The sequence below is a fragment of the Alkalidesulfovibrio alkalitolerans DSM 16529 genome (assembly GCF_000422245.1).
Classification (GTDB): Bacteria; Desulfobacterota; Desulfovibrionia; order Desulfovibrionales; family Desulfovibrionaceae; genus Alkalidesulfovibrio; species Alkalidesulfovibrio alkalitolerans.
In genome coordinates, this window is sequence record NZ_ATHI01000031.1 from 56,823 (window position 1) to 282,010 (window position 225,188).

Consider the following 225,188-nt stretch of genomic DNA (forward strand, 5'->3'; position numbering starts at 1 on the left):
CCTGGGCTGCCGCTTGCACACGGTGCGCGGCCGCGAGGATCTCAAGGCGCTCGGGCGGCTCGTTTTTCAGGCGGATCGTATTCGTACCGAGCACCAGGGCCTGCACGAGCATTTCGCTCACATGGTTCGCTTCACTCCTCAAGAGGCCGAGCAAACGCGCGACGGGTTGCCCCTGAAAAATCTCTATGGCGGATTCGCGGGCGAGCAGTTCCTCAAGCTGACCCGGCCGTGGTCCGCCATGCGCGTGGCCAATGCCATCGGCGCGGGCCGCATGGTGGCCATGCACTCGGCGCGGGGCATCGTGAACAGCGGGGCCGTGTGTCTGCTGACCGCGCCGGGCTTCGGTTGGGCCGACTTCGTGAACGGCGGGCGCGCCTTGGAGCGCTGCTGGCTCAAGCTGACGGCCCTGGGACTGGCCATGCAGCCCATGACCGCCATAACCCTGTTTCGTCTGCGCTGGGACATGGAGGGCGAGCAGGCGTTCTCACCCCGCCACGGCAAAATGCTCAAAGCCCTGTGGCCCGAATTCGACGCGCTTTTTCCCGCGGTCGATTTCTCGCGCGAAGGGCAGGTCATGCTCTTCCGCATCGGCTACGCCAGGCCCATCCGGTACGGAACCTATCGCAAGCCCGTCGAGCAATTCCTGATGTGATGGACTGCTGAAGGGGAATCAGCCGCTGTGTTGCTTTGAGAAGTCCAAGGCCGACGCGTACGTTCGATACGTGTCGGCCTTGGACTTTTTGTGCGCCTTGTTTCCAGCGCCCTGTTTCCGTCGCGAGAATGGGACGGGAACTTTGGCTACATGTGCAGATACGGCAGGGCCTTTCAGCCATGGACTCGGGGGATGCTTTCCAATGGGAGACCGGGGCAGGAAAGCCTGTTTATCGAGGCTGGCTCGGTTAGGAGACGAGACTGGAAATGTCGCCGGACAAAAATGTGGAAGCGCAGCGGCCGAAACTGATGTGGCGGGGAAGGAGAGATCGCTCTCTCCTTCCCCGCCACTGGGGAGGGGGTCGTGTGTTGCAGGCTTAGGCCTTGTTGCGGCGGCGGCGGGAAGCAGCCAGGCCGAGGAGGCCGGAGCCGAGGATCAGCAGGGTGCCGGGCTCGGGAGTGGCCACGACCGCGGGGTCGGAGCTGTAGAATTCCCAGAAGGCGCCGGTCGGGTTGTTGGGATCGCTCGTGAAGACCTTGGCCTGGCCGTAGAAGTTCACGTCGAGGTCGAAGAGATCTTCGATGGGATCGTTGATCTGGATCAGACCGCTGCTGGCCGAGCCGTCCACCGCGTTCAGGCCGTAGAAGGAGTCGGCGACCAAGGTGTTGGCGCCGAGGCCGGCGGCCGAGGGAAGCGCCAGGCTCCACCAGTAGCCGTCTTCAATCGAGAGGCTCAGCCACAGGCTGCCGTCGGTGGCCGAGGCGACGCTCGCGGCCTCGCTGGTGAACATCAAGGGAGTGTTGGACTCGAACCACTTCAGGACCACGCCCTGGGCGAGATCGGCGTCGCTGATCACGCCGTAGGGATCGCTCACGGTCGGGGTCTCGAAGATGATAATGACTTGATCGTCGTTGACCGGGGTGACCGAAGCCACCTGCGTGAAGAAGTAACCCTGCAGGTACTGGGTGTTCAGGGTCGGGATCCAGTCCGGGGAGACCGGAGTCGAGGCCCAGTCGATGGCATCGATGCGCGCGATGCCGTAGAAGATGTCGCCCGGAAGGATGAGGTCGTTGTCGCCCTCGACGGGAATGCGGTTTTCGAAGTTGGTGAAGGTGATGAAGTTGAACCCGGGGCCGAGCGTGGGTTGCGCGAACGCGCTTCCCGCGCAGAGCAGCAGGGCCAACAGGGCCATTGCCAGGATCGTCTTGATGCGTTGCATGGTAGTCCTCCAGTAAAACGGTGCTTTCGATTGCGAACGCCCAAATGATTGCATGGGGCGTGCCACCATGTATAACAATGATTTTATTTACTTTTTGTTGCTCAAGTGGGGGGTGCAAGGTCTGGATTTTGTAAGATGTCTCGACAGGCGCTTCGTGAAGTTTAACACCTTGGCGGCGGATCGACCGGATGATCGAGAGCAGCGTGAAGCGCTTGGGGCGATACGCACGAAAGCATCGACCCCGCGTGAAAATCATCTCTGCGTGAGGCCGATGCTTTCGTGCGGCCACGCCGCACAGAGTGTTTTGGGGAACAGCCTGTCAGCGGTTGTCCTCGATGTAGACTTCCATGCGCAGGCCGACCGGCAAAGTGGGGTGTTCGTCAAGAGTGACCAGGGTTTCGAGCACCTTGGTGTCCTTGCGTTCCGAGGGGGAGTCGGAATGCACGGTCTTTCGGCCCATCAGGCCTCCGATGCGCGTGATCGTGCCCCAGAACCGCGCGTCGCCGAAGCCTTCGGCCGTGGCGTAGGCCCGTTGGCCCAGGCGCAGCCGCCCCACGTCTCGCTCGTCCACCTCCACGCGCAGACGCAAGGTGCTTATGTCGCCCACGGTCAGAACCGGGCTGTCGAAAAAGACGGACACCATCTCGCCTGCCCTGCGGTGTATCTTCAGCACGTTTCCGCCCTTCGGCGCGTGGATGCGGGTTTTGTCCAGAAGCGCCCGGGCCTCCGCTTCTTCATTTTGTGCGGCTTCGAGCGTGGAGAGGGCGATGACGATGTCTTCCCGGCGTCCTCTGTCGCGTGCCAGGAGCTGCTGCCGACGCATCTCATGCTCGGCCGCGGCGGTCTCGTAATCCCGCGCGGCGCGGTCGGCCGTCTCCTGGTCCACCAGCCCTTGAGCCAGAAGCGAGGCACGGCGTTCGGCTTCGATGCGCGCGATGCGCATCACCGTTTCGGCCTGCTCCAGGGCGGCCAGGGCTTCGCGTTTTTCCTCGGGGCGCGAGCCGGACATGGTCCGCTGTACTTCGGCCTTGGCAGCGGCCACACGGGCCGTGGCCGCGTCGAGCCGGGCCAGGTGCTCGGCGTTGACCAACTCGGCCAGCACGGCTCCCTTCGACACGCTGTCTCCTTCCTCGACATGCACGGCCGCAAGGATCCCGGGGGTGTCGAAGCCGAGCCTAAGCTCTTCCGAAATGGGCTCGACCCTGCCCGGAGCCACGATCCAGGCGTGCGTGTCCTTCGGGATCGCCGCGATGAACGAAGGCTGCTGGGCTTTTGATTCCTCCTGGGAAGAGAACAGCCCGGCGAAATGCGCGCCGAGCGCGATCAGGGCGGCGAGGAGCGCGAAAAAGACGATGCGGCCTGGTTTCATGGGGCGGTCTCCTGGGCGGGAGTGGGACATGTGCTTCCCGCCGGGTCGCTCCCGGCGGGCAGTATCCGGCCGTCCTCGATGCGGACGACCCTGTCGGCGTATTCGATGATGCGCGGATCGTGGGTCACGATGACCAGGGTCCGTTGCAGGTCGTGGGCCAGTCCACGCAGAAGGTTCAGCACGGAGCGGCCGGTTTCGGAGTCCAGCGCGGCGGTGGGCTCGTCCGCAAGGATTATGCCGGGCTCTCCCGCCAGGGCCCTGGCGATGGCCAGACGCTGCTTCTGACCGCCGGAAAGCTTGGCCGGATACTCATTGAGCCTGTCGCCAAGGCCCACGGCCGAAAGGCCCGCCGTGGCCGCCTTGCGCGCCGCAACGCCCTTGATTCCCTTCAGGTCCAGGGAGACGAGCACGTTCTGCAGCACGGTCAGCGTCGGGAAGAGATGGTATTCCTGAAAAATGAAGCCGATGTGGCGCAGTCGCACCAACGACAGAGCGTCCTGACCTGCCTTGGTGACGTCCTGGCCCGCTATGCGCACGACTCCGCTGTCCGGACGCAGGATGCAGCCCATGATCGAGAGCAGCGTGGTCTTGCCGGAGCCCGACGGCCCCATGAGCAGCAATATCTCCCCCCGGCCCACCGACAGGCTCACGTCGTCGAGGGCTATGGTCGCGCTCGTGCCGCTGCCGAAGCGTTTGCCGACGCCCATGATCTCGATGGGGGCCAGGGAGTCGTTGGCTGCAACGTGCATGGTTACCGGCCCTTGAAGACCACAAGCGGGTCGATGCGCGTGACTTTGTTGATGGAGATGAACGAAGCGCCCAGGCACATGGCCAGGGTGACCGCGAACATGGCCGCCGCGAACTCGAAGGGGATGAGCACCAGCGCGTCGCCGTGGCGGCTGGCGCGTGCGGCGGCCAGGCTCAGGGCCATTCCGGCCGAGTAGCCGACCACGGCGCTCAACGCGGCCTGCAGGGTGATGATGCGGTAGATGTAGCTGTTTGGCGCGCCCATGGCCTTGAGCGTGGCGAATTCGGGGAGGTGATCCATGGTCGTGGCGTAAAGCGTCTGGGCCACCACGACCATGCCCACCACGAGGCCGAGCCCGGCCGCCAGGAGCAGGGCCACCCCGGCGCCGGTGCTGAACATCCAGTAATGCTGGGTCAGTGCGCTGAACTCGGCGGTGGTGAAGACGTCCACGTCGCCCACGGCGACCGCGAGACGTCCTTTCAGATCCTCCAGGTCGGCCCCTTCCCTGGCCTTGACCAGGATGTAGATGGTCTGGTCCTCGGCCACCGTGGAGTACTGCAGCGCGTTCTTGAAGGAAGCGAAGACGAAGGGGGAGGTCGTGAAGGAACGGATGCCGCGCGTCATGCCCGCTATGCGGGCGCGGCGATCGTTGATCTCGGCTGTTTCTCCCACTCCTTCGAGGCCGAGCCGGTCGAGGTAGAGTTCATCGACGAAAACGGTGTCCTCGATGTCCAGCGCCCCGAGCGACCCCTGGATGACGTTCCAGGGGCCGCCCAGGCCCGAACGCGTCTCGAAACCGACGATCTGGATCGACTCCTGGCCCCCGCGCGGCTTTTTCCAGTTGGCGAACTGGACGATGAACTTGGCCGCCTTCTCCACGTCTGGCACCGAGAGCGTCCGATAGACCTTGCGCTCGTCCATGGGCAAGGCGATGTCGAAGTTCTTGAGGCCCTTGGAGGCGATCCAGATGTCCGCGCCCGAGTTGTCGATCACGCCGGATATGGTCCGTGTGAAGCCTATGAAGATGCCGATCTGCACACTGATGAGGACCACGGCGAAGATGACACCGGTCAGGGTCACGGCGAGCCGGATCTTGTCGTGCACCAAATTGCGCAGAGCCAGGGTGAAAGCCATCGACCTCACGGCGTTTCCTTAGGCCAGGGCATGCACATACCACTCCGCTGCCTCTTCGAGCCCCTGGCGGATGGAATGGGTCGGCGCGTAACCGATGAGGTTCCTGGCGCGAGAGATGTCGGCCAGCGAGTGCCTGACGTCGCCTGGCCGCTCCGGCCCGTACTCGGGCGTGATCGTGCCGACGGCAGGCCTTACGCGGGCCACGATGTCGCGGATCATGCCGAAGAGTTCATTCAGGGTGGTGCGCTCCGCGAAGGCGACGTTGTAAACCTGTCCTTGCGCATGGCTGTTACGGCTGCAAGCGGCGAGAATGTTCGCCTGCACTGCGTTGTCCACATAGCAGAAGTCGCGGCTCGTCAGGCCGTCGCCGTTTATGCGCGGGGTCTTGCCGTGCAGGAGCGCGGCGAACCAGCAGGGGATGACCGCCGCGTATGCACCTTCGGGGTCCTGTCTCGGGCCGAAGATGTTGAAGTAGCGAAGTCCGGTGGCCTGAAAGCCGTAGCACTTGGCGAAGACCTCGGCATAGAGCTCGTTGACGTATTTTGTCACTGCATAGGGCGAGAGTGGGCGGCCTATCTCGTCCTCGACCTTGGGAAGTCCGGGATGGTCGCCGTAGGTTGAACTGGAGGCAGCGTAGACGAAGCTCTTGACTCCGGCGTCGCGTGAGGCGACGAGCATGTTCAGGAAGCCGTCTACGTTGTTCTCGTTGGTCAGTACGGGGTCCTCGATGGACCGGGGCACGCTGCCCAGGGCGGCTTGGTGGAGGACGAAATCCACCCCTTCGACCGCCGTGGAGCAATCCCTGGCGGACCGGATGTCCCCGGTGTGCATCACGAATCTTCCCCATTGCGCGGGGCTGACCTTGTCGTGCACCTCGTCGAGATTCCTTTTATGGCCGGTTGAATAGTTGTCGATGCCGACCACCTCCTGGTCGAGCTTGAGCAGTGCCTCCACGAGGTTCGAGCCGATGAATCCCGCCGCCCCGGTGACAAGCCAGCGTGCGGCTTTGCCTGAAATCCTTTCCTGAATCGCAGTGCGAAGAATGTCCATGGGTAGTGCTCCAAAGAGGATTTTCTTCGCAGGTGGCGGCCCCATCCTTACAAGATTTGTGCAAACGTTCCGATCTCCGGGATGCGCCGTCGAGTGCGGAAAGCTCGGGCGGTTCGGGTCGTTTCGTGCGTGGAGACGCGCATCGGCATCGATTCCTTCGTTCATTTCGCCTGCGGCGCTTCTCTGAAATCTTTATCTGGCGAAACTCGTCATCGAGCATGCTTTCGACTCAGAAGTGATAGGCCGCCGAACCCCCAGTTGGCGGGGTTTCCTTGCTTAGCGCACTGCAACCATCTGTTTTTGTTGTTTATAATTCGTTGGGCAGGAGAGCTTTGGGTACGACAATTCCGGAATAGTCCGGAAAAACCGGAGGCCATTTGCCTCTCGCTTGGCCTTGGTCGGTTCATGTCGAAAGGGCCAATGAGCCGCTGCCACGGGCTTTCAAGGCTTTCCGAATGAGTGGCACGCAATTCGCTCTTCAGGGGCAGAACGCATCGGGGAAGGGCGTTGATTATGCGGAAGGGGGATGGCGCAACTTGCAGGTGGCGCGCGCGTCCCGTTCGCGCGAACCACCTGCTCCTTCCTCCCTTTGCAGGCTCTTGGAAAATCGGATCGATATGAAAACGGTTCCGCGAGACGCGGTTTCGATGAGTAATCGAAGCGCTGTGGGACAATGGGGGAAAAGCGTGCGCACGCACTTCGCACTCGGTACCGTCCTGTTGCTGGTCATCGCCATGCTGACCGGTTGCGAGGGTCACACGAAGGAGTCTCTCAATGCCGAGGGACAGGCTCTGTTCCAGGAAGGGAATTACAACGGAGCCATAATCCACTATCGCAACGCCCTGGAGAAGGACCCCAATTTCGTCGAGGCGCGCTACAATCTGGGCTTGGCATACATCGAGACCGCCAAGTTCGAGCATGCCGAGCGAGAATTCCAGAAAGTGCTGCTGCAAAATCCCTATGACAAACGCGTCAGGCTTCATCTGGGGCGCATCGCCAACCATCAGAACAAGCCGGAAGTCGCGGTGCCGCTGCTCGAAAAGTATCTCGAGGATCATCCGGCCGACGCGACCGCGCTTGAACAGCTTGCCTACTCGGCGACCATCTCGGGCGATCTGGCCAGGGCCAAGACGTATCTGGAAAAGGCCCTTGCCGCCGAGCCGGATCGCATCTCGGCCAAGCTCGCCCTGGTTCATACCTTCATGTCGCAAGGTGACCGGGCGAAAGCGCGCGAGGTGGTGGAGGCCCTGCTGAAGGATCATCCCAACCATCGCGGCGGACTGCACGCCCTGGCTCAGCTCGAAACCCAGGATCGCGATACCGAGGGCATGCTCGACGCTTATACCCGCATCACGTCCATCTATCCCGGCGATCTCTTCGCAAAATATCGTCAGGGCAGCCTGCTGGCGGACAAGGGCGACCTTGAGACCGTGCGCGCCTCCGCCGCCTCCATGGTCAAGGAGTATCCCAACAGGGCCGAGGGACACAGGCTGATGGGGCTCGTGAATTTCAGGGAAGGCAAATACGAGGACGCGATCCTCTCGCTGCAGAAGTCCATCCGCATCCAGCCGGATCTGGAGGCCTTCTACATGCTTGGCATGGCCAACTACCAGGTCGGCAACCTCGAAATGGCCGTTACCCATCTACAGACCGTGCTGGACTACAGCCCGGAATTCACCCAGGCGCGGGCGATGCTCGGCGAGATATTCCTGCGCCAGCGCCGGGCGCCAGAGGCGCTCGCCGCGGCGCAGCGTCTGATCGAGTCGGCGCCCGCGGATTATCGCGGCTACGCCCTGAAGGCCGACGGCCTCATGCTCCGTGGAGAACACAAGGCGGCGGTGATCGAGCTTTCCCGGGCTTCGGAGCTAGCTCCCACCCACTACGGATTGCTGCTCAAGCTGGGTCTTTTGAAGATTTCACAGGGAGACGACGCGGGCGAACAGGATCTGCTGCGCGCCGTGAAGCTCTCGCCCCAGGGCGTGGACGCCAGGCTGGCCCTGCACACGCACTATATACGCAATCGGCGTCATGCAGCCGCCATCGCGGTGCTCGAAGACGGCATCTCGGGCGGGAAGAGCGACGCGGTCCTCTACAACGCGCTGGCCAAGGACGCCCTCGGGCGCCGCGACATGGCGTCGTGCGAGGCGTACCTCGCCAAGGCCAGGGAGGCGAATCCGGAGTTTTTGCAGACCTATTACAACGCGGCCGCCTACCATCTTTCCCAGGGACGTCCCGACGAGACCCTGGCGCAATACGACCAGGTGCTGACCATGCGTCCTGAAGACGTTCGCTCCCTCATCGGCTCCTCGTCGGTACTTGAGATGCAAGGCAAAAAAGACGAGGCCAGGGACCGTCTGGCCAGGGCCAGGGCGACCGGCGATCTCGGCTCCGCGTTGATCCTGGCGGCTTTTCTTCAAAAGCATGGGCAAAGCGACGAGGCCTTGGCGATCCTTGACGAGGAAGCACATACGCGTCCCGGCAATCTCGCCGTGGTCGAAGCCAAGGCCAGATTGCACATGGCCAGGAAGGAAATCGATCGGGCCATGGTCTATTTCGGTCAGTTGGAGACGGCCAACCCATGGGGTGGCACCCTCGAACGGACCAGGGCCTGGATGTCCGTCGGCGAACTCGACAAGGCCGAGGAGAGCGCCCGCAGGCTCATCCAACTCGAACCCAAGCGCGCCGCCTCCTACATTCCCCTGGCCGGAATTCTCGAAGCCCGCCATGACCTGAACGGCGTCGAGGACACCCTGGCCAAGGCCGTGGCGGCCGAGCCTGGAAATACTCAGATCGGCATGGCCATGGGCGAGTTCCATCTGCGCAACAGGCGGCTCGACAAGGCTAATCAGGCCTTCGATGCGGTGCTTGCCGTCGAGCCCGACAATGCGAGCGCTTTGACTGGGAAGGGTATGGTCAGCCAACTGCGGGACGACCGGGACAAGGCCGTGGAATATTATCTCCAGGCAATCCAGGCGAAACCCGATCACGCGCCCGCCCTGAACAACCTGGCGATGCTTTACGCCGAAGACGAGGAGACCAGGCTGATCGCCATGAACCTCGCCATGGCGGCATTCACCCAAGCTGGCAACGATCCGTCCGTGATCGACACGCTGGGCTACGTCCTGATCCGCAACAAAAGGCCCCAGGATGCGTTGCGCGTCCTGGAGCGGGCCAAGGCGCTCGCGCCCGGCAATCCCGTGATCAAGTACCACATCGCCCTGGCATATGCCGAGCTCGACAGACGGCAAGAGGCCGTGGAAATGCTGGAAATCGCTCTTGCGGCAAGCGAATTCGAGGGTCGCGTGAAGGCTGAACAGCTCATGCACACCTTGAGGACGCAGTAGCGAAGAGGGTTTGAGGAGGATCGGCGATGAAGGGAATGATACTGCGCACGTTCGCCCAGGACATCCTGATGGCGCTTTTGGCCCTGGCCTTCGCCATCCATGCGTTCGGCCCGAATCTCGGCGAGACGCTCGGACAGGAGGCTTTTTACGACCAGACTGGCAAGTTTCTGCTCATAACGGTCCTGCCGTCCGTGGTTATCGGAGCGGTTTTCGCCTCGACGAGCAGGTGCCGTGCCTCGGGTGGGCTTTTGTGCTTGTTGACAGCCACCGGCGTCTCCCTGCTCATGTTTTTCGCCCTCGGTTCGGCCTTCGGCCTGCACGGAGAGGAGACGAGCCTGGTGATGTTCGGTCTGGCCGCCTTTGTGGGCATCAAATTCATCGAGTTTCTGTTCAACCGCTTCAGGCATGTCATTCCCGGCATGGTCAAGCGGGTGCTCATCGTCGGCAACGGCCCCCTTGCGGAGCAGATGGGCGACCTGATCGCCGCCAGTGGCGGCAGGTACATCTATCTGGGCCGGGTGGACTGCCCCTCGACACATTGCGACCTGAACGATCCCGCCCATGTCGGCGAGTCCGGACAGGGACCTGCCGGACGGCTGCTGCGTGTGGCCAGGAACTTCATGGCCGACAAGCTCGTCGTCTCGCTCGCCGAACGGCGGGGCTATTTCCCCGTCCAGGAGATGCTGAACTGCAAGCTCTCCGGCATCGAGGTCATGGACGCGCCGTCTTTCTATGAAAAGGTCACGGAGAAGCTGCTCATCGAGAACATCACGCCGAGCTGGTTCATCTTCAGCCACGGCTTCAAGGTGACGTGGCTGCTTCGCGCGTTCAAACGAATCAGCGACGTGCTGCTCTCGCTGACCGGCATCATCGTCTTCCTGCCCGTGCTGCCGCTCGTCGTGCTGGCCATCAAGCTCGACTCGCCCGGCCCGATCCTCTTCCGGCAGACCCGTGTGGGCGAAGGCGATCGCCTTTTCACTATCTACAAGTTCAGGACCATGCGCCAAGACGCCGAATCCAAGACCGGGGCCGTCTGGTCGCAGGTCAATGATCCGCGCATCACTAGGATCGGCAATTTTCTGCGTAAATCCAGGTTGGACGAGATACCCCAACTCTTCAACATCCTGCGCGGCGACATGAGTCTTGTGGGGCCGCGACCCGAGCGTCCGGAGTTCGTGGCCACGCTCAAGGAGCACATTCCATACTATTCCGAGCGTCACTACGTGAAGCCCGGACTGACCGGATGGGCGCAGGTCAGCTATTCCTACGGCTCCTCGGTCGAGGACGCCATCGAGAAGCTTCGCTACGATTTGTATTACATCAAGAACATTTCGTTCATGCTCGATCTGCGGATCATTCTCCGGACGGTCGGTGTCGTGCTGTTCGGGAAAGGAAGATAATCTTTCACGTTCAAATGGGGAGGTACAGGGATGGCTTGGGTTCGCATTGCCTTGTTGGTGGTTGGGCTCGCCGTCGCGTCGTCGAACGCCTTCGCCGAGGGACAAACCTCGGTGGATGACTACATCATCGGCGCGGGCGACGTGCTTCAGGTTATCGTATGGGGCGAGGGCGACCTGAACGCAGGCGCTCTGGTCAGGCCGGACGGCAAGATATCGTTGCCCGGAGCCGGCGAGATTCACGCGGAGGGATTGACGCCGTTGCAACTGCAGCACGAGATCACCTCCCGTCTCGAAAGGCTGGTCAAGGATCCCGTGGTCACGGTGGCCATGTCCCAGATTGTGAACAGCAAGGCCTACATCGTGGGCGGCGGTGTGCCCTCAGGGGTCTACGAACTGCGCCAGAAGACGACCTTGCTGCAACTCATGGCCAATGTCGATCTGACCAGGGCGGACCTGCGCTCCGCCCACATCCTGCGCAACCAGCAGCGTCTGGATACGGACTTTCACGCTCTCTTCCACAAGGGCGACATCACTCAAGACGTGCCGTTGCGCAACAACGACATCATCTTTTTCCCCGCGCTCCCCGAACCCTATGTGTACGTTCTGGGGGCGTTCAACAGTCCTCGGGCGCTGCCCTACCGGGAAGGTCTGACCGTTCTGGACGCCATTCTCGAATGCGGTGGATTCAACAAATTCGCCAACAGGGACAATACCGTCATCGTCCGCCGCGAGAACGACCAGGAAACCCGGATCGAGGTCAGCGCCAGGCGGCTCGTGGAGGGGAAGGATCTGTCGCAGAACGTTTTGCTGCGCCAGGGTGATTACGTCATCGCCAATGAAAGCTTTTTCTAAGCAGGAAGCGCGGGATAGCATATGAACCAGTCACAAATGCAAGAAATCGAACGGTTCGTCCGGCTCATGCTGAGCAGGAAACGGCTGTTCGTCTCCATCGCCTTGCTCGTGATGACCTCGGCCGTTGTCTTCAGTTATTCGCTCCCCAAGCAGTATGAAGCTACGTCCACGGTATTCATCGAGCAGAGCGTCATCAACGATCTCGTGCGCGGCATCGCCATGACGCCGTCCGTGAGTGCCAAGGTCCGGCTGCTTTCCGTTTCCATTCTGAGCCGAGCGATGCTGATGCGCGTGCTGAACATCCTGGACAAGGACGTGCATTTCAAGACCGATGCCCAGCGTGAAGCATACGTCAACAATTTACGAGAACGCATTATCATCAATCTGCGTGAGCGCCAGGGGGTGTTCTACATCACCTTCCGTGACACGGACCCCAAATACGCACGCGACGTGGTGAACACCCTCACACAGGTCTACATCGAGGAGAGTACTGCTTCCAAGCGCGACGAGTCGTTGGAGGCCACGCGCTTTCTTTCCGATCAGATCGAGAGTTTCAAGAAGCGCATTGACGCCGTGGAGAACGAGATCAACGCGTACAAGAGCGAACACGGACTGCGCCTTGCCGTTAACGAGGGAATCATCCGTTTTGAGATCGCCGAGGCGGAGAAGAAGCTCGAGGCTCTCAGGCTGCGGCGTCTGGAACTCGAAGCCCAAGAACGTCTTTTGGCGAGCGGTTACGGGGGACAGGGACGTCTGGTCGAGATGGAGCGTGCGCTTTCGAGCCTTCTGGCGACTTACACCGAGAATCATCCCCGCGTGACGCGGCTCAAAAGCGAGATGGACGCCTTGCGGGCCTCTCCCGACGGCGCTCCTCGAGATGTCAATGCCCAGGCTCGGGCCATGATCCGGGTGGAGCTCAATGCCAACAGCCAGCTCGAGGAACGGCAACTGGCCATTATCGAAGAGCAAAAGCAAATGCTGCGAGAGATCCCCGTCATCCGGACCGGGCTGAACGAACTCATTCGCAAGAAAGAAAACGAGACGGTGATCTACAATCAGCTCGTGGGTCGCTACGGCCAGTCCGAGGTCTCCAAGCAGATGGAGATGGAGAACAAGGCCGTGACGTTCCGTATCGTGGACCCGGCGATCCTGCCGGAGTTTCCGGTCAGCCCGAAGCGTTTGCAGATCATCCTCATGGGCATGGTCGCCGGGCTCGGCATCGCCTTTGTCTGTGTGTTTCTGCTCGACAAGGTGCGGCATTCGGTCAAGAGCCAGGCAGATTTGCGCTCCCTCAAACAACAGATTTTGGCGGTGGTCCCGGCCATGCGTAAGCCCGACGAGGAACGGAAGCAGAAGCGGGCCGACCGGCGTTTCCTGGCCGTGGCTACGGCGTATTTCTCGCTGATCGTGGTGGTTGCGGCTTCCGAGGCCATGGGCAAGCCGTACGTCGAGACATTGCTCGACAAGGTCAAGGGAACGATTTTCTAGGCCCTGTGCAAGCGCCAGGCATACGGAACCGCGAGAGGAACCATGAGCAGAATCGAAGAAGCGCTGGCCAAGGCCGCGAACCTGAATACGAACAGCGGACCGGGCCTTGAGCGGTCTGGCCGTCATGGGAGGAAGGTCGGCAGATCTCCCTTGGTCGAACCGCAAATCACCCCCGTGCAGCAGGTCCCGGAGCCGACGCTGGTGACCATCAACGCGCCCCTGTCCCCGATGGCGGAAGAATACCGTAAGCTCAAGGAAGCACTGGTCAAGATGACCAAGCGCGAGAGATTTGACAACTTGATCGCCGTGACCAGCGCCACCGTGGGCGAAGGCAAGAGCATGACCGCCATCAACCTGGCCGCCAGCCTGGCCCAGGAATACGACCACACCGTGCTGCTCGTGGACGCCGACCTCAGGCGACCCGTGGTACACAAATATCTCGGCTTCGAGCAGGGCAAGGGGCTGTCCGACTGCCTGATTGAAGGGCGCGATGTGAGCGAAGTGCTGGTCAAGACCAACATCGGAAAACTCGTCGTGCTGCCTGCGGGAACCTCGGTTCCCAATCCGGCGGAGCTGTTTTCATCCGAGGCCATGCGCAATCTCTTTATGGAGATGAAGGGGCGCTATTCGGACCGCTATATCATCGTGGACACCCCGCCGGTACTGCCGTTCGCGGAGTCGCGTTCCATGGCCGGCATTGCCGACGGGGTATTGTTGGTCGTCAAGGAAGGACAGCCTTCCGTCGAGCAGGTGCAAGAGGCCATAGACGCCCTTCAGAACAAGGTGCTCGGCATCGTCTACAATGGGGCCCACATGAGCAAGAGCAGCAACGGCTACTACTATTACGCAAAATAGGTGGTTGTTCCGTGTATACGACATTCTTCGGTCTGCAGGAGAAGCCGTTCGACCTGCTTCCCAATCCCGATTTTTTGTATATGAGCAGGGCGCACAAGCGCGCCCTGACGTATCTGATGCACGGCATTCGCGAAAAGGCGGGATTCATCCTTCTGACGGGCGAAGTAGGATCGGGAAAGACCACGATCATTCGCAACATCATCCGCAAGCACTTGCAGAATCGGGCTCTTTCCAAGGTCTTCAACACGAGGGTCGATTCACACCAGCTTCTGGCCATGATCAACGAAGATTTCGGGCTTTCGGCAGTCGGCAAGGACAAGACGACGCTGATTCGCGAACTGAACGACTTCCTTATCGGCCAGTACTCCCAGGGGCGTCAGGCCGTGTTGATCATCGACGAGGCGCAGAATCTTTCGCCCGATCTCCTGGAAGAAGTGCGTATGCTCTCGAATCTCGAGACCGACAGGGAAAAGCTCTTGCAGATCATCCTCGTCGGACAGCCGGAGTTGAAAAAGACGCTCGCGCTTCCGGCTCTGCTGCAATTGCGGCAGCGCATACAGATCAACTGCCACATACAGCCTCTCAATCCGGCCGAAGTAGAAGAGTACATCTTGTTCAGGCTCGAAAAGGCCGGCAATCGCGAGGCGGTCGTTTTTTCATCCGAGGCCGTCGAGGCTGTGGCGACCTACAGTCGGGGCGTCCCCAGGCTGATAAACATCATCTGCGACTACATCATGCTTGACGCGTTCTCGGCGCAACAGCGCGATATCAGCGCCCAGATCGTCCATGAACTGGCCAGGGATCTCTCATTCGACGCGCAGTATTGGGAGTCCAAGACGACGGAGCCGGAGGAACCTCAGGAAGACACAGGGAGCGGCATCGCTCAAGCCGCGCAGGCCGTGCGCGCCAGCGTCAAACTGAACAACGTCCTGCGTTCATTGAACCAGCGGCTGGAGGCTCTGGAAGCCGTGCCGCGTTTCGACCAATCGGACATCATGGATATCCGGGAACGGCTTGACGAAGTGGAAAAGGCGCTCGACGCGCGCGTCAAGGAGCTTTGGCTTGCGCAACAGCAGTTCAGGGTCGAGATGACCATGCGACAGATGCAGCATGGTGGTAAGGAAATCGATGAAACGAAAAAACAACAAGGAACCATGCGTCTGATCTGGAATTTTTTGTGGGGAAATTAGCCTGTCCGCAAGAAGTTGCGCTTTGGGGGGTTTTCTTGTCTGCCCAGCTTGGGTAGAGGATCGTGGAGTGTTTCAGGATGTTGTAGAGGCAAAAGAGGACATCCTGGAGTTGTGTGGCACGAAACGGTCTCCTCAAATCCGCGAGAGACAGGCGAATGTATAGATACCTCATTGTGTTGGCATTGATTCTGGCGACGGTGCCTTGTGCATGGGCTGAACCCGCGTTTCGGGCCTCCCTCGGCGTCAGCGAGGAGTTCAACGACAACGTTCGGGAACAGCGAAACGGGAAAAGCGACTTTGTTACCAGCATACGTCCCTCGGTGGGGTACAGGTACGAAGGACCGCGACTGATCTTTGAAACGGACTACAAGGGACGGTTCAGCCATTACGCAAAGGCAACGCGTGACACGGAACTCAACCATGACTTCCGTGGACATGGGCTGCTGGACGCCTGGCGGAGTTTCTTCTTCATCGACGTCACCGATACGTACCGGTTGGTGAACCGCGACACGACGCGCGGCGACGTCATCGATGAAGACTCGACCATCGACCAGATCCAGCAGAACACGTTTGTCCTCTCGCCGTACATCCAGCCCCGTTTCGGGGAGAGGATGACACTCCGTACCGGATATCGCTACGTGAATATCTGGTACAACGAGCGGGGCAGAAGCAAGAATAGCCACGGCGGCTTTGCGGATGCGACATACGAACTGACCGACCGGACGTCGATGCTCGCGGGATACTCCTACATGCATCAGACATCCAGCTCCGACAAGCTCGACAGGCATATCGGCTACGTCGGCGCCAGCCACACATACGCGGAGAACTCGAACGTCTACGCCAAGGTCGGCCCGAGCTACTCCAAGTATAGCCGGTCGTCGACCTCCAAGACCTCGTTCTACTGGGATGCGGGCTGGAATCACGATTTCGGAGTGGTGCAGTCGAGGTTTACGACCGGCGTGAGGTACGAGGATGATCCCGATACCGGGAACACCTATCAGCGGCAGTACGGCGAGCTCAGGTTGAGCAGACGTTTCGAGCGCACAACGGTCAGTGTTTTCGGGCGGCTCGAGGATTACGAAAGGGCCAGCGGCGGCTCCTCGACGAAAAGGACGTACACCGGGATCAGCATCGATCACGAACTGACCCAGCGTCTGACCGGAGCCGTGAGCATCTCGCGGGATTTTCAGGACAGATCCTCGTCGGAAACGGGGCGCTGGTTTGGCAATGTTTCATTGAAATACGCATTGGGGGAGGGATTCGGAGCGGAGCTCTGGTACCGGGTCAAGGATTCATACACGACAGGCACGACAGCCAGGAATTTCACCGTGAATCGGATTGGCTTGCAACTCAGCAAGCAGTTCTGAGGGTGAAGGGAGAGACGCCGATGTCGCCGTAGGAGGAATCCAGCAACGACCCGCCCGGTCCAGGTCCGCATCCGATCCGTATCATAACGGAGCAGGCGAACTTACCGGGGTGGGTCATGAAGAATGCCTTGACCATCGATGTTGAAGATTATTTCCACGTTACCGCCTTCGAGGGCGTCATCAGCCGCAAGGACTGGGAAAGCTACCCGCCGCGCGTGGCCGACAACACCCGGCGCGTCCTCGATCTTCTCGACGAACTCTCGCTGAAAGCGACGTTTTTCGTGCTTGGCTGGGTCGCGGAGCGCTCGCCGGAACTTGTCCGGAGTATCGCCGCGCGTGGCCATGAAGTGGCCTGCCACGGTTACGGGCACGAACGCATTTATACCATGACCCCCGAGGATTTTCGCCGGGACGTGTCCCAAGCCAAGAAAATCCTGGAAGACATCTCGGGCTGCCCGGTCAACGGCTATCGTGCCCCGAGCTATTCCATCACCCAGGACTCCATGTGGGCGCTCGACGTGCTCGTAGAGGAGGGGTTCTCCTACGATTCGAGCATTTTTCCGATCCATCACGACAATTACGGCATCCCCGGAGCCGAGCGCTTTCCTCATCTTATCGAGCGGCAAAGCGGCTCCATCCTCGAATTTCCTTTGACCACGCTCAAGATGAACATCTTCGGCAAGGACATGGTCATCCCCATCGCCGGAGGAGGATATCTGCGGCTTTTGCCTGTCTCCATCATCCGCAACGGCTTGCGCCGGATTAACGGCCGCGACAAGCAACCTGCGGTGCTTTATTTCCACCCCTGGGAGATCGATCCTGACCAGCCGCGGATCAAGGCGAGTTTCCGCTCCACGTTCCGGCACTATCTGAACCTGGACACCACCGAGGACAAGCTTCGTTATCTGTTGCCGAGCTTGCCTTTTGGCACCATGCGCGAGGCGTTGGACGAGTGGGATGCTGCTGAGGCGTCCAAGCCGACGGTCGTTCAGACCGTCGGGGCCGCGTAGGAGGACGGATGAACTCCGGCGACCTCTTTTCGCGTTTTGCGCGCGCCGTGGTGGCCCCTGCCTGGGCTGCGTGGGAAAAAAGTCCGTATCTGAAGCATCTGGAGCGTTTCCGCCAGACGCAATACCGGCCTTTGAACGACGTGCGCAGGGACCAGTGGGAGCGTCTGAAGAAACTCCTCGACCAAGCGTACCACCATACCCGTTTCTATAGGCGGCGATTCGACCAGGCCGGGCTCAGGCCCAAGGACATCGTCTCCTGGGAGGATATGGGACGCCTGCCGCTTCTGACCAAGGACGACATCCGCGCCCACCGCGACGAGATGGTCGCGGACAATATCCCGCCCGCCATGCTGCATCCCAAAAAGACTTCCGGGTCCACCGGTGTTTCCCTGTCCTTTTACGTGGACGAGGACAGCATGCAGTGGAAGCGCGGCTGCGCGTTGCGCCACGACGAATGGACGGGCTGGCGGCTCGGCGAGCGTGTCGGGGCTGTGTGGGGCAACCCGGAATACAGGAAATCCTGGCGTGGCTACCTGCGCAATTTCCTGCTCCAGCGCACCACCTATCTGGATACCCTGCGCATGGACGAGGCCGCCATGCGCGAGTTTCACGCCCGCATCCGCAAGGAGCGGCCGACCCTGCTTTTCGGCCATGCCCACTCGCTCTACCTGTTCGCGCGCTTCATGCAGGAACGTGGGCTTGGCGACGTGCACCCGCGCGGCATCATCTCCACGGCCATGGTGCTGCATGATTTCGAGCGTGCGCTTATCGAGGAGACCTTCGGCTGCAAGGTGACCAACCGCTACGGCTGCGAGGAAGTGAGCCTGATCGCCTGCGAGTGCGAGGCCCACGAGGGGCTGCACGTGAACATGGACACGCTCGTCGTCGAGTGCCTGTGCGACGGACGTCCGGCCCGGCCCGGCGAGACCGGGGCGGTAGTCGTCACCGACCTGACCAATCGCGGCATGCCCTTCATCCGCTACCTCGTGGGCGACACGGCGCGCATGGCCGGACGGGCCTGCTCCTGCGGCCGCGCCTATCCGCTCATCGAGTCCCTTGAGGGGCGCATCGCGGACTACGTGCGCACGCCCGAGGGCGAGTTCGTCTCCGGCATCTCGCTGACCGAGAATTTCGCCATGGTGCTCGAAGGCGTGAAGCAGATGCAGATAGTGCAGGACAGGCTCGACCATCTCGTCTTTCGCGTGGTGCCCGGCGAGGAGAGCGGCAACGGGCGTCTGCACGCCGACATCGCCCGGCTCGTGCTGGAGCGCTTCGGCGACTCCATGCGGCACGACATCGAATACACCGACAGCATCCAGTCCGAGACGTCGGGCAAGTACCGCTTCTGCGTCTCCAGGCTCGAAGGGGCCGGGGCCTTCGGCCCGGTCGGGGAGGCGAGGCGATGATGGCGGCGCTCCTCTTTCCCCCCTTGGCGTTCTTGAGTCTCGCCGCGATCTATCTCTTCGTCGCGGGCCTGGCGAGCCGCCGTCCCGTTTCTACTCGCGCGGGTCTACCCGACTCCAGGCTGCGTTTCGCCGTGGTCGTGCCCGCGCACGACGAGGAGAACACCATCGCGGCCACACTGCAAAGCCTCGCAACCTTGAACTACCCAAAGCCCCTCCACGAGGTCGTGGTGATCGCCGACAACTGCTCCGATGGCACGGCCGGGGTCGCCAGGAGCATGGGCGCGCGTTGCATCGAGCGCGTCGATCCAACGCGCCGGGGCAAAGGTCAGGCCCTGCGCCACGCCTTCGACATTCTCCTGGCCGAGGATTTTCAGGCCGTGGCTGTGGTGGATGCAGACACCCTGGTCGCGCCGGGTTTTCTCGACGCCATGAACGAGCGGCTGGCGAGCGGGGACACGGTGGTCCAGGCGCGCTACGGGGTCGTGAATCCCGACGGCACGCCGCTGACCTACGTGCTCGCCGTGGGCAACGCCATCGAGAACGACCTGTTCCTGCACGGCCGCGAGAATCTGGGGCTGGCCTCGATCCTGCGCGGCAACGGCATGTGCTTCGCGGCCGAGGTGCTGCGTGAGCATCCGTGGGAGGCGTCGTCCGTGGTCGAGGACACTGAGTACTCGCTGGATCTTTTGCGCCGCGGGGTGCGCACCCGTTTCGCACCCGAGACGGAGGTGCGCGCGCCGCTGCCTCTCTCGCTCGATCAGGCCGCCGCGCAGCGCGTGCGCTGGGCCTCGGGCAACAGCCGCCTGACCAGGCTGGCCGCGTTCTCGCTCATCGCCGAGGGGCTAAAGTCGGGACGGCTTGGCCTTGCTGATATTGGTTTTTGCCTGCTCGTCCGCAGCAAGCCGCTGCTCCTGCTACTGTCGTTCGTCTTGGCCGGGATCGCCCTCCTGCTGAAAGTCTTTGCCGCCTGGGCCGTGCTCCTGGCCGCCTTTTTCACGCTGTACATGGCTGGGGGGATGGTGGCCATGGGGCTTTCTCGTCCGCGTGCGCGCCTTGCGCTCGCGGCTCCGTTCTATCTGTTCTGGCTCATGGCCGTCTCGCTGCTTGGGCTCACGGGCTTTCGCAGCGGCGTGTGGGCACGCACCCGGAGGGCCTGATGAAAGGCATGCGCATCGCCCACCTCATCGCCACCAACTTCTATGGTGGCCCCGAGCGCCAGATCGTCATGCACGCGAAGCGCATCGAGCGCGAGGGTTGTCTGCCCCTGGTCATCTCCTTCCAGGAGAAGGGCCGCGACAACGAGTTGCTCGCCGCGGCAGCCAAGGCCGGGGTGCCCGTGGCCGCGCTTGGTGCGCGCGCGCCGTTTCATCCGGGCGCGGTGGCTGAACTGGCGGGCATCTTGCGGGAGCGGCGGGTGAATATCCTGGCCACGCACGGCTACAAGGCCAACGTGGTCGGCCGTCTGGCCGCCTGGTTCGCGGGCATTCCCGAGATCGCGGTATCGCGGGGCTGGACAGGCGAGAACGCAAGGGTCCGGCTTTACGAAAAGCTCGACCGCTTGTTTCTGCGCCTTGCCGACCGGGTCGTTGCCGTGTCCGATGGGCAGCGTGAGAAGGTGCTGGCCTGCGGCGTGCACGCCGACAAGGTGAGCGTCATTCACAACGGCATCGACCTGACGACCTATCCTGGCCCGGCCGCGCACGGCATCCGGGCTGAACTGGGCATCGCGGCCGATGCGGTGTTCGTGGTCTCGGCCGGACGGCTGAGCCCCGAGAAGAACCACGCCGGGCTCATCGAGGCGGCGGGGCTGGTGTTCGAAAAACGCGACGACGTGCGCTTCGCGGTCTTTGGCGAAGGATTTCTCAGGCCCGAGCTCGAACACGCCATCGAGCAGGCCGGGATTTCAGACCGGTTCTTCCTGCCCGGATTTCGGCCCGACGTGCGCGCGCTTCTGCACGAGGCGGACATCTTCGTCCTGCCGTCGCACACCGAAGGGCTGCCCAACGTGATTCTCGAGGCCTTCGCCTGCAGGAAGCCCGTGGTGGCCACGGCCGTGGGCGGCACGCCCGAGGTGGTGCGCCAGGGGCGGGACGGCTGGCTCGTTTCGCCCGGCGACATGCCGGGGCTGGCCGAGGCCGTCGTGGCGCTGGCCGCGTCGCCCGAACGACGTCGTGAGATGGGCGAGAGCGGATACGAGCACGTCCGCACACGATTCGACTATGCAAGTCAGACCGCGCGGTATCTGGAGATGTACGCGGACCTTGCGGCCGCGAACGGCCACGGCGTGAGGGGAGCGAGGGCATGACGAGCGATCGCAGCGAAGCCCGCGCGCTTCCCTTCATCACCGTGGTCATGCCGGTCAGGAACGAGGCCCGCTTTATCCGCGAGACCATCGAAAGCCTTCTCGGTCAGGACTATCCGGCGGATCGTTTCGAGATCATCGTGGCCGACGGTCATTCCGACGACGGCACCAGGGAGATCGTGTGCCGGATCGCTCGCGAGCATCCCCAGGTGCGGCTGTTGGACAACCCCGGCAGACGGTCGAGCGCGGGACGCAATGTGGGCTTTCGGGAGGGGCGCGGCGACGTCTTCGTGGTCGTGGACGGGCACTGCCACATCCCCGACGCCTCGTTCCTCAGCCATCTGGCCGAGTGCTTCGCGCGCAGCGGAGCGGATTGCCTGGGCAGGCCGCAGCCGCTCGACCCGCCGGGGCTGACCCCCTTTCAGGAGGCCGTGGCCCTGGCCCGCGCCGCGCGCCTGGGGCACGGCGGCGATTCCCTGATCTACGGCGACTTCGAGGGCTACGCCAGCCCCGTGAGCAACGGCGCGGCCTACGCCCGCACGGTCTTCGACCGGGTGGGCTACGTGAACGAGCGTTTCGACGCCTGCGAGGACGTGGAGTTCAACTACCGCGTGGAAAAGGCCGGACTGACCAGCTATACGAGCCCCAAACTCACGGTGCGCTACTACCCGCGCGAATCCCTGGGCGGGCTTTTGCGCCAGATGCGGCGCTACGGCCGCGGCCGGGTCCGCTTCTACCGCTCCCATCCCGAGGCCATGAGCCTCACCGCCGTGGTTCCGGCCTGCTTCACGGCCGGAGTTTTCGCGGCCGCGTTTTTGGCCGTCTGCTCGCTGGCTCTGGGCGGACTGCCCCTGGCGCTTCACGCGCCGCTCGTCCTGCTCTCGGGGCTGCTCGCGCTGTATGCCGCGCTTACGATCTTGGCCACCGCCTCCATCTGCGCCCGGCACGGCCTTGGACACGCGCTTCGCCTGCCCGCGATCTTTCTGGCCATCCACGGCGGCCTGGGGCTGGGGATGTGGGAAGAGGCGCTTTCGCCCGAGCGCGCGCCCGCGCAGGGTGCCTCGGAGGAAGTGCGGACATGAGCGCGCCCAAGAGGATCGCCTTTCTCATCGACGCCATCGCCTCGCCCTCTGCCGGGACCGAGCGGCAACTGCTCATGCTCATCGAGGGGCTTGACCGGCGCGAATTTGAGCCGTGGCTGTGCGTGCTCAAGGGCTCGCCCTGGCTCAGCAAGAGCTTCGACCTGTGCCCCGTGCGCGTCCTGGACATCGAATCCTTCAAGAGTCCGGGGGCCTGGATGAACGTGCTGCGCTTCTCGGGTTGGCTCAGGCGCGAACGCATCGACGCGCTTCAAGTGCACTTCAGGGATTCGTCGCTGGCGGGCATCGTGGCCGCCAGGCTTGCTCGCACCCCGGCCGTGATCGCCATGCGCAAGAACCAGGGCTACTGGATGAACAGCGCGGAGCTTCGCTTGCAGCGTTTTTTGAACCGCTTCGTGGACGTCTTCGTGGCCAATTCGGAGGCCACGCGGGACTGGGCGCGGCGGGTGGAGGGCATCTTGCCCGAACGGTTGCGCGTGATCCACAACGGCTTCTTCGGAGAAACGCGCAAGGCGGGGGACGAGGCGGCGCGGCGGCGCGCGCGCCAGACGCTCGACCTGCCCCTGGATGCGCCCGTGGCGGGCATCGTGGCCAACCTGCGGCCGGTCAAGCGGTTGGACGTCTTTCTACGCGCCGCGGCCAGGGTGCGCGAGGCGCTGCCTTCGGCTCGCTTCGTGATCATCGGCGAGGGCGAGGAGCGCGAGCGTCTGCAAACGCTTGTCCGGTCGCTCGGTCTGAACGGGGAAGTACGCTTCACGGGGCGCAGGATGGATGTGCCCGACCTGCTCCCGGCCTTCGATGTGGGGGTGCTCAGCTCCGATTCCGAAAGCTTTTCCAACTCGGTCGTCGAATACATGGCGGCCGGGCTCCCGGTGGCGGCCACGGACGTGGGCGGCTGCCACGAGGCGTTGGCCGGGGGGGCAGGCGGCATCCTCGTCGCGCCCGGCGACGCCGAGGCCCTTGGCCGGGCCATGGTCGAGATGCTTAGTGACGAACACCGCGCATCCCACGCGCGCGCGGCTCACCCAAGGCGGGTGGCCGAGGCGTTTTCAAGGGACAGGTATCTTGCGGCTTATGCCGCGCTCTACAACGAACTGCTCAAGTCAACAGGGAGGAGGGCTTCATGCTCCTGAGAACGCAACTGGCGAGGCTTTTTGTCGCGGCCTTGGTGATCGTGTCTTTCACATCGGGCGCGTTCGCCCAGGCGAACGCGCAGTCCGAGACCAAGCCCAAGGCTCAACCCATGCAGGTCTTCGCCGCCGGGGGGGCCGCCAATTCAGACTCATCGGCCGAACTGCGCTGGAAATTCACCGACGAATCCCTTTCCTCCGGGCGGCTCAAGGGGGTGCGCATCTACCGTCTTCTGGACGGCGACCGGATCGGTTTCAACATCCCGCCCGTGGAACTTGTGGCAGACGTGGGCATGGGCACGAGCCTCAAGGTGGACGGCCTGAAGAACGGTTCGCGGGCCATTTTCATAGGCCGCGCCTACGATCAGAGTGACGAGGAGATACACCAGGCTGTGTTCTTCGCCTTTCCCGGAGTGCCGGGCAAGGAGCGGCCGTCGCGTCTGAACAATCTTTACGCGGCGAACGGAGCCACGGCGGTGGGGGTGTTCTGGGACCCGCTTCCCGAGATCAACATCGCGGGCTACGAGATCGCGCGCAGAGCCGACAACGAGGGCGACTACACCGTGGTGGCCCGGTTCCCCAAGGTTGTGCGCCTGGATGTGGAGAGGACCGGGGCCGAGGCTCAGGAGCAGCTTCCCGAGATCAGGCCGACCATGTTTCGCGATTCGAGCGTCGAACCAGGCCGCACATATTCCTATCGCGTGCGGGCCATGGACATGGAAGGGAACTTCGGTCCCGACACGGTGGTGGAGTCGGTGCGCATCGAGCCCGCCCGTTCGCCGTTGCCCGAAGAAGTTCTCTTGCTGGCGCGCAAGGGGTCCGACGAATCCCTGCGCGTGGCGAGGTACTACGCAGAGCGGCGCGGCGTGCCAGAGAGGAACATCCTCGAAGTGAGCATTCCCAAGGCCGCGCACACATTCAGGAATGTCCAAGTCGTCGAGGCCGTGCGCGAACATCTGCTGAACAACGGCTTGGCCGGAAAAATCAGGGTCATCGTGCCCTGCCGGGGGGTTCCGCTCGGCGATGGCCGCCGTTCCCTCGACTCCATGCTTATGGATCTTTTCGACCGCTACACCTGGGGCCGAACCATGGGCACCTCGAATCCGTTCTTCGGCCAGAACGCCCATTTCGACGGTTCTTTCGGACTTTACCTCGTCTCGCGTCTGGACGGACCGGACGCGGAGACCGCCATGGGGCTGGTGGACAAGGCCATCGCCGCCGAGCGCGAGGTCCGCGCCTCGTCGGGAGCGGCCTATTTCGTCAACGATCAGGCCGGGCAGGAAGGGGTCAAGGCCGCTGAACGTCACGGCGTGCAAGTCGTCACGAAGGACAGGCTCTACACCAAGGAAAACCTGATCCCCGACGAGATCATGTGGTTCTTCTCCTGGGGGCACGAGTACAGAAAGATCAGGCGCAACGAGTGGCCCGTGGGCTCCATCGCGGGGTATCTCAAGTCGGACACGCTGGCGCGTCTCAATCAGCCCAAGGCCGGGTACTGGGTGCAGGGACTTTTGGAAGAGGGCGTGACGGCCACCTACGGGGCCGTGGTGGAACCATATGTGCAGGGCTACACCCGTGGCGACATTCTGCTCGATCGTTTCTGGGGCGGGGAATACACCTTCGCCGAGGCCTACATCATGGCCACGCCCACGGTGCGCTGGGCCATGAGCGCGGTGGGCGATCCGCTCTACAAGCTCAGGAAATAACCAAGGTTTTGGGGAGGGTGCGCATGAACGGACAAGGAGCCATCCGCAATAGGGTGGTCATCGAGCAGAGGAAGGGGCTTCGCGCCCTGAATCTGGCCGAGCTTCGCGATTACAGGGATCTTCTGTTCTTCCTGGTCTGGAGGAGCATACGGGTGCGCTACGCGCAGTCGCTGCTCGGCGTCGGCTGGGCCGTGATCCAGCCGCTGTTCTCCATGATTGTCTTCACCGTGATCTTCGGGAATCTGGCCAAGGTGGACTCGGACGGCGCGCCGTATGCGGTCTTCAGCTTCGCCGCGCTCGTCCCCTGGACCTACTTCTCCAACGCCCTGACCGAGAGCGCGGGCAGCCTGGTGGGCAATGCCGGCATGATCCGCAAGGTCTATTTTCCACGCATGGTCCTGCCGCTCTCGGCCGTGTTCGCGAAGCTCATCGACTTTTGCATCGCCCTGGTGATGCTGGCCGGGATCATGGCCTGGTACGGCATTGTTCCCACGCCATACGCCCTGACGCTGCCGTTGCTGGTCGTGTTGATGATGCTCACGGCCACGGGCATCGGCATGTGGCTCACCGCCCTGGCGATCCAATACCGCGATGTCCAGTATTCCATGAACTTCGTGGTGCAGCTCATGATGTACGCCGCGCCGGTCGTCTATCCGGCGTCGCTGATCCCCGAGCAATACGTTCTCTGGTACTCGCTGAACCCCATGGTGGGCGTCATCGAGGGCTTCAGGGCCGCGCTGCTCGGCACGGTGCCGATGCCTTGGCAGGCCATCGGGCTGGGCTTCGCCGTGTCGTCCTTCCTGGCCGTCACAGGGGCGCTGTATTTCAGGAACAAGGAACGCATCTTCGCGGACGTGGCCTAGGCCGCGTTTCCGCAAGCAGGGAATCCAGGGGGATATCGGATGTGCGCGAAGCCCGCCATCATATCGGTTGAGAATCTCTCCAAGCGCTACAGGCTCGGTCTGAAGCAGGAGATGCACGATTCGCTCGCGGAGGCGGCCTTTTCATGGCTCAAGGCCCCGCTACGCAACTACAGGAACCTCAAGGCGCTGAACACTTACTCCGGCAATGGCGACGGCGACGGCGAAGGCACCCTCTGGGCGCTCAGGGACATCTCCTTCGACGTGGCCGAAGGGGAAGTACTGGGCATCATCGGCCGCAACGGCGCGGGCAAGAGCACGCTGCTCAAGATCCTCTCGCGCATTACCGAGCCCACGCAGGGGCGCGTGGTCATCAATGGACGCGTGGCCAGTCTGCTCGAAGTCGGCACGGGCTTTCACCCGGAACTCACCGGGCGTGAGAACGTGTACATGAACGGCAGTATCTTGGGCATGCGTAAGACGGAGATAGATCGGAAATTCGACGAGATCATTGATTTCTCGGGGCTCGAACAGTTCATCGACACGCCCATCAAGCGGTATTCGTCCGGCATGACCATGCGCCTGGCCTTCTCGGTGGCCGCCCACCTGGAACCGGAAATACTGATCATCGACGAGGTCTTGGCAGTGGGCGACGCGGCTTTTCAGAAAAAATGCCTGGGCAAAATGCAGGAAGTGGCGACCGGCGGACGCACGGTGCTCTTTGTGAGCCATCAACTCGATGCCGTGTCCACCCTCTGCAATCGGGCCATGTTGCTCAATCAAGGCGAGATCGTTGTCGAGGGAAAGACCGACGAGGTCATCGGTCATTATCTGGCAGGCGCCTTTGCACGTAACGAACAGTCGCTGCGCGAGAGAACTGACAGGGGGGGCGCAGGAAGCGTGCAGTTCACGGAAACATGGATAGAAGACCTGGACGGAAACAGGATATCGTTCGCGCAATCCGGATCGCCGCTGAAAATTGTCGCGACGTATGAAACGCTTCGTGAGGATGCGATAGGAGACCTGAAGCTGGCGTTCTGGCTGTTCTCGGCCAAGAACGTTCCATTGTGCGAGTTCAACAACAAGATTTCAGGACAGGAATTCAAGGCGAACATCCCTCGCCGTGGCCGGGTCGAATGCGTGATCCCGAGGCTTTGCCTGAATGCTGGAAAATATCACTACAGCGTCTTCATAAAGACCTATGGCCGCATTCAGGATTGGGTCGGAGACGCAGGGGCGTTCGAGGTAGAAGGCGGTGCATTCTTCGATAACGGAATATTGCCGGACAAGAAATGGTTGTTTCTTCAAGATCATGCCTGGAGCCTCTCGGAGGCGGAAGAGTAGCCATGTTCATGAAGACCGGAATTGTTGATACGATGTCCGATTCCCACTTCGTCGTTGTCCGTCAAAGGGATGGGAGCATTCATGTCGATGGGCAGCGTGAATGTTCTTTCGGTCGCAAGATCGAAAGAAGGGGCGAAAACGCCCCGGAAGGCGTTTTTGCCTGGTGGAGGTATGAAGATGGCCTTCTTGAGGTGGCAGTCGATAGATATGGAATGTATCCGCTGTACTACTTCGAGCATGACGGCGTGTTCGGTGTTTCACCTTCGATCCTGAAGCTGATCGAGCTTGGCGCCCCGAAAGATATTGATGTAGTCGGGTTGTCTGTCTTTCTCAGAATCGGCTTCTTTTTGGGAGAAAGAACCCCTTTCAAGAACATCCATGCAATGCCTCCCGGAGGGCGTCTGCGCTGGGATGGCGTTCTTCGCATCGAATCAGGCTTCAATTTTCCGAAAGAACAGAGCATCACGCGCGAGCAGGCTGTCGATGGATATATAGATCTGTTTCGTGAATCGATCGCCCAGAGTTGTCCCGAGACTGGGACGGTGGCCGTCCCGCTGAGCGGAGGCAAGGATTCGCGGCACATACTCCTCGAATTGTGCCGCCAGGGCGCACGGCCTGCTTTTGTCGTGACCGCGCACCATTATCCGCCCAGGAGCAATGATGACGTAGAGATCGCCAAGCAGATCTCAGCGCGGCTTGGCTTGAGGCATCTGGTTCTGAAGCAGACGGAATCGCGACTCGAAGCAGAGATGTTTGCCAACGAACGGACGAACTTCTGTTCGGACGAGCATTCCTGGGCAGCCGTCCTTGCGCGTACATTGAGCGATACCTGCAACGTCGTCTACGACGGAATCGCGGGGGATTCTCTCTCCGAGTCGATCTTCTCGCGGCAGGAAACGCTTTGCGCGTCACGGGAGAGCGATCTGTACCGTTTCGCTGAAAATCTCGTTTCCAGGTCATTCTCGTTCAATGAATCTGTCATGGATTATATACTGGCCGAGGATTTCAAAAGGCTGTTGCCTCGTGGCATGGCGATCGAGGAGATAGTGCTCGAACTGCGGAAGTACACAAACACGAATCATCCGGTAAAATATTTCTATTTCATGAACAGGGCACGGAGAGAGATAGCTCTGGTTCCGTTCTCCATGTACAGCAAGTCGATAGATGTCTTTGCACCGTATCTGAACAGCGAGCTTCACGATTTCCTGCGGTCTATTCCGAACAGCATATTTCTTGAGGGTGGGCTGCACAGGGAGGCAATACGCAAGGCGTTCCCAGATTTCTCCGGCATCGGCTACGAGCATGGAGGGGCGAATAAGGTTCCAGACTTCGATCACAACATTCGTTTTTGTCGCGATGTCCTCAGATCGTTCTGCTTCAATAATTCGCGGTCCATCGATTCGTTGAAGGTTAATGCCCGATTGATGTGGGGTGCAATAAACGATGGTTATGGTTCCAGGACGCGATGGTTCATTCCGATGTATATTTATATGTCTCAGCTAGACAAAATCATTCATTATTGATTTTGAATGGAATTTGTACCTTGGTATTTTTGTTGCATTATTGGAGTCTGCCGCATGCTGGAGGTTAGCGATGAAGGGTGAAGACTTCGCAACAATTCTTATTTGTACATATGGAAGGGCTGACAGCCTGCGCCGTACTCTCGAAACATTGATTCCGAACAATGTGGACGATGCATGCGAAGTACTCGTCGTGGACAACAATTCGAAAGACCATACGCAGGATGTTCTCAAGGAATATGCCGCGAAATACCCCGATCTGTTCAGACATTATTTCGAGAAGACACAAGGCCGGGGAGCAGCCCTGAATACCGGGATCGCGGCCTCCCGCGGCGACGTGATCATCTTCGCCGACGACGACCTGCTCTTGCCCGCGAACTGGCTCGCCGAGATCAGGAGAGCCTTGCGAGAACATCCGGAGTGCTCCGTCTTCGGGGGGAAGGTCATCCCCGTTCTGCCGGACGGCATGGGCATGCCCGAGTGGGTTCACCGCGTCGACCCGAAGAATATCGCGGAAGGGCCTCTCGTAGATCACAACAAGGGGGATACCGTTCGCAGCTACCATGAGCGCGGCATGTGCACCCCCATCGGCGCCATGACTTTTTTTCGGAAGGAAGTCCTTTCACGTCACGGTCTTTTCGAGGAAACCGTGGGCACGACCGGGCGGACGATGCCCAACGAGGACAGCATATGGGGAATGCGTCTCAAAAAGGCTGGCGAGCCCATGCTCTACATTCCGAGCGTGTATGTTCACCACGTGACCGATCCAGCTCGCCTGACCAAGGAATATTTCCGCCGCTATTTCTGGAAATCCGGGCAGGTCTGCCGCTACTGGACGGCTGACGATGCCGAATCGAAACGTCGTCGGCTTCTCAATGTTCCCCGCGAATTCTATCTGAAGCTCGTCCGGGCCGTCGGATCCTATCTGGCTGCCCAGGCGCGCCGCGAGCCGCCGGGCATGCGCTTTGCCCGCGAACTGGACGTGATTTTTTTTGCGAGCGTCGTGTCCGGATTTCTTCGCGAGAGGGGAACCGGTTCGTGACTCGACGCTTGTGCTACGTGGCGAACCCGGGCTGGCCGCATGTGGAGAAGTGGGCCAGATGGTTCGCGGGCAGGGAAGGTTACGAAGTGCATATCGTTTCCGAATCCCGGCCCGGTTACGACGAGGTGCGCTGGCATCCCCTGCGCATCGAAGGTCCCCGGCCGCTGCCGTGGACGATCCGCGCGCAGCGGGCGTTCGCTGCCGCGTTCAAAGCCATCCAACCGTCCCTGGTGCATCTGCACAACCTCGAATACGGCATGTTCCCGGCCGCCCTGGCGTGGCGCGGACCCATGGTCCTGACCACCTACGGCCTCGACATCACGCGGTTCGAATCTCGTGGCGACTCGTGGCGCGCGCGCATGGCCAAACGTCATCTTCTGCGCAGGGCCGAAGCGGTCACCGCGGCATCCCGGTTTCTGGCCCGGCGCACGATGGAAATTGGCGGCCTGCCCGAAGAGAAAGTTTTCGTCACCCCCTTCGGCGTCGACACACGCGCGTTTTCCCGTCGTGCCCCGGCCCGGACGGACGGGCTGACAGTCCTCGGCATGCCCAAAGATATCAAGCCCGAATACGCTCCGCTCGATTTTATCAGAGCCTTCGAGTTGCTCAGGCGTAAGGGGCGCCGGATTCGCGGATTCATTCAGGGCGAAGGGCCGCTTCGCGCACAGGCCGAGGGCTTGGTCCAAGAACTCGGCCTCACGGAGATGTTCGAGATTCGGGGGCGAGTGCCGTTGCAGAACATGCCCCAGGTGTATGAAGAGATGAACATCTGTGTGCTCCCTTCGCTTCAAGAAAGCTTCGGCGTGGCCGCGCTTGAGGCGCAAAGCATGGAAGTCCCTGTCGTGGCTTCTCGTGTCGAGGGATTGAGCGAGGTTCTCGTGGACGGCGTCACGGGTTTTCACGTTCCTCCGGCAGCCCCGGAAATCATTGCGGAGCGCCTGGACAGACTGATTCTCGACCCGGCGCTCCTCGATTCCATGGGCAAGGCAGGGCGGCGGTTCGTGGAGCAGCATTTCGACTGGGAAGTCAATGCGCGGGCCATGGAAGATATTTACGAGCGTCATATCGGGTCGCCCCAAAAGCGTCCTCTGTTGCGTTGCGGCGATAAGTTTGAATCCTCGCGTATTGGCAATGCCAGTCGGCCTTGAATTTTTGTTGCGTTTTACATCCGGTTCTTTTGAACGACCCTCGGAACGGAGTCTTTGAGCGGACCCATCTGCCGCGTTTCGCAAAAATGCATGAAAGGATGGACGCTTTTTGTATGTTATTTTTTCAAAAGGAGCTATGTCATGCACAGTTCTCCAAGAAATAAGAACAACATGGACAAGAGCTCCGTATTGCGGGCCGATGATCCTGGCTCGACAATGCATCGGGACAGGCGGTATCTGGATATTGTTCACGCGATTCTGGGGCCCCTGATTCCATCCGGATCTTCAGTGGCGTTATTTGACTTTCCCAATTATTCGAATGTCGGAGACAGCGCTATCTGGCTCGGGGAAGAATATTATCTGAAAAATAAAATAAATGCGCATATACTGGCAGCCGATGATCATCACCTTGTCGAGCGAGAATTGCCTGAGCTTCCGGACAGAACAGTCATTCTCATCCAGGGAGGAGGGAATTTCGGCGATCTGTATCCCCGGCATCAGGAATTGCGGAGAAAGATTGTTGCGAGATATGTGCGTCATCGCGTGATCCAGCTCCCGCAATCTATTCATTATCAGGATTCTCATAAAAAAGAGATGTGCCGGAAGGCATTCAGCGAACATAACGACTTCCATCTGATCGTCCGCGATCGGCCCAGCCTGGAAATCGCTAGGCAACTGCATGACGGCCCCAGCTATTTGTGTCCGGACATGGCGCTTTGCTTGGGGGAATTGGCCCGACCAGCCGCTCCTACCCACTCGATTGTCGGCCTGTTGCGTACGGACAGGGAGAAAGTCATGGCTGACGTTTCCCCGGTTCCCGATGATAAGGGGATACTTGCGACCGATTGGGTGGATGAGCCGATCACCTTGGCCCGCAAGGCCACCACCTTGGTCGAACGGATTCAGGACAGGTGTTCCCGTAAGGCGGGTGTGCTGTATGACCTGAAGTGCCGCCTCTACCACGCCTTGGCCCAGGAAAGATTTAAGCGCGGCTGCGGCATTCTGAGTTCCGGACAGGTCGTGATCACTGATAGGCTGCATGGGCACATCATGTGCTGCCTCCTGGGCATTCCGCATGTGGTTTTGGACAACAGTTACCGAAAGATCGGTAATTTTCGGGACGCTTGGGGCACGGGCGAAGGTTTGTGCGTCTCGGCGGACACGCTTTCCCAGGCATATGAGAAGGCGCTCGATCGTCTCTCCGAGGTGCGTTCCACAAAACATTGAGGCTTGGGGTGGGGAGGATGGAGGCATGAATGATTTCATCCGCATTGACCTTGAAGCCCATGGGGCGGCGCACCGAGGCCGGCTGGACGAACTTGGAATGGTTGCTCGACGGATACGGCGAGGATGGATTCGTCTTACGCCACTCGGTCCGGGAGGCCGACCAGCATTTGATGGGCGATCCCGAGCGCGGGGACCATGCCTTGGCGACGGTGCTGCTGTGGGCCATGCGGCGCGACCTCGCCATTCGTGTGGAAGGACTCGTCTCCCCCAAGCTACTTGACGGCCTGGATGTCCTGCAGTCGATCTGGGAGCGATGGCGACCGTATCGCTATCACCATGTGGACATCTCCGTGGCCAATGAGGCCGAGGCCGGTCCGGTATCCCCGGAGCACCCGGCGATATTCGCCTTCTCCGGTGGGGTTGACGGGGCGTTCTCCTTCTTCCGTCATCTGAACGGGCAGGCCGGGCGCAACACCCACCGTCCCGCCGCGGCGCTTTTGGTGCACGGCATGGATATCCCGCTGGAGCGCGATGACTTTTACATCAACGCGGCCAGCCGGGCGGAGCGCATGCTCGATGGAACCGGCGTGCCGCTGATATGGGAGCGGACGAACGCCCGCAAGCTGGGGATGAATTGGGAGGACAGCTACGGGCTGCAACTCTTCTCCAGCTTTCTGGTCTTCCAGGGGTGTTACTCGTGGGCGATCAAGGCCAGCGGCGAGCCTTACGATGAGCTCGTGCTGCCTTGGGGGTCCACGCCCTTGACCGACCAGTTGTGCGCCACCGAGGCGATGCAACTCGTCCTGGACGGGTGCGCGTTCGACCGAACAGAGAAGGTGCGCTGGCTCTCCGAAAACACCGAGATACTGGACGACCTGCGTGTCTGCTGGGCGGGCGAGAACCTCGATCGCAATTGCGGCGTGTGCGAGAAGTGCGTTCGGACCATGCTCAATTTTTGGGCTGTCGGACGAGAAGTGCCTGCCGCGTTTCCCACGGAACTGACCCCGAAACTCGTGCGTTCCATCCGTCCGCGAAACGAAACGCAACTGCGCGAGTTGAAGACGGTGATGCACCATGCCGCGCTGGCGTACCCGCGCGGCGACCCGATCCTCCGCGCGCTGGGATTCGTCATCCGCCGTGCCCAATTCGCCGAGGCCAAAAGGTCCCTGACCAACCGGGTCCGCAGTTTCCTGGGGAGGGAGTGAACCATGGCGGTGGTGTTAGGCATGTACGATGCCGATTCCGAGCGACTGGCCTTGGCGCGGGCCAGGGTTCCGGCAAGTTTTGCGGGGTTCCCCCATCTTGTCAGACGTGAGATCAGCTTCAAAAACCTCTGTATATGGTGGGAGGCGAGTGCCTCGACCCCGGTTTCGCACGCCGAGGAGGCGCACGGGCCAGTGCGGCGCATGGTCTTCGCTGTGGGTGATCCGGACAGTCCGGGCCACAAGGAGGCCGCCGCGACACGCCTGCTCGCCGAAATGGGGGACGGGGGGCGCGGCCACGCAGCCATGATCGGGCAGGACGGGTTCCATCTGGCCGTGATGGCCGACGAAACTGGGCGGATCGTGCTGGGCACGGATGCACTGGGCTACTTCCCACTCTGTTTCTGGGAGCACAACGGGACCTTCATTTTCGGTACTTCTCCGGGATTCTTCACAAGCCATCCCAGTTTTTCAGTCAGGCCGAACGCTTTTGCGATAGCCTCGCTCTTGCTGTTCTCCCATATCTCGGGCGGACAGACGGTCTTCGAGGGAGTACGGCGAAGCACACCGGGGTGTTGCGTGCTCTGGCGTCCGGGCGAATCTCCCCGGGAGGAGAAGGCCGATCCCGTAACGATGTCGGATGCCTGGTTTGGCCTTGCGTATGAGGACGTCCGGGAAAAGGTGTCCGGTTTTTTCGGAGACTGGTTCGAGCAAATCAGACCGAATCCCAAAGTCGATTTCTTCCTCTCGGGCGGGCAGGACAGCAGGCTTGTCGCGGCCTACGCAGGCAAATGCCTGCCGCGTGAATCCGTCCGGGCGGTCTCGCTGGGCCGCGACACGGATATGGAATTGCGTTTCGCGCGGAAGGTGGCGCGAGCGCTCGGTTGGAAACACCGCGTTGCGGATGTTCAGGAGGAGCGGTTTGCCGAGTTCGCCTCCACGCAGTTGCGCCTCGAATCGCTGCAAGGGCCGTTCGTCAATTTCTCCAACGCAACGGGGCAGAGTCTTCTGGCCGAGAGCGGTTCGCCCTTCGTGTCCGGCTATTGCGGAGACATCGTGATCGGCGACAAGCACCTGATGGCGGGTTTCTCCATGAAGAGCGGCCTGTTCGGAGTCGATGAACTCGTCAATTTGATGAACCGCTACGGATGCGCGCGGGACGACGTTGCAAGGCTCATCGCGCCCTTGGGCGGCAAGGAAGTCGTGGACGACGTCATCGATGGACTGAGGGACGATTGGAAAGGCATCGAAGGATATCCCTTCCAGCGTTCCTGGCTGTTTGCCATGACGCACCGCGCGCGTTTGCACGTGGGCTCGATCGTTTGGAGGCTTTCCCTTGGGGCGTGGCCGTTGCTTCCCTACCTCGACAGGCGGCTCATAGAAATCGTCTCCGGTATGCCGCTGGCTTTTTTGAAGGATCGAAGGCTTCAACGGGACATCCTGGTCCGGGATTTTCCCGAGTTGGCCCGGCTGCCCCTGGACCGGAACTCCTGGGAACCCGGCTATCTGGTCAAGCCGCGAGGCAGGCTCGTGTATGAGGGGCTTCGGACCGTTGCAGACGTTTCCTGGCGCCTGGGGCAGGCCTTCAGACGGTTCGCGCGAGCCAAAAAGACTCGTTATTACTATCGGACGTATGACTTTAACGGCCCAGGCTGGCGGGCCGTGCGACGCATGGCTGAACCGTTCCGCCAGGATGGCGGCAGTCTGCTAAATCCGGACATCGTGCGTTCTGTTCTGCCCAAGGCCGACACATTCGTGCCCTTCTCGGATGGCATCGTCGAGCCGTGGGGAAAGAAGACCGTCGCGGGAGTGCTGTGCTGGGGCGGATTCAGGGCGGGTCACGCGACGAATGACGCTTTTGGGGCGACCTGCGAGATAGACGCATACCGGGGGGTATGATTCTTGATAGGCAATGGCAAGGCTTGCCCGTCCTTGGGATCGGGGAGCCTTCAGCAAGGGGGTAGGGGATGTTTTCGATCGGTTTCGCGGCGCGTTTCGTTTCGCCGCGCGGCGTTGCGCGCCTGCCAAGGAGGTGGGCGTGAATGCTCCGCTGTTCACCGTTTCCTTCGCGTCTTCGGACGGCGTCGAGGGCCACGCGGTTATCGATTCGCTGGTCAACGGGACCAGCTCCGGCGGAGTGCGCATCGTGCCCGACCTGAAAATGGACGAGGTGCGCTTTCTGGCCAGTGAGATGACCCTCAAGTACGCTTTTTGCGGCCTGCCGCGTGGAGGGGCAAAATGCGGCGTACGCATGTCCGCCGGTTTCTCGCGTGAGGAGCGGCTCGATCTGCTTGAGGATGTCGGACGCAGGCTTTCGGCCGTTATCCAGGCGGGCATCTACTACCCAGGCATGGACATGAACTGCGGCCCGGACGAACTGCGCGCCATCTACCGGGGCGCAGGCATAACCCTGGGCGGGCTTACGGACACCGCGCTGTTCACGGCCGTCTTTACGGCCGAGGCGGTGACGGCCTGCGCCCGGGCCGAGTTCGCTCATGCGGACGGGCCTGTAACCCTGGCCGTGGAGGGGTTCGGCAACGTGGCCACGCATCTGGCGGGAATGCTTGATCCCGCGCGATTCAGCATTGTGGCCGTGTCCACCGTTCACGGCGCCGTGCACGACCCGTCGGGATTCGATCCGCAAAACCTGCGAACCATGCGCGGCGCGCATGGTGACGGCCTTGTGTCGCATCTGTCGGGCGAACGCCTGGAGCCCAAGGAGCGCCTGCTCTCTCTGCCGGTGGACATCCTCGTGCCCGCCGCCCGGGTTGGCAGCATCAACGAGGGCAACATGCACGACATATGCGCACGCTGCGTCGTTCCGGCGGCCAACGCGCCCTGCACGGCCGAGGCCCTGGCCGCCCTGCACGCCAGGGGGATTGTGGTCCTGCCCGGGTTCGTGTGCAACGCGGGCGGCGTGCTCGGCTCCTCGCTCTTTGACCGGGGCGTGTCGCAGATGGAGGTGGAGGCCCTGGCCGCCGGTCCGTACCGCGAGGCCGTGACGGCGCTCGTGCGCCGCAGCCGTGAGCTGGGCGTTCAGCCCACGGAACTGGCCCGCCGCGTGGCCCTGGCCCATCTGAAGACCGGGCCGGGCGGAAGTGATTCCAGGCTTGTGCGCGTCGCGCGGCGGCTGGCCCGGCGGGTTCGTCCCGTGGCGCGGTTCCTGGACAGGAACGTTTCGGCCGCGTGTGCGAAGCATTTCCAGGAACTCGCGCGCGAGATCGCTCGGCTCGATCCGCACCGGTCGGCAGCCGATGACGGCGTCCCGGCCCCGGCCGCGGCGGGCTGAGGAGGCGGCCGTGGACCTGAAAGTCAGCGTCGTCATGCCGGTCTACGACACGGAGAGCTATCTTTCGACAGCCGTGCGTTCCGTGCTGGCGCAGACGTTCACGGATTTCGAACTGCTCGTGCTGGACGACGAATCGCCTGGCGACGTGCCCGCCGTTCTGCGGACTTTCGACGATCCCCGCATCCGCTACCTGCGGCATCAAAACGGCGGTCCGGCCTATACCCGCAACCAGGGTGTGCTCCACGGCCGGGGGCGCTACGTGGCCTTTCTCGATTCCGACGACGAATGGCTGCCCGAAAAGCTGGAAATACAGGTGGCGCTGCTCGACGCGCGGCCCGACGTGCACGTGGTCTACACCCAGCGCCAGACCATGGACGAGCGGGGACGGACCGTGCCGGGATTCAGGCCACGCTTGCACGAAGGGTTCATCCTCGACGAACTCTATGTGGACAATTTCATCTGTATGTCTTCGGCCATGCTCAGGCGTGAGGTCTTCGAGGCCGCAGGGCTGATCGACGAGAACCTGCGCATGAGCGAGGACTTTGACTTCTGGCTGCGGGTGGCTTGCGCGCACCGATTTGCGGCCATCGACGAGCCGCTGGTGCGCTACCGCACGCATAGCGGCCAAGTCTCGCGCGATGTGGAGCGCAGGGTGAGGGTCGTCTGGGAGATACGCCGCGAATTCGACAAGGCGCACGGCCACCTCGTGAGCCGCACGGCGCGAAGAAGAGCCAGAGCCCTGCATCATTCGGGTAAGGGGTTCCGGGCGGAGCTTGCAGGAGCGGGGTTTGGCGTTGTCGCGCCCCATTACCTGCAGGCGCTCGCGAGCTACCCGTTGGACGAGTTCTCTTGGCGGGGGTTGGCCCGGACCATGCTGCCCGCATGGGGCCTTTCGCTGTTGCGACGAATCAGGAGCAGGGGGGAGGGCGCATGAGCAAGGCCGCACCTCCGGAAAAGACGGTCACGGTCGTCCTGCGTTACGACGACTACGGGCCCGCGAGCGATACGGCCATCGAGCGAGGCATCCTGGAGAGCCTTGCACGGCACGGCCTTTCGTGCGTCTTCGGTGTGGTTCCCTTCACAGCTATGGACATCGCGGTCGGCGGGCAGTCACTGTGCGCGAACGAGGAAAAATCCACCATGCTGCGTCAGGCAGTGGCCGACGGAGTGGTCGAGGCGGCGCTGCACGGCTGCTCCCACCAGCGGCTCACGGAACGCGGGCCGGGCAGCAGGCCCACGGAGTTCGCCGGGCGGGGCTACGAGACCCAACTCGCCCTGATCCTGCGAGGCAGGAAGGAACTCGAAGCCTGCACCGGCCGCGTACCCGACTGTTTCATTCCGCCCTTCAACAGTTACGACGTTGAGACGGTGTGGGCCTTGGAGCGGGTGGGAATCGGTTGTCTTTCTGCTTCCATGTTCGGGTTTGCTCCAGAACGGACGAGCATGCGTTTTCTGCCCCAGACGTGCAACCTGACGCAGATGCGTGCCGCTGTGGAAGCGGCGCGCGCGGGAACAGACGCCAAGCCTTTGGTTGTGCCGTTGTTCCACGAATTCGACTTCGTCGAGAACTCGGCACAACGTGGACGCATGAGCCTCGGGCAATTCGACGGGCTTTTGGCTTGGCTGGCCGCGCAGCCGGACGTAACGGTGCGCACGGCGGCCCAGATTCAGGCCGAGGGGCACGACCTGGGGGTCGAGCGCTACCGGGCGCAGCAGCGGTTCCTCATGGCTTCGCTGCATCCCCGCGCGGCCAGGGTCGTGCGGGCCGAACCCGCGCGGCTGCGCTACCTGGAGCGTGACCGTGCGGAGCGGCTTCGTCGCGCCGTGGTGCGAAAGACCGCCGCCTCCTATGCCCTGGCGGCCCTGTGCGCGGCTGGGGGGGGCGTTGCGGCCGTGGTCGCGGGCCTTCCCAAGGGACTGCTGCTCGGCCTCGCGGGCGGGGCGAACGCGGCCTGGGTGGCCATGCTGCTGCGCAGGAAGGGCGACATCTACTACAACGCGGCGCGGCTCAGTGTTTTTCTGGCAGCGCTTCTGGCGGGAGTCTGGGCGGCATGAGTGGCGAATCTACGCACTCCCCACGGGTCTCGGTGATCGTCCCGACCTACAACTACGCCAGGTTCCTGCCTAGGGCCCTGGATTCCGTGCTGGCGCAGACTTGGCGCGACTACGAGATCATCGTCGTGGACGACGGCTCCACCGATGACACTCCCGAGGTCGCAAAGGCTTACGGCGAGCGCATCCACTATCTGCGTAAGGAGAACGGCGGGGCCGCCACGGCGCGCAACACGGGCATTTTGGCGGCCAGAGGCGAGTTGCTGGCCTTTCTCGACGCCGACGACGCCTGGGTGCCGGAAAAGCTTGCCAGGCAAGTGGAGTATCTGGACCGACACCCCGAGTTCGGGATGGTCTATTCGGACATGGCGCACCATGTGGCGGGCAGGAAGGTGCATGACGCCTATCTGCGCGAGCGCGGGTACAGCAAGGTGGCCGAGGGTTGGATATTCGACAATCTCCTTCGGCAATGCTTCATCTTCACGCCGACGGTAATGGCGCGGCGGAAGTGCTTCGATACCGTGGGCCTGCACGATCCCGAGCTTCGCACCTGTCAGGACGTGGACATGTGGTTGCGCATAGCAGACCGTTTCATGATTGGCTTCATCGACGCTCCGCTGGCTGTCCGTCATGAGCACGGGGACAACAGCACGCGCAACTGGGACAACTATCTCGGCAACCCCATCAAGATGTTCTTGAAGCTGAACGCCTCGCAAGCTGATCCGGCCCGGCGGGCGATTTTCCGGGAAAGACTTCGGGACATGTATTTCGATCTTGGCTGGCATCAGTTCCGCACCGGCCGGATGAAGCAATGCCGTGCCTCGATGCGCGAGAGCCTGCGCTACGGTCGGCCGGTGTGCGAGGCGGGCAAGTACATAGTACTGTCGTTCGTGCCCCCATGGGCCATCAATCGTCTTCGCATGATTGCCGGACGCCGTCCGGCCAAGGAGTCGTGATGCTTCCTCTCATGCTCGTCGGGTACCTTTTCCTGCTCATCTTCAGACCCTACGAATACTGGCCCGTTCTCGGCGCGTTGCGCGTCGAGCGCGTGTACATGCTGACCTTCATGGCAATGGCGTTTTTCAGCAAGGAGAAGCGGTTCATCCCGCATCCCATCAACGGCATGGTCGTGGTCTTCACGCTGTGCCTGCTGGTCTCGGGGATCTTCGCCTACCGCTGGAGTTCCGCTTCCGTGCTGATCGAAGACTACCTCAAGTTCGTCATTTTCTATTTCATGGTCATCATTTCGGTGCGGAACGAGCGAGATTTTCGACTCGTTCTGCTGTCGTTTCTGGTCATCATGCTGCTGTACGTCGGTAAGTCCGCCTGGGAGTTCTTCGTTCACGACCGCTATCAGTTCACGATGGGCATCAAGCGCATGAGCGGAATAGACCGCACCTACGGCGCGCCGAACTCTTTTTCCGCCTCCATTTGCTATTCCCTTCCGTTCCTGTGGGCCATGCTCCGACATGGCATCGAGAGCAAGTGGCTGAGATGGGCTTTGTGGGGCTATGGGGCATTGGCGATGGTGGCCATCATGTATTCCGGTTCCCGCAGCGGCATGGTCACGGCCTTGCTGTTCTTTCTCCTGGTGTTGGCAAGCGCCAAGCGGAAGTTCATGGGATTGGTCGTCATCGGTGTCCTTCTGATCGTGGCCTGGGACAACATGCCCGAGTCGTTGCAGACGCGATTTGTCTCCACGTTTGTCCGAGGACAGGCGACGGCAGGTGCCGACGATTCGGCCGAGGGCCGGATGAAGGGGTTCCTGCAAGGCGTGGACGTGTTCAAGAAGAATCCACTTTTCGGGATCGGGCCGGCAAATTTTCAACACAGTTGGCCGGGCATCGACACGGGATACAACGCACACAACGTCTATGGCCAGTTGATGGGCGAACTCGGCATCCTTGGAGTGCTCTCGTTCGGCGGGCTCGTGTGGGTCGTCTACAGGACCAACAAAAACATCATGCGCAGGGTCAAGACCCTCGTGGAGCGGTTGCGTGAGAGCATCGCGGCCCAGGCCCCACCTGGGAAGAGCGGCCAAGGGAAGAATGCCGCCCAGGGGATGGGCGCGCAGCCCGAAGAAACGGTCTGGGAGGAAAAACGGCAGGCGGTGGAGCAGCATGTGCGCCATCTGAATCTCTATTTCCTGATCTCCCAGGCCGTTATCCAAACCCTCATCCTGATGCTCTTCAAGGGGTGGGGCGACCACAACCTGTACCGCTATACGTGGCTGTGGCTGGCTGCGGTCACCGTGCTCGGGTACCATTTCTTCCAGCAGGAGGCCGCGCAGCATGAGGAAGCCTAGGCGCCTGCTGACCGTGGCGAGATGGCCCTTGGGCGGCATCCGGACGTACATGCGCTACGTGTATGGCAGACTCGGCGGTGATTGGCGGGTCACGATCCTGGCCGCCGACACCCAGGAGAGCGCTGCCCTGCGCGAGGACGCGGCCGCTCTCGGAGCCGAGTTGATCCTTTCGCGGCCCACGGCCGCGAGCTTCGTCTCGCGCATCGCGCGTACTCTGGCCGAGCGCCGTCACGACCTTATCCAGAGCCAGGGATTCATCTCGGCCATTGCGGCCTGTCTGGCCAACGTTCCTTTCAAGAAACCGCACGTGCTCACCGTGCACGGGGTGCTGGAGGAACGCTTTCTGCGTGGCGTGCGAGGCAGGCTCAAGCGCTTGGCGACGAACACGGCCATCCGGTCCGTGGATACGGTGTATGGCGTGGGCCAGGACATCCTCGACCATCTACGCGAAGAGGTGCCGGGCCTTGCCGGATCGCGTGCGCGACAGGTGGCCATCCTGAACGGCATCGAGCCGGAGATGTTTCTCGACCCTGGAAATCCGGGCGCGTTCCGGGCCCGCAACGACCTGTCGCCGGACGTCTTCCTTTTCGGATTCCTAGGGCGCTTCATGCCGCAAAAGGGGTTCAACAAGATCATCGCCGCCCTGGCCAAGCTTTCCGCCGACGGAGCGGCGAAGCGCGACTACCGTCTGGTGGCCGTGGGTTCGGGCGACTACCTGGACTGGTACCGGAAGACGGCGCACGAGCAGGGGGTTGCCGAGCGCATCGTTTTTTTGCCGTTTCAGCGCGACGTGGCCGAGGTCTACCGCGATCTCGACGCCGTGGTCATGCCTTCGAACTGGGAGGCGTGCCCGCTGCAGCCCATGGAGGCGCTGGTCAGCGGCGTGCCGCTCATCGTCTCGGACTGCATCGGCCTGCGCGAGGTGGTGCGCGACACGCCCGCCATCGTGGTGCCGGGGGGTGAGCCCGAGGGGTTGGCGCGGGCCATGGACGAACTTCTTTCCGGCCATGGGAGCGAGGCGTTTGCGGATTTTCGCCACGAGGCGGCGCGGCGTTTCGACGTCGGCCGCACGGCCGAAAGCGTGAAGCGGCTTTTCGACGACATGGCGGGGAGGGCGTGAAATGATGCATGGACATGGCCCGCTTGGGCGAATGGCAGTCTGCCTTTTCTGCCTCCTGGCCGGATTTTGGGGCGGGGCTCCGGTTCGGGCGGAGAGTCTGCCGGTCGACATCGCGGCTCAGATTCCCGCGCCGGTCACGTCGCCCAACCGCTTCGGGCTCTCGGGCGACGACGCTTGGCTCGGAGCCGGGCAGAAGATGGTTGCAGTGAAGCCGAGAAAACGGGTCGTGGAGATCACTGCTCCGGGAACCCTGGATCAGCCGCACACCGAATACAAGCTGATGAACGACGTAGAGGCCGACGGCACGGCTTTCAGGATCGTGAAGAATAACATCACGCTGAACCTGAACGGCCATACCGTGACATACGGCAGAAACCCCACTGAAGAACAGGCCTACGGCGTTTGCTTCACGGATCAATGGACCTTTGAGGACGTCGCCGTGCTCAACGGAGCTATCATCCAGGCCGAACCGTATGCGGACGGGGCTCTCGGCAAGAAATGGGGTCTTCCATATGGTTCCGGCTTTTGCCCGATATACGGAATGAGCCTGAAGGGTGCCGAATTCGCGGGGCTGCATCTCGTGTACGGCGGCAAGGATCTCTCCGGGATATTCGCCAAGGGACGGCTGCACATTCACCACAACACCATTGAGGACAGAGGGCACGGAGTAACGAACAGGCACCGGGGGCTCGCCGCGATCGAAGGCGGCAGCAACGGAATGCGAGCGCACAACAACCTCATCCTCAGGGCGCGTCACAACGGCATCCGGGCCGGGAAGAACTGCGAGATTCATCGAAACATCGTCTTCATCGACAGCGAGGCCACCAATTCAGCCGGAATCGCCGCAGGAGGCGAGATTCGGGAAAACAAGATCGTGGCCAAAGGCGTTCATCCCCTTGGATTCTATCTGGGGGGAGATGTTGTAGGTGAGGGCGCCAAATACGTGGGCAACTACGTAATCGCCCAGAACACCCGGCACAGCGTGGAATACGGCAGCGCGGGCGCGGCGTGCCTGCGGTTGCAGTGGGGGGACGATATCCATGTCGCAGACAACGTCTTCATCCTCCAGGCGGAGAACAGGGCCGACGGGTTCAAAAGCTGGGGGCGGGCGCTCATGGTCAGTCTGTCCGAGGCGGGGCGGAAGGCACTCTTCGAGAACAACCTCATCGTGGCCATGGGCAAGGACGGCATGGGCAAGGCGGCCGGGATTGCCGTCGTGGCCAACAACCAGTCCTCGGACCTCGTCTTTCGAAACAATATCGTGGTCAGCACCTGGGCCGACGTGCTCCTGGCCGACAGCTATGGCCACGCGGACGGATTCCCCCGTTTCGAGGACAACACCTTCATGCGCGCCGTGCATGCGCCCGAGTTCGTGACCATCCGCAGCCAGTATTCCGAACGGCCGAGCACGGGCGTGTTCGTCGGCACCCGTTTCTCGGGGGGGGCGTCCTTCGAGGACGTGGACCTCGAGTTCGGCGGAACCGGACTCAAGGAGATCGCAGTGGCCGCGCGGCTCGAAGTCGCGGTCGCCGGAGAGGATGGCCGTCCGGTCGCGCAAGCCGCCGTGTCCATTGCCGATGTGGAGGGGGCCGAGGTTTTTTCCGGCACGACCGACGACAGGGGCAGGGTCGTGGCCGAGATTGTGCAATACAGATTGACGAACCGCGACAAGGGCAAATTGAATCGCATAGTGGGACGGCTCTCGGGCCGGGATTCCTGGCTCTCGCCGCATACTCCGCACGAAGTCACGGCCTCGTCGAACGGCCGCGCGGCCAGGGCCAGGGTGGAAGTGGACGGTGATTCGCGGCTTGATCTGACGCTTCGTTGATCAGGGGGAGAGATGCTCAAGGTGCTGACTTCGGTGCCGGGAAATCCCGAAAAATTCTGGGGAAGCCGGACAACGCTCGCGGACCCGCGCTGCATCCCGGTGCTCTTCGGGAAGATGGGCCGGATCAGGCGTTATGCCATGGCCCTGGCCGTGGCTGTGCGCATGCTGCGTTTGCGTCGCCGGTTCGACGTCGTGGTCGTGGACGGCGGACCCATCGGACAGTGGTTCTCCTGGCTGCAATCTCTGCTCATCTTCGGCCGTGTGCCCACGCTGATGATCGATTGCCTATGGTACCGCCACGACAATCCTGTCGTGCAGGGGCTCAAACGTCTGCACAAAAGGCTTTCGGCCCTGAGCGTGGACCGCTTCCTGGTCTGGGCGCGCCACGAGGTGCATGAGTACGCCCAGGAATTCGGCATACCCGAGTCCAAGTTCGTCTACGTACCCTTCCACATCACCCTGGAGGACTACGACTTCGACGTGCGCGACGACGGCTTCGTCTTTGCCGGGGGCAACGGCGACAGGGACTACCGGGTGCTCGTGGAGGCCGCGCGCGGCCTCGGTGCGCCCGTGTTCATCGCCACCACGGACGAAAGCCTGCTCAAGGGCGTGGACATTCCCCCCAACGTGACGGTGAAGGGAGTGAGCCACGAGGAGTTCCGGAGGCTCATGGCTTCGTGCCGGATCGCGGTCGTGCCCATGCGCGGCGGCCTGCTCCATTCGGGAGGGCAGCAAACCTTTCTCAATTCCATGTACCTCGGCAAGCCAACCATCGTGGTGGGGGCGCGCGTGGCCGAAGGATACGTGGAAGACGGGATCAACGGCCTCGTCGTCGATCACGGCGACGCGGCGGGCCTTGCCGGGGCCATCGCAAGCCTTTGGGAATCTCCGTCCCTGCGCGAGCGGATCGGCCAGGCAGGGCGGGAGAGCGCGGGAGAGCGGACGACCGAGGCTTTCATGAAGGACATTCACGCCCATGCCATGGACGTGGCGGGCCGCAACCCCGCGGCCGAGGCGGCAAATGCCGGGTTGTCCGGAACCGACGCCCTTGGGGAAAACCGGAAAGGAGAAACCAGATGACGCTTGCCGGAAGCCTGCGCGAGCACAGGTACGAAATCGTCGCGTTCCTTGTGCTGCTCGGCGTCGTGTACCATTCGATATTCTCGGCCATGGTGCTCGATTGGTATCGTGACGACAACTATTCCCACGGGTTTCTCGTGCCCTTCATCGCGGGATATCTGGCTTACAGGCGGCGAGATGAGCTTGCGGCGGCCGAGGTGCGGCCGAGCAATTTGGGCCTTTTGGTCATCGCGGGCGGATTCGGCCTGCTCATGCTCGGCTGGTTCGGCACCGAATATTTCACCATGCGGGCCTCCATGGTGGTGGTGCTCGCGGGAAGCGTACTCTACCTCTTCGGCAGACAGGTCTTCGGGCTGCTGTTTGCTCCCATCGCCTACCTTCTGCTTATGATTCCGATACCCTACATCATCTATGATGCGGCCGCCTTCCCGCTCAAACTCCTGGTCACCGAAGTTTCGGTCAAGGCCTTGAAAGTCATGGGCATCGTCGTCTGGCAGGAAGGCAACATCCTGATGTTCCCCAACATCACGTTGGAGGTCGCAGACGCGTGCAGCGGGCTTCGCTCCATCATGTCCCTGCTCGCTCTGGGCGCGGCCTATGCCCTGGTGCTATATTCATCGCTGCGCGACAGGGCCATTCTGATCCTGTCTACCTTGCCCATCGCCGTCTTCACCAACTGCCTGCGCGTCATCGCCACGGGCGTTCTGGCGCAATACATCGGCTCGGCGGCTGCAGAGGGCTTTTTCCACGAGTTCGCCGGATTGTTCGTGTTCCTCACTGCGGTAGCCATGTTTCTGGGCCTCGGCGCGATCCTGAGGAGGATTCCATGAATCTGCGCAAGCGCTTCATCGTGCTTTTCCTTCTGCTGGCCGGGGCATTCGGCTACCTGCAACTGCATGAGGACATCGAGGTGCCCCTGGCCCGACCTTTCCACGAGTTTCCGGTGAGCCTCGCCGACTGGCGCATGGTGGGGCAGGCGAATCTGAGCGCGGACGTGCTGAACATCCTCAAGCCCACGGACTACCTCTCGCGTCGCTACGTGGGATCCGACGGGCGGGCCGTGGATTTTTATCTGAGTTATTTCGACGGCGGAAAGGACACCGGCGGCATCCACTCGCCCAAGCATTGCCTGCCGGGTAGCGGCTGGACCGAGTTCTCCTCCAGGCGTATTACGCTGGACGTGGACGGTCAGGGCGTCAACCTGGTCAAGGCGGTCTACGGCATCGGCAACACCAGGGAACTTTTGCTGTACTGGTTCGACATCCGGGGGCAGACGCTCTCGGACGAGTATTCACTGAAATTTATGGAAATCGTCGGTTCGGCCCTGCACCGACGCCGCGACGAGAGTTTCATCCGCATCTCCGTGCCCGTGGACGGCGACGCGGAGCGGGCCTTCGAGCACGGGGTCACGTTTATCAGGGACTTCTATCCGGTGATTCGGGAGTTCCTCCCGTCATAGGGGTGCTTGGGCGGCATGGGCGAGGGACTTTTCTATCCATTTCTGGCACTCGGCGCGGCGTTCGCGGCGTTCGCGTTCTGTCTGCGCTTGCTGGCCGGAGTGTTCGGGCGTGATCGTTCCGTGGCGTCCGCGGCCTTGGCCGTGGCTTTGTTCCTGAGCGCGTGTCTGGAGATATTCGACCTTTTCGCCATCCTCGATCCCGAGGAAATGGGCTCATGGCGCAACGCATCGCTCGTGGTAGAGGGGGCGCTGTGTCCGGCCTGGATTTGGTTCACCGCCCTCTTCGCCAGGGAATACGAGGAAGGCCGCCTGCCTTGGACGCAGAAGGGGTTGATCTGTCTGTCCTTCGTCATGCCACTGTGGGCCGGTTTTCTTGCCACACAGGGAATGTTCTACTCTCCGGATTTCGTCCGGGAGCCGGTTCTGTTCCTGGAGCCCGTGGGCTTTTACTTTTACATCGGCCTCGTGCTGTTCGCCGTGGCGAGTCTTTTTAACATCGAGGCCACGCTTGCCAACGCCGTCCATTTCCGGCGTTGGAAGATCAAGTTCACCCTGCTCGGCGCGGTGGCCGTGCTGGCCGCGTTGCTGCTCTACTACAGCCAAGGGCTGCTCTACCGTTCCATCGACATGACGCTCGTCCCGGCCAGAGCCCTGGCGTTGCTCCTAGGCGCGGGCCTGATGTGGTATTCGGACGTGCGGCGTGGTTCGGAAATCAAGATATCCTTCTCCAGGCGCATCGCTTTCAAGTCCCTGGTGCTCGTGGTAGCGGGTGCATATCTCGTGGGCCTGGGAATCATGGGCGAGGGGGCGAAGCACTTCGGCGATTCGCTCAGCCGCACCATGCTCCTTTCGGCCGCTTTCGTCGTCGGCATCGGCCTTCTGGCCGTCTGCCTCTCCGAGACGGTGCGCCGCAAGGCGCGACTCTTCTTGCAGCGCAATTTCTACAAGGAGAAGTACGACTACCGAGTGCAGTGGGTGCAGTTCACCGAACGGCTGGCCTCGGCACGCAGCCAGGAAGATTTGCATCAGGCGTCGCTTTCCGCCTGTTGCGAGACCTTCGGCATCGTGGGCGGGGCGCTGTTTCTCTACGACTACGGAAAGAAGGCATTCCTGCCTGCCGTGGCTCTCGAAGTGAACAGGCACGACGGCGGTTTCGAGGAGACGGAGCCGCTTGTCGCGCGACTGCGCAGGACGCAGTCCGTGGTCGCCTTGACCGACGTTCCGGACGAGGAGCGCGGCGATTCGCTCTGGCTCAAAGATGACGCGGTCAGTTTCGTGATTCCCCTCTTCCGCGAGGACAACCTCGACGGGTTCGTGCTTCTGGGCACGCCCATCAATTCGAGCGAGGAGTACGACGAGGAGGACTTCGAACTCATGGACACCATGGCCCGGCACATTTCCTCGGCCCTGCTCAACATGCGTCTTTTGGACCAACTCGCCCGTTCGCGCGAGATGGAGATCATGGGCAAGGTTTCGACGTTTGTGCTGCATGACCTGAAGAACCACGTCTATACGCTCTCCCTTATGGCGGAAAACGCCCGCAAGCACATCGCCAACCCCGAGTTCCAGAAGGACTTGGTGGAGTCGCTGGGCAACACCGTGGGCAAGATGAAGATTCTCATCTCCCAACTCAAGGGGTTGCCGGACAGGCAGACTCTCAGGCGCGAGCGGGTAGGGCTTCTCTCCCTGGCTCGCGAGGCGACCAAGCTCTTGCAACAGGATTGCATCGATTACCAGGGGGACGACGTGCAGGCTTGGGCCGACAGCGAGGAGATGGGCAAGGTCATCCTCAATCTGTGCCTGAACGCCATCGAGGCCTCGGGCAACGGAAAGAAGGTGGTCGTGGAGGCCGGAGCCGGGGACGCGGGGTCCTTCCTCCGGGTTGTGGATTTCGGTAGCGGTATTTCCGAGGAATTCTTGAAGAACGGGTTGTTCCTGCCCTTCAAGTCCACCAAGGCTAAGGGCATGGGCATCGGTCTTTACCAGTGCAAACAGATCGTGGAAGCGCACGGCGGAAGCATCGAGGTGTCGAGTGTTCCTGGCGAAGGCTCGGATTTCGTCGTCAGGCTGCCCAGGGAGTCGGCTCCTTCGGCCTAGCGCGGCCCTGAAGAGGGGGACGCCTTGCGAGTTGCCCGGTATCCTGGAATGGGTGCATCCTTACAAGAATATGCAGTGAAAGAAGGCCGTATGGAACATCTTCTCATCGTAGACGACAACGAGGACGTCCTCACGCAGCTCAAATGGGGCTTGGCGTCAGAGGCCTACACGCTGCATTTCGCCAAAGACATCGACGAGGCTCTGGCAACATTCCGCAAGGTTCAGCCCGGCGTGGTCACGCTCGATCTGGGTCTTCCGCCGCATACGGATTCGTCGGAGGAAGGGTTCAGGGGGCTTGTGGAGATGCTGAAGGCCGGACCTTCGGCTAAGATCATCGTCATCACGGGTAACGACGAGCGGGAGAACGCCCTAAAGGCCATCAAGATGGGGGCGTACGATTTCTTCCGTAAGCCCATCGACCTGGACGAACTCAGAGTCATCATTCGCCGCGCCTTCCACCTGCATGCCATCGAGAGCGAGGGGCGCTCGCAGCGCGATGTCGCGGCCGCGCGGACGCACGACAGCCACGGCATCGTGGGCGCCTGCCCAGCCATGCGTAGCATCCTGGCGCTGATCGACAAGGTCGCCGCCTCGGACGTGCCCATCCTGATTTCGGGAGAATCGGGCACGGGCAAGGAGCTCGTGGCCAAGGCCCTGCACGACAAAAGTCTGCGCCGCAAGGAGCGGATGGTATCCATCAACTGCGGAGCGATTCCGGAAAATCTGATCGAGTCTGAATTGTTCGGCCACGAAAAGGGCGCCTTTACGGGGGCAGTCGCCACGGTGCAAGGCAAGGTGGAATACGCCGACAAGGGCACGCTTTTTCTCGACGAGATCGGCGAGCTTCCAGTCAATCTTCAGGTGAAGCTCCTGCGTTTCCTTCAGGAGATGGTCATCCAGCGCGTGGGCGGGCGCAAGGATATCGCCGTCAACGTGCGCATCATCGCGGCCACGAACATCGACATCTCGCAGGCCATCGCCAAGAGCGAGTTCCGAGAGGATCTGTACTACCGCATCAGCGTGGTAAACCTCCATTTGCCGCCGCTTCGGGAGCGGGGCGAGGACATCCGCATGCTCGCAGAGCATTTCATACGACGCATCGGACGGGACGTGGGTAAGGAAGTGACGGGCTTCACGCCTGAGGCGTTGGCCCATCTGGAGTCCTACCCCTGGCCGGGTAACATCCGCGAACTCGAAAACCGGCTGCGCCGAGCGGTGATTCTTGCGGGCTCCTCGCGTCTGACGGCCGAGGATCTCGGTTTCGGCGAAGGGAACAACATGGACGGCGCCCTGCGCTTTGCGGACAAGACTCTGAAGGAGGCACGGGCCATGGTCGAGAAGAAGATGGTACTGGCCGCGTTGGCGCGCTTCGAGGGCAACATCGTCAAGGCGTCGGAGGCACTTGGGATCAGTCGGCCGACGATGTACGATCTTTTAAAAAAGCACGAGATCGAGAATTGACGCAATGCGAACTTTCGTATGGGCACTCCGCTTGGACCGTTTTTTGCTGTGATGCTGGGTAACTGGCGAATGGAGTTGCGCTATGAAACGAAATCTGAGTCTCATTGTCATTTTCGCAGTGACATTTATGGGAGCCTTGTCGGTGGGCGCATTCATGTACCAGGGGCCCACAGGAACACTCAGCCCCATTGTCGCCGGGCTTGAGATGGCCAAAGGGTTTTTCGGCGAGGGCAGGAGCGGAGGATTGGGCAGTGGGATCGCCACGCGTGGTCATGACGAGGGTTCCGGTCCTGCTCCCCGTGCGTCCCGCGGTTCATACTGGGCCATGGGCCTGGGGTCGCTCGATGTGGCCTTTCCCGGATCGGTCGCGGGTCTGAACCACGACAGCTTCCTGGGCGGCCACGGCTTCGGACTTCCCGGGGGGCACTCCGGGGCTCCGTGGCAACAGGGCTTTTCGGGAAAGAATTGGATATCGCCCACGTACCCCGGCGGATCGTCGAGAGGCGTTGGCGGCTTTGGCGGTGGTTCCGGCGGTGGTTCCGGCGGACTTGGCGGAACAGTCGTTGCCCCTTGGCATCCCGAAATTCAAACTCCCCCTCCCGTCAGTCTCGTGGAATTGCCGTGGGTTGTGCAGCCCGGTGACGGTGATGACAACGGCTTGATCAGCAATCCGGACGACCAAAAAGGTGGAGATGCCCCGGTACACGCCCCTGAGCCGTCATCACTTCTACTGTGTGGAACCGCGTTGGCCGTGTTCACACGCCGGATGATCAAAAAACGTTCAGTACGCTAACCATCTGCATTACGGCAGATCGCAGCACCCCAAAGGCGTGGGAAATGCCTTTGGGGTGCTGTTGACTTATAATAGAGTGCGTCACGGGAGCGCCATAAAAACCGGCCGCCTTGAAGCGAGGCGGCCGTAGCGTTTGCGGGGATGGCGTTCGGAATGCGTGTAAAGAATGTCAGAACATGGCGTCGCCGGATTTTACACTTCGCAGGATCGTCACAGTTTAGAATGCCTTCGATCATGAATGATTACATTAGATATCGCTGCATAAGCGAATGGCTTCCGGGGTCTGTCTTTGTGAAGCGGACACCGATCAGGAACTCGTTTTGCTTTTCTTCAATGCGGCAGGGCGCACATTTGAACGTGGCCGGAACACCGGCGTCGGTGAACGAAAAGAGAACTTCAAATTCGTCTTCTGGGGCACAACATTTGCCGATTATGTCTTGAAGATTTTTCTTTTCCACTTGCAGGCACATTCCGGAAAGAGACATGTTGACGATTTTTGCGACCCTGTACCATCCAGCATTTTTGTCCCGGTCCTTGATGTACATGACTGCCGGCAAGGCAATACACTCTCTGCGAAAAAGCCGTCTTTCCTCCGCCGAGAGATGCTGGAGGTTGGTGGTGTTTATAAACTTCTCTATGATGCTTTCCGCAAGGGATTCGATGGTCTCCCCAGATTTCCTCGCAAGCACGTCAAGCGCCATGTAGGTAGAGTGACCGACCTCGATCATTTTTTTTCCTCTCTCGCCGTTCATGTCGTCATTTCGAAATAGTTTGCAGGTTTGATCCTCATACGGAACCTATGAAATTATCATGCCAGAAAGAACGCATTGGGCCAGGAGTATTGGGTTTCATCATTCAGAAAAGAAAGAACTTTTTTGGTTGAATGAAAGGGCGTGAATCCAGTTTGTTTGCAAGGGGACAGAATAAAGAATCTGGTGTCTTGAAAAAAAAGACATCTAATCAATTTCACCCATGGACAAATTTATCTCATCCGACTACATAATCAGACTTGTCTAGGAGTGGGATGATAGGGATTTGATTTCTTGGAATAATTTGTTGCATAAGGCATTGCCGTTATGGCGAGTATTCTTCTTGTCGATGACCATGAGGATTTTGGCAATCATTTCGTCGAGATAGTAACGAAGCTCGGCCATGATTGCATGTACTCCCGCTGTCTTGGCGAAGCGAATCAGATCATTGATTCTGCTTGCTTTGATATCGTTTTTTTGGATGTCTCTTTGCCGGACGGGAACGGGCTGGATTTCATTTCGCGGGTTTTGAACACCAGTTGCAAGCCGGAGGTGGCCGTTATCTCGGCCAGCGGAGACACCGAGTCCGCTTCCCGGGCCCTCCGCGCCGGAGCCTGGGATTATCTTCTCAAACCGATCAAATTCCGTGAATTGCAGACATTCATCGAACGGACGCTGCGGCTGCGTGATTCGAAGAATCTTTTGCGTAGCAAGGCGCAGTTCGATCGAGGGAGTATTGTCGGCAATAGTCCGCTTTTGGAGCACTGCCTCGACCAGATGGCGTTGGCGGCGCAAAGCGACGCCAACGTGTTGATCATCGGTGAAACCGGCACGGGCAAAGAGCTTTTCGCACAAGCCATCCACGAAAACAGCCCGCGATCGAAAGAAGAATTCATCGTCGTCGATTGCACCAACCTGCCGCGAACCTTGGCGGAAAGCCTTTTATTCGGGCACGAGAAGGGATCTTTCACCGGTGCGCACGAGGCTCGAGAAGGCCTTTTCAAGCAGGCGAACGGCGGGGCGATCTTTCTCGATGAAATCGGCGACCTCGATTTGGACATTCAGAAGTCTTTTTTACGGGTGCTTCAGGAAAAACGCTTCAGACCGATCAGTTCAAAAAAAGAAATCGCAAGCGATTTCAGGGTCATAGCTGCGACAAACAGAGACCGTGAGCATATGATCGCGCAAGGGCAGTTCCGAAGTGATCTGTATTACCGCCTGCGGACGCACACTATCTGCCTACCCCCCTTGCGCGAACGCATCTCGGACATCCCGCTGCTCGTAGAACACTACCTCGATCGCATTCATCGATCCCATCCTGGCGTCCGGAAGCGTGTTTCCAAGGACTACATGGATGTCCTGATGCGCTATGAATGGCCCGGAAACGTTCGGGAACTCGTGAACGTGATTCAAAGCTCCGTGCAAAACGCCATGACCGAGGAAGTCCTCAATCCGTACCATTTTCCGATCGAAATCAGAATGGCGACCCTCTCCCGAAAGATGGAGCGTGCCAGTTGCGACAAAGATGGGTGCAGGAATTTTGAATCGATGATTCCATTGCCGGGAAAGGGGGAACCCCTGCCCAGCTTCAAGGAAGTCAGGAACGCGGCCATCCAATCACTTGAAAGAATGTATCTTGAGGAGTTGTATAGTGCGTGCAGCGGGTCCATCGAAAAGGCGTGCAAAATATCCAAGCTGTCTCGGGCACGTCTGTATGAAATTTTGCAGAAGCATAATTTTAGCCTGAAAAGGAAATGATCTAGTTCACCTCCTTGATGAACGAAAGATCGTCAAGGTTCATTTTGCTGTATTTTCCTGCGATGCACAGGTGGTCGAGGTACTCCAGCCGACATACGGTGCAATCCGCCGTGACTATTCGGCTGTTGATGTTTTCGAGAAAGACGATCTCGAAGCTCCTTGCCAGACTCAGATTCTCATAGAAATTCCCCATGTCCGGTTCAAGTTGGATGCGTATCCCCCCAAGGGAGATGTCCGTAACCTTCCCTTTGTAGAACGCCCTTCCTCCGTGGGTCATCTCGATGTTCACCACAGCCGGAAATGAGACGCTGCACCGTTTGTGCTGCCTCTTGTCGTACGGTGAAAGCGCGCTGCCTTGGGTATTGCATTGGGATCTCTCGTGGGAGTCAAGCAATCTGGAGATGATGTCGTTGATGTCGGTGCGCTCGCTTTTGGCAAGGAAATCGAGCCGGGCGTAAACCTCGCGTCGGATGGACACGCGCGCGTCGCCTCCTATCCCGCTGTTGTCGACCGCGACGCGTTCGGTGGAAGGTCGATCAGAAGCGAGAGAATTTTGGTTTTTAACTTGCATGATGGGAAAGCAGCTATTTCCATGCCAACGCGGCTGTGGAAACCGGCTACAGGCGATCTTTTTCTGTGATCCCCATTGTCCTCGAAGGAAAACGTAGGGAAGAATGTCGGGCTTTTCCAGACAGGCGATGAAAAGATCGGGATACGCTCTGGAGTGAGTTTAATCCGATGGAAATTGATAAAAATAGCGTGGCTTGTGGTGAATATCCATCTATTTCGATTGGTTATCTTGGCGTCCGTGATCTCCGGACTGTTCCGTGCCAACAGGACGCAAAAAGCACGGAGCTATTGAAATCTACTGAATGACGCAGGTTGAATCATGCCGAGATTGAGTAAGGTGGATAAGGGCGGGGTGTGTCTGACGTCCACTCCACGGATTGCCAGCGATGCGACTGTCCGCGAAGGATTGTTCATGGTTTCCAAGGCGCCGGGAAGGATGCTTGTCGTTCAGGAGCAGGGACGTCCAGCCGGAGTGCTGACTGACGCCCAGCTTGCCAGTTTGATTGAACGTGGCTGCAACCTCTGGGAGGTCAAGGTCAAGGACGTGATGCGGCCGCTTTCTTCAGTATCGGCTGTCGAGGCACCACCTGAAGAAGAGAGGGCGCGACCTGCCCACCCTGCGGGCCGGGAGGACGTGTGCGACCTGGGGCCATCCCGCACCGGGAGAGGAATGGTGGTCCACAATTCGGCGCGGCAGGCTGCGGCGATTGGATTCAGCACAGCGTCCCTTCTCGACGAACTCTCGGATGTGGGAGTCATAGCGACAAGCGCAGAGGGCATTCTCCTGTATTACAACAGATCTGCGGAAACTATGGTGCCCGAGCTATCCAATGCTTGTGCCGGTGAACCGCTGGATGTTTCGACCTTGTGGAGGGCCGTGGGAAACGATGAAGCGCAGGCAGGCCATTCAGGCATTGGGGTAGGCAAGGGGACCAGTTCGATTGTGGTGCGCGGGGCTGATGGGAACACGATTTATCTGCGCGTGAACAGCATTTGCGGGATGCATGTTGATGGTTCTCTTGTTGATGTCTATTGCCTGACAGATGTAACAGAGATTTTCATGAAGGTAAGCTGTGTCGAAAAGGCGGCATTGTATGATAGCCTTACGAATCTCCCGAACAGGTCCATGTTCGTCGAAAGGCTGCATCGTGAGATAAAAAGGTCAAAGCGGTATGGAAAGAATTTCACCGTTCTTGTCCTTGATCTTGATAATTTCAAGGATATAAACGACAGACACGGTCATCTTTTCGGAGATTCCTGCCTGAGAACGTTCTCAAAGAAGCTTTCGGAAATATTTCGTGAGTCTGATACTGTCGCAAGAATAGGTGGAGATGAGTTTACGATAATTCTCCCTGAGATAACAGATATGGACTCATGCAAATACGTCGTCGAAAAGATCATGGATAAATTCGACGCACCTGTCGAGGTGGGTGGGGTGAGCATTCTTTTTCGCGCAAGCGTTGGTTGTGCGATATTCCCCATGGACGGTGATACGTATGAGACTCTTTTTTCTGTCGCTGATGCCCGTATGTATTCTATGAAGAGAAGTAATAAATCCTAGGTTGATTCCGTCTCGATGAAATGAATTTTTTTTGGAGGCGGCTGTTTAGCATTTTGCGTTCACGCGCCGGACGGGTGTGGCAGTTCCCCCTTGCAATTCGGCCCAGGCAGGCTATTGTTTCCGATCGGAATTCCTCGGGGGCACGAATGAAGGGCGCGCAGATCGTTCACCGTCGGTTGACGCTGACCATGGCCGCGATGGTCGCATCCGTGTCGCTTGCCGCCGCGCTGTTCGTCGCGCCCGGGGCGCGGGCGGATGTCTTGTCCGTGGATCACGAGCTTTCTGTTCGTCTTTTCCCCGATCAAAGACGTCTTGAGGCCGTGGCCGAACTGCTTTTGAGGCTTGAGGACGAGCATGTCGTTCTGGCCCGGCTCGCGCGTCAGGCTGAAGTGCGCGAGGTTCTGATCGACGGCAGGCGGGTGAGCCATTCTCTGCGCAACGGCGTTCTGGCCGTGACCGTTCCGGGCGAGAAGCGAACTGGGCTTATCAGAATGCGCGTGACCTACGCCGCCCGCTTCGACGATCCGTTTGAGGAGCGGCCGCTCTCCATGGACAACCCCGGGCAGGGTGTGCAGGGTGCGATCGTTTCCCATGGCGCGTTTCTACTTGCGGGATCTGGTTGGTATCCGGAGGTGGAGGCCGAATCGCGCGTCTTCCGCATCGAAGTGCGCGCCCCACGCGGCATGTACGCCGTCACCCAAGGAGCCCTCGTCGGTCACGAGGACCAAGGCGGGGAGAGCGTCTCCCGCTGGGAGGCGTCGCGCCCCGTGGGCGGCCTAGCGCTCGCGGCCGGGCGCTACACGGTTGGGCGCGTGCGCAGCGGGCAGATCGATGTCCTGGCGTACTTCACGGCTGAGAACCGTGACCTCATGGAACGCTACCTCGACGCCTCGGGACGGCATCTCGAACTCTATGAGGATCTTTTCGGTCCCTATCCCTTCGAGAAGTTCGCAGTGGTCGAAAATTTTTTCCCCACCGGTTACGGCTTCCCATCCTTCACCGTCCTGGGTGGGGCTGTGCTCAGACTGCCATTCATCCCGGACACGAGCCTGATGCATGAGATCGCGCACTGCTGGTGGGGCAATGGGGTGCTCGTGGACATGGCCCAGGGCAACTGGAGCGAGGGGTTGGCCACCTATGTGGCCGACTATCTGGCCAGGGAGCGTGAATCGCCCGAGGCCGGACGCGAGTATCGTTTGGGCGTCCTGCGCGATTACGCGACCCTGGCCGCGGGAGAGCGAGATTTTCCGCTTTCCGCGTTCGTTTCGCGCACTTCGCCCGCTTCCCAGGTCGTCGGTTACGGCAAAGGCATGTTCGTCTTTCACATGGTGCGTCGCCACATCGGCGACGAAGCATTCTGGGAGGCGCTTCGCCTCGTGGCGCGCGAGCGCATGTTCAGGACCGCGACTTGGGATGATTTCCGGGAGGCGTTCTGCCGCATTTCAGGCTGGGACGAGGCCAGAAGTCGGGCTTTTTTCGCACAGTGGATCGACCGCGCGGGAGCGCCCGGACTTTCGCTTGTTTCGGGCGGGTACTCGTCCGAGGGAGAGGGTTTTGCCGTCCGGGCCGAGATTGTGCAGGGGCGGCCGACCTATTCCTTAAGCCTGCCCGTGGCGGTCGAGACCAAAGCGGGGCGCACGGAGAAAGTCGTCGCCATGCAGGGCGAGAAGAGCCGGGTCGCGATCACGACAGTCGATCGTCCGGTGCGGCTGCTTGTCGACCCCGGGGCCGACGTCTTCAAATTGCTTTCGGCCGATGAGATACCGCCCACGGTCAACAGCGTTCGTGGGGCCCGACGGCTGGTGACGATTATGGGCCGATCCCTTCCGGATGGCTGGCGAGATGTCTGCGACACGCTTTTGGCGGCGCTTGGCCGTAGCGCGCAGCCGCCCATACGCGAGGATCAGGCGGACGCCTATCTTGGCCGGGGGGAGAATGTGTTGTTCTGCGGCGCTCCCGAGACGGCCGCGTGGCGCGCACGGCTTTCGCGGCTGCCCAAGGGACTATCGGTCTTTGCGTCGGGCTTCGAGGTTGAAGGCCTCGGCGCCGGGCGCGCAGCCGACACGCTCTTTGCGGTGTTTCCGGGACCGGATCGCGATGGCACGTTCACCGCAGGCCTCTTCGTGACCAGGGAGGCTAAGGAGCAGGACGTGGTCGAGGCCGTGCGCCGCATCCCGCACTATGGCAAGTCAGGCTATGTGGCCTTCGGCGGCGGCGTGAACGTTTTCAAGGGAACTTTCGAACCAAAGGCATCTCCGCTTGTAGTCGAGTTCGAGGATGTCCCATGAAAAACGTGTTTTGCATCATGGCGCTCGTCGCGACCCTGTTGACTCCGGCCTGTGGAGGAAACGCCCTCGGCCTGTGGGACGTGACCGCGAAGCGCACGATTACCCTGGACGAAGGGGCGGGGGTGCTGGTGCAGGCGGACCTCGTCTATCTCGGAGAAAGCCATGACGTCGCGGCGCATCACGCGGCCCAACTCGCGATCATCGCGGCCATGGCCAAGGTCAAGCCGGATTTGGCCGTGGGGATAGAGATGTTCCCCCATCATGACCAGGATGTTCTGGACGCCTGGGTCGGTGGTTCCCTGGACGAGGGGGCCTTGCGCGCGGCTTTTGCCCGGAACTGGGGCATGGCTTTCGAGTTGTATCGCGACATCTTCGTCTTTTGTCGCGAGCGGCGCATCCCCATGGTCGCGCTCAACGCCCCGCGCGAAATCGTGCGCCAGGTGGCACGCGGAGGTTTCGCTTCGCTTACGCCGGAGCAGATCGGCGAGCTGCCGCCCGTGGCCTGTGTGGTGGACCCTGCCTACGAGGCTTTTCTGCGGCGCATGTTCGGTGGACATCACCACGGCCACGCCTCGTCCTTCGCTCATTTCTGCGAGGCCCAGGTGGTCTGGGACACGGCCATGGCCTATTACGCCGTACACTTCCTGGCCGAGCGGCCGAACACCGTCATGGCCGTGCTCTGCGGCCAGATTCATGCCTGGCGGCCTGCCATGCCCTCGCGGGCTGAATCCCTGGCCCCGGGCATCCGGCAACTCATCGTGCTGCCGCGCGCGATGGGAACGGTAGACGAGAACACCGTGACGCCCCAGGACGCCGACTATCTGATCCTGGGGTTGGAGTAGGAGTGGAAAAAAGAACGAAAAAGCGGGCCGCACGTCTTGCCAATCGCCCGGCATTTGTTTATCCAGGGTCTCCTTTTGGCACGGAGAGGTGTCCGAGCGGCCGAAGGAGCACGATTGGAAATCGTGTGTACCCCTAAAGGGTACCGAGGGTTCAAATCCCTCCCTCTCCGCCATTTAGCATTATCCTGGGCGCACGCCCGATCCTTTCGAGGGAGCCAGGCGGCGGTAACGTCGTGAACCCCGTCAGGCCCGAGAGGGAGCAGCGGTAGCGGTTGTTGCCGGGTGCCTGGTTCCTTCAGAAAAAGCGCGGAAGCATCCGCGCTTTTTTTCATCCCCGAAAAGATATTGCCGTCCTTTTGAGGCGAGAAGGCCCGCATGACCGCCTTGGAGACGGGCTGCGGGCCTTTCGTGCATGCGCCGCAATGTGCGCTGCGCGCTCAGACGCTTGGAAACCGGGCGTTATTTATGATCGTGCGGGTGATCGTGGGGATGGTCGTGATCATGCAGGTGGCCATGATCGTGATGGTGATGATCGTGCTCGTGGTCGTGGCTGTGCGTGTGCCCGTGCTCGTGCGCGTGGTCGCCGTGGGAGTGGTGGTGGCAGTGCTCGTGATCGTGCTCGTGAGTGTGCGGGTGGTCGTGCGAGTGGTCGTGCGAGTGGTCGTGCGAGTGGTCGTGCTCGCGCTGGAATTTGTCGTAGCGGGTCTCTTTCTTGGGACCGCAGTTGCAATTATTGCACATTGGGAAACTCCTTGTCTGGTGCTGTCGCCTTTGGCTGCTCCTACGCCTCCCTAAGATCGCTGTAAAGCGGGATGCCGAAGACTTCTTCGTGCTTCTTAAATATCTTGGCGTATGCGTTCACGCTGCTCCTGGGCTGCCAGCATGCGCACGATTACGCCGACCTGCTCGCCGGGCAGCGCTCCGAGAAAGCCTCCGGCAAAGGCTCCGACGGCCGCGAACAATCCGGCTCGCTCCGGCTGCCAGAACACGAGCGCCATGACGAAGCCGAGGAACGCGAAGCCGAAGCCGCCGACGATCATGCCGTCTGTCGTGTCGCCGCCTTCCACGTCGCCTCCTGTGACCCAGGCGGCCATGCCGCGCGTGATGTCCCCGGCAAGCCCGCCGATGAAGCCCGCGAGCATGACGAGGACCATGGCCGTGAGCGTGGAAAAGAAAAGTTCGGAAGCGGCCGCCTCGCCAGTCATTGCACGCACTGCTCCGCAGGCCGCGCCCACTCCGACCACGCCCGCAAAACACTTGGCGCGCATGGCCTGCACGGCGCGTTCGTTCGCCGCTTCGCGCACACGCCCCTTTGGGGCCTCATGGGGCGTCGAAAGGCTTTGTGTCCGTACCGTTTCTATTCCCTGAAGGGAGATAGCGAATTCTTTTTGCATGCTCGCCGCCTGGATGACCTGATTGGTCCGAGGACCTTATTCAGCCTATCGGCTGTTCGGCGGATATCATTAGGAGCCTGTTGACAAACTCTGCTTCCAGACCGCTTAAAAATCTTCAGATGCATGGCGCAAGGAAAGTTCAAACCCTCGCGTATTTCAAATACGCGAGGGTTTGAACTTTTCGCGGCAACGCAGCAGATCGGGCGTTTTCAAAGGCCTGTCAGCGCCTGCCCAGGTCGAGTTCCAGGTCTGCCGGGGCGCGCAGGTCCACGTTCCAGGTGACGTTCGCCGAACCCCTGGCGGGCACCGCGATCCGCCACGAGGCGATCCCGTCCCTTTGCTCCGTGATTTCGGGCGTGGCCTTGATGGTCAACTCCACGCGCTCGTCACGGACAAGGGGCAGCGGCTCCTCGATCAGCGCCGCGAGCGGAACCGCCCGGCCGTTTTGCACCGTGAAGCGCCAGCCCCAGGCGTGGGTCCGGGTCCGGCCGAACAGGCCGCGTTCGCCCGATCCTTTGGTCAGCACTTCGGTCTTCACACTCACGAGCGGGTCGGTGCCGAAGAACACGTCGCTCTCGGTATCCTCAAGCCCGAACGCCCCTTCGCCGACCATGGCCCCATCCACCAGGAAGCGGGCCGGACCTCTGGGCATGGACGCCGCTTCGGGCAGGGTCAGCCGAGCCTTCAGATAAGCCTCCTCGCCGCGCATGGGGCGCAGCAAGTGCACGAACTCGGCTTTGGCCGAAATACGGCGCACGGGAAGGCTCATCTCCTCTCCGGGGGGCACGGCGCGCACGCCCATGTCCCAGGCCGCATAGGCCCCGTAGTCCTCGCGCACCGCCTCCTTGGCCATGACGGATTCGGCCATGGGCGCGGCCGCGTCCATGGTCATGCGCGCCGCGCCAAGCGGTCTGGGCATGGCTTCCTCGCGCGGGCTGATGATCCACTGCGGCAGGGCGGGCGGCTCCAGCCTGACCATGGGCGGGGTGGTGGCCAGCCGAAGCGGCGCGTTCCATTCGCGGCCCGTGGATTGGCTCATCACGGCCTCGAAGACGATCTCCACGGAAGACTTGCCGGGCTCGGCATCGAGCCGGTAGGCCGGGGTCCAGCCGCACCCGGCCACGGCATAGGCCAGACGCAGGGCCACGGTCTTGCCGCCCGCTCCTTCCACGGCCGCGCGGACCTCGATGGCCGTGTCGCTGCCGCCCGTGGCACGCGCCAATTTCTCCTCGATCCGGGCGACCTCCTTGTCCTTTTTCGCCAGGTCCTCGCGGGCGACGTAGAGGCGTCCCAACAGCGCGTTCAGGTTCTCGCCGAGCGTCGTGGCGAGCTTGCTCGCGGCATCGGCCGTGCCCGAACCGTCGAGTCGCACGTTCTTCCAGAATCCGGCCTGGGCCTCCATGGCCTCGACAGAGGCCTTGGCAGTGTCGCGTTCTGCGACGGCCGCTTTCAGGCGGGCGCGCAGGGCGGCCAGATCGGGCGTTTCGGATGCGCCGATCTCGTGCCAAGTCAGGCCGCCTACGGCCACGCCCCTGGTCTCGGCGCGCACCCGGATGCCGCTCGTGTCCGTGGCGCGGGGCACCGTGAACACGGCCACCGTTCCCGAGGGTGTGGTCACGAGCGGGGCATCGAGGCGCTCCTCGATCACGGCGCTTTGCGGGTGCAGCGTCACCTGGACGATCTCGGCCCGTGCCGTGACGGCGGCGAGGAGAATGGCGAAACAAACGAACGGCAGGGCTTTTCGGCGCATGACGGCTCCTTGCGTTATGTTAGATTTCCGGGCACAGATAACATGAAACAACAAAGGCAGGGAAGCATGCGCCGCGACGAAGACGCGCGCTTGAGGCAGGCCGAACGTGCCCACGGCGAGGGCCCGGCGGCTTGGCTTCGGAACCATGTCCAGCTCCTGCGGCAGAATCCAGTGACCGGACCGGTGCTCGACGTTGCCTGCGGAGAAGGACTGAACGTTGTTTTTCTGGCAGAAAACGGCCTTCAGGTCGAGGGGGTGGACGCCTCGGCCGAGGCACTTGCGCGGGCGCGGGAACGGGCCGTTCGGGCCAAAGTGAATGTGCGCCTGCGGCAGGCCGATCTGGAGAAGCCGGATTTCTCCCTGCCACGCGAGGCATATGCCGCGATCATCGTCTTCAGATATTTGCACCGGCCACTCATCCCGGTTCTCAAGGCGGCTCTAAAGGCTGGCGGGTTGATCGTCTACGAAACCTTCACTGAACGCCAGCGTGTGCTCGGCAAGCCGAAAAATCCAGATTTTCTGCTCAAGGAAGGGGAATTGCGCGCGCTTTTCGCCGATTTCGAGATCGTGGCCGCCTTCGAGGGGCTGCGCGAGAATCCCCTGCGCCACATGGCCGCCATCGTGGCTCGCAAGCCTCAATCCACCACGCCCCGGACCGGGCCGAAGGCGACCACGTAGAGCAGCCGTTCCGATGCAGCGAGACCAAGCGTCCGGCGCGCATCCTCGTCGATGAAGGCCCCCACGCCGCAAGCGCCTAGTCCAAGCGCCGCCGCGCACAGGTAGATGCGCTGGCCGAGCCGCCCGGCTTGGATCAGAAGCCGTTTCAGGGCGTTCGGTCCGTGGGCCGCCTCGGCTTCGTCCGGGGCGGCGAAGAAGCAGACGAGCACGGCCGCCTTGGTCATCCAGGCCTGATCCAGGCACGCTTCGGTGAACTTCTTGCGATCCACCGCGAAAACGGACGCGCCGAGCGTTCCCGATTCGCGGTCGAGCAGGTGGAATCCGCCGGGAGCGGATTCGTCGCCTCCCACGACGAATCCCACGCCGAGCCCGCACGAAGCGCCAGCCGGGTTCGAGAGCGCGACAGCCAGGGCGTCGAGCGCGCCGGACGGCAGGGGCCCGGCCATGTACGAACGGCGGCTGCGGCGGTGCAGCACGGCCTGGACGAACGGGCGCTCGAGCAGGGGAGCCGGGGCCGTGCGTTTGTCCGGCAGCGACGCGGCCGCATCCCGGCTTTTTCCGGGCGAGCTCAGGTCGAGCGCCTGGGTGATGAGCGGGTACTCGACCTCGCGCGGCGAGACCGTGGATGCGCGCGCCAGACCGGCATGGACGGGCGGCGGCAATTCGGACGCCAGATCGGCATTGCCGAGCAGCTCGATTTCGACCAGGCAACGCTCACGTTCGGGGGCGATGCCTAGAAGCCCGGCCGTTTCCCTGGCGTTCGCGGAGATATCCACCCGGCACGAGAGACCCAGGGCGCGGGCTGCGCCGTCCAGGTTTTCGAGCACGTGCCCGGCGTCCAGGAACAGGTAGCGTACCGCGCGGTCGCGGTATTTCCAGGCGCTGCGAAACGGGATGACCGTGAGCCAGGCGCGAAGCCCTGGGCCGTCCGCGAGGATCTGGCCCCGGCGAAGGAGGCCGAGCGCATGGCGCTGCACGGCGAAGTGAAAGAGCCCGTCTGGCAGGCCTTCCACGCCCTGGGCGGCAAGGTACAGTTCGCAGGGGTACAGCGCACCAGCCGAGGCGTTGGCCCGCAGATGGAATTCGTCCACGGTGCGGCGCACCACGGCCGTAACGCCGCAGGCGAGCTGCGCGAGGGCCGAGACGGCCGCGGCATTCGGGACATTCGCCGGTGCGGCCGATCCGGCGAAGACTTCGGCGCAGGAGATGGCGGGCCAGCCCTCGGGACGGGGCAGGGGGACCATGCGCACGTCGCGGGGATAGGCCTTGAAGGGGGCGGGCATGGCGGGCCAGTCCAGCCCCTGGCCGCGCAGGTTCTGCCAGGTGTGGGCGGTCGCATCGAGCAATTCCAATGCCTTGGAGTTCGCTGCCACGCATTTCTCCTTGTCGCGCAGGGCAAAAGCGGCTAGTGCTGGCCGCTCACGGAAGACCTCATGCGCGCATCCTCATCTCTCGATCCCATCTACCACAAAGCCCTTGCAGGCGAAACGCCCGGCCATGAACAGGCCATGGTCCTGGCGGACGCGGCCCGCGACGAACCCGAACGGCTGATCGAGGCCGCCGCGAAGGTGCGCGACGCGCATCGCGGCCGCCGCGTGCAGATATGCGCCATCGTCAACGCCAAGAGCGGCCGCTGCTCCGAGGACTGCGCCTTCTGCGCGCAGTCCGCGCACCACCGCACGGCCGCGCCCGAGCACCCTTTCATCGGCGCGAAGGCCACGGCCCAGGCCGCACTCAGGGCCAGGGAAGCAGGCGTTTCGCGCTTCGGCATCGTGACCAGCGGCCTTCGGCCCACCAGGGCCGAATTCGAGGAACTGGTCGAGGCCGTGGGGATGGTCCGGGATATGGGGCTCGAGCCCGACGTCTCGGTAGGGCTGCTCGACGCCGGACAGCTCGATCGTCTCCGGCAGGCCGGGCTTCGCCGTCTGCACCATAACCTGGAGACCTCGGCCGCGTTCTTCCCGAATGTCTGCACCACCCACGCCTACGAGGACGACGTGGCCGTGGTGCGCGCGGCCCTGGCCATGGGCGTGGAGGTCTGCTCCGGCGGGCTGTTCGGCCTTGGCGAGTCCTGGGGCGACAGGGCGGAGTTGGCCCTGACCCTGGCTGGGCTCGGCGTTTCGTCCGTGCCCATGAACTTCCTGAACCCCATTCCCGGCACCAGGCTCGGCGAGCGGGCCGTGCTCTCGGCCGGGGAGGCGGCGGCCGTGATCGCCTTGTTCCGCCTGATTCTGCCCCTGGCCTGTCTGCGCATCTGCGGCGGCCGCGAGGCGGTCTTCGGCCCCGATCCGGCGTTGCCGCTCGCGGCCGGGGCCGACGGGCTGATGGTCGGCGACTACCTGACCACGCCGGGGCAGAGGCCCGCCGAGGCGCTTGCGGCTTTGCGCCGCCTGGGATACCAGCCCACCTGAGGGCGTTTGTCGTCACCCGAACGCATCGCGAGGATAGCAATGCACGCGACTCCGCTTGCCGGACTTCACCGCACGGCCTGGGTCTCCCTGATGGCCGCGCTCATGGCCGTGGGCTCCTACCTTTCTCTGCCCATCGGCCCTGTTCCGTTCACCATGCAGCCGTTTTTCGTCATGCTCGCGGGACTGGTGCTCGGCTTTCCGCACGCCCTGGCCGCCGCGAGTCTGTTCGTCACCGCCGGACTCATCGGGCTGCCGGTCTTTACGGGCGGCAAGGCCGGGCTGGCCGTGCTGCTTGGCCCCACAGGCGGCTATCTCGTCGGCTACATCCTGGCCACGGCTGCAATGGGGCTGATCGCGCGTGGAGCCGAGCCCACGTGGCGGCGAGGGCTGCTCGCGGCCGTGCCCGGACTCGTCCTGCTCTATCTGTTCGGCGTCCTGAACCTGATGCGCGTGCTGGACATCGGTTGGGAAAAGGCTCTGACCATCGGTTTTCTGCCTTTCATCCTGCAGGACATTGCCAAAATGTTCATGGCCATCGCCACGTGGCGCTTCATGCACGCGCGCGGGCTGTTGCCCCGTTAGGGCGAGCGGCATGGCGAAAATGATCGAGGCCCATAACCTGGCCTACGTCTATGAGACCGGAGCCCTGGCCCTTTCAGACGTGACCTTCGACCTGCCCGAGGGGAGCATTCTCGGGCTGGCCGGGGCCAACGGCGCGGGCAAGTCCACGCTCCTGGCGCTTTTGGCCGGGCTGTTCGCGCCCTCGCAGGGGAATCTGAGCGTGGCCGGGCACGACGCGGCCAGGGACGGCGAGGCCGTGCGCCGGGCTGCGGCGCTGGTGCTGCAGGAGGCCGACCTGACTATCATCGGCGCGACCGTGGAGGAGGACCTGCTCCTGGGACGGCCGCCCGAAAAGCGCGACACGGCATTGGCCCTGGCTGCGCGCCTGGGGCTAAGTGCACCCGACGCCCTGGTGCACACCCTGTCCTTCGGGCAGAAGCGCAAGCTTTGCCTGGCTGCGGCGCTGGTGCGCGAACCTCGCCTTTTGCTCCTCGACGAACCTTTCGCGGGGCTGGATTATCCCGGCGCGCGCGAGATGCGCGGCCTGCTCGCGGCCAACCGCGAGGCGGGACTGACGCAGATCGTGGCCGTGCACGACCTGGAGCCCCTGGCCGATCTGGCCGACCTGTGGCTCGTGCTCGCGGGCGGCAGGCAGGCATTATTCGGCGCAGCCGCCGACGTCTTGCCGCATCTCGCCGGTCTCGACGTGCGGCCTCCCTGCTCCTGGCTCGCGGGGCACGGCATCCGGCCCTGGGACGCGGGCGAGGGGCAGGGCTGATGCCCGGCTTCTCGGCGCTTCACGCCCTGCCGCGCGGTTCCTCCGGCCGTTTCCTGCTCGCGCTCGATGCGCGGCCCAAGCTGTTTCTGGCCGTGGTCGCGGGCCTCACCTTGTGGCGGCTTCCTCTGGAAGGCCTCGCCCTCGTGGGGCTTTTCGCGGCTGTGATCTGTTCGGCCTTGGGCGGTTTTCGCGGCGCGAACCGGGGGCTTTGGCGCGGCTATCTCTTTTTCGTGGTTTTTTGGGCCGCGCTCAAGGTTCTTTTGGATGTCGTCGGCGGGGCGGCGGCGGACGGGGCGTTCCTTGCGGCCGTCGATCTGGCGACGCGGCTCGTCGTTCTGCTACTTCTTGGTCTTTCGCTGGCGCTTTCGGCCTCGCCGCGCCGCCTGGGCGTGGCCGTGGCCTGGTTCCTGCGGCCGGTACTGGGCCGCCGCGCCTTCATGACCGCGCTTTCCCTGGCCCTGATGATCCACTTCCTGCCCCTGGCTTGGCAGACCGCTTCGGGTCTCGCCAGAGGCCTTGTCATGCGCTGGCCCGGCTGTCCCTGGCGGCAGCGGATCGTGCTCGTGCCCAGGGCGCTCGTGCGCGTGCTCTCCCGCGCCACCTGGACCCAGGCCCTGGCCGTGGCCGCGCGCGGCCTGGAGCGGCCCGAAGCCTGGCTGCCCGAGCGCCGCGCGCGCCTCGCGGAGTGGGGCATGGCCGTCGTCCCGGCCTTGGCGCTCGCCTGGGGCGCGTATTTCTGAGTCTTTGACGATCTCGTCTTCCTTTTTCTTGCTGTAGCCCCAATACGTACAGCGTACGCGTGTAGCGTATCGTCGTCGCTGATCCGGCGCGATGAATCACGGGGACTGTGCCAAGCCAGGACAAATCGTGTATGGATACTCCATCCGCGCCTCAGAAGCCGCCGCTTCACGCGCAAGCCCGGAGGACATCCATGCCGCAAACCGCCGACACGCACGAACCAGATGCCGCAACGACGCCTGCGAACGTCACGACCGCCGAGGCCGAGGCTTTCATGCGCAAGCGCTCCCTGGACGACTACACTCTTTTGGACGTGCGCCAGACCTGGGAGTACGACGAGGCGCATCTGCCCGGCGCGCGGCTCGTGCCTCTGACCGAACTGGCCGACAGGCTGGGCGAGGTGCCGCGCGACAAACCCGTGCTGACCTACTGCCGTTCGGGCGGACGAAGCTCCGCCGCTGCCGGGCTCCTGGCCGGCCAGGGCTACACGGCCCTGAACATCCTGGGCGGCATCACCGCCTGGCAGGGCGCAGCCGCCGAGGGCGGACTCGACCAGGGGCTGTCCTATCTGCCCGCAGCGGCATCCATGGCCGACATCTTGGCCCTGGCCTACGCCATGGAGGCCAATCTCGGGGACTTCTACGCCCGTTGCGCGAGCGGCGAGGACGAGGAGGCCAAGGCCGTGCTGCAACGCCTGGCGCGGTTCGAGGAGGGGCACAAGGCCATGGTCCTGCGCCTGGCGAGGAGCCACGCCCCGGACGTGGACGAGGCCGCGCTCCTGGCGCGCGCCAGGGAGATCACGGCCGTGGAGGGCGGCTACGGCCCACAAGAGGCCTCGGCCAGACTGTGCGCGGTCAAGGCCACGCGCCGCGACGTTCTGGAGACGGCCATGGCCTTCGAGGCCCAGGCCCTGGATCTCTACCTGCGCGCCACCTCCCGCGCGGCCGACCTCGAAGCGGCGGCCGTGCTCAAGGAACTGGCCGTGGAGGAGAAGAAGCACATGGCCGTGGTGGGGCGCATGCTGGACAGGACGCCAAGCTGACAGGCCGCCCCGAATTAGCCATCCGCAGGGCGCCTTGTCCCCTGGGCGGGCCAAAGAGCGCCGCCCAGGGATTTTCGTTTCAGGAACCTTTCAGGGCCTGGTCGAGGTCGGCGATGATGTCATCCTTGTCCTCGATGCCCACGGACAGGCGCAACAGGGTGTCGCCGATGCCCGCTGCGTGCCGTTCCTCGGCCGTCATCTTGGCGTGCGAGGTCAGGCGCGGGAAGCAGATCAGCGTCTCCACACCGCCCAGCGACACCGCCTCGGCGATCATGGTCAGCCGGTCCACGGCTGTGCGCGCCTCGGCCTCGCTGCCCGCGATCTCGAACGAGAGCATGCCGCCGAAGGCCGTCATCTGCCGCGCCGCGACGGCGTGGCCGGGATGGTCCGAAAGTCCGGGGTAGTTGACCTTCGTGACTTGCTCGTGGCGAGAAAGCCACTTGGCCACCGCCATGGCGTTCTCGCTGATGCGCTCCATGCGCAGGCCCAGTGTCTTCATGCCGCGTTCGAGCAGGAAGGCGTCGTAGGCGTTGAGCGTGGGGCCGTAGTTGACGAGCGCTTCCTTCAAGCGTTCGCCAAAGGCGGCGCGCGCCGCGATGGCCCCGCAGTTGAGGTCGCTATGGCCCGCCAGGTACTTGGTGCCCGAGTGCACGGAGATGTCCAGGCCCAGCGCCAGGGACTTTTGCAGGATGGGCGTGGCGAAGGTGTTGTCGCAGACCGTGACCGCGCCGATCTCCTTGCCCACGGCCGCGATCATGGCCAGATCGACCACGCCGAGCAGGGGGTTGGAGGGCGTCTCCGCGTAGATGAGCCGGGTGTTGGGCCTCAGCGCGGCGCGTAAGGAGGCTTCGCTTGCGAAGTCCGCGAAGTCGAATTCGATGCCCAGGCGCGGGAACTCGGCGGTCAGCAGATGGTGCGTGCCGCCGTAGATGTCGCGCTGCACCACGGCGTGGTCGCCGTGCCCGAGCACGGCCAGGAGCGTCACGGCGATGGCTGAAAGGCCGGAGGCCGTGACCAGGGCGACGTCCGCGCCTTCGAGAGCGGCCAGCTTGTCCGCCGGGGCAAGCTGCGAGGGCAGGGTGTGATAACGCGGGTAGCCCGCCTCGGGCAGGTTCTTCCACGGGAAGCGGTGGGCCGACGAGGTGGAGATGGGCGTGTTCAGGCCGCCCGTGACCGGGTCGGGGCGCGATCCCGCGTGGACGCACAAGGTGTCCGGCCGTCTGCTGTCGTTGCGCATGAGTGACTCCGTGCAAGGGCTTGCGCCTGCCCCGGACCAGGAGCGGGGGCGGGCGAATTCGTCAAAATACGGCGCGGCGCGCGGCAAATCAAGCCTGCCGCGCGCCGCGCCTGCAAAGTAAGCCTGTCGGCGGCGCTCAACTCAAGGCCTGGTCGAGATCGGCCATGAGGTCGCGCGCGTCCTCAATGCCTACGGAATAACGCACCAGACTCTCCGGGATGCCCATGGCCGCGCGCTGCTCGGCCGTGCATTCCACGTGGCTCGTTGTCGCGGGCACGCCCGCGATGGTCTCCACCGCGCCCAGGTTGGCCGCGCGGTGCGCAAGCCTGAGCTTCGGCAGGAAGGCGCGCACGGCATCGAAGGTGTTCTCCTTGAGCATGAAGGAGAGCATGCCGCCAAAGCCGCGCATCTGGCGCGCGGCGACGTCGTGGCCCGGGTGTTCGGGCAGGCCGGGATAAAAGACCTTGGACACGCCCGGATGCTCGGAGAGGAAGCGGGCGATGCGCATGGCGTTCTCGTTTTGCCGTTCGATGCGCAGATGCAGGGTCTTCATGCCGCGCAGCAGCAGATAGGCGGACATGGGGTCCAAGGAAGCGCCATTGATCTCGCGGTAGTGGTATATCTCGCGGATGAGATGGGCCGGGCCGCAGGCCACGCCGCCCAGGGCGTCGGCATGGCCGCCCAGGAACTTGGTGGCGCTGTGCAGGGCGATGTCCGCGCCAAGGGCGATGGGGTTTTGGTTCACCGGGGTGGCGAAGGTGTTGTCCACCATGACCACGGCCCCCACGGCGCGGCCCGCGCTCGCCAGACGCTCGATGTCCACGATCTTGACCGTGGGGTTGGTGGGCGTCTCCAGGTAAAGCACCCGGCAGCCCTTGGCGGTCTCGGCCTCGATCGCCTCGAAATCCGTGGTGTCGCAAAGCGTCACCTCCACGCCGAAGCGGGGCAGGAACTCGGTGAACAGGACGTTGGTGCCGCCGTAGGTATCCTTGAGCGAGACGACGCGGTCGCCGGGCTTCACCATCGCGAAGAGCGCGGCCGAGATGATGCCCATGCCCGAGGACGCGCTGACGGCCGCCTCGGCCCCTTCCAGCAGCCGGACTTTCTCCTCGAACGCGGCCACCGTGGGGTTGGTGTTGCGGCCGTAGATGTGCCCTTGGCGCTTGAGCAGGGCCACTTCCTGCCATTCGTCCACGTCGTGGTAGCCGAAGGCCACACTGTGCACCACGGGCACCTGGGTGGCGTTGCCAAGCCCGTGGTTCTCGTCGCCGCCGCGAACGGCCAGCGTGGCGAGATGCAGGGACGTGTTCCGGTCCTGGGCCGGGGAGTCGGGGCGCTTGGGGTCGTTGCTCATGAAAGGCTCCTGAGTGCTTTGGCCTGTCGCCAGGCCGCGAGATTGGGCAGGGCGATGCCCGCCAGGATGAAGACGGTACCGAAGAGTTGCCAGGCCAGAAGCGGCTCTCCCAACAGGGCGGCTGCGAAGAGCAGGGTGGCCACGGGTTCGATGGACGAGAAGACGGCCGCGTAGGCGCTGCCCACCCGCGCGATGGCCGCATACAGCAGGAGGATGGCCATGACCGTGGGTATGAGGCCGAACCCGAAGCCCATGGCCAGTTGCGGACCGCTGAAGGCGAGAAGGGTTGTGGGCGGATGCAGCAGACAAAAGCCGATGGCTGTGAAGAGGATCATGTAGAAGCTGGCCGTGAGCGGCCGCAGTCCCTTGGTGACCACTTGGCAGAGCAGCAGGTAGACCGAGAAGACGGCCGTGGCTCCGGCGGCGAAAAGCAGTCCTTCCGGCGAGGCCTGGCGGGCGAAGGCGTCGGCGAAGACCAGGGCGCAGCCAAGCGAAACGGAGACGACCGAGAGGACGAGCGGCCGCGTGAGGCCAAGGCCCAGGAAGCAGACCGCGAGCAGCGTGACCACGGCCGGGTGGGCGTAGAAGATGAGCGCCGTGGTGGAGGCGGTGATGTATTTGAGCGAGAGGAAGAAGCAGAGGCTTTGCGTGGTGTAGATGCAAAGGCCCACGGCCGCGATGGCGGCGAGGCGGGAAAGGCGGATGCGAAAGGCCGAGGGATCGCGCAGGGCGATGTACGCGCCGAGCAGCACCGCGCCGAAGACGAAGCGCGAGAGCAGCATCTGCCATTCGTCCATGCCCAGGGCATAGGCCGCGCGGGCCATGACGGCCATGAGGCCGAAGCAGATCGCGGAAAGCACGCTCAGCAAAGCGCCGAGGGCCATGATGCCTCCAGGAAAATCAGTCGCTCCGGCCCAAGGCCGGAGAGCTTCCCTAGCAGGCGCGCGGGCCGCTGGCAACGGCCGAGCCATGGCGGGCGGCGGGATCAGGAGGGCAGGCTGAACAGGACCAGATATTCCTGGTTGCCCTTGGGGCCGGTGATGGCCGAGGCCACTGTGTCGTGGTGAACAAGTCCCAGCGCCTCGCAGCCGAAGGACACGACCTTATCCACGGCCTTTTGGCGCAGCGTCTCGTCGCGCACCACGCCCTTTGGGCCGACCTGGTGCGCGGGCAGCTCGAACTGCGGCTTGACGAGCGCCACGATGCGTCCGCCCGGCCGCAGAAAGCCTTTCAGCGCGGGCAGCACGCTGGTCAGGGAGATGAAGGACAGGTCGGCGGTGATCAGGTCCACGCGCTCGGGCAGAAAATCTGGCTGGGCGAGGCGCAGGTTCACGCCCTCGTGCGAGACGACGCGCGGATCGGCGCGCAGCTTCTCGTGCAGTTGCGCCGTGCCCACGTCCACGGCGTAGACGCGGGCCGCGCCGTGCTGCAGCAGGCAGTCCGTGAAGCCGCCCGTGGAGGCCCCGGCGTCGAGGCAGACGAGGCCCGAAACATCGAGGCCGAAACGTTCGATGGCCGTGAGGAGTTTGTAGCCGCCCCGGCTCACGAAGCGCTCGCCGCCTTCGAGTGAAAGCTCCGTATCGGGCCGAAGCTGCTGGCCGGGTTTTTCGACACGCACGCGCCCCTTGGGTGTGTCCATGAAGATGCGCCCGGCCATGATCAGCCGCGCGGCCTGATCGGGCGTTTCGGCAAGGCCCTGCCCAGCGGCCAGGACGTCGGCGCGCGCGCGGGCCACGGCGCGCCTATTTGCGGGCCAGCCCCAGGCGGGCCACGATGTTTTCGGCCGCCTTCACGGTGAACGCCTCGGGCGTCAGGTCGGCCTTCTCGGCGGACGTGATCACGGGCTCGGGCCGGTTGGCCAGGGCCGGGTCCGGGGTGATGCCGAATTCGGGCGGGAAGGAGTTCTCGAAGTACATCTCCTGGAAGCCGATGAACTTGAGCATGTGGGCCGTGGCGTCGAGCACGGCCGTCTCGTCCGCGCCGATCAATCCGAGTTCGCGGGCCTTCTTGAGTCCGGCCAGGCATTCGCCGCCCTGGGTGCAGGAGATGTGGCCGTGCCGGTTGGCCAAAAGCATGCCCTCGATGGTCTCCTGCTCGGTCACCTGGACGACCTGGAACGCGCCGGGACCGTATGCCTTTTCGAGCTTGTCCGCGAAATGGCGCACGCGCGGGAAGGAGACCGGATCGCCGATCATGGCCGCCTGGGCCACGGAGGGCTGGACCTTGACGGGCGCAAAGACCCGGCTACCCTCGGGCTGGCTGTAGTAGCGCCAGACAGGGTCGGCGTGATGCGTCTGCACGCCGAAGATGCGCGGCGGCTTGGCGATGACGCCCAGTTCGCAGAGCTTGAGGAAGCCGGACATGATGGCCGTGATGTTGCCCGCGTTGCCGATGGGCACAAAGACGCAGATCCCGGCGAGATCCCAGTCGTACCACTGCGCGACTTCGAAGGCGTAAGACTCCTGGCCCAGGATGCGCCAGGCGTTCTTGGAGTTCAGGAGCGCCACGTCGTAGTTGTCGGCCAGGTGCTCCACGACCTTCATGCAGTCGTCGAACACGCCGGGCACTTCGAGGACCGTGGCCCCGCTGCCCAGGGGTTGGGCGAGCTGCTGCGGCGTGACCTTGCCCTCGGGCAGAATGACCACCGAGGAGATGCCGCCGCCAACGTAGGCGGCGTAGAGCGCGGCCGCGGCCGAGGTGTCGCCTGTGGAGGCGCAGACCGCGAGCAGGCTCTTCATCTCCTTTTTGCGCATCAGGGCGCGCAGGAAGGAGAAGGCGCAGGCCATGCCCCGGTCCTTGAAGGAGGCGGAAGGGTTCTGGCCGTCGTTCTTGAAGGCCATGCGCTGCCCGCCGAGTTGGGCCGAGAGTGCAGGACTTGAAGTCACGATGGGCGTGTTGCCCTCGCCGAGCCAGACGATGTCGTCGGGCTCCACCACCGGGGCCATGAGCTCGTAGAAGCGGAAGATGCCGCGCAGCGGGTCGGACTTGGTGGCCGCGCGGATGTCGAAGAGGTCGCGCCAGGCCGCGCCCGAGACGTTCTTCAAGCTCTCGAATCCGGTGTCTTCGAGCAGGAACACGTCGCCGCAGGACGGGCAGGTGTAGTGCAACTGGTCGATGGGATAGCGCTGGCCGCAGCCCAGGCAGAAATATTCCATGGTCCCCCGGTAGTCGGGGAAATCGGGCGACGAGACGTGTGAACGAACGGTCATATGATGCTCCGTGGTGTGTGCCAGGGGATCAGGAGGGCCAGACGGCCTTGGCGCTCATCCAGAACATGAGCACGCCCAGGCCGAACTTGGAGACAACGCCGAGGAAGGTGCCGAAGAACGCGCCCATGGCGCTTTTGTGGGCCTCGGGCAGCGGCCGCTTGAGGGAGAGTTCGCCCGCCAGGCCGCCAGCGTAGGCGCCTAGGAATGCTCCGGGGATGGCCCCGATGCCGAAAAAGAACGGCGCGCCGACGATGGCTCCGACGATGGAGCCGCCGATGGCCCACCAGTTGCCCCGGCCCGAGCCGCCGAAGCGGCGGACGCTGTAGACCTGGGTCAGGAACTGCACCAGTTCGCCCACGCCCGCGATGAGCGCCATGAGGATGAAGAAGCCCCATCCGGCGTCCATGGCCGGGTGAAAGTACTTCCAGACGAGCATCAGGGCCAGCATGACCCAGTTGCCGGGCAGGCTGAAGACGTGCAGACCCAGGGTCAGGAAGAGGACGCCCAGGAAAAGGGCGGCGTAAAGCTCCTGCATGTCAGTCCTTCGGCCTGAGATCGCTGACGCGCTGGGCCTTTCCCTCGGTCACGGGCAGGCTGCCGTGCTGCACGAGTTCCACGCGCGGGGTGATGAGCAGTTCGTCGCGCAGCTTGGTCACGATGCGTCCGCGCAGGGCGTTTAGGGCGCGCATGTCCTCGACGAAGAAATCCTCGGTGATCTCGACCTTGACCGTGAACTGGTCCATGTGGCCGTCGCGGGTCAGTTCGATGAGGTAGTTGCTGCCGACCTCGGGCATGCCCATGAGGATCTGCTCCACCTGCATGGGGTAGATATTCACGCCCTTGATGATGAGCATGTCGTCGGTGCGACCCGCGATGCGGTCGATGCGGCGATGGGCGCGGCCGCAGGCGCATTGGCCGGGGATGAAGCGAGTCAGGTCGCGGGTGCGGTAGCGGATGACCGGCATGCCTTCGCGCGTGAGAGTGGTCAGCACCAACTCGCCCAGTTCGCCGTCGGGTACGGGCTCGAAGGTGTTGGGGTCGAGGATTTCGGCGATGAAGGCGTCTTCCCACAGGTGCATGCCCTGTTGCTCAGTGCACTCGAAGGCCACTCCAGGGCCGTTCATCTCGGAGAGCCCGTAGGAGTTGAAGGCGCGGCAGCCGTAGAGCCCTTCGATGCGGCGGCGCGTCTCCTCTGTGTGGGGTTCCGCGCCGATGAGGGCGATACGGATGGGCAGCGAGGCCGGGGAGATACCTTCGGATTGGAGGAAATCGGCGAAATGCAGGGCATAGGAGGGGATGATGTGCACCACACTGACCGAGAAGTCGCGAATGAGCTTGACCTGGCGGCGGGAGTTGCCCGCTCCTGCGGGGATGGTCAGGCAGCCCAGGGCCTCGGCCCCGTAGTGGATGCCAAGGCCGCCGGTGAACAGGCCGTAGCCGCTCATGTTCTGGAACACATCCTCGCGGCGCACGCCCGCCATGTGCATGCAGCGGGCCATGAGCGAGGCCCAGGTCCGGATGTCGCGTTCAGTGTAGAAGACGGCCGTGGGCGATCCCGTGGTGCCCGAAGATGCATGCAGCCGCACCAAGTCGGCGATGGGCACGGTCACGAGGCCGTAGGGATAGCTCGCACGCAGGTGCTGCTTGGTGGTCAGGGGCAGCCTGCGGATGTCCTGTGGGCTTTTGATGTCGTCGGGCCCGACGCCAGCCTCGGCCAAGACGCGGGCATAAAAAGGCGAGCGCGCCGCGCGTTCAATGGTTTCACGCAGGCGGGCGGTCTGCAGGCTGGCGATCTCCTCGCGCGAAAGAGCCTCTGCGGGATCGAAATGCACGAACGGCCTCCTTGGCAGGGTTTTCAGCCGGAACGGCCGTATTCGGACGGCTCGGGCACGAAGGCCAGGTCGCCGAACTTGGTGGACGGGCCGATGAAGGCCAACTCCACTTCGCCCACCGGGCCGTTGCGCTGCTTGCCAATGATGATCTCGGCGACGCCTTTCTTGGTCGAATCTTTATTGTACACTTCATCGCGATAAATGAACATGATCACGTCGGCATCCTGCTCGATCGCACCGGATTCGCGAAGGTCCGAGAGCATGGGGCGGCGGTTGGAGCGCTCCTCGACCTTGCGGTTGAGCTGTGAGAGCGCGATCACCGGCACGTCCAACTCCTTGGCCAGGGCTTTGAGGTTGCGCGAGATGTCGGAAATTTCCTGTTCGCGCGAGTCGATGTTACGACTGGCGCGCATGAGTTGGAGGTAGTCCACCACGATCATGCCGATGTTCTTTTCTTTTTTCAGGCGACGGCAGCGGGCGCGAAGCTCAAGGATGGACAGGGCAGGGGTGTCGTCGATGAAAATGGGGGCCTTGCTCAGCACTTCGGCGGCGTCGAAGAGCTTGGCCCAGTCGTTGTCGTCCAGGTATCCCCGCCGCATGCGAGAGAGGTCCACTCCGCCCTGGACGCACAGCAGGCGCGACATGAGCTGTTCCTTGCTCATCTCCAGCGAGAAGACGACCACGCCTGTCTCTTCCATGCCCCTGGTGGCCGCGTTCAGGCACAGGTTCAGGGCAAAGGCCGTCTTGCCCATGGAGGGACGCGCGGCGATGATGATCAGGTCGGAGCGCTGAAAACCCGCCAGCATTTCGTTCAGCCGGGTGTAGCCGGTGGTCACGCCGGTGATGACGTCCTGGCGTTCGGCGCGTTTTTCAAGCTGCTTGAAGACCTCGGCTACAAGCTCCTTGGAGGAGGTGTAGCTCTCGGCCGCGCGGCGTTCGGCGATGCGGAAGATGGCCTGCTCGGACTCGTCGATAAGTCTCTCGACGTCCGCGCCCCGGCTGTAGCTTTCCTGGATGATGTCGGCCGCGACGCTGATCAGCCCGCGCTGTAGGGCCAGATCGCGTACGCGTTGGGCGAAGTATTCGGCGTTGGCCGAGGGCACGATGGCCGAGGCCAGTTCGCCGAGGTAGGCGCGGCCTCCGACGGTTTCGAGCGCTTCACGCTTGTTCAGTTCGTCGGCCGTGGTCAGCAGGTCGATGGGCCGTCCGGCGCGGTCGAGCTCGAGAAAAGCGGCGTAGATGGTCCGGTGGACGGGAGAGTAGAAGTCCTCCTCGTCGAGGATCTCCACGATGAGATGAAAGGCCTTGTTGTTGAGAAAAATCCCCCCCAAGACCGCCTGTTCGGCTTCGAGGTCGTGGGGGGGGACTTTGCGCAGGAGGTCGGCGGAGGCCCGCTCGGGGGCCTCGCGCGCGTCCTGAAAGCGTTTTCCGCCGGAAGAGGGGCTATTGGGCCTGGTCGGTGACGGGCGCAGTGGCGGCCTCCTGAGCCTCGGCGGCCTCGGAGACGTCCGCGCCGGCCGGGGCGGCGATTTCCTCTTCGAACGATCCACCCTCGCGCAGCACCTGCACGGTCACCTTGGCGATGACGTCCTGGTGCAGTTTGACGGGCACGGCGTATTCGCCCAGCGCCCTGATGGGCGCGTCAAGATCGATGCGGCGCTTGTCAATCTCGATGCCCTGGGCGGCCAGACCCTCGGCGATCATAGCCGAGGTCACGGAGCCGTAGAGTTTGTCGCCCTCGCCCACACGCACGCGCATCTCGACCACGGCGGCCGAAAGCTTTTCGCCCAGGCTGCGGGCCTCGGAGCGCACGGCGTCCATCTTGGACTCCAGCTTCTTGCGCTCGAGCTCGAACTGCTTGAGGTTGGAGGGGGTGGCCAGCATGGCCAGTCCCTGGGGGATCAGGAAGTTGCGGGCGAAGCCCGGCTTGACCTTGACGGTATCGCCGACGCGGCCAAGGTTGTCCACGTCGGAACGCAGGATGATCTGAACAGGCATGACGACCCTCCTAGACGGTCCGCTTGCGCACGTAGGTGGCGTGCACGGTGGTGTAGAACAGCAGGGCCATCTGGCGCGAGCGCTTGATCTGCGTGGTCAGCTTGCGCTGATGCTTGGCGCAGGTGCCGGTGATGCGGCGGGCGATGATCTTGCCGCGCTCGGTGATGAAGTCGCGCAGGATGTCCGCGCGCTTGTAGTCCAGGGGCAATTTCTTGTCCGCGCAGAAGCGGCAGAACTTCTTGCGGGGAGTGAACCTTTTCTTGAACGCCATGGCTTAGGCCTCCTCGGGCGTGAACTCTTCGTTCAGCTTGACGGTGATGAACTTGAAGATGCCGTCGCTGATGCGGATGTTGCGCTCCAGCTCGGTGACGCAATCGCCCGGGGCGGCGTACTCCAGGCGCACGTAGAAGCCGCGCGACTGCTTGTTCACCGCGTAGGCGAGATCGCGCATGCCCCACTCGTCGGTGAGGAGCATCTTGCCGTTCTCACGCTCGATGATGCCGGTCAGGGCGTCGATGATCTCCTTGCGGCCGTCGGGCGCGAGCTCGGGGCTCAGCAGGAGAAGGGTTTCGTACTGACGCATTGAGGTGGTCCTCCTTGTGGTCTATGGCCCGCACCAAGGGGGTGCGAGCAAGGAAGGGAGTCCTTAGCCGCTTTTGAGACCCCTGTCAACGCCGCTTTTTAGCGCCGTTGCGGGACTTTTTGGACTGCGTCCCGCAGCCCGAGGCAGGGCCTCAGCCCTGGATTCCGAGTTTCGGCAGGATGAAGCGGGTGATGACTACCCAGGCGACGATGACGCCGCCGATTATCAAAAGATTCTCCATGGAGTTCTCCTTGCTCGGCGCCGTGCCGGCCATCGATTCCGGCGCGTTGCCCGTGGCGGATCAGTGTCCGCGGTGCGCTACAGGCCGTAGAATTCGCGGATCGCCGCGCAAACGCGCTCCACGTCGGTCTCGGCCAGGCCGGGCCACAGCGGAAGAGAGAGCGCCTGGTTCGCCAGCCGTTCGCTGAACGAAAGGTCCATCTCGCCGTCCACGTCGGCCCGGCCCAGGCCGAACATGGGCTGCTTGTGGCCGGGCACGGGATAGTGAACCGCCGTGCCGACGCCCTTTTCGGAAAGGTGGCGGATCAGGCGGGCCCGCTCGTCCTGCGAGCTTTCCTCGCGCGTTCCGGCGCGCACCACGTACAGGTGGTAGGAGTGCTCGGCTCCGGGCCGTTCGACGGGCAGGATCAGCGGTGTCTCGGCCAGTCCGGCAGTGTAGAGCGAGGCCAGGCGGCGGCGCGCGGTCACAAGCTCGTCGAGCCGCGTCAGACGCAGGCGCAAGAAGGCCGCCTGCAACTCGTCCATGCGGCTGTTCATGCCCGGCATGACGCTGACGTAGCGCGGATTCTCGCCGTATTGCCGCAACAGCCGGACGCGCTCGTCCAGGGAATCCCGGTCGCCGGTCACGGCTCCGGCGTCTCCCAGCGCCCCGAGGTTCTTGGTGGGGTAGAAGCTGTAGGCGGCAAGTTCGCCGAAGGTTCCGGCCAGACGTCCGTCAAGCCTGGTTCCATGGGCCTGGGCGCAGTCCTCCACGAGGTGCAGCCCGAACTCGTCGCAGACTTCGGCCAGGGCGGGCATGTCGCAGGGCTGGCCGTAGAGGTGCACGGCCAGAATCGCCCGCGCGCCCGTGCTCTCGGCCATGCGCCGCGCGCTTTGCGGATCGATGGTGTAGTAAGGCTCTTCAACCTCGGCGAAGACCGGGATGCAGCCCGCCGCGAGCACCGCGTGGTAGCAGGGCGGCGCGGTGAAGGCGGGCAGCACCACGCGGCTTTCGGGCGGCATATCCAGGGCGGCCAGGGCCAGCACCAGGGCGTCGGTGCCGTTGGCGCAGGCCGCGCACCAGGAGCGTTCCGTGGCGGCGGCAAACTCCTCTTCGAAGCCCGAGGCCTCGGGACCGTTCAGGAACCAGCCGCGCGCAAAGACCCGCTCGTAGGCGGCGCGCAGGCCGTCCTCGTCGGCCGCGAGCTGCGGGCTCAGGGCTCCGAAGGGGATGTCAGTCATCAGATGCCCATCACATTGTAGCCGGAGTCCACGTACACGACCTCACCGGTCACGCCGCTGGAGAGGTCGGAACACAGCCACAGGGCGGTCTTGCCCACGTCCTCGGTGGTGATGTTGCGGCGCAACGGCGCACGCTCCTCGATGGTCTTGAGGATGGTCTTGAAGCCGGAGATGCCGCTGGAGGCCAGGGTTTTGAGTGGGCCGGCGCTGATGGCGTTGATGCGCACGCCCTTGGCACCCAGGTCCATGGACAGGTAGCGCACCGAGGCTTCGAGGGCGGCCTTGGCCACGCCCATGACGTTGTAGTTGGTGATGACCTTCTCCGCGCCGTAGTAGGTCATGGTCACGACCGTGGCGTTCTCGGAGAGCATGGGCTCGAAGGCCTTGCACAGCGTCACCAGGGAGTAGGCGGAGACGTCCAGGGCCAGGGCGAAGCCTGCGCGGCTGGTATCGATGTAGCGGCCCGCCAGGTCGTTGCGGTCGGCGTAGGCGATGGAGTGCACGAGCACGTCGAACTCGCCCCATTGTTCCTTCACGGCGGCAGCGGCGGTGGCCACGGCCTCGTCATCCTGCACGTCGCACTGGAGCACGAACTCGCCGCCGAGCTCCTCGCTGATGGGGTCGATGCGCTTCTTCACGGCGTCGTTGGCGTAGCTGAAGGCCAGACGCGCGCCTTGTTCCTTGAACTGTTTGGCGATGCCGTAGGCGATGGAACGTTCGTTGGCCACGCCGAAGATGAGGGCCTTCTTGTCCTTCATGAGCATGAGCGTCTCCTCCTTGGGATCAGATGGCGAGTTTGCCGCCGGTCAGCATTTCAAATATCTGCATGTAGGTCCGGCTGGTCTGCTCGATCAGTTCGGGCGGCAGATTCGGGCCGGGAGGCTGCTTATTGTAGCCGATGCGCTCCAGATAGTCGCGCACGTTCTGCTTGTCGAAGCTCGGCTGGCTTTTGCCGGGCGCGTAGCCCTGCAGCGGCCAGAAGCGTGAGGAGTCCGGGGTCAGGGCCTCGTCGATCCACAGGATCTGGCCGCCCTTGACGCCGAACTCGAACTTGGTGTCGGCGATGATGATGCCGCAATTGCGGGCGTAGTTGCGGGCCTTGGCGTAGATGGCCAGGGACAGCTCTTCCACTTCCCGCAGCACGTCGGTGCCGATGATTTCTCCCGCACGCTCCACGGAGATGTTTTCGTCGTGCGAGCCGACCTCGGCCTTGGTGGACGGCGTGAAGAGCGGCCTGGGCAACTCCTGTGATTCGAGGAGTCCGGCTGGCAGAGTGTGGCCGCAGACCGCGCCGGTCTTTTTGTAGTCCTTCCAGCCCGAGCCGGTGATGTAGCCGCGCACGATACACTCGATGGGCAGGGGCGTGGCCTTCTTCACGATCACCGAACGGCCTTCGAGCTGGTCACGGTGCTTGTGCAGCACTTCGGGGAAAAGCTCGATGCGATCGGCGACGATGTGGTTGCCGACCAGGTCCTTGAACTTGTCCATCCAAAAAAGCGTGATCTGGTTCAGCACCGCGCCCTTGAAAGGGATGGGGTCGGGCAGGACCACGTCGAAGGCCGAGAGGCGGTCCGTGGTCACGATGAGCAACTCTTCGTCGTTCACGGCGTAGATATCGCGCACCTTGCCTCGCGAGAGCAAAGTGAGCTCGGGGATGTTGGTCTTCGATACGATGTTCATCATTTTTCCTTATGCGGTCAGTCGGCTTTTGGCGAGAGGTCTTTTCGGATCTCCACCGATCTGGCGTGCGCCTCAAGCCCTTCCAGGCGGGCCAGGCGGGCGATCTTGTCGGCGTTGCCCAGGGTAAACGATCTGCTCGTGGCGATGAGGCTCGAAGTCTTCATGAACGTCTCCACCGAGAGGGCGGAGGAGAAGCGGGCCGTGCCGAGCGTGGGCAGCACGTGGTTCGGCCCGGCGAAATAGTCGCCCACCGGCTCGGGGGCGTAGCCGCCGAGGAACACGGCCCCTGCGTGGCGGATGCGTCCCAAAAGCTCGAAGCCGTCGCGGCAGACGACCTCCAAGTGCTCGGGCGCAACGAGGTTGATGCAGGCCAGCCCGGCTTCGAGGTCCGGGACCACGACCACGCCGCCCCAGTCGTGCAGGGCCTTGCGGGCCAGATCGGCCCTGGGCAAGGCGTCGAGCTGACTGGCCAACGCCGTTTTGACGGCTTCGCCGAGTTCGGGGCTCGTGGTCACCAGCAGGCAGGCGGCCAGGGGATCGTGCTCGGCTTGCGAGAGCATGTCCGCGGCCAGCCAGTCGGCCTTGGCGGTTTCATCGGCCAAGATGGCGATTTCCGAGGGCCCGGCGATCATGTCGATGCCCACGCGGCCGATGAGCAGCCGCTTGGCCGTGGTCACGAAGATGTTGCCTGGCCCGGCGATGACGTCCACGGCCGGGATGGCGTCCGTGCCCTGGCCCAGGGCGGCGATGGCCCAGGCCGAGCCCACGGCGTAGACCTCGTCGATCTCCAGAAGCGCGGCGGCGGCCAGGATGTAGGGGTTGAGGCTGCCGTCGGCGCGCGGCGGCGAGCACACGGCCAGCCCTTCGACCCCGGCCACACGCGCTGGGATGGCGTTCATGAGCAGGCTCGATACGAGCGGCGTCTCGCCCCCCTTGCCGCCGGGCACGTAAAGTCCGGCCCGGTCCACGGGGCGGACCATCTGGCCGAGCATGCCGCCGTCCGGCATGGCCTGCATCCAGGAGTTGCGGCGCTGGCGCTCGTGAAAGGCGCGGATGTTGGCCGCGGCCTCGCGGATGATCGCGAAATCGGTTGCGGGAATCTCGTCTGGCGCGGCCTTTATGCGCTCGGGCGCGACACGAAGCATGTCCGGCTCGAAAGCGGGACAGTCGAAGCGCCGCGTGTATTCGACGAGCGCCTCGTCGCCGCGCGCGGTCACGTCGGCGAGGATGTCCAGGACCGTGCGTTCCACTGCGGGGTCTGCGGCCCGTCTGGCGTCGAGCCAGGATTTGAGGGCGGCCTCGGTCTCGGGGCCGGTGTATGCGATGGTACGGCAGGGCATGTCGGCATTTCTCCAGAAGGGACCGGTTGGCCCCGGACATGGCTATAGCCAAGGAGGCGCTGAATGTCGAGCCGCGCGGCCGGGTCCAGGCGCGCGCGCGGGATGAAAAAGGCCGGGACCCGAAGGTCCCGGCCGGTCGGTGCGGATGTCGTGTCGGAAGTGGGCTTAGAACTTGTAGACGAAGCCCACCGAGGTGCGCCACATCTGGGTCTGGTTGTCGACGGCGTTGCCGACACCAGGAGCGTTGCGCCAGGTGTTCTTGTGGAAGTTAGGCCAGGCGATGCCGAGGTCGGCGATGAAGGACAGCTCTTCCATGATCTTGTAGGTGTTGTTGAAGTCGATCGCGAAGACGGTGTCCTTGGTGGTCAGGTCGGAGCCGTAGGTCAGGCCGTTGGCAGCGGCGTCCTTGTGGTTGGTGCCCTTGTAGAAGGAGAACACCAGGTCGTGACTCAGGTCTTCGATGAAGGCGATCTTCTCGAGCTTGGCGCCGATACCCCAGGAGCCCACGTAGGCGATCATGGCGGCATCGTCGTTCAGCAGGCGGCCGCCGGAGCTGAGCATTTTGCTCTGAGTCCAGGAGCCAGCGATGACGGGCATGCGCTCGTCACCGTTGGAGTCGCGGCTGTCAACGCCGGAGCCGTACCAGGCGGACAGGGAGGGAACGAACCAGGACAGGCCGTTGTACTGCACGGCCAGGTCGGCCAGCCAGCCGGAGCGATCCTGATTCTTGGCCTTCTGGTCGATGCTGCCGTAGTTGAAGTCGGCGTAGATCACGAAGGGATCGAGCACGTTGACTTCAAAGCCGGAGCCCACCCACCAGGGGGTGGCCTGGTTCTTCAGCGCGCCGGTGCCGCTGTAGGAAACAAGACCGGAGAAATCGGTCGGGTAGGCCGAAGTCTTGAAATCACCGTCGAGGCCATTCTTGCCCACGAAGGCAACGGAGACGAAGGGCTTCAGCTTGAAGCCGTCGAAGGTCAGGGGCACGGCCAGCAAGGTGGCGTCGAACTGGCCGTTGCCTTCTTCAATGCGATTCCAACTCGAGCCTTCAGTCTCATGGAGACGCCAGAAGCCGAGAACGGTGCTGACCATGTCGTTCCACTTGTTGGCCACGGTAATGCCGGTGGCATCGTCGTCCATGATGGCGGAGCCGAAGTACCCGGAGTTCGGGAACACGGCGCCCATGGTGCCCACGGTGGTGATCAGGGACTGGTAGGTGGGCCACTTGAACTCGAGGTAGGCGCGCTTCACCTTCACAATCGTCCGGTCAGCAGCAATAGAGCCGCCCGAAGTTTTGTCACCCCAGAAGGTGCTACCGATTTCGAACGCGACGTTCATGTTCACGTTCTCGTTGGCGCGGAAGTTGAAGTACACGCGGGCGCGGTGTTGCAGACCGTTGTGCTTCTGCTGGTCCTGGCCGCTGTAGCTCTTGGTCCAGTCCTTGTTGCCCCAGTAGGTGTAGTTGGCCTTGAACTCGCCGGTGGCCTTGACGTCCAGGGCGTGGGCCATGCCGGCCGCGCCGAGGACGAAAGCCGCCAGTGCGAAGAGCACGAGGAGCTTTTTCATGAGGTTTACCTTCCTTCTTTTGCTGTGCTGTGGTCTGACAAACATCCGACACCGCGAACCCCGGAAATCCGGAATTCTTGAAAATCGGTCTAGCGCCTTTGCTCGCGGCATGCAATCAATTTTTTGGCATTTGGTAAAAAAATTTTTACCGTCCAGTTTTTTGTACCGCCGTCTTGCCTGACGGTTCATCCCGAAAAGTTCGTCATCGAGCGGGGGCATCGTGAAAGCCTCGTGGTCTATGCGATACAAGGCTTCCCCGGCCGTCCAGCTCGCGCGGGCCTTTACGCCGCCCCCGCGAATGCCTAGGTAGAAGGCGATGACGGACGCACGCACCATCCTGCTCCAAGCGCCGGACGCGCCGGGCGTTTACCTGATGAAGGACGCCAAGGGGCGCGTCCTTTACGTGGGCAAGGCCAAGCGCCTCAAGCGCCGTCTGGCGTCTTACTTCAAGGCGGCCGACGTCCTGGAGCCCAAGACGCGGGCGCTCATGGCCAGGGTGGCCGCCGTGGACACGCTGCTCACGGCCACGGAGAAGGAGGCGCTGCTCCTCGAAAACAGCCTGATCAAGAAGCACCGGCCGCGCTACAACATCGTCCTGCGCGACGACAAACAGTACCTGCTCTTCAGGCTCTCCAAGGGGCATCCCTTTCCCCGCCTGAGCGTGACCCGCAAGGTGGAGCGCGACGGCTCGGTCTATTTCGGTCCTTTCACCTCCGCGGCCGCGGCCAAGGAGACCTGGCGGCTCATCGGCCGCATCTTTCCCCTGCGCAAGTGCACGGACCGGGTCATGGCCAACCGCGCGCGGCCCTGCCTGTATCATTATATGAAGCAATGCCTGGCCCCGTGCGTGCTCGACGTCCCGCGCGAGGAGTACGCCGCCCTGGTGGGCAAGGTGGAGATGCTGCTCTCGGGCCGTTCGGGGGAACTTGTGCGCGATCTCACGGCGCGCATGCGCGAGGCCTCCGACGCCCTGGCCTTCGAGCGGGCGGCCGAGTTGCGCGACCAGATCGCGGCCGTGCGCACGACCCTGGAGCGCCAGGCCACGGTCATCCCCGGTGGGGGCGACATGGACGTGGCGAACGTGGCCGCGAGCGAGGGTGGGCTCGGTCTGAGCCTTCTTTTCGTGCGCGAGGGGCGGCTCATCGGCCAGAAAAGCTTTTTCTGGGCCGGACGGGACAGCGAGGACGGCCAGGAAGCCGTGGCCGCCGCGCTGGTCCAGTTCTACGGCCCCAGGCGGCTCATTCCGCCCACGGTGCTCGTGCCCTGGGCCCTGCGCGACGAGACAGTGGCCCAGGTGCTGGCCGAGCGGCGCGAGGCCCAGGTCTGGGTCCGTCCGCCGCGTTCGACGCCGGAGAAGGCCCTGCTGGACATGGCGCGCAAGAACGCGGCCCAGGCCTGCGCCACGTGCAGGGACGGGGCCGGGAGGGAGGCGCTCCTCGATGCGCTGGCCCGCGCGCTGCGCCTGGGTGGCCCGCCCGAGCGCATCGAATGCGTGGACGTATCCCATTTGCAGGGCGAAGCCACGCGCGCCGGGCACGTCGTCTTCGCGGGCGGGGAGCCCCGGCCGGACGACAACCGGGCCTACGCCCTCGAAGACGTGGGCGGCGACGACTATCGCGCCCTGGCCGAGTGGGCCCGACGGCGCATCGAGAGCGGCCCGCCATGGCCCGATCTGGTGCTCGTGGACGGCGGACGAGGACAGGTGGAGGCCGTGCGCCGCGTCCTGGCCGAGGCCGGGCACGAAGGGCTCTTCGCGCTCGCTGGCATCGTCAAGGCCGGGCGCGGCGCGGCGGAGCGCGGCGACACCGTTTTTCTGCCCGGACGCAAGAACCCCCTGCCGATCCGGCCGGGCGGGGCCGAGATGCTCTTTTTGCAACGCATGCGCGACGCGGCGCATGATTTCGTCATTGGCAGGCAGCGCAAGGCGCGGCGCAAGGAGGCCGTGAAAAGCGACGTCCTGTCGCTGCCCGGCGTCGGCCCCAAGACCGCCCGGCTGCTGTGGGATCGCTTTTCCTCCGTGGACGCCATGCGCGAGGCCAGCGAGGACGATCTGGCCGCCCTGCCGGGCGTGGGCCACAAGCGGGCCGCGCGTCTGCATGAGACCCTGCGCGCGCTCGTGGGGTGAGCAGTGCGGGCGGCTTTGCACTTCGGAAAGTAACCTGCTATGGCACGACTTCCCGCCAAGGAGCCGTGGGCGCGCCGCGCAAGGCCGCCTCGCAAGCCAGCGACTTGGAGGACGTGGAGGAGATGAAAATGCATTGTGTTCGTATCGCCGCGCTGTTCGTGGCGCTCGTCGGATCGCTCCTGGCCGGCCTCGTTTCTGCGGCCTCGGCGCAGGAAGCCGGAAAGACCTTCGCGGTCACGCCGTTCAAGATCATGGGGCCGGACAACTACGCCTACCTTGGCCCGGCCATCCAGAGCATGCTCACCTCGCGCCTGACCTGGCGCGGCCACTTCGACCCCATCGAGCCGTCCGGAGTCGCGGGCGCGGGCGTTCCCACGGCCGCCGCCCAGGCGCGCGAGGCCTTGCAGAAGCTCGGGACCGACTATCTCGTCTTCGGCTCCGCTACCATCGTGGGTGAAGACGTGAGCCTGGACGTGCAGGTCGTGGACGCCGCGGGCAACCACTGGCCCAAAAGTTCCTCGGTCAAGCTGAGCGCCCTCATCCCGGCCATGGAAGGGGTCGCGCAGTCCATCAACGCCGAGGTCTTCAAGCGTCCCGGCGCGGACGCCAAGGCGGCCGTGGCGCAGGGGCAGCCCAGGCAGCAGGTTCAGATGATGAATCCCGACCTGGTCTACAACGAGCAGGACGCGCGCCAGGACTTCTTCCTGAACCCGTACTTCCGGCAGCAGGAGACCCCTGACCAGTCCGGGCGCTGGCGCAGCCAGACCCTGCCCGTGCAGGCCGCGAGCATGGTCATCGACGACCTCGACGGCGACGGGGTGAACGAGATCGTCCTGCTTGAGGATGGAAAGCTCAACGTCTACAGCATCCACTCGGGCCGCATGGACCTTCAGGCGAGCATCGAGGTTCCAAGCCGCGTTCGCTCGTTGCGGGTGAACACGTTCGAACTTGGGATGGTCTCCCGCAACAACATCATCATTACCGGGCTTGCGGACGAGTACGAGGAGACGCGACGCAGGGACGGAACCCCTTGGAGCGCGGTGCTGGCCTATGACGGCGGAAGGCTGCAATACGTCCAGGAGAACATCCCCCTGTTCATGGACGCGGTGCAGGTTCCCCCCTATTACCGCAAGATGCTGTTCTGCCAGAAGAAAGGCAACAACCACCCCCTGGACGGCACCGTCCACGAGGTCATCGTCTCGAACGGGCAGATACAGCCCGGCGTCCGGGTGAATCTGCCCGCGTACGGGAACATCTTCAACTTCGGCTACATGCCCACCCAGGACGGCGAAATGATCCTGGTGGTGGACGACTTCGACCGCATCCGCGTGAACACGGCCACCGGACGCTTCGTCGCCCAGACCGGCGACGAGTACGCCAACTCGCCCGTGGGCTTCAACTACGCCAAGCGCGTGGCCGGGCTCGGCGCAAGCCAATCCTCCGAGACGAACAAGTACTGGATATCCGGGCGACTCTTGCTGGCGAAACTGGCCGACAAGAACAAGTACGAGCTGATCGTCGGCCGGAACATCTCCAAGGCGGCCAACATCTTCGCCAACTACCGCGACTTCCCCTTCGGCGAAGTTCATTCTCTGTACTGGGACGGCGTCGGCCTCTCCCTGATCTGGAAGACCAGACAGTTCAAAGGGACCGTGGTCGATTACGCCGTGGCGGACATCGACAATGACGGCAACAAGGAACTCTGCGTGCTGCTGCACACCTATTCGGGCACGGCCGGGCTGAGCTCCAGGCGCTCGGTCATCGAGGCCTTCAAGCTTTCGCTCGAACCAACTCCGGAAAACGCCCAGCCGCAGGCGCAATAGGGCTTTGACGTCGAGTCTGAAATTCGGAAAAACCCCGGTCCGATGCGCTTCTAGGCATCGGACCGGGGTTTTTCGTGTTCCTGCGGGGCGGGATGTCGTCAGGTCGTCCCGCGAGATGTCGTCAGTCGCACTCGCAATCGCCGTCCGGCCCGGGAGAGGAAAAGGTCGTGGACGCGCCGGGCGCGAGCGCCAGAATTTCCGTGTCCGGGGCGATGCGCGCCAGCGCGGCCTTGAAGTCCTCTGTGCCTTGGGCCAGGATGGGGAATGTGCCCCAATGCATGGGCACCGCGCGCTTGCAGCTCAGGAGCTTGCAGGCGTAGGCCGCCTGTTCGGCGTCCATGTTGAAACGGCCGTCGATGGGCAGCATGGCCGCGTGGATGGTGTGGAATCTGCCGAACAACTCCATCGAACTGAATATCCCCGTGTCGCCCGAATGGTACAGGCACAGGCCGTCGGGCAGGGTGATGATGAACCCGGCGGCCGTGCCCGTGGCCGAGGAATGCATGGCCTGGACCATCTTGATCCGAAAACCCGCGACTTCCACCGTGCCGCCGATGTTCATGCCCACGGCCTTTTGCGGCGAAAGCCCCTGGTTCACGAGCTTGCCGCACAGGTCGAACATGGCCACCAGTGTGGCCCCGGTGGCCAGGCAGATGTCCAGGGCCTGGCCGATGTGGTCGTCGTGGTCATGGGTCACGCAGACCACGTCCACCTTGCCCACGTCCTCCGCCCGTGAGGGGGCGTTCGGATTGCCCGCGAAGAAGGGGTCCACGAGCAGAACAGCCTCGGGCGAGGCGATCCTGAAATTCGAATGCCCAAGCCAGGTCAGCGTCGTTGGCATGGCGTGCTCCTTTGGATTCAGGTGTTCCAGGGCCGCACGAGGGTCTGCGGCAGCCCCAGGTGGTCCAGTATCCGGGCGGCCATGAAGTCCGCCAGGGAGTCCACGGAATCGGCCCCGGCGTAAAAGCCGGGGCACGCGGGCATGATGACGGCGCCCGCACGGGTGGCGGTGGCCATGTTCTCGATGTGGATTAGCGAAAGTGGCGTCTCGCGCGTCACGAGGACCAGGGGACGGCGCTCCTTGAGCGCCACGTCCGCCGCGCGGTGCACAAGATTGGAGCCGGTGCCTGCGGCGATGCAGGCAAGGGTGCTCATGGTGCAGGGGCACACCACCATGCCGTGGTGCGGCCACGAGCCGCTGGCGGGCGAGGCAGCCATGTCGGTCGCCTCGTGCACGACGTCGGCGGCGTCCTCGATGCGGCGTCCGCCATCGGGAGATTCGAGGGCCAGCACGCGGCGGGCTGCCTCCGAAAAGATGACGTGCAGCGAGACGTCCGGAGTCTCGGCCAGGGTCTCGGCTAGGCGCACGGCGTAGGGCATGCCGCTTGCGCCGGTCACGGCGAGGAGGATGGTGCGGGTGGTCATGCGCGCTCCAGGGAGGCGTTTGCATCGCCGGGGCGGGTGAAGACAGCGGTTTCCCAGACGCCGTTGGCGAAGGATTGTGTGGTCCAGCCGTGCGTCATGTCGCGGATGGGCTGGTATTTGGGCCACTCCGCGTTGTCCAGGACCAAAAGGCCGCCGGGCGCGAGCTTGTCCAGGGCGTTCCGGGCGCAGGCTACGCGGGCGCGGCCATCGACAAGCACCAGATCGAAATGGCCGTCGGGATAGTCGAGCACGGCGTCGGCGTAGGCCCTGAACTGCGGCTTGTCCTCGCGGGCCTCGGGATCGTTCCAGCGCGCCGGTCTGGCCGGATTCGGCGCGGGCGGATCGCCCTGGGCAGGATCGTGCGGCTCGACGAACCTGAGGGTGACGTTTCGCAGGTCGAGTTCCTCGATTCTGGCGGCCAGACGGCGATGCCACTTGCGGGCGTGCTCCACCGTGACCACGCTGGCCGTGCGCCGGGCGAAAAAGATGGTGCTTCGGCCGCCTCCCCACTCGAAAACGCGGTACTCGGGCTTGAGGAATGCCTCGATGCGGCTCACGGCCCCAGAAACGAGCCATGGATAGTCGGGCGAAAGGGCCATGCGCAGCTTGACCGGCGCGTGCAGCAGTTCGCGGGCCGCCTGCTTGAACAGGCGCGACAGGACAGGGTCGCTCTGCGTGGGGTGTATCGGCTGGATGTACATTGTCTCGCGTGCCGGGATTCGGTGTTTTTCAGGGAACGGGAACAACCATACCTGACACAGCGGGCGGCTTTTGCCAAGTCCGCTTGACAAGGCAGACGGCAGCACATAGAACGTGTTCCCTTCGGGCAATTAGCTCAGGTGGATAGAGCGTTGGCCTCCGGAGCCAAAGGCCGCAGGTTCGAGTCCTGCATTGCCCGCCATCGAAGAGTCCGGCAACGTCCGAGATAGTTCGAAAAGCCTCGTGAAAACGGGGCTTTTTTGTTGTCGGCTCTCATGCCGGGCGATGTGCGACTCTCGGTCGAGCCTTCCTCCAACTTCGCATGATGACAGCAATTTTGGATTGATGGATGTTTTATGTGTCTGAAGCAATCATCGTGAATGCTATGGCCTGCGCAGATTTGACATCTCTTTTTATTCATGCCATGCATATGAGCGTTCGTGGAGGGCGCAAGGATTTTCGAGAAGAGCATCCGTATGTTCTTGTGCTGACGCGATGCGTCGCAATGATGAGATTATTTTGTCATTGCTGAGGTAAGTGGTCTTTGGTGGCTGCATTCAAGGCAGTGCAGACTCCGTGATTCTTTCAACGCAGTGACTTCGTCGTTCCGGCGGAGCACGTCCATTCGGGCCATATGCCCGCCTCCTCGCGGCAGCGGGGGCCGGCCTTTCGGGCCGCGTCCGCTCCCGGGCCGCCAGACACGAGCACGCAACAGATCGACAGGCTTGGTCGTCGGGATCCGACGGCCAGGGGTATTGCCGGGTTGCCGGAAAAAACGGCTTCCCCTGCTTGCGCCCATCGGCAAACGACAACCCTAAGGAGAGGCAATCATGCACAGACCATTCGGAACCCTGCGCGCCGTGTCCTTTGTATTTCTGGCGTTGGCCCTTGCGGCCGCATTGTTGCTCGTGGGCTGCGGTCAGTCTGAGACGACCGCGCTTGAGCGCGTCAAGCAAAGCGGCGAGATCAGCTTTGCCATGAGCGGCGGGTATCCTCCTTTCAATTTCTACAACGAATCCAACGAACTCGTCGGGTTCGACGTTGACGTGGCACGCGAGGTCGCTTCCCGTTTGGGCGTTGCGTTCAAGCCCGTAACCACGGAATGGAGCGGAATCATCGAAGGGCTGCGCGCCGGGGCCTACGACGGCATCCTTGGCAGCATGGCCGTGACGCCGCAGCGCCTTGAGGTCGTGGATTTTTCCGTCCCTTACTATTTCTCGGGCGCACAGGTCGTCGTGCGGTCAGACGCTCCCCATGTCCTGACCTCGGATATGAACGGCAAGATTGTCGGTGTCGTCACCGGGACGACGTTCGAGGCGGACGCCCAGGCTTTGGGCGCAAGCGACGTCCGGCTTTACAAGGACGACAACCAGACTCTGCTCGAACTGCACAACAGGGTCGTGGACGGGGTCATCACCGATCGGGTGGTCGGCGTCAATGCCATGAATTCCGAGCGCTTCGACATCCGTTTGCTTGGCACGCCACTGCGCAGCGAGGACATTGCCGTGGCTTTCCGCAAGGATGACGGCGCGCTACTTGCCGCGGTGAACGGCATTCTCACGGAGATGCACGCCGACGGCACCCTTTCCGCCATCAGTCTGAAGTGGCTGAACGTGGACGTGACCACGCGCTAGCACGATCATCCCCGAGGAGGCGGACGATTGGGCCGTCTCCTCGGGGCAGCCGGGAAGGACTCTATGACTTACAATTTCGGTGCGTTGCTCGACTATCTTCCGTTTTTTCTGCCTGCCGCGTGGATGACGCTTCAAGTCGCGGCGCTGGGCATTTTTCTTGGGCTGGCGCTCGGCCTTTGCACCGCGTTTTGCCGCATATCCGACCGGATATGGCTGAATTGGCCCGCGCAGGTATATATCTACGTCATCCGGGGAACGCCGCTGTTGTTGCAGTTGCTGTTTCTCTACTACGGCTTGCGCGGACTCCTCGGCCTTTCGGCCCTGACATCGGCGGTTTTGGCGCTCGGTGTGCACAACGGCGCGTATATCGGCGAGATTTTCCGGGGCGCCATCCTCTCCATCTCGACCGGCCAGATGGAGGCGGCACGCTCCATCGGCATGACGCGGACCCGCGCCATGGTGCGCATCATCCTGCCGCAGGCCTTCAAGCGCGCCGTGCCGCCGCTGGGCAACCAGTTCATCATCGCGCTGAAGGATTCGTCCCTGGCGAGCGCCATCACCATCAACGAGCTTTTGCTCAAGAGCCAGCAATTGGCGTCGTCGAATTTCATGATGATGGAGATGCTGACCATCGCCGCGCTGTTCTATCTCTTCTACACCGGGATATTCACCTTGATATTCTCGCGGATCGAGCGGCGGTTGCGTGTAAGCGAAGGAGTTGCCTGATGATGAACGGCGAGAACGTCGATGCGCCCCGCATAAGCGTGCGGGGCCTGCACAAATGGTTCGGGGACCTGCACGTTCTGCGGGGGATCGACATGGACGTGGTCCGCTCCGAGGTGGTTACGGTCATCGGTGCGTCCGGCTCGGGGAAGAGCACCTTCCTGCGGTGCCTCAATTTTCTCGAACACGCGCAAAAAGGAATCATCTCCGTGGACGGCGAGCCGGTGCCCGACAGCGAGCGCGCACGAAACGCCCTGCGCGCCCGTCTGGGAATGGTTTTCCAACACTTCAACCTTTTTCCGCACATGACGGTGCTTGGCAACGTCATCGAGGGACCCACCCAGGTGCTCGGGAGGTCCCGCAAGGAGGCCGAGGAGGTCGGCCGCGCCTACCTTGCCAAAGTCGGTCTCTCGGACAAGGAGCAAGCTTGGCCGAGCCAGCTTTCCGGCGGCCAGAAACAGCGCGTGGCCATCGCCAGAGCCCTGGCCATGGAACCGGAAGCCATCCTCTTCGACGAGCCGACTAGCGCTCTCGATCCCGAACTGGTCGGCGAGGTGCTCTCGGTCATGCGTGAACTGGCCGACGAAGGCATGACCATGGTCGTCGTCACGCACGAGATGGGCTTTGCCCGCGAGGTGGCGGACACGGTCCATTTCATGGACCAGGGAGTTGTCGTGGAGAGCGGCGAACCGCAGGCGCTGTTCACGGAACCGACACAGGCGCGGACCAGAGAATTCCTGGGCCAGATTCTTTAGGCTCCAGGCCTTGGAATCCTCTTTTCCGCGCGAAAAACACAAAGGATAGTGCATGACCATCTACAATCCGCATCAGCAGGAAGTCTCCAAACGGATCAACGAGAACGCCGATCTGGCCAAATGGACCGACTGGCGCTGGCACATCCGAAACGCGGTGCGCAGCGTGTCCGGCTTCGAGAAACTGACCGGCATCCGTTTTCCGGACGAGGACAGGGTGGCCTACGAGCGCACCATCGAGACCTTCCCTCTGTCCATCACGCCGTACTATCTCTCGCTCATCGATCCGCGCGATTACCAAAACGACCCGGTCTTCAGGCAGGCGTTTCCGTCCGTGCGCGAGTTGGACATCGCCCCGGCGGACATGGCCGACCCGCTGCACGAGGACGTGGACAGTCCCGCGCCGGGCATCACCCACCGCTACCCCGACCGAGCCTTGTTCCACGTCTCGAACCTGTGCTCCATGTACTGCCGCCATTGCACGCGCAAGCGCAAGGTCGGCGACGATGGACACATTCCCGGGCGGGAGGAACTCGAACAGGGCTTGGCCTACATCCGCGCGACCCCACAGGTGCGCGACGTCATTCTCTCCGGCGGCGATCCGCTCATGCTGCCCGACGAGACCATCGATTGGCTGTTGTGGAGCCTGTCCAAGATAGAGCACGTGGAGATCGTGCGCATCGGCACCCGCATGCCCGTGGTCTTGCCCTACCGCATCACCGACGATCTGACGCGGATCATCAAGCAGTACCACCCTGTGTGGTTGAACACCCACTTCAACCACCCGCGCGAGATTACCCGCTCGGCAAAGGTGGCCCTGCGCCGCCTCGCGGACGCGGGGGTGCCGCTGGGCAACCAGTCCGTGCTTCTGGCGGGCGTCAACGACTGCCCGCGCATCATGCGTACGCTCGTGCGCTCGCTGGTCAAGAACCGTGTGCGGCCCTACTACCTCTACCAGTGCGATTTGTCCGAAGGGCTCTCGCACTTCCGCACGCCCGTAGGCAAAGGCATCGAGATCATCGAATCCCTGGTCGGCCATACCTCCGGATTCGCCCGGCCCACATACGTCATCGACGCGCCGGGCGGCGGGGGCAAGGTGCCGGTGATGCCCAACTACGTCATCTCCTGGGGTACGAACAAAGTCGTGTTGCGCAACTACGAGGGCGTGATCACGACCTACACCGAGCCCGACTGTTATCAGGCCACGGTCTGCGACCGCAATTGCCGCGACTGCGACCTGCAACTCCAAGAAGACGGCGCGGACGAATACCGGGCCGTGGGTGTGGAGAAGCTTCTGGCCGACTGGGACGAGACGTCGAGCCTGACGCCCATGGAGAACGAGCGGCACATCCGGCGCGTGGCCAACGAGGAGGGCGTGGATGACGCATAGAGCCGTCCAGGAAGATCAACCGCGCGACGTGATCGAGCGCGTGGGGCCCGCACTAGTGCAGCACGGGCCGCTCTCCGACCGTGTCTATCTCATGAAGCTCGGCGCGGCGGACGAGGCCCAGGGCGTCGTCGAAAGGCTCGATTCCCTGGCGAGAAGGCGCGGCTACAGCAAGTTCTTCGCCAAGGTTCCAGAGGAGGCGCGCGACCTTTTCTTCGCACGCGGATTCGTGGAGGAGGCGAGAGTGCCGCGCATGCACCGGGGCAGGCGCGCCGTATCTTTCATGTCGCGGTTTTACGAGGAATGGCGCGAAACGCCCAAAAAGCCCGAACTGCTCGACGAGGTGCTGCGGGCCGCCTTTGCACGGCAGGGGGAGGGGATTGACGCGGAATCCAGGCTCCATGAGCTCAGGCGGCTTTCGGACGACGACGCCCCAGCCATGGCCGAGATCTTTTCCGAGGTCTTCGCGAGCTATCCCTTTCCCATCCACGATCCCGCGTACCTGCGCGAAACAATGACCGAAAACGTGGTCTATCACGGCGCGTACGAGAACGGACGGCTCGTGGCCGTGGCCTCCGCCGAGATGAACGAGGCAGGATGCAATGTGGAGATGACCGATTTCGCCACTCTGCCAGGACAGCGGGGCAGGGGACTCGCGGGCGTTTTGCTCGCGCGCATGGAGAAGGACATGGCCGAGCGAGGTTTCCTCACCGCCTACACCATCGCCCGGGCGGCATCCTTCGGCATGAACATCGCTTTTGCCCGGGCCGGGTACCGTTTCGCCGGGCGTTTGACTCGCAACACAAACATCGCGGGCAGCCTCGAATGCATGAACGTCTGGCACAAGCCTCTTTTTGGGGCGGGCGGGGTGGCCGCGGCCTGAGGAACGATTCGTCGCGCGCGGGGTTGCCAGCCATGTCGCGATATCCTATGCGGACTCCTCCCGACTGGACGCACGGTTGCAACGAGGAATGATGATGGCCAAGAGATTCGACTATACCTACACCGTCTGGTGGAACTGCCTGCTCATCACCCTGGGCGGCTCGCTTTTTGCCCTTGGCGCAAAGAGCGTGGCCGTGCCGCACGGCTTCATCGCGGGCGGTGTTTTCGGCGTGGGCATGCTGCTCAACTACGTCTCGGGACTGCTCACGCCCGGTGTGTGGTATTTCCTGCTCAACGTGCCGCTCTTTGTGCTCGGCCGCTATTACGTCAGCAAGCGTTTCTTCTGGTACAGCCTCTACGCCATGGTCCTGACCACGCTGGTCTACGAGTCCATCTCCTACGACATGGGCATCCAGACGCAGCTTTATGCGGCCATCGCGGCCGGGGTGATCTGCGGCGCGGGCGCGGGCCTCGTGCTTCGTTCACTCGGTTCCAACGGCGGCTTGGACGTCCTCGCGGTGATCCTTTTTCAGCGCTACAACATCGGCATCGGCCGTTTCTATTTTCTTTTCAATCTGGGGCTGTTCAGCGTGGGGCTGGTCTTTTTGGACATAGACTTGGTCATCGCCTCGCTCATTTTCGTCTTTATTACCAGTGTGGTCGTGGACCAGATGCTCTCCCTGTTCTCGCAGCGCAAGAGCGTGTTCATCGTTTCGGAGAAGAATCGCGAGATCGCCCGCGAGATCTTGGACAAGCTCAAGCAGGGCGCGACCTTCATCAAGGGCTACGGGGCCTTTTCCGAGAAGGAACGCGACATCCTGATGACCGTGGTCAACAACGTGCAGCTTAAGCGCCTGGAGGAAATCGTCTTTTCCATAGACGACTCGGCCCTGTTCATTGTGGAGAACACCTTCAGCGTGCTCGGGGCATCGTTTTCCAAGCGCAAGCTTTATTAGCAGGCCTGTGAAAAAACCCCCGGCCCCGGACAATTCGTTCCGGCGGGCGGGGGCTTTTCGCATCGCGCCTTGGAACGCGCGGCGTCATCCGGGAATCGGCGCTCCCGAGGCGAAGCGGGGATCGTGCAGGGGCAGGATGATGTCCGCCATCTCCTTGACCCGCTTCATGATGTCATAGGCTTCGTAGGGATTCGTGCAGGTACCCGGAGGGATGACCTCCATCTCCATGGCCGTCACGTCCTTGGGCGGGAAGAGGTTGTCCATGATCACGCAAAAGCCGGTGATCGCGGCCTTGCCCTTGGCCGTGTCCACAAGCACGGTCAGCCCGCCCTCGGTGTGGGCCGGAGTGTGGACCACGCGTACGCCGGGCGCGATCTCCATGTCTTCGCTGACGACACGGATCTGCCCGTTCTCCTCCACGTCCAGGATGTAGTCCTCAAGGTAGCGGAAATCCAGCGGATGTGGGTCGTGGATCCGGGCCAGTTCCTTCTCGTGGACGTATATGGCCGCGTTCTCGAACTTGTAGTCGTTTTCGCAGTGGTCGTTGTGCAGGTGCGTGTGGATGACGATGTCGATATCCGCCGGGGTCAGGCCGAACCGGCCGAGACCTTCCTCGATGGTTTCGATGCGGCCGCCAAGCGACTTCTCGCGATCCTCGGAGCGGATGGGCTGCATCTCGCCGGTGTCCACCAGGATGCGCTTGTCGCCGCCTTCCAGGTACCAGGCGTAGATGGGAATCACGTAGGGCGTGCCGTAGCCGTGCTGGTAGGTCATCATGCCCTTGTCGAAAAGCTTGCTGCCCACCACGATGGGATGGATGACGTAGGTAGTGCTCATGGGCGATGGGTCTCCTGCTGATTGTCCGTGCCCTGGGCCGGATCCACGGGCGCTGCGGGTTTCGCTGATAACATCTCGAAGGTGTCTGGACAAGGGACGGCAGCGCGACATGAGCTGAACGGCTTCGGACGCGCATTGTGAGGCACAGAAAAGGCGGAGCAGATCATTGAGTGTTCTGAGATGGTTATCCCCTGACAGTAGGCCCTCGCAAGAGGAAGTGGCCATGCCGTCCCTTGGTGGGGTAGCGATGAGGTTACGAAGCTTCATCCACCCACAACCAGGAGAACGTCATGACCACGGGGAAGAAGGTAGCACGAAGGAAGCTGAGCTTGCTAGAGTTGGCTACGGAGTTGGGCAACGTCAGAAGGCGTGCAAGATCATGGGCTATTCGCGGCAGCAGTTCTACGAGATACGGCGCAACTTCCAGAGTTTCGGGGCTGACGGTCTGCTCGACAGGCTGCCCGGAGCCAGGGGGCCGCATCCCAACCGCGTGGACGAGGCAGTGGAAAAGGCCATTCTCGACTACAGCCGGGACTTCCCGACGCACGGTCCGCTGCGGGTGGCGCAGCAGTTGGTCTTGCAGGGCGTGCAGGTGAGTTCTGGAGGCGTGCGCGTGTCTGGAGCCGCCACGACCTGCTCTCCCGTCATTCACGGCTCTTACGGCTGGAGCGTTTCGCGCGTGCGCAGGACGTGAAGCTGAGCGACGAGCAAGTTCGCATGCTGGAACGATTCAGCCCGGAGTTCAGGGAGCGGCACATCGAGACCCGTCACACGGGCGACCTCGTGGCCGTGGACACGTTCTTCGTGGGGGTGCTCAAGGGCGTGGGCCGCATCTACCTGCAATCGGCCCTGGACTGCCACAGCCGCTACGCGTTCGGACGCCTGTACACCACCAAGCTGCCGGTGACGGCGGTGCACCTGCTCAACGAAGACGTGCTGCCGCACTTTGAGGCGCACGGCACAACGATCACGACCGTGCTCTCGGACAACGGGCGGGAGTTCTGCGGCCGTCCCGACCGACACCCGTATGAGCTTTTCCTGCAACTGGAAGGCATTGAGCACCGCACCACCAAGGTCCGGCGACCGCAGAGCAACGGTTTTGTGGAACGCCTGCACCGGACCCTTTTGGACGAGCATTTCCGGATCAAGGGCCGGGAAAAGTGGTACGAGTCGGTGGATGAAATGCAAAAGGATCTGGACAGTTACCTGCATCACTACAACCATGAGCGTGCCCACCAGGGACGCGGCATGGAAGGCAGAACGCCCTACCAGGCGTTCCTCGACGGCATCCTGAAGAAGGAGCCGGGAAGAAAGGCGGCAAAGGACGCTGCGTAACTCAGCCCCCCAAGGGCGGCAGTGTCAGGTGAATACTATCTCTGTACACATTGAGTCGCCGCGGCGCGTCCACGTGTTTATCTTGCAATGACGCAAGACATGCAATGTCGTTTGTGGCATGTCATCACATGGGGATGTGCTATGAAGCGACAGGGTATCTTTCAATCTTATATTGTGTGTTCCGAACATTTCTATGGCGATTTCAGTCAAACACGTTTGTTTCATCGAGGCATAAATCTATTCTTAAATCGAAATATGAACGATGGCGTGTTGTAAAAAATTTTTTTAAAATAAAATGTGTTTGATTTTGAATGTTGCCTTGTCTATTAATTTGTATATTTATTTATAGTATAGCATTTGATATGATTTTTTTTAAGAATATGTATCATTTTTATAGAATCATGACGAAAGTGATTTCATTCATTCCAATGGTGAGGCGGTTGTAGAATATGGATGCAGATCAGGATGGCAACGGATAACATGATTTGAGTGGTGGCCTTTCCTTTCTTGCATTGCATTCTTCGTTGTTTCACAGAAGGCCGTTTCGCGGAGCTAAAAGGTCTGGAATTCGCCGGACAAGAAAAAAGTCACATCCCCGTAATTTTTTTTCTTGCTAGATGTGTCACCTTCGGGTAGTCGGGAATGGCTTACCCGAGCGTAAGCCGAGGTTGGGGCCACGTATTCTTGTTTCACTATCAACTTTTTTCATCACGCATCAGGAGATCATTTCATGTCCACGTCCATCTATGTCGGCAATCTGCCTTTCTCCGTTTCCGAGGAAGACGTCCGTAACCACTTCGCCAGCTACGGCGAGGTCTTCAACGTGAAGTTCATCATGGATCGCGAGACTGGCAGGTTCCGTGGCTTCGGTTTCGTCGAGATGGATGAGGCTGCCGCCAAGGCCGCCATCGAGGCCCTCGACGGTAAGGACTTCAACGGCCGCACTCTGCGCGTCAACGAGGCCAACCAGAAGAAGCCCGCCCGGCCCCGCCGCGACTACTAGCAGCCCGAACCGTTTTCAGAGAGTCCCCGCCCCGCACTCACGCCGGGCGGGGTTTTTTTCGCCTCCCCCTTTCGCCACCCTTCCGTCATACACGCAGGATATCCCTACCGCCATGCGCAACCAAGCCATCCGCAACATCGCCATTATTGCCCACGTCGACCACGGCAAGACCACCCTCGTCGACGCCATGTTCAAGCAAAGCGGCCTGTTCCGCGAAAACCAAGAGGTCGAGGATCGCCTCATGGACTCCATGGATCTTGAGCGGGAGCGCGGTATCACCATCGCTGCCAAAAACTGCTCGGTGGCCTGGGGCGGCGTGAAGATCAACATCCTCGACACCCCTGGTCACGCTGACTTCGGCGGCGAGGTAGAACGCGCCCTGTCCATGGTGGATGGCGCGATCCTGCTCGTGGACGCCTCGGAGGGGCCGCTGCCCCAGACCCGCTTCGTGCTCAAGAAGACCCTCGAAGCCGGGCATCGCGTCATCGTCGTCATCAACAAGATCGACCGCAAGGACGCCAGGCCGCAGGAAGTGGTGAACGAGGTCTACGATCTGTTCATCGAACTCGACGCCACCGACGAGCAACTCGAATTCCCCCTGCTGTACGCCGTGGGACGCGACGGCGTGGCCATGCGCGACCTGGACGATCCCCGGGTGGATCTGACGCCCCTCTTCGAAACCATCATCGAGAAGATCCACGCGCCGCTTCATGACGAGGGCGAGCCGTTCCAGATGCTCGTCTCCGATCTCGGCTATTCGGAATTTCTCGGGCGTCTGGCCATCGGCAAGGTCTTTCACGGCCGGGTGACCTCGGGCGAGCGCTTGATCTGCGTGGGAGAGGGCGGGCAGCGCAAACCACTTCGCGTCTCGCGGCTGCAGACCTACGAAGGCATCCGGCTGGCGGACGCGGCTACGGCTGAACCCGGCGACATCGTCGTCCTTTCGGGCATCGAGGACGTGCACATCGGCGACACGATCACCGTTGAAGATGGCGGCAAGGCCCTGCCGCGCATCACCGTGGACGACCCCACTGTCTTCATGAAGTTTTCCATCAATACTTCCCCCCTGGCCGGGCGCGAGGGCAAGCAACTCACCTCGTCCAAGCTGCGCGAGCGCCTGGTGCGCGAGAGCCTGGCCAACGTCTCCATCCGCGTGGAGGAGGCTGAGGGCCGCGACAGCTTTCTGGTCAAGGGGCGCGGCGAGTTCCAGATGGCCATCCTGGTTGAGACCATGCGCCGGGAGGGCTTCGAGCTCACGGTCGGCCGGCCCGAGGTCATCTTCAAGACCGATGAGCAGGGAAAGAAGCTCGAGCCCATCGAGCGCCTCTACGTGAACTGCGGCGAGGAATTCACCGGCACGGTCACGGAGAAGCTCTCGCAGCGCAAGGGGCGTCTCGTGAATCTCGTGAACCATGGCAACGGCCGCGTCAGGCTCGAGTTCAACGTGCCGTCGCGCGGGCTCATCGGTTATCGTGACGAGTTCCTGACCGACACCAAGGGCACGGGCATCATGACCTCGTACTTCGAGGGGTACGGCGAGTTTCGCGGTGATTTCCCGACCCGCTTCACCGGGTCGCTGGTGGCCGACCGGTCTGGGCAGGGCGTGGCCTATGCGCTCTTCAACCTGGAGCCGCGCGGTCGTCTCTTCGTCGTGCCCAACGATCCCGTTTACGAGGGTATGATCGTGGGCGAGCACAATCGGGAGAGCGATCTGGACGTGAACCCGTGCAAGGAGAAGAAGCTCACCAACATGCGCGCCTCGGGCAAGGACGAGAACGTGATCCTGACCAACGTCACGCCCATGACGCTTGAGCGGGCCATCAACTTCATCCGTGACGATGAACTCGTGGAGGTCACGCCGTCCTCCATCCGGTTGCGCAAGGCCGAGCTTTCGCAGATCAAGCGGCACTCCTTGCGGGCGGCGCGCAAAAAGGAATCCTGACAGGCCGCGTCAAGAGCCGGGTTTGCGGCGGGGGAGGTTGCGGACTCAAAAGCATTGAGCGGCCGGATGATTTGGTGCTAGATACGCACGATGAACCTGCCGGACGTGGGAAAAACCGCACGACGCCTCAGGCAGGGTCTGGTTCTCGGCATGGGAGTCGGACTCGGCTGGGCCGTGATCTGTACGCTTTTCGATCTTTGGTCGAAAGCCGACGCAGGGTATCAGGCACTGCTTTTCGGATACATCACGCTTGGTTCCATGGCCTCCTTTGGGGTTTTCGGATATGTGGTCGGGAGGCATGAGCAGCGATTCGCCGAATTGTCGTTGGTGGATCACCTGACGCGACTCTTCAACACACGCTATTTCCATGAGACCTTGAAAGCCGAATTCAGCAACGCCCAGCGTTATACCAAGCCGCTCACGCTCATTTTGCTCGACCTGGACCACTTCAAACAGGTCAACGACACTTGGGGGCATCCCGCGGGCGACAAGGTGTTGAAGATCGTGGCCCAAACCGTGGCGGGGCTGGTGCGTCAGGGTGACACCGTGGCCCGCGTGGGCGGCGAGGAATTTGCGGTCATCATGCCCAACACGGATGCCGAGGGTGGGTTGACGCTTGCCGAGCGCATACGCAACGTGATCAAATAGCACCCCGTTGCCATGCCTGACGGAAGCCACGTCACGGTGCGCGTCTCGCTCGGCGTGGCCGAACTGGACCACAAGGCCGTCTCCACGGCCACGGAATTTTTCGCCATCGTCGATCAGGCTTTGTACGAGGCCAAGGAGGCGGGCCGGGACCGGACCGTGGTGGCGACGAAACGACACGAGAAAGAAACGGAGTAAGGAGAAGCGATGTCAAATCCCATGGTGCTGCTGGAAACTTCCGAGGGAGAGATTCTTCTTGAACTTTTCGCCGACAAGGCCCCCAAGACCGTGGAGAACTTTCTCTCCTACGTGGACAAGGGCTTTTACGACGGCACGATCTTCCACCGCGTGATCCGCGATTTCATGAACCAGGGCGGCGGGTTCGACATGATGATGAAGGAGCGTCCCACGGGCGCGCCGGTCGAGAACGAGGCCAACCCCGAGGTCAAGAACCTGCGCGGGACCATCGCCATGGCCCGGACCATGGAGCCGCACAGCGCCACGGCCCAGTTCTTCATCAACGTCAAGGACAACCACTTCCTGGATCGCAGGGGAGACACTCCCGAAACCTTCGGCTACTGCGTCTTCGGCAAGGTCGAGGAGGGCATGGCCACGGTGGACAAGATCAACAAGGTGCGTACCAAGCGCCATGGGTTTCACGACGACGTGCCCGCCGATCCCGTGACCATCATCACGGCTAAGCGGTTCGAGGTCGAGTAAGCGGTCCTGCTTCAGGGCCCCGACGGCTGGGGCGCGCTACGGGACATCCCTTCGCGCGTCCCTTGCCGCCCGAACCCTCGTTTGCCGTCCCGGCCTCGCGTTTCGTGAACGGACTGCGCCGCATCCAACGCGTACGATCGGGTAGGGCTGAAGGTCATGATTCGCCGCATCCGGCTTCGCCACGTTCTTGCCGCGCTGGCGATTCTCCTTGTGAGTATCGCCCTGGCGGGCTGGCTGATCCTCTCGCCGGAGAAGGTCGATACCCTCGCGCCCGGCGAGGCCCGCGAACTCGAAGCCGTGTTCGGGGGCTCGGCCGCGCATCTTCCCGTTCCGCGTTTCGACGGAGTCGATCTTCAATCCGTGAGCCTCGTCATGCGCGACGGCGTGTCCATCGCCCTGGACGTCTGGCTGCCGCGGGGGTTGGGAACGGAAACGGCGCCCGCGCTCCTTTTTCCCACGCGCTACTGGCGCAGGGCCGACATGCTTTGGCCGCTGGACGATCTGTTCGGCCTCGACGACGACGTACGTTTCTTCACTGCGCACGGATACGCGGTGGTGCGCATGGACGTACGCGGTTCCGGGGCCTCGGGCGGCAGCAGGCCCTATCCGTGGGCTCCGGCCGAGCGCGAGGACCTGCGCGAGGTCATCACGTGGATGGCCGGGCAGCCGTGGTCAAATGGCCGCGTTGCCGCCATGGGCGTGTCCTATGTGGGCACGGCGGCGGAATTCGCGGCCGGGCTGGGGCATCCCGCCTTGCGCGCCGTGCTGCCCATGTTCAGCCTCTACGATGTCTACACCGACATCGCCTTTCCGGGCGGTGTGCGAAACGACTGGTTCGTCTTCCGCTGGGGGCGCTTCAATCAGGCCCTGGACGCCAACCGTCTGCCCGACAGCGCCCCTTGGTGGCTGAAGCAGGTGCTGCGCGGCGTGGCCCCGGTGGGCGAGGGCGAGACGGCGCGCGAGGCCCTGGCCAGGAACGTTGCTCAGCACGCCAAGAATGGCGACATCCACGCCGACGCATTGAGCGTCACCTTCCGAGACGACGTGGCTCCGGCTCCGGGGGTTTCCACGGACGCTTTCAGTCCGCATGCCTTCGTCGACGACATGCGGGCCACTGCAACGCCTTTCTACGCCTGGGGCGGCTGGCACGACGGGGCCTATGCCGCCTCGGCGCTGGCCAGGGCCAAAGCCCTGGGCGGACTGGTCCGCACCGTCATCGGGCCCTGGAACCACGGGGCCGAGCAAATGAGCGACCTCATCACCGGCGCGGATTCTCTGCCCCCGTCGCGCCGTGTCCGGCTCTACGAGCAACTGCGCTTTCTCGAACACCACTTGCGGGACAACGGCCCACGGCCCGAGTCCGGCGTGATATACCACGTCATGGGGCACGAGGTGGACGGCGGAGGCTGGAGACGTACGGGTGTCTGGCCGCCGCAAGGGATTTCGTCGCGCACGTTTCACCTTGACTCCGGGGGCAGGCTCTCGGGCGAAGCACCCGAGGAGGAATCCAGCATTGTTCACGCCGTTGATTTTTCCGTGGGGAGCGGGGGGGCGAACCGCTGGCGCACCCAGTTGAACCGCTCGAACGTGGCCTACCCTGGCCGCGAGGACGCCGCCCGGCTCGTGGTCTTCGATTCCGAACCTCTCGACGCGCCGCTCGTCATCGTCGGCGAGGCCGTGGCGTACCTTCGGCTTGCGGCTGATCGCGAGGACGCGGCCGTGCACGTCTACCTCGAAGCGGTGGCCCCTTCGGGCAAGGCGGCGATGCTGACGGAAGGCGTTTTACGCGCCCTGCACCGTCACCAGGGCTCCGAGGCCGGGCGGACCTTCCTGCGCGCCCACGGTTCGCCGCTCGTGCCCGGCGAGGTTGCGGATATGGTCGTGCCGCTCTTGCCCACGGCAGTGGCGGTGCCCAAGGGATGGCGCATCCGGCTGGCCCTGGCCGGGGCGGATGCGGACCAGTTCGTGCGCATCCCACGTGAGGGCGGCGTGAACTGGACTCTTTACCTCGGCGGTGCGTCTCCCGCACGCCTGACACTGCCGGTGGAGGGCGGCTGAGATGCAGGTCTGGTTCGCGATTCTCCTGGCGGACGTCGTCCTGGTCGTCCATTTCCTGATCGCGGCCTTCAATATCCTCGCGCTGCCCGCGACTGTGCTCGGTCTCGCGATGGGGTGGCAGTTCGCACGCAACAGGTTCTTCAGGCTCGCCCATCTGGTCTGCATGGGGGTTGTGCTGCTGTTCGCGGCGCTTGGCCGCTATTGCCCGCTCACGGACTGGGAAAGCGCCCTGCGCATCGCGGCCGGGCAAGAGGGATACGAGACGTCCTTCATCGCCCACTGGCTTTCCCGGCTGCTGTATGTGGACGCGGACCTGCGTGTCCTGGCCGTGCTCTATGCACTGTGGACGCTGACCATCGTCGTCCTGTGGTTCCTCGCGCCACCTCGTCTCCGCCGGTCGGACCGGGATGACATATCTTCACCCGGCTGATAGGGAAGAGCGCATGGATAGCTACCGCCGTCGTCTTGCCCTGCTCGTTTTCGCCTGCGCGCTGTTCCTTGCAGGCTGTGCCGGGCGCGGGGCCGCGCCGCCTCCGGCCGGGCACGGTTTTGAAGGGCATCCCGGCATGCCCCTGGTCGTCACGGCGCGCTCCCAGATAGGCACGCCGTACGCCTATGGTGGTTATTCCCCCGACCAGGGCTTCGATTGCTCCGGGTTCGTGTGGTGGGTGCACGCGCAAAATGGCCTGGACGTGCCGCGCACCGCCCATGAGCTGTGGGCCGGGGGACGGTTCGTGCCTCCAGGCGAACGGCAGCCAGGCGACGTGGCGGTGTTCCGCACCGGCGGCAAGCCAAAGGATCTGCACGTGGGCATCGTCACCGAGCGCGGCACCATCGTGCACAGTCCCAAGACCGGGGCCGTGGTGCGCGAGGAGCCCATGACCATCCCGTACTGGAGCAGCCGCTACCTCGGCTCCAAGCGCTTTCATCCCGAATTTTCGTCCGCCTTGGAAGCTCAGGCGGATTTTGTTCCCGCACCAGATGCGCCCTGAGGGCGTGCGGATCACATCAGGCAATGATACAGGCAGGCGGTGCCTGCGCCGCCGATTGTGATTAAATTCACGTTTCCTGCCGATCATTCGACGTCTGAAGGCCGAATGGCGCGTTATGCGTTCGGCAGCGCCCCGCTGTGCGTTTCTTGACCGGCAAGGGCAAAGCCTCTAGACACACTGGACGAATTTTCCCCGGCTGCGGGGGCAGGGCGCGCTGCGTGCAGGCGTCCCGCTCTCTGGCGCAAACGTGCGAACGAACATCCATCTCGATTTTTGGAGGATACATGCAGACTAAGACCGTGCTTTTCATCGAGGGCGACGGCATCGGCCGCGAGGTGTGGGCCGCCGGGCGTCCCGTTCTCGACGCGGCCGTGGCCAAGGCCTACGGCGATTTCCGCAAGCTCGACTGGCAGGAGATTCTGGCGGGCAAGAAGGCCTTCGACGCCACGGGCGACTATCTGCCCGAGGCCACGATGACCGCGCTCAAGAACTGCGATCTGGCCATGAAGGGCCCCCTGGAGACGCCCGTGGGCGGCGGCTTCCGCAGCCTGAACGTGACCTTGCGCCAGGTCTTGGACCTGTACGCCTGCATCCGTCCCATCCGCTACTTCAAGGGCATCGAGTCGCCGGTCAAGCGACCCGATCTGGTGAACATGGTGGTCTTTCGCGAGAACACCGAGGACGTTTACGCGGGCATCGAGTACAAGTCCGGCTCCACCGAGGCCAGGAAGCTCGTGGCCTTCCTGCGCGACGAGCTCGGGGCCAACGTGGACGACACGGCCGGCGTGGGCGTGAAGCCCATGACGCCCAACGGCTGCAAGCGGCTGGTGCGCAAGGCCCTGCGCTTCGCCCTGGACGACAAGCGGCCGTCAGTGACCCTGGCCCACAAGGGCAACATCATGAAGTTCACGGAAGGGGCGTTCCGCGCCTGGGGCTATGAAGTCGCGGCCGAGGAGTTCGCGGATTCGGTGATGACCGAGGACGAGGCCAAGAACGGCGGCAAAAAGCCCGTGATCATCAAGGACCGCATCTGCGACGCGCTGTTCCAGCAGGTGCTCATGTTCCCCGAGCAGTACCACGTCATCGCCTCGCCCAACCTGAACGGAGACTACCTCTCCGACGCCCTGGCGGCGCAGGTGGGCGGCCTGGGACTCGCTCCCGGCGTGAACATGTCCGACGACATCGCCTTTTTCGAGCCGACCCACGGCACCGCGCCGACCATAGCGGGCAAGGACTTGGCCAACCCCGGTTCGCTGGTCCTTTCGGGCGCCATGCTGCTCGAGCACGTCGGCTGGGGCGAGGCCGCCGCCTTGATCCACGCCGCCATGGAGAAGGTCATCTCCGGCAAGCGCGTGACCGTGGACCTGGCGGGGCAGATCGACGGTTCGACCCAGGTCGGCTGCAAGGAGTTCGGCGAACTGCTTGGGCAGGCTCTCTAGATTGAGCTGGTTGAGAAACGGACTTTGAAGAACAAAGGCCGTGGCGCTTATGCGTCACGGCCTTTTCGGTTTCGTTCACGGCGTGGGGTCAAAGGAAGACCGAACCCAGGATTACGACCACGACCATGGAGGGCAGAAGGTCGCCGAGCTTGATGTATTTGAGTTCGAGCAGATTGATGCCGATGCCCATGATGAGCACCCCGCCCACGGCGGTTAGCTCGTTCATCACCGCAGGGGTGATCAGATCCTGGAACTGGGCCGCGAAGAGGGTCAGGCCGTACTGGTAGAGGAAGACGGGGATGGCCGAGAAGAGCACGCCCACGCCGTAGGTGGAGGCCAGCGCGATGGAGGCGAAACCGTCGAGCAGGGCCTTGGTGTAGTAGATGGTGGGGTCGCCGCGCAGTCCCTCGTCGAAGGCCCCGAGAATGGTCATGGAGCCCACGCAGTAGAGCAGGAAGGCCGAAATGAGCCCGGCGGTGAAGGTCTCGTTCTTGCTGCGCACCAGCCGCTTGAGGCGGTCGCCGAGCGAGGCCAGCCAATCTTCGAGATTCATGGCCGCGCCGATGACTCCGCCGAGCAGGATGGAGAAGAAGACGATCAGGGGCGCGGTGAAGGTGGCGGCCATCTTCAGGCCCAGGGCCAGGGTGCAAAGGCCCAGCCCCTGAAAGACGATGGCGCGCACGCGCGCGGGCAGGCGCGCGCCGAGCGCAAGCCCGATCGCTCCCCCGGCCAGGATGGCCGCGGCGTTGACGATGGTTCCCACGGGCAGGATCATGCTCGTTCCTCGATGGCGGTGGCGGACGAACGCCGTTCAGCAAAGAACAGGCCTCTAGCACCGCACGAGGCGGAGGACAAGGGGCCGGTGTCTATTTGGCATTGTGGCTTGACAGGGCGGCCCGCCATTGCATAGGGATTGTACCCTTCCCGGCCGGGTGGTGGAATGGCAGACACGCCTGACTCAAAATCAGGTGCTCTTCGAGTGTGCGGGTTCAAGTCCCGCCCCGGCTACCACGAGAACGAAAGGGCCGCCGAAACTATTCGGCGGCCCTTTGTCGCGCTGAGAGGCGCGCCACGATCATGGCCGGTATTCCCGGTCATGGAGCCGCTTCCGCCTCGAGCTTTTCGAGAATGCGCGCCGACAGCCGCCCATAATCCGGGTTTGCGCGGTCGCGCGGCCTTTCCATGGTCACCGCTATGGTCTCGATGATGCGCCCGGGCCGTGCGGACATGACCACGATGCGGTCGGACAGGAAGATGGCCTCGTCAACGCTGTGCGTCACAAAGACCACGCTTTTGCGCTCATGCTGCCAGATGCGCAGGAGTTCCTTCTGGAGCAGGATGCGCGTGTATGCGTCCAGCGCTCCGAACGGCTCGTCCATCAGGAGCAGTTCGGGCTTGTTGGCCAGGGCCCTGGCGATGGCAACCCGCTGGCGCATTCCTCCCGACAATTCATGGGGCAGGGCCTGCCTGAATTCCTTCATGCCGATGAGATCGAGGTACCGCTTGGCCCGCTTGCGGCGTTCGGATCTGGGAACGCCCGAAAATTCCAGTCCCAGGGCGATGTTGTCCAGGACCGTGCGCCAAGGGAGCAGCGAGTATTCCTGGAAGACCATGCCGACCTCCCGGCACGGTCCGGCCACGGGATGCCCTCTGTAGTAGGTTCCGCCCTGCGTTGCGGACTCCAAGCCCGCGGCGATGCGCAGGAGCGTGGACTTGCCGCAACCCGAGGGCCCCACAATGCTCAGGAACTCCCCATCCTTCACCGCAAGGCTCACCGAGGCCAGGGCCTCGACCGGGCCACCGCGTGAAAGGAAGCGTTTTTCCAGACGATCGATGCGCAGGATGTCGGGAGGCTTGGTCATGTCCACCTACCGTTCCAGGCGCTGCCACGCGAAGCGGCGGTCCTCGACGAGACGAAAGGCCAGGTCCAGCAAGGCTCCCACGGCCCCGATGCCGATCATTCCGGCCACGACGATGTCGGTGCGGGCCACGGTGTACGCGTGGGTGATGAGATACCCCACGCCCGACAGGCTGCCCGGCAGCATTTCGGCGGAAACCAGGCACATCCAGGCCACGCCCAGGCCGATGCGCATGCCCGTGACGATGGATGGCGCGGCCGCGGGCAGGAGCACCTTGCGGAAGATATCGTAGCGGCTCGCGCCCAGAACCCTTGCCGAGTCCACGAGCGTCGTGCGCACGCTGCGCACTCCATGGATGGAGCTGGTCAGCACGGGGTAGAACGCGCCGATGAAGATGATGAAGACCATGGAGAATTTGAGGTTGTTCAGAAAAACATAGGCCGGGCCGGGTTCCACGTCGAAGACCGTGGCGAGACTGGCCACCCCGAACCAGGCGAGCACGAGCGGCACCCAGGCCAGGGGAGGGATGGGGCGGAACAGGCCCAGGAACGTGTTCAGCATCTTGAAGATGGAGGCGTAATATCCCATGGCGATGCCAAGCGGCACCGCGATGACCACGGCCAGGAGATAGCCGGTGAGCACGCGGACCAGGCTCACGGCCAGATTGAGACCCAGCGAGCCCATGCTGATGAGCCCTTCCCCCGGCTTGCCCAGAATCTCCATGACCTGGGCCAGCGGAGGCAGGATGATGTCGTTGGCCACGAGCCCGGCCAGCCATGTCCAGGCCGCCAGAAAGAGAAGCGGCACGGCCAGGGGCAGCCCCAGGGGCATCAGGATGTGTGTCGGCGACTTTTTCATGGCGTCCCTTCCTGAACCGAACCGCCCCCGGCTTTTGTGGAACCGGGGGCGGCGCGAAATCACTGTCCGGCCGGTTCGATGAAGCGGGTGTCGAACATCAGGGTCATGGCCTGCTGCAGCGTCTTGCCTTTGAGCTGGCCGTTGAACTTGTCCATATGGTTGAGGATATCGAGATAGTTTCCGGAGTTGGCCATCCAGCTATCCGTGAATCCCGTCAGGAAGACGAGTTTTGAGGCCCGCCCCGCCGACTCGGGAATTCCGATCCAGCTCGCGGCCAGAGCGCCGGCTTCGCTTTGGTTCTGGTTGCACCATGTGTTCGTTTTGGCCATCAGTTCGATGAATGTCCGCATGACCTCGGGATGCGCTTCGATGACGTCGTCGCGGGCGGCGGTGACGCAGCAGGGATAGTCGTGCCATCTGCCTTCCGGCGGCAGATCGCGAAGATCGGCGACCACCTTGCCCACGCCGCGGCTGACGGCGACCTCGGGGAAGGGCGAGGGGCCGACGATGGCCTCCACCTGCTTGGACGCCAGGGCAGGGAGCATGTTGCCCGTCTCCTTGAGGTCCACCATGAGCACTTTCGCCTGGTAGTCATTGGGATTCTCAGTGACCGTCAGGCCGGATTCCCGGAGCGCTCCCTCGAAGACGATTTTGGGCGCGCTGGTCGGCGAGTGGTAGCCGATCTTGATCGGCTGCTTGGCGTTATTGGCTGCGGCCAAAAAGGCATCCCAGTTTTCCAGGCTCGAATCGGTGGGAGCCACCAGCGCCATGCCTTCGGTCTGCAGCGGACACAGCACCTTCACGGGAGTTCCCTTGTCCACGGCGGCCATCATGGCCGTGACCGAGGCGAGGGCCATGTCGATGTGCTTCATGGCGAACAGCGTGGCCGACTCCGACCCGCTTTTGGCCACCACGAAGTCGAGGAAGGCCACGGTGTCCCCGTCGGCCACGAGTTCGTATTTCTGCTTGTCCAGCAGCGGTCTGAGCCAGACCCCCTGGTCCCTGAACTCCTCCCCCTTGATCGCGGCGATCATGAGCGGCGTGTGGTGGGTGGTGAAGACGTAGCTCACCTTGAGCGTCGGCGCGTTCTTCGCCTGTCCCAGAGCGGGAAGGAACGCTATGCCTGCCATGAGCAGCAGCGAATAGAGCGTCCAGAAAAAACGTCGTGAGCGCATGATGCCTTTCTCCTTGTTGAGTTCGATCCACCAGAAAATCCGCCTTCTCGATCTGAAAACGAAGGGATCAAGTCTATAAAGCACCTTTTGACACTGGACCGGCAATCGAATTCTTTTTGTGTTCGCTTGGGGAAACAATGCTTGTGCTCTTCATGCCATGTCATGCGTCGAGTTCATGGCGGCGTGCGCAATTGCGCCCAGATCACTCCCTGGGCGGAGGTGAGACATGATGCAATGGAATCGTGACCAGTATGGGCAGGGCAGCACTGAAGACCGGTGCACATCTTCCAGGTTGAAATTTGAGGGACGATACTGATCGTTATCATGCAAGTACAATTGATTGTATCAATTGAATTTGCACAACATATAGATATTCCGCTTGAGATGGGCGCAGGTCTGCGAATGGCGTCTGGCCGGGCGTGCGGCTTCTCCAGACTACGGCATCAAGGCTTGTGGATCGCTGCGTCCAGGGCTACAACCCATGTGCCGCGATACGCGCGGCCAGGATGTGATCATGGCGTGGCACGTGTACCTTCTCGAATGTTCCGACAAGACGCTTTATTGCGGCGTGACCAAGGATCTCGACCGGCGGCTGGCCGAGCACAACGGCCTGTCTCCCGGCGGGGCGCGCTATACCTTCTCCCGCAGGCCGGTGCGGCTGCTCGCGGCCGCGTGCTGTCGCGACAGGTCGAGCGCCTGCGCGCTGGAGGCGCGCATCAAGCGGCTGCCGCGATCAAGGAAGCTGGTCGCCATGCGCGAGGCATGCCAGTCTTTCGAAAGATGAGGCCTGGCGTGTGAAATCAATTGACAACCATCTCTTCCGGGATGCACAAAGAGCAAAATCGTAACACGGAACGCCACCACGCTCGAGCCCGCTCTGCCGCGGCTTTCACTGCGCGACCAGACGTGGCTACTGTGCGAACCAACCCGGAGGAGCAATGAAGCGCATCGCGTCCATTCTGACCTTTCTGCTCGTGCTGGTCGCGGCCAAGGCGGCCTTGGCCCATTTCGGCATGGTCATTCCGTCCGAGGACGTCGTCCTGGACAGGAAGCAGGCTGCGTTGACCCTGGAGCTGTCGTTCTCGCATCCCATGGAAGGCGAGGGCATGACGCTCGAAAAACCCGGTTTCGAGGTCTATGTCGACGGCGAGGTCCAGGACATCTCCTCCGTTCTGAAGCCCGCCACGATCATGGGCGGCGAGGCCTTCACCGCCACCTACACGGTGCAGCGGCCGGGCGTGTATTCCTTCGTCATGACGCCCAAGCCCTATTTCGAGCCCGCCGAGGATTGCTTCATCCAGCACCTGACCAAGGTGGTGGTGCCCGCCTTCGGCGAGGAGGAGGGCTGGGAGGAACCGCTCGGGCTGGCCACGGAGATCGTCCCCCTGACCCGGCCCTTCGGCAACTACGCGGGCAACGTCTTCACCGGCCGCGTGTTCGTTGACGGCGTGCCCGCGCCGGGCGTGGTCGTCGAGGTCGAATACTACAATCGCGACGGCAAGTACGAAGCGCCCAATGACTACCTGATCACGCAGGTCGTGCTCACCGACGACAATGGTGTCTTCTCCTATGCCGTGCCCTGGGCGGGCTGGTGGGGCTTCGCCGCCCTGACCACCGCTTCGGAGCCGTTGCAGCACGAGGGCGAGGACAAGGACGTGGAGATGGGCGCAGTGCTCTGGACCAAATTCGTCGAGCCCAAGCGCGCGAAATAGAGAAACAAACGCTGTCTGCAGGGCCGGGTGTGCGCCCGGCCTTGCTGGCGGCGGATGAAGGCGGCCGATGCACATTTCCGAAGGCGTTCTTTCCGTGCCCGTCTTGCTCGGCGGAGCGGCGCTGACTATCGCCGGAACCGCGATCGGGCTTCGCCGCATCGGCCATGAGCGGCTGATGACCGTGGCCGTCATGGCGGCCGCGTTTTTCGTGGGCTCGCTCATCCACGTGCCCATCGGTCCGGCCAACGCCCACCTCGTGCTCAACGGGCTGCTCGGCGCGATCCTCGGACCGGCCGCCTTTCCCGCAATCCTCGTGGCCCTGGCCCTGCAGGCCGTGCTGTTCCAGTACGGCGGGCTCACCGCGCTGGGCGTCAACGCCTTCAACATGGCGTTTCCAGCCGTCGTCTGCTGGGTGTTGTTCCGGCCGCTGCTCGCCACGGGAAGAACCGCCGCCCTTGGGGGCTTCGCGTGCGGCTTTACCGGAGTGCTTCTGGCCGCGCTCCTGACCGCCTTCTCCCTCGCCTTGAGCGACGAAGCCTTCGGCACGGCGGCCACAGTGCTGGTCGTCGGCCATCTGCCGGTCATGGTCGTCGAGGGTCTGGTCACGGCCATGGCCGTGGCCTTTTTCGCCAAATCCCGTCCCGAATTGCTGCACACTTCGCCGCGCTGATCCAAGGAGCCTCCATGTCGCGCTTTCTTTTCGTCATCATGGCCTGTTGTTTCCTGGGCGTCCTTCCGCACGAGGCCTTCGCCCACCGGGTCCATGCCTTCGCCTGGATCGAGGGAGGGCAGGTCATGGTGGATGCCTATTACAGCAGAAGCAGCCGGGTGAACGGGGGCAAGGTCGAGATCGTGGACACGGCCAGCGGCGCGGTGCTGGCCACCGGAACGACCGACGCCGAGGGCCGCGCCGTCTTTGCCGTGCCCATGGAACACGGCGGGCAGGGACTGACAATCGTTGTTGACGCGGGAGCGGGACACCGCGCCGAGTGGAGCATCGCGCCCGAGGAACTGGCTGCGGGAGACCGGGCTGAAGCTGCCGTGCCCGCGACTGCGGAACCCGCCCTTGGCGCCGAGTCCGGTGCGCCGGCAGCGGCGAAGCCGCCCCAAGCGCCCGTGCCGCCCGACGACGGCCCGGGCCTTCGCGACGTGGTGGGCGGGCTCGGCTGGATCGTGGGGATTTTCGGCATCGCGGCGTGGCTTGACGCCAGGCGGCGGTTCGCGCGAAAGAAGGAGTGATGTTCGACGAGCCGTTCGCCACGGGCGACACCATCATCCACCGCCTCGACCCGCGCGCGCGTCTCGTGGCCGCAACCCTCTTCTCGGTCGTGGTGGCCGTGAGCGCAACGCCGCGCGCCGCCGCCGTGGCCCTTGCCTGCGCTTGCCTCGTCCTGGCCGCCTCGCGGCCGCGCCTTCTTCCGCTTCTGAAGCGTCTTTTCGTGGTCAACCTGTTCATCGCGTTCCTGTGGCTCATGCTGCCCTTTTCCACGCCGGGCGAGACGGTCCGTTCGATCGGCCCTCTCGCGGCCACGCAGCAAGGCATCGAACTGGCCCTGCTCATCAGCCTCAAATCCAACGCCATCGTGCTCGCTTTCATTGCCCTCGTAGCTACGTCGGACGCCGCAACCTTGGGGCAGGCCATGTATCGGCTGCGCGTGCCGGGAAAGCTGGCGTTCCTTTTTCTCTTCACCTATCGTTTCGTGCAGGTCGTGGGCGAGGAATTCGGACGTCTACGCACGGCCGCCAAGCTGCGGGGATTCGTACCGCGCACCTCCATGCACACCTACCGTACCGTGGCCGCACTCTTGGCCATGGTGCTGGTCAAGAGCCACGACCGGGCGCAGCGAGTTCATCAGGCCATGCTGCTGCGGGGCTTCACCGGGCGCTTTGTCTCCCTGCGTGAATTTCGCTTCCGGTCCTTTGACGCGCTTTTTTTGGGGTGTATGTCCGGCCTTTGCGCGGCTGTGGCCGCCGTGGATGTCTTGACGCGGGGCGTCCATGCCTGACGTCCCTTTGATCGCCCTCGATAGCGTGCGCTACACGTATCCGGGCGCAAGCGCCCCGGTGCTCGACGATGCGGCCTTTTCCCTGCGCGCGGGGCAGCGCATCGGCCTGCTCGGACCCAACGGCAGCGGCAAGACCACGCTTGTGCACGTCATGATGGGCCTGCTCGTGCCTGAGCGGGGCAGGGTGCTCTTCAAAGGACGCGAGGTGAAGGGGGAAAGGGATTTCGGCCCGGTTCGGGCCGCCATCGGGCTTTTGCTGCAAAACGCCGACGATCAGCTTTTTTTCCCCACGGTTCTCGACGACGTGGCCTTCGGACCACTGAACGTTGGCCAACCTCCTGCCCAGGCCCGCGAGACGGCTCTTGGCGTCCTGGCTTCCTTAGGGCTCGGCGGGTTCGAGAACCGGCTCACGCACAGGCTTTCCGGCGGGGAGAAAAAGCTTGTCGCCCTGGCCGCCGTGCTGGCCATGAACCCGCAGGCGCTCCTGCTCGATGAGCCGACCAACAATCTCGACCCCGCGACTCGCGAGAAGTTGATCGCCATCCTGCGGGGCATGGACCAGGCCATGGTCATCATCTCGCACGACTGGGATTTTCTGGCCAAGACCACGGACGATTTCTGCTCCATCAAGAACGGACGCGTGTGCGCCGAGTCCAAGCCCGCCCCGCACGCCCACGTACACATTCACCCTTCGGGCGACGTGCACCACGACCACCCCGACGCCTGACCAGCCCGTCGGGGCTCTCCGTCAAAACTATAATTCCTTGACACGTCGCGGGGCTGGCTCGATAGTGCCTTCATGAAGCCCTGGGCCTTTCGTCCAAGTCTTGTCGTCCAAGGGAATCGGACGGCGCTTGCGACGGGGGCTTTAGGGGAAAGGGATCAAACCGCGGCGTGGCTGCGCGTTTCGGGGGAATCATGAGCGGCGAAGTGGAAAAGCAGACCAACCAGTATCTGACGTTCACCCTTGCAGACGAGATATTCGCCCTGGACATCGGGTCGGTCCGCGAGGTTCTGGAACTCACGAACATCACGCGCATCCCGCGCACGCCTCCCTTCATGCGTGGCGTCATCAACCTGCGCGGCCACGCCGTGCCGGTGGTGGACATGCGCTTGAAGTTCGGCCTGCCCGAGGTCGAGGCCACGGTCAACACCTGCATCATCATCGTCGAGGTCGAGGTCGAGGGCGAGGACACTGTGCTCGGCGCGTTGGTCGATTCGGTGCGCGAGGTGGTGGAGATGACGCCCGAGGCCATCGAGCCCGCGCCGCGCATGGGAACGAGCATCGACACCCGGTTCATTCGGGGCATGGGGAAGCAGGACGAGCATTTCGTGATCATCCTCGACATCGGCAAGGTCTTCTCGGCCGACGAACTGGCTCTGGCGCGCGACGCGGGAGGTCAGGGGGTGCAGGAGGCCGTCCTGGCGCAGTAATAAGCTGCGTCAAAGAGACACGGTTGCGCTGGCGGCTTTGAGCCGCAGGCCGTTCATGAAGAGGCGGAGGCAGGGCGCACGGTCAACGCACGGGCGCTGCTCGGATTTTCGCGCGAGTCTTGATTTTTCGCCGCACAGCGGCGGATGCTGCTTCGGAGGCGGGGTGCGTCAGGATGCGCCGCCGATGACGCGAACTTCAGCGGCCTTGGGCGCGCCCGCAGTCTCGGTGCGGACGAATTCGACCTCTTCGCCCGCCGAGAGCGTCCGGAATCCTTCCCGCTGCACGGCGGAGAAGTCCACGTACACGTCGTCGTTCGCGACGTGGTCGCGAATGAACCCGAAGCCCTTGATCTCGTTGAACCAGGTGACGACGCCCGTGTGTTTCATGGCGGGGTGGTCCCGCGCGGCGGAGTGGCCGCCGCGCCGTTACTTGAGACGATAGGTGATGCGGCCGCGGGTCAGGTCGTAGGGGGAGAGTTCGACCTTCACCTTGTCGCCGGGCAGGATGCGGATGTAATACTTGCGCATTTTGCCGGAAATATGGGCCAGCACCTCGTGCCCGTTTTCCAGTTCCACGCGGAACATGGCGTTGGGCAGGGCCTCCTGCACCACGCCGTCTACTTCAATCGCGTCTTCCTTGGCCATGCAACCTCCAAAAAGATGTAAATATGCCGATCACGGCCGTTGGCCGCGCGTCCGGTCATGCGAGCCTCTAGCAGGTCGGCGGAAAAAGGGCAAGAAGCCTGGGCCGGACGGCCTTTGGGCGAGTGCAGATGTTTAGCGCCTGTCGCCGGGCAGCAGCGTGGAGACCACGGGCCGCAGGTCCGCGGGTCCCGTTCCTGCCGACCGCTGCGCTGGCGCGATCTGGGCCAGAGTCATGACGTCGGGGGAGAGCGGCAATTCGTAGCCCGCTCCGGCCAGGACCACGTTGTCGTCGGCGTCAATGACCCGGACTGTCACGGCGATCGAGGCCGCTCCCATGGCATACGTCCCGATCAGGATGGCATCGCCCAGGCCCGTCTTGACCACTTCCCCGGTCTGTCGCGAAAGGGCGAACTCGCCCACATCATTTTGGATTGCAATGTCCGGAGAAAGGGTCTTCAATTCGACCGCGGAGTAGCCTTTCTGGGCCAGCCGCGCGGATATCTGTTCCGGAATCAGACGGCCCAAGGTCGAGGTTTCAGCGAGGTTGTCCACGTCCACGAAGGTCGTGAGGACGATGCGGCCGCTCTTGGGGAATTTGCGGCTTTGAAGCGCGCGATCGAGCGTGTCGGCCGCCTGCATGTTCGCCGCGAGAACGCAGCCCGTCGTCTCGCACGGCGATTTCTTGGGATTCATGCGCTGCGCGGCGGCGTGAAAGTCTTCCAGCGTCTGCACGGAGCATCCCGCAGTCAGGGCGGCGAGCAGAACGATTCCGGCGAACACGGCGCAAATGCGATGGACGTTCGGCATGACAAACCTCGCTTGGGCCGCGTGGCGGCCTCGACCCGCTATCGGACGTCTTCGGGAAAACTTTAGGCGTTCTTGCCCGCGTGGGCGTCTTCGGGCTCCGGAATTTTCGGTATGAGAGCCCTCAGCAGCCGCGAAAGGCGGCCGCCCGTTTCCGTGGCACGGGCGATGACCGTCTCCAGACTCGCTTCTTCCATGCAATCGGGCAGATTTTTGTTCGTCAGGCAGGAGATGCCAAGAAGCTTGACACCCATGTGATGCAGCGCGATCGCTTCGAGCACCGTGGACATGCCCACGGCGTCGGCCCCGAGCATGCGGTAGGCGCGCGTCTCGGCCGGCGTCTCCATCTGGGGGCCCGGCGTTTGCAGGTAGACCCCTTTTTCGAGCCGGATGCCCAGTGAGAGCGCTGTTTCCATGGTCAGGGCGATCAGTTCGGGGCTCCAGACTTGGCGCATGTCGGGAAAACGGCATCCCCATTCGTCGCGGTTGGGACCGGCCAGGGGGGTGCGTCCCGTCCAGTTGAGATGGTCGGAGATGCACATCAGGTCGCCCACACAAAAGCGCGGGTCGAGCGCGCCCGCGGCGTTGGTCAGGATCACGGTCTTCACGCCGAGCGCTGCCAGGGTGCGCACGCCGAGGCAGATGTCCCGGGGGTCATATCCTTCATAGATATGAACGCGACCGGATAGGGCCAGCACTTGGCGGTCGGTAACGCGTCCCTGAAGAAGAGCGCCCGCGTGGCTTGCGACGGTGGAGGCGGGAAAACCCGGGATCTCGTCATAGGGGATACGCGCGTCGGTTAGGGTTTCGGCGAATCCCCCGAGGCCCGTTCCGAGCACTATGCCGACCGCTTCCGGCTCGACGGCGCCCAGGCGATCGCGGACAAGCCGCGCGCATTCTTGGACTTTTCCAATGTTTTGCATATCCATCTCGATTCTGCTAGAGAATTCGGGCGTAAGTCCAAGCGTCAGGGACCTCGCGAATGTCTTTCAGGGATCGGCCCGTGTCAAGACGACTCCTGTGCGAACGATTGGTTGCCTAGGCGAACGGAATGGACATCTCGACTCTTCTTGGTCTCGTCGTCGGCTTGGCCATGGTTTTCGGAGCCATCTTTCTCGGCGGCTCCTTCATGGATTTCGTCAACGTCCCGAGCATCATGATCGTTGTCGGCGGCACGCTGGCCGCTATCAGCGTGGCCTTTCCTTTCGAGGAGGTCATCCAGGCCTTTTACGCGGGCGTGAAGATCTTCGCCTCGCGCAAAGTGCGGCCCCGCGAAGTGGTCGACATCATGGTCAAAGTGGCCGAGATCAGCCGTCGCGAAGGATTGCTGGCCCTGGAAAATATCCAGACAGAGAACGCGGTCCTGAAGAAATCCTGTCAGCTTATTGCGGACAACGCCGACCCCGCCTTGATCCGGGATACCCTGCGTATCGAGATTGGAGCCATGAAGCGCCGTCACAAGATTGGGCAGGACGTGTTCAAGGGGCTGGCCGCCTACGCGCCCTCCTTCGGCATGATCGGTACGCTGATCGGTCTCGTGCAGATGCTCACCCGGCTCGACGACCCGTCTTCGCTCGGCCCGGCCATGGCCGTAGCCCTGACGACAACGTTCTACGGCATCATCCTGTCCACGCTCATATTCCTGCCCATCGCGGGCAAGCTCTACGCCCGCACGCAGCAGGAGATCCTACATCTGGAGATCATCTTCGAGGGCGCGAAGTCGATTCTGGAAAACAACAACCCGCGTCTCGTCTACGAGAAGCTCTCATCATTCATAGCTCCGAAGGAACGGAAGTATGAGCGATGAGCCCCAGGGGTTCCTTGATCAGGAAGAAGAACAGGAGCCGAAGAATTATTGGCTGATGACCTATGCCGACATGGTCACGCTGCTCCTGACCTTCTTCATCCTGCTCTTCTCCATGTCCTCGCTCGATCAAAGCCAGTTTTCCGAATCCTTCACGGCCATCCGTGCGGCCATCCAGGGCAAAGAGACGACCATCGCCACTTCCCGCATCACGGCCAAGGAGGCCTCGGTGCTGGTGGAACAGGTCCAGTTGCGCCGCCAGATAGAACAGGCGCAGCAGCGAGTCTTTCAGGATGTGAGACTCCTGCAGACCACCGAAGGCGTGGAAGGGGTGCTGACGGCCAAACTGGACAAGGGCAAGATCACGCTTAGATTGCCCAGCGAGGTGCTCTTCGATTCAGGCTCAGCGACGCTCAAGCCCGGAGGAAGGGTTGTTCTTGGACAGCTCAAGAATTTTTTCATCAAATATCCCGACCAGATGATCAACATCAAGGGCTACACGGACGACGTGTTGCCGTCGCCCACCGCGCGTTTTCGCGATAACTGGGAACTTTCCGCCATGCGTGCTGTCAACGTTCTCCGGCTGATGGTGGAACTCGGGCTCAACCCCAACCGCATGACCGCCACCGGGCTTGCCGATCTCGACCCGCTGCTCCCCAACACGTCACCCGAGAATCGAGCCCAGAACAGGCGTGTCGAATTTGTCCTGGAAAAAATCGTTGAATGAGGTAATGTTACGACTTTGTGTGAATACCCGGTAGTCGCGAGCGAGCTTGACTTTCAAGTCACTCCGGTTCAAAAGGCCGTTTGCTCGGCTGCCGGGGCTAGGGAACCAAGCCGGACCAATGCCGCCATGTCTTGGTGGTAATCTCGGCGCCGAGGAAGCGTGATCCGATTAAAGAGGTGCCGCGCGCACGGACGCGGCGTGAAAAATTCGACACCCATAGCCCGGCCGGGCCGTGCGCTTTCATCAACATTCCGCCCGCCGCATGATCCGGTCGTAAGCGTCGACTCCACCAGTCGGCCTTTTCAGAAGGGAGATACGCGTGTCCGCGAATCGACATAAAGTCTTGGTCGCAAACCGGGGCGAGATCGCCATCCGCATCATCAATGCCTGTCGCAAGCTTGATCTGGGCTTCGTGGCCGTGCACACCAAGGAAGACGCCCAGTCCGGCCACGTCTCGCACGCCCGCAAGCACGGTGGGGACGAGGCTGTCTATCGCGTTGCCTCCTACCACGACGCCAACGAGTTGCTCTCCGTGGCCGACGCTGCGGGCGCCACGGCCGTGCATCCCGGCTACGGCTTCTTCGCCGAGGACTTCCGCTTTGCGCGCCGCGTGGTCAACCGCGACCGCCCCCTGATCTGGATCGGACCGTCATGGCGCGTCATCCGTGAACTTGGCGACAAGATCAACACCAAGCGTTTGGCCAGAAAGCTTGGCGTACCCACTGTTCCAGGGTCGGACAAGCCCGTTTACGACGAGATGGAGGCCGAGGAAATCGCGAAAAGCCTTTTCGCTTTCCAGGCCGACCAAGGGTTCGAGCGCCACGTGGTGCTGCTCAAGGCCTCCGCCGGCGGCGGCGGCATGGGCATCGAGGAGGTGGAGCGCATGGACACCTTCCGCACTACCTACCGCCGCCTGCGCAACTACGCCAAGCGTCAATTCCAGGATTCCGGCGTGCTTATCGAGCAGCGCATCTTCGATTTCAACCATCTTGAAGTGCAGGTGCTGGGCGACCGCAAAGGCACGGCCCACGTGCATTTCGGCACCCGCAACTGCACCGTGCAGAGCACCGGGCGGCAAAAACGCATCGAGGTCGCTCCCGGCTTCATGCCTGGCGAGTTGCAGTACACCTTCGACGCAGGCAAGGTGCTCGACGACATCATCGACTACTCCCTGCGCATCGCCCGCGACGTGGGTTATGACTCCGTAGGCACATGGGAGTGGATCGTGACTCCCAAGGGCGATCCCTTCCTCATGGAGGTCAACACCCGCATTCAGGTGGAGAACGGCATCTCCGGGGCTATTTCCGCCATCCGGGGGGAAGGGCCGGTGGACCTCATCAAGGAGCAAATCCGCTGCGCTCTGGGCGAGGATCTCGGCTACAGCCAGGACGACGTCACCTTCAACGGCGTGAGCATCGAATACCGGCTCATTGCCGAAGACCCGGACAACCGTTTTACGCCTTGGGTCGGCCTCATCGAGCGCTTTCAGTGGGAAGAGCAGCCATGGCTTTCCGTACTGACCCACGTGCCGACCACCGAACCGTACGACATCCCCACCGAGTTCGACCCCAACCTGGCGCTGGCTATTATCCGGGGCAAGGATCTGGCCGAGGCCAAGGCCCGGGGCGTGCAATTCCTCGACAGCCTCAAGCTGACGGGTATTGATAGGGCGGGCCGGGAGCTTCGCTCCAACGTGGCTTTCCTGCGGGACAAGACCGCCAACCTTTTGGAATTCTAGATCTGGGCGAATATATGGAAATCGACAACAGAATCCGCAAGCTCCAGGAACGCTTGGGCTACGTCCGCGACGTTTTCGGCGATAAGGACAACGCCAACATCAAACTGCTCTCGACGCGGCTTGACGAGTTTCTCGAAAAGGTCGAGCGCATGCCCGTGGCTGATCAGATGCGCCACATGGTGCAACTCGAAGACCTTTTTCTCTTTTTGGAGAAGAAACTCGATGCCCAACTCACGGCCATGGATCGCGTGCGCATCGTCCGCCATCCGCAGCGCCTGTGCCTCAAGGACATTCTCGAAAACGTCTACGACAACTATACTGAGATCGGCGGGCAGGACGAATACTCCATCGACCCCTCCATGCTCATCGCCAGGGCCTACATCACGCGGCGGGTGGGCAAGAAAATTATCCACCAGCCGGTCATGGTCATCGGCCAGGAAAAGGGTCACGGCCAGGAGTTCCGCAACGGCGGCTCGGTCAAGCCCTGGGGCAACGCCAAGGCGCTGCACTACATGAAGGTCGCCGAGACCGAGAACATCCCCATCCATTCCTACATCTTCACGCCCGGCTCCTACCCCATCGAGGACTATCCGGGTGCGGCCCAGCAGATTGCCAGGAATCTCTTCGAGATGTCGCAACTCCGCGTACCCTTCGTGGCTGTCATTTCCGAAGGTGGTTCGGGCGGCGCCGAGGCCATCGGCATGGCCGACATGCGCCTCATGCTTTCGCACGGCTATTATTCGGTCATTTCCCCCGAAGGCGCGGCGGCCATCGAGGGACGGACCCGTCAGGGGCAGCGCGTGCCGCCGGAACTGATCGAGAAATGCGCACGCGACCTGAAGATGTCCGCCGAGGACAACCTGCGCATGGGCTACATTGACCGCGTGGTGCAGGAGCCGCCGCTTGGCGCGCGCATGGACCATTACGATTTCTACAAGACCCTGCGCAACGAGATGATCAACGCCACCAACCAAGTGGTGCTCCAGGTCAAGGGTATGAAGTTCTTCCGTTCGCTGGCCCTTTCCGAGCGGCTGTCCCGTAAGGATCGGCCCATGGACGCCGAGGAAGTCTTCGTCTCCTGGAACCTGTCCTCCAAGGCCCGCGACAATCTCGTCTGGAAGCGCTACCAGAAGTTCCGTCGTCTGGCCCAAGGTGCGTATCTCGACACCCGGACGGCAGGCGAGAAGGTCATGGGCAGCTTCCAGGACTTCGCCTGGGCGCTCAATTCGTTCTTCCGTTACGAGTTCTTGCGCAAGCACCATCGCAAGATCCAGCGGCTGCGCGAGGAGGTTGAGGCCGAAGTCCATCTCGTGCGCAACAAAGTCGGCAAGCCCGTCCGCGCCGTGCTGGACAAGCTCTCCGGGGCGCGGCCGCAGGCCGTGTCCGAGGAGGCCAAAAGCAATCTGACGCAACTCTCCAAATGGGAAGAGGACGGCCAGAGCAACGGCGGGTGGATCTACGTGAGCCCCAAGGCCAAGGAAGACAGGACCGTGACCTGTCCCAATGCCGAAACGCACGGCTGTCTCGATCTCTGGGCTCCGGATCTCTTCGGCGAATACGCAGGCGTGTGCGGTTACTGCGGCCACCACTTTCCCATGGAATACCAGTGGTATCTCAGCAATGTCTTCGACCAGGGCTCGATTTTTGAGTTCAATGGACAGATCGAGTCCGGCAATCCCCTCGACTACGAGGGCTTCGGCGAGAAGGTCGAGCAGGCCAAGAAGCAGACCGGGCTCAAGTCCGCGTGCATGACCTTCGAGGCCCGTATCGACAATGTGAACCTCGTCGTGGCCATGCTCGTCGCCCCGTTCAGGGGCGGCACGGTGGGCGCGGCCGAGGGCGAGAAGTTCATCCGCGCCGTGGAGCGGGCCAAGAAGAAGCACTATCCCTTGCTGGCCTATGTGCACGGCACTGCAGGCATCCGCATCCAGGAGGGCACCAACGGCGTCATCCAGATGCCGCGCTGCACCATGGCCGTGCAGCGCTATATCAAGGACGGCGGCCTTTATCTGGTGCTGTACGACACCAACTCCTACGCAGGCCCCGTGGCCAGCTTCCTGGGCTGCTCGCCCTACCAGTTCTCCATCCGTTCGGCCAACATCGGCTTCGCGGGCCCGGGCGTCATCAAGGAGACCACGGGAGTGGACATTCCCCCGGACTACCATCAATCGCACCAGGCCCTCTCGCGGGGTCACATCCAGGGGATCTGGGATAGGCGCGAGGCCCGCAAGAACCTGTTTCAGGCGCTCATGACCATGGGCGGCCGCAACCTTTACTACCGGTAACCGGCTCGAAGGAGCGCGCGTGATGAACGTCAAGCAACTCCTTGAGAAATTCAAGGAATCTCCCTACGAACTGATCGATGTGACGGCCCCGCATACCGGCCGGGTGGACTTCGTGCTCACCGAGCCGGGCAGCAAGCTCGTGGGGCCGCACGGAGCATTCCTCGAAAAACCGGGAACGCTCATGGCCACCCTGGAACGCGAGAAGAACAAGAAGCCCATCCGAGCGACCATGAACGGCGTGCTCGAATCCGTGGACCAAAATCTCGCGGGCACGTTCGTGCAGGCCGGCACCCGCCTGGGCGTCATTCGCCACTATCTGACCAGCAAGGAAGTCATCGACCGCATTCTCAAGGAAGCTCTGTATCTTTTTCCGGCTCCGGAGCGGGCGAAGTATTATTTTATTCCAGAAATCGACAAAAAGATGCGCGCCTCCGGCAAGAACGCCGTGGAGGTCACCACGGGCATGGAGATGTTCATCATGTCGCGTATGAAGAGGGAGACTGCCCTGACCTACGATGGTCCGGATGGCAAGGTCTACGCCGTCTATTTCAAGCTCGGCGAAAACGTCGAGGGCGGGCAGCCGTTGATCGGCGTGTGCCCCGGCGAGCAGCTTCCGCTGATCCAGGATGTGGTCAACCGCGTGCGTAGCGAGTGGGAAGAGCACGACTGATCCGGATATCCTTTCCTTGATCGCTGGCTGAAAGCGCCTCGCGTTTGTCGCCTCGGTTGCCTTGGGACGCAGTGTTGGTGTACTGGCAGCCGAGGCGATGAACGTCTTTACGCGGCCTGGTTGCTTGTAACCGACGGGGCGGCGTTCGATTCAACCCGAGGGGGCCGAACTCGTGGCCTTGTTTCACTGCGATGCGTGTGGTCTGCGCAAGGACGTTTCCGACAAGTACATCGGACGTTCCATCTCCTGTCCCCGCTGTTCGAATCCGGTAACAGTCGTCGCCGTGGGCGAGAAAAACGGTCGGACGCAGCCGCTGCCTCCGCCCGAGGTGCGCCCTGTAGCCGCGCTGGATGATGGTAAAGCGGAATCGCCCGCCGAGCCCAGGTTCGAGCATCGCGACGCAGCCGACATGGACGAGATTCTGGCGGGCGACGACGACTCCGCGCGCCCCAGGCGCGACATTTCCATCCCCATCGCGGCTGAACCGACCGCGCCAACCGCGCCCTCGCTCATGCAGGGCAGCCCCGGCGTGAACATTCTTGCGGGAACGCTATCCGGTTTTCAGGGCGTGGTGGTCTGCCTGGCCCTATCCTGCTTGATCTTCGCCGGGCGTCTCGCCTGGAGCGATTTCCCCTACGCCGTTCTTGTGGTGCTCGCCACGGCGGCTGCCATGTCGCTCGTGGCGGCCTTGCGGAGCCGGGTGCCTTATCTACAGGCCGGACCGGGCATCGCGCTCGGAGCTGTCACGGCCTCCATGGTGCGCGACATGCACGCCTCGTTTTCCGCCGAACAGGCGGCGCATGTATTGCCCACGCTCGCGGTCGGCGTGAGCCTGTCCGCCTTCGTCGTGGGCCTTACCCTGTGGTTCGTCGGCGGTTCGGGGATGGGCAAATGGGTGCGCTTCATCCCGCATCAGGTCGTGGGGGGGGTGCTCGCGGGCATTGGCGTGCGCGTTTTGCTCGCGGCCCTCGAATTTCAGGACGCGGGCTCGCCGTGCCTTGAGCGTCTGGCGGAAAACTTTGACTTCGATGTCTGCCTGGCCTGGGCTCCGGCCGTCGTTCCGGGAGTCCTGATGTTCATCGTGGCCCGGCGCATCAGGCACCATCTCGTCTCTCCGGTGCTCTTCCTGCTGCTCCTAGTCGGCTCGCTCCTTGGAGTACACCTCGTCGCCGCGCCCGGCGACGCTATCCGGGCATCGGAATGGACCTTTGCCGCCTTCTCCGCGCACTCGGCCTTCGGCCCGTTCTCCCGGGATTTCCTGGGGCTCATCAACTGGGACGTGATAGCCGACCACGCAGGCTACATTTTGGCCCTGGCCGGTCTGGCCGTGGCCACGACCATGCTCACCCTGACCGATGTGGATGCCGAGACGCGTGGCCGTTCGGATCTGGATCACGAACTTTCCGTGACGGGTCAGGGAAACATCCTGGCCGCGCTGGTTGCGGGCGTGCCGGGCACCATTTCCGAGCACCGCACCATGTCGAGTTGGCGGGCGGGAGCGGCGGGGCCGCTTGCAGCGCTGACAGCCGCCGCCGTGTTCGTGGCCGCGATCGTCTTTATCGGCGATATTCTGGCCTACGTGCCGCGATTCGTGCCCGCGGCGGTGCTCGTCTTTCTCGGCATGCAGCTTGTGGCGCGCTGGCTTGGCGACACGTACGCCATGTTCACCCGCAAAGACGATTACGCCATCCTCGTGATCATTTTCGCCATCACGGTGTTCTTCGGGGTGCTCACGGGCCTTGGCGTGGGCGCGGCCCTGGCGATGATGATCCTCATCTCTCGTTACGGCCGGGTCAATGTGGTCAAATTCGCCTTGTCTGGAGCCACCAACCGCTCCAACGTCGAACGCGCGCCCTCGCAGCTCAAGGTGCTCAGAGAGCATGGCGGGCAGATATACATCCTGCGTCTGCAGGGCTTCATATTTCTCGGCTCCACCAGCGCCCTGATCACGGACCTTCGGCAGCGCATCGAGGACGAAAGCCAGGCCAGACCGCGCTACGTGATCCTGGACTTCAGGCTCGTCACGGGTCTCGATTCGGCCGTGGCCACCGGCCTTCGCAAGCTCAGGCAACTTGCCGACGAATACGGCGTGACCCTGATCTTCACGAGCATCCCCTTCGAGGTCGAACGGCAGCTCGCCGAAAACGGGTTCGTGCTCGACGACCCCGACAATTGCTCGCGCACCTTTGTGGACGCGGATTTCGCTCTGGAATGGTGCGAGGATCGCATTTTGGAGGATCATGGCGTGCTGGTCCTCAAGGGGCGCACCGTCGAGGATATTCTGGCGCCCATGTTCCCCGAGCCCGCCCTGGCACCGACCTTCGTCGGCTATCTGGAGCGGGTCGAGGTGAAGACAGGCAGCCATGTCTTCCGCCAAGGCGACGCGTCCGACGCCATGTATTTCATCGTTTCCGGACGGGTCAACGTGCAACTCGAACTCGAAGGCAACCGCATCATCCGGCTGGTGAAGATGGGACCGGGCACTATTTTCGGCGAGATGGGCATCTATACGGACACTCCGCGATCGGCCTCGGTCGTCGCGGCCGAAGACTGCGTGCTGTATCGTCTCTCGAAGAAGAAGCTGCATGCGATCCAGAAGCAGGACCCCATGCTCGTTTCGCTCATCCACAGGTTCGTGGTCAACCGTCTGGCCGAGCGCGTTGCCGAGGCAAATGCCAAGGTTCGCGATCTCATCAAGTAGGTGCGTCATGGGAAAATTCATTCAAGTTCGGGTCTCCGCCGCAACCTTCGACCCAGGGCAGGCGGCAAAGACCTTTCCGAAGCTCTATGCAGTGGCTTGGCCAGCGCAGGACGTGACGCCCGAGGAGCGCAAGGGGCTTTTCGAGCTTACGGACCAGTTGTCCGATCTGCATCAGTTCGGCGATCTCGCGCCGAGCGTCAAACAGGTCGTGGGGGAACAACTTCCCAGAATCATGCATCTTCGCCGGGCGATCGAGACGGCCCTGGGCGATTGGCAGCCCGCCGAGGCGGAGCGCCTCACCACGCAGTTCGAGGACGCCCTTGCCGGGCTCGAGGCGCAAATGCCCGATTGATCGCAGGGCGTTCTCGGGCTAGTATAAAATGTTTATTCCACTTCAAAGGAGCGATACATGGCCGGCAGCCTGAACAAAGTCATGATCATCGGCCGCATGGGGTCGGACGCCAAGCTTTCCTATCTTCCCTCGGGACAGCCGGTGACCAATTTCAACGTGGCCACGGACGAGTCTTACCGCGACAAGCAAAGCGGCGAGAAGATCGAACGCACCGAGTGGCACCGCATCGCGATCTTCGGCAAGTCGGCCGAGTTCTGCGCGAACTATCTGGGCAAGGGCCGTCTGGTCTACATCGAGGGGGCGCTGCGCACCCGCAAGTGGCAGGACAAGGACGGCCAGGACCGCTACACCACGGAGATCGTGGTCCAGCCGTTCGGCGGCACCGTGCAGGGGCTGGACAGCCCGCGCGGCCAGGGCGAGCAGGGCTACGAGGGCGCGCCGCGCCAGCAGGCACGCGGACAGGGCGGCGGACAGCAGGGCAGGCAGAACAGGGACGACGACCTCGGCCCGGCCTTCCCGAGCGAGGCCTCGGGCATGGACGACGTGCCGTTCTAGCAGGCCAGACCGCCTCAAAAGCGCCGTCTGCCGCGCTGCAGTGAAAAAGATCCAGCCCCGCTACGCAGGATATGCATAGCGGGGCTGGTTTTTGCATCGTGCGCTTTAGAGAAGTTGCGGATCGAATTCAGCCGCGTTTTGGCTTCCCGTGGCTGCCGCGCTTGTCGCGTCCGCCGCGGTGCGGGCGCTGTCCGCGCGGCGCGTCCGGTCCCGGCGCTGTCTTTGGCTGGCCGCCCCGGCGCGGGGCCCTGCCCACGGGCACGAGCAGCGCGTGCTGGCGCAGGCGCTCGGCATCGCTTTTGGCCATCGGGATGGGCCTGCCCTCCATATCCGTGCCTGCATGAAACATGGCCGCGGCTGCGGTGCCCGGAAGAGGGATGAAGCACTGCACCTGCTCGGGCTTCAGGCCCCGCTCGTGGAGCCACCCGGCCAGGGCGCGCATGTCGTCGTCCGTGCAACCGGGGAAGCCGCTCATCAAGTAAGGGATCACGTACTGCCGTTTCGAGGCCCGTGACGACTCGTGCGCGAAGATGCGCAGGAACTCCTCGAAGTCGGCGAAAGAGGGCTTTCGCATCAGGCGCAGCACGTGCGCGGCCATGTGCTCGGGCGCGACCTTGGCCTGTCCGCCCACGAACTCGCGCACCATGACGCCAAGCGCCCGCTTGTCGGCCAGGGCCAGGTCCATGCGCCAGCCGCTGGCCACACGCACGTGGCGCACGCCGGGAACCCGCGCCACCTCGCGTAAAAGCTCCACGAAGCCGGATTGATCGGCCGTAAAGCTCGGGCAGGGGCGCGGCGTCAGGCAGCTTGGCCGCGCGCACTTGGCCGGATCGGCCGTGCAGCGGGCGTTCCACATGTTGGCGCTGGGCCCGCCCACGTCGCTCAGGCTGCCCGTGAAGCCCGGCGTCTTCGCGATACGCTTCACCTCGGCCAGGATGGACTCCTCGCTTCGTGACCGGATGCGTCTGCCCTGGTGCAGGGCCAGGGTGCAAAAGGAGCAGCCGCCCGCGCATCCCCGGTGGGTGGTCACGCTGGTGAGGATCATGTCCGCGGCCGGTATCTTCTCGGCATAGGAGGGGTGCGGCGCGCGCGAGAAGGGGAGCCCGAGGAGCGTGTCCAGCCCCGCCTGATCCAGGCCGGTGTCGGGCGGGGTGAGGATCAAGAGCCGGTCGCCGCTTGGCTGCACGGCCGCGTGCGTGCCCTGGTGCGCGTGTTGTTCGAGCAGCGCCGTGGCCCGCACGAGCAGTTTGGGGTCGGCGAGCATGTCCTCGTGGGAAGGCAGTTTAAGGACCGGCAAGCCGCTTGGGATGTCATCTGCGTGTCCGGCCAGCACCACGCCCGGAATCTGCGCCAGGGTCCGCGTCAACAGGCGGCGCTGCGCTGCGGGGTCGTCCGCCTCATCCTGCGCCTCCTGGTTCGTGATCGCGGCCAGGGCGTCGGCCAGGGCGATGATGGAGTTCTCGGCCATGCCGTAGAGGATGGCCGTGGCCTTGCTGTCCAGCAGGATGGAGCGCCGCAGCGCGTCGGTCCAGAAGTCGTAATGCGAGATGCGGCGAAGCGAGGCCTCGATGCCGCCCAAAACGACCGGCAGGCCGGGAAAGGCCCGGCGCACCACGCCCGTGTAGGCGATCGAGGCCCGGTTTGGCCGCTTGCCCGCAAGACCGCCGGGCGTGTAAGCGTCGTCGCTGCGTTTTTTGCGGAAGGCCGTGTAATGGGCCAGCATGGAATCGAGCGCCCCGGCCGTCACGCCCGCGAAGAGACGCGGGCGGCCCATGCGGGCCACGTCGTCGGGCGTGTCCCAGCGCGGCTGAGCCACGATGCCAACGCGATAGCCGTGGTGGACGAGCCAGCGGCCGAGCAGAGACGCGCCGAAGCTCGGGTGGTCCACGTAGGCGTCGCCCGTGACCAGGAGAACGTCCAGTTCCTCCCAACCCAGGCGGGCCATTTCCTCGGCGCTCATGGGCAGGACGGGCGGCTGCTCCAGCCGCCGCGCCGGGCGTCGTTCAAGCCGGTTCATGAAAAGATGTGGCATTCCGGTTTGTTGCAGTGTCGAACGGGATTGGCGAAGTCTACAGCTTCCCACTCCCATTGCAACAACTAATCATCCCTTGAAACCTGCCAAGATCGTCGGGATTCTCCGTTACACCAACCCTTCAAGCAACGCCGGATGCAAGGCCGGCCGGAAATCAGCGCTCCGGAGCCTAAACGAGCGCGAAGCGCACGAGTCCCGCGGCTACGGTCCACATGACCAGGGCCACCAGGGCGTCCAGGGCGCGCCAGGCTGTGGGCCTGGAAAGCAGGGGGGCCAGGAGGCGGCCGCACAGCGCCAGGGCGAAGAACCAAGCGAAGGAGGCCACGGTCGCACCCGCGCCGAAGTGCCAGCGGCCCGGATCGCCGTGGCGGCCGCCGATGCTGCCCAGGAGCAGCACGGTGTCGAGGTATACGTGCGGGTTGAGCAGGGTCACGGCCAAGGTCAGGAGCAGTGTGGCCTTCAGACTGCGTCCGACGTCGCCGTCCCCCGCGCGAAGCGCCCCCCCGCCGCGCAGGGCCGAGAGCGCGGCGCGCAGGCCGTAGCACCCCAGAAAGAGCGCCCCGCCGAGGGCGGCGGCTTGCCGAAGTGTGGGGGCGGCGGCCAGGGCCGCGCCCATGCCGGCCAGTCCGGCGGCGATGAGCAGCGCATCGCACACCGCGCAGGTCAGGGCCACAGGCAGATGGTGCTCGCGCCTGACTCCCTGGGCCAGGACAAAGGCGTTTTGCGCCCCGATGGCGATGATCAGTCCCGAGCCCATGCCGAACCCTTCCCAGAACAGCGGCAGCATGCGTCTTCTCCTTTCGCGGTCGTCGTGGAGGGGAGATAGCCTGCGGCGCTTGTGAAGTGAAATGAATTGTTTTCAATATTGATTAGCAATGCTAATGATGGCCTCATGATCGACTACCGCAATCTCGCGGCCTTGGCCGCAGTCGTGGACGAGGGGGGATTCGAGAAAGCCGCCCGAGTTTTGAATCTCACTCAATCCGCCGTGTCGCAGCGCATCCGCGCCCTGGAAGAAGGCCTGGGGCTGGTGCTTCTGGTGCGCGCCGCGCCGCCCGCTCCCACGGCTGCGGGCCGCCGTCTTTTGGCCTTGTGGCGGCAGGTGCGCCGTCTGGAAGAGGACGTGCTGGCCGAGGTCGGCCGGGGGGAGGGCGGCGCGTTTTCCGTGCTGCCCGTGGGTGTCAACGCGGACAGCTTGGCGACGTGGTTTCTGCCCGCGTTGGATGATTTTCTGCGTACGCACGGTGTGTTGCTCGATGTGCGGGTGGACGATCAGGAGGCCACGCACGAGCTTTTGCGCGCTGGCGAGGTGGCGGGTTGCGTGACCGAGCGGGCCGAGGCCATGCAGGGCTGCCGCGTCACGCCGCTCGGGGTGATGACCTATCGGCTGGTGGCCGCGCCCGCCTTCGCCGCGCGCTGGTTTGCGCACGGTATGACGCATGAGGCCGTCGTGGCCGCGCCCATGCTCGTCTTCAACCGCAAGGACGATCTGCATAACAAGTTATTGCGCGCCGCGCTGGGCGAACCGCCCCCGCGCATTCCCATCACCTGGCTGCCTTCGTCCGAGGGGTTCGTGCGCCAGATCGCGCGGGGCCACGCTTGCGGCATGCTGCCGGACGTCCAGAGCGCCGGGATGATCGCCTCGGGCGAACTGGTCGATCTCGCGCCGGGCAGCGCCGTGCGGGTGAGGCTGCACTGGCACTGCTGGAACCTGGAATCGTCGCTGCTCGCGGCCTTCACGAAGGCTCTGACGCAGGGCGCGCGTGGGGCGCTCGAAGACGGGTAGATCTGAGGATCAGATATCGAAGAGCATTTCGAGATCGTCGCGGGTCAGCGACTTCCAGGAGTCCTGGCCGGGGATGATGGCGTCGGCGATGCCGCGCTTCATGTCCTGCAGCTTCAGGATCTTTTCTTCCACAGTGTTCTGGCAGATCATCTTGTAGGAGAAGACCTGGCGCGTCTGACCGATGCGGTGGGTGCGGTCCGTAGCCTGCGATTCCACGGCCGGGTTCCACCACGGGTCGTAGTGGATCACGTAGTCCGCGCTGGTCAGGTTCAGGCCGGTGCCGCCCGCCTTGAGCGAGATGAGGAAGATGGGGATGTTGGGGTCGTTGTTGAAGAGGTCCACCTGCTCGAAACGGTCTTTGGACGCGCCGTCGAGGTAGGCGAAGGGCATGTGGTTGATCTGTAGCCAGGAGCGGATGATGTGCAGCATCTGCACGAACTGCGAGAAGACCAGCACCTTGTGGCCTTCCTCGATGATGTCCGTGACCAGATCCTTGAAGGCGTCGAACTTGCCAGAGGGCAGGTTGGTGGACACGCCGGGCATGTCGAGCTTGAGCAGGCGCGGATGGCAGCAGATCTGGCGGAGCTTGAGCAGGGCGTCGAGGATGGACATCTGCGACTTGGCCATGCCCTTCTCGTCCACGTCGCGCATGACCTGATCCTTGAGCTTCTTGGCCAGGGCCGCGTAAAGTTCGAGTTGTTCGTCGGCCAGGGCGCAGTAATGGACCGTCTCCACCTTGGGCGGCAGATCCTTGGCCACCTCGGCCTTGGTGCGGCGCAGGATGAAGGGCTTCACGCGCTGGCGCAGGTAGGCCAGGGTCTCCTCGTCGCCGTCCTTGATGGGCTTGACGATGCCGCGCTGGAACGAGTGCTGCGAGCCTAAAAAGCCCGGCATCAGGAACTCGAACAGGCTCCACAACTCGAAGAGGTTGTTCTCGATGGGCGTGCCCGAGAGGCACAGGCGCACCTTGGCGTTCATGCGCCGCACCGAGCGCGCGGTGATGGTGTTGGGGTTCTTGATGTTTTGCGCTTCGTCCAGGATCAGGGCCACGAACTCGACCTTCTCCAACTCGTCCAGATCGCGGCGCAAGAGGGCGTAGGTGGTGATGACGATGTCCGACTCGGCGATCTGCTTGAAGAGGTTCTCGCGCCGCGCGCCGTAGATGACCAGGCTTTTCAGGCCGGGCACGAATTTTTGGCTTTCGCGCTCCCAGTTGGGCATGACCGAGGTGGGCACCACGATGAGGCTTGGCCCCTCTACCTTGCTCTCGTGCAGGTGCTGCAGGAACGAAAGGGTCTGCACGGTCTTGCCCAGGCCCATCTCGTCGGCCAGGATGCCGCCGAAACCGTATTCACGCAAAAAGTTGAGATACGACAGGCCCTGTTGCTGATAGGGGCGCAAGGTGGCGTTGAGTCCCTTGGGCACCTTGACCGGCGTGATCTGTTTGAAGTTGTGGATGCGCTCGCGCAGCGTGTTCCAGAACGAATCCGTGTGGACCTCGTCGAGGTCCTCCACGAGCTTGTCGAGCACGGGCGCGTCGAACTGGTTGAACTTGGTCTGGGGCGGCTTTTCCGGATCGAAGCCCAAGGCCTTGAGCTTGTGGGCCAGCTTTTCGAGCCAGCTCTCGGGCAGGCTCGTGTACGAGCCGTCCTTGAGTTGCACATAGCGTTTGCCCTTGGTCCAGGCTTCCCAGATTTTCTCGATGGGTACCTTCTGTCCCTCGTAGTCCACGGAAAGCTCAAGGTTGAACCACTTCTCGCCCTCGTCCTCGCTCTTGATCTCACCGACGACCACGGGCGTGGCCAGGCGGACCTTGTAGCGGGTCAGGTTCTTCTCTCCGAATACCCGATAGCGCTCCACGAGCTTCGGGTAGGCATCGAGCAGGAAGGAAATGGCCTCCTCCTGCTCCAGGAACCAGATGGAGTTGGAGCGGGGCTGAAAATGCATCTCTTGGAGCATGTTCATGAGATCCTGTTCAGCGATCTGATCGCGTCGCAGCAGGAACGACTTGCCCTCGTAGGAGTACGAGCCGGTCTGGAAATCGGGGTTGGGGCCGGGCAGGGCCACTTCCGTGTGCTCGGTCTCGTACACGTTCTGAATCTGGATCGTCAGGAGGCTTCCTTCCTCGTCCAGGAAAAGCTTGGGATTGTACGTGGCGGGCGCGAAGATGGGATCCATGCGGGCCAGGAATTCCTCCTGCCCGTACAGGTCCGAGGCGGGCAGCCGGGTCCAGACGCGATCGAGGAATTCAGAGATGTCGGCATGGGGCACGATGGGATTCTGGCCCAATATTTCCTTGATGAGTCGGGCGTCCAGGCCGGTCTGGACGGGGTAGAAGGCGCCCTTCCAGAAGACCCACAGCGGCATCTGGCCGTAGAGGAATACTTCGTGGCCGCTGATGGAGAAGGGCGGTTTGCCCTCGGCCGAGAGCATGAGGTCGAAGGTCACGCCGTCGTCGCCGAGCTGCGGGGTGAGCTGCAGTCGCATGGTCTTGCGCTGGATGCGCACGGGTTGTTCCGTATCGCCCTGGAAAAGATAGTATTCGCCTTGCAACGCCCACAGGAACCACGTCAGGAGGCCCGGCGGCAGATCAACCCTGTGGCCCGTGTAGTCGAGGAAGTTGCCGATCTGGTGGGCCACCTCGGGCAGGAGCGGAGCCGTCTCGCACCACTCGGGGTTTTCCATGATTTGGGCCAGCGTGACTTCGGATTGCACCTGGGAGAGGCCGGATTTGTTCTGCCGGGCCCGGAAGAAGGCGACTTGCAGGCGTTCGGGTTCGGGATGGAAGCGATAGATGAGGTAGTGCTTGCCTGCCTCGGGCTCGTGCTCGGAGGCGAAGAAGGTGCGGAAGGATTGCCGCCAGTCCGCTCGTGGTTTGGCCGGAGCCTCGTCACGATCCGGAGCGGTTTCGAGGGATTGCAGGAGTTTGAGTGCACTGGCTCCGACGTGGCGGCAGACGCCGAAGGAGTGGTCTGGGCAGTTGCAGTAATGGCTGACGTTGCCGTCTCCGAGATTCAGGCTCAGTTCCGAGGCGTAGTTCTGGAAATCGTCGCCCTGGATCTGGGCATCCACATCCCAGGTCTGTTCGCGTTTTTGCAACGAAAGTTTGCGCACGCCGCCGTCATCAAGGATGTTCTGGGCGCCTTCGCGAATGTACTCCGGTACGCTGTCCGCAATGAAATGCGAGAGGATCGAGCGTGCGCGATCCTCGTCCTCGTGTTTCATCCCTTCGGAATCTCCCCCGAAAATCAGCGGTCCATGTTGAGGACGACTCGTCCGGCAGTATGCGGGACCGCATGTGTAAGCATCGGTCCCATCTAAACAAAGTCCAGGAAGTTAGCAAGACCGGCTTGGCTTTTTCCCCGGATATGCGCATACTTTGTTCCCAGCCGGGAATTGTCGGCCGCAAAGGAGCAAGAATGCGTCGCGGGTTTTACATCGTTTGTATGATGGTCGTTTTCGGGTGCGCCGTGGCCGCGTGCGGCGATTCGGGGCGTCGTGCGGACGGGAGCGAAGGAGAGCAAGAGGTTCGTCGGGCGGAGGCACAGCCCGGCATGACGGCGGGGCGTGCGGACACGCCCGTCTATGGTGGCCGCATCGTTCAAGCGACCATCGGCGAGCCCTCGAACCTCATCCCCCGGCTGGCCACTGACTCGTCTTCCTCGTCCGTGACCAATCTGCTCTATGTCTCTTTGCTCAAGTACGACAAAGACCTCGAACTCGTACCCTATGCCGCCGAATCGGTGGAGGTGCTTGACGAAGGCAGGCGGCTTCGTTTCGTGCTACGCCGCGACATCGTGTGGGCGGATGGGACGCCGCTCACGGCCCGCGACGTTGAATTCTCCTACCATATGATGATCGACCCTAACACCCCCACGGCCTACGCCGAGGACTACCTGGCCGTGAAGGAGTTCAGGCTCGTCGACGACTACACCTTCGAGGTGATCTATGACACTGTTTTCGCCCGCTCGCTCATCACCTGGGCGGGCGAGATCGTGCCGCGCCACATCCTGGAGGACGAGAACCTGCTCGAAACGGAGCGCTCGCGCAATCCTGTGGGTGCGGGACCTTACGTGCTCCGGGAGTGGGTGCCCGGACGGCATCTGATCCTTCAGGCCAACGACCGCTATTTCGAGGGACGGCCCTACATCGACCAGGTGGTGTTGCGCATCGTGCCCGACACCGGGACGCAATTCCTGGAGCTCAAGGCGGGCAATCTGGACATGATGACGCTTACGCCCAAACAGTACCTCTTCCAGACCACGGGGTCGCGCTGGGAGCGCGACTTTCGCAAATACGACTATCTCGCCTTCGCCTACACCTACCTCGGCTACAATCTGCGGCACCCCATCTTCGAGGACAAGAAGGTGCGCCAAGCCCTGGCCCACGCCATCAACAAGCAGGAGATCGTGGACATCGTGCTCTTTGGCCTTGGGCTTCCCGCCGTGGGCCCCTACAAGCCGGGCACCTGGGTTTTCAACGAAGAAATCGTGGACTACCCTTATGATCCCGAACGCGCCCAGGCCATGCTGGCCGAGGCGGGCTGGCGCGACGAGAACGGCGACGGCGTGCTGGAGAAAGACGGCCGTCCATTCGCTTTCACCATCGTCACCAACCAAGGCAACGAAGAGCGCGCCAAAACCGCCATCATCATCCAGGAGAGGCTGCGCGAGATCGGCGTCAAGGTCGAGATTCGGACCATCGAGTGGGCATCGTTTATCCAGGAGTTTGTCAATCCGGGCCGTTTCGACGCCCTGCTCCTGGGCTGGAACGTCCTTGTGGACCCCGACATCCATACGGTCTGGCATTCGTCGCAGATGCGGCCACACGGCCTGAACCACAATTTCTACGCCAACGAAGAGGTGGATCGGCTCCTGGAAGAGGGCAGGCAGACCCTTGATCTCGCGGTCCGCAAGCGGGTATACGACCGCATTCAGGAGATATTGCACGAGGATCAGCCATACTGCTTCCTCTACGTTCCCTACGCTTTGCCCGTGGTGAGCGCCAGGATACGAGGGATAGAACCAGCCCCCGCGGGCATTACACACAACTTCGAACGTTGGTGGATCGATCCGGGCGTGGGTCGGCCCACTCCCACCCCATGACGGCAAAAACGATGACCACCTCCGAACAGCGTCCCCATGCGCCCATGATCCGCATCGGCGAGGTCATCGACCGCATCGCGGCTTACATTCCCAATCCGGACATGGCCCTGATCCAAAAGGCCTACGTCTTTTCGGCCTCGGCCCACGAAGGCCAGACGAGGCAGTCCGGAGAGCCCTATCTTTCGCATCCTCTTTCCGTGGCCGCCATCCTGGCCGAGATGCGCCTGGACGAGGCCAGCATAGCGGCCGGGCTTTTGCACGACACTGTGGAAGACACCAAGGCCACCATCGAGGAGATCAAGGATCAGTTCGGGGTCGAGGTGGCGCACGTCGTGGACGGCGTGACCAAGATCAGCAAGATGGTCTTCGAGTCGCGCGAGGAGGCCCAAGCCGAGAACATCCGCAAGATGATCCTGGCCATGAGCGAGGATATCCGGGTGCTCATGGTCAAGCTTGCGGACAGGTTGCACAACATGCGCACCCTGGACTTCATGAAGCCCCACAAACAGCGCCTCATCGCCCAGGAGACGCTCGACATCTACTGCCCACTGGCCAACCGTCTGGGACTGCACCAGATCAAGGTCGAACTCGAAGACCTATGCTTTCGATACCTCAAGCCCGACGCCTACAAGCAGCTCAAGAAGAGCGTGGAGCGCCACGCCACGGTCAGTCGCGAGTACATCGACAAGGTCATCGGCCTGCTGGAGGAGATGCTCGAAGCCAACACCATCCAGGGACGGGTCATGGGCCGCACCAAGCATCTGCACAGTATTTACAACAAGATGCTGCAGCAGGGCCTGACCTTCGATCAGGTCTACGACCTCATCGCCTTTCGCGTCGTGGTCGGCGGTCTCAAGGATTGCTACGCGGTCCTCGGACTCGTGCACGCCACCTGGAGGCCCGTGCCCGGCCGGTTCAAAGACTACATCTCGATGCCCAAGAATAACATGTACCAGAGCCTTCACACCACGGTGGTCGGACCGGACGGGGAGCGCATCGAGATCCAGATCCGCACCGAGGAGATGAACCGCCTGGCCGAATACGGCGTGGCCGCCCACTGGCAGTACAAGGAATCGCAGCTCGGCATGAAGTCCAGGGACATGGAGAAGTTTTCCTGGCTGCGGCAGATTCTCGACTGGCAGCAGGAGACCAAGGATCCGCGCGACTTCATGTCCAACCTGCGTTTCGACCTCTTCGCGGACGAGGTTTACGTCTTCACCCCGCGCGGCGACGTAAAGGAACTGCCTGAGGGCGCAACGCCCGTTGATTTCGCCTACCTCATCCACTCCCAGGTGGGCGACCGCTGTTCCGGAGCCAAGGTCAACGGCAAGCTCGTGCCGCTCTCCACGCGCTTGAAGAACGGCGACACCGTGGAGATCATCTCCGATCCCTCGCGCAGGCCGAGCCGCGACTGGCTCAAATTCGTCAAGACCGCCAAGGCCATCTCGCGCATCAAGCACTTCATCCGCACCGAGGAGCGCACCCGCAGCATCGCTCTGGGCAAGGAGATGCTCGAAAAGGAGGGCCGCAAGCTCGGCCTGAACTTCAACAAGCTCCTGCATTCCGGAGCCATCGAACCGCTGGCCGAGGAGTACTCCTTCAAGAACGTGGAGGAATTGCTCTCGGCCGTGGGCTACTCGCGCATCACGCCCAAGAAGCTTCTCAACCGCCTGCTGCCCAAGCCCGCCGAGGATGAGAAGCCCCAGGCCGAGGCCGCGCACGAGGAGCCTCACAAGCCTTTGTCCACGGACAAGGTGCGCATCAAGGGCGTGGACGACGTACTCGTGCGCTACGCCCAGTGCTGCGATCCCTTGCCCGGCGATCCCATCGTGGGTTTCATCACCAGGGGGCGGGGCGTGACCGTGCACACCGCAGACTGCCCGAACGTAAAGAATCTCGAACCCGAGCGACTCATGGCGATCTCCTGGGAGGGGCAGGAGGACAAGCCCTATCCCGCCAAGATAAGCATCAAGGCCCGCAACGTGCCGGGTGCGCTGGCTCAGATCGCGGACATCCTGGGCAAACAGGGCGTGAACATCGATTCCGGCACTTTCCTCTCCAGCGAGGACAAGACCTCGGACATCGTTTTGACCATTGAGGTGCGCGATTCGGCGCACCTGTACGCCACCATCGACCGTATCTCGTCCCTGGACAAGGTGATCGAGGTCAGCAGACTCTCGCTTGCCTAGCAGACGGTGCTTTCAAGACGGCCTGAATCAACCTTCCAGGGTGATGGTCACGGTGCCGGGCGCGTAGCCTTTGAGGCCCGAGAGCAGGCCCTTGATCGTTCCGCTGACGAGCGTGGCCGTGAAGGGGTTGAGCGCCAGGGGCGCGCCGTTCACGTCGATGCGCACCTCCTTGCCCATGGCCTGGCAGTCGTCGGGCGAAGCCTTGCCCGCCACGATGTCCACCGCCAGGGCGCGGCAGTCCGGGCGGCCGCAGGAGGCGCAGTCCAGGCCCGGCAGGGAGAAGCCGCGCGCCATGACCGTCTCGGCCAGCCGCGCGATGTCCTCGTCCGATGCCTCGCGACCCGTTCCAGCCCCTCCGAACTCGGCCAGCGCCAGTTCGGGTGAGAGCGCCTCGCGCTCTTCGGGCGTGCGGTGAAGCACCACGCGCGGCAGCCAACCAAGCTCCTTGCCGCCCTCCACGACCAGCACGTCGCATTCGAAAAGCGGCGTCAGATCGGGCAGATAGCGTCTGCGCGGCCAGATGACCATGGCCTCGGTGGGCGAAAGGCCCGCCACCACGCGGCAAACCTTGGAGAGCTTGCCCGTGTCCGAATCCTCGCGGTCGAAATGACAGTCGGCGAACTTGGCCCCGGCCACGGACAGCCCGCGCGCGGCCAAGGCGGCGGCCAGCCGGACCGAGGTGGTGGTCTTTCCCGAATTCTTGAAGCCGACGACGTTGATGGCGATCACGGGCATTCCTCCTTGTGCGGTGCGAGCGGGGCGAGCGAGCCGTCCGGCATGAAGCGCAGGATGTGTTCGCACAGTTCGGAGAGCCAGGCAAGATCGTGGCTGACCACGACCACGGTTGTACCGTGCATGTCGCGGGCAGCTCTGGCCGCAGCCGTGATGCGCTCGGCGCTCTCCTCGTCGAGCGAGGCCGTAGGTTCGTCGAGAAGCAGGACCTCCGGGCGGATGGCCAGTCGGGCGGCCATGGCCACGCGCTGCGCCTCGCCACCGGAAAGCTCGCGCCAGGAACGGCGCGCAAAGGAATCGAAGGAGAGCCCCACCGTCTGCAAGGCCTCGGCGACGCGTTTGTCGAGATCGGCTGTTTTGCCGCGCACGCGCAGGCCGTAGGCCACGTTTTCGAAGACCGAACGCTTGAGCAGTACTGGCCGCTGCACGAGCAGCGTGACGCGTCGTCTGAGCGCGGCCGGGTCCAAGGCCGGGCGGCCGTGAAAGAATATCTCCCCCTGGCTTGGCGTGAGCAGAAAAGCCATAATGCGCAAAAGCGTCGATTTGCCCGAACCGTTCGGTCCCCGGATGCCCAGAATGACTCCCTTGGGAATGTCCAAGTTCTCCAAGGCGAGGGCCGTGCGATCGCGGTAGCGGTGCATGAGCCCGCGTACGGAGAGGATGGGAGGAGCTTGGTTCATTGCGAGCCTCCCATACGCCTGAGCACGGCCACGCAGAAATTCACGCCGAAGGCGATGAGCAGCAATATGATGCCCAGGGCGATGCCTTGCGCAAACTCGCCCCGGCCCGTTTCCAGGGCGATGGCCGTGGTCATGGTCCGGGTGTGCCATTTGATATTGCCGCCGATCATCATGGCAATGCCGACCTCGGTGGCGATGCGGCCGAACGCCGTGACCACGGCCAAGGCGATGGCGTGCCTGGTTTCGGTCAGACAGCACCAGACCGCCTGCAATCGACTTGCGCCGAGCGTCAGGATGGTCTGGCGTACGTCCTCGTCGATGCCTTCCACGGCCACGGCAGTCATGGCCGTGACAATGGGCAGGCCGAGGATCGCCAAGCCGATGGCCATGCCGGGGATGGTGAACAAAAGACCCAGGTCGCCCAGGGGGCCGTGTCGGGTCAAAAAGGCGTAGACCAGAAGGCCGATGACCACGGTAGGGAAGGCCAGAAGTGTCTCGGTGATCAGGCGCAGGAAACGGCGTCCGGGAAAGTCGAAATATCCCAGGACGAAGCCTGTGGGTACGCCGATGAGCATGGCGGCGCAAAGGGCCAGCGCCGAGGCGCGAAGCGTGACGCCGATGGTCGAGAAGGTAGCCGGGTCGAAAGTCGCGATGAGGAGTAATGCCTGACGCAGGCCATCGAGCAGGAAATCCATGGCGTCTCACGTGTTGAGGTCTGTAGGCCGTGGGGCATGGCGCATATCGCGACGCCCCACGGGGTCTATGACAAATTGTCGAAAAACACCATTCCGCAGGCCGTTCAAAACGCGCCGGATGCAAGGCGCAAGAAGAGTTCAAGGCCGATGCGTATCAAGGAATACGCGAGGATTTGAACTCTTTGCGGCAACGCGGCAGGCGGTGCGTTTTCAACGGCCTGCCAGCCTATTTCGCGTTGGGATAGAAGAGCTGCTTGCCTTCGAGCTTGAAGCCCGCGATGGCCTTCTGTCCCTTCTCGGAAGCGACCCAGGTGGCCAGTTTTTCGGCCGCACCGAGCTGCGCATTGGGGCACTTGGCAGGGTTCACCGGGATTACGCTGTACTGGTTTTTCAGCGCGTCGTCGCCTTCCACCAGGATGACCAGGGCGGGAGCCGCGCCGGCCTTGGCCTCGTAAGAAATGTAGGTACCCCGGTCGGTCAGGGCGTATCCGCCGCGCTCGGCGGCCATCATCAGGGTCTGCATCATGCCCTGGCCCGCCTGCACGTACCACGTCTCCTTGTCGGGCAGGGGAAGCTCCGCCTTCTTCCACAGCGTCTGCTCGGCCTTGTGGGTGCCGGAATCGTCGCCCCGGCTGATGAACAGCGCCTTGGTCGAGGCGATGGCCGCGAGGGCCTTGGCCGAACTGTCGCCCTTGATCCCGGCCGGGTCGGCGGTCGGACCGACGACGACGAAATCATTGTACATGAATTCGTTGCGGGCCGTGCCGAATCCGTCTTCAACGAATTTCTTCTCGGCGGCCGGGGCATGGACCATGAGCACGTCCACGTCGCAGTTTTCGCCCATCTTCAGGGCCTTGCCGGTTCCCGTGGAGGTCCACTTGATGTCGATGCCGGTGTCCTGGGTGAACATGGGCATGAGTTGGTCCAAAAGGCCGGTATCTTCCGTGCTGGTGGTGGTCGCCATCATGAGCGTTTGCGCCGCAGCGGGCGCGGTGGCCAGAAACAGTGCGAGGGCAAGAATCGAAAGAATCCGCATAACAGCCTCCTGAAGTTTGTTTATGCCAACTGTGACCTATGTGTCGTTTGGCATATTCATGAGGGTTTGTGAAGGGACAGGGGCTTATTGGTGATTTGGCATATGAATGGCACGTGCATACTATCGCGACAAGGGATAACGAGATAATGAAATGGAAACCGAGGTGCAAAAAAATAGCTGCAATGCCAGCTGTTAGCTTGGGATATATTTCCTTATCCAGTTTTAATTTAATATATTTTTGTCTTATTTTGTTCCAAAATAAGAGTAAGAAGCCTGTTCTGGCGCGTGAGGCCGGGATGGGCAATTCAAAAAGAAACCTCACCTGGAGTCGCCATGACATTCGACCTCGCCACCGAATCCCGTCGTCTGGACAAGAAGGTTGCTTCGTTGCGCGGAAAAGACGCGCTGCCCTCCGGCCTTGTGGAACTTCTGGCAAAAGCCCGAAAATTGCAGCTCGATGCTCGTGCCCAAGCCTCTCCTGCTTCGATTCCCGAAGCAAGCCGCTGCGATGCGGCCAGCCATGCGCAAGGCGCTCCGCTTCTACCCCGGCACAGCTTCGTCGTCGATGTCGAGCGTGCTTCGGCGCTTATGGATGCCCTCAAGAATCTCGCCCGTGAACAGGGCGATGCGCTGGCGCGGTCGGTCCAATTGCTGGAGGAGGCGGAGAAAGAGGGAACCTTCGACTTTTCGGAGGCGTTCGCCCGTTTCATAGCGGATGATGCGGAACACTTCTCGCGGTTGTGCGAGTTGACTCCCGAAACTCCCCGCCTGATTCCGTTCCTGGTCCAGGCGTCGGCCACGCCGTTTATCGAGGCTCTGGCCGAGGCTGTGGTCGGTGAAGCCGGACTCGACGCGGTCTGGCCGCACGGCCACTGTCCCGTGTGCGGCAGCTTGCCGCTCATTGGCCGCCTGCGCGAAAAGGAGGGCTATCGCAATCTCGTCTGTTCGTTCTGCCATTCCGAGTACAGGGCGCGGCGGTTGCAGTGTCCTTACTGTCTGGAGGAGGACATGGAGAAGCTCGAGTACTTCGACTCGCCCGACGAGCCGGGGTACATGGTCAATGTCTGTCGATCGTGCAACGGTTATATCAAGACCGTCGATTTTCGGAACCTCGACAAGACGTCGCTGCCGCTCTTCGATGATCTTGAGTCCCTGGCCCTGGACATGCTGGCCTCACAAAAGGGCCTTAGCCGACCGACGCTCTCGGCCTGGGGATTCTGACATGGCGACCCGCGTTCGCGAGTCCCGGGGCGCGTCGTGAACACGCCGCACGTCCCAGGCACGCCGTGCGGCGTGGTACTGGCCGGAGGGCAAAGCACCCGGCTCGGCCGCGACAAGGCCTTCGTGCCCTACCGGGGCGGCGACTTGCTCGGGCTGGCCGTGCGCAGGCTTCTCGCGCGCTTGCCGGAAGTCTGGGTCATCGGTCGCGATCCGGCTCCGCACGGTCTGGATGTTCCCTGGCGTTTGGACGACGTGCCTGGACATGGCCCGGCCGCTGGAGTGATGACGGCGCTGCGCTCCACAGGCAGGTCGTGCCTCGTGACTTCCTGCGATCTGCCGCTGCTCGACGATGAGCATCTGGACGCGTTGCTTACGGCATGGGCCATGCGGCCGGAGCACACGCTTATGACGACCTTTTTACAGGTGGAGACCGGGTACATCGAGGCACTGGTATCGATTTATGAACCAGGCGCGGCTGAGGTTATCGAAAGCGCCCTGGCGAGGGGCGAGCGTAAGCTTTCCGGCATCTTTCCTCCGGCGGTCAGACACCATATTCCGTATTCACGCGAGGAGGCCATGCCTTTTTTCAACATCAATTTTCCGGCCGACCTCGCAGTGCTCAACGCCCTGGAGCGGCGGCGGGCGGAGGAGTCAGCATGACCACGACGGGGAACGTCGCGGCGGCGAAGCGCGCCACGGACAGCCATGGCCGGGCTGTCAGCTATCTGCGGCTTTCGGTCACGGACCGCTGCAACCTGCGCTGCTCCTACTGCTGGAACTGCGCGAACATGCGCTTCCTTCCCCATGGTGAAATCCTGAGCTACGAGGAGATGCTCGTGCTCATCGGCGCGGCCCGCGAACTGGGCATCTCCAAGCTACGTCTGACAGGCGGTGAGCCGTTCGTGCGCAAGGGGTTCCTGAATTTCCTGGCCGCCGTGCGCGACATCCATCCGGACATGGATTTGCGCCTGACCACCAACGCCACGTTGCTCACTGACGTTCCACGGCGTCTAGCCGATCTCGGAGTACGCAGGATCAATATTTCCCTGGACACCCTCGATCCTGCGACGTTCGAGCGCATCACCGGGCGCGACTTCTTCTCGCGCGTGCGCACGGCCGTGGACGAATGCCTCGAAGCCGGGCTCAAGGTCAAAATCAACGCCGTGGCCATGCGCGGCGTGAACGACGGCGAACTGCCCGGTTTTCTCGATCTGGCGATCAGGTTGCCGCTGGATGTGCGCTTCATCGAGCACATGCCCATGGGCGACGGCGTGCCCTGGGACGTGCGCGCCTGCTGGTCGGCCGAGGACATCCTGGCCGAGGCAGCCCGGCTTGCCCGGCTCGTTCCCGTGGAGTCGCAGAGCGGCGAAAGCGGCCCCGCACGGATGTTCCGTATAGAGGGGGGAAAGGGCAGGCTCGGCGTGATCTCGCCCTTGACCAATCATTTCTGCGGCACGTGCAACCGCCTGCGCATCACGGCCGACGGGCGGCTGCGCACCTGCCTCTTCTCCGACCGCGAGTTCAGGCTCAAACCTCTGGTGCGCTCTCGCGTCTCGGTGGGGCGTCTGGCGCATGTCCTTAGGCGTGCGCTCAGAGTGAAGCCCGTGGGCGTGGATATCCTGCGCGCCAGAAAAAACGGGACGCCCGTGGCCTTGAAGCGGATGGCCTCCATAGGCGGGTAACGGACGGCCGGCATGGATCTCGTCGAATACGAACGCCACGTCAGGAGCGAGCAGGCCGCCCGGCGCTATCTCCTCAAACGCTGCCTGAACGGCTCCAAGCCGCGCTGCCCGCGCTGCGCGTGCCAGCGGCTCTACCGCCTGGCAGACCAGCGCCTGCGTTGCGGCGGGTGCCGTTACACTTTTCATGAATTTACAAGACGTTTCGTTAATCGGGGCGGTCTTTCCTGCCGCGACTGGCTGCGGCTGCTCAAGCTTTTCGAATTGGAGCTCACGGCCAACCGGATGGCTCCGGAACTCAGACTGTCCTACAACACCGTGTACAAGGCCATGACCACGCTTCGTTTCGCCATTTTGGCCGGGGCGCTGGACGCGCCGCAGCTTCTGCATCCGTCTTCCGGAATAGACCTGGGACTCACGGACACCCCGGAAGAGGAAGCGCATGCGGCCGTAAACCGCTATCCTGTTTTCGGAATCATCGAAAAGAACGGCTGGGTCTTCATCGATCTTTTGCCACATGTGCAGGCGGAGAACGTCTTGCACTTCAACCTGCACTTCAGCCTCAAGCTGACGCGCATGGGCAACATCGTTTATACGGACCGCTTCCAGCGATACGACGCGCTGATGTTCTGCGGCGACGACCGTCTGACCTTCAACTATGTCAACATCCGGGGTAAGAGCGCCTACGTGGATTCGCTCTCGGGGAGTTTCTGGGCCTTCGCCCGTACCCGCCTTCGTCGTTTCAACGGCGTGACCCCGCGCCGCTTCCCGCTCTATCTGAAGGAACTGGAGTTCCGGTACAACCATCGGGGCGAGGATCTCTTCCCTCTTTTGGCCGACCGTCTCTGCGCCCTGGTGCCAGACTTCGCGCAATCCTGATTGTTTTGCCATTTCCATTTCCCTGACGCATCCCTGTCATAACAGCCATTTTGGAACGACGCATCGGCATGGTGCCGAAGCGTGATGGACCAGGGGAGTGCCGCATGGAAAGAGCGAAGCACGCTGCAAGCCTTCCGTTCGCCGGGTTGGGGTTCGACCTAGCTCCGGTGGCCGCCCGGGCTGTCGCGATGCGAGTCCGCCGCATCCAAAAGGCGAGACCTCTGATTGAACGTCGGCCCGTTCCCGGCCATCCCATCGCCCACGGGTATGCCCTGCAGGTGATGCTTGGGCGGGAATGCTGCGGTTCTTGACCGCCAACCACAAAAGGAGGCACGTGATGAAGGTCTGTAGGCGCGACTTCCTCAAACTCGGCGGAGTTGCAGCTGCCGGAGCGGCCTTCGGGGGGCTTGGTTTCGACCTTTCGCCCACCGCGGCCCAGGCTCAGCTGCTCAAGACCCGCTGGGCCAAGGAAACGACTTCGGTTTGCTGCTACTGTTCCGTGGGTTGCGGCTTGATCGTCCACACTGCGAAGGACGGCTCTGGCCGGGCTATCAACGTCGAGGGCGACCCCGACCATCCGATCAACGAGGGTTCGCTGTGCGCCAAGGGCGCGTCGCTCTGGCAACTGGCCGAGAACGACAAGCGCGTCCTGACCCCCATGTACCGCGCTCCGTACTCCGATCGCTGGGAGCCCATGTCCTGGGATTGGATGCTCGATCGCATCGCCCACCGCATCAAGGAAACCCGCGACAAGACGTTCGTCAAGACCAACGCCAAGGGGCAGGTCGTCAACCGCACCGAGGGCATGGCCAGCGTTGGCTCGGCCGCCATGGACAACGAGGAGTGCTGGATCTACCAGACGTTCCTCCGCGCCCTGGGCCTAGTGTTCATCGAACACCAGGCACGTATCTGACACAGCGCTACTGTTGCGGCTCTGGCAGAGTCGTTCGGACGCGGCGCGATGACCAACCACTGGATCGATCTGAAGAACGCCGATTGCGTGCTCATGATGGGCGCCAACCCGGCCGAGAACCACCCCATCTCCTTCAAGTGGGTGATGCGCGCCAAGGATAACGGCGCCACTCTGATTCACGTGGACCCCCGTTTCACCAGAACTTCCGCCAAGTGCGACATCTACGCTCCGATCCGTTCGGGCGCGGACATCGCTTTCCTGGGCGGCATGATCAAGTACATCTTGGACAAGGATCTGTGGTTCAAGGATTACGTTAACAACTATTCCAACGCGTCCTTCATCGTGGGCAAGGACTTCGAGTTCAAGGACGGCGTATTCTCCGGCCTTGACAAGAAGACCGGCAATTACGACCGGTCGAAGTGGAACTTTGAACTCGGCCCTGATGGCGAGCCCCTGAAAGACCCCACGCTTCAAAACCCCCGCTGTGTGTTCCAGCTTCTCAAGAAGCACTACGCGCGCTACGACCTGAAGACCGTCTCGCGCGTCAGCGGCACTCCCGAGAAGGATCTGGTCAAGGTGTACGAGGCCTACGCGGCCACCGGCAAGCCCGATAAGTCGGGCACCATCATGTACGCCATGGGCTGGACCCAGCACACCACGGGCGTACAGAACATCCGCACCATGTCCATCATCCAGACTCTTCTGGGCAACATGGGCATGGCCGGCGGCGGCGTCAACGCGCTGCGCGGCGAATCCAACGTGCAGGGCTCCACGGACCAGGCACTCCTGTTCCACATCATTCCGGGCTACATGCGCACGCCCTTGGCCGCGCAACCCACCCTGGCCGATTACGTGAAGGCCGCCACCCCGGTCAGCAACGATCCCAAGAGCGCCAACTGGTGGCAGAACACGCCCAAGTACATCGCGAGTCTGCTCAAGGCTATGTGGCGGGACGTGGATATCGAGACCGCGTACACCTACATGCCCAAGCTCGAGACGCTCTCTTCCAAGGATTATTCCTGGCTGGTGATGTTCGACAAGATGTTGCAGGGGCAGTTCCAAGGCTTCTTCGCCTGGGGCCAGAACCCGGCGTGCAGCGGCGCCAACTCGAACAAGACCCGTGAGGCGTTGACCAAGCTCGACTGGCTGGTCAACGTGAACATCTTCGAGAACGAGACCGGCTCCTTCTGGAAGGGACCTGACATGGATCCCTCGAAGGTCAAGACCGAGGTCTTCTTCCTGCCCTGCGCCGTGGCCATCGAGAAGGAGGGCAGCATCACCAACTCTGGCCGCTGGATGCAGTGGCGTTACATGGGGCCCAAGCCCCTGGGCGACACCATGCCCGACGGCGACATCATCATGGTGCTGATGAAGAAGGTGAAGGCGCTGTACGAAAAGGACGGCGGCGCGTTCCCCGACCCCATCAAGAACGTCTACTGGGACTACGGGAACGACCATCACGACTTCGATCCGCACAAGGTCGCCAAGGCCATCAACGGTTACTTCCTGAAGGACGTGACCATCGGCGACAAGACCTACAAAGCCGGGACCCTTGTGCCGAGCTTTGCCATGCTCCAGGCCGACGGTTCGACCTCGTCGGGCAACTGGATCTATTGTGCCTCATATACCGAAGACGGCAACATGTCTGCCCGGCGCAGCAAGGAGCAGAGCCCGATGCAGGCCAAGATTGGCCTGTACCCGAAGTGGGCTTGGTCTTGGCCGGTCAACCGCCGTATCATTTACAACCGTGCCTCGGTCAACGCCGAGGGCAAGCCCTTCGCCCCGAACAAGGCCGTCATCGAGTGGGACGGCTCCAAATGGGTGGGCGACGTGCCCGACGGCGGCTGGAAGCCCGGCGAAAAGCATCCGTTCATCATGCGGCCGCAGGGAATGGCCCAACTCTACGGCCCCGGCGCCGCCGACGGCCCGTTCCCCGAGCATTACGAGGCCATGGAGTGCCCCATCGCGTCGCATCCCTTCTCCAAGCAGTTGCACAACCCCACGGCGCTGCATTTCTCCGAGGAAAAGAAGGCCGTCTGCGACCCGAGGTACCCCTTCGTTGGCACGACGTACCGCGTCACCGAGCACTGGCAGACGGGCCTCATGACCCGCTACACCGATTGGCTGCTCGAAGCCGAACCGCAGATGTTCTGCGAGTTGAGCGAGGAGTTGGCCAAGATGCGCGGCATTGCAAACGGTGACAAGGTGATCGTGGATTGTCAGCGCGGCTCCATGTGGGCCATCGCCATCGTGACTAAGCGTCTGAAGCCTTTCACGATCGACGGTCAGGTCGTGCACCAGGTCGGTTTCCCGTGGCACTACGGATGGCTCTACCCCAAGAATGGCGGCGACTCGGCCAACATCCTGACGGCTTCCGTGGGTGATCCGAACACCGGCATTCCCGAAACCAAGGCCTTCATGGTCAACGTCAAGAAGGCGTAAGGAGGCAGACCATGGGTAAGAGCTTCTTCGTTGACCTGACCCGCTGCACCGCGTGCAGGGGATGCCAGGTGGCCTGCAAACAATGGCACAAGTTGCCCGCAGGCGAAACCGCCAACTGGGGATCGCACCAGAACCCGAAGGATCTGGAATTCATCACCTACAAACTCGTGCGTTTCAACGAGGTCGTGGTCGACGGCAAGCTGGATTGGCTGTTCATGCCCGATCAGTGCCGCCACTGCACCGAGCCGCCCTGCAAGATGATGGGCGACGCCTTCGACGAAAATGCCGTGCATATCGATGAGATGACCGGCGCGGTGCTCTTCACCGACGCCACCAAGGCCATCGAGGGAATGCAGGGCGAGGAATTGTGTCCCTACAATATTCCGCGTCAGTGCGAGGATTCGGGATTGTGGAGCAAGTGCGACATGTGCATCGACAGGGTGCACAACGGCTTGCTTCCGGCCTGTGTCCAGTCGTGTCCCACGTCGGCCATGCGTTTCGGGGATCGTGACGAGATCCTGCAAATGGCCAACGCGCGTCTGGCCGAAGTGAAGAAGCAGTTCCCCAAGGCGGTACTCGGCAACCCCGACACCGTCCGGGTCATCTTCCTCTTCCCCTACGATCCGGCGTTGTACCATTCCTTCGCCGTGGCCGAAGCGAGCGTCCCCTCCGGGCCCTTGTCCCGGCGGTCGCTGTTCGCCGGACTGGCGAAGCCGTTCACCGGCGTCTAGAAAAACCGGCCGGGAGCCTTCGGGCTCCCGGCCACATCTCTCCCCTCCAGGGTCAACCGCCGAACCGCGATGGCGGAAGACCATCCAGCCGAGCCGGAGGGTCCAACCACCCTCCGGCTCATTTTATTTTCCGCGTTCCACCCGAGTGAACCGCAATGTCCCCACGCTGGGCAGGTCCAGTTCAAGCCTTCCCTCGACGGGCAAAGCCGCAGCGACCACGCCGCCACTTTTGGCGTGCAGCATGAGCCGACCGTCGCGCACGGACCACCTGAAGGTCACTTCGTCCATTTCCGTGCGCCACGCTCCCTTGCCATCCTCGTTCAGGATCAGCACCACGACTCCGGTTTCGGTTTTCGCTTCCCAGCGCCCCGCCAAATCAGAGACTCCGGTCCGCGCACAACCAAGGGCAAGGAGAAGCGCGACGACGAGCAGAGGACTTATGACGAGAGATTTGCGGGTCATGTGCCGATCTCCTTCAAGTCGCGAACGAGGGCCCGGTCGATCTGCAGGTAGCGGTCGAAGAAGTAGACGTGCACCGCCATGCCGAGCCATGTCAGGTCGCGGGCCACGGTCCACCAACTGATGGGGTCGTCAATGGTGTGGAAGCAGCCGCAGCTGATGGCCGCGCCTCGCAGCAGGTTGACCACGATGCCGATGGTGAACAGGACGATGAGACCAGCGATGACGGATACCGCAGCCTTGACCCGGAAGCCAGCCACGAGCAGAACGCCGCTCACCAGTTCGAGCCAAGGCATGAAAAGCGCCAGAATGTTTACGCTCCACCAAGGGGCCATGCGGTAGCTGGCGATGGTCGTGGTGAACTCCGCAGCATAATTTATTTTGTACATGGCGGCGCTTATGAACAGCCCGCCGAGGTAGAGGCGGAAGGCGAGGGCGAGCGCGGGATGGCGGAGAAGAGCAATCAGGGTTTTCATGGTTGTCCCTCGACCGCAAGACCTGCAGCGTGCCAGTCCTCGAAGTCTCCCTTAAGCACATAGACCGCGTGGTGGCCGAGATCGCCGAGCTTCAGGGCGACTTCGGCGTCGTAGAGCATGCTGACGGTGCGGCCGTAGATGATGATCGGCGCGTCTGGATCGACGTCGGCCAGCCGCATCGCGTAGACGAAGTCGAAGAGCCCGGCCGGGGCGTTCAGGGCTCCCGAGATCCGTTGTTCGTTGAAGAACTCCGGCGGGCGGGCGTCGAGCAGCACGGCCTCGCCCGAAGCGACCAGTGCGGCGGCTTCCAGGGCTGCTATCGAGTTCGGCGCGGGTTCGAGCAGAGGGCGCGGCGCAAGCGGTATGCCTCCGGGGTTGGATACGTTGAAGAGAACTGCCAGACTTATGCTGACGAGAAAGATGAGCATGAAGTCGGCCGGGGCGATGCGGCCGGCGCGTGAAATGCCTCGTCTAGCGAGATTGAGGATGCGGTCGCGTGCTTCTGCCAGGAGGCCGATCTCGACCCGTGCGGAGCGAAGTTCCTCAATGGTTGCGCGCAGCTCCGCGTTCGCGGCTTCAAGGTCGCGGTTGAGCCTGGCCAAATCTTCATGGGCGCGCGTGCGTCCCAGAGCGCTCAGAAATGTGGCGGTCATCGAGGAGAGCAGGTTGCGGTCGCCTTCCCCCGGCGTTCCAGGCGAGAGCCGGGGCAGGAGAGCCATCACTCCGCGACATTCGGCGTCGAGGGCGAAGAGCAGCACCTGGGCAGGCGGGCCGGGGAGGCCTTCGAGAAGCGCGGGGTTTTCCACGGCCTGGGATTCCATGTGACGCGGAAGTCGGTCCTTCTGGGCCACGAAAAGGCCGAGGAGAAGTTTGCGCCCTTCGGGTGAGGAAAGGAATTCGGCGTCGGAGGGAGAAAGACCGCGCGTGGTCAGATGCTCGGAGCCCGCGTGCTCGTCGAAGACGGCGACGAATCCGCCGGGCGCGGACTCCGCGCCCATGGCGTGCAGCAGAAAGGCCGCTCCGAGGCTTTCGGCATCGAGACATGCCGACATGTCTTTGGCCGCCTGGAAGAGTGAGCCGAGGAGAAATGCCTGGTGGTCTGCCATGTTGCGGGCCGTTTCCATGGCCGCCAGGGATTTTTCGAGCTCGACGTTCTGCCGTGATAGATTTTCGTTCAGGGCCCGGATGCGTCGAGCGTCGTGTCCGCGCCTGAGCGCCAGGGCGAAATGGCGGGCCATGCTTTGCAGCAGCCAAAGCTCTTCGTCGCCGTAATGGTCGGAAGTGAGCCTTGGGCCGAAGCCCACCACGGCGCGGATGTCCCGAGCGACGACGATGCCCATGAGCAGACAGGTGCCGGGGGGCAGCAGGAACTCGCGCGCCAGATGCGGGCCGTGCAGGACCACGGGCAGGATGTCTTCGACCTTCTTGGCCTCGCCGGGGGGGAATATTTTGTCTAGAAGTTCGAGGCAGCCTTCCCGGAGTCTGGCGTCATCGCCTTGCAATCCCCTGAACTCGACGCCGCAGGCATTTTCTTCAATGCCTCGAAGAACCACGAACCCCGAGACAACGCCCAGCGATCCCATGGCGAAGGGCAGGAAGATGCGGGCAAGCTCCGAGGCGTCATCGGCGCGATCGAGCTCGCACAAAAGCTCGTAGAGCGTGCGGCTTTGGAAGTGCGCTCTGGCGAGGTCGTCGTTCTTGTCCGCAGAGTCGTGCATGACAGGCGCTCGACGCGGTTATTTGTCCGCCATTTCAGAGATTGTCCTGAACAGGCCGTCGATGTCGCGGATGATTCCCAGGTAGGCGAAATGCACCACGCCCTTTTTATCGACGATCATGGTGAATGGCGTCTGGGGTTCCGCGAGAACTTTGTGCACACTGTAATCCTGGTCCGCGACGATGGGGAAGAGGTAGGCCGATTGTTCGCGCAAAAAGGCGATTTCGGCGGGGTAGCCGCCAGCGGCCAGGGCCATCATCTTGACCTTTCCGTCGAGCTTTGCCCGGCGCAGACGGCGAAAGAGATCGTTCATGCCTGGCGTCTGTTCATGGCATTGGGGGCAGTAGACGCCAATGATCTCGAAGATCACAAAATCCGCCTTGATATCCTTCAACCCGAAGGGTTTGCCCGCAGGCACGCCCAGATAGGCCGCCTCCTTGGTGTCGTCGAGGCCAGGCATGGTGAAGGCGGGCAGGGTGTCGCCCGTTTTGGGCAACTCGGCGGCGTTGGCGCTTGGCGCAAGCGAGCCAGCTGTCATGGCGAACATCGCCAAGGCAAGGGCCGCGACGAATGTGAAGCAGCGACGTGTGGTTTGGATGACGGGTGACATGCTGCCTCCTATTCAAGCGTTGAGGGAGCGGATGGCCTCGTCTTCGGAATTGAATACTTCCGTGAGCGTGGCAAGGCCAACGATCCCGAAGACCCGCCGGAAATTCTCCGAAAGGCCGGTGACGGCGGTGGGGATCTCCTTGGCCCTGCAATCGAGCAGCAGTTGCGTGAGGATGGCGATCCCGGCTCCGTTGATGGAGGCGTTCTCGGAAAAGCGTAGCAGGATGCCCGAGCCTTTCCCTTGCGCTTGTCGGTAGGCATCCAGAAGGGCGGCCTCGGAGCGCGAGGTGACGTTGCCGCGCACGTCGATGACCATGATTTGGCCTTGTGTTTGGACGCGAACTTCGTCTTCCTGGTTCTGGGCCAAGCGGATGCGCTCCTCGGCGCGCTGGAGTGCGGCATCCAGTTCTTCTTTTTTTATGGGCTTGTTGATGAAGTCGGTGGCGTCGAGGTTCAGGGCCCGGATGGCCAGATCCATGTCGCCGTGACCGGTTATGACGATGACTTCGGCCAGGGGGTTTACTTCTTTGATCCGGGAGAGAACCTGGATCCCATCCATGCCGGGCATTTTGATGTCCGTGAGGATGATGGGCGGCTTTTCGGTCTCATAGATGTCCAGGCCCTCTTGACCGTTTTCGGCCGTGAGCACCTCGTAGCCGTATTTTTCCAAAAAGAGGTGGAACATGCCCAGGGTCGGACGTTCATCGTCGATGACCAGTATTTTCGTCATTTCATTGCTCCGATGGCCTTTCTCGCGGCCGGGAAAAACAGCTCGAAGAGCGTTCCCCGGCCCGGTTCGCTTTCAATGCGGATGTCACCGCCGTAATCCTTGACGATGCCATATGAGATGGAAAGTCCAAGGCCCATACCCTGGCCTGTCTCCTTGGTCGTGAAGAACGGTTCGAATATCTTGCCGCGTACGCTTTCGGGGATGCCCACGCCTGTATCCTGCACTTGGACCAGCACCTTGTCGTCGCGAACCAGGGTGCGCAGGGTTATGCGGTGTCCGTCTTCGGGCGGGGCCGGGGCCTTGGCGATGGCGTCGCGCGCGTTGGTGACGAGATTAAAGAGCACCTGCTGAATGCGGTTGTCATGGGCCAGGATCGGCGGCAAGGGCTCGGCGAGTTCGAGGCTGGTTTCGATGCCCGCGAGCGAGAGTTGATGCCCGACGATTTTCAGGACGCCGCGGATGGAGTCGTTGACGTTCAAATGTTCACGGATCATGTCCGCCTTGCGGCCGAAGGCCCGCAAGGTATTAATGATGTCTGTGGCCCGGTCCACCTGTTGGCTGATCTCACTGGTGATGGGGCGAAGCTGTGTAGGCGTGACCGGGGTATCCTCTTCGGAGAGCATGGTCAGGAAGTCGCTGCCCATCTTGATGGCGTTCAGCGGTTGGTTCAACTCGTGGGCGATGCCGGCGGACATCTCGCCCAGGGTCTTCATCTTGCTGGCCTGGATGAGTTGGGCATCCTTTTCGATCATTTCGGTGACGTCGGCCGAGGCAATAATCAGCGCTTGGCGGTTCTTGTAGCTGATCGGGCAGGCATGCAAGTTGACGTAGATGGGTACGCCGTCCTTGCGATAATGGATGAGTTTGGAGCAGTAGACGCAGGAGTTGCCCTGCTCGGTCATCGCATCGATGCGGACCAGGCATTGGCTGGCGAAATCCGGATCGAGGGCGGTGTAAGGGATGCGTGACAATTCCTCGCGAGTGTATCCATAGACATCTTCCGCCCTGGGATTGGCGTCGAGTATTTCGAAAGTGTGGGCGTCCACAACCACAATGGGGTCGGGGCCGGAGACGAACAGGGAACGGTACTTTTCTTCGGACTCGCGCAGACGGCGTCGGTAGAGCTTGATGCTCCAGACCATGTTGCGGAAGGAGTTGGCGAGTTGCTGCACCTCGTCGCCGGGCACTTTGCGATAGAAACGGCACTGCCGACAGGTGCGCAGATTCGCGGCCTGCGTTTCGTCCAGTTCTCCGACGCTCGATGCCTGATCGAAGTGCCAGCAGGGCAGGTCGGTGTTCAGGTACGCCGGACATTCCTGGGGCTTCCACTCGTCGTCCGATCCTTCGAGATCGACGGAAATGTCGAAATTGCCGCGCGAAAGTTCGTCGGATATGCGAGTGAGTTTGGCGATGGGCATGGTTATGTAGTTGGCGATGCGCAGCGAAATGAAGAAGACGGCCACAATGACCATCGAGATGAAGCCAAGGAAGGTGATTCGGAGCTTGGCCACGAGATTTTCGATGTGGCGCTTGTTCAGGCCCACATGTACCGAGCCGATGGTGTAGATGCCCTCGGTGATGGGCACGGCTATGTCGAAGACCGGAAGACCGGCCACGACCATGTCGCGCACGGTGCGTGCGGTTTCAGTGGTCGGCGCGGGGATGCCGTGCAGTTCGTGGGGAAATTGGCGGGTGAACGTGTGGGCCAGCAGGTCTCCTTCGGGGTCGGTGATGAAGATGTAGGAAACGAGATCCCTTCGTTCGCCGAGATAGGCTGCATCGAACGCGAGGCTGACGAGGTTCGGGATGTCATTGTCCAGGATATGGCTGCGCGCCCGGTCGGAAAGACTTTGCGCGATGGCCGTGCCCCGGTGTTCGAGTTCCACTGTGAGGCTCGAGACGAGAATCCAGCGTGCGAGCAGGGCGATGATGCCCGAGACGAGAAGAATGAAGGCAAGGGTGGTGATGAATATCTTTTTGGAAAGGCTTATGCTGCCGAAGAATTTCATAGCCCCTTCTCCGGGGTGACGCGGGGCGTCTCGCTGTGCGGCGGTTCAGGAAGAATGTGCGCCGGGCCGTCCGCTGAATCGGCTTGGTTCCCTGGATTATCCAATGGAGCCTTTTCGGCCAGAATGCGCGCGATTTCTCCCCAGTCAGTGACGAGGCGGAATTCGCCGTTACGCAAGCGGGTGAAATAAACGCGATCGAGCCCTTGGTGGTCCGTGGGGCTGAAGGAAACCGTGAGAGATTCCGCCAAAGGGAATTCCTTCAGGCTTTCCATGGCGCGTAGAAAGGCGTCGCGCGTCAGGTCGCGGCCCGCGCGGCGCAATCCCTCCACAAGAACCATGGCGTTGAAATAACCTTCCTGCCCAATGAAATTCGGTGTGTCACCGGGGTAGTACTTGGCCAGCAGCGCGGCATAGCCGGGGTCGCCGGCGCCGAAGCGGGCCGGGCGTACGAGGTCCGGCGGCGGCACGACCTGGGAGAGGATCACCAAGGCGTCCTCGTCGTGTGCCAGACGGCGGCCGAGTTCCTCGCCGCCCACGAAGGAGACAGTGTAAAAGAGCGGATCAAAGCCCTTGCGCCGGGCCTCTTGAACCAGCTTTGCGCACGGGTCGTAGGTGCCGATCATGACCACGGCCTGCGCGCCCGAACGGATGATGCGGTCCAGGCCATCGGCGATGTCCATGGTGCCACGGATGTAGGAGCCGCGTGCCACTGGCGTCAGGCCGTGTTTGCGCAGGGCGAGTTCGGTGCCGGTGAGGCCATCGAAGCCGTAGGCGTCGTACTGGTAGAAGACGGCGATGCGCGTCAGGCCCAGGTCTTCCACCATGTGGCGCACGGCGGCCTCGGTTTCCTGATAGTACGACGCGCGCACGTTCATCAGATACGGATTGAACGGTTCGCGCAGGGCGTTGGCGCCTGTGAACATGCCCACCAGCGGGATGCGCGCCTGTTCGATCAGTGGCAGGATCTTTGCTGTGGTAGGTGTGCCGACATAGCAGAAGAGGGCGAAAACGTCGTCCTCGATGATCAACCGCTGCGTATTCACCAGACAGCGGGTGGGGTCGTAGGCATCGTCGTAGGCGATGACGTTGATGATGCGGCCGTGCACGCCGCCGGTTTCGTTGACGTAGTTGATGTAGGAGAGTGCGCCCCGTAGGGTCTGGATGCCCAGATATTCGGCGTGTCCAGAGAGCGCCAGCGAGGAACCGATGCGGATTTCGGTCGTCGTGACTCCGGGTGTGCGGCTGGGGCTCTCCTCTTCCGTGGGGCCCGTTCCGCAGGCGGCGGTCGCGAGAAGCAGCAGCGCGAGCACCCCGCGGAGCAGGGGCGAGAAGCTGTCCGGCATGAGGAAGCACCTCCTGGCGTGTGTGCACACTGTACCAGAAGACCCTACAGGGTCAAGGAATAGGGGGCTGTATGAGCCGAATTCCCGTTCAGGAGGGGATACCCCGGTACAATGACACTGGAACTGAAAAGTCGGCACGGTGTGGAGGGAGGATCGTATGCCCGATGAGTGGGCATGCGGCGGCGGAATTCGTCAGTTCGTGGCGTCGAGTTCGGCTAGCCGGGTTTCCACGGCTTCCCAGCGGGCGAAGGTTTCGGCGTGCGCGGCTTCGAGCTCGGTCAGGCGATTTTGGGCTGTGGCAACGATGTCGCTCGACTGCCGGTACAGGTCCGGGTCGGAAAGGCGCGCATGGGCAGCCTCGATATCCGCCTCTAGTGCCTCTATCCTGGAAGGAAGTTCGCCGAGTTCAGCACGCAGCTCGTCCAGTTCGCGCTGCTCCTTGAAGCTCAGCTTTCGCGGCCTGATTCGGTTCGCCTCGGCTTGCTGCCCGCCCTTGCCGGGCTCGGCGTTGGCGAGGTCAGAATTCTTCGTGCGTTCGCGGCCTTCAGCCGGTGCGGCCGGGACCGGACGCTGCCGCAGCCAGTCGTCGTAGCCGCCCACGTATGCGGCCACGCGGCCATCGGCCTCGAAGGCAATGGTGCTCGTCACGACATTGTTGAGGAAGGCGCGGTCGTGGCTCACGACGAGCACCGTGCCCGAGTATTCCATGAGCCGCTCTTCGAGCAGCTCCAGGGTTTCGGCGTCCAGGTCGTTGGTCGGTTCGTCCATGACCAGCACGTTGGAGGGCCGGGTGAAGAGCCGCGCCAGCAAGAGCCTGTTGCGTTCACCGCCAGAGAGCACGCCGACCGGGCTCATGGCCCGCTCGGGCGGGAAGAGGAAATCCTTGAGATAACCCATCACGTGGCGCGGCTCGCCGTTCACGGTCACGGTGTCGTTGCCGTCGGCGATGCTCTCGCGCACGGTTTTGGCCGGGTCGAGCTGTTCGCGGTGCTGGTCGAAGTAGGCCACTTCCAGGCGCGTGCCGAGCTTGACCGTGCCCGTGCTGGGCGCAAGGCGGCCGAGCAGCACCTGGATGAGCGTGGTCTTGCCCGCGCCGTTGGGGCCGATGAGTCCCACTTTGTCGCCGCGCATAATGGTCAGGTCGAGATCCCGGAAAATCGTCCTCTCGTCGTAGGCGAAGGACACGCCCACGGCCTCGGCCACGATCTTTCCCGAGGGTGACGCGTCCTGGACGACGATCTTGCTCGTTCCCAGGCGCTCGCGTCGGGCGCGGCGTTCCTCGCGCAGGCGCTTGAGAGCGCGCACGCGGCCCTCGTTGCGGGTGCGTCGGGCCTTTATGCCCTGGCGAATCCAGGCCTCTTCGCGGGCCAGCTTCTTGTCGAATTCGGCCCAGTTCTTCTCCTCGGCTTCGAGCAGGGCCTCCTTGCGGGCGAGAAAGGTGTCGTAGTCGCAGGACCAGTCGGCCAGGCGTCCCCGGTCGAGCTCGATGATGCGGGTGGCGATGCGGCGCAGGAACATGCGGTCGTGGGTGATGAAGACCAGCGTTCGCACGCGGCGCAGTACGAACTCCTCCAGCCAGGCGATGGAGTCGATGTCCAGGTGGTTGGTCGGCTCGTCGAGCAGGAGCACGTCCGGGTCGCCCGCAAGCGCGCGGGCCAGGAGCGCTCGGCGCTTGAGCCCGCCGGAAAGCTCTTCGAAGCGCGCCTCGGGGTCCAGGCCCAGGCGCGAGATGGCGGTGTCGATGTTTTGCAGGGTCTCCCAGCCGCCGTGCTCGGAAAGGGCCTGCCCGATCTCGGCCAGGCCGGTCGGGTCCGCGCCGTGCGCCACCTCGCGGCTCGCGCGGTGATAGTCCGCGATCAGCCTGCCTGCCTCGCCCAGCCCCTCCGTCGCGATCTCGTGGACCGTGCCGTGCAGATCCTCGGGCACCTTTTGCGAGAGGCGCGCAACCCGAAGTCCCGTGGCGCGCGAGACCCGGCCCGAATCGGGCTCAAGGTCGCCGCTCAAGAGGCGCAGGAGGGTGGATTTACCTTCACCGTTTCGGCCGACGATGCACACGCGCTGTCCTTCCTCGATCTGGAAGGAGACGCGGTCGAGCAGAAGCGGCCCGCCGAAGGACATGGAGAGGTCGGAAACGCTGATGAGTGCCATGCGGGGAGTCTCGTATGCCGCCGCGCGCCACGGGTCAAGGGGAGGGGGCGCCACGCGGCCTTGGACAGTGCCCGACGGCAAACGGCTGATGACTAGCCGTCCGTCGCTGACGAGCGTTCATGCTGCCAAGGGGAATCGTATCGAACAGAATAGATGAAAATGGCGGAGAGGGTGGGATTCGAACCCACGTGCCGGCTCATCACCGACAACCCGATTTCGAGTCGGGCGCGTTACGGCCACTTCGCTACCTCTCCGCGTTTCCCTGCGGAAGGGCATGGTTGATACCTGCAAGTAGGGGGCGGCGTCAAGCCTGGGGTGACGTCGGGCGTGTCGCGGGCGGAAAAAATCCTTAGGCATTCGCCGGGGCCGCCGCGGTCGTCCGTCAGGTCCGGCGCGAGCGGAAAAAATCCGTGAGCAGTGCGCCGCACTCCTCGGCCAGCACGCCGCCGAGCACCTGGATGCGGTGGTTGAGGAAGGGCAGGGCGGGGCCGTCGAGCCGCGAGCCGAAGGCCCCGGTCTTGGGGTCGGTGGCGCCGAAGACCACCGTCCGCACCCGCGCGTGCACGAGCGCCCCAAGGCACATGATGCACGGTTCGAGCGTGACGACCAGGGTTGTGCCCGAAAGGCGGTAGTTGGCGAGCGTTTGCGCGGCTTGGCGCAGGCAGCGCACCTCGGCGTGGGCCGTGGGGTCGTTGAGGCCGATCGAGGCGTTGTGCGCCTGGGCGAGAACGGTGCCATCCTGGGCCAGGAGCAGCGCGCCCACCGGCACCTCGCCCGCCGCCGCGCCAGCGGCGGCCTCGGCCAGGGCCAGGGCCATCGGATCATCCCAGGAGGACCAGCCCGGAGGCGGGGAGGGGGGCGCGGGACGCGAAGCCATGTGCACCGGGATGCCGGATGATTCGGCCAATCAGCCGTCCTTCAGGAAGCGCACCCCGCCCTCTATCAGGCTCACGCCGAGCGGATCGCTCGCGCCGCGCGTCCAGTTGGGATGGTTGGTGGGGTGGTTGAAGGCCTCGGGGTGGGGCATGAGCCCAAGGATGCGGCCCGAGGGATCGGTCAGCCCGGCGATGCCGTGGGGCGAGCCGTTGGGATTGAAGGGATATTCCTCGGTGGGCAGACCCGTTTCGGGGTGCACGTAGGACAGGGCGTGCAGGTTCGCGCCCATCGCGGCGCGCATGGCCGCGTCGTCCTCGAAGACGAGCTTGCCCTCGCCGTGGCGCACGGGCAGGTACAGGCGGTCGAGCCCCTTGGTGAAGACGCACGGGCTCTTCTGGTTGGCGGCAAGCCACACCCAACGGTCCTCGAAGCGGGCCGAGTCGTTGTTGGAGAGCGATGCCGTGCGCTGGAAATAGTCGCCGCCGATCGCGGGCAGCAGCCCGAGCTTGACCAGCAATTGGAAGCCGTTGCAGATGCCGAGGATCAGCCCGCCGTCGTCGAAGAAGCTTTTCAGGTCCTCGACCAGGGGCCTGCCCTCGGCGTCGGCCATGTAGCGCCAGCGAAGCGCGGCCGCCTGGGCCGCGCCCAGGTCGTCGCCGTCCAGGAATCCGCCGGGAAAGATCAGGAGGTTGTAGTCCGCCAGCTTCACGCGGCCCGCGCGCAGGTCGGAGAAGAAGACCACGTCCGCGCGGTCGGCCCCGGCGAGGCGCGCCGCGTGCGCGGATTCCTTGTGGCAGTTGGTGCCGTGACCGGTGATGACGAGGGTGTTGACCGCTTGCAAGGCGCGACTCCTGTGTCCTGGGGATATCTTTGGGGGAGACTCCCCGAATCATGACATATTCTGTCCGGGCGCACCATAAGGCCAGGTGGAAACGGCGTCAACCAAGGCTTGCCGGACATGTTGCGGTTTGGTGGAAAAAGCCCTTTTCAAGGCCATTTTTGCCGCATACAATCCGGCGGGTTGGGCGTTCGATCCAGTCATCAATTTCGCGTCAGGAAAGTCATGAGGAGTTGCATGAAGACCAAGTTCATTTTCATCACCGGCGGCGTGCTGTCGTCCCTGGGCAAAGGCCTCGCCGCGGCCTCCATCGCCGCGTTGCTCAAGGCCAGGGGCCTCAAATGCACCATCCAGAAGCTCGACCCCTACATCAACGTCGATCCCGGCACGATGAACCCGTTCCAGCATGGCGAGGTTTACGTCACCGAGGACGGGGCCGAGACCGATCTCGATCTGGGGCATTACGAGCGCTATATTGACGTCTTCATGACCCAGAAGAACAATTTTACCTCCGGTTCCATTTACAACCGGGTCATCCAGAAGGAGCGCCGCGGCGACTACCTGGGCGGCACGGTCCAGGTCATCCCGCACATCACCGACGAAATCAAGCGGGCCATCCTTTCCGTGGTCACGGACGAGGACGTGGCCCTCATCGAGATCGGCGGCACCGTGGGCGACATCGAGGGCCAGCCGTTCCTGGAGGCCATCCGCCAGATGCGCGGCGACCTGGGCAAGGAAAACTGCCTCTACATCCACCTGACGCTCGTGCCCTACATCAGCGCGGCAGGCGAGTTGAAGACCAAGCCCACGCAGCATAGCGTCAAGGAACTGCGCAGCATCGGCATTCAGCCCGACATCATCCTGTGCCGGTCCGAGAGGGAACTCGACGCGGACATCAAGGCCAAGATCGCGCTCTTTTGCAACGTGGACCGCGACGCGGTCTTCTCGGCCGTTGACGTGGATTCCATCTACAAAGTGCCGCTCAAATTCTACCACGAGGGCGTGGACCAGAAGATCGCCATCATGCTCAGGCTGCCTGCCAAGAACGCCGATCTCGCGCCCTGGGAGCAACTCGTGCACCGCATGGAGCACCCCAAGGCCGAGATCACCATCGGCATCGTGGGCAAATACGTGGACCTCAAGGAGGCCTACAAGAGCCTGCACGAGGCGCTGATCCACGGCGGCGTGGCCAACGAGGTCAAGGTCAACCTCGAGTACGTCAATTCCGAGGAGCTGGACCGTTCCAACGTGGCCAAGCGCCTGAAGAATGTGGACGGCGTGCTCGTCCCGGGCGGATTCGGTGCGCGAGGCATTCCGGGCAAAATCGAGGCCATCCGGCACGCGCGCGAAAACAAGATTCCCTTCTTTGGCATCTGTCTTGGCATGCAGTGCGCCTGCATCGAGGCCGCGCGCCACGTCCTTTCGATCGACCGGGCCGATTCCGAGGAGTTCGATAACGACACCCCCGACCCGATCATCTACCTGATGACCGAGTGGTTCGATTTTCGCAGTCAGTGCGTGGAGAAGCGCGACAAGAACTCCGACCTGGGCGGCACCATGCGCCTGGGGAGCTACCCGTGCGTCGTGGCCAAAGACACCAAGGCCTTCGAGGCCTACGGCGAGGAGTCCATCCACGAACGCCACCGCCATCGCTACGAATTCAACCAGAAATATCGCGCGGACATGGAGAAGCACGGCTACGTCTTCTCCGGAACGTCGCCCAACGGTGAACTCGTGGAGATCGTCGAACTCAAGGACCACCCCTGGTTCCTGGGTTGCCAGTTCCACCCCGAGTTCAAGTCGCGTCCCATGCGGGCGCACCCGCTGTTCCGCGAGTTCATCAAGGCCGCTTTCGGGTTCATGAAAGGCCGGAAATAGGCGGGGGCGCGTCGTGACGGTCTCTCCCGCCGCGCCAGGCGACCTGTACGAGAAAAGCCGCAAGGCGATGTTCCTCATCGCCGGGCCGTGCGCCCTGGAGAGTCGCTCCCTGGCGCTCGAAGTCGCGGCCGCCGTGGCCGAGGTCGCCGGACGCCTGGGGATCACGGCCATCTTCAAAAGCTCCTTCGACAAGGCCAACCGGACCTCCATCACGAGCTTTCGGGGACCCGGCCTGACGACGGGGCTTTCCTGGCTGGCCGAGGCGCGCGAGGCGACCGGCCTGCCGATCGTCACGGACATCCACCTGCCCGAGCAGGCCGCACCTGTGGCCGAGGTGGCGGACGTGCTCCAAATTCCGGCTTTTTTGTGCCGCCAGACCGATCTTCTGGTGGCCGCCGCAGCCACCGGGAAGGTGGTCAACGTCAAGAAGGGCCAGTTCCTTGCCCCCTGGGACATGAAGAACGTGGTCTCCAAGCTCGCCGAGGCGGGAGGCAGGCGGGTCTGGCTGACCGAGCGCGGCGCGAGCTTTGGCTACAACAATCTGGTGGTCGATTTCAGGTCCGTGCCGATCATGAAGTCCTTGGGCCACCCCGTGGTCTTCGACGCCACGCATTCGGTGCAGTTGCCGGGCGGGCAGGGAGGCGCCTCGGGCGGCCAGCGCGAGTTCGTGCCGACCCTGGCCAGGGCGGCCGTGGCTGCGGGCGTGGACGGGCTCTTCCTGGAAGTTCACCCCGATCCGGACAAGGCGCTGTGCGACGGCCCCAACTCCTGGCCGCTGGCCCGGCTCGAGCCCCTTTTGCGCGAACTTCTCGCCCTGCGGAGCGTGCCCCGTGCCGACTGAAAAAGCCCGCGACATCCGCCTGCTCGTGCTGGACGTGGACGGAGTGTTGACCGACGGCGGCCTTTATTACGACGCCGATGGACGGATCATGAAGCGCTTCCACGTTCAGGACGGCCTGGGCATCAAGCTGGCGCAACGCATGGGGCTAGAGGTCGCGGTCATCACCGGTCTGGATCATGCGGCCGTAGCCTCGCGGGTCCGCGAACTCGGCATTGCCGAATACCACGCCGGACACGTCGAAAAGCGTTCCCTCATCATGGATATGGCCACGCGCAAATCGCTTGAGCTTTCCCAGATCGCCTATCTGGGCGACGACTGGGTCGACGCCACGGCCATGCGTGTCGTGGGCCTGCCCATGGCCGTGTCCAACGCCCAACCCGAGATACTGGCGCTCGCGGCTTGGGTTTCGTCTCGCTCGGGTGGGTATGGAGCCGCACGCGAGGCCATCGCTTTCATCCTCGATGCCCAAGGCAAGTATGCGGAGTGCTGGCGGGCCTGGAGCGACTGATGGGCAGAAAATTCTCCCTGGCGCTGCTTTTGCTTGCGCTGCTTGCGGGCGCGGGTCTTTGGGGCTGGCAGTTCTTCAAGGACGACATCGATCTGGCCCGCGATCTCATCGGACAACTTCCCAAAGATCTGAACGTTGACGTCTCGGCGAAGGGCATTACCCTGTCGCAAGGCGAAGCCGGGGCGCTGCTGTGGGAGCTTGTCTCCGAGTCTGCCGGATACGATTCAAAGAAAGGAACGGTATTGCTGACGAACCCCGTCATTTCTTATTATGCGGACGGGCCCACGCCCATGTTGGTCATCCGGGCGCCGCAGGGCGAGGTGGACCAGGCCGCCAACACCATGGTCTTGACGCCGCACGTGATCGCCACGTACGGGCAGGTCACGGTCACCGGAAACAGACTGGACTATCTCGGCGCCGAACGGCGCATCGTCATCACCGGAGACGCCATTGTGGACCGGGGAGACATGGTCATGCATGCCCCGCGTCTGGAGATCGACCTCGTGACGCAGGACATGACCGCTCCCGAGGGCGTTCGGGTAACGACCTCGCGCGATTCATTCGCTCCTGGCACGGGACAATAGAGGCAACAATGCGTAATCATATCATGGATATGCTGTGGATGGTCATGGTGGCCTTGGCCGTCGTCTTCGGCGCGCCGCTTTCCGCCTCTGCTCAGGCGGCGGCCGCCTCCGAGAGCGTCCCTACGCGCATCACAGCGGACAAACTGACCTACAGTCAGGAGCGCGACACGGTCATCTTCGAGGGGCAGGTGCACGTGGTGCGCGGCGAGATGCAGATATGGTCCGACAAACTGACCGGCTACCTGACGCCCAAGGACGGAGCCAAGGAGGGCACGGGGCCTTCTCTTGCCGCCGAGGACGCCGAGATCCGCACCGTGGTCGCCGTGGGCAACGTACGCATGCTGCATCAAGGCCGGGAAGGCTTTAGCGGCAAGGCGACCTTCGTGGTTGCCGACGGTGTGCTGACCATGGAGGACAACCCGGTCATCGTGGATGGCCCCAACCGCGTTGTGGGCGAGGTGATCCGCTTCTATTCAAAGACCAACCGAAGCGAAGTGCTCGGCGGCAAGAAGCGCGTCGAGGCTGTATTCTTCACCACTGGCGATGAGTTTGCGCCTGCCCGGCCGACTCCGCAGGGACAGAACGCAACCAGCCCGTCCCCTGGTTCCGCACCGAAGGCCGACTGACGCATGTCCAGCAGACTTGAAGGCAGGGAACTGCGTAAGGTCTACGGCCAGCGGGAAGTCGTCAAGGGCGTCTCGCTTTCCCTGGGCCAGAACGAGGTCTTCGGCATCCTGGGGCCCAACGGGGCGGGCAAAACCACGACTTTCTACATGTTGCTCGGCGTGGTCAAGCCGACCTCTGGGCACGTCTTTCTCGACGATCGCGAATTGACCCGCTGGCCGCTGCATCTGCGGGCCAGGGAGGGGCTTTCCTACCTGCCCCAGGAAAGCTCGATCTTCAAAAAGCTCACCGTGCGCCAAAATATGGAGATCATCCTGGAACATACGGATCTCTCGCGCAAGGAGCAGCGCATGCGCTGCGACGCCCTGCTCGACGAGTTGGGCATTCGCCGTTTGGAAAAATCACGAGCCGTGCATCTTTCCGGTGGTGAACGCCGCCGCCTGGAGATCGCTCGGGCTCTCATCCGCAGCCCCAAGTTCATCCTCCTCGACGAGCCTTTCGCCGGCATCGATCCGCTGGCCGTGGACGACATCAAGGAGATCATCCGGGGACTGAAGGACAAGGGCATTGGCATTCTCATCTCGGACCACAACGTGCGCGAGACGCTTTCCATCTGCGATCGCGCGTCCATCGTCTTCGATGGCACGATCATTCTTACGGGCACTCCGCAGGAAATCGCCGCCAATCCCCGCGCTCGGCAGGTTTATCTGGGTGAGGAGTTCTGCCTTTAATGGAATTTTCGTGCCAACTTTGAAAAAACCTTGCCACACAAGCCTTGAGCCGTTGCAAGGGCAGGACGAGTGTGGCATGTTGTCCATAAGAATCAGCCGGGCGACAAGGACTCGCAGGTACGATTTGCGGCTCAAAAAATTCCGGACTCCCGGCCGCATCCCTGTGAAGGGCTGAAGAGTCCTCGCGCATCGGCACAAAGGCATACATGGCGCTCGAACTCAGACAGCAGCTCAAATTATCGCAGCAGCTGGTCATGACCCCCCAGTTGCAGCAGGCCATCAAGCTCCTGCAGCTTTCCCGCCTGGAATTGGTGGAGACGGTGAATCAGGAATTGATGGAGAATCCTTTCCTTGAGGAAGGATTCGACGAGCCTGAGCCGAATCTGGATTCCGAGGGCCGCGAGCCAGTTGCGCAAAATGATGTCGTGCGGGAGATGCCCGGCGATGAGAACGCGTTGCGCCGCGAGGCGGACTGGGACAACTATCTGGGCGACTTCGCCAGCGCCTCGCGCCAATCCCAGGTGCGTGAATACGAGGCGCTCGAAGAGGGTCAGGGCTTCGAGGCCCGGCTCACGGGCAAGCACTCGCTTGATGGCCATCTCGCCTGGCAAATCCGTCTCTCCGATTTTACCGAGCAGGAGATGGAGATCGCCGAACACATCCTGGGCAATCTCGATTCCTCCGGCTATCTGGCCTCCCCTGTGGAGGAGATTGCAGAGATCACGCAGTCCGGCGTCGAGGATGTCGAGCGCGTGCTCAAACGCGTGCAGCGCTTCGACCCCCTGGGAGTGGCCGCCCGCGATCCTCGCGAGTGTCTGCTCGTGCAGGTCGAGGCTCTCGGCTACGACGATCCCGTCCTTGTCTCCCTTATTTCGGAACACCTCGAAGACCTAGAAAAGAAACGCTATAAGCCGCTGGCCCGGAAGTTCAAGCTGACGCTCGAAGAGTTGAAGGAGTATCTGGACATCATCCAGACGCTCGACCCCATGCCTGGATCGAGCTTTGGCACCAGCGAGCCTGTCTATGTCTCCCCGGATGCCTACGTGTACAAGTTCGAGGACGAGTTCGTCATCCTCCTGAACGAGGAAGGGCTGCCCCGGTTGCAGCTCAACTCCATGTACATGGACTGCCTGCAAGGGGCGAAGTGCAAGGAAAAGGATTACTTCCAGGAAAAGATGCGCTCGGCCGTGTGGCTCATGAAGAGCCTCTACCAGCGTCAGCGCACCCTGTTCAAGGTTCTGGAGAGTATCGTCAAGTTCCAACGGGATTTTTTCGAGGAGGGGGTTAAACATCTCAAGCCTTTGATCCTCAAGGACGTGGCCGACGACATCGGCATGCATGAATCCACGGTCAGCCGTATCACCACCAACAAATATGTGGCCACGCCGCACGGAACCTTCGAACTCAAGTTTTTCTTCAACTCCGCCCTCACGCTCGATGACGGGTCGGAGGTGGGCTCCGAAAGCGTCAAGGCGTTGATAAAACAACTCATCGGCGAGGAAGACTCCCACCAGCCGCTGTCCGACGAAAAAATCGTGGACATCCTGAAGGACAAGCTCCAGGTCAACATAGCCCGCCGGACAGTGGCCAAGTACCGCACCGCGCTGAACATTCCGTCTTCGAGCAAGCGCAAAGAGATTTTTTAATTCCAGCAAGGAGCGTCATATGAACATTGCATTCAATTTCAAGAATTTCGATCCCTCCGAGCACCTCAAGGACTACGCCGCCAAGCGCTTCGAGAAGCTTTCCAAATATCTTTCCAACACCGAGGATTCCGAGGTGCAGGTCAACCTTTCCGTGGAAAAGATCCGGCAGGTGGCCGAAGTCACGGTTTCCGATGACAACCTCCACCTGTCGGCCAACGAATCCTCCGAGGACATGTATTCGACCATCGACATGGTGCTGGACAAGGTTTTGGCCCAGTTGAAACGCATCCGCGAAAAGCAGAAGAACAAACGCGGCGGCAAGGCCGAAACCAGGGCCGTGCGCATGGACGTCATCAGCTTCACGGGCGAGGGCGACGCCAGAACCAAGAGCATCGTGGGAACCGACCATTTCGACCCCAAGCCCATGGATGTCGAGGAGGCGGCCATGCAACTCGAAAGCCTGGACTACGAGTTCTTGGTCTTCCTGAACGCGGAGACGGAGCGGCTGAACGTCATCTACCGCCGCAACGACCGTGAATTCGGGCTGATCGATCCCGGCTTCTAAGTCGGCGGGCGAATCGGGGAAACTCGCCGACGGCGGCGCGGGCAGGGAAGCGGTCCCGCCCGCGCCGCGGCGCGAACGACGGCTGTCGCCGCAACACGAGGAATTCGACGCACGTCATGAAACTTGGAGACTATCTCGCGCCAACGTCCGTTCTCGCGGAACTGGAGGCAACCACCAAGGCGGAAGTTCTCGCCGAAATGGTTGCGCCGCTCGCAACAGAACACCCGGAACTTGATCCCGAAACAGCCGCGCGCGTGCTCATGGAGCGCGAGCGCCTGGGCACCACGGGCATCGGCGACGGTATCGCCATCCCGCACGGCAAGCTTCCCGGCCTCGGAGACATTCTTCTCGCGGTCGGCCGCAGTGTCAAAGGCGTATCCTTCGACGCGCTGGACAACGAGCCATGCCGCATTTTCTTTATGGTGCTCGCGCCGGTCGATGCCGCCGGGCAGCATTTGCGCCTTTTGGCGCATATCTCGCGTCTGCTGAAAAGCCAGGATTTTCGCGCCGCGCTCCTGGCCGCGCCGGATCAAGGCGCGTTGTGGAGACTTCTCGCGGACGCCTGAGGCAACCTGCGGGAAATCTCTGGCCCATCTCCGGCGGGCGGGAACTGTCCGTTCGCCCAAACAGGAGAACGCCATGCACGTCGACCAGCATTTTTCCGTCGTAGTCCTGACCGGTCTTTCCGGAGCGGGAAAAAGCACGGCGTTGCGCGTCTTCGAGGATATGGGCTTCTTTTGCGTGGACGGCTTGCCTGCCGCTATGATTCCCAAATTGGCCTCCCTGTATCGCGGACAGAGTGATGCCCGCTTCAAGGGGCTGGCCCTGGGCATGGACATCCGCCAGCACGATTTTCTCAAAGACTGGGAGATGGCCCTCGCCGAACTCGCCGGGGAGCGGATCGGGGTGCAGGTGCTGTTCTTCGAGGCCGACCAGTCCGAACTCCTGCGCCGCTATCATGAGACCAGACGCCCGCACCCCATGGAATGCGAGGATCTGGGCCTGGAACAGGCTTTGGAGGAGGAACGCCGCCTGCTCGAACCGCTTCGGGCCTCGGCCTCGCTCGTCGTTGACACGACCCAGTATTCCATCCATGATCTTCGTCGTACGCTTCAGGAAAAATGGTCCTTTCTGCGGCAGGGACAGGCCGGGCTACGCACGCACATCATCTCCTTCGGCTTCAAGCACGCGGCCCCAAAGGAAGCGGACCTCATGTTCGATCTGCGCTTCCTGCCTAACCCGCATTTCGAGCCGTCCCTGAAGCCTCTGACTGGCAAGGAGCCGGACGTGGCGGCGTATGTCTTGGAAAACCCCATCGGCCGAGAGTTTCTGGAGCGCTTTTTGGGGTTCATGGGCTACCTCGTTCCGTTGTATGCCGTCGAGGGCAGGTATCGGCTGACCATAGCCATCGGCTGCACGGGCGGCCGACATCGTTCGGTGGCCGTGGCCGAAAGGCTGTTTGCATACCTCAAAGAGAAAGGGTATGCGGTGACCCTTGAACACCGCCACATAGACCGGGTGTAAATACCCAAGGCGCGATCCGGATGGTCAAGACCGAGTCTTCTCCGCAGACAGGGGTGCTTGTCGTCACCCATGCCGATTACGGCAAGGCTTTGCTCGACGCAGCTTGGTTCATCATGGGCAAGCAGCCGAGCGTCGCGAGCATCGGCGTTGACGCGACCTCCGAGGTCGAGGCCACGGTCGCGGCCATCAGGCAGCGGCTCAAGGAACTCGACACGGGCGGCGGCGTTTTGATCCTTACCGATATGTTCGGCGGCACACCGACCAACCTTTCGTTGTCGCTCCTGTCCACCGGGACGTTGGAAGTAATCACCGGCGTCAACCTCCCCATGCTTCTCAAAGTGTTGCAAAACAGGGACAAGCGGCCGCAGGAACTGGCCACTTTGGCCAAAAACGCCGGAATGCAGGGCATCGTCGTGGCGGGCGAGGTGCTGCGCAAGAAAATCGCCGCGAGTTGAGCATGTTCTGGGTTCGCATCGACAATCGTCTCGTGCACGGTCAGGTCATCGAGGCTTGGCTGCCGTTCACCGGCGCGGAGACGCTCGTCGTGGCCAACGACGAATTGGCCGCCGACCTGTTGCGCCAGGAAATCATGGGTCTGGCCATCCCGCAGGACATCTCAGTGCTCTTTACTACCATCGACGAGCTTCCCGGATTGATCGCCCAGATGGGGGGGCAGCCCAATTCCCTGATCCTCTTTGCGACCTGCGCCGATGCTCGTAGAGCCTTCGACGCGGGGCTCAGGTTCTCCGTCGTCAATATCGGCAACCTTCACTACGCCCCCGGCAAAAAACAAGTCTGCTCCCATGTTGCCGTCAGCCTGGATGACGAACGATGTCTCGGCTATCTTGCGGCCCACAAGGTGGTCCTCGACTACCGGTGCGTCCCGAGCGACACTGTGCAGGTAAAGAACCGATGGTGACGGCGCACTCTCCCGAGGCCCTCTGGTTCCTCGTCACGGCTTTTTTTTTGTCCTCTTTTCAATCTTCCGCTTCGGCCTGATCGTAGGTTTTCTCGAACGTCCGCTAGTCATCGGCCTTGTCTGGGCCGTGCTTGGCGTTGATCCCATGACGGCCGTGGGGCTGGCCGTATTCTTCGAACTGCTGTGGCTCGACCTTTTTCCAGCGGGCACCTACATCCCGCCCCATCTGCCCGCCGCGACCTGCGCAGCCTTCGGTATTGTTGCGGCTTTCGATCTGTCCTCGCCAGAAGCAGTGGCTCCGGTTTTACTTTTGTGCATGCCGCTCGGCCCGCTCGGCGCAAAGCTCGAAAGTCGATTGCGAGCCTTGAACGACCGCCATTTCGACAGCCTTGCGCGAGCCTCGAACTCGATCAGCGCGCGGTTCGTTCCGGTGCGCGTTTTATGGCGGTCGCTCGCCGTCACGCTTTCGATCATGCTTGCGGCTTTCTGCGTCGCTTTGGGTATCCTTTTCGCCGTAATTCCCGACGTTCTGCTTTTGTGGAATGGGCTTTCGCTTGGCAGGGGAATCGGCTGGCCTTTGCTGTGGCTCGCGGGCTCCGTCGGCGGCATCTTGGCGCTTCGGTGGAAGCGGGCATACGGCCTGCTGGCGGCGGCTGCAGTCCTGCTGGCGTTGAACGGGGCATTCGTCTCGGTTGCGCTTTAGGCGTGATGCGACAAATTCCGAGCCCTGGTGCGTCCGCCCCGGGGGCATGCTGTTTTTCATCCCAGCCGATTGATTGTTGCGCGGCCCATGGCTACAACGCTTTGCATGATATCCAACTTCGACGATTACGCCGACGGACTGCGCAATGAAGTCGTGAGCGAAATGGCGGAACGTTTTTTTGGCGTCCGCCGGGAACTCGAAGATGACATTGAACATTGGCAACGGTTGGTCGAAGAACTTCGTCCGTGTCTGTCCCGATTGTGCGAGCGTGCCGCGTGCCTGCACTTTCTGCTTTTCGACGATGCGGGTGTCGCAGGGTTCTACGCCAGCCTCGGCGTTTCTCCCCACCCTTACGAGGAGTTGGCGTCCCGGGCTCAAGCCGCCTGCATCGCCGCAATGAGCGTTCCGTTCGGGTTCCGTCTCTCATCCCGCTACATGCGTCTTGTAGAAACGTCCTATGACGCCTTCCAAAAGGAACTGGACGCGTATCTGAACGGGGTGTGGAGCGACGATTTGGAACGGCCGGAGCGCAAGCGCGTGTCGGCGCATCTTTGGCAGATCAAGGAACTTGCAGAAGACATTAACAGACGGGTGGTCGAGGTGAATGCCGAGACTACGCCTAGTTGCGCCTTGCGCTACGTTCGCAGCCTCGATCCAGCCGAGGTAGAGCGGCGTGAACTGACAGGCGCGACGCTCACCGACGAGCGTTGCGGTCTCGATGTCAGCCTTGCCTTTGCCCGCGTCGATTTCAAAGCTCTTGATTTTCCGGAGCCTCAGTGGCTTCCGCCCTTTTCCATGGCCGCAGGAGGCCTCGCAAGGTATGTAAGGCGCTTGGCTGAAGCACACGCCTCGGAGGTGCGCGACCTCTTTGCCGCCATCCGTAGGGCGGCCCGGAAGAGAAACTGATGGGGGCCTTCGGGGTGGGAGCTTTCTACGCACTTTGCGTCTTTTGTGGCTCCCCGTCCAAACGTCCGCACAACACCCTGCGCCTGTTACGAGTCGCCGAATGAGCCCTGAAACGACACTCGTCGCCGAAGTTTCGGTCTCAGAGGCGTTGCGCCTCGCCGCCGCTCTGCGGGAGCGGCTGCTGCCCGGACGGGAAAGCGGTCTTGGTGGGAGCGTATGGACTGAATTGTTGGAGGTTTTCGCACGAGTCGACGCTAACCGGACGGAGGTGCGCCGCGCCGCCGCCGAGGTCGTGACGGTTCTCGCGCAACCAGGGGCATGTGCCCGTGATGCGGGCACGCTTCGCGAATGCCTCAGACTCCTGCTCGGGTTGGGCGGGCATGGGCCGCAGGTCGCACTCCGCCTTCTGGATGAAATGCCGCTTCCGTTGGCGCAGATGATTGTGCTGATGGATTCGCTTTCGCCGCGAGAGCGCTTGCATCTGGCCAACGCCCTGTGCCTGGGCGTTCAATCCGTCGATGCGGGACTGGCGGAGCATGCCCACGTCCTGATGGCATCCCTGGATTTGCCGGTCGTCGATGTCACCGATTTCCTGGCTGATCTGCAAAATCGTGGGGCCGAACTGGCTTGGCCGATCAAAGAACGCTTGCGAAACGGCGAATACGGTCGTTTTCTACGCGAGCGGTTCGCCGCGGATCCGGCACACCTCGAAAATCCAGTCCTGCTCGACGCGGCCGCAGCCCTGGGCGACATGGCCGCCGTAACCCGGCTGGTCGTGACGTCGGCTCCGCCTGCCCGACCCTCGGCGCGTCTTTTGCGGCTTGCCGCGCGCCAAGTCGTGGCGGACGACCCGTGGATAGCCAAGACCATTCTCGCCGGACTGGGGGCTTCGTGCCCCGAGGTAGTGGGGGCCGCGGCGCATGCGCTGGTGGAGATCGGATTCGACAAGTCGGGACAGCTTCTCGGCAGGCTTTTCTCCCGCTCGCGCGACATGCGCCGAGTGTTGGCCCACCGCGCGCTGGTTCTGCCGCGTGGCGCCTTCGAGGAGTTTCTGGCGCAATTCGATGCGGCCGGGGGCAGGAAGATCACCGTTTACCTCTTCTTCTGTCTTGTGCGCCTGGACCCTGATTTTTGTTTGGCCTGCCTCAAACGCAAGGAACTGGGGTTTGCGAGTCTTCTTTCCGACGAGGACGCGCAAGCTGTCGAGAGCTTTATTCTCTCGCAACGCAAGCGCGGCAGGGACGATGAACGACGGATCGAGGGCGCTTTCGTCCCAGGGGCGGAACAGGCATCGATCCCGTCGCGCGGCTTCCTGGCGCGTTTTTTCGGCCGGGAAAGAGCCGATCCGGGCCATGTGCTCGGACGTCAGCGCGGCGTTGATGGGATCGATTTTTCGAGCACTTCACTGAAACTCGGTTCGTTCACGGACCGTACGGTGCGGGACTGCGTCTTCGCCGGGGCGACGCTGGCTTCCGCACGGTTCGAGCGGACAACTTTCGGTGGAGTGGACTTTGCTGGCGCCAAGCTCACGTCATGCACGTTCGTCTCATGCTCTTTCACCGCCTGTTCCCTGCGGGGAGCGGCCCTGCGCGATTGCGTCTTCGTGGATTGCGAGTTCAAGGCAGCGGACCTGAGCGAGGCCCGTCTCGATGGTGTTCGTTTCCGTGGCGCAATGTTTGTGGCTTGCCATTTTGGTGGCGCGGTTCTTTTCGGCTGCACGTTCTCGGAATCGCAATTCCGTCACTGCCATCTGGCCCAGGCGCGGCTCGATCGTACGCGAATTCGGTCGAGCCGCCTGCTGGCATGTTTTCTGCCCGACATGAACTGTCGGGAATGTTCCTTTGCCGGTGTCGAGTTTTCGGAATGCAGCCTCGTGTCTTCGGCATTCGCGGAGTGCTCTTTCACCTGCGTCACGGCGAGACAGACCGCCTTCGCCGGATGCCGGGCCGTTGGTTGCAAGGCGGATTCGGCTCCGTTCATGCGCCTCATGGAGGAGACGCTGTGGCCCCTTCTGGAGGATCTGGACGCGGGACGCGCCGTCGAGGCGCCGACCAAGGCGTTGAAGGAAGGACGAGCTGCGCGGTTCATGGATGCCGTCCTGCGCAGATTCGCCAGGCAGCGATCTCTGCGCGTGGCGGAACTACGCATGGCAGGTGAGAACGATCGCCGTCTTGCCTGGGCGGAGGCTATCATGACGGCGCGTCAGGCGAAATTTTTGCGGTTGCTTCCCGCACTACTGAATGGTCGCGAATACGAAGCCGAGCACGGCCTCCTCGGTGTACCCGCGTGCCGATTGGAGGGGTTCGCCCCCTCTTTCGAGCAGGCGGAAGAGCTTACTGCGCTGACGGATTCCACCCTGCCCAAAGGGAGGGGGGGGAAGATCAACATTGCTGGACTTTACGCCATGGGAAGCCTGGGAACGCTTGCCCAGTCCGTGAAATCGGACCTCGACTGCTGGGTTTGTCTGGACGATGGCAGGGTCGATGCGTTGGCCCTTGACGGTCTGAGAGGCAAGCTTGCGCATTTGGAGGCATGGGCCCGTGACGAGTTCGGCCTGGAAGTACACTTTTTCCTCATGACCCTCGACGACATCCGGGTCAATCGATTCGGCGCGAGCGACGAGGAAAGCTCGGGATCGGCCCAGGCGCTTCTTCTGAAAGACGAATTCTATCGCACATTCCTCAGGCTTGGCGGGGGCGTTCCGGCTTGGTGCCTCATGCCTTCGGGCATTTCGGCCGAGGAGTACGAGCGACTGTTGCCAGAAGTCCTTGCGCATCCGCTGTGCGAACCCAGACGGGTAATCGATCTCGGACCGCTTCTCGAAATTCCGCCCGAGGAATTTTTTGGGGCCTGTCTGTGGCAGATTGTCAAAGCCATCAAAAGTCCCTTTAAATCCATCATGAAGCTCGGTCTGCTCGAACAGTACGCGCGTCAGAACCCCTCGAAGGGCGGCCTCTTGTGCGAGGAAATCAAGGCGAATATCGTGCGCCGGGTTCCTGACCCATGGGCGATAGATCCATCTCTGGCGCTGTATGCCCGCGTTCGCTCGTACTACAAGGACATCGGGGAAACCCAGGCCCTGTACTTACTGCGCGAGGCATTTGCGCAACGCTTCTCCCTCGTCGCGCCCACGCCCTGTTCCTCCCTTGCCCGAAGCGGTGTTCTGGCCGCCATGCGTCAAGTTTTCGGAGACGGGGCCGAGCCCGGAGTACGAAGCGGAAACGAACAATGGAGTCTGGCGCGAAGCTCCAAGATGGGAACGCTCATAGGCGCGTTCATGATCGGGGCCTACGGACGTATCCGTGAAAGGCTCGCGCAGGGCGAGGCGATGGTCGCTTCGCGCATCACCCCGCAGGACATGACGCGCCTTGGCCGCCGCATCATTTGCGCCTTTGCCCGACGCGACCACAAGGTCGAGCGCGCGCCGTTCCTGATGCAAGCCAAGCGCGCATTCAGGGAGATGCACCTTTCCGCGGACAAGGCGCCCGGACGCAAAACCCGCTGGCGAATTAAGGGACGGCCATTTGGAGCGGCCGCTGGCGAGTGGGAAACAGTTCGCGTTTCCGAGGACCCTGTGGCGCTTTTCGCGTTCATCGTGGCCAACGGGTTCTGGTCGGAATCCACTCCGCTGCACGGCGACGCCACTATCGCCCCGTTGGCTATGGAAGAAGTCACCGGACTTCTCAACACGCTGACGGCGTTCTTTGCGCAGGACAGCTTCGAAGTCGATCCGGATGCCTATCTCGGCGAGGAACAGGTGGTGCGCGCTTTCTTCGTACTCAACCTGCTCGCGTCCCGGGACGCCAAAGAATTGCGGGAAGTTTGGAGCATCTGCCTGACGAGTTGGGGTGAATTGTTGTGCATCCATGACACCAAGCCCGACCCGATCATTTTCAAGTCTGCGGCGCACTACCTCACCCGGCGTCACAGGCTGACGCCGCAGCCTTTTGCGGTCCTGGATTCCTTCATTCCCAGGCGTTCACCATGCCCCCGCATCGTTCTTGCCTGAGCGCGCCGTGAGCGGCAGGGCGACGAATTTCGTTCGGCACGCGATTGAGGGTTTTCTTTCCAGGGCTTTTTTGTCAGAAAGAACGGTGCGCCTTGCTGCCAAGAGCAGGGCGAAAGCGGGGGGACGATGAGTCAGTCGAAAATTCTTCTGGAGTCCGGCACCAACGAGCTCGAAATCGTTGAATTCACCATCGACGAAGTCGGACCCGACGGGAAGGAGTATACAGGCCATTACGGCGTCAACGTGGCCAAAGTCCTTGAGATCATCCGCAGGCCCGAGGCCACGGCCATGCCCAACACCACGCATCCATGCGTCCTGGGCGCGTTCAACCTCAGATCGCGCATCATCCCTCTGGTGGACCTTTCGAGCTGGCTCGGCAAACGCGTCAAGGACAGCTCGACCCAGAAGGTCGTGGTCACGGAGTTCAACAACGTGATCAATGCCTTTCTCGTCTCCGAAGTCAATCGCATCCACCGCATCTCCTGGACGCAGGTCGAGCCGCCCGACGCCTATCTGACGCACTACACGGCCTCCAGTATCACGGGCGTGGTCAAGTTCGAGAACCGCATCATCCTCATCCTGGACATGGAGAAGATCATCGCGGACCTGAACCCCAATCTCGCCTTCCAACTCGACAAATCCGAGGAGGCGCGAGAAGGGGAGAAACGGGAACGGGCCGTGCGAGTCTTGATCGCCGACGATTCCTCGATGATTCGCGGAACCCTTTCGCGCGGGCTGCTTAAGGTCGGATTCGAGGTTGAGCAGAGCATCAACGGCAAGGAGGCCTGGGACAGGCTCCTTGAGATCAAGGCGCAGGCCGAGGGCGAAGGCAGGCCGATCAGCGATCTGCTGAACATCGTGGTCTCGGACATCGAGATGCCGATTATGGACGGTCACAACCTGTGCAAGCGTATCAAGGACGACCCGGTGCTCGGCAAACTCCCCGTGATCTTGTTTTCCTCGCTCATCACGGACCGTCTGCGCCACAAGGGAGAGGCAGTAGGGGCGGACGACCAGATATCCAAGCCGGAAATCACCACCTTGTCCCGCCGCATCAAGGCTTTGCTGCGGGAACGACAGGGGTTCGACTTCCCGGCCGAGGCCCGGGTCTGAGGATATGTCGGGATCGTTCGAGACAGCGCTCCATTCCATAACCATCGCATCGCCCGCCACGCCCACGGGGTTGGCCGCTCTGCATCCATCATGGGCGCGGGACGTGGACGACCTCGGACCATGGCACGAAGTCCCGGAAGGATTCGAAACGGGCATGCAGGCGTCTGCCGGGCCGGTCATCGTGCTGGATTCGTGCGCCTCGACCATGGATGCAGCCTTCGAGATGGCGTTGGCCGACCGTTTGTCGCCGTGGGCGAGCGTTGTGGCGGCGCGCCAGGAGCAAGGCAGGGGGCAGCTTCGTCGGGGCTGGGTTTCGACGCCCGGCAATCTGCACGTCACGCTCCGGCTTCCCGAATTTTCCGCTGCGTTCGCCGCCTTGTGCCCTCTCCTGCTTGGTTACGCCGCGAGCGTCGCGCTCGAACCGCTCGGAGTGGACACGCTGGTCAAGTGGCCAAACGATCTTTTGACCAGCGGCGGAAAGGTGGGCGGCCTCCTCGTGGAGGAGCGCCGCGGAATATTGCTGGTCGGAATGGGCCTGAATCTCTCCCATGCTCCCCTGGTGGGCGAATTGCGTCGGGATCACGCCCTGGCTGCGGGGGTGTTGCGTCTCGACCCGCCACGGGGACCGCTTTGCACCTGGCTCGTCATGGGGAGTGGCATGCGACGGACCCTGAACGGGACGCTTGCGGGAAGTCCGCGTGATTTCCTCACGCGTCTGCTCAGGCCCCGTTTGGCCTTTCTTGGCCGCCGGGTCAGGGTGGTGGACGGTTCCACCCAGGTGGAAGGGGTTTTCGAGGGATTGGACGAGGACGGAAGCCTGCGCATCGACCGGTCCGGCCGGGAAGGCGGGATGGTCAGGCTTTACTCGGGCAGTATTTATCCGTTATAATGTTGAATTCATGACAAGGGCGGCAGGGTCGCCAAAATCTGTTTTTCTTTAAGGACGCATATGGCCGAGAAGACGTATGATCAGGTAGTCGCGGAGATCAAAGGAAAGTCCATTCTTGTCGCCAACCGGGGTATTCCGGCCCGACGCATCGTGCGAACCATCCGCGAGATGGCGCAGGGCGTGGCCATCATGACCGCCACGGATCTCGACAAGGCCTCGCCCACCACGGCCGCAGCCCGTGAGTTGCTTCTATTGGGCCCCGATCCCCGCGCGTATCTGGACATCGACCTGATCGTCAAGAAGGCAGCCCAACGAGGAATCATCGCCATCCACCCTGGATGGGGCTTTGCGGCCGAAGACGACTCGTTCCCCAAGAAATGTGCCGACAAGGGTATCATTTTCATCGGCCCCACGGCCGAGGCAATGCGCCTTCTGGGCAACAAGGTCGAGGTCCGCAATCTCGCCATGCGTTGCGGCGTGCCCGTGGTGCCGGGCTCCGAGGGATCGGTGACCGTCGAAGAGGCGCGCAGGCTTGCCCATCAGATCGGCTTTCCGATCATGCTCAAGGCCGAGGGCGGCGGCGGCGGCCGTGGTATCTACGAAGTCTTCAACGACGAACAGCTCGAATCGTCGTTCGTCAAGGCTTCAGCCCTGGCGCAGGCGTCCTTCGGTAACCCCCGGCTCTTCGTCGAAAAGCTCCTGACCTCTGTCCGGCATATCGAGATCCAGGTCATCGCGGACAAGCACGGCAACGTCTTTTGCTTTGACGAGCGCGACTGCACCGTGCAGCGCAACCACCAGAAGCTGGTGGAGATCACCCCCTCCCCCTGGAAGGGCATGACTCCCGAGTTGCGCGCTCGGCTCAAGGAATATTCTGAGCGCCTCGTGCGCGAGGTCGGCTACCATTCCTTGTGCACCGTTGAATTCCTTGTGGACGCCTCCGGAGCGCCATACCTCATCGAGGTCAATACGCGGCTGCAGGTCGAACATGGCATCACCGAGTGCCGCTACGGCGTCGATCTCGTCGAGGAACAGATCGCCGTGGCCTTCGGCGCCAAGCTGCGTTTCAATGAACGCAACACCAAGCCACGCCAGTGGGCCATTCAGGTGCGCATCAACTGTGAGGACCCGCGCAAGAATTTCTCCCCCAACTCGGGCCTCATCACGCGCTACGTGTCCCCGGGCGGGCAGGGCATCCGCCTGGATTCGTGCATTTCTATGGGATATGAATTCCCGTCCAACTATGATTCCGCGGCGGCGCTGCTCATCGCTTACGGCCGTAGCTGGGGCAAGGTCTGCGCCACCTTGGAACGGGGTCTTCGCGAGTACATCATCGGTGGACTCAAGACGACCATCCCCTTCCATCTGCAGATCGTGAAGCATCCGCGCTTCATCTCCGCCGACTTCGACACCAATTTCGTGCGCAAGCACCCGGAACTGTACGATTATACCGACGTCGAGCCGGAAGAGCTCAGGATTTCGCGCCTCGTGGCCGAGATTTCGGCCAAGGGATACAATCCCTACGTGCAACTCGGTGAATACCGGGGAGTGGAAGACAAGCGGCTTGGGCGTTTCGAGCCTGTGTGCCCGCCGCTCGACCTCTCGGCCACGGACATCCCCTATCCGCGCGGCGACCGTCAGGCCATCCTGGACAAGGTCCGCGACACAAGGGCCGAGGGCGTCGTCCATTTTTCGGACACCACGACGCGCGATATCACTCAGTCCAACTCGGGCAACCGCTTCCGTCTCGGCGAGGACAGGCTCATCGGACCCTACCTGGACCTGTGCAACTTCTTCTCCCTGGAGAACGGCGGCGGCGCGCACTTCCACGTGGCCATGCTGGCCAACATGACCTATCCTTTCTCCGAGGCGCACGAGTGGAACGTGTTCGCGCCCCGGACCCTGAAGCAGATTCTCATCCGCTCGACCAACGTGCTCGGCTATAAGCCGCAGCCCAGGAACCTTATGCGGCGCACCGGCGAGATGATCTGCGAGGAATACGACGTCATCCGCTGTTTCGACTTCCTCAACCACACCGAGAACATGCTGCCCTTCGCCGAGGTGGCACTCTCCAAGGAGAACAAGGGCAACATCTGGCAACCCGCCATTTCCCTCTCCTGGGCCAAGGGCTTCACAGTCGAGCATTACTTGGGCGTGGCGGACGAACTCGTGCGCATGTCGGCCAAGGCGGCAGGCGTGACGCCCAAGAAGGTCCAGAAAATGATCATCCTTGGGCTTAAGGACATGGCCGGTGTCTGCCCTCCCGCGTTCCTGCGCGAGTTGATCTCGGGGCTGCGTAAGAAGTTCCCCGATCTCGTGCTGCACTATCATCGCCACTGCACGGACGGCCTCTTCGTCCCCGCGGTGGGCGCTGCGGTGCAGGCGGGCGCGCATATCACCGACGTGGCCATGGGCGCGGCGGTACGCTGGTACGGCCAGGGCGAGGTGCTTTCCACGGCCGCCTACATCGAGCAGGAGTTCGGGCTGACCAACATCCTGAACAAAAACGTCCTGCGCGACTGCAACTTCGTGCTTAAGCAGATCATGCCCTACTACGACCGCTACACCGCTCCCTACTTCCAGGGTATCGACTACGACGTGGTCGAGCACGGCATGCCCGGCGGCGCGACCTCATCTTCCCAGGAAGGGGCCATGAAGCAGGGGTACATCCATCTGCTGCCCTACATGCTCAAGTTCTTGGCCGGAACGCGCAAAATCGTGCGCTACCATGACGTCACGCCCGGCTCCCAGATCACCTGGAACACGGCGTTTCTGGCTGTGACCGGGGCCTTCAAGCGCGGTGGCGAGCGCGCCGTGCGCCTGCTGCTTGAAGTTTTGGAGGCTGTAACCACCAAGCCAGAGGGCAAGCTGACCCCGGCGGAACGCGAGGACAGGCTGACGCTGTATGCCGACTCCAACGACGCCTTTCGCCAACTGCTGCTCGGCCGGTACGGTCGCCTGCCCCTCGGCTGGCCGCCGGATTGGGTCTACGAGAGCGCCTTCGGCGCCGAATACCGCGAGGCCATCGCCACTCGTACCACGGATTCTCCGCTCGACTCCCTGCCCGACGTGGACATCGAGGCCGAAGAAGAGACGCTGACCAAGCGGCTCGAACGTCGTCCGACGCCCGAGGAACTGTTGATGTACCTCAACCATCCTGGCGACGCGCTGAAGACCATTGATTTCCGCAGTCATTTCGGCGACCCCAACAACGTTCCGCTCGACGTTTGGTTCGAGGGGCTCGAGTCCGGTCGCGAGATGACCTTCACCGACAGTTCTGGCAAACCACATGTGATGTCCATCATCGACATGTCCCCCGTGGACGTGCGGGGCGTGCGTGTCGTGCGCTACGTTCTGGACTCGGAGAACCTTTCGTGCGACGTGCGCGTGGCCGAGGCCAAGGCGGGGCACAAGGTCAGCCTTGAGATGGCCGACCCGGACAACCCCTATCATGTGGCTGCTCCCTCTTCCGGCGACCTATGGGTCATGCACGTTTCGCCCGGCGATTTCGTCAAAAAGGGTGAGGAGCTTTTGAACATTTCCATTATGAAACAAGAGAAGTCCGTGCATGCGCCCATGGATGCCATGGTCAAGCGTGTGCTCAAGGACGCCAACTATCAGGAAGACAAGCGCATGGTCCCCGTCAAGGAGGGCGAACTGCTGATCGAGCTTGGGCCCGTCACGGAAACGTGTCCGGCCTGCGCCAAGCCCATCGCGGAGAGCGACTTCGCTTTTTGCCCGCGGTGCGGCGCGGCGCTTGGGGCCGACAACTAGGTGGCTCACGATTGACGGAGCGCCATGGCACAGGATAGACGGTAAACTGTTCCGTTTGCCGGTCCTGTCGGACGCCCCTTAGGTTTTCGCCGGGGAGCGAAGGGATTTTTCTCCCTCGCTCCCCATCAGCCGGGAATATCGCTGCCCAAGGAGTGGAGAATGGCTAAAGCCAGCACAACGTCCGAGCCTTCCAAATCCAAGAAGGCCGAGAAGCAGTCTGCCGAGGATCTGAAGCAAAAGCTGGTGCTCACCGGCGCGGACATCGTCGCCATTGGCGAGGAGTCCGAACTGCTCGTGGGAGGCAAGAACTACAACACGGCCATCATCAGCCAGGTGTCCGGCATCCGGGCTCCCCAGTTCAGGGCCATTTCCGCCCTGGCGTTCCACAAGGTCCTGGACGAGACGCGGGTCAACGCCTCGCATATCCGCTCCCTGGTCGATCATGAATACAACAGCACCGACTGGACGGACGCGGAGATCAACAAGGACCCCGAATATCTGAAGCACTTCGTGCGGACCGTGGCCAAGAAGGCCAAGACCGACGATTCCGTCAAGAAGGGTTCATCGATCCGTCTGCGCACCTTCGTCAACAACGTGGTCGAGGGCTTCGCGACCTCCCCTGAGGGCATCGACCAGTTGCGCAGGCGTTCCATTCTGGTCCAGGTGGCCATCCTTTCCGTCGATCTGCCCGAGGAAGTGGCCCAGGCCGTGCGCGAGGCCTACGCTTCGATCTGCAAGGAGGCGGCTCTCGAGGACGTTCCCGTGGCCGTGCGCTCCTCCGCGGCCGGCGAGGATTCCCGCAAAAAGGCCTTTGCCGGACTGCAGGACACCTATCTGAACATCGTTGGGGAGAAGATGTGCGTCGAGGCCTACCACTGGGACTGCGCCTCGGCCTACAACCTTCGTTCGATGACGTACCGCCGCGAGGCCATCCTTGACGCCGTGGGCAAAGCCGAGGAGACCGGCGACGACTCCATCGCCGAGTTGGCCAAGAAAGAGTGGGCCATCGAGAACACCTCACTCTCGGTCTGTGTGATGCGGATGATCAATCCGGTCATTTCCGGCACCGCATTCTCGGCCGACACGGCCACGGGTTGCCGGGGCACCGACCGCAAGGAACTCGTCTCCATCGACGCCTCCTACGGCCTTGGCGAGGCCGTGGTGGGCGGCATGGTCACGCCCGACAAATTCTACGTCTGGCAGCGTGACGACGGGGCCGAGGTCGTCATCCGCTTCATGGGCTACAAGGACAAGAAAATCGTCTACAGCCCGGGAGGCGGAACCGAGGTCGCCAAGGTCGACGATGACGAGGCCTACCGCTGGTCGCTTTCCCTGGCCCAGGCCGAGGAGGTCGCCAAGGGAGTGCGCGCCATCTCCAAGGCCTACGGCGGCATGATCATGGACACCGAGTTCTGTCTTGACGCCTCGTCGCGGTTGTGGTTCGTGCAGGCTAGGCCGGAAACGCGCTGGAACGAGGAGTTCGAGGACCACCCGCACACCATCTTCATGCGTCGTCTCGAAGTCGAATCCAAGGCCGCCAAGCGGGCCGAGGTCGTGCTCGAAGGCAACGGCGCCTCGCGCGGTGCGGGAGCGGGCACGGTCAAGTTCCTGCGCAGCGCCCTGGAACTGAACAAGATCAACAAGGGCGACATCCTGGCCGCCGAGCGCACCGACCCGGACATGGTGCCGGGCATGCGTATCGCCGGCGCCATCATGGCCGACGTGGGCGGCGACACCTCGCACGCGGCCATCACCTCACGCGAACTCGGTATTCCGGCGGTCATCGGCATCCAGCGCTTGGAGATGCTGCGTTCACTGGACGGGCAGGAAGTCACGGTGGACGGCTCGCGCGGCAAGGTTTTCCGGGGCAAACTACCGTTGGTCGAGGTCGGTGGCGAACTCGACGTCTCCAAACTCCCCGCCACCAAGACCAAGGTCGGTCTGATTCTGGCCGACGTGGGCCAAGCCTTGTTCCTTTCGCGGCTGCGCGAAGTTCCCGATTTCGAGGTCGGCCTTTTGCGCGCTGAATTCATGCTCGGCAACATAGGCATCCACCCCATGGCGCTCGAGGCGTTCGACAACGGGACTCTCGAACATGTGGTGCGCAAGAAGCTGAAACAGCTTGACGCCCAATTGACCAAGGTGCTCAAGGAGCAGTTGCACGCGGGCATCATTTCCTTTTCCCTGAAACTCCGCAACTACGTGGGCCTGATCACCGGCTTGACCGACGAGATGGAAGCCTTGGCCGAATCCGAGGGCGCACGGGGGACCGACGAGATACTGGCCATCCACCGAAAGCTGCGCGAGCTCGACCGCAAACTCGACGAGCACGTGGCAATGGCCACCAACCACCTCGACGTACTCAAGACGTCCGTGGATCTTGAAACGCACGTGGCCGTGATTATGGGGTACGACGAGCTTCTCGCGCCCGAGCCCGCGGATCAGGAGGCCATGGCTCGCCGCCTGGAGACCAAGGCCCGCGCCGACGAGATCGTGCAACGCATCAAGGGGCTGCCCATGGTGCGTGAGACTATTGAACGCATCACTGAACTGCGCAAGGACGTCGCCGTGAAGATCGGCTTGGCCGGCGACATGGAAGAGATTCGCACGCTTGAGGAGCGCATTCGCAAGCTCTTGATCTCCAAGGGGTTCCGCACCGGTCGCGAATACTACATCCAGATCCTCTCGCAGTCTTTGGCCGTCTTCGCCATGGCTTTCTACGGCAAACCCATCATCTACCGCACCACGGACTTCAAGTCGAACGAGTACAAGAACCTCGTCGGCGGGTCGCTTTTCGAGCACCACGAGGACAACCCCATGCTCGGCTATCGGGGCGTGTCGCGCAACATTCACGACTGGGAACTCGACGCCTTCAAGCTCGCGCGCGGGATCTTCGGCGGCAAGAACCTCCAGATCATGTTGCCTTTCGTGCGCACACTTGAGGAAGCACGCAGCATGAAGCGTTATCTCGAGCTCGTGCACAAGCTCAAGAGCGGACAGGACGGGCTGAAAGTCATCCTCATGTCCGAGATTCCTTCCAACGCCATCCTGGCCAAGGAGTTTCTCTCCGAGTTCGACGGCTTCTCCATCGGCTCCAACGACATGACCCAGATGGTTCTGGCCACGGACCGTGATAACGCGAGCCTCAAGCACATCTATGACGAGGAAGATCCGGCGGTCGTCTGGGCCATCCTGGTGACCATCTTCACGGGTCAGAAGATGGGCAAGAAGGTGGGCTTCTGCGGCCAGGGCGTGTCCAACTCGGAGATCCTGCGCGGCCTGGTGTGCGTGGCGGGAATCGTTTCGGCTTCCGTGGTTCCCGATACCTACCAGCAGACCAAGATCGACATGGCGGCCGTTGAGGCCGAGAACATCCCGCTCTCCGAGCTCGGCGCTTGGCTCAAGAACAAGCACTTCGAGCGCCTGAAGAAGATCATGAACGACCACAACTACGGACACTTCCTGAAGAAATACCGCACTCCAGAGGACCTGCGCGAATGGTATGATGGTGAATTGACCCGTCTGGCCGAGCAGCTTCGCGAGAATCTGGAGACCAGCAAGGAATCGTTCTACCGCCAGGAGATGCTCTCCTTCCGGAACAGCTTCCACAAGCCGGTGATCTACGCTTCCTGGGACTGGGAGCAGACCGTGGCCGACGCTCTGCACCACGCCGGTTTTGCTAGCTACGAAGAGCAAGCCAATGCGCTGGAGACGCAGCGCAAGCGCAGCGACTGGTAGCTGGCGCATCATACTTACGAAGACCGCGGGGCGGCTCCTTTCGGGGTCGCCCCGTTTTTTTTCGTTGTGGAATCGAGGATATGGAAAAGGAAAGGGCCGCCCGTTGCCGGGCGGCCCTTTCGTATTCTGGTTGATATGGGAGCTACTGCCGCAGCTTGCTCGCGAAGTTGTTCTCGATCCATTGCGCGTCCCACCACTCGAAAGGCGTGACCGAAAGCCCGGAGACGAAGACCTCGAAGTGCAGGTGGTCGCCTCCGGCCATACCGGTCGCGCCGCTACGGCCGATGATCTGGCCGCGCTCGACTCGGTCGCCTTCGTGCACATCGATCTGGCTCAGGTGCGAGTAGAGGGTCATCAGACCCAGGCCATGGTCTATAACCACGGTTTTACCATAGATGCCGAAGAATTCCGCCAATACCACGACTCCAGTGTTGGCTGCGGGAATGGGGGCATTGGCCACGTCGGCGATGTCCACGCCCAGGTGGACTTGGTGGTCGATGGTCTCGCCGTTGTACAGGTAGGTGCGGTGGTCTGCGAAACCTGCCATGGGCTTGCCTTCGGCGCGAATGAAGACTTTATCCCACAATGGCGTCGCGGCGGATTTCTGTCCCAGATCACGCATCCGTTGCAGATTCTCCTCCCGTAATTGCCTGTTGACCTTGAGGAATAGTTCGAGTCTGCCTGGGGAAGCGGGAAACCGGTCCTCGAACTGATCCATCTTGCTGTCCAGAAATCGGTCGGAAATGGAGATCGTGTCGTGCCGAAACGTCCTGTCGTTGGCGTGGAAGGGGAGGGGGCGTTCGCGGATGTTTCCCGCCGGATCCTCAGCCAGAAGGACGGGGGAGAAGGCATTGCGCTCCATGAACCAGGGGAACGCGAACAAGGCGGCATGCCGACCGTCGGGCAGATGGTAGCCGGGAAAAAAGAGATCGCCGACTACCACGCCGCTTCGGACGACTTCCTCATCGATGGTGTAGACCGCGAGTCCGGCGCCGCCTCGATTCAGGTTGTGGAACTGGCTTTCCAGGTTGATGACCGGACGTCGCGTGTCGAGGGACATTTCCCAGGTCGTGGCAATGGTGTTTCCGGCTCCGAAGTTGTAGTTGGAAGCGTCCGTTGCGGTGACTTCAAGAGTAAATGGCCCGTCTTTTATGGCGGCGTCGCCGATTTTTGCAGCGATTTTTGCGGAAATTCCGCCGTCGAATGACTCTTCGAGGATGACGATGCGTTGATTGTCCTGCACGATGACGATTCTCGCACGGCGCAGACCTGAGCCGGAATCGTTGAGCGCCACGGTGATTTCCCGGTCTCTGTTGATCGCTTGCGAGTCAAGCTCCACGCTGATTTGCGGAGGGGTGGTGTCCCGGAAATAGGTAACACCGAGGACCGCCGCCGCGCAGATGATCGCGATGCCAAGGCCGATTGACAAAAGCCGTGAAAACTTCATGTGATGTCCATTCTCGTCGTTGAGGTCTTGGCCGCTGCTCGGCCTGAACAGGTTGCAGAATAAAGGTTTTTGTCGTGTTGTCAAACCCTGCTCCCATTCTGCCGCGATCCTAAGAAGTGGAACCGGGCAATTCGCATGGTGTTACGATTTGCATTTGTGTATGTCGTGATTGCATATTAATTTTGCTTGTGCATTGTGTCGCTTTTGCAGACTTCCTGCGCTGGAAAGCGGATGTTCAGCATTGGAAAAATGTTTTTCTGTTGACGAAATGGCTGGCGTTGGCGTACGGTCTGGTTACTTGTATCACATTGTAACAAGTTCCGCGTCGCCGTCATCTCGCGGTTTTGGACGGGAGGCGCGGAAAAAACGTGGAATTCGGCAGGGCTTGAGGCTTTGGCCGAGTACTGCGTCGCCTGGGAGTTCTCCGGCCAGGGCTGCGGTTGGCGTCCGGCCGGTAATGTGTGGGTGTACAGGCAAAGGCTTTAGAGTGGTTTTTTGACCCTGGAGGTGTTCGAATGAAAATTCACGTGGGACACGGAGACACAAACGCCGAGGAGCGGCTGAACAAGAACGGCGTCTCCCGCCGTGACTTCATGAAGTTCTGCGCCACAGTCTCGGCAGTCCTCGGCCTTGGCGCGTCCGGCGCGTCCGAAGTGGCAGCCGCCCTGACCCAGAAACGTCGTCCCAGCGTCGTGTACCTGCATTTCGCGGAGTGCACGGGCTGTTCGGAATCGGTGCTGCGGGCCGTCGAGCCGATCATGATCGACGATCTCATCCTCGACACCATTTCCCTTGACTATCATGAAACTCTGATGGCCGCCGCCGGCGAAGCCGCCGAGGAAGCCCTTCACAAGGCCGTGCACGATCCGGCCGGTTTCGTGTGCGTCGTCGAGGGCGGAATTCCCACAGCTCAGAACGGCATCCATGGCATGGTCGGCGGACACACCATGCTGTCCATGGCCAAAGACATCATCCCCAAGGCTCAGGCCACCATCGCCATCGGCAACTGCGCCAACTTCGGCGGCATCCAGGCCGCGCGGCCCAACCCCACCCAGGCCATGGGCGTCAACGAGTGCCTGAAAGACCTCGGTGTGAGCGCCATCAACATCGCGGGCTGCCCGCCCCCGCCGCACAACTTCGTCGGCGCGGTGGTGCTCTACCTGCAAGGCAAGAAGATCGATCTGGACGAGTACAACCGTCCCCTGGCCTTCTACGGCGAGACCGTGCACGACAAGTGCGAGCGGCTGAAGTACTTCGACGAGGGCAAGTTCGCCCCATCCTTCGATTCCGAAGAGGCGCGCAAGGGCTACTGCCTCTACGAAGTCGGCTGCCGCGGTCCCTACACCTACAACAACTGTCCCACGGTCAAGTTCAACCAGACGAGTTGGCCGGTCGAGGCCGGGCACCCCTGCATCGGTTGCAGCGAGCCCAACTTCTGGGACACCATGACGCCGTTCTACGAGCCCATGTAGGTTTTGGTGACAGGCGCGAAAGCACGTTAATCAGCCGTTTTCCCCAAGGGAGGAAATACAATGTCCGGATGTAAAGCTCAGACGGCCCCGGGAGTGATGGCCACTCCCTTCGCCAAGAATTTCAGCGGCCCGGTCGTGGTTGACCCGGTCACCCGCATCGAAGGCCATTACCGCGTCGAAGTCGAAGTCGAGAAAGGATACGTCAAGAACGTCTGGACCTCGGCCCAGCTTTTCCGCGGCCTTGAGATCATCCTCAAGGGCCGTGATCCCCGCGATGCGCATCACTTCACCCAGCGCTCCTGCGGCGTGTGCACGAACGTGCACGCCGTCGCCTCCGTGCGCTGCGTGGACGACGCCGTCAAGGTAACCATTCCCGAGAATGCCACCGTGCTGCGCAACCTCGTGCTCGCGCAGCAATTCCTGCATGACCACATCGTGCATTTCTATCACCTGCACGCCCTCGACTGGGTGGATGTGACCTCCGCGCTCGGCGCCGATCCGGTCAAGGCTGCGAAGATCGCCAACGACATCTCGCCCCGCAAGACCACGGCCGCCGATCTCAAGGCCGTGCAGGACAAGCTGAAGGCCTTCGTGGCCTCCGGTCAGCTCGGCATTTTCACCAACGCCTACTTCCTGGGCGGGCACGATGCCTACTACCTGCCGCCTGAGGTCAACCTCATCGCCACGGCCCACTACCTGGAGGCCCTACGCCTGCAGATCAAGGCCGCGCGCGCCATGGCCGTCTTCGGCGGCAAGAACCCCCACACCCAGTTCATGGTCGTGGGCGGCGTGACCTGTTACGACGCGCTGCGTCCCGAGCGCATCGAGGAGTTCCGGCAGCTCTTCCGTGAGACCAAGAAGTTCATCGAGGAAGTCTACATTCCCGATCTGCTCGCCGTGGCCAGCTACTACAAGGACTGGGCCAGCATCGGCGGCACCACGAACTTCCTGTCCTGCGGCGAGTTCCCCACCGACGAGTACGATCTCAACTCCCGTTTCCTGCCCCCGGGCGTGATCATGAATCGCGACCTGGCCAACCCGCTGCCCTTCGACCAGCAGAAGATCGTGGAGCACGTGGCCCACTCCTGGTACAAGGGCACCGACGCCCTGCATCCCTGGCAGGGAGTCACCGAGCCCCAGTACACCAGCCTGGACGACAAGGACCGTTACTCCTGGTTCAAGGCTCCCCGTTACGACGGCAAGGCCGTGGAAGTCGGGCCCCTGGCCCAGGTCCTGGTGGCTTACTCCAAGGGACATCCGCAGTTCAAGGCTGCCGTCGATCTGGTCTTGGGCAAGCTGGGCGTGGGCCCCGCCGCCCTGTTCTCCACTCTGGGCCGTACCGCCGCGCGCGGCATCCAGACTCTGGTCATCGCCCAGAAGATGGAGACCTGGATCGATCAGCTCGCCGCCAACGTGGCTGCCGGCAAGACCGACATCTACAAGGACTGGCAGATGCCTGACGAAGCCTACGGCGTGGGCTGGGCGGACGTGCCGCGCGGCGCGCTCTCGCACTGGATTCACATCAAGGGCGGCAAGATCGAGAACTTCCAACTCGTGGTGCCCTCCACCTGGAACCTCGGTCCGCGGTGCGCCAACAACCAGCTCTCGGCCGTGGAAGAGGCCCTGATGGGCACCCCCATCGCTGATCCCAAGCGTCCGGTGGAAATCCTGCGTACCGTGCACTCCTATGATCCCTGCATCGCTTGTGGCGTGCACGTCATCGACTCCAAGACCAACGAGGTCCACAAGTTCCGCATCCTCTAAGGGATCGGGAATCGAACCGCATCATGGGGAACCTGGCCCGCCGGGCCGGGTTCCCTTTTTTACCCCCGCCGGGGAGTGTCGAGGGAGGGTGCATGACGCAGGAGTCCAAACGTATTTTGGTTATGGGCGTTGGCAACATCCTGTGGACGGACGAGGGCCTTGGCGTCCGTATCGTGGAATGGCTCGAACGCAACTACGATTTTTCGGACAACGTCAGTCTCTATGACGGTGGCACGCTCGGCATGCGCCTCATGGACCCCATCATGAATTCGGATTTACTGATCGTCGTGGACGCGGTGCTCGGCGACGGCGAGCCGGGAGACGTCTATCGCCTGACCGGCGAGGACCTCAGAAAGAGTCTTGCCTTCAAGAATTCCATGCATCAAACTGACTTGGTGGACACGCTGATCTACTGCGATATCGCCGGGCACAGGCCCGAGGCCGTGGTTATCGGCGTGGAACCCTACGATTTCCAGACCATGGCCGTTGAGGTGAGCGAGTGCATCGCAGCGAAGATGCCCGAGATTGCGTCCCGCGTGCTCGATGAGATCAAGACCGCCGGGGGCGAGTTCTCCCCGCGCGCCTGAACGGTAAGGAGAAGATCATGTGCCTGGCGATTCCCGTCCGCATCGAATCCATTGAGAACGGCGTGGCCGACTGCCGCGTCGGGGAAGGCGACACCTTCATCAAGGCGTCCCTCATGCTCACCGAAGGCGAGGCCAAAGTGGGCGACTACTTGATCGTCCACGCTGGGTTTGCCCTGCGTATTCTCGATCCGAAAGAAGCCGAGGAGAGTCTGCAGATCCTCCGTGAAATGGCTCGATCGGTCGAAGGTCAAGAGCATCTGGCCGACAAGTTCTAGCCGGTCCGCTCCGCGCGGCCGCGCATGCGTTCGAGTTCATCCATGAGACCGATGGCCAGTTTCAGGAAATCCGCCTCGGTCAGAATGCCTACGACCTTGTCGTCTTCGAGCACGGGCAGGCATCCGAACTTGTTATCCAACATTATTTGCGCGGCCTGACGGACCCCGACGCCCGGCGAGGCGACCGCGACGTCTCGGCGCATGACCTCCGAAACCACGATTCCGGCGTCGATTTCCGCCTGTGCGGCGTCATCGATGCCCGCGAGCTTGGAAATGGTGAAGGCTAGGAGGTCGCGATGCGTCAGGAGGCCGAGAAAGACGCCGTCTCGATCGACAATGGGCAGATGCCGTATGCGCATGCGCTCCATGCGCTCCCGCGCTGCTCCCAGGGTTTCGTTCTCGCGCAGGGTGACGGGCCTTGGGGTCATGAGATCGGCGACGTGCATCATGGCGGCCTCCATGGGAACCGGGGTTTATTCTATTTCAGATTGGACGAATGCCGGGGCACTGTCAACAACGGGGCTTGGTACATGGATCGGTCGCCCGGCCATGTCGAAATGCTGTCTCCCGGCGCGACGCATTGACTTGATCGCGCAAACCATGCATTCCATCGTGCGCGGGGCGCGGTGCCCCTGCCTGTCATTCATGCGTAGCCACGGAATTCCCGGATGAACATGGACCCTGTCCGCAAACGCGAACGCATGGTTCGCGAGCAGATCGAAGCGAACGGCATCCGCGATCCAGAAGTGCTGCGCGCCATGCGCGCTGTCCCGCGCCACCTTTTCGTGCAGGAGGCTCTTGCGGCCCAGGCGTACGACGACCGTCCACAACCCATCGGCCATGGCCAGACCATCTCCCAGCCCTACATCGTGGCCTTGATGACCGAGATTTTGGAGATCAAGCCGGGCATGAAGGTCTTGGAGATCGGGACTGGTTCGGGCTATCAGGCCGCCGTGCTGGCCGAGATGGGGGCTGACGTTTTCACCGTCGAGCGTGTCCGGGAATTGCACTTCGAGGCCAGGGAGCGGCTTGCGCGGCTCAAGTACTATTTTGTTAAGCTGAAGCTCGACGACGGTACCCTCGGCTGGCCCGAGGAGGCTCCATTCGATCGCATCATCGTCACTGCTGGAGGGCCCAAAGTGCCCGAACCGCTCGTCGAGCAACTCGCCGACGACGGCATCCTCGTCATTCCCGTTGGACCGAGCAAAAGGGCGCAGACGCTCAAGGTCGTCCGCAAGGAGCGTGGACTTGTTCGCACGGAGGACCGCACGCCGGTCATCTTCGTCGATCTCGTCGGCCGTCATGGATGGGACGGGTAGGGTGGGGGAACAGGCTCAAGGCTCTCGGTGCGGCTTGGGGTCGAGCGGAAACTCGTCGTGGCGTGAGGCGGGTCTTGTTTCCCTCAAAGGGTTCTGTATGGGAGTTGCGGATGTCATCCCGGGGGTTTCGGGAGGCACCATAGCATTCATCACCGGGATATACGATCAACTCGTCGAGTCCATTCGATCGTTTGATGTCGCATTCCTGCGGCTTCTGATGCGGGGACAATTCGTTGCGGCCTTCGAGCACGTCCATTTTCGCTTCCTGGCTCCTCTTCTGTTCGGCATCGCGGTGGCGATCGTTTCCATGGCTAGGATCATGCATCATGTAATGGACCATTATCCGGTTCAGACCTGGGCCTTGTTTTTCGGCCTCATTGCGGCCTCAATCCTGGTCGTTGGTCGGCAGATCAAGCCGTTTCGTCCGACGAACGTGGCTTTGGTCCTGTGCGGAACCCTTGCCGCCTACTGGATCGTGGGCCTCATTCCTGTGGAAACCCCCGACGAGTCATGGTTCATCTTCGTGTGCGGCGCGCTGGCCATCTGCGCCATGATCCTGCCCGGCATCTCGGGCGCGTTCATACTGCTCGTGCTCGGTAAATACCATTTCATCACGGCAGCCGTGAAGAATCCCTTCGTCCACGAAAGCATCGGGATCATCGCCGTCTTCGGGGCGGGCTGCGTCGTGGGAATAATGGGGTTCTCCCGTCTCCTTCACTGGCTTCTCCTGCATCGCCGGGCAGCCACGATAAGCATTCTTACGGGTTTCATGCTCGGCGCCATGCGTAAAATATGGCCCTGGAAGGAAGTGCTGGAGACGCGGGTGATGGGAGTCAGGGAATTTGTCATTCGCGAGGCCAATGTTCTGCCCCGGGCGGTCGACGTAGAGTTTTGGACAGCCCTGGCCCTGATGTGCGCGGGATTTCTGGGGGTCATGCTCCTTGAACGCGCCTGCATGAAGCCGGAATCCGTGCTGGAGTCATGAGCGTGCTTGCCCTCGGGGCTGCTTGGAGCTATTGCATAGCGTACAAAATAGACACTTGAAAGGATCTTTATCCCAATGACATCGCAATCGTGTTCCTCGTGCAGCGGAGGCAAGGGCGGCAGCGCCGCTCAGGCCATGCAGGACGAACTCATCAAAAGCACCTTGGCGCGCATCCGCTACAAACTTTTCGTCATGAGCGGCAAGGGCGGTGTGGGCAAGAGTTCCGTGGCGGTAAACATCGCTGCGGCTCTTTCGACCATGGGCTATCGCGTGGGGATCTTGGACGTGGACATTCACGGTCCCTCTGTTCCAGGTCTGCTGGGCATCAAGGGGCAGCTCGACGTTGACAGAGGGCGTATCATCCGCCCCAAGCAGTATGCGGAGAACCTCTCCGTGGTCTCCATGGAGTCTCTCCTCAAGGACCCTGATCAGGCCGTTCTCTGGCGTGGTCCCATGAAGACTTCAGCCATACGGCAGTTTGTGGCCGACGTGTCCTGGGGCGACCTCGATTTTCTGGTCATCGACTCGCCTCCTGGAACCGGCGACGAACACATGACCGTTCTGAAGACGATTCCGGACGCCCTGTGCGTCATCGTCACCACGCCGCAGGAAGTTTCCCTGGCCGACGTGCGCAAGGCGGTCAATTTTCTTCAGTACGCCAAGGCCGGGATACTCGGCGTTGTGGAGAACATGAGCGGACTCATCTGTCCGCATTGCCGGGAAGAGATCGAGTTGTTCAAAAAGGGAGGCGGCCGCGAACTGGCAGAGCGCTACGGGCTACCTTTCCTTGGGGCCATTCCCCTCGATCCGGCCACGGTCGTGGCCAGCGATCTCGGCAAGCCGGTGGTGATGCTGTCCGAGGAGACTCCGGTCAAGGCTGCGCTCATGCAGTTGGCCAGGACGATCGTTGCGGAGACGGAGAAAAGTCTGGAGGCGGCGGCCGCGCAAGGTCCCGTTCTTGAATAGTCAACATTGCGGAATTATTAAATGTTCAATCTCGCAAACAAGCTGACGCTCCTGCGGATTGCAGCCGTGCCGTTGATCGTGGTTTTGCTGTCCTTCCCGAATCGGGTGACCTGTTGGATCGCGCTCATCCTCTTCGTCGCAGCCGCAGTGACCGACCTCTTCGACGGCATGGTTGCCAGGCGGATGGCTCTGGTCTCCAACTTCGGCAAGTTTCTCGACCCTCTTGCCGACAAGTTGCTCATTTGTTCCGTTCTGATCATGCTTGTGGCTCTCGGTTGGGCTCCGGCCTGGGTCGCGGTGTTGATCATCGCCCGGGAGCTTGCCGTGACCGGGCTTCGGGCTATGGCTGCGGACAAGGGGCTGGTCATCGCGGCCGACCGATATGGAAAGCTGAAAACCATCGTCCAGATCGTCGCCTTGTGCCCACTCATCCTTCACTACCCGCTCGGCGTGTTCGATCCGAAGCCGATTGGAGAGTTGTTGCTTTACATCGCTCTTGCATTGACGGTATATTCCGGGTGGAATTACATGCATTCATTCTACGCGGTTTGGGCACGAAGCGAGTGAGGGGCGGGGCTGCGACGCATTGCGCGCGTTCTGTGCCAGGGGATGGTAAGGGGAATGTCGCTGCATCTGATGTTTCGCATCACGAACTGCTTGCAGACCATACTCGAGCTTGAGCCGCAATTGGAACGGCTGGAGTTGGGCAAGGATCTTTTGAAGGAGTTCGAGCAGTTGAAGTCCTTTTTGTCGAAAGTGAATCATATCGACCTGCACGAGGACGACGTCGCGCGCATCGAGTCCGCCACGGCGAGTTTTCTCGACGAATTGCGAGGCCCCCTGACTGCGATCGATCGCACAGGAAGCCAGGCGCGTTTTCTGCAATGAGGGACCCTCGTCGATGATCCTGCGCCGGGCTTTTCTGATCGGGCTGCTCACCGCGAACTTCGCGTTGATGTATCTGCTGTTTTTGGGCGACCAGGGAGTCTCGGCATACCGGGAGACCAAGGCTAGACACGACGATCTCGTGGCCAGAATCGGTGAGATGAACCACAGGGGCATCGAACTGTCGCAGGACATCCGGCTCTTGAAGACCGACCGAGAACACATGGAGAGGGCCGTGCGCGCCCAGACGAACTACGTCCGCGGCAACGAGATCCTCTATCTCTTCTCCACGCAGCGCCGCGATAACCCGTAGACCTTGGCTGGAGCCGCAGGCGATGAAAAATAAGATCGAACTCTTCCAGGAACTCTTCTCTTCCGATCCAACCTCCAAGGTCTTTTATCCGCTCGCCAAGCTCTACGCCGAGTCGGGCATGATTCTACAGGCCGCGGAAACTCTGCGCCAAGGCCTGTCGCGACATCCCGATCACATGGAAGCCCGACTGCTCCTGATTGAGATCCTCCATCAACTCGAACGCGACGATGCGGCCGCCGAGGAAGTCGAAATACTTGCCGGGACGCTTTCGCGCTATCCCGCGTTCTGGGGCATATGGGCGGGCATGGCCGGGCAGCGTTCGCCCGATGCTGCCGTGGCCTTGAACTTCCTCTCGACGCATCTCGCCGGAGAGGAGATCACCTGGGCCAAGGTGCTACACAAGGGCTTTGAAGCCCTTTCTGGCAGATTGGGCTACGATGATGATCTTGATATCGAGGCGCCCGCCCAGGCTTCCGCCCGTCCAGAATCCGCTTTCCACAGGAGCCACGCCCCAGAGTTCACCTTCGAGGCGGAGGTGTCCGCAGGCGTCCAAACGCGGAGCATGACCAAGCCCATCGCGGTAGACGTGCCGGACGAAGGTCGCGGGCCCTCACTGCGCACCCGGACCATGGCCGAACTGCTTATCTCCCAAGGGGATCATGCCGGAGCGCTCGAAATTCTGGCTGAGCTTGCGGAGCATGCTCCCGAGAAAGAGCGGATCGCGCTTTTGTCCCGCATGGAAGAAGTGCACGAACTGGAACGGCAGGCCGCCCTGAAGGGAGAGGCCGAATCGGGCCTGGACGAAGCCGACTTCATCTCCGGAGAGCCCATGCAACGGGCCAAAAACAAGCTCGTTCGCTCCCTCTCCCTGCTTGCTGAGCGCCTGGAGGCGCGGGCGAGTGTCTGACATTGGCAGCACGGAGCCTCTTTTGTCCGATGCACGGCCTCTCCGTCGGATTGTTTCAATCCTCGACTTCGGCTATAAGTGGAAATCGCCTCTACAACCTGTTACGTCCGAAAGCATGATCCGAAAACTCGCCCTGATTCTCCTGCTTGCAACCGTGGCCGTCATGGGGTGCGCCAAAGTCACCAAAACCTATCGCTGGGTTTTGGGCGGCATCAACCCTAATCCCGAAATCACCCTTGAGCCCGCGACGTTCTCCGAGGAAAGCGAGGAACGGTTGGCCATGCTTTTCACGCCGGTGGACAGGCAACTCCAGTCTCTTCAGCGGGAAGTGGATGCGCAGACCTCCTATCCCGAACGCGATTGGTTCGGCATGGTCTTCTCCCGGTATCCCTGGGTCGGTGGGGTCATGATCGTCGAGTCCACAGGGGAGATCATCGACAGGCAGCCGGAGTTCAGCCTCAAGCCGCTCGATTTCTCGCCGCTGCTCGAAGTAGGCGAAGCCTGGAACGATGGTCGCATGCGCGCCCACGTTCAAGCCACCGATCTCGGCGCGGAGGTTTTTTTGGCCAACTCCTACACCAGGGATCGTTCCTGGATCGGCTTGACGATTGTGCATTTCGATTTCAGAAGCCTGATGCGCTTTTGTCCTGCCCCCGAGGAACTCGTGGTGTTCTCTCCCGCCGCCGTCCTTTCGGCTCAAGGCCAGGAAGAGTATGCCGAGCGTCTTCTCAATGCGCCTTGGGAGAGGATACTGCAAGGCAACGTGCAGGGGCAGATCGAACTCGCCGAGCAAAAAGTCACGTTCACCTGGTTGGCGCGCGTTTTGGGTGGCGAATACATCATCTACGCAGTGCGCGACCGATAGTGAAGCTTTTTCGTCTCCGACCGCGTTACAGCCATTGGAGGATGTCATGCCCGAAGTCAACGTAACGGAACATCTGTTGCTCAATCAGAAGAAAATGCCCGTTGCCCGCGGGCAGTTCACACATCTTCTGAACCAGCTCATTCTGTCCTTCAAGATCATCTCCCGTGAAGTCACCAAAGCCGGACTCGTCGACGTGCTCGGCTTTACCGGCGAAGTCAATGTGCAGGGAGAAGAGGTCAAGAAACTCGACGAATACGCGAACAACGTGCTCATCCACCGCATGTCGCGCGCGGGCGTGATCTGCGCCATGTCATCCGAGGAGAACGAAGGCATCATCGATATCCCCGAGGGATTTCCCCGCGGCGACTACGTTTTGATCTTCGACCCTCTGGATGGTTCGTCCAACATCGAAGCGAACATCAACATCGGAACCATTTTTTCGGTGTATCGTCGTCTCTCCGCGTCCGACCAACCCACGAGCATCGAGGACGTCCTACAGCCCGGCGTTGAACAGGTGGCCGCCGGATACTGCCTGTACGGCTCCTCGACCATGATGGTCCTGACCACGGGAAGCGGTGTGCATGGTTTCACCCTCGACCCAAGCGTTGGCGAATTCCTGCTGTCGCATCCAGACATCAAGATCCCGGAGCGTGGCGGCATCTACAGTATCAACGAGGGCTACACCACCTACTGGGACGGGGCCACCAGGGAGGTCGTCGAGTTCTTCAAGGACCCGGAAGGCAATGGGAGCGGCGCGCCCTACAGTTCGCGCTACATCGGGTCTCTTGTGGCCGACTTCCATCGCACGCTTTTGTATGGCGGCATATTCCTTTACCCGGCCGATATGCGAGATCCCAAAAAGCCCAAGGGGAAACTACGCCTGATGTCTGAGGCGAACCCGCTTTCCTTCGTGGTGGAGCAGGCCTGGGGACTTGCGACCGACGGCGTGAACCGCATCCTGGACATCGCTCCCACCGATCTGCACCAGCGGGTACCGCTGGTCATCGGTTCGCCGTACGAAGTAGAGAAGGTCCGGGATATCTACCGCAAACACGGGTACTGATGCCGATTCTCGGAATCGAGACCTCCTGCGACGAAACCGGACTGGCAGTTGTGGAACGGGGGAGGGTGCTGGCCGAACGGCTGGCCTCTCAGGCAGACCTGCACTCCCTGTTCGGCGGCGTGGTGCCCGAACTGGCCTCGCGTGAGCATCAGCGCATCATTGCGCCGCTTTTCGGCGCGCTCTTGAACGACGCAGGGCTTTCAGTCCGGGATCTGAATGGCGTCGCGGTGGCGCGCGGGCCTGGCCTCATGGGCAGTCTGCTCGTCGGAATCGGGTTCGCCAAGGGTTTGTGCTGCGCCACTGGCCTGTCGCTCGTCGGCGTGAACCATCTGCACGCCCATCTTCTCGCCGCGGACATGGAGCAGCGTATCGAGTGGCCCGCGCTTGGCCTGCTCGTTTCGGGCGGCCACACCCACCTGTATCGCATGCGTTCGCCCACCTCCTTTGACCTCATTGGCCGGACGCTCGACGACGCGGCCGGCGAGGCGTTCGACAAGGCGGCCAAAATCTGCAACCTGCCCTATCCCGGTGGCAGCCATGTTGATGCCCTGTCCAGGGGGCATGCGCCCGATCCAAAGCTCTTCCCGAGGCCGTATACGGACAACGACAACCTCGATTTCAGCTTCAGCGGACTGAAGACTGCATTCGGCCAGTTGGTTGCCAAGCGCCCGCACCTGAGGCTCGCGCGACTCGCCCTGGACGACCGCGACATCGGAGCCCGGCTGCCTGGAGACGTGCGCGAGGAACTAGGCATGGTCCTCGCCTCGCTCAGCCTGGCAGTGGCCGAGACGCTGACGATCAAGACCGCGCGGGCGCTCGATACCTTTTCGGATGCGAAATGCCTGGTTCTCGCGGGCGGAGTGGCGGCAAACACCATGCTCCGTGAGAACATGGCCGCGCTGGCCGCGTCACGCGGCTTGGCGCTTGTTGCGCCGAGCCCTCGCCTGTGTACTGACAATGCGGCAATGATAGGGTATGCTGGAGAAATATTTCTGGCTTCGGGGTTACGCCACGATTTGTCACTCGATGCAGTGCCTCGAGGCAGGATCGTTCCCGAGGACTGGGTCGGCGGAAACTGCCCTGCGTGATTGATGGGCGGGCCTTCGGGGTGCCCGATTCCGGTTGACAAGGGGTATGCGGGCTTATAGTTTATGCTCATTGTTCCTTTCGATGCGCCAACCATGCGGGTGATGATCCCATTCACCGCGAAAGGAACGGACAACCGAACATCAAGGCCATAAGGCGAAAAGGAGTGTGTGATGGCTATTCAGGTGACCGACAGCAACTTCGAGGCCGAAGTGCTGCAGTGCGACCTCCCCGTGCTGGTGGACTTCTGGGCGCCTTGGTGCGGCCCTTGCCGGGCTCTTGGGCCGGTCATCGAGGAACTGGCCGGCGAATACACCGGACAGGTCAAGATCACCAAGATGAACGTTGACGAAAACCCCAACACCCCCAGCAAGTATGGTATCCGCGCCATCCCGACCCTGATCCTTTTCAAGGGCGGCGAGGTTCTGGATCAGGTCACCGGGGCTGTCTCCAAGTCCAGCATCAAGGAAATGATCAGCCAGAAAGCGCTGTAATGTTATGAAAACATTCGATGTCGTTGTGATCGGTGGCGGGCCGGCCGGATTGACGGCCGCACTGTATCTGCTGCGCTCCGAGGTCAGGCTGGCCTTCGTGGAGAAGCTCTCCCCCGGAGGCCAGATGCTCCTCACCGAACGCATCGACAACTATCCCGGTTTTCCTGAGGGGATAGTCGCTTATGAGCTTGCGGATCTCATGGCCGCCCAGGTTAAGGCCTGGGAGAACAGCCAGTTCGAGCGCTTCAACGACGAAGTCCGGGCCATCGAAACCGGGGATGAGATGCACAAGGTCCGAATCGGCGATGAATGGATCGTTGCAAAGGCCGTAGTCATCTGTACCGGAGCGCAGTATCGTCGTTTGGGACTTCCCGGCGAGCGCGAGCTTACAGGCCGGGGTGTCTCCTATTGCGCCCTGTGCGATGGAAACTTTTTCAGGGACAAGGTCGTGGCCGTCATCGGCGGCGGTAATTCGGCCCTGGAGGAGGCGCTGTACCTCACGCGTCTGGTCAAAAAGCTTTATCTCATCCATCGCCGGGACGATTTCAGGGGCGCCAAGTGCTACCAGGACAGGTGCTTCGTCCATCCCAAGATGGAGGTTCTGCGCAGCACCATCGTCACGCGAGTCATCGGCGAGTCCGAGGTGACGGGGATAACGGTCAAGGATGTCAAGTCCGGCAAGGAACGCGACATTGATGTCGATGGCGTGTTTGTCTTCGTCGGGTTCGAGCCCCAGGACTCCTTCCTTCCCGATAACCTCAAAACGGACGGCAGGGGCTTCGTGGTCACCGACACCGAAATGTGTACCAATGTTCCCGGCATTTTCGCAGCCGGAGACATCCGCTCCAAAAATTGCCGTCAGGTGGCCTCGGCCGTCGGCGACGGCGCCGTGGCGGCCAACAGCGCCGTCTCCTACCTTGAAAGCCATGCAAAATAGACATCTTCCTTGGGTGACCGCGTTCATTCTCGTGGTCACCCTTTTTTCGTCCGGCTGTGCGCTCATCGACCGTTACTTCATGGAACCGCCGGAAGACACGGCCCAGGAACTCTTCGAGGCCGGAAACGACGCCATGCAGGATAGAAAGTACGCCGACGCGGCCGAGTACTTTCAGAAGCTGAAGGACCGTTATCCGTTCAGTCCGTATACCTTGCAGGCCGAACTTTCCCTTGGAGACGCCTGGTTTCTGGCGGAACGTTATCCCGAAGCTGCCGCTGCGTACCGGGAGTTCGAGGCGTTGCATCCGCGCAACGACAACATCCCCTACGTGCTTTTTCAGATCGGAGTGAGCAGTTACAGCCAATTCGTATCCATCGACCGGCCTCAGACCACGATTAGCGAGGCCCTCGAGTATTTCTACAGGCTCAAGGAAGAATACCCGGACAGCCGGTACGCCCGAGAGTCTGACTACTACATCGCCAAATGTCGTCGTTTTCTGGCGGATCATGAATTGTACGTCGCCGATTTCTATTGGAAGAGAAGCCTTTGGGGAGCGGCCTGGAACCGGTATCAATTCGTTCTCGACAATTTCCAGGATCTGCCGGAGGTCATGGAGTACGCCGAGAAGATGGCGCAGCTTTCCTATTTCGAATACCAGAAAACCCGCTCCGAGGAAGAGCGCGCCAAGGAACACGGCAGTTGGCGCCAGTGGTTCGACTGGCTCTAGCGGGCCCTGCGCGAGCGAACGAGCGGGCGCATTGACCGTCGGGGGCCGCCTTTTTTGCATGGAAACATCCAGACCACTCTTCCCACTGCCCGCGAGGCGCAGGGTTCCGGACAGCGCATTTGCCCGTGCTTATGAGGCTGTCGATGACTCGTGCATGGCGGCGCTCAAAACCGCCATCGCTGGACTTTTCGCCATGTATCCACCGAGGCCGGGAGATGCGCAAAAGCCCCGCCGTCAGGAATGGTCTCTTGGCTGGCTGGATGCTTCTTTCAAGGAAACCCCACTCGATTTCGTCATTTTTCTTTTGCCGGATTCACCCATTTCGCCGTTGAAGCTTCTGGCGGCTCTCGTCCCGGCGCGCACCTCGGGCGTCCGACAGGTCATTGTCGTACGGCGCGAGGCAGCTAAATGGGAGGACGAGGTGCTCGTGGCGCTCGAACTGGCGGGGCAGGAAGCCGTCCATGTTTGCGACGACAGCATGGAGACCAGGATCGCCAAATCCCTTGGCGCTTCGAAAAGTTTGGGCGTCGTCGTGGACATGGCGGGGGATTGGGCCGGTTTTGCCCAAACGCCTGCTGTCCGGTGTGTGCGCCTTGCCCAGGCGGCTCCTCTCGGTGTTTTCTATGAGGGCCCCGAAGAGTTCGCTCTTCGCATGATTTCTCGGCTGCACCCCGATTCTGGGATTACGGTTTGGAATGCCCCGCGGAAAGTCAGAGGGATGCGGCATCGGTCGGGCGATTTCGAGACCTTTCTTACGCAGCCCTACGCTGCGGCTTTCGTTCCCTGCCATCTCAGGGAATGTGCCGCATCCCGTTTTCCGCTGACGCTCTGCCCTGGGGCCGAGACGTTTTGGTGGTGGCCTCGTCTGCTTCCCGCCGATTTTTCCGCATGCCGTCTTAGCCTGCTTTCGGGAGGGCGTGATGGCTAAGGCGAAGCGCGATCCAGCCGCCACGCTGCGCAACATCGGCATCATCGCCCATATCGACGCGGGCAAGACCACCCTCACGGAGAGGATCCTGTACTACACGGGCCGCATCCACCGGATGGGGGAGGTCCATGACGGGGCTGCGACAATGGACTTCATGCCCGAGGAACAGGAGCGCGGGATCACCATCTCCTCGGCCTGCACCCATTGCAAGTGGGGCGACACGCGCATCAACATCATCGACACGCCCGGACATGTGGATTTCACTATCGAAGTCGCGCGCAGCCTCAGGGTGCTCGATGGAGCCGTTGGCGTGTTCTGCGGCGTGGCGGGAGTGGAGCCGCAAAGCGAGATGGTGTGGCGGCAATCCTTGGCGCACCATGTCGCCAAACTCGCCTTCATCAACAAAATGGACCGTCCCGGAGCTGACTTCGAGGCGGTGCTCACGGCCATGCGGGAGCGTCTCGACGCGCGTCCGCTGCCCCTGACGATCCCGGACGGGCAGGGACAGGAATTCGCGGGCGTTTTCGATCTTTTGCGACGCGAACACCTTTCTTTTTCGGCCGAGGACCAGGGAACCACCGTCATTCGCCGTCCTCTCGAAGCCGACGAATCAGAAATGGTCGAAAGCGTCCGGGAGCGGACCCTTGAAACTCTGGCCGAGGAAGACGACGCCTTCATGGAGATGTATCTTTCTGGCGAAGAACCTCCCTTGCGGGCAATCAATGAGGCCATCCGCCGTGCCACCCTGGCCGAGCGTCTTACGCCCGTCCTGTGCGGTTCGGCGCTTCGCAACGTCGGCGTGCAGCCATTGCTCGATGCCGTGCGTGACTATCTACCAAGTCCCCTTGACGTGCCTCCGGCCCACGCGATGCGGCCTTCTGACCACAGTCGCATCGATCTCTCCTGCGATCCGGACGGTCCCCTGGCCTGCTTGGCCTTCAAAGTCAGTATGGAAACCGGCCGCAAGCACGTATTCTTACGCATTTATTCCGGAACGTTGAGCGAAGGGCAGGAAGTCTTCAATTCTACACAGGGGATGAATGAACGGGCCGCGAGGCTTTTTTGCATGCACGCCGGGCGCAAGGAAAAGATCGACACGGCCCAGGCGGGAGACATCGTCGCCGCGGCTGGGTTGCGCTTTGCGCACACCGGGGACACCTTGTGTCTTCGCGATAACCCACTCCTGCTCGATCGCATCGAGACCTACACCCCAGTCATATCGCTGGCCATCGAGCCAAGAAACGCCGATGAAGGAGACAAGCTTTCCGAGGCTCTGGGGCATTTCCTGATCGAAGACCCGACACTTTCCCTGGAACCGGACGCGGAGACCGGGCAGCTTATCCTTTCAGGTATGGGGGAACTGCATCTGGAAGTTGTCCTGGAACGCCTGCATCGGGAGTACAATCTCACTCCGCGTGCCGGAAAGCCCCAGGCAGTCTGCCAGGAGACTATCCGCAAACGAGCCGAGTTCGTGGCCGAGTTCGATCGCATGCTCGGCGACAAAGCCCACTACGGCAGTGTGCGCGTCTCAGTGGAACCGCGGGAACGCGGGGCGGGCAACGATGTGATTTTCGCTTTCGCCCACGACGGATGGCCCGAAGCCATGGTCAACGCCGTGGACGACGGGCTGCGGGACGGCTTGCAGGGCGGGGTTCTGGGCTGGCCCGTGAGCGATGTGCTGGTGCGGGTGCTGGAGATGCAGGGGCGTGAGCGAGGAGCCACGGACGTTGGCATGCGCATGGCTGCGGCCATGGCGCTCAAAGGAGCGCTCAGAGAGGCCACTGCCGTGCTCCTGGAACCGCTCATGGCCGTGGAGATATCCGTGCCGGGCGAATTTGTCGGAGAGGTCGTCTCCCTGTTCGGCCAAAAGGGCGCCAAGATCGACAACATGTTCGACCGTCCCGGCCTCAAAGTCGTGCGGGCGCTGGCTCCGCTGTCCCATCTGTTCGGCTTTTCCACGGATCTTCGCTCCGCCACCCAGGGCAGGGCGGGAATGACCATGCGTTTCGAGCGCTTCGACATCCTGAGCTGATATGAGCGAGAACGGCAACGGGCGCGGAGCCCGGGGATTCCTGACGCGGCTTGTCCGCCAGTCGCGACTGTATTGGCTTAAGGTATTGCGCATCAAGGCCGAGCCCGAAGTCGTGGCGCGCGGCATCGCCTGCGGTGTTTTTGCTGCCTGGCTGCCCGTGGTGCCTGGCGTACCATTTCAGATCCTGGTCGCTATTGTGTCGTCCTTCATCCTGCGTGGCAGCAAAGTCGCAGCGTTTCTGGCCACCTGGATATCCAATCCTCTCAACTGGGTGTTCTTTTACTTCGTGACCTACAAAGTGGGCGGTTTTTTCTCCCCCTTCGAGCACCTCAGCATCCGGATCGAATCGTTCGACATGGAAGCCATCAAGCAACTCGCCAACGTCGGTTGGAGGGGACTTGTGGTGATGATAATCGGCGGCACTATTATCGGTATCCCAAGCGGCGTGGTCGCTTATTTCATCTCCCTGCCGCTCATTCGGGGCTACCGCAAGCGCCGTGCCTTGCGCCAGATGCGCAAGACGACCTCGTTGTGAGCCATTGCAAACAAGGATCGTGGCGAAAATAAGTGCTCCACGCCTTGCATTGACTCTTTGGGGCGGCTACTTTCCCATGGTTGGCAGACCAGAAAAAGACAAACCAGCGGGGACGATAGCATGAAGGAACACAATGCCTTCTCCACCAGGCTGGTGGTCGTTTCGAATCGACTTCCAATTTCGCTCGCACAAGAGAAAGGAGCATGGACCGTAAAGCCCGGAGCCGGAGGTCTCGTGACTGCGCTTGCGCCCGTGCTCATGAACAGGGGAGGGCTTTGGATCGGCTGGGCGGGAGCAGCGGCCGGAGCCGACCTCAAGGGGCTCTTGACCGCCTTCTCCAAGGACGCGGGCTACGATCTGCACCCGGTCTTTCTCAGTGAGGAGGAGATCAAGGGGTATTATTTCGGTTTTTCCAACGAGATCATATGGCCCCTCTTTCACGATTTTCAGTCCCGGTGCAACTTCATGCCCCAATACTGGAACGCGTACCTGAATGTGAACCTTAAGTTCGCCGAGGTCACGGCACGCCACAGTCGCGATTCCGACTACATCTGGGTGCATGACTATCACTTGATGCATCTCGCCTTTATGCTGCGCAACATGGGGCTGGAGCGAAACTGCGGCTTTTTTCTGCACATTCCCTTCCCACCTCCCGACATTTTTCTCAAGCTCCCTTGGCGCGACAAGATTATACGCGCGCTCCTCGAATTCGATCTCGTCGGATTTCAGACCATGCGCGATCGCCGCAACTTCGTGGAGTGCACCGAGGCTCTTGTCCCGGAGGCAAAATTGAGTGGGCGGGGAAACATCGTGGCTATTTCGCTCAAAAGGCGTTCCATTAGGGCCGGATGTTTCCCCATAAGCATCGACTTCAACTCCTTTGCGGCCCTTGCGTCGTCCCCGGAGGTGGTCAAGGCCGCCGAGGAAATTCAGGAGGCCCTGCGGTACCGCAAGATCATTCTTGGCGTGGACCGTATGGACTATTCCAAGGGCATTCCTCAACGCCTTCAGGCGATCCGGCAATTATTCGTCAAATATCCTGACTTGCAGGAAAAGGTTACATTCGTTCAGATCGCCGTACCAAGCCGCGAGGAGATTCCCGAATATTTCGCATTGAAAAACGAGATCGAACAACTCGTTGGAGAAATCAACGGGCAATTCACCCGGCCCGGCTGGATTCCCATACACTACCAATACCGGAATTTGCCGCGTCGGGAGCTTATTGCCTACTACCGCGCCGCGGACATGGCGCTCGTCACCCCGCTCAGGGACGGGATGAATCTGGTCGCCAAGGAATATTGCGCGGCGAACGTTACGGAAAGCGGCGTGCTCTTTCTTTCCGAATTCGCCGGAGCGGCCGCCCAACTTCAGAAGGTGGGGGCGATTCTCGTCAATCCCTACGATACGGAAGGGACGGCCAAGGCGATTCACCGGGCCTTCTACATGGATACGCGAGAGCGGCACTCTCGCATGGTCAAATTGAGAGACTCCGTGCGCAGAAACAACATCTATTGGTGGGTCGATTCCTTCCTTCAGGCGGCGTTCTCCCGTCATCTCGATGACTTTCCCCAGGAAACCGTGGATTTCCGCGCCTCCGTGGCCTTCGATCCGAATGGCAAGTGAGAAGGGCGGTCCCCTTGCCGTGAGGGCCAAACGAAGCCTGGGGCAGAATTTTCTGGTGGACAGGAACATCGCCCGCCGTATCGTGGCGGCCTTGGGTGCTCCGAACGAGGGGCCTGTGCTTGAAATCGGCCCTGGCCAAGGGGCCTTGACTTCCATCTTGGCTGAGACTGCAAGCAGGCCCATTCTGGCCCTTGAAAAGGACCGGGAACTTGCTCGGCTCGTCAAGGAGCGGTACCCCCAGGCGGGGGTCGTCATTGGCGACGGGCTGTCATTCGCCTGGGAAGGCCTTGCGGGACTTCCCGGAATCAGGCTGATTGGAAACCTCCCTTACAACGTCGCCTCGCCCATGCTGTGGGAAATCGTGCACCGTGCCTCGGGCTGGAACAAAGCAGTGTTCATGGTTCAGTACGAAGTGGGACGTCGGATCGTGGCTGTGCCCGGAAATGGCGAATACGGTGCCTTGTCGGTCTGGCTCCAGGCGTTTTCCACCCCCCGCTTGCTGTTCAAAGTTCCACCGCAGGTTTTTCGGCCGATTCCAAAGATCGACTCGGCGGTGCTGTCTTTTGTACCACGACCTCCTGGCGAACGCCCGCGTCATCCCGAGACCTTGTCCCGCATTCTTGCGACGTGTTTCCAGAAAAGGCGTAAGCAATTGAAATCAATTCTGAAGATGTGGATGACAGAGAGTTTGCCGGAAGAGATGAGTGCTCGCGGAATTCCTGTCACGGCTCGGCCAGAGGATCTGTCCGTAAGCGAATTCATCTGGCTCGGCGAGCGGATTTTCGGGTCCTCCCCGCTTGACTTGATTCCCAAAATCTAGTCTAGGTGCAACGGATGGCTCGGGAAGCCGCATGAAAGTTCGCTTTTCCAGCCGTAACGCTCTGGACACGGATTGTGCTTTTCGCTAACGTGCCCAAGCAGCAGCCAGGAACCACGGGGTTTCCTGGGCGATGAACGCGGGGGGGCGTTGATCCGGAAGGCTCGTCGCCACGTTGGCGAACAGCCGAAAATTTTTTGTCCCAGTGGGACGCGGGTGTGTGTTTTTCAAGGCAAAAAGAAGGAGAGGAGAGATGACGAAGGCTGAACTGGTTGCCAAGATCGCGGACAAGGCGTCCACCACCAAGGCCAATGCCGAGCGCGCTCTCAACGCGTTCCTTGAGGCCGTCGAAGCCACCCTGGTCAAGGAAGGCAAGCTGACCCTGACCGGCTTCGGAACGTTTGTTGTCGAAGAGCGCAAGGCTCGCACCGGCCGTAACCCGCGTACCGGCAAGGCCATCACCATCCCCTCCACCAAGGTGGTGAAGTTCCGTCCCGGCAAGCTCCTCAAGGACGCCGTGAAATAAACGGCCCGAGGCCATCAGTCACTTTTGGAGGTTGCGATGATTCCCGGCGAAACCATTCAGAGTCCGCTTCCCTGGAATATTCCCTGGTGGATGCCCGATCACTTCGTGTTCTTCGGTGTTCTCTACGCCGTGCTGGCCATTATCGGCACGGGGCTGGGAATCGTTTTCCTGAAGAGTCTGTGGGAGACCGTGAAGGAAAGCGACGGCGAGCACGGGCACTAGCCAATTTTTTAATGTTTTTGAAAAGCCCCTCCCGGCCAAGCCGAGAGGGGCTTTTTCGTGGGCTCCTGTTCATAATCCCTACCGAAGTGGATTCCGCTCGGACACGATCTCTGGCTCGGCTCTCGTCTATTTTCGGGGTGCGACGGGCAGGCGGATGAAGAAGCTCGCGCCGCCCGAGTCGTTGTTCGTCACGTTGATTGTGCCGCCGCAGTCACGGACTATGCCGTAGCTGATGGAGAGCCCCAGGCCCGTTCCCTTGCCCACCTGTTTGGTGGTGAAGAACGGTTCGAAAATCCTGTTGCGGAGGGATTTGGGCACACCTGTGCCGGTGTCACTGATGCGCACGGTGACGAATTCGTGGTTGTGCATCGTCTTGATGGTGATCCGTCGGTCGTTATCGCCGCCGCTTTTCTGGGCTTTCTCTTCAATTGCGTCCCGAGCGTTGAGCAGGAAATTGATGAATACTTGCTCCATGCGGTTAGGTTCGCAAAGGACCAATGGCAGCTTTTCGTCTTCATCCCAATCGACAGTTATATTGCGCAGTGTCAACTGTTGCTTGAAGAATTCGAAGGCGCGCTTGAGCACGTCGTTGATGTTCACCCGTTCCATTTGGATGTCGGACATGCGGCCGAATGCGCGCATATGACCGATGATTTTGGTGGCTCGATCCACGCTGCCGGATGCAAGTTCGGCGATTTTTGCAATGTCCTCGGCTGGAACAGGGTCGCCACGACCGATTTTGCGCTTGAGCAGGTCCACCGAAGTTTGGATGACCGCCAACGGCTGGTTCAGTTCGTGAGCCACGCCCGTAGCCATTTCACCTAGCGTGGCCATTTTGCTAGCCTGGATCAGATGTTGTTCGATTTCAAGTCGCTTGGTGATGTCCGTGATGGAAACCAGCCAAACCTTTCGCCCCGCGAATTCCGACGGCGAAGAATGAACCGAGACATAGAATTCCCGGCCCGATTTGGTGATGTGTTTGGATTGGTTGATGATGTCGCCTGTCTGCACTGCCCGGATGCAGCTATTCGAACCATCGTCAACGCAGAGTTGAAGAAACGACATGCCGAGAAGTTCGCTCTTGGTGTATCCATAGAGGCTCAAGGCGCTTCGGTTGCAGTCGAGAATGGAAAAGTCGTCCGCATCGATGACGAAGAGCGAATTCGGAATATTGTTGAAAATATCGCAATATTTCTTTTCGGAACGACGTACCTCTTCCTCAAGCTCTTTGCGGGAGGTGATGTCGAGGCACATCTCCATGGCTGCGACAACGTTGCCGTCTGTATCGTAGATCGGTGAGGTGGTAACTATCCAGTGTGCCTTGCGGCCGTCCTTGTAGTAACCCGTCTCCTCGGTGACATGGGATTTTCCGTCGCTGATGGTCTTGAGTACAGGGCATGAAGGACAGGGGTCATCGCGGTTCTTGTACGCCTTGTAGCAGTATTCCCCGACGCTTGCGGAGAATTTTTCCTCGAAGGTCCTGTTGAAAGAAAGGAGCTGGAGGTCTTCGTTCTGCACCGTTATCAGACAAGGCACACCCTCAAAAAGGTTTTGGTATTGGTTGCGCTGGATGCGCAACTGATCTTGCTTGTCGATGAGGTCGTTGCCCATCTCGAAAATGGCTTTTGAAAGTTGGCCGATCTCGTCGGGTTGGTCGACCATGGCCCGTTCGATCTTGACGCCCTTGGCCAATTGTCCCGCGCCTTGCACGATTTTGCTCAAGGGCCGTTTGATGAGCACGAAGAAAAGAATGAAAAGGGTCGCGAAAATGGACACGAAGAGCAGGACGGCTAGCAGGATCGTGTTCCGCCTGCTGTCGCGCGCGAGAAGATCGGTTTGGTCGAGGGAGAACGCGATATCGAGCACTCCCAGAATGGGTTCGTCGGGACGGTGGTAGTGACAGGGCGGTCCCGAGCAGCCGGGATCGTTGGGGATGGGACTGACCATGCGCATGATGCGTTCATCGTTGACCACGGTCTGCTGGTAAATGCTTTGCTCTTGCGTGGGGTACAGAATGGCGGGCGATATCGCGTGGCAGACTTGGCAGATGCCCGAGGCTTGGTCGATCTCCTCTCCGACCTCAGAGGCATGGCTGGAGAACATGACCACCGAGTATTTGTCGATGATGCGGACACCACGAATTTCGCCCAATCTGCTGTAGTTGTTGACGATCATTTTGATGTCGTCGCGCGAGTTCAGCATCATCGCATAGTGCAGTCCAAGTCGGATGGTGTTGGACAACCGCTCGGCATGCTGGATGATATTTTCCGTGACTATCCGTTCCTGAAAAGAGAGGTGGAAGGAGGCCCAGATGGAGGTGCTGAGAATGAGCACCACGGCGACGGGCAGGTTGATCTTGAGGATCAACCTGCGTCGGATGTAGTCGAAGATGCGCCGCATGGCTTTCTCGGTTCAGGCGATTCGGGCGGGCCTGGGTCGCTCAGGGCCTGTCGCGCGGCACGAACACGGAAAAGGTCGTGCCCATGCCGAGTTCGGATTCCACCACGATGCGGCCGCCATGCTGTTCGATGACTTGGTTGGAGATGAACAGACCCAGCCCTGTTCCCTTCGATCCCTTTGACGAGAAGAAGAGGGTGAACATTTTCTCCTTGGTTTCCCTGTCCATGCCCATGCCGTTGTCTCGGATCTCGAAGACGACGTTGTCGGGTTCCGAACGCACGGAAAAGAGGATCTCGTGACCGGATTTTGTCTTGTCTTCCGCGCAGGCGTCCACTGCATTTTCCAGAAAATTGATCAGGGCGGAGGCCATGGCTATTTCGTCCATTTCGATCATGCCCAGGCTCGGCGGAACGTTCAGGACGAAGGTGACGCCCTTTTGTTCCGCCTTGGGGCGGATGGTCGCGGCCATGTTGTCCGCGAAATCGTTTAGATCGACGAGTTCGAGCGCAGGCTCGCGCGACTTGGCGTAATAAAGAATGTCGAGCACCATTTTCTTGATGCGCTCGACCTTATCCTTGACGATGGCCCACCCCTGGTCGATGCGGCTCTGGTCACCGCGCGCGCGCCCCGCTTCGACCTTGTAGATGCCGCCGTCGAGAGAAGTGATGAGCCCCTTGACCCCGTGCGACATGGAGCCGAGCATGAGCCCGAGCGAAGAGAGATGGTCCTGAAGGGCTCGTATCTGGGTGATGTCGGTGGAAATCTCCATGACCTGCTCAATCTCCCCGCTCTGGTTGCGGATGGGAGCGGTCTGGACGAGGACGTTACGGGGCTTGCCGTCGCGGGTGGTGACCACGGTCTCGTGTTCGTGCGACTCGCCGTCCGCAAAGGTGTCGAGGATGGGACACGGCTCGCAGATATCCTCGCGGCGGTGCAGGCTCTCATGGCATTTGCCGCTGCGACAGTCGCCGAAATCCTGGCGGATGCGGCGATTGCATTCGATGACGTTGAAATCCCGATCCACCACGGAGATGTAGCAGGGCACGGCGTCGAAGAGGCGTTGGTAGCGCTCTCGCGTGGCACGCAGATCCTCCTGGAGGCGTTGGACCTCGGTGATGTCCACGGAAATCTCGATGACAAGTTCGACGCTGCCATCCTTGCTGGCGATGGGCGCGGTGTGGACGATGACCGGAATGTCCGTTCCTTCCTTGTCCACAAGGGTCTCACGGCTGCGCTGCCCTTTTCCTAGGTTCAGGGTCATCCAGACCGGGCAGGCGTTGCCGCTACCCTGGCGGTTGGCGTAAACTTCCCAGGAATTGCGGCCGACCATGTCGCCCAGGCGTTCCCGGAAAAGCTGGTTGACGGCCACGACTTCCAGGAAGCGGTTGTGAATGGAAATGAAGCAGGGCATTTCGTTGAAGTAGCTCGGGCCGTCCTCGAAGGTCTCCACGAGGCTCTTCATGGCTGAAGAAAGTCCTTCCACCACCTGGCCGACGGCTATCTGGCGTTCAAGTTCCACAAGCCGCGCGGACTTCTCCTTGACGATCTGCTCCAGGTTGCGGGTGTGTTCACGCAACTGGCGTCGCATGACGATCTTTTCCAGGGTTCGGGAGAGGGCTTTTTGCAAAAGCTCGTCGCGGATGGGCTTGGTCAGGAAGTCCGTGGCGCCGTGTTGCAGGCTTTGAATGGCGAGGTCCATGTCGCCGTGGCCTGAGATCATGATGACCTCGACGTCCGGGTACAGGCCCTTCAGGCGCCTGAGCAGCTCGACGCCGTCGATCCCGGGCATCTTGATATCCGTGAGCACGATGGCCGGATCGGCTCGTTCGATGATCGTCAGGGCGTTTTCGCCGCTTTCTGCGGAGATGACCTCGTAGCCGAGATCCTCGATGGAGAGGGTGAGAACTTGCCGCAGGGCTTCCTCGTCGTCGACGAGGAGGATCCGTTCCTTGTTCATCCGCGATCACCCGTCAAGCGTCGGTCGGAAGCCTGAGTTCCGGCCGGTGTGAAGTCCGCGGCATCGCGTCGAGACGACGCCGGGTCGGGCATGCCCCCAAAGGAGGCATGCCCGCAACATTCGGCAGAGCCGGGAAGCACGCTCGCCGGATCGGCTCGCAACCCGGCGAAGCAACTATTTCGCCAGCATTTTTTTCACGGTCTCCAGCACGACTTCCGGCGTGATGGGCTTTTGAATGACCGGAACGCTTTTGTTCAGGGCGGGCGGCCTGGGGCCGACGCCGCTGATGACCACCACCGGGATTTCGGCGAGGTAGGGCTCCTGACGCATCTTCACGTAAAAGAGCGTCCCGCCGCGGCCCGGCATGTCCATGTCCAGGGTGATGAGGTCGGGCTTCCTGGTCTGGGCCACCTCGATGCCCTCCACGCCGTTGCCCGCGGAGAGCGTCTCGTACCCTGCGTCCTGGAAGATGTCTGTGAGGTAGCTTACGATTTCGGGATCGTCGTCGATGATCAGGATGCGCGTCTTTTTTTCCGACATTTCCTTGTCCTCGTCTCGCGCCGCGCCGCCAGGGCGGCCGGGTTGGCGAATTGCAACCCTTTGCGGGAACGGAGCGAGGAGATTGCGAGGTCGCTCCGTTCCCGGATGGGTCTTCATGCGTGTGTGTGCGGGTTTTTCCCTAGGCCTCCTGGAGTTTGCCCAGGGCCTTGGTCATCTGGAGCACGACGCCGAGCGACTTCTTCATCTCGGGATCGTTCATGGCGCCGATCAGCCCGAACATGCCGACGGGCTTGGCTTCCTCTATCTTCATCTGCGTGGGCAGTTCCGAGAGCTTTTCCAGCATGTCGAGCATCTCGGGGGTGGTGATTTTCTTCAGCATGCCAATGAGTTTCACAAAGCCTTCGCTCATGGCTTCGATGTCCTCGGGGCCGTACTGCTCCGCGACTTTGGCGCGGACCTCGATCATGGCCTCGTAAGTGCGGAACACGCCGCGCTGTTCGAGGGTTCCCAGGTAGCGAATGACCTGGTGCATGGTGGATTTGAGCATGGGCTCGGCCGTGTGCCACATCTCGATCGCATTTTCGAGTTGGTCCAGGGCGTAGGCCATGTTGCCGATGTTGCGCAGGAACCGCTTGACGAGCAGGAAGGTGTCCTCAAGCTGGAAGCCGGCTTCGACCTCGCCAAGCTCCTTCAAGGCAATTTTGAAGGCCTGCTTGGTCAAAGGCTCTATGTCGTGCTTCAGATCCTCCCACGCCTGCCGGGCCTGCCGCGCCTCGACCAATTCGGTCTCGATACGCTCGAGCCGTTCGAGGATCTGCTGTTCGATGCTCATTCCTCTCCCTCCTACATGCTGCAAGCGCCGATGATCTTCTTGCCTGCCATGAACATCTGAGGCTCGAGCGGCAATTCTTTACCCTTGAGCATGAGGTTGAAGTACACCCACTTGAACATCATCTTGCCCCAGTAGTTGGTGAAGGTCTCGCCCAACAGGTCGAAGGGACCCACGCCGGGGAAGGGGTACTTGCCCGGCAGCGGCTCGACTTTGTAGTTGAAGTCGATGAGCGTGGACTTCTCGTAGCCGGTGACGATGAAGCAGGTGGAGTGTCCGTCGAACTCGGGCAGGGGAGCCAGACCCTCGATTTCGCGCTCCAGGTTCTCGCATACGATGTCGGACTCGTAGTGGGCCACGGAGCCGGCCTTGGAGGTGGGGACGTTCGTGGCGTCGCCGATGATGTAGACGTTGTCGAAGTCCTTGGCTTTCAGGGTGTGGTGGTCGGTGTTCACGTAGCCCATGACGTCGCCGATCTCACTGTCCATGATGACCTTGGAACCGAGGTTGGGCGGAATGGCGATCATCAGGTCGTAGTTCACCTCTTCACCCTTGTGGGACTCGATGACTTTGCGGCCGACGTCCACGGAGCCGATTTCGAAGCTCGGGGTGATGGTGATGTTCTTCTCTTCGCAGAGCTTGCCGAGGATCTGGGCGGCCACGGGCTTGGTGAAGGCGCCGGTGAGCGGCGTGACCAACTCGATTTCGATGTTGCAGCGGGTGTCGTGTACCGAGAAGAACCAGTCGGCCAGGAAGACGAATTCCAGCGGGGCGACAGGGCACTTGATGGGCATCTCGGCGATGTTCAGGACGAGCTTTCCCTTCTCGAAGTGCTTGAGCTTCTTGGCCAGGGCCACGGCGCCGTCGGGGGTGTAGAAGTTGTGGATGTCATCACCCCAGCCGTCCTCCATGCCCTCGATCTCGTCGGGAGCGATGCGGCAGCCGGTGGCGATGACCAGCCAGTCGTATTCGTACTTGCCTTTGGCGGTGGTCACGCGCTTGGCTGCGGGGTCGACGTTGGTGATCTCGTCCTGCACGAAGGTCACGCCCTTGGGCACGAAATCGGTCTGGGGCTTGATGCAGTCGTTGATCGTATAGATGCCGAAGGGGACGAAGAGCCAGCCGGCCTGGTAGTGGTGCTGCCAGGAGCGGTCGATGATGGTGATGCTCCACTCTTTTTCGTCGAGCTTCTTGCGCATCTTCGTCGCAACCATGACGCCGCCGGCGCCGGAACCGAGGATGAGAAGTTTCTTCATGGCGATCAAAACTCCTTGATTCGTGGTGATCGAAAATTGTTCCCTGGCCCCGTTCCTCGACCGCGCAAGGGCCGGGGGCCGCGTCGAAACCAAGCGATCGTGGATCGCGACTTCCCCGATCAGGCGACGACGAAGTCGCTTCTATACCTTCGGAGTTCCTTTTGGCAAGAAAATTATACTGCTAAAGTGTATTTTAGATAAAAGTAGTATTGGGGGGCGGGTAGGGGGCAAAAAAATCATTCAAAAACATGGAATTTGGGAGGTTACAAGGTTCTTGGGGAGGGGGGCGAGTGGCTACCACAGGAATGTCCAGGTGGGATATTCGCCGGGTGTTCGTCCGATTTTTTTTCTTTATCTTATTATTTCAGACAATTGTAAAATTCATGCCGGTGTGGTCGGCAATTTGAAGACTTGTTCAGCTTTTGGGGGCAATCTCGGGCGTATTTTGCGACTTTGATTTGTGATTTTTTGCCCAAATCGATATGCCGGCATTCCTCGTCGATGGGGCATGGGGGCATTGGGCAGCGTAACTGTCCGTGGGTTCTGGTAAAGCTAAGTTCTCGAATTCATACTGCTTAAATATACATAAGAGATGCCTTGGTACGGTGGTATGGTTGCGGAGACGTTGTGGGCATGATAGGGGATCAAAGCCTTGCAGGAGATTGCGAAATGACCTGAACAACCAGCCGATTTTGTGTGGTTCGACTGGGGTTCAGGATGCAGGGGTGTTGGGGTGATCGGCGCGTGGTGCGGCCGACCCTCCAAGTTGTAGTGGAAAGTGTGTGTGTGGGTTTTTATTGGTCGAGGTCAAGCAAGGGAGCCTTTCATGAAGAAGAAAACCGTTGCGCTCTTGTGCTCCTTGTTCGCAGCCGCGTTCTTCCTGGCCGGATTCATCGGCTCGGAAGCGGTCGGCAGCGCGGGAGAGGGCGGCCAGGTGGACAAGGGACGGGCGGATGTCATCGCCATCGACGCGCTGACCCGTTTCGGTCCTCTTGAGGAATCCGTGGTCATGTTCATGCACGACAAACACACCGAAGCCCTCGCCAAGCGCCCGGAGTGGAGCGAGAAGGGCTGTTTGACGTGCCATCCGGCCGACGAGAAGGGCAAGATGACCTTGGATTTTATGAAGCCACTGGGCGATTCCAAGGTTGAGGCGAAGAACATTTATCACGATGGTTGCATCAACTGTCACGTCGATCTGGTCAAGGCCGGCGAGAAGAGCGGGCCCACGGCCGAAGCTTGTCGCAACTGTCACCGTCTGGACCATGGTCTGGAGATCGAGTCCCTTCCCGTGACCGTCGATCGCAGCTTGCACTATCGTCACACCAAGATCTACGCCGATGACAAACAGAAGTGCGGCGTGTGCCACCATCAGTGGGACGAAACGGCCGGTAAGGTTGTGCCCGCAGTCGAGGAGAAGGACGTTCCCGGCGCGTGCGTTTACTGCCACAAGGCCGAACCGACCGTGATCGAAGGGCCCAAGCCCGTCACGGTCCGTAGTCTGCGTAAGGCATCGCACGGCGAGTGCGTGGCCTGCCACCTGGAGCGTACAACCGAACCCAACAGCACTATCAAGGCTCCCTTCGATTGTGCCGGTTGCCACTCCGCATCCGCGCAGGAGCAGATCGCCGAGCGCAACAAGAAAGCTGCCATCGAAGCGAGGGAAGACGCCCTCAGGATCAAGCGTGGCCAGCCTGACGCCGCTTTGGTCAGGGGCAGCGTGGAATTTTCGCCCGAAGTCAAGGTGCTGCCCATGGGCGTTGTACCTTTCAACCATAAGGCTCACGAGGACAAGGTCTCGACCTGTGTCGCCTGCCACCATGCCAGCCTCGACTCGTGCAGCAGCGCCTGCCACACAGTCGTCGGCGACGCCAAGGGCGGCTTCATCGGCCTTGAGCAGGCTATGCATGATAGGAACGCCACGCAAAGCTGCGTCGGCTGCCATACGCAACTGCAGCAGGATCAGAGCTGCATCGGCTGCCATGGGCTCATGCCCGGCAAGCCCGCCGTTACCGAGGCGACCTGCGCTCCCTGCCATCTCAAGATCGACACGGCCATGCTGGCCGGGGTGAAATCGCAAGAGGACAGCCAAGCCTTGGCCCAGATGCTCATCAGGGCCAGACCCGCTCCGCATGTGCTCAAGGCCGAGGACGTCCCGGACATCGTGACCATCGACGCCCTGGTCGACAAGTACGAGGCCTCGAAGCTGCCGCATCGCAGGATCGTTTTCGCCATGCTCGACCGCATCAAGGACGACGATCTGGCCAAGACGTTCCACGCTGCCGAATTCGCGGTCTGCGCGAGCTGCCATCACAACTCGCCCCCGTCGAAGAATCCTCCCAAATGCGCGAGCTGCCATCCGGCCAAGACGGGTGGCGACGCCACCGGGCGTCCGGGACTCATGGCGGCCTACCATGGCCAGTGCATGGGGTGCCACACCATGATGGGCATCGAGGGCAAGGTCTACAGCCAGTCGCCCGACGCCAAGCCGGTTCCGGCGGCGACGGATTGCACCGGCTGCCACAAGGAACGCACCGGCGTTTCGGTCGAGAAGAAGTAGCGGGGCGAAAATGGAAAGACGTACTTTCCTCAAATTACTCGGTGGAACGGGACTGGGCGCTGCGGTGCCCAGCACCGCCAAGGCCGCGAGCGGCAAGGAATTCACGGGCTACCCCGATGCCTCGGGCGTTCTTTTCGACGCCACGAAGTGCATTGGCTGCCGCAAGTGCGAGGCCGCCTGCAACGTTGTCAACGAAATGCCCGAACCCGAGCGTCCGTTCGACGATCTCAAGGTTCTGGATGAAAGACGGCGCACGGACTTCTCGACCTACACGGTGGTCAACAAGTACTCCCCTGTTTCGGGGCGTCCGCCCGTGTTCGTCAAGAACCAGTGCAACCACTGCCAGGAACCGGCCTGTGCTTCGGCCTGTTTTGTCAAGGCGTTCACCAAGACACCCACAGGCGCGGTGATCTACAATGAAAAGGTCTGCGTCGGCTGTCGGTACTGCATGATCGCGTGTCCCTTCAGCGTTCCGACGTATGAATATCATTCGGCGCTCAACCCCCGGGTTCGCAAGTGCACGATGTGTCATCCGCGTCTGCTGGAAGGAAAGCTGCCCGGATGCGTCGAAGCCTGCCCCAAGGAGGCCCTCATCTTCGGCAAGCGGTCCGAACTCATCAAGATCGCCAGACGGCGCATCGAGAACGAGCCCGGAAAGTACGTCGATCACATCTACGGCGAACACGAGATGGGCGGTACGAACTGGCTATATTTGTCCGGCGCGCCATTTGAGAAAATCGGGCTGCGCGAGGACCTTGGGACGACCTCCGCCCCTGAATACACCGCCGGGGCGCTGGCTGCAGTTCCCGTGGTCGTTGGCCTTTGGCCGGTGCTCCTGACCGGCGTTTACGTCGTCTCCAAGCGTAAGGACCGCGTGGCCAGGGAAGAGCGGGAAGAGGCGGTGCGCGAAGCCGTAGCCAAGGCCGAAGCGCGCGCCGAACAGCGCGTGGCCGACGAACTGAAGAAGGCCGAAACCGCGCACAAGCGTCAACTCGACGCCGAAATCCGCAAGGCTCTCGAAAAAGCCGCGCAGCAAGAGAAACAGGAGTAGGAGGCCGTCGATGTCGCATCCGGAACAAACGAAATCGGGGCTTACCCCCTTTACCGTGGTCGGCGGGTTCATCCTCCTGCTCGGCTTGGTCGTCACGGTGCTGCGCTTTACTGGCGGACTCGGAGCCGTGACCAATCTTGACGACAACAACCCCTGGGGTGTGTGGATCGCCTTTGACCTGCTGTGCGGCGTCGCGCTCGCGGCGGGTGGCTATACCACATCTGCGGCCTGCTACATCTTCGGGCTCAAGCGCTACCACGGCGCGGTCAGGCCGGCCATTCTCACGGCCTTCCTCGGCTACGCCCTGGTGGTCTTCGCCCTGCATTATGACGTCGGTCAGCCTTGGAGGCTGCCGTACCCCATCTTCGTCTCCCAGGGCACCACGTCGCTGCTCTTCGAAGTGGGCTTGTGCGTCTTCCTCTACCTGACCGTGCTCTTCATCGAGTTCAGCCCCGCCGCTCTCGAGTGGCTGGGACGGAAGAAGGTGCGGGATCTGGTCGTCCGCCTCACGCTGCTGCTGACGATCTTCGGCGTGGTCCTCTCGACCCTGCACCAGTCGTCGCTCGGCGCTCTCTTCCTCATAGCGCCGTCAAAGCTGCATCCCCTCTGGTACTCCTCGTATCTGCCCCTGTTCTTCTTCGTCTCGAGCATGTTCGCGGGCATGTCCATGGTCATATTCGAGAGCACGCTCTCGCACCGGCACTTCCATCACAAGATGGACAAGGATCATCTCGACTCCTCGGACCTGGTCGCGTTCGGCTTCTCCAAGGCCGCCTGCGTGATCATGTGCGGCTATCTGGCGCTGAAGCTCTTCGGCTTGGCCATGGACGGCAACTGGCACTACCTCGGTACTGGCTGGGGATCCTGGTTCCTGTTCGAACTGCTCGGCTTCGTGGCGCTTCCCGCGCTGCTCTACGCCATCGGCGCCCGCGAGCGGAACTTGATCATTATCCGCTGGGCCGCCGTTCTCGGTGTGCTGGGCATCGTGCTCAACCGCTTCAACGTGAGCTTGGTGGCCTTCAACTACCACCTGCCTTCCTCGGACAGGTATTTCCCGCACTGGATGGAGATCGTCATCTCGCTCTTCATCGTTACCGTGGGCGTGTTTGTCTTCAGATTCGTGGTCACCAGGATGCCCATCTTCCATGAGCACCCCGAATACAAGGAATCCCACCACTAGCGGTGGGGGAGGTTCACCATGTTCTATACGCTGCACGACTTCATGCTCCACAGCAAGGGACTGACTTACGTCCTCATGGGGCTCGTCCTGGTCGCCATGGTCGGCGTGTGGGTATTCCTTCTCGACAGAAGCGAGGAAGACCACGAACGCTTCAACATCAAGCACGGCGGTCACGACGACTAGCCTGGGGGAGAATCGGATATGTACAGCTTTCTTACCGGCCCCATGCTTTGGATCGCCTTCCTGGTGTTCTTCGTCGGCCTTGGCGTCCGTGTCGTGCTCTACGTGCGCGGTCTGAGCTGGCAGCTCGATCGCGTGGCTTACGGGCACTTCCGAGGCCAAGGCTTCTTGTGGGCGCTTAAGTCGATCCTTTTCTGGCTGATACCTTACAAGCCCAAGTGCTGGCAGAAGAATCCTGTCTTTTCGGCGATGTTCTTCCTGTTCCACATCGGCTTGGTTTTCGTGCCCATCTTCCTTTATGCGCACGTTATGCTCATCGAGCGCGCCTGGGGCGTTTCCTGGCCCACGCTGCCGACCGCCGTCGCGGATGCGTTGGTCGTGATGGCCATCATAGCGGGCGTTTTTCTGGCCATCCGCCGGATCGCCCTGCCTGAGGTGCGAATTCTGACCACCCCGCACGACTGGTTCATTCTCATCCTGAGCCTGTCCGTGCTCGCCACCGGATTCCTTTCCGCCACGCAGCAGACGAGCGGGGATGGATGGCTCCTGGCCCATGTGGCCCTGGCCGAGGCCCTCTTGATCGCCGCTCCGTTCACGAAGCTGTCCCACATCGCGCTCTTTTTCTGTACCAGGGCGCAGATCGGTATGGACTTCGGTATCAAGCGCGGTGGCATGAAGGGCCGGGGTATCGTTTGGTAACCCGCGAGAAGCGAGACGAGGAGATCTGTCATGCCTGAAGGCGTTTATTGCAACAGAAAGCCCATTCAGAACGATACGGAGCTCAAGGCGCTTCTCGCGGACACGAGGGGACGCCAGTACTACGAGGAGATGAAATCCCTCGACGTGGACAAAGACAAGCTCCGCACGACGCTCAAAAACACGTTCAAGTCGCGTCTCAAGACGTGGCTGGACATCTGCGCCCGCTGCGGCATGTGCGCGGACAGTTGCTTTCTGTATCTGGTCAACAACCGCGATCCCAAACAGGTGCCGTCCTACAAGATCCAGTCCACGCTTGGCGAGATCGTGCGCCGCAACGGCGACGTGGACAACGCCTTCATGCACTATGCCATGGAGGTTGCCTGGTCCAAGTGCACCTGCTGCAACCGCTGCGCCCAGTACTGTCCGCACGGCATCGATATCGGCGTGATGATGAGCTACACACGCGGCATCCTCAATTCGCAGGGCTTTGTTCCCTGGGAGCTCAAGATCGGTGCTGGCATGCACCGCGTCTATCGCGCCCAGATGGACGTCACCCCCGAGGAGTGGGTGGAGACCTGCGAGTGGATGGCGGAAGAGCAGCAGGACGAGTGGCCTGGGCTTGAGATTCCCGTCGACAAGGAAGACGCGGATATCATGTACACTTGCAACGCCCGCGAGCCCAAGCACTATCCGGAGGACCTGGCCGAGGCGGCCATCCTCTTCCACATCGCGGGCGAGAACTGGACCGTTCCGAGCAGGGGATGGGAGCAGACCTCGCTGTCGCTTTTCGCGGGCGACTGGGAAGCCTGCAAGATGCAGGTCATGGAAGTGTATGCGGCCATGGAGCGCCTGCGTCCAAAGCGCATGGTGGGCACCGAGTGCGGCCACGCGCACCGGGCCACGGTCATCGAAGGGCCATACTGGGCGGGAAGGCCTGACGGCCAGCCGCCCGTGCCCTGCATCCACTACGTCGAATGGGTTGCCGAGGCGCTACGCACCGGAAAGCTGAAGATCGATCCGACCAAGCGCCTCAAGGTGCCCGTCACCTACCAGGACTCCTGCAACTACATCCGCAACTACGGTCTCGCGGAAATCGGCCGCGAAATCCTGAGCTACATCGTCGAGCCCGGCTATTTCATCGAAATGACCCCCAACAAAGAGCACAACTACTGCTGCGGCGGTGGCGGCGGGTTCAACGGCATCGGCATGTTCCGGCCGCAACGCAACAGGGCGCTTCTGATGAAGCGTGAGCAGATTCTGGCAACCGGTGCAAAGACTGTGATTTCGCCCTGCCACAACTGCTGGGACGCCATCCGCGACCTGGAGGAAGAGTACCCGATCGGCATCTCCTGGTCCTTCCTCAAGCCTTTGCTTCTGAGCATGGTCATCGTGCCCGAGCATCTCAAGCCCAAGGAAGAGGACGAGGAATAGTCCGAAGGGCCGCCTCCGCGTGAAGAACACCTCGCACGCAACGTATCGAGCGGGGACGACGGAAACGTCGTCCCCGTTTTTTTTGGAGTGCCTCGCTGGGGCTGCTGCGGGCGGGGAACGACGTGTGGATGGAAAGATCGTAAGGAAGGATGTTTTGGACGCAAAGGTGACGGAAGTTGGGCGGTCAGTTCAGGTCGAGGATCTTTCCCCCCTTGTTTCCGCCGGGACAGGCGCGCGGGAATGCGCCGGAGCGGGCTTGATCAATGAGATCGGCCAGCGTGAATGTGTTCAGTTTCTCGAACATGGCACTGCTGGCGTCCATCCAGAGCATTCGGGTGATGCATTTGTCAGACATCTCGCAATGATCGCTCGACGTGCCGCAATCAACGAGACAACTGTCGCCTTCCAAAAGCTTGATGACTTCCCCCAGGGAGATGCTCTCCGGGGGCATGGCGATGGAATGGCCGCCTTTCTTTCCGCGAGTGCTGGTAAGATAACCCGCCTTGCGCAGTATCTGAGCGATATGTTCAAGATATTTCACGGAAATTTTTTGTCTTTCCGCAGTGTCCTGGATGCGGACGGGGCCGTCCTTGTCGTTGAGGGCGATGTCGAGCAGCAGTCGCGTCCCATAACGGCTTTTGGTGGAAAGTCTCATCTCGACCTCATGAGGTTGAAACGTAAAAAAGATCGGCGACGCCATCTGATGCTATGGAGTGTATCGTTAGCGTATGAACCAGAGGAGCGCAATAGGGTTTAATTCACAAGCGGCGAGCCTGAAAAAGGCGAAAAATCACAAGCGGCGTGTGAGCGGCCCCGACGTCGCCGTGTCGGTTATGGGCAAACCGGGCAAGAGCGCCGGGACGG

200 protein-coding genes, 4 tRNA genes, 1 other RNA gene and 1 pseudogene (1 of these 206 only partly in view) are annotated in these 225,188 nt (G+C 62.1%); 142 read left to right on the forward strand and 64 right to left on the reverse strand.

Translation table 11 applies throughout. The annotated features are described in order from the left end of the window. On the forward strand, nucleotides 1-652 hold the final stretch of the coding sequence (locus DSAT_RS12860) for a ThiF family adenylyltransferase (protein ID WP_235695963.1). Its footprint begins 1,376 nt before the window's first position; 652 of the gene's 2,028 nt are visible here — the last part of the coding sequence; its start codon lies beyond the left edge, outside the window; its stop codon occupies nucleotides 650-652. Nucleotides 653-1,028: 376 nt separating this feature from the next. Here DSAT_RS12860 and DSAT_RS12865 read toward each other — a convergent pair whose 3' ends face one another. The 5 genes from DSAT_RS12865 to DSAT_RS12885 form a co-directional block, all read right to left on the reverse strand. Next, the gene (locus tag DSAT_RS12865) at nucleotides 1,029-1,871 is read right to left on the reverse strand and encodes a PEP-CTERM sorting domain-containing protein (RefSeq protein ID WP_020887963.1); all 843 of its coding nucleotides are present in this window, start codon (nucleotides 1,869-1,871) and stop codon (nucleotides 1,029-1,031) included. A 319-nt stretch (nucleotides 1,872-2,190) separates the two neighbouring features. Continuing rightward, nucleotides 2,191-3,240 carry an HlyD family secretion protein gene (locus DSAT_RS12870; RefSeq protein WP_020887964.1) on the reverse strand — a complete coding sequence of 350 codons (1,050 nt, stop codon included), beginning with the start codon at nucleotides 3,238-3,240 and terminating at the stop codon, nucleotides 2,191-2,193. Beyond that, nucleotides 3,237-3,989, reverse strand: a complete 753-nt coding sequence (locus DSAT_RS12875; RefSeq protein ID WP_020887965.1) for an ABC transporter ATP-binding protein — start codon at nucleotides 3,987-3,989, stop codon at nucleotides 3,237-3,239. The genes DSAT_RS12870 and DSAT_RS12875 overlap by 4 nt, the downstream gene beginning before the upstream one ends. 2 nt (nucleotides 3,990-3,991) lie before the next feature. Beyond that, the gene (locus tag DSAT_RS12880) at nucleotides 3,992-5,122 is read right to left on the reverse strand and encodes an ABC transporter permease (protein ID WP_020887966.1); all 1,131 of its coding nucleotides are present in this window, start codon (nucleotides 5,120-5,122) and stop codon (nucleotides 3,992-3,994) included. 18 nt (nucleotides 5,123-5,140) lie between these two features. Then, nucleotides 5,141-6,172 (reverse strand): SDR family oxidoreductase, encoded by a 1,032-nt coding sequence (locus DSAT_RS12885; protein ID WP_020887967.1) that lies wholly within the window; start codon nucleotides 6,170-6,172, stop codon nucleotides 5,141-5,143. Nucleotides 6,173-6,858: 686 nt separating this feature from the next. Between DSAT_RS12885 and prsT the strand changes: the two genes are divergently transcribed. The 34 genes from prsT (at nucleotide 6,859) to prsR (ending at nucleotide 50,356) form a co-directional block, all read left to right on the forward strand. Continuing rightward, nucleotides 6,859-9,516, forward strand: coding sequence for an XrtA/PEP-CTERM system TPR-repeat protein PrsT (gene prsT / locus DSAT_RS12890; RefSeq protein ID WP_020887968.1), 2,658 nt, complete (start codon nucleotides 6,859-6,861; stop codon nucleotides 9,514-9,516). Nucleotides 9,517-9,542: 26 nt separating this feature from the next. Next, nucleotides 9,543-10,916, forward strand: coding sequence for a TIGR03013 family XrtA/PEP-CTERM system glycosyltransferase (locus tag DSAT_RS12895; protein ID WP_020887969.1), 1,374 nt, complete (start codon nucleotides 9,543-9,545; stop codon nucleotides 10,914-10,916). Between the two features lie 30 nt (nucleotides 10,917-10,946). Further along, nucleotides 10,947-11,768, forward strand: a complete 822-nt coding sequence (locus tag DSAT_RS12900) for a polysaccharide biosynthesis/export family protein (protein ID WP_020887970.1) — start codon at nucleotides 10,947-10,949, stop codon at nucleotides 11,766-11,768. 21 nt (nucleotides 11,769-11,789) lie between these two features. Next, nucleotides 11,790-13,256 (forward strand): XrtA system polysaccharide chain length determinant, encoded by a 1,467-nt coding sequence (locus DSAT_RS12905; RefSeq protein ID WP_020887971.1) that lies wholly within the window; start codon nucleotides 11,790-11,792, stop codon nucleotides 13,254-13,256. A 42-nt stretch (nucleotides 13,257-13,298) separates the two neighbouring features. Beyond that, nucleotides 13,299-14,111: an XrtA-associated tyrosine autokinase gene (locus tag DSAT_RS12910; RefSeq protein ID WP_020887972.1), complete on the forward strand. Its 813-nt coding sequence runs from the start codon at nucleotides 13,299-13,301 to the stop codon at nucleotides 14,109-14,111. Between the two features lie 11 nt (nucleotides 14,112-14,122). Beyond that, nucleotides 14,123-15,301, forward strand: a complete 1,179-nt coding sequence (locus DSAT_RS12915; protein ID WP_020887973.1) for an XrtA/PEP-CTERM system-associated ATPase — start codon at nucleotides 14,123-14,125, stop codon at nucleotides 15,299-15,301. A gap of 155 nt (nucleotides 15,302-15,456) precedes the next feature. Then, on the forward strand, nucleotides 15,457-16,668 hold the full coding sequence (locus DSAT_RS12920; protein WP_020887974.1) for a TIGR03016 family PEP-CTERM system-associated outer membrane protein: 1,212 nt from the start codon (nucleotides 15,457-15,459) through the stop codon (nucleotides 16,666-16,668). A 116-nt stretch (nucleotides 16,669-16,784) separates the two neighbouring features. Next, entirely contained in the window at nucleotides 16,785-17,678 is an 894-nt protein-coding gene (locus DSAT_RS12925) for an XrtA system polysaccharide deacetylase (protein ID WP_020887975.1), read from the forward strand. 8 nt (nucleotides 17,679-17,686) lie between these two features. After that, complete coding sequence (locus DSAT_RS12930; RefSeq protein WP_020887976.1) at nucleotides 17,687-19,084, forward strand: phenylacetate--CoA ligase family protein; 1,398 nt, start codon at nucleotides 17,687-17,689, stop codon at nucleotides 19,082-19,084. Beyond that, nucleotides 19,081-20,241, forward strand: coding sequence for a glycosyltransferase family 2 protein (locus tag DSAT_RS12935; RefSeq protein WP_020887977.1), 1,161 nt, complete (start codon nucleotides 19,081-19,083; stop codon nucleotides 20,239-20,241). Before DSAT_RS12930 ends, DSAT_RS12935 begins: the two co-directional genes overlap by 4 nt. Further along, entirely contained in the window at nucleotides 20,241-21,389 is a 1,149-nt protein-coding gene (locus DSAT_RS12940) for a glycosyltransferase (RefSeq protein ID WP_020887978.1), read from the forward strand. Before DSAT_RS12935 ends, DSAT_RS12940 begins: the two co-directional genes overlap by 1 nt. Next, nucleotides 21,386-22,468 carry a glycosyltransferase family 2 protein gene (locus DSAT_RS12945; RefSeq protein ID WP_020887979.1) on the forward strand — a complete coding sequence of 361 codons (1,083 nt, stop codon included), beginning with the start codon at nucleotides 21,386-21,388 and terminating at the stop codon, nucleotides 22,466-22,468. Before DSAT_RS12940 ends, DSAT_RS12945 begins: the two co-directional genes overlap by 4 nt. Then, nucleotides 22,465-23,619: a glycosyltransferase gene (locus DSAT_RS12950; protein WP_020887980.1), complete on the forward strand. Its 1,155-nt coding sequence runs from the start codon at nucleotides 22,465-22,467 to the stop codon at nucleotides 23,617-23,619. Before DSAT_RS12945 ends, DSAT_RS12950 begins: the two co-directional genes overlap by 4 nt. Further along, nucleotides 23,610-25,322 carry a TIGR03790 family protein gene (locus DSAT_RS12955; protein ID WP_020887981.1) on the forward strand — a complete coding sequence of 571 codons (1,713 nt, stop codon included), beginning with the start codon at nucleotides 23,610-23,612 and terminating at the stop codon, nucleotides 25,320-25,322. The genes DSAT_RS12950 and DSAT_RS12955 overlap by 10 nt, the downstream gene beginning before the upstream one ends. Before the next feature lie 23 nt (nucleotides 25,323-25,345). Next, entirely contained in the window at nucleotides 25,346-26,185 is an 840-nt protein-coding gene (locus tag DSAT_RS12960) for an ABC transporter permease (RefSeq protein WP_020887982.1), read from the forward strand. A gap of 111 nt (nucleotides 26,186-26,296) precedes the next feature. Further along, complete coding sequence (locus DSAT_RS12965) at nucleotides 26,297-27,526, forward strand: ABC transporter ATP-binding protein (RefSeq protein ID WP_235695964.1); 1,230 nt, start codon at nucleotides 26,297-26,299, stop codon at nucleotides 27,524-27,526. 2 nt (nucleotides 27,527-27,528) lie between these two features. Then, entirely contained in the window at nucleotides 27,529-29,049 is a 1,521-nt protein-coding gene (locus tag DSAT_RS12970; protein ID WP_020887984.1) for an asparagine synthase-related protein, read from the forward strand. Between the two features lie 70 nt (nucleotides 29,050-29,119). Next, a complete protein-coding gene (locus DSAT_RS12975; RefSeq protein WP_020887985.1) occupies nucleotides 29,120-30,088 on the forward strand; it encodes a glycosyltransferase family 2 protein in 969 nt (322 codons plus the stop codon). Further along, entirely contained in the window at nucleotides 30,085-31,236 is a 1,152-nt protein-coding gene (locus tag DSAT_RS12980; RefSeq protein ID WP_020887986.1) for a glycosyltransferase family 4 protein, read from the forward strand. Before DSAT_RS12975 ends, DSAT_RS12980 begins: the two co-directional genes overlap by 4 nt. Before the next feature lie 171 nt (nucleotides 31,237-31,407). Continuing rightward, the gene (locus DSAT_RS15205) at nucleotides 31,408-32,463 is read left to right on the forward strand and encodes a polysaccharide pyruvyl transferase family protein (RefSeq protein WP_161656108.1); all 1,056 of its coding nucleotides are present in this window, start codon (nucleotides 31,408-31,410) and stop codon (nucleotides 32,461-32,463) included. A gap of 29 nt (nucleotides 32,464-32,492) precedes the next feature. Beyond that, complete coding sequence (locus DSAT_RS12995; protein ID WP_020887989.1) at nucleotides 32,493-33,668, forward strand: hypothetical protein; 1,176 nt, start codon at nucleotides 32,493-32,495, stop codon at nucleotides 33,666-33,668. Nucleotides 33,669-33,671: 3 nt separating this feature from the next. Further along, on the forward strand, nucleotides 33,672-35,564 hold the full coding sequence (locus tag DSAT_RS13000) for an asparagine synthase-related protein (protein ID WP_020887990.1): 1,893 nt from the start codon (nucleotides 33,672-33,674) through the stop codon (nucleotides 35,562-35,564). Nucleotides 35,565-35,703: 139 nt separating this feature from the next. Then, nucleotides 35,704-36,954, forward strand: a complete 1,251-nt coding sequence (locus DSAT_RS13005; protein WP_020887991.1) for a Glu/Leu/Phe/Val dehydrogenase dimerization domain-containing protein — start codon at nucleotides 35,704-35,706, stop codon at nucleotides 36,952-36,954. Between the two features lie 10 nt (nucleotides 36,955-36,964). Beyond that, the gene (locus tag DSAT_RS13010) at nucleotides 36,965-37,888 is read left to right on the forward strand and encodes a glycosyltransferase family 2 protein (protein WP_020887992.1); all 924 of its coding nucleotides are present in this window, start codon (nucleotides 36,965-36,967) and stop codon (nucleotides 37,886-37,888) included. Then, nucleotides 37,885-39,009 carry a DUF2334 domain-containing protein gene (locus DSAT_RS13015; RefSeq protein WP_020887993.1) on the forward strand — a complete coding sequence of 375 codons (1,125 nt, stop codon included), beginning with the start codon at nucleotides 37,885-37,887 and terminating at the stop codon, nucleotides 39,007-39,009. The genes DSAT_RS13010 and DSAT_RS13015 overlap by 4 nt, the downstream gene beginning before the upstream one ends. Then, the gene (locus DSAT_RS13020) at nucleotides 39,006-39,962 is read left to right on the forward strand and encodes a glycosyltransferase family 2 protein (protein ID WP_020887994.1); all 957 of its coding nucleotides are present in this window, start codon (nucleotides 39,006-39,008) and stop codon (nucleotides 39,960-39,962) included. Before DSAT_RS13015 ends, DSAT_RS13020 begins: the two co-directional genes overlap by 4 nt. After that, nucleotides 39,962-41,311: an O-antigen ligase family protein gene (locus DSAT_RS13025; RefSeq protein WP_020887995.1), complete on the forward strand. Its 1,350-nt coding sequence runs from the start codon at nucleotides 39,962-39,964 to the stop codon at nucleotides 41,309-41,311. The genes DSAT_RS13020 and DSAT_RS13025 overlap by 1 nt, the downstream gene beginning before the upstream one ends. Further along, nucleotides 41,298-42,431 carry a glycosyltransferase family 4 protein gene (locus DSAT_RS13030; RefSeq protein WP_020887996.1) on the forward strand — a complete coding sequence of 378 codons (1,134 nt, stop codon included), beginning with the start codon at nucleotides 41,298-41,300 and terminating at the stop codon, nucleotides 42,429-42,431. Before DSAT_RS13025 ends, DSAT_RS13030 begins: the two co-directional genes overlap by 14 nt. Nucleotides 42,432-42,462: 31 nt before the next feature. Further along, nucleotides 42,463-44,259, forward strand: a complete 1,797-nt coding sequence (locus tag DSAT_RS13035) for a carboxypeptidase-like regulatory domain-containing protein (protein ID WP_040371273.1) — start codon at nucleotides 42,463-42,465, stop codon at nucleotides 44,257-44,259. Between the two features lie 12 nt (nucleotides 44,260-44,271). Next, on the forward strand, nucleotides 44,272-45,339 hold the full coding sequence (locus tag DSAT_RS13040) for a glycosyltransferase (protein WP_020887998.1): 1,068 nt from the start codon (nucleotides 44,272-44,274) through the stop codon (nucleotides 45,337-45,339). Then, on the forward strand, nucleotides 45,336-46,169 hold the full coding sequence (xrtA, locus tag DSAT_RS13045) for an exosortase A (RefSeq protein ID WP_020887999.1): 834 nt from the start codon (nucleotides 45,336-45,338) through the stop codon (nucleotides 46,167-46,169). Before DSAT_RS13040 ends, xrtA begins: the two co-directional genes overlap by 4 nt. Next, complete coding sequence (locus DSAT_RS13050) at nucleotides 46,166-46,798, forward strand: exosortase C-terminal domain/associated protein EpsI (RefSeq protein WP_020888000.1); 633 nt, start codon at nucleotides 46,166-46,168, stop codon at nucleotides 46,796-46,798. Before xrtA ends, DSAT_RS13050 begins: the two co-directional genes overlap by 4 nt. Before the next feature lie 15 nt (nucleotides 46,799-46,813). Beyond that, on the forward strand, nucleotides 46,814-48,895 hold the full coding sequence (gene prsK, locus DSAT_RS13055) for an XrtA/PEP-CTERM system histidine kinase PrsK (protein ID WP_020888001.1): 2,082 nt from the start codon (nucleotides 46,814-46,816) through the stop codon (nucleotides 48,893-48,895). Nucleotides 48,896-48,985: 90 nt separating this feature from the next. Further along, on the forward strand, nucleotides 48,986-50,356 hold the full coding sequence (prsR, locus tag DSAT_RS13060; RefSeq protein WP_020888002.1) for a PEP-CTERM-box response regulator transcription factor: 1,371 nt from the start codon (nucleotides 48,986-48,988) through the stop codon (nucleotides 50,354-50,356). A 1,035-nt stretch (nucleotides 50,357-51,391) separates the two neighbouring features. Here the strand turns inward: prsR and DSAT_RS13065 are convergent. Continuing rightward, on the reverse strand, nucleotides 51,392-51,877 hold the full coding sequence (locus DSAT_RS13065) for a PilZ domain-containing protein (RefSeq protein WP_020888004.1): 486 nt from the start codon (nucleotides 51,875-51,877) through the stop codon (nucleotides 51,392-51,394). 348 nt (nucleotides 51,878-52,225) lie between these two features. Here DSAT_RS13065 and DSAT_RS13070 point away from each other — a divergent pair, with 348 nt between their 5' ends. After that, nucleotides 52,226-53,656 (forward strand): sigma-54-dependent transcriptional regulator, encoded by a 1,431-nt coding sequence (locus DSAT_RS13070; RefSeq protein WP_040371275.1) that lies wholly within the window; start codon nucleotides 52,226-52,228, stop codon nucleotides 53,654-53,656. A 1-nt stretch (nucleotide 53,657) separates the two neighbouring features. Here the strand turns inward: DSAT_RS13070 and DSAT_RS15860 are convergent, their stop codons facing one another. Then, nucleotides 53,658-54,134 (reverse strand): PilZ domain-containing protein, encoded by a 477-nt coding sequence (locus DSAT_RS15860; protein ID WP_020888007.1) that lies wholly within the window; start codon nucleotides 54,132-54,134, stop codon nucleotides 53,658-53,660. On the opposite strand from DSAT_RS15860, the gene DSAT_RS15585 reads away from it, so the two are divergent. The 7 genes from DSAT_RS15585 to DSAT_RS15560 all read left to right on the forward strand — a co-directional run bounded on the left by DSAT_RS15585 (nucleotide 54,036) and on the right by DSAT_RS15560 (nucleotide 59,712). After that, nucleotides 54,036-54,296 carry a hypothetical protein gene (locus DSAT_RS15585; RefSeq protein ID WP_162531361.1) on the forward strand — a complete coding sequence of 87 codons (261 nt, stop codon included), beginning with the start codon at nucleotides 54,036-54,038 and terminating at the stop codon, nucleotides 54,294-54,296. The two genes, DSAT_RS15860 and DSAT_RS15585, sit on opposite strands and share 99 nt — an antisense overlap. A gap of 342 nt (nucleotides 54,297-54,638) precedes the next feature. After that, nucleotides 54,639-55,787, forward strand: coding sequence for a GGDEF domain-containing protein (locus DSAT_RS14985; RefSeq protein WP_020888008.1), 1,149 nt, complete (start codon nucleotides 54,639-54,641; stop codon nucleotides 55,785-55,787). 146 nt (nucleotides 55,788-55,933) lie between these two features. After that, nucleotides 55,934-58,075 (forward strand): M1 family metallopeptidase, encoded by a 2,142-nt coding sequence (locus tag DSAT_RS13085; protein ID WP_020888009.1) that lies wholly within the window; start codon nucleotides 55,934-55,936, stop codon nucleotides 58,073-58,075. Next, the gene (locus DSAT_RS13090; RefSeq protein WP_020888010.1) at nucleotides 58,072-58,917 is read left to right on the forward strand and encodes a ChaN family lipoprotein; all 846 of its coding nucleotides are present in this window, start codon (nucleotides 58,072-58,074) and stop codon (nucleotides 58,915-58,917) included. The genes DSAT_RS13085 and DSAT_RS13090 overlap by 4 nt, the downstream gene beginning before the upstream one ends. Nucleotides 58,918-58,999: 82 nt before the next feature. Further along, a tRNA-Ser gene (locus tag DSAT_RS13095) sits at nucleotides 59,000-59,090 on the forward strand. 33 nt (nucleotides 59,091-59,123) lie between these two features. Continuing rightward, nucleotides 59,124-59,219: signal recognition particle sRNA small type (gene ffs / locus DSAT_RS15210), an RNA gene on the forward strand. Between the two features lie 73 nt (nucleotides 59,220-59,292). Next, a complete protein-coding gene (locus tag DSAT_RS15560; protein ID WP_020888011.1) occupies nucleotides 59,293-59,712 on the forward strand; it encodes a hypothetical protein in 420 nt (139 codons plus the stop codon). Nucleotides 59,713-59,753: 41 nt separating this feature from the next. On the opposite strand, the gene DSAT_RS15535 is transcribed toward DSAT_RS15560, so the two are convergent. After that, entirely contained in the window at nucleotides 59,754-60,311 is a 558-nt protein-coding gene (locus tag DSAT_RS15535) for a hypothetical protein (protein WP_020888012.1), read from the reverse strand. A gap of 220 nt (nucleotides 60,312-60,531) precedes the next feature. Continuing rightward, nucleotides 60,532-62,061, reverse strand: a complete 1,530-nt coding sequence (locus DSAT_RS14990; RefSeq protein WP_020888013.1) for a DUF4139 domain-containing protein — start codon at nucleotides 62,059-62,061, stop codon at nucleotides 60,532-60,534. A gap of 66 nt (nucleotides 62,062-62,127) precedes the next feature. Between DSAT_RS14990 and DSAT_RS13115 the strand changes: the two genes are divergently transcribed. Then, entirely contained in the window at nucleotides 62,128-62,739 is a 612-nt protein-coding gene (locus DSAT_RS13115; RefSeq protein ID WP_020888014.1) for a class I SAM-dependent methyltransferase, read from the forward strand. On the opposite strand, the gene DSAT_RS13120 is transcribed toward DSAT_RS13115, so the two are convergent. Further along, the gene (locus tag DSAT_RS13120) at nucleotides 62,697-64,112 is read right to left on the reverse strand and encodes a nitroreductase family protein (protein ID WP_020888015.1); all 1,416 of its coding nucleotides are present in this window, start codon (nucleotides 64,110-64,112) and stop codon (nucleotides 62,697-62,699) included. The genes DSAT_RS13115 and DSAT_RS13120 overlap by 43 nt on opposite strands. Nucleotides 64,113-64,172: 60 nt before the next feature. Here DSAT_RS13120 and bioB point away from each other — a divergent pair, with 60 nt between their 5' ends. From bioB to DSAT_RS13145, 5 genes are all read left to right on the forward strand, one after another. Then, nucleotides 64,173-65,150: a biotin synthase BioB gene (bioB, locus tag DSAT_RS13125; RefSeq protein ID WP_020888016.1), complete on the forward strand. Its 978-nt coding sequence runs from the start codon at nucleotides 64,173-64,175 to the stop codon at nucleotides 65,148-65,150. A 39-nt stretch (nucleotides 65,151-65,189) separates the two neighbouring features. Further along, nucleotides 65,190-65,732: a biotin transporter BioY gene (locus tag DSAT_RS13130; protein WP_020888017.1), complete on the forward strand. Its 543-nt coding sequence runs from the start codon at nucleotides 65,190-65,192 to the stop codon at nucleotides 65,730-65,732. Nucleotides 65,733-65,751: 19 nt separating this feature from the next. Next, nucleotides 65,752-66,489 carry an energy-coupling factor ABC transporter ATP-binding protein gene (locus DSAT_RS13135; RefSeq protein WP_040371313.1) on the forward strand — a complete coding sequence of 246 codons (738 nt, stop codon included), beginning with the start codon at nucleotides 65,752-65,754 and terminating at the stop codon, nucleotides 66,487-66,489. Then, nucleotides 66,489-67,229 carry a hypothetical protein gene (locus DSAT_RS13140; protein ID WP_020888019.1) on the forward strand — a complete coding sequence of 247 codons (741 nt, stop codon included), beginning with the start codon at nucleotides 66,489-66,491 and terminating at the stop codon, nucleotides 67,227-67,229. Before DSAT_RS13135 ends, DSAT_RS13140 begins: the two co-directional genes overlap by 1 nt. Nucleotides 67,230-67,420: 191 nt before the next feature. Next, nucleotides 67,421-68,269 (forward strand): rhodanese-like domain-containing protein, encoded by an 849-nt coding sequence (locus DSAT_RS13145; protein ID WP_020888020.1) that lies wholly within the window; start codon nucleotides 67,421-67,423, stop codon nucleotides 68,267-68,269. A 79-nt stretch (nucleotides 68,270-68,348) separates the two neighbouring features. Here DSAT_RS13145 and DSAT_RS13150 read toward each other — a convergent pair whose 3' ends face one another. From DSAT_RS13150 to DSAT_RS13225, 16 genes are all read right to left on the reverse strand, one after another. Continuing rightward, nucleotides 68,349-69,506: a trans-sulfuration enzyme family protein gene (locus DSAT_RS13150; protein WP_020888021.1), complete on the reverse strand. Its 1,158-nt coding sequence runs from the start codon at nucleotides 69,504-69,506 to the stop codon at nucleotides 68,349-68,351. Nucleotides 69,507-69,642: 136 nt separating this feature from the next. After that, nucleotides 69,643-70,860 (reverse strand): cystathionine gamma-synthase family protein, encoded by a 1,218-nt coding sequence (locus DSAT_RS13155; RefSeq protein ID WP_020888022.1) that lies wholly within the window; start codon nucleotides 70,858-70,860, stop codon nucleotides 69,643-69,645. Beyond that, nucleotides 70,857-71,744 (reverse strand): DMT family transporter, encoded by an 888-nt coding sequence (locus DSAT_RS13160; RefSeq protein ID WP_020888023.1) that lies wholly within the window; start codon nucleotides 71,742-71,744, stop codon nucleotides 70,857-70,859. The genes DSAT_RS13155 and DSAT_RS13160 overlap by 4 nt, the downstream gene beginning before the upstream one ends. Nucleotides 71,745-71,845: 101 nt before the next feature. Then, complete coding sequence (locus DSAT_RS13165) at nucleotides 71,846-72,595, reverse strand: TlyA family RNA methyltransferase (protein ID WP_020888024.1); 750 nt, start codon at nucleotides 72,593-72,595, stop codon at nucleotides 71,846-71,848. 7 nt (nucleotides 72,596-72,602) lie between these two features. Then, complete coding sequence (gene thrC, locus DSAT_RS13170) at nucleotides 72,603-74,069, reverse strand: threonine synthase (RefSeq protein WP_020888025.1); 1,467 nt, start codon at nucleotides 74,067-74,069, stop codon at nucleotides 72,603-72,605. A 28-nt stretch (nucleotides 74,070-74,097) separates the two neighbouring features. Next, a complete protein-coding gene (locus tag DSAT_RS13175) occupies nucleotides 74,098-74,604 on the reverse strand; it encodes a DUF456 domain-containing protein (protein WP_020888026.1) in 507 nt (168 codons plus the stop codon). A gap of 1 nt (nucleotide 74,605) precedes the next feature. Continuing rightward, the gene (locus DSAT_RS13180; protein ID WP_020888027.1) at nucleotides 74,606-75,901 is read right to left on the reverse strand and encodes a phenylacetate--CoA ligase family protein; all 1,296 of its coding nucleotides are present in this window, start codon (nucleotides 75,899-75,901) and stop codon (nucleotides 74,606-74,608) included. Between the two features lie 23 nt (nucleotides 75,902-75,924). Further along, nucleotides 75,925-77,373, reverse strand: coding sequence for a replicative DNA helicase (gene dnaB / locus DSAT_RS13185; protein ID WP_084712870.1), 1,449 nt, complete (start codon nucleotides 77,371-77,373; stop codon nucleotides 75,925-75,927). Continuing rightward, nucleotides 77,345-77,899 carry a 50S ribosomal protein L9 gene (rplI, locus tag DSAT_RS13190; protein ID WP_020888029.1) on the reverse strand — a complete coding sequence of 185 codons (555 nt, stop codon included), beginning with the start codon at nucleotides 77,897-77,899 and terminating at the stop codon, nucleotides 77,345-77,347. The genes dnaB and rplI overlap by 29 nt, the downstream gene beginning before the upstream one ends. Nucleotides 77,900-77,909: 10 nt before the next feature. Beyond that, nucleotides 77,910-78,170, reverse strand: coding sequence for a 30S ribosomal protein S18 (gene rpsR, locus DSAT_RS13195; protein ID WP_020888030.1), 261 nt, complete (start codon nucleotides 78,168-78,170; stop codon nucleotides 77,910-77,912). Nucleotides 78,171-78,173: 3 nt separating this feature from the next. Then, nucleotides 78,174-78,482 (reverse strand): 30S ribosomal protein S6, encoded by a 309-nt coding sequence (gene rpsF, locus DSAT_RS13200; protein ID WP_020888031.1) that lies wholly within the window; start codon nucleotides 78,480-78,482, stop codon nucleotides 78,174-78,176. Between the two features lie 318 nt (nucleotides 78,483-78,800). Beyond that, on the reverse strand, nucleotides 78,801-79,943 hold the full coding sequence (locus tag DSAT_RS13205; RefSeq protein ID WP_020888033.1) for a DegT/DnrJ/EryC1/StrS family aminotransferase: 1,143 nt from the start codon (nucleotides 79,941-79,943) through the stop codon (nucleotides 78,801-78,803). Further along, entirely contained in the window at nucleotides 79,943-80,707 is a 765-nt protein-coding gene (locus DSAT_RS13210; RefSeq protein WP_020888034.1) for an enoyl-ACP reductase FabI, read from the reverse strand. Before DSAT_RS13210 ends, DSAT_RS13205 begins: the two co-directional genes overlap by 1 nt. A gap of 19 nt (nucleotides 80,708-80,726) precedes the next feature. Beyond that, nucleotides 80,727-81,623 carry a phosphoribosylaminoimidazolesuccinocarboxamide synthase gene (locus tag DSAT_RS13215; protein WP_020888035.1) on the reverse strand — a complete coding sequence of 299 codons (897 nt, stop codon included), beginning with the start codon at nucleotides 81,621-81,623 and terminating at the stop codon, nucleotides 80,727-80,729. A gap of 17 nt (nucleotides 81,624-81,640) precedes the next feature. Continuing rightward, a complete protein-coding gene (gene hisD / locus DSAT_RS13220) occupies nucleotides 81,641-82,963 on the reverse strand; it encodes a histidinol dehydrogenase (protein WP_020888036.1) in 1,323 nt (440 codons plus the stop codon). Between the two features lie 165 nt (nucleotides 82,964-83,128). Continuing rightward, nucleotides 83,129-84,526 carry an outer membrane homotrimeric porin gene (locus tag DSAT_RS13225; RefSeq protein ID WP_020888037.1) on the reverse strand — a complete coding sequence of 466 codons (1,398 nt, stop codon included), beginning with the start codon at nucleotides 84,524-84,526 and terminating at the stop codon, nucleotides 83,129-83,131. Between the two features lie 316 nt (nucleotides 84,527-84,842). Between DSAT_RS13225 and uvrC the strand changes: the two genes are divergently transcribed. Then, a complete protein-coding gene (gene uvrC / locus DSAT_RS13230; protein ID WP_020888038.1) occupies nucleotides 84,843-86,651 on the forward strand; it encodes an excinuclease ABC subunit UvrC in 1,809 nt (602 codons plus the stop codon). Nucleotides 86,652-86,779: 128 nt separating this feature from the next. Next, nucleotides 86,780-88,474, forward strand: coding sequence for a hypothetical protein (locus tag DSAT_RS13235; RefSeq protein ID WP_235695968.1), 1,695 nt, complete (start codon nucleotides 86,780-86,782; stop codon nucleotides 88,472-88,474). Nucleotides 88,475-88,595: 121 nt separating this feature from the next. On the opposite strand, the gene DSAT_RS13240 is transcribed toward DSAT_RS13235, so the two are convergent. The 3 genes from DSAT_RS13240 to DSAT_RS13250 are packed head-to-tail and all read right to left on the reverse strand — an operon-like array spanning nucleotide 88,596 to nucleotide 90,600. Further along, on the reverse strand, nucleotides 88,596-89,315 hold the full coding sequence (locus tag DSAT_RS13240) for a metal-dependent hydrolase (RefSeq protein WP_020888040.1): 720 nt from the start codon (nucleotides 89,313-89,315) through the stop codon (nucleotides 88,596-88,598). 17 nt (nucleotides 89,316-89,332) lie between these two features. After that, a complete protein-coding gene (locus DSAT_RS13245; RefSeq protein ID WP_020888041.1) occupies nucleotides 89,333-89,899 on the reverse strand; it encodes a UbiX family flavin prenyltransferase in 567 nt (188 codons plus the stop codon). Continuing rightward, nucleotides 89,896-90,600, reverse strand: coding sequence for an O-methyltransferase (locus tag DSAT_RS13250; RefSeq protein WP_020888042.1), 705 nt, complete (start codon nucleotides 90,598-90,600; stop codon nucleotides 89,896-89,898). The genes DSAT_RS13245 and DSAT_RS13250 overlap by 4 nt, the downstream gene beginning before the upstream one ends. 123 nt (nucleotides 90,601-90,723) lie before the next feature. Between DSAT_RS13250 and DSAT_RS13255 the strand changes: the two genes are divergently transcribed. The 7 genes from DSAT_RS13255 (at nucleotide 90,724) to DSAT_RS13285 (ending at nucleotide 96,932) form a co-directional block, all read left to right on the forward strand. Next, nucleotides 90,724-90,800, forward strand: a tRNA-Arg gene (locus DSAT_RS13255). Between the two features lie 628 nt (nucleotides 90,801-91,428). Next, nucleotides 91,429-92,232, forward strand: a complete 804-nt coding sequence (locus tag DSAT_RS13260; RefSeq protein ID WP_020888043.1) for an ABC transporter substrate-binding protein — start codon at nucleotides 91,429-91,431, stop codon at nucleotides 92,230-92,232. Between the two features lie 63 nt (nucleotides 92,233-92,295). Next, nucleotides 92,296-92,958, forward strand: coding sequence for an amino acid ABC transporter permease (locus DSAT_RS13265; RefSeq protein ID WP_020888044.1), 663 nt, complete (start codon nucleotides 92,296-92,298; stop codon nucleotides 92,956-92,958). Then, complete coding sequence (locus tag DSAT_RS13270; RefSeq protein ID WP_020888045.1) at nucleotides 92,958-93,710, forward strand: amino acid ABC transporter ATP-binding protein; 753 nt, start codon at nucleotides 92,958-92,960, stop codon at nucleotides 93,708-93,710. Before DSAT_RS13265 ends, DSAT_RS13270 begins: the two co-directional genes overlap by 1 nt. A 52-nt stretch (nucleotides 93,711-93,762) precedes the next feature. After that, a complete protein-coding gene (gene kamA / locus DSAT_RS13275) occupies nucleotides 93,763-95,097 on the forward strand; it encodes a lysine 2,3-aminomutase (protein WP_020888046.1) in 1,335 nt (444 codons plus the stop codon). Continuing rightward, the gene (gene ablB, locus DSAT_RS13280; RefSeq protein ID WP_020888047.1) at nucleotides 95,087-95,977 is read left to right on the forward strand and encodes a putative beta-lysine N-acetyltransferase; all 891 of its coding nucleotides are present in this window, start codon (nucleotides 95,087-95,089) and stop codon (nucleotides 95,975-95,977) included. Before kamA ends, ablB begins: the two co-directional genes overlap by 11 nt. Before the next feature lie 94 nt (nucleotides 95,978-96,071). Further along, nucleotides 96,072-96,932 carry a YitT family protein gene (locus tag DSAT_RS13285; RefSeq protein WP_020888048.1) on the forward strand — a complete coding sequence of 287 codons (861 nt, stop codon included), beginning with the start codon at nucleotides 96,072-96,074 and terminating at the stop codon, nucleotides 96,930-96,932. Between the two features lie 84 nt (nucleotides 96,933-97,016). On the opposite strand, the gene DSAT_RS13290 is transcribed toward DSAT_RS13285, so the two are convergent. Continuing rightward, a complete protein-coding gene (locus tag DSAT_RS13290) occupies nucleotides 97,017-97,769 on the reverse strand; it encodes an N-acyl homoserine lactonase family protein (protein ID WP_020888049.1) in 753 nt (250 codons plus the stop codon). Nucleotides 97,770-98,059: 290 nt separating this feature from the next. Here DSAT_RS13290 and DSAT_RS13295 point away from each other — a divergent pair. From DSAT_RS13295 to icd, 10 genes and pseudogenes are all read left to right on the forward strand, one after another. Further along, nucleotides 98,060-99,104, forward strand: a pseudogene (locus tag DSAT_RS13295) (IS481 family transposase). Nucleotides 99,105-99,834: 730 nt separating this feature from the next. Next, nucleotides 99,835-100,107 carry an RNA-binding regulator gene (gene rbp / locus DSAT_RS13300; RefSeq protein ID WP_020888052.1) on the forward strand — a complete coding sequence of 91 codons (273 nt, stop codon included), beginning with the start codon at nucleotides 99,835-99,837 and terminating at the stop codon, nucleotides 100,105-100,107. A gap of 112 nt (nucleotides 100,108-100,219) precedes the next feature. Further along, on the forward strand, nucleotides 100,220-102,049 hold the full coding sequence (gene typA, locus DSAT_RS13305; protein ID WP_020888053.1) for a translational GTPase TypA: 1,830 nt from the start codon (nucleotides 100,220-100,222) through the stop codon (nucleotides 102,047-102,049). Between the two features lie 90 nt (nucleotides 102,050-102,139). Next, nucleotides 102,140-102,697 carry a GGDEF domain-containing protein gene (locus tag DSAT_RS13310; protein ID WP_020888054.1) on the forward strand — a complete coding sequence of 186 codons (558 nt, stop codon included), beginning with the start codon at nucleotides 102,140-102,142 and terminating at the stop codon, nucleotides 102,695-102,697. Between the two features lie 12 nt (nucleotides 102,698-102,709). Further along, nucleotides 102,710-102,892, forward strand: a complete 183-nt coding sequence (locus DSAT_RS15805; protein WP_020888055.1) for a GGDEF domain-containing protein — start codon at nucleotides 102,710-102,712, stop codon at nucleotides 102,890-102,892. A gap of 9 nt (nucleotides 102,893-102,901) precedes the next feature. Further along, nucleotides 102,902-103,414, forward strand: coding sequence for a peptidylprolyl isomerase (locus DSAT_RS13315; protein ID WP_020888056.1), 513 nt, complete (start codon nucleotides 102,902-102,904; stop codon nucleotides 103,412-103,414). A gap of 156 nt (nucleotides 103,415-103,570) precedes the next feature. Next, a complete protein-coding gene (locus tag DSAT_RS13320) occupies nucleotides 103,571-105,472 on the forward strand; it encodes a CocE/NonD family hydrolase (protein ID WP_020888057.1) in 1,902 nt (633 codons plus the stop codon). A 1-nt stretch (nucleotide 105,473) separates the two neighbouring features. Continuing rightward, nucleotides 105,474-105,902 (forward strand): DUF2784 domain-containing protein, encoded by a 429-nt coding sequence (locus DSAT_RS13325; protein WP_020888058.1) that lies wholly within the window; start codon nucleotides 105,474-105,476, stop codon nucleotides 105,900-105,902. A 13-nt stretch (nucleotides 105,903-105,915) separates the two neighbouring features. Continuing rightward, nucleotides 105,916-106,464, forward strand: a complete 549-nt coding sequence (locus DSAT_RS13330; RefSeq protein WP_020888059.1) for a C40 family peptidase — start codon at nucleotides 105,916-105,918, stop codon at nucleotides 106,462-106,464. A gap of 284 nt (nucleotides 106,465-106,748) precedes the next feature. Next, complete coding sequence (icd, locus tag DSAT_RS13335; protein WP_020888060.1) at nucleotides 106,749-107,903, forward strand: NADP-dependent isocitrate dehydrogenase; 1,155 nt, start codon at nucleotides 106,749-106,751, stop codon at nucleotides 107,901-107,903. A gap of 88 nt (nucleotides 107,904-107,991) precedes the next feature. On the opposite strand, the gene DSAT_RS13340 is transcribed toward icd, so the two are convergent. Continuing rightward, nucleotides 107,992-108,678, reverse strand: coding sequence for a DUF554 domain-containing protein (locus DSAT_RS13340; protein WP_020888061.1), 687 nt, complete (start codon nucleotides 108,676-108,678; stop codon nucleotides 107,992-107,994). Nucleotides 108,679-108,829: 151 nt separating this feature from the next. Between DSAT_RS13340 and DSAT_RS13345 the strand changes: the two genes are divergently transcribed. Beyond that, nucleotides 108,830-108,914: transfer RNA gene (locus tag DSAT_RS13345), tRNA-Leu, on the forward strand. A gap of 83 nt (nucleotides 108,915-108,997) precedes the next feature. On the opposite strand, the gene DSAT_RS13350 is transcribed toward DSAT_RS13345, so the two are convergent. From DSAT_RS13350 to DSAT_RS13360, 3 genes are read right to left on the reverse strand one after another with little or no spacing between them, the layout of a single operon-like run. Continuing rightward, nucleotides 108,998-109,765: an ABC transporter ATP-binding protein gene (locus DSAT_RS13350; protein ID WP_020888062.1), complete on the reverse strand. Its 768-nt coding sequence runs from the start codon at nucleotides 109,763-109,765 to the stop codon at nucleotides 108,998-109,000. A 6-nt stretch (nucleotides 109,766-109,771) separates the two neighbouring features. After that, complete coding sequence (locus tag DSAT_RS13355) at nucleotides 109,772-110,620, reverse strand: ABC transporter permease (RefSeq protein WP_020888063.1); 849 nt, start codon at nucleotides 110,618-110,620, stop codon at nucleotides 109,772-109,774. A 59-nt stretch (nucleotides 110,621-110,679) separates the two neighbouring features. Then, nucleotides 110,680-111,795 carry an ABC transporter substrate-binding protein gene (locus tag DSAT_RS13360; protein ID WP_020888064.1) on the reverse strand — a complete coding sequence of 372 codons (1,116 nt, stop codon included), beginning with the start codon at nucleotides 111,793-111,795 and terminating at the stop codon, nucleotides 110,680-110,682. 514 nt (nucleotides 111,796-112,309) lie between these two features. Here DSAT_RS13360 and DSAT_RS13365 point away from each other — a divergent pair. The 7 genes from DSAT_RS13365 to DSAT_RS13395 all read left to right on the forward strand — a co-directional run bounded on the left by DSAT_RS13365 (nucleotide 112,310) and on the right by DSAT_RS13395 (nucleotide 116,947). Continuing rightward, nucleotides 112,310-112,579, forward strand: coding sequence for a GIY-YIG nuclease family protein (locus tag DSAT_RS13365; protein WP_020888065.1), 270 nt, complete (start codon nucleotides 112,310-112,312; stop codon nucleotides 112,577-112,579). A 154-nt stretch (nucleotides 112,580-112,733) separates the two neighbouring features. Continuing rightward, on the forward strand, nucleotides 112,734-113,507 hold the full coding sequence (locus DSAT_RS13370; RefSeq protein WP_020888066.1) for a DUF4198 domain-containing protein: 774 nt from the start codon (nucleotides 112,734-112,736) through the stop codon (nucleotides 113,505-113,507). Nucleotides 113,508-113,574: 67 nt separating this feature from the next. Then, complete coding sequence (gene cbiM, locus DSAT_RS13375; RefSeq protein ID WP_020888067.1) at nucleotides 113,575-114,177, forward strand: cobalt transporter CbiM; 603 nt, start codon at nucleotides 113,575-113,577, stop codon at nucleotides 114,175-114,177. Nucleotides 114,178-114,191: 14 nt separating this feature from the next. After that, the gene (locus DSAT_RS13380) at nucleotides 114,192-114,746 is read left to right on the forward strand and encodes a NikL family nickel/cobalt ECF transporter subunit (protein WP_020888068.1); all 555 of its coding nucleotides are present in this window, start codon (nucleotides 114,192-114,194) and stop codon (nucleotides 114,744-114,746) included. Then, nucleotides 114,746-115,513 (forward strand): cobalt ECF transporter T component CbiQ, encoded by a 768-nt coding sequence (gene cbiQ, locus DSAT_RS13385; protein WP_020888069.1) that lies wholly within the window; start codon nucleotides 114,746-114,748, stop codon nucleotides 115,511-115,513. The genes DSAT_RS13380 and cbiQ overlap by 1 nt, the downstream gene beginning before the upstream one ends. After that, nucleotides 115,506-116,240, forward strand: a complete 735-nt coding sequence (locus DSAT_RS13390; RefSeq protein WP_020888070.1) for an energy-coupling factor ABC transporter ATP-binding protein — start codon at nucleotides 115,506-115,508, stop codon at nucleotides 116,238-116,240. The genes cbiQ and DSAT_RS13390 overlap by 8 nt, the downstream gene beginning before the upstream one ends. 191 nt (nucleotides 116,241-116,431) lie before the next feature. Next, nucleotides 116,432-116,947 carry a chemotaxis protein CheW gene (locus DSAT_RS13395; RefSeq protein ID WP_020888071.1) on the forward strand — a complete coding sequence of 172 codons (516 nt, stop codon included), beginning with the start codon at nucleotides 116,432-116,434 and terminating at the stop codon, nucleotides 116,945-116,947. A 168-nt stretch (nucleotides 116,948-117,115) separates the two neighbouring features. Here DSAT_RS13395 and DSAT_RS13400 read toward each other — a convergent pair whose 3' ends face one another. The 4 genes from DSAT_RS13400 to DSAT_RS13415 form a co-directional block, all read right to left on the reverse strand. Continuing rightward, a complete protein-coding gene (locus DSAT_RS13400; protein WP_020888072.1) occupies nucleotides 117,116-117,334 on the reverse strand; it encodes a cold shock domain-containing protein in 219 nt (72 codons plus the stop codon). 39 nt (nucleotides 117,335-117,373) lie between these two features. Beyond that, nucleotides 117,374-117,592, reverse strand: coding sequence for a translation initiation factor IF-1 (gene infA / locus DSAT_RS13405; protein WP_020881716.1), 219 nt, complete (start codon nucleotides 117,590-117,592; stop codon nucleotides 117,374-117,376). Nucleotides 117,593-117,724: 132 nt separating this feature from the next. Next, nucleotides 117,725-118,399 (reverse strand): FlgO family outer membrane protein, encoded by a 675-nt coding sequence (locus DSAT_RS14995; protein ID WP_020888073.1) that lies wholly within the window; start codon nucleotides 118,397-118,399, stop codon nucleotides 117,725-117,727. Between the two features lie 62 nt (nucleotides 118,400-118,461). Continuing rightward, entirely contained in the window at nucleotides 118,462-119,319 is an 858-nt protein-coding gene (locus DSAT_RS13415; RefSeq protein WP_020888074.1) for a purine-nucleoside phosphorylase, read from the reverse strand. Between the two features lie 128 nt (nucleotides 119,320-119,447). Here DSAT_RS13415 and DSAT_RS13420 point away from each other — a divergent pair, with 128 nt between their 5' ends. The 8 genes from DSAT_RS13420 (at nucleotide 119,448) to DSAT_RS13455 (ending at nucleotide 129,228) form a co-directional block, all read left to right on the forward strand. Next, nucleotides 119,448-120,203, forward strand: coding sequence for a motility protein A (locus DSAT_RS13420; protein WP_020888075.1), 756 nt, complete (start codon nucleotides 119,448-119,450; stop codon nucleotides 120,201-120,203). After that, entirely contained in the window at nucleotides 120,193-120,927 is a 735-nt protein-coding gene (locus tag DSAT_RS13425; protein ID WP_020888076.1) for an OmpA/MotB family protein, read from the forward strand. Before DSAT_RS13420 ends, DSAT_RS13425 begins: the two co-directional genes overlap by 11 nt. A 319-nt stretch (nucleotides 120,928-121,246) precedes the next feature. Beyond that, a complete protein-coding gene (locus DSAT_RS13430) occupies nucleotides 121,247-122,665 on the forward strand; it encodes a biotin carboxylase N-terminal domain-containing protein (RefSeq protein WP_020888077.1) in 1,419 nt (472 codons plus the stop codon). Nucleotides 122,666-122,679: 14 nt separating this feature from the next. Continuing rightward, complete coding sequence (locus DSAT_RS13435; protein WP_020888078.1) at nucleotides 122,680-124,950, forward strand: acetyl-CoA carboxylase carboxyl transferase subunit alpha/beta; 2,271 nt, start codon at nucleotides 122,680-122,682, stop codon at nucleotides 124,948-124,950. A 19-nt stretch (nucleotides 124,951-124,969) separates the two neighbouring features. Then, nucleotides 124,970-125,620 (forward strand): biotin attachment protein, encoded by a 651-nt coding sequence (locus tag DSAT_RS13440; protein WP_084712861.1) that lies wholly within the window; start codon nucleotides 124,970-124,972, stop codon nucleotides 125,618-125,620. Nucleotides 125,621-125,792: 172 nt separating this feature from the next. Continuing rightward, nucleotides 125,793-128,321, forward strand: coding sequence for a SulP family inorganic anion transporter (locus tag DSAT_RS13445; RefSeq protein ID WP_020888080.1), 2,529 nt, complete (start codon nucleotides 125,793-125,795; stop codon nucleotides 128,319-128,321). A gap of 7 nt (nucleotides 128,322-128,328) precedes the next feature. Then, the gene (locus tag DSAT_RS13450; RefSeq protein ID WP_020888081.1) at nucleotides 128,329-128,673 is read left to right on the forward strand and encodes a hypothetical protein; all 345 of its coding nucleotides are present in this window, start codon (nucleotides 128,329-128,331) and stop codon (nucleotides 128,671-128,673) included. Between the two features lie 57 nt (nucleotides 128,674-128,730). Then, complete coding sequence (locus tag DSAT_RS13455) at nucleotides 128,731-129,228, forward strand: single-stranded DNA-binding protein (RefSeq protein ID WP_020888082.1); 498 nt, start codon at nucleotides 128,731-128,733, stop codon at nucleotides 129,226-129,228. A 127-nt stretch (nucleotides 129,229-129,355) separates the two neighbouring features. Here the strand turns inward: DSAT_RS13455 and DSAT_RS13460 are convergent, their stop codons facing one another. Then, entirely contained in the window at nucleotides 129,356-131,245 is a 1,890-nt protein-coding gene (locus DSAT_RS13460) for a YgiQ family radical SAM protein (protein WP_020888083.1), read from the reverse strand. Nucleotides 131,246-131,429: 184 nt separating this feature from the next. Further along, nucleotides 131,430-132,047: a LysE/ArgO family amino acid transporter gene (locus DSAT_RS13465; RefSeq protein ID WP_020888084.1), complete on the reverse strand. Its 618-nt coding sequence runs from the start codon at nucleotides 132,045-132,047 to the stop codon at nucleotides 131,430-131,432. Between the two features lie 105 nt (nucleotides 132,048-132,152). On the opposite strand from DSAT_RS13465, the gene DSAT_RS13470 reads away from it, so the two are divergent. After that, nucleotides 132,153-133,046 carry a LysR family transcriptional regulator ArgP gene (locus DSAT_RS13470; RefSeq protein WP_020888085.1) on the forward strand — a complete coding sequence of 298 codons (894 nt, stop codon included), beginning with the start codon at nucleotides 132,153-132,155 and terminating at the stop codon, nucleotides 133,044-133,046. A gap of 9 nt (nucleotides 133,047-133,055) precedes the next feature. Here DSAT_RS13470 and DSAT_RS13475 read toward each other — a convergent pair whose 3' ends face one another. Beyond that, the gene (locus tag DSAT_RS13475; RefSeq protein WP_020888086.1) at nucleotides 133,056-136,271 is read right to left on the reverse strand and encodes a DEAD/DEAH box helicase; all 3,216 of its coding nucleotides are present in this window, start codon (nucleotides 136,269-136,271) and stop codon (nucleotides 133,056-133,058) included. Nucleotides 136,272-136,465: 194 nt separating this feature from the next. Between DSAT_RS13475 and DSAT_RS13480 the strand changes: the two genes are divergently transcribed. Then, nucleotides 136,466-138,151, forward strand: a complete 1,686-nt coding sequence (locus DSAT_RS13480) for a peptide-binding protein (RefSeq protein WP_020888087.1) — start codon at nucleotides 136,466-136,468, stop codon at nucleotides 138,149-138,151. 44 nt (nucleotides 138,152-138,195) lie between these two features. Next, nucleotides 138,196-140,340 carry a RelA/SpoT family protein gene (locus DSAT_RS13485; protein ID WP_040371324.1) on the forward strand — a complete coding sequence of 715 codons (2,145 nt, stop codon included), beginning with the start codon at nucleotides 138,196-138,198 and terminating at the stop codon, nucleotides 140,338-140,340. A gap of 27 nt (nucleotides 140,341-140,367) precedes the next feature. On the opposite strand, the gene DSAT_RS13490 is transcribed toward DSAT_RS13485, so the two are convergent. The 4 genes from DSAT_RS13490 to DSAT_RS13505 all read right to left on the reverse strand — a co-directional run bounded on the left by DSAT_RS13490 (nucleotide 140,368) and on the right by DSAT_RS13505 (nucleotide 143,483). Continuing rightward, complete coding sequence (locus DSAT_RS13490; protein ID WP_020888089.1) at nucleotides 140,368-141,069, reverse strand: molybdopterin-guanine dinucleotide biosynthesis protein MobB; 702 nt, start codon at nucleotides 141,067-141,069, stop codon at nucleotides 140,368-140,370. Next, nucleotides 141,066-141,752, reverse strand: a complete 687-nt coding sequence (locus DSAT_RS13495) for an energy-coupling factor ABC transporter ATP-binding protein (RefSeq protein ID WP_020888090.1) — start codon at nucleotides 141,750-141,752, stop codon at nucleotides 141,066-141,068. The genes DSAT_RS13490 and DSAT_RS13495 overlap by 4 nt, the downstream gene beginning before the upstream one ends. Beyond that, nucleotides 141,749-142,447, reverse strand: a complete 699-nt coding sequence (locus DSAT_RS13500; protein ID WP_020888091.1) for an ABC transporter permease — start codon at nucleotides 142,445-142,447, stop codon at nucleotides 141,749-141,751. The genes DSAT_RS13495 and DSAT_RS13500 overlap by 4 nt, the downstream gene beginning before the upstream one ends. 226 nt (nucleotides 142,448-142,673) lie before the next feature. Next, complete coding sequence (locus DSAT_RS13505) at nucleotides 142,674-143,483, reverse strand: ABC transporter substrate-binding protein (protein WP_020888092.1); 810 nt, start codon at nucleotides 143,481-143,483, stop codon at nucleotides 142,674-142,676. 333 nt (nucleotides 143,484-143,816) lie between these two features. Here DSAT_RS13505 and DSAT_RS13510 point away from each other — a divergent pair, with 333 nt between their 5' ends. The 6 genes from DSAT_RS13510 to DSAT_RS13540 all read left to right on the forward strand — a co-directional run bounded on the left by DSAT_RS13510 (nucleotide 143,817) and on the right by DSAT_RS13540 (nucleotide 151,348). Beyond that, on the forward strand, nucleotides 143,817-144,704 hold the full coding sequence (locus tag DSAT_RS13510; RefSeq protein WP_020888093.1) for a formate dehydrogenase accessory protein FdhE: 888 nt from the start codon (nucleotides 143,817-143,819) through the stop codon (nucleotides 144,702-144,704). Between the two features lie 36 nt (nucleotides 144,705-144,740). Then, nucleotides 144,741-145,364, forward strand: coding sequence for a molybdenum cofactor guanylyltransferase (locus DSAT_RS13515; protein WP_020888094.1), 624 nt, complete (start codon nucleotides 144,741-144,743; stop codon nucleotides 145,362-145,364). Then, complete coding sequence (moaA, locus tag DSAT_RS13520; RefSeq protein WP_020888095.1) at nucleotides 145,361-146,386, forward strand: GTP 3',8-cyclase MoaA; 1,026 nt, start codon at nucleotides 145,361-145,363, stop codon at nucleotides 146,384-146,386. Before DSAT_RS13515 ends, moaA begins: the two co-directional genes overlap by 4 nt. A gap of 12 nt (nucleotides 146,387-146,398) precedes the next feature. Further along, nucleotides 146,399-147,262 (forward strand): transposase, encoded by an 864-nt coding sequence (locus tag DSAT_RS13525; protein WP_020888096.1) that lies wholly within the window; start codon nucleotides 146,399-146,401, stop codon nucleotides 147,260-147,262. A 337-nt stretch (nucleotides 147,263-147,599) separates the two neighbouring features. Then, complete coding sequence (gene fdnG / locus DSAT_RS13535; protein WP_152490336.1) at nucleotides 147,600-150,617, forward strand: formate dehydrogenase-N subunit alpha; 3,018 nt, start codon at nucleotides 147,600-147,602, stop codon at nucleotides 150,615-150,617. A gap of 11 nt (nucleotides 150,618-150,628) precedes the next feature. Next, entirely contained in the window at nucleotides 150,629-151,348 is a 720-nt protein-coding gene (locus DSAT_RS13540) for a 4Fe-4S dicluster domain-containing protein (RefSeq protein ID WP_020888099.1), read from the forward strand. 123 nt (nucleotides 151,349-151,471) lie between these two features. Here the strand turns inward: DSAT_RS13540 and DSAT_RS13545 are convergent, their stop codons facing one another. From DSAT_RS13545 to DSAT_RS13595, 11 genes are all read right to left on the reverse strand, one after another. Then, nucleotides 151,472-151,810, reverse strand: coding sequence for a hypothetical protein (locus tag DSAT_RS13545; RefSeq protein WP_020888100.1), 339 nt, complete (start codon nucleotides 151,808-151,810; stop codon nucleotides 151,472-151,474). After that, on the reverse strand, nucleotides 151,807-152,283 hold the full coding sequence (locus DSAT_RS13550; protein WP_020888101.1) for a MauE/DoxX family redox-associated membrane protein: 477 nt from the start codon (nucleotides 152,281-152,283) through the stop codon (nucleotides 151,807-151,809). Before DSAT_RS13550 ends, DSAT_RS13545 begins: the two co-directional genes overlap by 4 nt. Beyond that, a complete protein-coding gene (locus tag DSAT_RS15000) occupies nucleotides 152,280-154,001 on the reverse strand; it encodes a rhodanese-like domain-containing protein (protein WP_020888102.1) in 1,722 nt (573 codons plus the stop codon). Before DSAT_RS15000 ends, DSAT_RS13550 begins: the two co-directional genes overlap by 4 nt. Before the next feature lie 18 nt (nucleotides 154,002-154,019). Continuing rightward, entirely contained in the window at nucleotides 154,020-154,610 is a 591-nt protein-coding gene (locus DSAT_RS13560) for a peroxiredoxin family protein (RefSeq protein ID WP_020888103.1), read from the reverse strand. Nucleotides 154,611-154,622: 12 nt separating this feature from the next. Continuing rightward, nucleotides 154,623-155,339, reverse strand: coding sequence for a response regulator (locus tag DSAT_RS13565; RefSeq protein ID WP_020888104.1), 717 nt, complete (start codon nucleotides 155,337-155,339; stop codon nucleotides 154,623-154,625). Beyond that, the gene (locus DSAT_RS13570; RefSeq protein ID WP_020888105.1) at nucleotides 155,336-157,348 is read right to left on the reverse strand and encodes an ATP-binding protein; all 2,013 of its coding nucleotides are present in this window, start codon (nucleotides 157,346-157,348) and stop codon (nucleotides 155,336-155,338) included. Before DSAT_RS13570 ends, DSAT_RS13565 begins: the two co-directional genes overlap by 4 nt. Then, nucleotides 157,345-158,691 carry an ABC transporter substrate-binding protein gene (locus tag DSAT_RS13575; protein WP_020888106.1) on the reverse strand — a complete coding sequence of 449 codons (1,347 nt, stop codon included), beginning with the start codon at nucleotides 158,689-158,691 and terminating at the stop codon, nucleotides 157,345-157,347. Before DSAT_RS13575 ends, DSAT_RS13570 begins: the two co-directional genes overlap by 4 nt. Nucleotides 158,692-158,883: 192 nt before the next feature. After that, nucleotides 158,884-160,839, reverse strand: coding sequence for an ATP-binding cassette domain-containing protein (locus DSAT_RS13580; RefSeq protein WP_020888107.1), 1,956 nt, complete (start codon nucleotides 160,837-160,839; stop codon nucleotides 158,884-158,886). 160 nt (nucleotides 160,840-160,999) lie between these two features. Continuing rightward, nucleotides 161,000-161,093, reverse strand: a tRNA-Ser gene (locus tag DSAT_RS13585). Between the two features lie 128 nt (nucleotides 161,094-161,221). Next, nucleotides 161,222-161,716, reverse strand: coding sequence for a tRNA adenosine(34) deaminase TadA (gene tadA, locus DSAT_RS13590; RefSeq protein WP_040371331.1), 495 nt, complete (start codon nucleotides 161,714-161,716; stop codon nucleotides 161,222-161,224). 30 nt (nucleotides 161,717-161,746) lie between these two features. After that, entirely contained in the window at nucleotides 161,747-162,556 is an 810-nt protein-coding gene (locus tag DSAT_RS13595; RefSeq protein ID WP_020888109.1) for a phosphoribosylformylglycinamidine synthase subunit PurQ, read from the reverse strand. Nucleotides 162,557-162,790: 234 nt separating this feature from the next. On the opposite strand from DSAT_RS13595, the gene pyrG reads away from it, so the two are divergent. The 19 genes from pyrG to DSAT_RS13695 all read left to right on the forward strand — a co-directional run bounded on the left by pyrG (nucleotide 162,791) and on the right by DSAT_RS13695 (nucleotide 187,505). Then, nucleotides 162,791-164,431 carry a CTP synthase gene (gene pyrG, locus DSAT_RS13600; RefSeq protein ID WP_020888110.1) on the forward strand — a complete coding sequence of 547 codons (1,641 nt, stop codon included), beginning with the start codon at nucleotides 162,791-162,793 and terminating at the stop codon, nucleotides 164,429-164,431. 43 nt (nucleotides 164,432-164,474) lie between these two features. Continuing rightward, nucleotides 164,475-165,272 (forward strand): 3-deoxy-8-phosphooctulonate synthase, encoded by a 798-nt coding sequence (gene kdsA, locus DSAT_RS13605; RefSeq protein ID WP_040371333.1) that lies wholly within the window; start codon nucleotides 164,475-164,477, stop codon nucleotides 165,270-165,272. Further along, nucleotides 165,262-165,780 (forward strand): KdsC family phosphatase, encoded by a 519-nt coding sequence (locus tag DSAT_RS13610; protein WP_020888112.1) that lies wholly within the window; start codon nucleotides 165,262-165,264, stop codon nucleotides 165,778-165,780. The genes kdsA and DSAT_RS13610 overlap by 11 nt, the downstream gene beginning before the upstream one ends. After that, nucleotides 165,780-166,364, forward strand: a complete 585-nt coding sequence (gene lptC / locus DSAT_RS13615; RefSeq protein ID WP_020888113.1) for an LPS export ABC transporter periplasmic protein LptC — start codon at nucleotides 165,780-165,782, stop codon at nucleotides 166,362-166,364. The genes DSAT_RS13610 and lptC overlap by 1 nt, the downstream gene beginning before the upstream one ends. Nucleotides 166,365-166,372: 8 nt before the next feature. After that, nucleotides 166,373-166,990, forward strand: coding sequence for an LptA/OstA family protein (locus DSAT_RS13620; RefSeq protein WP_020888114.1), 618 nt, complete (start codon nucleotides 166,373-166,375; stop codon nucleotides 166,988-166,990). Between the two features lie 3 nt (nucleotides 166,991-166,993). Further along, a complete protein-coding gene (gene lptB / locus DSAT_RS13625) occupies nucleotides 166,994-167,719 on the forward strand; it encodes an LPS export ABC transporter ATP-binding protein (RefSeq protein ID WP_020888115.1) in 726 nt (241 codons plus the stop codon). Nucleotides 167,720-167,925: 206 nt separating this feature from the next. After that, nucleotides 167,926-169,365: an RNA polymerase factor sigma-54 gene (rpoN, locus tag DSAT_RS13630; protein WP_020888116.1), complete on the forward strand. Its 1,440-nt coding sequence runs from the start codon at nucleotides 167,926-167,928 to the stop codon at nucleotides 169,363-169,365. 19 nt (nucleotides 169,366-169,384) lie between these two features. Further along, nucleotides 169,385-169,930: a ribosome hibernation-promoting factor, HPF/YfiA family gene (gene hpf, locus DSAT_RS13635; RefSeq protein WP_020888117.1), complete on the forward strand. Its 546-nt coding sequence runs from the start codon at nucleotides 169,385-169,387 to the stop codon at nucleotides 169,928-169,930. Between the two features lie 116 nt (nucleotides 169,931-170,046). Further along, a complete protein-coding gene (locus DSAT_RS13640; protein WP_020888118.1) occupies nucleotides 170,047-170,496 on the forward strand; it encodes a PTS sugar transporter subunit IIA in 450 nt (149 codons plus the stop codon). Between the two features lie 73 nt (nucleotides 170,497-170,569). After that, nucleotides 170,570-171,454, forward strand: coding sequence for an RNase adapter RapZ (rapZ, locus tag DSAT_RS13645; protein WP_020888119.1), 885 nt, complete (start codon nucleotides 170,570-170,572; stop codon nucleotides 171,452-171,454). 20 nt (nucleotides 171,455-171,474) lie between these two features. After that, complete coding sequence (locus DSAT_RS13650) at nucleotides 171,475-171,909, forward strand: PTS sugar transporter subunit IIA (protein WP_020888120.1); 435 nt, start codon at nucleotides 171,475-171,477, stop codon at nucleotides 171,907-171,909. Nucleotides 171,910-171,911: 2 nt separating this feature from the next. After that, nucleotides 171,912-172,373, forward strand: a complete 462-nt coding sequence (locus DSAT_RS13655) for a PTS sugar transporter subunit IIB (RefSeq protein ID WP_020888121.1) — start codon at nucleotides 171,912-171,914, stop codon at nucleotides 172,371-172,373. Nucleotides 172,374-172,518: 145 nt separating this feature from the next. After that, nucleotides 172,519-173,076 carry a hypothetical protein gene (locus DSAT_RS13660; protein WP_020888122.1) on the forward strand — a complete coding sequence of 186 codons (558 nt, stop codon included), beginning with the start codon at nucleotides 172,519-172,521 and terminating at the stop codon, nucleotides 173,074-173,076. A gap of 105 nt (nucleotides 173,077-173,181) precedes the next feature. After that, on the forward strand, nucleotides 173,182-173,982 hold the full coding sequence (locus DSAT_RS13665; RefSeq protein WP_040371281.1) for a hypothetical protein: 801 nt from the start codon (nucleotides 173,182-173,184) through the stop codon (nucleotides 173,980-173,982). 148 nt (nucleotides 173,983-174,130) lie between these two features. Continuing rightward, nucleotides 174,131-177,991, forward strand: a complete 3,861-nt coding sequence (locus DSAT_RS13675; RefSeq protein WP_161656109.1) for a class I adenylate cyclase domain-containing protein — start codon at nucleotides 174,131-174,133, stop codon at nucleotides 177,989-177,991. Between the two features lie 126 nt (nucleotides 177,992-178,117). Further along, nucleotides 178,118-179,104 carry a chemotaxis protein gene (locus tag DSAT_RS13680; protein ID WP_020888125.1) on the forward strand — a complete coding sequence of 329 codons (987 nt, stop codon included), beginning with the start codon at nucleotides 178,118-178,120 and terminating at the stop codon, nucleotides 179,102-179,104. Between the two features lie 4 nt (nucleotides 179,105-179,108). Beyond that, complete coding sequence (locus tag DSAT_RS13685) at nucleotides 179,109-179,993, forward strand: biotin--[acetyl-CoA-carboxylase] ligase (RefSeq protein ID WP_084712868.1); 885 nt, start codon at nucleotides 179,109-179,111, stop codon at nucleotides 179,991-179,993. 60 nt (nucleotides 179,994-180,053) lie between these two features. After that, a complete protein-coding gene (locus tag DSAT_RS13690; RefSeq protein ID WP_020888127.1) occupies nucleotides 180,054-183,767 on the forward strand; it encodes a pyruvate carboxylase in 3,714 nt (1,237 codons plus the stop codon). Nucleotides 183,768-183,926: 159 nt separating this feature from the next. After that, on the forward strand, nucleotides 183,927-187,505 hold the full coding sequence (locus DSAT_RS13695; RefSeq protein WP_020888128.1) for a PEP/pyruvate-binding domain-containing protein: 3,579 nt from the start codon (nucleotides 183,927-183,929) through the stop codon (nucleotides 187,503-187,505). A 142-nt stretch (nucleotides 187,506-187,647) separates the two neighbouring features. Here DSAT_RS13695 and DSAT_RS13700 read toward each other — a convergent pair whose 3' ends face one another. After that, nucleotides 187,648-188,952 carry a M23 family metallopeptidase gene (locus tag DSAT_RS13700; protein WP_020888129.1) on the reverse strand — a complete coding sequence of 435 codons (1,305 nt, stop codon included), beginning with the start codon at nucleotides 188,950-188,952 and terminating at the stop codon, nucleotides 187,648-187,650. A gap of 515 nt (nucleotides 188,953-189,467) precedes the next feature. Between DSAT_RS13700 and DSAT_RS13705 the strand changes: the two genes are divergently transcribed. The 4 genes from DSAT_RS13705 (at nucleotide 189,468) to DSAT_RS13720 (ending at nucleotide 193,050) form a co-directional block, all read left to right on the forward strand. After that, nucleotides 189,468-190,424, forward strand: a complete 957-nt coding sequence (locus DSAT_RS13705) for a hydrogenase small subunit (RefSeq protein WP_020888130.1) — start codon at nucleotides 189,468-189,470, stop codon at nucleotides 190,422-190,424. A 60-nt stretch (nucleotides 190,425-190,484) separates the two neighbouring features. Next, a complete protein-coding gene (locus DSAT_RS13710) occupies nucleotides 190,485-192,188 on the forward strand; it encodes a nickel-dependent hydrogenase large subunit (RefSeq protein ID WP_020888131.1) in 1,704 nt (567 codons plus the stop codon). 92 nt (nucleotides 192,189-192,280) lie between these two features. Then, nucleotides 192,281-192,775, forward strand: coding sequence for a HyaD/HybD family hydrogenase maturation endopeptidase (locus DSAT_RS13715; RefSeq protein WP_020888132.1), 495 nt, complete (start codon nucleotides 192,281-192,283; stop codon nucleotides 192,773-192,775). Nucleotides 192,776-192,792: 17 nt separating this feature from the next. Beyond that, a complete protein-coding gene (locus DSAT_RS13720; protein ID WP_020888133.1) occupies nucleotides 192,793-193,050 on the forward strand; it encodes a HypC/HybG/HupF family hydrogenase formation chaperone in 258 nt (85 codons plus the stop codon). Here the strand turns inward: DSAT_RS13720 and DSAT_RS13725 are convergent. Continuing rightward, nucleotides 193,047-193,499, reverse strand: coding sequence for a CBS domain-containing protein (locus DSAT_RS13725; RefSeq protein ID WP_020888134.1), 453 nt, complete (start codon nucleotides 193,497-193,499; stop codon nucleotides 193,047-193,049). The genes DSAT_RS13720 and DSAT_RS13725 overlap by 4 nt on opposite strands. Nucleotides 193,500-193,718: 219 nt before the next feature. Between DSAT_RS13725 and DSAT_RS13730 the strand changes: the two genes are divergently transcribed. The 20 genes from DSAT_RS13730 to DSAT_RS13825 all read left to right on the forward strand — a co-directional run bounded on the left by DSAT_RS13730 (nucleotide 193,719) and on the right by DSAT_RS13825 (nucleotide 210,280). Beyond that, nucleotides 193,719-194,369, forward strand: coding sequence for a protein-L-isoaspartate(D-aspartate) O-methyltransferase (locus DSAT_RS13730; protein ID WP_020888135.1), 651 nt, complete (start codon nucleotides 193,719-193,721; stop codon nucleotides 194,367-194,369). Between the two features lie 97 nt (nucleotides 194,370-194,466). Next, nucleotides 194,467-195,354, forward strand: coding sequence for a DUF368 domain-containing protein (locus DSAT_RS13735; protein ID WP_020888136.1), 888 nt, complete (start codon nucleotides 194,467-194,469; stop codon nucleotides 195,352-195,354). A gap of 75 nt (nucleotides 195,355-195,429) precedes the next feature. Further along, nucleotides 195,430-196,320, forward strand: coding sequence for an Mrp/NBP35 family ATP-binding protein (locus tag DSAT_RS13740; protein WP_020888137.1), 891 nt, complete (start codon nucleotides 195,430-195,432; stop codon nucleotides 196,318-196,320). 21 nt (nucleotides 196,321-196,341) lie between these two features. Continuing rightward, nucleotides 196,342-196,887 carry a CDP-diacylglycerol--glycerol-3-phosphate 3-phosphatidyltransferase gene (gene pgsA / locus DSAT_RS13745; RefSeq protein ID WP_020888138.1) on the forward strand — a complete coding sequence of 182 codons (546 nt, stop codon included), beginning with the start codon at nucleotides 196,342-196,344 and terminating at the stop codon, nucleotides 196,885-196,887. A 54-nt stretch (nucleotides 196,888-196,941) separates the two neighbouring features. Next, a complete protein-coding gene (locus DSAT_RS13750; protein ID WP_020888139.1) occupies nucleotides 196,942-197,208 on the forward strand; it encodes a hypothetical protein in 267 nt (88 codons plus the stop codon). Between the two features lie 13 nt (nucleotides 197,209-197,221). Then, nucleotides 197,222-197,518: an FtsB family cell division protein gene (locus tag DSAT_RS13755; RefSeq protein WP_020888140.1), complete on the forward strand. Its 297-nt coding sequence runs from the start codon at nucleotides 197,222-197,224 to the stop codon at nucleotides 197,516-197,518. Between the two features lie 22 nt (nucleotides 197,519-197,540). Continuing rightward, nucleotides 197,541-198,425, forward strand: coding sequence for a tetratricopeptide repeat protein (locus DSAT_RS13760; RefSeq protein ID WP_020888141.1), 885 nt, complete (start codon nucleotides 197,541-197,543; stop codon nucleotides 198,423-198,425). Beyond that, on the forward strand, nucleotides 198,418-199,290 hold the full coding sequence (locus tag DSAT_RS13765; RefSeq protein ID WP_235695970.1) for a hypothetical protein: 873 nt from the start codon (nucleotides 198,418-198,420) through the stop codon (nucleotides 199,288-199,290). Before DSAT_RS13760 ends, DSAT_RS13765 begins: the two co-directional genes overlap by 8 nt. Before the next feature lie 46 nt (nucleotides 199,291-199,336). After that, complete coding sequence (gene fbp, locus DSAT_RS13770) at nucleotides 199,337-200,353, forward strand: class 1 fructose-bisphosphatase (RefSeq protein ID WP_020888143.1); 1,017 nt, start codon at nucleotides 199,337-199,339, stop codon at nucleotides 200,351-200,353. Further along, on the forward strand, nucleotides 200,353-201,441 hold the full coding sequence (gene tsaD / locus DSAT_RS13775) for a tRNA (adenosine(37)-N6)-threonylcarbamoyltransferase complex transferase subunit TsaD (protein ID WP_020888144.1): 1,089 nt from the start codon (nucleotides 200,353-200,355) through the stop codon (nucleotides 201,439-201,441). The genes fbp and tsaD overlap by 1 nt, the downstream gene beginning before the upstream one ends. Before the next feature lie 171 nt (nucleotides 201,442-201,612). Further along, nucleotides 201,613-201,933 carry a thioredoxin gene (trxA, locus tag DSAT_RS13780; protein WP_020888145.1) on the forward strand — a complete coding sequence of 107 codons (321 nt, stop codon included), beginning with the start codon at nucleotides 201,613-201,615 and terminating at the stop codon, nucleotides 201,931-201,933. A 4-nt stretch (nucleotides 201,934-201,937) separates the two neighbouring features. Next, nucleotides 201,938-202,870 carry a thioredoxin-disulfide reductase gene (gene trxB / locus DSAT_RS13785; RefSeq protein WP_020888146.1) on the forward strand — a complete coding sequence of 311 codons (933 nt, stop codon included), beginning with the start codon at nucleotides 201,938-201,940 and terminating at the stop codon, nucleotides 202,868-202,870. Further along, complete coding sequence (locus tag DSAT_RS13790) at nucleotides 202,860-203,597, forward strand: outer membrane protein assembly factor BamD (RefSeq protein WP_020888147.1); 738 nt, start codon at nucleotides 202,860-202,862, stop codon at nucleotides 203,595-203,597. Before trxB ends, DSAT_RS13790 begins: the two co-directional genes overlap by 11 nt. Nucleotides 203,598-203,751: 154 nt before the next feature. Then, complete coding sequence (locus DSAT_RS13795; RefSeq protein WP_152490339.1) at nucleotides 203,752-204,525, forward strand: hypothetical protein; 774 nt, start codon at nucleotides 203,752-203,754, stop codon at nucleotides 204,523-204,525. Further along, entirely contained in the window at nucleotides 204,518-206,557 is a 2,040-nt protein-coding gene (gene fusA / locus DSAT_RS13800) for an elongation factor G (RefSeq protein WP_020888149.1), read from the forward strand. The genes DSAT_RS13795 and fusA overlap by 8 nt, the downstream gene beginning before the upstream one ends. Before the next feature lies 1 nt (nucleotide 206,558). Continuing rightward, a complete protein-coding gene (locus tag DSAT_RS13805; protein WP_020888150.1) occupies nucleotides 206,559-207,092 on the forward strand; it encodes a DUF2062 domain-containing protein in 534 nt (177 codons plus the stop codon). A gap of 120 nt (nucleotides 207,093-207,212) precedes the next feature. Next, on the forward strand, nucleotides 207,213-208,715 hold the full coding sequence (locus DSAT_RS13810; RefSeq protein ID WP_040371290.1) for an alpha,alpha-trehalose-phosphate synthase (UDP-forming): 1,503 nt from the start codon (nucleotides 207,213-207,215) through the stop codon (nucleotides 208,713-208,715). Then, nucleotides 208,705-209,535, forward strand: a complete 831-nt coding sequence (rsmA, locus tag DSAT_RS13815; protein ID WP_020888152.1) for a 16S rRNA (adenine(1518)-N(6)/adenine(1519)-N(6))-dimethyltransferase RsmA — start codon at nucleotides 208,705-208,707, stop codon at nucleotides 209,533-209,535. The genes DSAT_RS13810 and rsmA overlap by 11 nt, the downstream gene beginning before the upstream one ends. Before the next feature lie 250 nt (nucleotides 209,536-209,785). Further along, nucleotides 209,786-210,058, forward strand: a complete 273-nt coding sequence (locus DSAT_RS13820) for an HU family DNA-binding protein (protein WP_020888153.1) — start codon at nucleotides 209,786-209,788, stop codon at nucleotides 210,056-210,058. A gap of 36 nt (nucleotides 210,059-210,094) precedes the next feature. Next, nucleotides 210,095-210,280, forward strand: coding sequence for a hypothetical protein (locus DSAT_RS13825; RefSeq protein WP_020888154.1), 186 nt, complete (start codon nucleotides 210,095-210,097; stop codon nucleotides 210,278-210,280). A gap of 126 nt (nucleotides 210,281-210,406) precedes the next feature. Here DSAT_RS13825 and DSAT_RS13830 read toward each other — a convergent pair whose 3' ends face one another. The 5 genes from DSAT_RS13830 to sqr all read right to left on the reverse strand — a co-directional run bounded on the left by DSAT_RS13830 (nucleotide 210,407) and on the right by sqr (nucleotide 217,223). Next, a complete protein-coding gene (locus DSAT_RS13830; RefSeq protein ID WP_020888155.1) occupies nucleotides 210,407-212,680 on the reverse strand; it encodes a PAS domain S-box protein in 2,274 nt (757 codons plus the stop codon). Between the two features lie 40 nt (nucleotides 212,681-212,720). Next, the gene (locus tag DSAT_RS13835; protein ID WP_020888156.1) at nucleotides 212,721-214,637 is read right to left on the reverse strand and encodes a hybrid sensor histidine kinase/response regulator; all 1,917 of its coding nucleotides are present in this window, start codon (nucleotides 214,635-214,637) and stop codon (nucleotides 212,721-212,723) included. Between the two features lie 174 nt (nucleotides 214,638-214,811). After that, entirely contained in the window at nucleotides 214,812-215,177 is a 366-nt protein-coding gene (locus tag DSAT_RS13840; protein WP_020888157.1) for a response regulator, read from the reverse strand. Nucleotides 215,178-215,316: 139 nt separating this feature from the next. Then, on the reverse strand, nucleotides 215,317-215,970 hold the full coding sequence (locus tag DSAT_RS13845) for a helical membrane plugin domain-containing protein (RefSeq protein ID WP_020888158.1): 654 nt from the start codon (nucleotides 215,968-215,970) through the stop codon (nucleotides 215,317-215,319). 11 nt (nucleotides 215,971-215,981) lie between these two features. Beyond that, nucleotides 215,982-217,223 carry a type III sulfide quinone reductase, selenoprotein subtype gene (sqr, locus tag DSAT_RS13850; protein WP_020888159.1) on the reverse strand — a complete coding sequence of 414 codons (1,242 nt, stop codon included), beginning with the start codon at nucleotides 217,221-217,223 and terminating at the stop codon, nucleotides 215,982-215,984. Between the two features lie 826 nt (nucleotides 217,224-218,049). Here sqr and hmcA point away from each other — a divergent pair. From hmcA to hmcF, 6 genes are read left to right on the forward strand one after another with little or no spacing between them, the layout of a single operon-like run. Beyond that, entirely contained in the window at nucleotides 218,050-219,783 is a 1,734-nt protein-coding gene (gene hmcA / locus DSAT_RS13855; RefSeq protein ID WP_020888160.1) for a sulfate respiration complex hexadecaheme cytochrome HmcA, read from the forward strand. A 10-nt stretch (nucleotides 219,784-219,793) separates the two neighbouring features. Next, nucleotides 219,794-220,834 (forward strand): sulfate respiration complex iron-sulfur protein HmcB, encoded by a 1,041-nt coding sequence (gene hmcB, locus DSAT_RS13860; protein WP_020888161.1) that lies wholly within the window; start codon nucleotides 219,794-219,796, stop codon nucleotides 220,832-220,834. 10 nt (nucleotides 220,835-220,844) lie between these two features. Beyond that, the gene (gene hmcC / locus DSAT_RS13865) at nucleotides 220,845-222,014 is read left to right on the forward strand and encodes a sulfate respiration complex protein HmcC (RefSeq protein WP_020888162.1); all 1,170 of its coding nucleotides are present in this window, start codon (nucleotides 220,845-220,847) and stop codon (nucleotides 222,012-222,014) included. An 18-nt stretch (nucleotides 222,015-222,032) separates the two neighbouring features. Then, on the forward strand, nucleotides 222,033-222,197 hold the full coding sequence (hmcD, locus tag DSAT_RS15645; protein WP_020888163.1) for a sulfate respiration complex protein HmcD: 165 nt from the start codon (nucleotides 222,033-222,035) through the stop codon (nucleotides 222,195-222,197). 18 nt (nucleotides 222,198-222,215) lie between these two features. After that, nucleotides 222,216-222,893: a sulfate respiration complex protein HmcE gene (hmcE, locus tag DSAT_RS13870; RefSeq protein WP_020888164.1), complete on the forward strand. Its 678-nt coding sequence runs from the start codon at nucleotides 222,216-222,218 to the stop codon at nucleotides 222,891-222,893. A 30-nt stretch (nucleotides 222,894-222,923) separates the two neighbouring features. After that, nucleotides 222,924-224,324, forward strand: a complete 1,401-nt coding sequence (gene hmcF, locus DSAT_RS13875; RefSeq protein WP_020888165.1) for a sulfate respiration complex iron-sulfur protein HmcF — start codon at nucleotides 222,924-222,926, stop codon at nucleotides 224,322-224,324. Nucleotides 224,325-224,508: 184 nt separating this feature from the next. On the opposite strand, the gene DSAT_RS13880 is transcribed toward hmcF, so the two are convergent. Further along, nucleotides 224,509-224,979, reverse strand: a complete 471-nt coding sequence (locus tag DSAT_RS13880) for an RrF2 family transcriptional regulator (protein WP_020888166.1) — start codon at nucleotides 224,977-224,979, stop codon at nucleotides 224,509-224,511. Nucleotides 224,980-225,188: the final 209 nt, after the last annotated feature.

Coding starts and splice junctions, on each gene's coding strand:
- prsK (WP_020888001.1), top strand. CDS start 46,814: ATGGGCGAGGGACTTTTCTATCCATTTCTGGCACTCGGCGCGGCGTTC.
- DSAT_RS13760 (WP_020888141.1), top strand. CDS start 197,541: ATGAAAAATAAGATCGAACTCTTCCAGGAACTCTTCTCTTCCGATCCA.
- DSAT_RS13715 (WP_020888132.1), top strand. CDS start 192,281: ATGACGCAGGAGTCCAAACGTATTTTGGTTATGGGCGTTGGCAACATC.
- DSAT_RS12975 (WP_020887985.1), top strand. CDS start 29,120: ATGAAGGGTGAAGACTTCGCAACAATTCTTATTTGTACATATGGAAGG.
- DSAT_RS13210 (WP_020888034.1), bottom strand. CDS start 80,707: ATGCTCATGAAGGACAAGAAGGCCCTCATCTTCGGCGTGGCCAACGAA.
- DSAT_RS13015 (WP_020887993.1), top strand. CDS start 37,885: ATGAGCAAGGCCGCACCTCCGGAAAAGACGGTCACGGTCGTCCTGCGT.
- DSAT_RS13340 (WP_020888061.1), bottom strand. CDS start 108,678: ATGATCCTGCCCGTGGGAACCATCGTCAACGCCGCGGCCATCCTGGCC.
- DSAT_RS13215 (WP_020888035.1), bottom strand. CDS start 81,623: ATGAACATCGTATCGAAGACCAACATCCCCGAGCTCACTTTGCTCTCG.
- DSAT_RS12965 (WP_235695964.1), top strand. CDS start 26,297: ATGCACGATTCGCTCGCGGAGGCGGCCTTTTCATGGCTCAAGGCCCCG.
- bioB (WP_020888016.1), top strand. CDS start 64,173: ATGCGCGCATCCTCATCTCTCGATCCCATCTACCACAAAGCCCTTGCA.
- rpsF (WP_020888031.1), bottom strand. CDS start 78,482: ATGCGTCAGTACGAAACCCTTCTCCTGCTGAGCCCCGAGCTCGCGCCC.
- DSAT_RS13830 (WP_020888155.1), bottom strand. CDS start 212,680: ATGCGGCGCATCTTCGACTACATCCGACGCAGGTTGATCCTCAAGATC.
- DSAT_RS13500 (WP_020888091.1), bottom strand. CDS start 142,447: ATGGATTTCCTGCTCGATGGCCTGCGTCAGGCATTACTCCTCATCGCG.
- DSAT_RS13380 (WP_020888068.1), top strand. CDS start 114,192: ATGTCGCGCTTTCTTTTCGTCATCATGGCCTGTTGTTTCCTGGGCGTC.
- tsaD (WP_020888144.1), top strand. CDS start 200,353: ATGCCGATTCTCGGAATCGAGACCTCCTGCGACGAAACCGGACTGGCA.
- DSAT_RS13130 (WP_020888017.1), top strand. CDS start 65,190: ATGCACGCGACTCCGCTTGCCGGACTTCACCGCACGGCCTGGGTCTCC.
- DSAT_RS13225 (WP_020888037.1), bottom strand. CDS start 84,526: ATGAAAAAGCTCCTCGTGCTCTTCGCACTGGCGGCTTTCGTCCTCGGC.
- DSAT_RS13400 (WP_020888072.1), bottom strand. CDS start 117,334: ATGAAACACACGGGCGTCGTCACCTGGTTCAACGAGATCAAGGGCTTC.
- DSAT_RS13175 (WP_020888026.1), bottom strand. CDS start 74,604: ATGCAGGAGCTTTACGCCGCCCTTTTCCTGGGCGTCCTCTTCCTGACC.
- DSAT_RS12925 (WP_020887975.1), top strand. CDS start 16,785: ATGAAGAATGCCTTGACCATCGATGTTGAAGATTATTTCCACGTTACC.
- DSAT_RS13755 (WP_020888140.1), top strand. CDS start 197,222: ATGATCCTGCGCCGGGCTTTTCTGATCGGGCTGCTCACCGCGAACTTC.
- DSAT_RS15000 (WP_020888102.1), bottom strand. CDS start 154,001: ATGCACGACTCTGCGGACAAGAACGACGACCTCGCCAGAGCGCACTTC.
- lptB (WP_020888115.1), top strand. CDS start 166,994: ATGTCCAGCAGACTTGAAGGCAGGGAACTGCGTAAGGTCTACGGCCAG.
- DSAT_RS13205 (WP_020888033.1), bottom strand. CDS start 79,943: ATGACTGACATCCCCTTCGGAGCCCTGAGCCCGCAGCTCGCGGCCGAC.
- cbiM (WP_020888067.1), top strand. CDS start 113,575: ATGCACATTTCCGAAGGCGTTCTTTCCGTGCCCGTCTTGCTCGGCGGA.
- DSAT_RS13495 (WP_020888090.1), bottom strand. CDS start 141,752: ATGAACCAAGCTCCTCCCATCCTCTCCGTACGCGGGCTCATGCACCGC.
- DSAT_RS13355 (WP_020888063.1), bottom strand. CDS start 110,620: ATGAAAAAGTCGCCGACACACATCCTGATGCCCCTGGGGCTGCCCCTG.
- DSAT_RS13725 (WP_020888134.1), bottom strand. CDS start 193,499: ATGATGCACGTCGCCGATCTCATGACCCCAAGGCCCGTCACCCTGCGC.
- DSAT_RS13240 (WP_020888040.1), bottom strand. CDS start 89,315: ATGCCAACGACGCTGACCTGGCTTGGGCATTCGAATTTCAGGATCGCC.
- rpoN (WP_020888116.1), top strand. CDS start 167,926: ATGGCGCTCGAACTCAGACAGCAGCTCAAATTATCGCAGCAGCTGGTC.
- DSAT_RS13575 (WP_020888106.1), bottom strand. CDS start 158,691: ATGCCGGACAGCTTCTCGCCCCTGCTCCGCGGGGTGCTCGCGCTGCTG.
- DSAT_RS13285 (WP_020888048.1), top strand. CDS start 96,072: ATGGCCAAGAGATTCGACTATACCTACACCGTCTGGTGGAACTGCCTG.
- DSAT_RS12930 (WP_020887976.1), top strand. CDS start 17,687: ATGAACTCCGGCGACCTCTTTTCGCGTTTTGCGCGCGCCGTGGTGGCC.
- DSAT_RS12900 (WP_020887970.1), top strand. CDS start 10,947: ATGGCTTGGGTTCGCATTGCCTTGTTGGTGGTTGGGCTCGCCGTCGCG.
- DSAT_RS15205 (WP_161656108.1), top strand. CDS start 31,408: ATGGACAAGAGCTCCGTATTGCGGGCCGATGATCCTGGCTCGACAATG.
- DSAT_RS13265 (WP_020888044.1), top strand. CDS start 92,296: ATGACTTACAATTTCGGTGCGTTGCTCGACTATCTTCCGTTTTTTCTG.
- DSAT_RS13470 (WP_020888085.1), top strand. CDS start 132,153: ATGATCGACTACCGCAATCTCGCGGCCTTGGCCGCAGTCGTGGACGAG.
- DSAT_RS12935 (WP_020887977.1), top strand. CDS start 19,081: ATGATGGCGGCGCTCCTCTTTCCCCCCTTGGCGTTCTTGAGTCTCGCC.
- DSAT_RS13150 (WP_020888021.1), bottom strand. CDS start 69,506: ATGCGCAACGACAGCAGACGGCCGGACACCTTGTGCGTCCACGCGGGA.
- DSAT_RS13740 (WP_020888137.1), top strand. CDS start 195,430: ATGACATCGCAATCGTGTTCCTCGTGCAGCGGAGGCAAGGGCGGCAGC.
- moaA (WP_020888095.1), top strand. CDS start 145,361: ATGACCACGACGGGGAACGTCGCGGCGGCGAAGCGCGCCACGGACAGC.
- tadA (WP_040371331.1), bottom strand. CDS start 161,716: ATGGCTTCGCGTCCCGCGCCCCCCTCCCCGCCTCCGGGCTGGTCCTCC.
- DSAT_RS13030 (WP_020887996.1), top strand. CDS start 41,298: ATGAGGAAGCCTAGGCGCCTGCTGACCGTGGCGAGATGGCCCTTGGGC.
- DSAT_RS13155 (WP_020888022.1), bottom strand. CDS start 70,860: ATGAGCAACGACCCCAAGCGCCCCGACTCCCCGGCCCAGGACCGGAAC.
- DSAT_RS12885 (WP_020887967.1), bottom strand. CDS start 6,172: ATGGACATTCTTCGCACTGCGATTCAGGAAAGGATTTCAGGCAAAGCC.
- DSAT_RS13250 (WP_020888042.1), bottom strand. CDS start 90,600: ATGTACATCCAGCCGATACACCCCACGCAGAGCGACCCTGTCCTGTCG.
- DSAT_RS13570 (WP_020888105.1), bottom strand. CDS start 157,348: ATGAAATTCTTCGGCAGCATAAGCCTTTCCAAAAAGATATTCATCACC.
- hmcA (WP_020888160.1), top strand. CDS start 218,050: ATGAAGAAGAAAACCGTTGCGCTCTTGTGCTCCTTGTTCGCAGCCGCG.
- hmcD (WP_020888163.1), top strand. CDS start 222,033: ATGTTCTATACGCTGCACGACTTCATGCTCCACAGCAAGGGACTGACT.
- DSAT_RS13560 (WP_020888103.1), bottom strand. CDS start 154,610: ATGTCACCCGTCATCCAAACCACACGTCGCTGCTTCACATTCGTCGCG.
- hmcB (WP_020888161.1), top strand. CDS start 219,794: ATGGAAAGACGTACTTTCCTCAAATTACTCGGTGGAACGGGACTGGGC.
- DSAT_RS13460 (WP_020888083.1), bottom strand. CDS start 131,245: ATGAACCGGCTTGAACGACGCCCGGCGCGGCGGCTGGAGCAGCCGCCC.
- kamA (WP_020888046.1), top strand. CDS start 93,763: ATGACCATCTACAATCCGCATCAGCAGGAAGTCTCCAAACGGATCAAC.
- DSAT_RS14990 (WP_020888013.1), bottom strand. CDS start 62,061: ATGCGCCGAAAAGCCCTGCCGTTCGTTTGTTTCGCCATTCTCCTCGCC.
- DSAT_RS12880 (WP_020887966.1), bottom strand. CDS start 5,122: ATGGCTTTCACCCTGGCTCTGCGCAATTTGGTGCACGACAAGATCCGG.
- DSAT_RS13795 (WP_152490339.1), top strand. CDS start 203,752: ATGGCGGCGCTCAAAACCGCCATCGCTGGACTTTTCGCCATGTATCCA.
- ablB (WP_020888047.1), top strand. CDS start 95,087: ATGACGCATAGAGCCGTCCAGGAAGATCAACCGCGCGACGTGATCGAG.
- thrC (WP_020888025.1), bottom strand. CDS start 74,069: ATGACCGTTCGTTCACACGTCTCGTCGCCCGATTTCCCCGACTACCGG.
- DSAT_RS13720 (WP_020888133.1), top strand. CDS start 192,793: ATGTGCCTGGCGATTCCCGTCCGCATCGAATCCATTGAGAACGGCGTG.
- DSAT_RS13505 (WP_020888092.1), bottom strand. CDS start 143,483: ATGCGGATTCTTTCGATTCTTGCCCTCGCACTGTTTCTGGCCACCGCG.
- DSAT_RS13705 (WP_020888130.1), top strand. CDS start 189,468: ATGAAAATTCACGTGGGACACGGAGACACAAACGCCGAGGAGCGGCTG.
- DSAT_RS13660 (WP_020888122.1), top strand. CDS start 172,519: ATGACGGCCGTGGGGCTGGCCGTATTCTTCGAACTGCTGTGGCTCGAC.
- trxA (WP_020888145.1), top strand. CDS start 201,613: ATGGCTATTCAGGTGACCGACAGCAACTTCGAGGCCGAAGTGCTGCAG.
- DSAT_RS12875 (WP_020887965.1), bottom strand. CDS start 3,989: ATGCACGTTGCAGCCAACGACTCCCTGGCCCCCATCGAGATCATGGGC.
- DSAT_RS13825 (WP_020888154.1), top strand. CDS start 210,095: ATGATTCCCGGCGAAACCATTCAGAGTCCGCTTCCCTGGAATATTCCC.
- DSAT_RS13260 (WP_020888043.1), top strand. CDS start 91,429: ATGCACAGACCATTCGGAACCCTGCGCGCCGTGTCCTTTGTATTTCTG.
- DSAT_RS13245 (WP_020888041.1), bottom strand. CDS start 89,899: ATGACCACCCGCACCATCCTCCTCGCCGTGACCGGCGCAAGCGGCATG.
- DSAT_RS13140 (WP_020888019.1), top strand. CDS start 66,489: ATGCCCGGCTTCTCGGCGCTTCACGCCCTGCCGCGCGGTTCCTCCGGC.
- DSAT_RS13655 (WP_020888121.1), top strand. CDS start 171,912: ATGTTCTGGGTTCGCATCGACAATCGTCTCGTGCACGGTCAGGTCATC.
- lptC (WP_020888113.1), top strand. CDS start 165,780: ATGGGCAGAAAATTCTCCCTGGCGCTGCTTTTGCTTGCGCTGCTTGCG.
- DSAT_RS13620 (WP_020888114.1), top strand. CDS start 166,373: ATGCGTAATCATATCATGGATATGCTGTGGATGGTCATGGTGGCCTTG.
- DSAT_RS13735 (WP_020888136.1), top strand. CDS start 194,467: ATGGGAGTTGCGGATGTCATCCCGGGGGTTTCGGGAGGCACCATAGCA.
- DSAT_RS12905 (WP_020887971.1), top strand. CDS start 11,790: ATGAACCAGTCACAAATGCAAGAAATCGAACGGTTCGTCCGGCTCATG.
- DSAT_RS13580 (WP_020888107.1), bottom strand. CDS start 160,839: ATGGCACTCATCAGCGTTTCCGACCTCTCCATGTCCTTCGGCGGGCCG.
- DSAT_RS13680 (WP_020888125.1), top strand. CDS start 178,118: ATGAGTCAGTCGAAAATTCTTCTGGAGTCCGGCACCAACGAGCTCGAA.
- DSAT_RS13135 (WP_040371313.1), top strand. CDS start 65,752: ATGATCGAGGCCCATAACCTGGCCTACGTCTATGAGACCGGAGCCCTG.
- DSAT_RS15535 (WP_020888012.1), bottom strand. CDS start 60,311: ATGCAAAAAGAATTCGCTATCTCCCTTCAGGGAATAGAAACGGTACGG.
- rsmA (WP_020888152.1), top strand. CDS start 208,705: ATGGCAAGTGAGAAGGGCGGTCCCCTTGCCGTGAGGGCCAAACGAAGC.
- cbiQ (WP_020888069.1), top strand. CDS start 114,746: ATGTTCGACGAGCCGTTCGCCACGGGCGACACCATCATCCACCGCCTC.
- DSAT_RS13115 (WP_020888014.1), top strand. CDS start 62,128: ATGCGCCGCGACGAAGACGCGCGCTTGAGGCAGGCCGAACGTGCCCAC.
- DSAT_RS13510 (WP_020888093.1), top strand. CDS start 143,817: ATGACATTCGACCTCGCCACCGAATCCCGTCGTCTGGACAAGAAGGTT.
- rplI (WP_020888029.1), bottom strand. CDS start 77,899: ATGCCTGTTCAGATCATCCTGCGTTCCGACGTGGACAACCTTGGCCGC.
- DSAT_RS12910 (WP_020887972.1), top strand. CDS start 13,299: ATGAGCAGAATCGAAGAAGCGCTGGCCAAGGCCGCGAACCTGAATACG.
- DSAT_RS13050 (WP_020888000.1), top strand. CDS start 46,166: ATGAATCTGCGCAAGCGCTTCATCGTGCTTTTCCTTCTGCTGGCCGGG.
- DSAT_RS13310 (WP_020888054.1), top strand. CDS start 102,140: ATGAACCTGCCGGACGTGGGAAAAACCGCACGACGCCTCAGGCAGGGT.
- DSAT_RS13370 (WP_020888066.1), top strand. CDS start 112,734: ATGAAGCGCATCGCGTCCATTCTGACCTTTCTGCTCGTGCTGGTCGCG.
- DSAT_RS13840 (WP_020888157.1), bottom strand. CDS start 215,177: ATGTCGGAAAAAAAGACGCGCATCCTGATCATCGACGACGATCCCGAA.
- DSAT_RS13450 (WP_020888081.1), top strand. CDS start 128,329: ATGGGAAAATTCATTCAAGTTCGGGTCTCCGCCGCAACCTTCGACCCA.
- DSAT_RS13685 (WP_084712868.1), top strand. CDS start 179,109: ATGTCGGGATCGTTCGAGACAGCGCTCCATTCCATAACCATCGCATCG.
- typA (WP_020888053.1), top strand. CDS start 100,220: ATGCGCAACCAAGCCATCCGCAACATCGCCATTATTGCCCACGTCGAC.
- DSAT_RS13235 (WP_235695968.1), top strand. CDS start 86,780: ATGCATTGTGTTCGTATCGCCGCGCTGTTCGTGGCGCTCGTCGGATCG.
- DSAT_RS13805 (WP_020888150.1), top strand. CDS start 206,559: ATGAGCGAGAACGGCAACGGGCGCGGAGCCCGGGGATTCCTGACGCGG.
- DSAT_RS13710 (WP_020888131.1), top strand. CDS start 190,485: ATGTCCGGATGTAAAGCTCAGACGGCCCCGGGAGTGATGGCCACTCCC.
- DSAT_RS13700 (WP_020888129.1), bottom strand. CDS start 188,952: ATGAAGTTTTCACGGCTTTTGTCAATCGGCCTTGGCATCGCGATCATC.
- DSAT_RS12955 (WP_020887981.1), top strand. CDS start 23,610: ATGCTCCTGAGAACGCAACTGGCGAGGCTTTTTGTCGCGGCCTTGGTG.
- DSAT_RS12970 (WP_020887984.1), top strand. CDS start 27,529: ATGTTCATGAAGACCGGAATTGTTGATACGATGTCCGATTCCCACTTC.
- DSAT_RS13750 (WP_020888139.1), top strand. CDS start 196,942: ATGTCGCTGCATCTGATGTTTCGCATCACGAACTGCTTGCAGACCATA.
- DSAT_RS13465 (WP_020888084.1), bottom strand. CDS start 132,047: ATGCTGCCGCTGTTCTGGGAAGGGTTCGGCATGGGCTCGGGACTGATC.
- fbp (WP_020888143.1), top strand. CDS start 199,337: ATGCCCGAAGTCAACGTAACGGAACATCTGTTGCTCAATCAGAAGAAA.
- DSAT_RS13480 (WP_020888087.1), top strand. CDS start 136,466: ATGCGTCGCGGGTTTTACATCGTTTGTATGATGGTCGTTTTCGGGTGC.
- prsR (WP_020888002.1), top strand. CDS start 48,986: ATGGAACATCTTCTCATCGTAGACGACAACGAGGACGTCCTCACGCAG.
- DSAT_RS13650 (WP_020888120.1), top strand. CDS start 171,475: ATGGTCAAGACCGAGTCTTCTCCGCAGACAGGGGTGCTTGTCGTCACC.
- DSAT_RS13640 (WP_020888118.1), top strand. CDS start 170,047: ATGAAACTTGGAGACTATCTCGCGCCAACGTCCGTTCTCGCGGAACTG.
- DSAT_RS13350 (WP_020888062.1), bottom strand. CDS start 109,765: ATGACCAAGCCTCCCGACATCCTGCGCATCGATCGTCTGGAAAAACGC.
- trxB (WP_020888146.1), top strand. CDS start 201,938: ATGAAAACATTCGATGTCGTTGTGATCGGTGGCGGGCCGGCCGGATTG.
- DSAT_RS13315 (WP_020888056.1), top strand. CDS start 102,902: ATGTCAAATCCCATGGTGCTGCTGGAAACTTCCGAGGGAGAGATTCTT.
- fusA (WP_020888149.1), top strand. CDS start 204,518: ATGGCTAAGGCGAAGCGCGATCCAGCCGCCACGCTGCGCAACATCGGC.
- DSAT_RS13820 (WP_020888153.1), top strand. CDS start 209,786: ATGACGAAGGCTGAACTGGTTGCCAAGATCGCGGACAAGGCGTCCACC.
- rbp (WP_020888052.1), top strand. CDS start 99,835: ATGTCCACGTCCATCTATGTCGGCAATCTGCCTTTCTCCGTTTCCGAG.
- DSAT_RS13790 (WP_020888147.1), top strand. CDS start 202,860: ATGCAAAATAGACATCTTCCTTGGGTGACCGCGTTCATTCTCGTGGTC.
- DSAT_RS13420 (WP_020888075.1), top strand. CDS start 119,448: ATGGACATCTCGACTCTTCTTGGTCTCGTCGTCGGCTTGGCCATGGTT.
- DSAT_RS13090 (WP_020888010.1), top strand. CDS start 58,072: ATGAAAAACGTGTTTTGCATCATGGCGCTCGTCGCGACCCTGTTGACT.
- DSAT_RS13425 (WP_020888076.1), top strand. CDS start 120,193: ATGAGCGATGAGCCCCAGGGGTTCCTTGATCAGGAAGAAGAACAGGAG.
- DSAT_RS12865 (WP_020887963.1), bottom strand. CDS start 1,871: ATGCAACGCATCAAGACGATCCTGGCAATGGCCCTGTTGGCCCTGCTG.
- DSAT_RS13040 (WP_020887998.1), top strand. CDS start 44,272: ATGCTCAAGGTGCTGACTTCGGTGCCGGGAAATCCCGAAAAATTCTGG.
- DSAT_RS13565 (WP_020888104.1), bottom strand. CDS start 155,339: ATGACGAAAATACTGGTCATCGACGATGAACGTCCGACCCTGGGCATG.
- DSAT_RS13145 (WP_020888020.1), top strand. CDS start 67,421: ATGCCGCAAACCGCCGACACGCACGAACCAGATGCCGCAACGACGCCT.
- DSAT_RS13540 (WP_020888099.1), top strand. CDS start 150,629: ATGGGTAAGAGCTTCTTCGTTGACCTGACCCGCTGCACCGCGTGCAGG.
- xrtA (WP_020887999.1), top strand. CDS start 45,336: ATGACGCTTGCCGGAAGCCTGCGCGAGCACAGGTACGAAATCGTCGCG.
- DSAT_RS12940 (WP_020887978.1), top strand. CDS start 20,241: ATGAAAGGCATGCGCATCGCCCACCTCATCGCCACCAACTTCTATGGT.
- rpsR (WP_020888030.1), bottom strand. CDS start 78,170: ATGGCGTTCAAGAAAAGGTTCACTCCCCGCAAGAAGTTCTGCCGCTTC.
- DSAT_RS13550 (WP_020888101.1), bottom strand. CDS start 152,283: ATGAAAACCCTGATTGCTCTTCTCCGCCATCCCGCGCTCGCCCTCGCC.
- DSAT_RS13545 (WP_020888100.1), bottom strand. CDS start 151,810: ATGACCCGCAAATCTCTCGTCATAAGTCCTCTGCTCGTCGTCGCGCTT.
- DSAT_RS13325 (WP_020888058.1), top strand. CDS start 105,474: ATGCAGGTCTGGTTCGCGATTCTCCTGGCGGACGTCGTCCTGGTCGTC.
- DSAT_RS12995 (WP_020887989.1), top strand. CDS start 32,493: ATGATTTCATCCGCATTGACCTTGAAGCCCATGGGGCGGCGCACCGAG.
- DSAT_RS13365 (WP_020888065.1), top strand. CDS start 112,310: ATGGCGTGGCACGTGTACCTTCTCGAATGTTCCGACAAGACGCTTTAT.
- DSAT_RS12950 (WP_020887980.1), top strand. CDS start 22,465: ATGAGCGCGCCCAAGAGGATCGCCTTTCTCATCGACGCCATCGCCTCG.
- DSAT_RS13330 (WP_020888059.1), top strand. CDS start 105,916: ATGGATAGCTACCGCCGTCGTCTTGCCCTGCTCGTTTTCGCCTGCGCG.
- DSAT_RS13415 (WP_020888074.1), bottom strand. CDS start 119,319: ATGCAAAACATTGGAAAAGTCCAAGAATGCGCGCGGCTTGTCCGCGAT.
- DSAT_RS13835 (WP_020888156.1), bottom strand. CDS start 214,637: ATGAACAAGGAACGGATCCTCCTCGTCGACGACGAGGAAGCCCTGCGG.
- DSAT_RS13320 (WP_020888057.1), top strand. CDS start 103,571: ATGATTCGCCGCATCCGGCTTCGCCACGTTCTTGCCGCGCTGGCGATT.
- DSAT_RS13475 (WP_020888086.1), bottom strand. CDS start 136,271: ATGAAACACGAGGACGAGGATCGCGCACGCTCGATCCTCTCGCATTTC.
- pgsA (WP_020888138.1), top strand. CDS start 196,342: ATGTTCAATCTCGCAAACAAGCTGACGCTCCTGCGGATTGCAGCCGTG.
- icd (WP_020888060.1), top strand. CDS start 106,749: ATGCAGACTAAGACCGTGCTTTTCATCGAGGGCGACGGCATCGGCCGC.
- sqr (WP_020888159.1), bottom strand. CDS start 217,223: ATGAAGAAACTTCTCATCCTCGGTTCCGGCGCCGGCGGCGTCATGGTT.
- DSAT_RS13360 (WP_020888064.1), bottom strand. CDS start 111,795: ATGCGCTCACGACGTTTTTTCTGGACGCTCTATTCGCTGCTGCTCATG.
- DSAT_RS13160 (WP_020888023.1), bottom strand. CDS start 71,744: ATGGCCCTCGGCGCTTTGCTGAGCGTGCTTTCCGCGATCTGCTTCGGC.
- pyrG (WP_020888110.1), top strand. CDS start 162,791: ATGAAGACCAAGTTCATTTTCATCACCGGCGGCGTGCTGTCGTCCCTG.
- DSAT_RS13020 (WP_020887994.1), top strand. CDS start 39,006: ATGAGTGGCGAATCTACGCACTCCCCACGGGTCTCGGTGATCGTCCCG.
- DSAT_RS14995 (WP_020888073.1), bottom strand. CDS start 118,399: ATGCCGAACGTCCATCGCATTTGCGCCGTGTTCGCCGGAATCGTTCTG.
- DSAT_RS15805 (WP_020888055.1), top strand. CDS start 102,710: ATGCCTGACGGAAGCCACGTCACGGTGCGCGTCTCGCTCGGCGTGGCC.
- DSAT_RS15560 (WP_020888011.1), top strand. CDS start 59,293: ATGACCGCCTTGGAGACGGGCTGCGGGCCTTTCGTGCATGCGCCGCAA.
- DSAT_RS13525 (WP_020888096.1), top strand. CDS start 146,399: ATGGATCTCGTCGAATACGAACGCCACGTCAGGAGCGAGCAGGCCGCC.
- DSAT_RS13880 (WP_020888166.1), bottom strand. CDS start 224,979: ATGAGACTTTCCACCAAAAGCCGTTATGGGACGCGACTGCTGCTCGAC.
- DSAT_RS13270 (WP_020888045.1), top strand. CDS start 92,958: ATGATGAACGGCGAGAACGTCGATGCGCCCCGCATAAGCGTGCGGGGC.
- DSAT_RS13435 (WP_020888078.1), top strand. CDS start 122,680: ATGGAAATCGACAACAGAATCCGCAAGCTCCAGGAACGCTTGGGCTAC.
- DSAT_RS13000 (WP_020887990.1), top strand. CDS start 33,672: ATGGCGGTGGTGTTAGGCATGTACGATGCCGATTCCGAGCGACTGGCC.
- hmcF (WP_020888165.1), top strand. CDS start 222,924: ATGCCTGAAGGCGTTTATTGCAACAGAAAGCCCATTCAGAACGATACG.
- DSAT_RS13730 (WP_020888135.1), top strand. CDS start 193,719: ATGAACATGGACCCTGTCCGCAAACGCGAACGCATGGTTCGCGAGCAG.
- hmcE (WP_020888164.1), top strand. CDS start 222,216: ATGTACAGCTTTCTTACCGGCCCCATGCTTTGGATCGCCTTCCTGGTG.
- DSAT_RS13035 (WP_040371273.1), top strand. CDS start 42,463: ATGGCAGTCTGCCTTTTCTGCCTCCTGGCCGGATTTTGGGGCGGGGCT.
- DSAT_RS13665 (WP_040371281.1), top strand. CDS start 173,182: ATGATATCCAACTTCGACGATTACGCCGACGGACTGCGCAATGAAGTC.
- DSAT_RS13455 (WP_020888082.1), top strand. CDS start 128,731: ATGGCCGGCAGCCTGAACAAAGTCATGATCATCGGCCGCATGGGGTCG.
- DSAT_RS13695 (WP_020888128.1), top strand. CDS start 183,927: ATGGCTAAAGCCAGCACAACGTCCGAGCCTTCCAAATCCAAGAAGGCC.
- DSAT_RS13290 (WP_020888049.1), bottom strand. CDS start 97,769: ATGAGCACTACCTACGTCATCCATCCCATCGTGGTGGGCAGCAAGCTT.
- DSAT_RS13025 (WP_020887995.1), top strand. CDS start 39,962: ATGCTTCCTCTCATGCTCGTCGGGTACCTTTTCCTGCTCATCTTCAGA.
- DSAT_RS12945 (WP_020887979.1), top strand. CDS start 21,386: ATGACGAGCGATCGCAGCGAAGCCCGCGCGCTTCCCTTCATCACCGTG.
- uvrC (WP_020888038.1), top strand. CDS start 84,843: ATGACGGACGCACGCACCATCCTGCTCCAAGCGCCGGACGCGCCGGGC.
- DSAT_RS13085 (WP_020888009.1), top strand. CDS start 55,934: ATGAAGGGCGCGCAGATCGTTCACCGTCGGTTGACGCTGACCATGGCC.
- DSAT_RS13070 (WP_040371275.1), top strand. CDS start 52,226: ATGGCGAGTATTCTTCTTGTCGATGACCATGAGGATTTTGGCAATCAT.
- rapZ (WP_020888119.1), top strand. CDS start 170,570: ATGCACGTCGACCAGCATTTTTCCGTCGTAGTCCTGACCGGTCTTTCC.
- infA (WP_020881716.1), bottom strand. CDS start 117,592: ATGGCCAAGGAAGACGCGATTGAAGTAGACGGCGTGGTGCAGGAGGCC.
- hisD (WP_020888036.1), bottom strand. CDS start 82,963: ATGCCCTGCCGTACCATCGCATACACCGGCCCCGAGACCGAGGCCGCC.
- DSAT_RS12960 (WP_020887982.1), top strand. CDS start 25,346: ATGAACGGACAAGGAGCCATCCGCAATAGGGTGGTCATCGAGCAGAGG.
- DSAT_RS13690 (WP_020888127.1), top strand. CDS start 180,054: ATGGCCGAGAAGACGTATGATCAGGTAGTCGCGGAGATCAAAGGAAAG.
- DSAT_RS13065 (WP_020888004.1), bottom strand. CDS start 51,877: ATGATCGAGGTCGGTCACTCTACCTACATGGCGCTTGACGTGCTTGCG.
- hpf (WP_020888117.1), top strand. CDS start 169,385: ATGAACATTGCATTCAATTTCAAGAATTTCGATCCCTCCGAGCACCTC.
- DSAT_RS13390 (WP_020888070.1), top strand. CDS start 115,506: ATGCCTGACGTCCCTTTGATCGCCCTCGATAGCGTGCGCTACACGTAT.
- DSAT_RS14985 (WP_020888008.1), top strand. CDS start 54,639: ATGGTTTCCAAGGCGCCGGGAAGGATGCTTGTCGTTCAGGAGCAGGGA.
- DSAT_RS13810 (WP_040371290.1), top strand. CDS start 207,213: ATGAAGGAACACAATGCCTTCTCCACCAGGCTGGTGGTCGTTTCGAAT.
- DSAT_RS12920 (WP_020887974.1), top strand. CDS start 15,457: ATGTATAGATACCTCATTGTGTTGGCATTGATTCTGGCGACGGTGCCT.
- DSAT_RS12870 (WP_020887964.1), bottom strand. CDS start 3,240: ATGAAACCAGGCCGCATCGTCTTTTTCGCGCTCCTCGCCGCCCTGATC.
- DSAT_RS13485 (WP_040371324.1), top strand. CDS start 138,196: ATGATCCGCATCGGCGAGGTCATCGACCGCATCGCGGCTTACATTCCC.
- hmcC (WP_020888162.1), top strand. CDS start 220,845: ATGTCGCATCCGGAACAAACGAAATCGGGGCTTACCCCCTTTACCGTG.
- DSAT_RS13845 (WP_020888158.1), bottom strand. CDS start 215,970: ATGAGCATCGAACAGCAGATCCTCGAACGGCTCGAGCGTATCGAGACC.
- DSAT_RS12895 (WP_020887969.1), top strand. CDS start 9,543: ATGAAGGGAATGATACTGCGCACGTTCGCCCAGGACATCCTGATGGCG.
- DSAT_RS13395 (WP_020888071.1), top strand. CDS start 116,432: ATGAGCGGCGAAGTGGAAAAGCAGACCAACCAGTATCTGACGTTCACC.